General features: G+C 66.4%; 196 protein-coding genes, 3 tRNA genes and 5 pseudogenes (1 of these 204 cut by a window edge). 100 read left to right on the forward strand and 104 right to left on the reverse strand.

Going from position 1 to position 181,722, the window contains the following annotated elements:
• From NKI68_RS17570 to NKI68_RS17590, 5 genes are all read left to right on the forward strand, one after another.
• On the forward strand, nucleotides 1-550 hold the 3' portion of the coding sequence (locus tag NKI68_RS17570; protein WP_254544424.1) for a class I SAM-dependent methyltransferase. Its footprint begins 98 nt before the window's first position; 550 of the gene's 648 nt are visible here — the last part of the coding sequence; its start codon lies off the left edge, out of view; its stop codon occupies nucleotides 548-550.
• Between the two features lie 253 nt (nucleotides 551-803).
• On the forward strand, nucleotides 804-1,127 hold the full coding sequence (locus NKI68_RS17575; RefSeq protein ID WP_254544425.1) for a hypothetical protein: 324 nt from the start codon (nucleotides 804-806) through the stop codon (nucleotides 1,125-1,127).
• 13 nt (nucleotides 1,128-1,140) lie between these two features.
• Complete coding sequence (locus NKI68_RS17580) at nucleotides 1,141-2,691, forward strand: alpha,alpha-trehalose-phosphate synthase (UDP-forming) (protein ID WP_254544426.1); 1,551 nt, start codon at nucleotides 1,141-1,143, stop codon at nucleotides 2,689-2,691.
• On the forward strand, nucleotides 2,684-3,592 hold the full coding sequence (otsB, locus tag NKI68_RS17585; RefSeq protein ID WP_254544427.1) for a trehalose-phosphatase: 909 nt from the start codon (nucleotides 2,684-2,686) through the stop codon (nucleotides 3,590-3,592). Before NKI68_RS17580 ends, otsB begins: the two co-directional genes overlap by 8 nt.
• 59 nt (nucleotides 3,593-3,651) lie before the next feature.
• A tRNA-Gly gene (locus tag NKI68_RS17590) sits at nucleotides 3,652-3,722 on the forward strand.
• 153 nt (nucleotides 3,723-3,875) lie between these two features.
• Here the strand turns inward: NKI68_RS17590 and NKI68_RS17595 are convergent.
• A complete protein-coding gene (locus tag NKI68_RS17595) occupies nucleotides 3,876-4,337 on the reverse strand; it encodes an Lrp/AsnC family transcriptional regulator (RefSeq protein ID WP_254544428.1) in 462 nt (153 codons plus the stop codon).
• A gap of 216 nt (nucleotides 4,338-4,553) precedes the next feature.
• Here NKI68_RS17595 and NKI68_RS17600 point away from each other — a divergent pair, with 216 nt between their 5' ends.
• The 3 genes from NKI68_RS17600 (at nucleotide 4,554) to NKI68_RS17610 (ending at nucleotide 5,715) form a co-directional block, all read left to right on the forward strand.
• Nucleotides 4,554-4,853: a hypothetical protein gene (locus NKI68_RS17600; RefSeq protein WP_254544429.1), complete on the forward strand. Its 300-nt coding sequence runs from the start codon at nucleotides 4,554-4,556 to the stop codon at nucleotides 4,851-4,853.
• On the forward strand, nucleotides 4,850-5,212 hold the full coding sequence (locus NKI68_RS17605) for a DUF7344 domain-containing protein (protein ID WP_254544430.1): 363 nt from the start codon (nucleotides 4,850-4,852) through the stop codon (nucleotides 5,210-5,212). The genes NKI68_RS17600 and NKI68_RS17605 overlap by 4 nt, the downstream gene beginning before the upstream one ends.
• 101 nt (nucleotides 5,213-5,313) lie before the next feature.
• Nucleotides 5,314-5,715, forward strand: coding sequence for a CBS domain-containing protein (locus tag NKI68_RS17610; protein WP_254544431.1), 402 nt, complete (start codon nucleotides 5,314-5,316; stop codon nucleotides 5,713-5,715).
• 11 nt (nucleotides 5,716-5,726) lie between these two features.
• On the opposite strand, the gene NKI68_RS17615 is transcribed toward NKI68_RS17610, so the two are convergent.
• Entirely contained in the window at nucleotides 5,727-6,047 is a 321-nt protein-coding gene (locus tag NKI68_RS17615; RefSeq protein ID WP_254544432.1) for a hypothetical protein, read from the reverse strand.
• Between the two features lie 268 nt (nucleotides 6,048-6,315).
• Here NKI68_RS17615 and NKI68_RS17620 point away from each other — a divergent pair, with 268 nt between their 5' ends.
• Nucleotides 6,316-6,648: a hypothetical protein gene (locus tag NKI68_RS17620; protein WP_254544433.1), complete on the forward strand. Its 333-nt coding sequence runs from the start codon at nucleotides 6,316-6,318 to the stop codon at nucleotides 6,646-6,648.
• A gap of 30 nt (nucleotides 6,649-6,678) precedes the next feature.
• Here NKI68_RS17620 and NKI68_RS17625 read toward each other — a convergent pair whose 3' ends face one another.
• The 3 genes from NKI68_RS17625 to NKI68_RS17635 all read right to left on the reverse strand — a co-directional run bounded on the left by NKI68_RS17625 (nucleotide 6,679) and on the right by NKI68_RS17635 (nucleotide 9,524).
• Nucleotides 6,679-7,950, reverse strand: coding sequence for an MFS transporter (locus tag NKI68_RS17625; protein ID WP_254544434.1), 1,272 nt, complete (start codon nucleotides 7,948-7,950; stop codon nucleotides 6,679-6,681).
• 214 nt (nucleotides 7,951-8,164) lie between these two features.
• Nucleotides 8,165-8,977, reverse strand: a complete 813-nt coding sequence (locus tag NKI68_RS17630; RefSeq protein WP_254544435.1) for an HD domain-containing protein — start codon at nucleotides 8,975-8,977, stop codon at nucleotides 8,165-8,167.
• A gap of 70 nt (nucleotides 8,978-9,047) precedes the next feature.
• Nucleotides 9,048-9,524 carry a redoxin domain-containing protein gene (locus NKI68_RS17635; protein WP_254544436.1) on the reverse strand — a complete coding sequence of 159 codons (477 nt, stop codon included), beginning with the start codon at nucleotides 9,522-9,524 and terminating at the stop codon, nucleotides 9,048-9,050.
• A 93-nt stretch (nucleotides 9,525-9,617) separates the two neighbouring features.
• Between NKI68_RS17635 and NKI68_RS17640 the strand changes: the two genes are divergently transcribed.
• The 3 genes from NKI68_RS17640 to NKI68_RS17650 all read left to right on the forward strand — a co-directional run bounded on the left by NKI68_RS17640 (nucleotide 9,618) and on the right by NKI68_RS17650 (nucleotide 11,066).
• On the forward strand, nucleotides 9,618-9,929 hold the full coding sequence (locus tag NKI68_RS17640) for a twin-arginine translocase TatA/TatE family subunit (protein ID WP_254544437.1): 312 nt from the start codon (nucleotides 9,618-9,620) through the stop codon (nucleotides 9,927-9,929).
• Between the two features lie 28 nt (nucleotides 9,930-9,957).
• Nucleotides 9,958-10,030 (forward strand) — tRNA-Arg (locus NKI68_RS17645).
• Nucleotides 10,031-10,664: 634 nt separating this feature from the next.
• On the forward strand, nucleotides 10,665-11,066 hold the full coding sequence (locus NKI68_RS17650) for a GNAT family N-acetyltransferase (RefSeq protein ID WP_254544438.1): 402 nt from the start codon (nucleotides 10,665-10,667) through the stop codon (nucleotides 11,064-11,066).
• Between the two features lie 35 nt (nucleotides 11,067-11,101).
• Here the strand turns inward: NKI68_RS17650 and NKI68_RS17655 are convergent, their stop codons facing one another.
• From NKI68_RS17655 to NKI68_RS17665, 3 genes are all read right to left on the reverse strand, one after another.
• Nucleotides 11,102-11,413 carry a HalOD1 output domain-containing protein gene (locus NKI68_RS17655; RefSeq protein ID WP_254544439.1) on the reverse strand — a complete coding sequence of 104 codons (312 nt, stop codon included), beginning with the start codon at nucleotides 11,411-11,413 and terminating at the stop codon, nucleotides 11,102-11,104.
• Between the two features lie 196 nt (nucleotides 11,414-11,609).
• A complete protein-coding gene (locus NKI68_RS17660; protein WP_254544440.1) occupies nucleotides 11,610-12,647 on the reverse strand; it encodes an MBL fold metallo-hydrolase in 1,038 nt (345 codons plus the stop codon).
• Nucleotides 12,644-12,997: a hypothetical protein gene (locus NKI68_RS17665; RefSeq protein ID WP_254544441.1), complete on the reverse strand. Its 354-nt coding sequence runs from the start codon at nucleotides 12,995-12,997 to the stop codon at nucleotides 12,644-12,646. The genes NKI68_RS17660 and NKI68_RS17665 overlap by 4 nt, the downstream gene beginning before the upstream one ends.
• 493 nt (nucleotides 12,998-13,490) lie before the next feature.
• On the opposite strand from NKI68_RS17665, the gene NKI68_RS17670 reads away from it, so the two are divergent.
• The 5 genes from NKI68_RS17670 (at nucleotide 13,491) to NKI68_RS17690 (ending at nucleotide 16,949) form a co-directional block, all read left to right on the forward strand.
• Nucleotides 13,491-14,981 carry an aldehyde dehydrogenase family protein gene (locus tag NKI68_RS17670; protein WP_254544442.1) on the forward strand — a complete coding sequence of 497 codons (1,491 nt, stop codon included), beginning with the start codon at nucleotides 13,491-13,493 and terminating at the stop codon, nucleotides 14,979-14,981.
• A 434-nt stretch (nucleotides 14,982-15,415) separates the two neighbouring features.
• Nucleotides 15,416-15,652 carry a helix-turn-helix domain-containing protein gene (locus tag NKI68_RS17675; RefSeq protein ID WP_254544443.1) on the forward strand — a complete coding sequence of 79 codons (237 nt, stop codon included), beginning with the start codon at nucleotides 15,416-15,418 and terminating at the stop codon, nucleotides 15,650-15,652.
• Nucleotides 15,653-15,656: 4 nt separating this feature from the next.
• A complete protein-coding gene (locus NKI68_RS17680; protein WP_254544444.1) occupies nucleotides 15,657-15,938 on the forward strand; it encodes a type II toxin-antitoxin system HicB family antitoxin in 282 nt (93 codons plus the stop codon).
• Between the two features lie 8 nt (nucleotides 15,939-15,946).
• On the forward strand, nucleotides 15,947-16,201 hold the full coding sequence (locus NKI68_RS17685; protein ID WP_254544445.1) for a type II toxin-antitoxin system HicA family toxin: 255 nt from the start codon (nucleotides 15,947-15,949) through the stop codon (nucleotides 16,199-16,201).
• Between the two features lie 106 nt (nucleotides 16,202-16,307).
• Entirely contained in the window at nucleotides 16,308-16,949 is a 642-nt protein-coding gene (locus tag NKI68_RS17690; RefSeq protein WP_254544446.1) for a class I SAM-dependent methyltransferase, read from the forward strand.
• A 78-nt stretch (nucleotides 16,950-17,027) separates the two neighbouring features.
• Here NKI68_RS17690 and NKI68_RS17695 read toward each other — a convergent pair whose 3' ends face one another.
• Complete coding sequence (locus tag NKI68_RS17695) at nucleotides 17,028-19,124, reverse strand: DEAD/DEAH box helicase (RefSeq protein WP_438267787.1); 2,097 nt, start codon at nucleotides 19,122-19,124, stop codon at nucleotides 17,028-17,030.
• Here NKI68_RS17695 and NKI68_RS17700 point away from each other — a divergent pair.
• The 5 genes from NKI68_RS17700 to NKI68_RS17720 all read left to right on the forward strand — a co-directional run bounded on the left by NKI68_RS17700 (nucleotide 19,030) and on the right by NKI68_RS17720 (nucleotide 24,292).
• A complete protein-coding gene (locus NKI68_RS17700; protein WP_254544447.1) occupies nucleotides 19,030-19,488 on the forward strand; it encodes a 6-pyruvoyl trahydropterin synthase family protein in 459 nt (152 codons plus the stop codon). The two genes, NKI68_RS17695 and NKI68_RS17700, sit on opposite strands and share 95 nt — an antisense overlap.
• 3 nt (nucleotides 19,489-19,491) lie before the next feature.
• Entirely contained in the window at nucleotides 19,492-20,277 is a 786-nt protein-coding gene (locus tag NKI68_RS17705) for a 7-carboxy-7-deazaguanine synthase QueE (RefSeq protein ID WP_254544448.1), read from the forward strand.
• A 287-nt stretch (nucleotides 20,278-20,564) separates the two neighbouring features.
• Nucleotides 20,565-23,252 carry a phosphoenolpyruvate carboxylase gene (gene ppc / locus NKI68_RS17710; protein WP_254544449.1) on the forward strand — a complete coding sequence of 896 codons (2,688 nt, stop codon included), beginning with the start codon at nucleotides 20,565-20,567 and terminating at the stop codon, nucleotides 23,250-23,252.
• 61 nt (nucleotides 23,253-23,313) lie between these two features.
• Entirely contained in the window at nucleotides 23,314-24,033 is a 720-nt protein-coding gene (queC, locus tag NKI68_RS17715; RefSeq protein ID WP_254544450.1) for a 7-cyano-7-deazaguanine synthase QueC, read from the forward strand.
• Nucleotides 24,034-24,118: 85 nt separating this feature from the next.
• Nucleotides 24,119-24,292, forward strand: coding sequence for a hypothetical protein (locus tag NKI68_RS17720; protein ID WP_254544451.1), 174 nt, complete (start codon nucleotides 24,119-24,121; stop codon nucleotides 24,290-24,292).
• A gap of 165 nt (nucleotides 24,293-24,457) precedes the next feature.
• On the opposite strand, the gene NKI68_RS17725 is transcribed toward NKI68_RS17720, so the two are convergent.
• A complete protein-coding gene (locus NKI68_RS17725; protein ID WP_254544452.1) occupies nucleotides 24,458-24,820 on the reverse strand; it encodes a hypothetical protein in 363 nt (120 codons plus the stop codon).
• Between the two features lie 567 nt (nucleotides 24,821-25,387).
• On the opposite strand from NKI68_RS17725, the gene NKI68_RS17730 reads away from it, so the two are divergent.
• The gene (locus NKI68_RS17730; protein WP_254544453.1) at nucleotides 25,388-25,525 is read left to right on the forward strand and encodes a hypothetical protein; all 138 of its coding nucleotides are present in this window, start codon (nucleotides 25,388-25,390) and stop codon (nucleotides 25,523-25,525) included.
• Between the two features lie 147 nt (nucleotides 25,526-25,672).
• Here the strand turns inward: NKI68_RS17730 and NKI68_RS17735 are convergent, their stop codons facing one another.
• The 4 genes from NKI68_RS17735 to NKI68_RS23620 all read right to left on the reverse strand — a co-directional run bounded on the left by NKI68_RS17735 (nucleotide 25,673) and on the right by NKI68_RS23620 (nucleotide 28,167).
• Nucleotides 25,673-26,161: a hypothetical protein gene (locus NKI68_RS17735; protein ID WP_254544454.1), complete on the reverse strand. Its 489-nt coding sequence runs from the start codon at nucleotides 26,159-26,161 to the stop codon at nucleotides 25,673-25,675.
• A gap of 584 nt (nucleotides 26,162-26,745) precedes the next feature.
• On the reverse strand, nucleotides 26,746-27,336 hold the full coding sequence (locus NKI68_RS17740; protein ID WP_254544455.1) for an AsnC family transcriptional regulator: 591 nt from the start codon (nucleotides 27,334-27,336) through the stop codon (nucleotides 26,746-26,748).
• Nucleotides 27,337-27,435: 99 nt separating this feature from the next.
• Nucleotides 27,436-28,014, reverse strand: coding sequence for a peroxidase-related enzyme (locus NKI68_RS17745; RefSeq protein WP_368410887.1), 579 nt, complete (start codon nucleotides 28,012-28,014; stop codon nucleotides 27,436-27,438).
• A gap of 24 nt (nucleotides 28,015-28,038) precedes the next feature.
• Entirely contained in the window at nucleotides 28,039-28,167 is a 129-nt protein-coding gene (locus NKI68_RS23620; RefSeq protein ID WP_256562649.1) for a hypothetical protein, read from the reverse strand.
• 66 nt (nucleotides 28,168-28,233) lie between these two features.
• Here NKI68_RS23620 and NKI68_RS17750 point away from each other — a divergent pair, with 66 nt between their 5' ends.
• Entirely contained in the window at nucleotides 28,234-28,713 is a 480-nt protein-coding gene (locus tag NKI68_RS17750) for a metal-dependent hydrolase (RefSeq protein WP_254544456.1), read from the forward strand.
• Between the two features lie 40 nt (nucleotides 28,714-28,753).
• Here NKI68_RS17750 and NKI68_RS17755 read toward each other — a convergent pair whose 3' ends face one another.
• The 3 genes from NKI68_RS17755 to NKI68_RS17765 form a co-directional block, all read right to left on the reverse strand.
• Entirely contained in the window at nucleotides 28,754-29,005 is a 252-nt protein-coding gene (locus NKI68_RS17755; protein WP_254544457.1) for an MTH865 family protein, read from the reverse strand.
• Nucleotides 29,006-29,093: 88 nt separating this feature from the next.
• Entirely contained in the window at nucleotides 29,094-29,255 is a 162-nt protein-coding gene (locus NKI68_RS17760) for a hypothetical protein (protein WP_254544458.1), read from the reverse strand.
• A 36-nt stretch (nucleotides 29,256-29,291) separates the two neighbouring features.
• Nucleotides 29,292-30,083, reverse strand: a complete 792-nt coding sequence (locus NKI68_RS17765; protein ID WP_254544459.1) for an HAD-IIA family hydrolase — start codon at nucleotides 30,081-30,083, stop codon at nucleotides 29,292-29,294.
• A 492-nt stretch (nucleotides 30,084-30,575) separates the two neighbouring features.
• On the opposite strand from NKI68_RS17765, the gene NKI68_RS17770 reads away from it, so the two are divergent.
• Together NKI68_RS17770 and NKI68_RS17775 are read left to right on the forward strand one after the other, a co-directional pair.
• The gene (locus NKI68_RS17770) at nucleotides 30,576-30,803 is read left to right on the forward strand and encodes a DUF8066 domain-containing protein (protein ID WP_254544460.1); all 228 of its coding nucleotides are present in this window, start codon (nucleotides 30,576-30,578) and stop codon (nucleotides 30,801-30,803) included.
• A 136-nt stretch (nucleotides 30,804-30,939) separates the two neighbouring features.
• Nucleotides 30,940-32,310: a serine hydrolase domain-containing protein gene (locus NKI68_RS17775; protein WP_254544461.1), complete on the forward strand. Its 1,371-nt coding sequence runs from the start codon at nucleotides 30,940-30,942 to the stop codon at nucleotides 32,308-32,310.
• 162 nt (nucleotides 32,311-32,472) lie between these two features.
• Here the strand turns inward: NKI68_RS17775 and udk are convergent, their stop codons facing one another.
• Nucleotides 32,473-33,114 carry a uridine kinase gene (gene udk / locus NKI68_RS17780; RefSeq protein WP_254544462.1) on the reverse strand — a complete coding sequence of 214 codons (642 nt, stop codon included), beginning with the start codon at nucleotides 33,112-33,114 and terminating at the stop codon, nucleotides 32,473-32,475.
• 172 nt (nucleotides 33,115-33,286) lie between these two features.
• On the opposite strand from udk, the gene NKI68_RS17785 reads away from it, so the two are divergent.
• The 7 genes from NKI68_RS17785 to NKI68_RS17815 all read left to right on the forward strand — a co-directional run bounded on the left by NKI68_RS17785 (nucleotide 33,287) and on the right by NKI68_RS17815 (nucleotide 41,926).
• Nucleotides 33,287-34,021 carry a sugar phosphate isomerase/epimerase family protein gene (locus NKI68_RS17785; protein WP_254544463.1) on the forward strand — a complete coding sequence of 245 codons (735 nt, stop codon included), beginning with the start codon at nucleotides 33,287-33,289 and terminating at the stop codon, nucleotides 34,019-34,021.
• An 86-nt stretch (nucleotides 34,022-34,107) separates the two neighbouring features.
• Nucleotides 34,108-36,327, forward strand: coding sequence for a S9 family peptidase (locus NKI68_RS17790; protein ID WP_254544464.1), 2,220 nt, complete (start codon nucleotides 34,108-34,110; stop codon nucleotides 36,325-36,327).
• Between the two features lie 101 nt (nucleotides 36,328-36,428).
• Complete coding sequence (gene aroA / locus NKI68_RS17795) at nucleotides 36,429-37,772, forward strand: 3-phosphoshikimate 1-carboxyvinyltransferase (protein WP_254544465.1); 1,344 nt, start codon at nucleotides 36,429-36,431, stop codon at nucleotides 37,770-37,772.
• A gap of 107 nt (nucleotides 37,773-37,879) precedes the next feature.
• Nucleotides 37,880-39,148 carry an alkaline phosphatase family protein gene (locus NKI68_RS17800; RefSeq protein ID WP_254544466.1) on the forward strand — a complete coding sequence of 423 codons (1,269 nt, stop codon included), beginning with the start codon at nucleotides 37,880-37,882 and terminating at the stop codon, nucleotides 39,146-39,148.
• Nucleotides 39,149-39,187: 39 nt separating this feature from the next.
• Nucleotides 39,188-40,453, forward strand: a complete 1,266-nt coding sequence (locus NKI68_RS17805; RefSeq protein ID WP_254544467.1) for an iron-containing alcohol dehydrogenase family protein — start codon at nucleotides 39,188-39,190, stop codon at nucleotides 40,451-40,453.
• Between the two features lie 40 nt (nucleotides 40,454-40,493).
• Nucleotides 40,494-41,426 carry a methenyltetrahydromethanopterin cyclohydrolase gene (gene mch, locus NKI68_RS17810; RefSeq protein ID WP_254544468.1) on the forward strand — a complete coding sequence of 311 codons (933 nt, stop codon included), beginning with the start codon at nucleotides 40,494-40,496 and terminating at the stop codon, nucleotides 41,424-41,426.
• Entirely contained in the window at nucleotides 41,423-41,926 is a 504-nt protein-coding gene (locus NKI68_RS17815) for a double winged helix-containing putative transcriptional regulator (RefSeq protein WP_254544469.1), read from the forward strand. Before mch ends, NKI68_RS17815 begins: the two co-directional genes overlap by 4 nt.
• 67 nt (nucleotides 41,927-41,993) lie before the next feature.
• On the opposite strand, the gene NKI68_RS17820 is transcribed toward NKI68_RS17815, so the two are convergent.
• From NKI68_RS17820 to NKI68_RS17830, 3 genes are all read right to left on the reverse strand, one after another.
• A complete protein-coding gene (locus tag NKI68_RS17820; protein WP_254544470.1) occupies nucleotides 41,994-42,233 on the reverse strand; it encodes a hypothetical protein in 240 nt (79 codons plus the stop codon).
• A 117-nt stretch (nucleotides 42,234-42,350) separates the two neighbouring features.
• Nucleotides 42,351-43,964 (reverse strand): GTPBP1 family GTP-binding protein, encoded by a 1,614-nt coding sequence (locus tag NKI68_RS17825; protein WP_254544471.1) that lies wholly within the window; start codon nucleotides 43,962-43,964, stop codon nucleotides 42,351-42,353.
• Nucleotides 43,965-44,082: 118 nt separating this feature from the next.
• Entirely contained in the window at nucleotides 44,083-44,760 is a 678-nt protein-coding gene (locus tag NKI68_RS17830) for a phosphoglycolate phosphatase (RefSeq protein WP_254544472.1), read from the reverse strand.
• A gap of 53 nt (nucleotides 44,761-44,813) precedes the next feature.
• On the opposite strand from NKI68_RS17830, the gene NKI68_RS17835 reads away from it, so the two are divergent.
• The gene (locus tag NKI68_RS17835) at nucleotides 44,814-45,668 is read left to right on the forward strand and encodes an MBL fold metallo-hydrolase (RefSeq protein ID WP_254544473.1); all 855 of its coding nucleotides are present in this window, start codon (nucleotides 44,814-44,816) and stop codon (nucleotides 45,666-45,668) included.
• Here the strand turns inward: NKI68_RS17835 and NKI68_RS17840 are convergent.
• Complete coding sequence (locus NKI68_RS17840) at nucleotides 45,658-46,200, reverse strand: J domain-containing protein (RefSeq protein WP_254544474.1); 543 nt, start codon at nucleotides 46,198-46,200, stop codon at nucleotides 45,658-45,660. The genes NKI68_RS17835 and NKI68_RS17840 overlap by 11 nt on opposite strands.
• Before the next feature lie 335 nt (nucleotides 46,201-46,535).
• Here NKI68_RS17840 and NKI68_RS17845 point away from each other — a divergent pair, with 335 nt between their 5' ends.
• On the forward strand, nucleotides 46,536-46,745 hold the full coding sequence (locus NKI68_RS17845) for a hypothetical protein (protein WP_254544475.1): 210 nt from the start codon (nucleotides 46,536-46,538) through the stop codon (nucleotides 46,743-46,745).
• A 369-nt stretch (nucleotides 46,746-47,114) separates the two neighbouring features.
• Here the strand turns inward: NKI68_RS17845 and pyrF are convergent, their stop codons facing one another.
• The 4 genes from pyrF to NKI68_RS17860 all read right to left on the reverse strand — a co-directional run bounded on the left by pyrF (nucleotide 47,115) and on the right by NKI68_RS17860 (nucleotide 49,858).
• Nucleotides 47,115-47,918, reverse strand: coding sequence for an orotidine-5'-phosphate decarboxylase (gene pyrF / locus NKI68_RS17850; RefSeq protein WP_254544476.1), 804 nt, complete (start codon nucleotides 47,916-47,918; stop codon nucleotides 47,115-47,117).
• Nucleotides 47,915-48,046 carry a hypothetical protein gene (locus NKI68_RS23625; RefSeq protein ID WP_256562651.1) on the reverse strand — a complete coding sequence of 44 codons (132 nt, stop codon included), beginning with the start codon at nucleotides 48,044-48,046 and terminating at the stop codon, nucleotides 47,915-47,917. Before NKI68_RS23625 ends, pyrF begins: the two co-directional genes overlap by 4 nt.
• 49 nt (nucleotides 48,047-48,095) lie before the next feature.
• Nucleotides 48,096-49,397, reverse strand: coding sequence for an oxidoreductase (locus tag NKI68_RS17855; RefSeq protein ID WP_254544477.1), 1,302 nt, complete (start codon nucleotides 49,395-49,397; stop codon nucleotides 48,096-48,098).
• 86 nt (nucleotides 49,398-49,483) lie between these two features.
• Nucleotides 49,484-49,858 carry a DUF7993 family protein gene (locus NKI68_RS17860; protein WP_254544478.1) on the reverse strand — a complete coding sequence of 125 codons (375 nt, stop codon included), beginning with the start codon at nucleotides 49,856-49,858 and terminating at the stop codon, nucleotides 49,484-49,486.
• A gap of 140 nt (nucleotides 49,859-49,998) precedes the next feature.
• Between NKI68_RS17860 and NKI68_RS17865 the strand changes: the two genes are divergently transcribed.
• Entirely contained in the window at nucleotides 49,999-50,646 is a 648-nt protein-coding gene (locus NKI68_RS17865; RefSeq protein WP_254546449.1) for a DUF1028 domain-containing protein, read from the forward strand.
• Between the two features lie 93 nt (nucleotides 50,647-50,739).
• Here the strand turns inward: NKI68_RS17865 and NKI68_RS17870 are convergent, their stop codons facing one another.
• Entirely contained in the window at nucleotides 50,740-51,180 is a 441-nt protein-coding gene (locus NKI68_RS17870; protein WP_254544479.1) for a DUF2240 family protein, read from the reverse strand.
• Between the two features lie 81 nt (nucleotides 51,181-51,261).
• Here NKI68_RS17870 and NKI68_RS17875 point away from each other — a divergent pair, with 81 nt between their 5' ends.
• Nucleotides 51,262-51,639: a 30S ribosomal protein S8e gene (locus tag NKI68_RS17875; protein ID WP_254544480.1), complete on the forward strand. Its 378-nt coding sequence runs from the start codon at nucleotides 51,262-51,264 to the stop codon at nucleotides 51,637-51,639.
• A 171-nt stretch (nucleotides 51,640-51,810) separates the two neighbouring features.
• On the opposite strand, the gene NKI68_RS17880 is transcribed toward NKI68_RS17875, so the two are convergent.
• A complete protein-coding gene (locus NKI68_RS17880; RefSeq protein ID WP_254544481.1) occupies nucleotides 51,811-52,806 on the reverse strand; it encodes a phosphate signaling complex PhoU family protein in 996 nt (331 codons plus the stop codon).
• A 297-nt stretch (nucleotides 52,807-53,103) separates the two neighbouring features.
• Between NKI68_RS17880 and phoU the strand changes: the two genes are divergently transcribed.
• Complete coding sequence (phoU, locus tag NKI68_RS17885; RefSeq protein ID WP_254544482.1) at nucleotides 53,104-53,781, forward strand: phosphate signaling complex protein PhoU; 678 nt, start codon at nucleotides 53,104-53,106, stop codon at nucleotides 53,779-53,781.
• 394 nt (nucleotides 53,782-54,175) lie between these two features.
• Here the strand turns inward: phoU and NKI68_RS17890 are convergent, their stop codons facing one another.
• Nucleotides 54,176-55,345, reverse strand: a complete 1,170-nt coding sequence (locus NKI68_RS17890) for an MFS transporter (protein ID WP_254544483.1) — start codon at nucleotides 55,343-55,345, stop codon at nucleotides 54,176-54,178.
• A 241-nt stretch (nucleotides 55,346-55,586) separates the two neighbouring features.
• Nucleotides 55,587-57,806 (reverse strand): CDC48 family AAA ATPase, encoded by a 2,220-nt coding sequence (locus NKI68_RS17895; RefSeq protein WP_254544484.1) that lies wholly within the window; start codon nucleotides 57,804-57,806, stop codon nucleotides 55,587-55,589.
• A 130-nt stretch (nucleotides 57,807-57,936) separates the two neighbouring features.
• On the opposite strand from NKI68_RS17895, the gene larC reads away from it, so the two are divergent.
• On the forward strand, nucleotides 57,937-59,373 hold the full coding sequence (gene larC / locus NKI68_RS17900; protein ID WP_254544485.1) for a nickel pincer cofactor biosynthesis protein LarC: 1,437 nt from the start codon (nucleotides 57,937-57,939) through the stop codon (nucleotides 59,371-59,373).
• A gap of 22 nt (nucleotides 59,374-59,395) precedes the next feature.
• A complete protein-coding gene (locus NKI68_RS17905) occupies nucleotides 59,396-59,668 on the forward strand; it encodes a hypothetical protein (protein ID WP_254544486.1) in 273 nt (90 codons plus the stop codon).
• A gap of 42 nt (nucleotides 59,669-59,710) precedes the next feature.
• Here the strand turns inward: NKI68_RS17905 and NKI68_RS17910 are convergent, their stop codons facing one another.
• The 3 genes from NKI68_RS17910 to radB all read right to left on the reverse strand — a co-directional run bounded on the left by NKI68_RS17910 (nucleotide 59,711) and on the right by radB (nucleotide 62,259).
• Nucleotides 59,711-60,637, reverse strand: coding sequence for an alpha/beta fold hydrolase (locus NKI68_RS17910; protein ID WP_254544487.1), 927 nt, complete (start codon nucleotides 60,635-60,637; stop codon nucleotides 59,711-59,713).
• Between the two features lie 59 nt (nucleotides 60,638-60,696).
• Nucleotides 60,697-61,458, reverse strand: coding sequence for a hypothetical protein (locus tag NKI68_RS17915; RefSeq protein WP_254546450.1), 762 nt, complete (start codon nucleotides 61,456-61,458; stop codon nucleotides 60,697-60,699).
• A gap of 108 nt (nucleotides 61,459-61,566) precedes the next feature.
• Nucleotides 61,567-62,259, reverse strand: coding sequence for a DNA repair and recombination protein RadB (gene radB / locus NKI68_RS17920; protein WP_254544488.1), 693 nt, complete (start codon nucleotides 62,257-62,259; stop codon nucleotides 61,567-61,569).
• Nucleotides 62,260-62,340: 81 nt separating this feature from the next.
• Here radB and NKI68_RS17925 point away from each other — a divergent pair, with 81 nt between their 5' ends.
• Entirely contained in the window at nucleotides 62,341-63,045 is a 705-nt protein-coding gene (locus NKI68_RS17925) for a helix-turn-helix domain-containing protein (protein WP_254544489.1), read from the forward strand.
• 16 nt (nucleotides 63,046-63,061) lie between these two features.
• On the opposite strand, the gene NKI68_RS17930 is transcribed toward NKI68_RS17925, so the two are convergent.
• Entirely contained in the window at nucleotides 63,062-64,186 is a 1,125-nt protein-coding gene (locus NKI68_RS17930) for a VIT1/CCC1 transporter family protein (protein ID WP_254544490.1), read from the reverse strand.
• A 153-nt stretch (nucleotides 64,187-64,339) separates the two neighbouring features.
• Complete coding sequence (locus tag NKI68_RS17935; RefSeq protein WP_254544491.1) at nucleotides 64,340-64,729, reverse strand: secondary thiamine-phosphate synthase enzyme YjbQ; 390 nt, start codon at nucleotides 64,727-64,729, stop codon at nucleotides 64,340-64,342.
• A gap of 200 nt (nucleotides 64,730-64,929) precedes the next feature.
• Between NKI68_RS17935 and NKI68_RS17940 the strand changes: the two genes are divergently transcribed.
• On the forward strand, nucleotides 64,930-65,934 hold the full coding sequence (locus NKI68_RS17940; protein ID WP_254544492.1) for a DHH family phosphoesterase: 1,005 nt from the start codon (nucleotides 64,930-64,932) through the stop codon (nucleotides 65,932-65,934).
• 51 nt (nucleotides 65,935-65,985) lie between these two features.
• Nucleotides 65,986-67,287 (forward strand): cation:proton antiporter, encoded by a 1,302-nt coding sequence (locus NKI68_RS17945; RefSeq protein WP_254544493.1) that lies wholly within the window; start codon nucleotides 65,986-65,988, stop codon nucleotides 67,285-67,287.
• A gap of 205 nt (nucleotides 67,288-67,492) precedes the next feature.
• Here the strand turns inward: NKI68_RS17945 and gcvH are convergent, their stop codons facing one another.
• Nucleotides 67,493-67,876 (reverse strand): glycine cleavage system protein GcvH, encoded by a 384-nt coding sequence (gene gcvH, locus NKI68_RS17950; protein ID WP_254544494.1) that lies wholly within the window; start codon nucleotides 67,874-67,876, stop codon nucleotides 67,493-67,495.
• Nucleotides 67,873-68,961, reverse strand: a complete 1,089-nt coding sequence (gene gcvT / locus NKI68_RS17955) for a glycine cleavage system aminomethyltransferase GcvT (protein ID WP_254544495.1) — start codon at nucleotides 68,959-68,961, stop codon at nucleotides 67,873-67,875. The genes gcvH and gcvT overlap by 4 nt, the downstream gene beginning before the upstream one ends.
• A gap of 150 nt (nucleotides 68,962-69,111) precedes the next feature.
• On the opposite strand from gcvT, the gene NKI68_RS17960 reads away from it, so the two are divergent.
• Entirely contained in the window at nucleotides 69,112-69,345 is a 234-nt protein-coding gene (locus NKI68_RS17960) for a hypothetical protein (RefSeq protein ID WP_254544496.1), read from the forward strand.
• A gap of 174 nt (nucleotides 69,346-69,519) precedes the next feature.
• On the opposite strand, the gene NKI68_RS17965 is transcribed toward NKI68_RS17960, so the two are convergent.
• Both NKI68_RS17965 and NKI68_RS17970 read right to left on the reverse strand, forming a co-directional pair.
• The gene (locus NKI68_RS17965) at nucleotides 69,520-69,756 is read right to left on the reverse strand and encodes a hypothetical protein (protein WP_254544497.1); all 237 of its coding nucleotides are present in this window, start codon (nucleotides 69,754-69,756) and stop codon (nucleotides 69,520-69,522) included.
• A 70-nt stretch (nucleotides 69,757-69,826) separates the two neighbouring features.
• Nucleotides 69,827-69,997, reverse strand: coding sequence for a hypothetical protein (locus NKI68_RS17970; protein WP_254544498.1), 171 nt, complete (start codon nucleotides 69,995-69,997; stop codon nucleotides 69,827-69,829).
• 62 nt (nucleotides 69,998-70,059) lie between these two features.
• Here NKI68_RS17970 and NKI68_RS17975 point away from each other — a divergent pair, with 62 nt between their 5' ends.
• Complete coding sequence (locus NKI68_RS17975) at nucleotides 70,060-70,491, forward strand: hypothetical protein (protein WP_254544499.1); 432 nt, start codon at nucleotides 70,060-70,062, stop codon at nucleotides 70,489-70,491.
• Here NKI68_RS17975 and NKI68_RS17980 read toward each other — a convergent pair.
• The 3 genes from NKI68_RS17980 to NKI68_RS17990 form a co-directional block, all read right to left on the reverse strand.
• Nucleotides 70,475-70,654 carry a hypothetical protein gene (locus NKI68_RS17980; RefSeq protein ID WP_254544500.1) on the reverse strand — a complete coding sequence of 60 codons (180 nt, stop codon included), beginning with the start codon at nucleotides 70,652-70,654 and terminating at the stop codon, nucleotides 70,475-70,477. The genes NKI68_RS17975 and NKI68_RS17980 overlap by 17 nt on opposite strands.
• Before the next feature lie 146 nt (nucleotides 70,655-70,800).
• Nucleotides 70,801-72,579, reverse strand: coding sequence for a Na+/H+ antiporter (locus NKI68_RS17985; RefSeq protein ID WP_254544501.1), 1,779 nt, complete (start codon nucleotides 72,577-72,579; stop codon nucleotides 70,801-70,803).
• Between the two features lie 182 nt (nucleotides 72,580-72,761).
• Nucleotides 72,762-74,342, reverse strand: coding sequence for a S8 family serine peptidase (locus tag NKI68_RS17990; RefSeq protein WP_254544502.1), 1,581 nt, complete (start codon nucleotides 74,340-74,342; stop codon nucleotides 72,762-72,764).
• Nucleotides 74,343-74,464: 122 nt separating this feature from the next.
• Here NKI68_RS17990 and NKI68_RS17995 point away from each other — a divergent pair, with 122 nt between their 5' ends.
• The 9 genes from NKI68_RS17995 to NKI68_RS18035 all read left to right on the forward strand — a co-directional run bounded on the left by NKI68_RS17995 (nucleotide 74,465) and on the right by NKI68_RS18035 (nucleotide 81,901).
• Nucleotides 74,465-74,947 (forward strand): NYN domain-containing protein, encoded by a 483-nt coding sequence (locus tag NKI68_RS17995; protein ID WP_254544503.1) that lies wholly within the window; start codon nucleotides 74,465-74,467, stop codon nucleotides 74,945-74,947.
• Between the two features lie 34 nt (nucleotides 74,948-74,981).
• Nucleotides 74,982-75,812 carry a TatD family hydrolase gene (locus NKI68_RS18000; protein ID WP_254544504.1) on the forward strand — a complete coding sequence of 277 codons (831 nt, stop codon included), beginning with the start codon at nucleotides 74,982-74,984 and terminating at the stop codon, nucleotides 75,810-75,812.
• Between the two features lie 37 nt (nucleotides 75,813-75,849).
• Nucleotides 75,850-76,431: a DUF2150 family protein gene (locus tag NKI68_RS18005; RefSeq protein WP_254544505.1), complete on the forward strand. Its 582-nt coding sequence runs from the start codon at nucleotides 75,850-75,852 to the stop codon at nucleotides 76,429-76,431.
• A 185-nt stretch (nucleotides 76,432-76,616) separates the two neighbouring features.
• Complete coding sequence (hmgB, locus tag NKI68_RS18010) at nucleotides 76,617-77,957, forward strand: hydroxymethylglutaryl-CoA synthase (RefSeq protein WP_254544506.1); 1,341 nt, start codon at nucleotides 76,617-76,619, stop codon at nucleotides 77,955-77,957.
• Between the two features lie 44 nt (nucleotides 77,958-78,001).
• A complete protein-coding gene (locus NKI68_RS18015) occupies nucleotides 78,002-78,313 on the forward strand; it encodes a DUF433 domain-containing protein (RefSeq protein ID WP_254544507.1) in 312 nt (103 codons plus the stop codon).
• Nucleotides 78,314-78,655: a DUF5615 family PIN-like protein gene (locus NKI68_RS18020; protein WP_254544508.1), complete on the forward strand. Its 342-nt coding sequence runs from the start codon at nucleotides 78,314-78,316 to the stop codon at nucleotides 78,653-78,655. It begins immediately after the preceding gene.
• 146 nt (nucleotides 78,656-78,801) lie between these two features.
• Nucleotides 78,802-80,133, forward strand: coding sequence for an aminomethyl-transferring glycine dehydrogenase subunit GcvPA (gene gcvPA / locus NKI68_RS18025; RefSeq protein WP_254544509.1), 1,332 nt, complete (start codon nucleotides 78,802-78,804; stop codon nucleotides 80,131-80,133).
• Nucleotides 80,130-81,599: an aminomethyl-transferring glycine dehydrogenase subunit GcvPB gene (gcvPB, locus tag NKI68_RS18030; protein WP_254544510.1), complete on the forward strand. Its 1,470-nt coding sequence runs from the start codon at nucleotides 80,130-80,132 to the stop codon at nucleotides 81,597-81,599. The genes gcvPA and gcvPB overlap by 4 nt, the downstream gene beginning before the upstream one ends.
• A gap of 152 nt (nucleotides 81,600-81,751) precedes the next feature.
• Nucleotides 81,752-81,901, forward strand: coding sequence for a hypothetical protein (locus NKI68_RS18035; protein WP_254544511.1), 150 nt, complete (start codon nucleotides 81,752-81,754; stop codon nucleotides 81,899-81,901).
• A gap of 83 nt (nucleotides 81,902-81,984) precedes the next feature.
• Here NKI68_RS18035 and NKI68_RS18040 read toward each other — a convergent pair whose 3' ends face one another.
• A complete protein-coding gene (locus NKI68_RS18040) occupies nucleotides 81,985-83,031 on the reverse strand; it encodes a guanosine monophosphate reductase (protein ID WP_254544512.1) in 1,047 nt (348 codons plus the stop codon).
• Between the two features lie 189 nt (nucleotides 83,032-83,220).
• Between NKI68_RS18040 and NKI68_RS18045 the strand changes: the two genes are divergently transcribed.
• Both NKI68_RS18045 and NKI68_RS18050 read left to right on the forward strand, forming a co-directional pair.
• Nucleotides 83,221-83,901: a haloacid dehalogenase type II gene (locus NKI68_RS18045; RefSeq protein ID WP_254544513.1), complete on the forward strand. Its 681-nt coding sequence runs from the start codon at nucleotides 83,221-83,223 to the stop codon at nucleotides 83,899-83,901.
• 260 nt (nucleotides 83,902-84,161) lie between these two features.
• A complete protein-coding gene (locus NKI68_RS18050; RefSeq protein ID WP_254544514.1) occupies nucleotides 84,162-84,617 on the forward strand; it encodes an HTH domain-containing protein in 456 nt (151 codons plus the stop codon).
• Here NKI68_RS18050 and NKI68_RS18055 read toward each other — a convergent pair.
• The 3 genes from NKI68_RS18055 to NKI68_RS18065 all read right to left on the reverse strand — a co-directional run bounded on the left by NKI68_RS18055 (nucleotide 84,614) and on the right by NKI68_RS18065 (nucleotide 86,717).
• Nucleotides 84,614-86,008 carry a dihydrolipoyl dehydrogenase family protein gene (locus NKI68_RS18055; protein WP_254544515.1) on the reverse strand — a complete coding sequence of 465 codons (1,395 nt, stop codon included), beginning with the start codon at nucleotides 86,006-86,008 and terminating at the stop codon, nucleotides 84,614-84,616. The two genes, NKI68_RS18050 and NKI68_RS18055, sit on opposite strands and share 4 nt — an antisense overlap.
• A gap of 176 nt (nucleotides 86,009-86,184) precedes the next feature.
• Nucleotides 86,185-86,376 (reverse strand): DUF7331 family protein, encoded by a 192-nt coding sequence (locus NKI68_RS18060; protein WP_254544516.1) that lies wholly within the window; start codon nucleotides 86,374-86,376, stop codon nucleotides 86,185-86,187.
• 164 nt (nucleotides 86,377-86,540) lie between these two features.
• On the reverse strand, nucleotides 86,541-86,717 hold the full coding sequence (locus NKI68_RS18065) for a DUF7838 family putative zinc beta-ribbon protein (RefSeq protein WP_254544517.1): 177 nt from the start codon (nucleotides 86,715-86,717) through the stop codon (nucleotides 86,541-86,543).
• A 93-nt stretch (nucleotides 86,718-86,810) separates the two neighbouring features.
• On the opposite strand from NKI68_RS18065, the gene NKI68_RS18070 reads away from it, so the two are divergent.
• The 4 genes from NKI68_RS18070 (at nucleotide 86,811) to NKI68_RS18085 (ending at nucleotide 89,023) form a co-directional block, all read left to right on the forward strand.
• The gene (locus NKI68_RS18070) at nucleotides 86,811-87,344 is read left to right on the forward strand and encodes a cob(I)yrinic acid a,c-diamide adenosyltransferase (RefSeq protein ID WP_254544518.1); all 534 of its coding nucleotides are present in this window, start codon (nucleotides 86,811-86,813) and stop codon (nucleotides 87,342-87,344) included.
• A 220-nt stretch (nucleotides 87,345-87,564) separates the two neighbouring features.
• Complete coding sequence (locus NKI68_RS18075) at nucleotides 87,565-87,831, forward strand: DUF7553 family protein (protein ID WP_254544519.1); 267 nt, start codon at nucleotides 87,565-87,567, stop codon at nucleotides 87,829-87,831.
• A 44-nt stretch (nucleotides 87,832-87,875) separates the two neighbouring features.
• Nucleotides 87,876-87,950: transfer RNA gene (locus NKI68_RS18080), tRNA-Val, on the forward strand.
• Between the two features lie 278 nt (nucleotides 87,951-88,228).
• Complete coding sequence (locus NKI68_RS18085) at nucleotides 88,229-89,023, forward strand: formate/nitrite transporter family protein (RefSeq protein ID WP_254544520.1); 795 nt, start codon at nucleotides 88,229-88,231, stop codon at nucleotides 89,021-89,023.
• Between the two features lie 611 nt (nucleotides 89,024-89,634).
• Here NKI68_RS18085 and NKI68_RS18090 read toward each other — a convergent pair.
• The 3 genes from NKI68_RS18090 to NKI68_RS18100 all read right to left on the reverse strand — a co-directional run bounded on the left by NKI68_RS18090 (nucleotide 89,635) and on the right by NKI68_RS18100 (nucleotide 92,862).
• Nucleotides 89,635-89,961, reverse strand: coding sequence for a DUF8160 family protein (locus NKI68_RS18090; RefSeq protein ID WP_254544521.1), 327 nt, complete (start codon nucleotides 89,959-89,961; stop codon nucleotides 89,635-89,637).
• Entirely contained in the window at nucleotides 89,958-90,728 is a 771-nt protein-coding gene (locus tag NKI68_RS18095; protein WP_254544522.1) for a ParA family protein, read from the reverse strand. Before NKI68_RS18095 ends, NKI68_RS18090 begins: the two co-directional genes overlap by 4 nt.
• Before the next feature lie 124 nt (nucleotides 90,729-90,852).
• Nucleotides 90,853-92,862: a bacterio-opsin activator domain-containing protein gene (locus NKI68_RS18100; RefSeq protein ID WP_254544523.1), complete on the reverse strand. Its 2,010-nt coding sequence runs from the start codon at nucleotides 92,860-92,862 to the stop codon at nucleotides 90,853-90,855.
• A 160-nt stretch (nucleotides 92,863-93,022) separates the two neighbouring features.
• Between NKI68_RS18100 and NKI68_RS23630 the strand changes: the two genes are divergently transcribed.
• Nucleotides 93,023-93,154 carry a hypothetical protein gene (locus tag NKI68_RS23630; protein WP_256562652.1) on the forward strand — a complete coding sequence of 44 codons (132 nt, stop codon included), beginning with the start codon at nucleotides 93,023-93,025 and terminating at the stop codon, nucleotides 93,152-93,154.
• A 5-nt stretch (nucleotides 93,155-93,159) separates the two neighbouring features.
• Here the strand turns inward: NKI68_RS23630 and NKI68_RS18105 are convergent, their stop codons facing one another.
• Nucleotides 93,160-95,244: a CHAT domain-containing protein gene (locus tag NKI68_RS18105; protein ID WP_254544524.1), complete on the reverse strand. Its 2,085-nt coding sequence runs from the start codon at nucleotides 95,242-95,244 to the stop codon at nucleotides 93,160-93,162.
• Between the two features lie 585 nt (nucleotides 95,245-95,829).
• On the opposite strand from NKI68_RS18105, the gene NKI68_RS18110 reads away from it, so the two are divergent.
• Both NKI68_RS18110 and NKI68_RS18115 read left to right on the forward strand, forming a co-directional pair.
• On the forward strand, nucleotides 95,830-95,991 hold the full coding sequence (locus NKI68_RS18110; protein ID WP_254544525.1) for a DUF1059 domain-containing protein: 162 nt from the start codon (nucleotides 95,830-95,832) through the stop codon (nucleotides 95,989-95,991).
• 104 nt (nucleotides 95,992-96,095) lie between these two features.
• Entirely contained in the window at nucleotides 96,096-97,154 is a 1,059-nt protein-coding gene (locus NKI68_RS18115) for a methyltransferase (protein WP_254544526.1), read from the forward strand.
• A gap of 36 nt (nucleotides 97,155-97,190) precedes the next feature.
• On the opposite strand, the gene NKI68_RS18120 is transcribed toward NKI68_RS18115, so the two are convergent.
• The gene (locus tag NKI68_RS18120) at nucleotides 97,191-97,358 is read right to left on the reverse strand and encodes a DUF1059 domain-containing protein (protein ID WP_254544527.1); all 168 of its coding nucleotides are present in this window, start codon (nucleotides 97,356-97,358) and stop codon (nucleotides 97,191-97,193) included.
• 97 nt (nucleotides 97,359-97,455) lie between these two features.
• On the reverse strand, nucleotides 97,456-98,535 hold the full coding sequence (locus NKI68_RS18125; protein ID WP_254544528.1) for a helix-turn-helix transcriptional regulator: 1,080 nt from the start codon (nucleotides 98,533-98,535) through the stop codon (nucleotides 97,456-97,458).
• A 152-nt stretch (nucleotides 98,536-98,687) separates the two neighbouring features.
• On the opposite strand from NKI68_RS18125, the gene NKI68_RS18130 reads away from it, so the two are divergent.
• On the forward strand, nucleotides 98,688-99,305 hold the full coding sequence (locus tag NKI68_RS18130) for an OsmC family protein (protein WP_254544529.1): 618 nt from the start codon (nucleotides 98,688-98,690) through the stop codon (nucleotides 99,303-99,305).
• Between the two features lie 84 nt (nucleotides 99,306-99,389).
• Here the strand turns inward: NKI68_RS18130 and NKI68_RS18135 are convergent, their stop codons facing one another.
• Nucleotides 99,390-100,328, reverse strand: coding sequence for a DUF7551 domain-containing protein (locus tag NKI68_RS18135; RefSeq protein WP_254544530.1), 939 nt, complete (start codon nucleotides 100,326-100,328; stop codon nucleotides 99,390-99,392).
• A gap of 690 nt (nucleotides 100,329-101,018) precedes the next feature.
• Between NKI68_RS18135 and NKI68_RS18140 the strand changes: the two genes are divergently transcribed.
• The 4 genes from NKI68_RS18140 to NKI68_RS18155 all read left to right on the forward strand — a co-directional run bounded on the left by NKI68_RS18140 (nucleotide 101,019) and on the right by NKI68_RS18155 (nucleotide 107,903).
• Nucleotides 101,019-102,407 (forward strand): hypothetical protein, encoded by a 1,389-nt coding sequence (locus tag NKI68_RS18140; RefSeq protein WP_254544531.1) that lies wholly within the window; start codon nucleotides 101,019-101,021, stop codon nucleotides 102,405-102,407.
• A gap of 513 nt (nucleotides 102,408-102,920) precedes the next feature.
• Nucleotides 102,921-104,483, forward strand: coding sequence for a putative sodium/potassium/calcium exchanger (locus NKI68_RS18145; protein ID WP_254544532.1), 1,563 nt, complete (start codon nucleotides 102,921-102,923; stop codon nucleotides 104,481-104,483).
• A 648-nt stretch (nucleotides 104,484-105,131) separates the two neighbouring features.
• Nucleotides 105,132-106,019, forward strand: a complete 888-nt coding sequence (locus tag NKI68_RS18150) for a putative sodium/potassium/calcium exchanger (RefSeq protein ID WP_254544533.1) — start codon at nucleotides 105,132-105,134, stop codon at nucleotides 106,017-106,019.
• A gap of 654 nt (nucleotides 106,020-106,673) precedes the next feature.
• Nucleotides 106,674-107,903: a Cdc6/Cdc18 family protein gene (locus NKI68_RS18155; protein ID WP_254544534.1), complete on the forward strand. Its 1,230-nt coding sequence runs from the start codon at nucleotides 106,674-106,676 to the stop codon at nucleotides 107,901-107,903.
• A 447-nt stretch (nucleotides 107,904-108,350) separates the two neighbouring features.
• On the opposite strand, the gene NKI68_RS18160 is transcribed toward NKI68_RS18155, so the two are convergent.
• On the reverse strand, nucleotides 108,351-109,466 hold the full coding sequence (locus NKI68_RS18160) for an NADH:flavin oxidoreductase (protein WP_254544535.1): 1,116 nt from the start codon (nucleotides 109,464-109,466) through the stop codon (nucleotides 108,351-108,353).
• 158 nt (nucleotides 109,467-109,624) lie between these two features.
• Here NKI68_RS18160 and NKI68_RS18165 point away from each other — a divergent pair, with 158 nt between their 5' ends.
• Complete coding sequence (locus NKI68_RS18165) at nucleotides 109,625-110,071, forward strand: GNAT family N-acetyltransferase (protein ID WP_254544536.1); 447 nt, start codon at nucleotides 109,625-109,627, stop codon at nucleotides 110,069-110,071.
• Nucleotides 110,072-110,083: 12 nt separating this feature from the next.
• Here the strand turns inward: NKI68_RS18165 and NKI68_RS18170 are convergent, their stop codons facing one another.
• The 8 genes from NKI68_RS18170 to NKI68_RS18205 form a co-directional block, all read right to left on the reverse strand.
• Nucleotides 110,084-110,878, reverse strand: a complete 795-nt coding sequence (locus tag NKI68_RS18170) for an SDR family NAD(P)-dependent oxidoreductase (protein ID WP_254544537.1) — start codon at nucleotides 110,876-110,878, stop codon at nucleotides 110,084-110,086.
• A 72-nt stretch (nucleotides 110,879-110,950) separates the two neighbouring features.
• Nucleotides 110,951-111,334: a hypothetical protein gene (locus NKI68_RS18175; RefSeq protein WP_254544538.1), complete on the reverse strand. Its 384-nt coding sequence runs from the start codon at nucleotides 111,332-111,334 to the stop codon at nucleotides 110,951-110,953.
• Between the two features lie 125 nt (nucleotides 111,335-111,459).
• Entirely contained in the window at nucleotides 111,460-112,824 is a 1,365-nt protein-coding gene (locus NKI68_RS18180) for a cytochrome P450 (protein WP_254544539.1), read from the reverse strand.
• Nucleotides 112,825-112,867: 43 nt separating this feature from the next.
• Nucleotides 112,868-113,638: a class I SAM-dependent methyltransferase gene (locus NKI68_RS18185; protein WP_254544540.1), complete on the reverse strand. Its 771-nt coding sequence runs from the start codon at nucleotides 113,636-113,638 to the stop codon at nucleotides 112,868-112,870.
• Between the two features lie 53 nt (nucleotides 113,639-113,691).
• Nucleotides 113,692-114,561, reverse strand: coding sequence for a succinate--CoA ligase subunit alpha (gene sucD / locus NKI68_RS18190; protein WP_254544541.1), 870 nt, complete (start codon nucleotides 114,559-114,561; stop codon nucleotides 113,692-113,694).
• A complete protein-coding gene (sucC, locus tag NKI68_RS18195; RefSeq protein WP_254544542.1) occupies nucleotides 114,558-115,712 on the reverse strand; it encodes an ADP-forming succinate--CoA ligase subunit beta in 1,155 nt (384 codons plus the stop codon). Before sucC ends, sucD begins: the two co-directional genes overlap by 4 nt.
• A 500-nt stretch (nucleotides 115,713-116,212) precedes the next feature.
• A complete protein-coding gene (locus NKI68_RS18200; protein WP_254544543.1) occupies nucleotides 116,213-116,539 on the reverse strand; it encodes a hypothetical protein in 327 nt (108 codons plus the stop codon).
• 127 nt (nucleotides 116,540-116,666) lie between these two features.
• A complete protein-coding gene (locus NKI68_RS18205; RefSeq protein WP_254544544.1) occupies nucleotides 116,667-116,867 on the reverse strand; it encodes a hypothetical protein in 201 nt (66 codons plus the stop codon).
• A gap of 140 nt (nucleotides 116,868-117,007) precedes the next feature.
• On the opposite strand from NKI68_RS18205, the gene NKI68_RS18210 reads away from it, so the two are divergent.
• Both NKI68_RS18210 and NKI68_RS18215 read left to right on the forward strand, forming a co-directional pair.
• A complete protein-coding gene (locus NKI68_RS18210; RefSeq protein ID WP_254544545.1) occupies nucleotides 117,008-117,961 on the forward strand; it encodes an NADPH:quinone reductase in 954 nt (317 codons plus the stop codon).
• Between the two features lie 48 nt (nucleotides 117,962-118,009).
• Complete coding sequence (locus tag NKI68_RS18215; RefSeq protein WP_254544546.1) at nucleotides 118,010-118,720, forward strand: SDR family oxidoreductase; 711 nt, start codon at nucleotides 118,010-118,012, stop codon at nucleotides 118,718-118,720.
• 122 nt (nucleotides 118,721-118,842) lie between these two features.
• Here NKI68_RS18215 and NKI68_RS18220 read toward each other — a convergent pair whose 3' ends face one another.
• On the reverse strand, nucleotides 118,843-119,871 hold the full coding sequence (locus NKI68_RS18220; RefSeq protein WP_254544547.1) for a DUF7972 family membrane protein: 1,029 nt from the start codon (nucleotides 119,869-119,871) through the stop codon (nucleotides 118,843-118,845).
• Nucleotides 119,872-120,047: 176 nt separating this feature from the next.
• Between NKI68_RS18220 and NKI68_RS18225 the strand changes: the two genes are divergently transcribed.
• Nucleotides 120,048-121,385, forward strand: coding sequence for a sodium-dependent transporter (locus NKI68_RS18225; RefSeq protein WP_254544548.1), 1,338 nt, complete (start codon nucleotides 120,048-120,050; stop codon nucleotides 121,383-121,385).
• 137 nt (nucleotides 121,386-121,522) lie between these two features.
• Nucleotides 121,523-121,912 carry a hypothetical protein gene (locus NKI68_RS18230; protein ID WP_254544549.1) on the forward strand — a complete coding sequence of 130 codons (390 nt, stop codon included), beginning with the start codon at nucleotides 121,523-121,525 and terminating at the stop codon, nucleotides 121,910-121,912.
• Here the strand turns inward: NKI68_RS18230 and NKI68_RS18235 are convergent.
• The gene (locus NKI68_RS18235) at nucleotides 121,909-122,577 is read right to left on the reverse strand and encodes a uracil-DNA glycosylase family protein (protein ID WP_254544550.1); all 669 of its coding nucleotides are present in this window, start codon (nucleotides 122,575-122,577) and stop codon (nucleotides 121,909-121,911) included. The genes NKI68_RS18230 and NKI68_RS18235 overlap by 4 nt on opposite strands.
• A gap of 92 nt (nucleotides 122,578-122,669) precedes the next feature.
• Nucleotides 122,670-123,401, reverse strand: coding sequence for a hypothetical protein (locus NKI68_RS18240; protein WP_254544551.1), 732 nt, complete (start codon nucleotides 123,399-123,401; stop codon nucleotides 122,670-122,672).
• Between the two features lie 87 nt (nucleotides 123,402-123,488).
• Here NKI68_RS18240 and NKI68_RS18245 point away from each other — a divergent pair, with 87 nt between their 5' ends.
• The gene (locus tag NKI68_RS18245; protein ID WP_368410960.1) at nucleotides 123,489-125,033 is read left to right on the forward strand and encodes an acyl-CoA carboxylase subunit beta; all 1,545 of its coding nucleotides are present in this window, start codon (nucleotides 123,489-123,491) and stop codon (nucleotides 125,031-125,033) included.
• Nucleotides 125,030-125,275, forward strand: coding sequence for a DUF8022 family protein (locus NKI68_RS18250; protein WP_254544553.1), 246 nt, complete (start codon nucleotides 125,030-125,032; stop codon nucleotides 125,273-125,275). The genes NKI68_RS18245 and NKI68_RS18250 overlap by 4 nt, the downstream gene beginning before the upstream one ends.
• A gap of 99 nt (nucleotides 125,276-125,374) precedes the next feature.
• On the opposite strand, the gene NKI68_RS18255 is transcribed toward NKI68_RS18250, so the two are convergent.
• From NKI68_RS18255 to NKI68_RS18270, 4 genes are all read right to left on the reverse strand, one after another.
• Nucleotides 125,375-125,755, reverse strand: a complete 381-nt coding sequence (locus NKI68_RS18255) for a PIN domain-containing protein (RefSeq protein WP_254544554.1) — start codon at nucleotides 125,753-125,755, stop codon at nucleotides 125,375-125,377.
• Complete coding sequence (locus NKI68_RS18260) at nucleotides 125,756-126,070, reverse strand: type II toxin-antitoxin system HicB family antitoxin (protein WP_254544555.1); 315 nt, start codon at nucleotides 126,068-126,070, stop codon at nucleotides 125,756-125,758. It lies immediately after the preceding gene.
• A complete protein-coding gene (locus tag NKI68_RS18265) occupies nucleotides 126,067-126,306 on the reverse strand; it encodes a FaeA/PapI family transcriptional regulator (RefSeq protein ID WP_254544557.1) in 240 nt (79 codons plus the stop codon). Before NKI68_RS18265 ends, NKI68_RS18260 begins: the two co-directional genes overlap by 4 nt.
• A gap of 207 nt (nucleotides 126,307-126,513) precedes the next feature.
• Nucleotides 126,514-127,197: a glycerophosphodiester phosphodiesterase gene (locus NKI68_RS18270; RefSeq protein ID WP_254544558.1), complete on the reverse strand. Its 684-nt coding sequence runs from the start codon at nucleotides 127,195-127,197 to the stop codon at nucleotides 126,514-126,516.
• A gap of 117 nt (nucleotides 127,198-127,314) precedes the next feature.
• On the opposite strand from NKI68_RS18270, the gene NKI68_RS18275 reads away from it, so the two are divergent.
• Nucleotides 127,315-129,177, forward strand: a complete 1,863-nt coding sequence (locus tag NKI68_RS18275) for an acetyl-CoA carboxylase biotin carboxylase subunit (RefSeq protein ID WP_254544559.1) — start codon at nucleotides 127,315-127,317, stop codon at nucleotides 129,175-129,177.
• A 76-nt stretch (nucleotides 129,178-129,253) separates the two neighbouring features.
• On the opposite strand, the gene NKI68_RS18280 is transcribed toward NKI68_RS18275, so the two are convergent.
• Nucleotides 129,254-130,609, reverse strand: coding sequence for a DUF4397 domain-containing protein (locus NKI68_RS18280; protein WP_254544560.1), 1,356 nt, complete (start codon nucleotides 130,607-130,609; stop codon nucleotides 129,254-129,256).
• 344 nt (nucleotides 130,610-130,953) lie between these two features.
• On the opposite strand from NKI68_RS18280, the gene NKI68_RS18285 reads away from it, so the two are divergent.
• The 4 genes from NKI68_RS18285 to NKI68_RS18300 all read left to right on the forward strand — a co-directional run bounded on the left by NKI68_RS18285 (nucleotide 130,954) and on the right by NKI68_RS18300 (nucleotide 133,061).
• Nucleotides 130,954-131,229 carry an ArsR/SmtB family transcription factor gene (locus tag NKI68_RS18285; protein ID WP_254544561.1) on the forward strand — a complete coding sequence of 92 codons (276 nt, stop codon included), beginning with the start codon at nucleotides 130,954-130,956 and terminating at the stop codon, nucleotides 131,227-131,229.
• A gap of 52 nt (nucleotides 131,230-131,281) precedes the next feature.
• Nucleotides 131,282-131,563, forward strand: coding sequence for a DUF8036 family membrane protein (locus NKI68_RS18290; protein ID WP_254544562.1), 282 nt, complete (start codon nucleotides 131,282-131,284; stop codon nucleotides 131,561-131,563).
• Nucleotides 131,564-131,624: 61 nt separating this feature from the next.
• Complete coding sequence (locus NKI68_RS18295; RefSeq protein WP_254544563.1) at nucleotides 131,625-131,930, forward strand: NifU family protein; 306 nt, start codon at nucleotides 131,625-131,627, stop codon at nucleotides 131,928-131,930.
• A 186-nt stretch (nucleotides 131,931-132,116) separates the two neighbouring features.
• A complete protein-coding gene (locus tag NKI68_RS18300) occupies nucleotides 132,117-133,061 on the forward strand; it encodes a biotin--[acetyl-CoA-carboxylase] ligase (protein ID WP_254544564.1) in 945 nt (314 codons plus the stop codon).
• A 13-nt stretch (nucleotides 133,062-133,074) separates the two neighbouring features.
• Here NKI68_RS18300 and NKI68_RS18305 read toward each other — a convergent pair whose 3' ends face one another.
• The 3 genes from NKI68_RS18305 to NKI68_RS18315 all read right to left on the reverse strand — a co-directional run bounded on the left by NKI68_RS18305 (nucleotide 133,075) and on the right by NKI68_RS18315 (nucleotide 137,023).
• The gene (locus NKI68_RS18305) at nucleotides 133,075-134,088 is read right to left on the reverse strand and encodes an amidohydrolase family protein (protein WP_254544565.1); all 1,014 of its coding nucleotides are present in this window, start codon (nucleotides 134,086-134,088) and stop codon (nucleotides 133,075-133,077) included.
• A 24-nt stretch (nucleotides 134,089-134,112) separates the two neighbouring features.
• Nucleotides 134,113-135,339 (reverse strand): HD domain-containing protein, encoded by a 1,227-nt coding sequence (locus NKI68_RS18310; RefSeq protein WP_254544566.1) that lies wholly within the window; start codon nucleotides 135,337-135,339, stop codon nucleotides 134,113-134,115.
• Between the two features lie 67 nt (nucleotides 135,340-135,406).
• Nucleotides 135,407-137,023, reverse strand: a complete 1,617-nt coding sequence (locus NKI68_RS18315) for a hypothetical protein (protein WP_254544567.1) — start codon at nucleotides 137,021-137,023, stop codon at nucleotides 135,407-135,409.
• Nucleotides 137,024-137,190: 167 nt separating this feature from the next.
• Here NKI68_RS18315 and NKI68_RS18320 point away from each other — a divergent pair, with 167 nt between their 5' ends.
• Entirely contained in the window at nucleotides 137,191-137,844 is a 654-nt protein-coding gene (locus NKI68_RS18320) for a helix-turn-helix domain-containing protein (protein WP_254544569.1), read from the forward strand.
• Here the strand turns inward: NKI68_RS18320 and NKI68_RS18325 are convergent, their stop codons facing one another.
• From NKI68_RS18325 to tnpC, 5 genes are all read right to left on the reverse strand, one after another.
• Nucleotides 137,845-138,237, reverse strand: coding sequence for a DUF6114 domain-containing protein (locus tag NKI68_RS18325; protein ID WP_254544570.1), 393 nt, complete (start codon nucleotides 138,235-138,237; stop codon nucleotides 137,845-137,847).
• A gap of 12 nt (nucleotides 138,238-138,249) precedes the next feature.
• Nucleotides 138,250-138,846 (reverse strand): DUF6230 family protein, encoded by a 597-nt coding sequence (locus NKI68_RS18330; protein WP_254544571.1) that lies wholly within the window; start codon nucleotides 138,844-138,846, stop codon nucleotides 138,250-138,252.
• 157 nt (nucleotides 138,847-139,003) lie between these two features.
• Nucleotides 139,004-139,429 (reverse strand): winged helix-turn-helix domain-containing protein, encoded by a 426-nt coding sequence (locus NKI68_RS18335; RefSeq protein WP_254544572.1) that lies wholly within the window; start codon nucleotides 139,427-139,429, stop codon nucleotides 139,004-139,006.
• A 245-nt stretch (nucleotides 139,430-139,674) separates the two neighbouring features.
• On the reverse strand, nucleotides 139,675-141,375 hold the full coding sequence (locus NKI68_RS18340; protein ID WP_254544573.1) for a bacterio-opsin activator domain-containing protein: 1,701 nt from the start codon (nucleotides 141,373-141,375) through the stop codon (nucleotides 139,675-139,677).
• An 80-nt stretch (nucleotides 141,376-141,455) separates the two neighbouring features.
• Nucleotides 141,456-142,895, reverse strand: coding sequence for an IS66 family transposase (gene tnpC / locus NKI68_RS18345; protein ID WP_254544574.1), 1,440 nt, complete (start codon nucleotides 142,893-142,895; stop codon nucleotides 141,456-141,458).
• Nucleotides 142,896-143,233: 338 nt separating this feature from the next.
• On the opposite strand from tnpC, the gene NKI68_RS18350 reads away from it, so the two are divergent.
• Together NKI68_RS18350 and NKI68_RS23955 are read left to right on the forward strand one after the other, a co-directional pair.
• Nucleotides 143,234-144,121, forward strand: coding sequence for a DUF8172 family protein (locus tag NKI68_RS18350; protein ID WP_254544576.1), 888 nt, complete (start codon nucleotides 143,234-143,236; stop codon nucleotides 144,119-144,121).
• A 614-nt stretch (nucleotides 144,122-144,735) separates the two neighbouring features.
• Entirely contained in the window at nucleotides 144,736-144,849 is a 114-nt protein-coding gene (locus NKI68_RS23955) for a TATA-box-binding protein (RefSeq protein ID WP_254546451.1), read from the forward strand.
• 544 nt (nucleotides 144,850-145,393) lie between these two features.
• Here NKI68_RS23955 and NKI68_RS18360 read toward each other — a convergent pair.
• Complete coding sequence (locus tag NKI68_RS18360; RefSeq protein ID WP_254544577.1) at nucleotides 145,394-145,684, reverse strand: MarR family transcriptional regulator; 291 nt, start codon at nucleotides 145,682-145,684, stop codon at nucleotides 145,394-145,396.
• Between the two features lie 1,434 nt (nucleotides 145,685-147,118).
• On the opposite strand from NKI68_RS18360, the gene NKI68_RS18365 reads away from it, so the two are divergent.
• The gene (locus NKI68_RS18365) at nucleotides 147,119-147,448 is read left to right on the forward strand and encodes a DUF5789 family protein (RefSeq protein ID WP_254544578.1); all 330 of its coding nucleotides are present in this window, start codon (nucleotides 147,119-147,121) and stop codon (nucleotides 147,446-147,448) included.
• 449 nt (nucleotides 147,449-147,897) lie between these two features.
• On the opposite strand, the gene NKI68_RS18370 is transcribed toward NKI68_RS18365, so the two are convergent.
• The 3 genes from NKI68_RS18370 to NKI68_RS18380 all read right to left on the reverse strand — a co-directional run bounded on the left by NKI68_RS18370 (nucleotide 147,898) and on the right by NKI68_RS18380 (nucleotide 151,531).
• Nucleotides 147,898-148,065, reverse strand: a complete 168-nt coding sequence (locus tag NKI68_RS18370; RefSeq protein ID WP_254544579.1) for a DUF1931 family protein — start codon at nucleotides 148,063-148,065, stop codon at nucleotides 147,898-147,900.
• Nucleotides 148,066-149,582: 1,517 nt separating this feature from the next.
• A complete protein-coding gene (locus NKI68_RS18375; protein WP_254544581.1) occupies nucleotides 149,583-149,906 on the reverse strand; it encodes a hypothetical protein in 324 nt (107 codons plus the stop codon).
• Nucleotides 149,907-150,460: 554 nt separating this feature from the next.
• Complete coding sequence (locus NKI68_RS18380; RefSeq protein WP_254544582.1) at nucleotides 150,461-151,531, reverse strand: hypothetical protein; 1,071 nt, start codon at nucleotides 151,529-151,531, stop codon at nucleotides 150,461-150,463.
• A 324-nt stretch (nucleotides 151,532-151,855) separates the two neighbouring features.
• Between NKI68_RS18380 and NKI68_RS18385 the strand changes: the two are divergent.
• Nucleotides 151,856-153,103 (forward strand): annotated as a pseudogene (locus NKI68_RS18385) (RNA-guided endonuclease InsQ/TnpB family protein); the annotation flags it as partial.
• Nucleotides 153,104-153,274: 171 nt separating this feature from the next.
• On the opposite strand, the gene NKI68_RS18390 reads toward NKI68_RS18385, so the two are convergent.
• The 6 genes from NKI68_RS18390 to NKI68_RS18415 all read right to left on the reverse strand — a co-directional run bounded on the left by NKI68_RS18390 (nucleotide 153,275) and on the right by NKI68_RS18415 (nucleotide 158,583).
• Nucleotides 153,275-153,574 (reverse strand): PadR family transcriptional regulator, encoded by a 300-nt coding sequence (locus NKI68_RS18390; protein WP_254544583.1) that lies wholly within the window; start codon nucleotides 153,572-153,574, stop codon nucleotides 153,275-153,277.
• Between the two features lie 3,253 nt (nucleotides 153,575-156,827).
• A complete protein-coding gene (locus tag NKI68_RS18395) occupies nucleotides 156,828-157,007 on the reverse strand; it encodes a hypothetical protein (protein WP_254544585.1) in 180 nt (59 codons plus the stop codon).
• A gap of 78 nt (nucleotides 157,008-157,085) precedes the next feature.
• Nucleotides 157,086-157,505 carry a type II toxin-antitoxin system VapC family toxin gene (locus NKI68_RS18400; protein WP_254544586.1) on the reverse strand — a complete coding sequence of 140 codons (420 nt, stop codon included), beginning with the start codon at nucleotides 157,503-157,505 and terminating at the stop codon, nucleotides 157,086-157,088.
• 54 nt (nucleotides 157,506-157,559) lie between these two features.
• Nucleotides 157,560-157,727 (reverse strand): hypothetical protein, encoded by a 168-nt coding sequence (locus tag NKI68_RS18405; RefSeq protein WP_254544588.1) that lies wholly within the window; start codon nucleotides 157,725-157,727, stop codon nucleotides 157,560-157,562.
• 102 nt (nucleotides 157,728-157,829) lie between these two features.
• The gene (locus NKI68_RS18410) at nucleotides 157,830-158,234 is read right to left on the reverse strand and encodes a PIN domain-containing protein (protein WP_254544589.1); all 405 of its coding nucleotides are present in this window, start codon (nucleotides 158,232-158,234) and stop codon (nucleotides 157,830-157,832) included.
• The gene (locus NKI68_RS18415; RefSeq protein WP_254544590.1) at nucleotides 158,221-158,583 is read right to left on the reverse strand and encodes a hypothetical protein; all 363 of its coding nucleotides are present in this window, start codon (nucleotides 158,581-158,583) and stop codon (nucleotides 158,221-158,223) included. The genes NKI68_RS18410 and NKI68_RS18415 overlap by 14 nt, the downstream gene beginning before the upstream one ends.
• A gap of 191 nt (nucleotides 158,584-158,774) precedes the next feature.
• On the opposite strand from NKI68_RS18415, the gene NKI68_RS18420 reads away from it, so the two are divergent.
• From NKI68_RS18420 to NKI68_RS18430, 3 genes and pseudogenes are all read left to right on the forward strand, one after another.
• Nucleotides 158,775-159,566: an SWIM zinc finger family protein gene (locus NKI68_RS18420; protein ID WP_254544591.1), complete on the forward strand. Its 792-nt coding sequence runs from the start codon at nucleotides 158,775-158,777 to the stop codon at nucleotides 159,564-159,566.
• Nucleotides 159,548-159,931, forward strand: a pseudogene (locus NKI68_RS18425) (IS66 family transposase); the annotation flags it as partial. The gene NKI68_RS18420 and the pseudogene NKI68_RS18425, both read left to right, overlap by 19 nt.
• A gap of 173 nt (nucleotides 159,932-160,104) precedes the next feature.
• Complete coding sequence (locus NKI68_RS18430) at nucleotides 160,105-160,725, forward strand: hypothetical protein (protein ID WP_254544592.1); 621 nt, start codon at nucleotides 160,105-160,107, stop codon at nucleotides 160,723-160,725.
• A gap of 277 nt (nucleotides 160,726-161,002) precedes the next feature.
• Here NKI68_RS18430 and NKI68_RS18435 read toward each other — a convergent pair whose 3' ends face one another.
• Together NKI68_RS18435 and NKI68_RS23960 are read right to left on the reverse strand one after the other, a co-directional pair.
• On the reverse strand, nucleotides 161,003-161,527 hold the full coding sequence (locus NKI68_RS18435; RefSeq protein WP_254544593.1) for a hypothetical protein: 525 nt from the start codon (nucleotides 161,525-161,527) through the stop codon (nucleotides 161,003-161,005).
• Between the two features lie 155 nt (nucleotides 161,528-161,682).
• On the reverse strand, nucleotides 161,683-161,910 hold the full coding sequence (locus NKI68_RS23960; protein WP_438267788.1) for an HVO_A0114 family putative DNA-binding protein: 228 nt from the start codon (nucleotides 161,908-161,910) through the stop codon (nucleotides 161,683-161,685).
• On the opposite strand from NKI68_RS23960, the gene NKI68_RS23965 reads away from it, so the two are divergent.
• Nucleotides 161,806-162,090: a hypothetical protein gene (locus NKI68_RS23965; protein ID WP_254544594.1), complete on the forward strand. Its 285-nt coding sequence runs from the start codon at nucleotides 161,806-161,808 to the stop codon at nucleotides 162,088-162,090. The genes NKI68_RS23960 and NKI68_RS23965 overlap by 105 nt on opposite strands.
• A gap of 445 nt (nucleotides 162,091-162,535) precedes the next feature.
• Here NKI68_RS23965 and NKI68_RS18445 read toward each other — a convergent pair whose 3' ends face one another.
• The 4 genes and pseudogenes from NKI68_RS18445 to NKI68_RS18455 form a co-directional block, all read right to left on the reverse strand.
• Nucleotides 162,536-162,763: a winged helix-turn-helix transcriptional regulator gene (locus NKI68_RS18445; protein ID WP_254544595.1), complete on the reverse strand. Its 228-nt coding sequence runs from the start codon at nucleotides 162,761-162,763 to the stop codon at nucleotides 162,536-162,538.
• A gap of 815 nt (nucleotides 162,764-163,578) precedes the next feature.
• Nucleotides 163,579-163,782, reverse strand: a complete 204-nt coding sequence (locus tag NKI68_RS18450; RefSeq protein WP_254544597.1) for a hypothetical protein — start codon at nucleotides 163,780-163,782, stop codon at nucleotides 163,579-163,581.
• A gap of 99 nt (nucleotides 163,783-163,881) precedes the next feature.
• Nucleotides 163,882-164,250 (reverse strand): annotated as a pseudogene (locus NKI68_RS23970) (DUF7718 family protein); the annotation flags it as partial.
• Nucleotide 164,251: 1 nt separating this feature from the next.
• Nucleotides 164,252-164,506 (reverse strand): transcriptional regulator, encoded by a 255-nt coding sequence (locus NKI68_RS18455; RefSeq protein WP_254544598.1) that lies wholly within the window; start codon nucleotides 164,504-164,506, stop codon nucleotides 164,252-164,254.
• A gap of 187 nt (nucleotides 164,507-164,693) precedes the next feature.
• On the opposite strand from NKI68_RS18455, the gene NKI68_RS18460 reads away from it, so the two are divergent.
• Entirely contained in the window at nucleotides 164,694-165,305 is a 612-nt protein-coding gene (locus NKI68_RS18460) for a DUF8118 domain-containing protein (RefSeq protein ID WP_254544599.1), read from the forward strand.
• Between the two features lie 510 nt (nucleotides 165,306-165,815).
• On the opposite strand, the gene NKI68_RS18465 is transcribed toward NKI68_RS18460, so the two are convergent.
• Nucleotides 165,816-167,738 (reverse strand): alkaline phosphatase D family protein, encoded by a 1,923-nt coding sequence (locus NKI68_RS18465; RefSeq protein WP_254544600.1) that lies wholly within the window; start codon nucleotides 167,736-167,738, stop codon nucleotides 165,816-165,818.
• A gap of 537 nt (nucleotides 167,739-168,275) precedes the next feature.
• Here NKI68_RS18465 and NKI68_RS18470 point away from each other — a divergent pair.
• Nucleotides 168,276-168,836: a DUF7342 family protein gene (locus NKI68_RS18470; protein WP_254544601.1), complete on the forward strand. Its 561-nt coding sequence runs from the start codon at nucleotides 168,276-168,278 to the stop codon at nucleotides 168,834-168,836.
• Nucleotides 168,837-168,845: 9 nt separating this feature from the next.
• Nucleotides 168,846-169,325, forward strand: a complete 480-nt coding sequence (locus NKI68_RS18475) for a toxin-antitoxin system TumE family protein (RefSeq protein WP_254544602.1) — start codon at nucleotides 168,846-168,848, stop codon at nucleotides 169,323-169,325.
• Between the two features lie 227 nt (nucleotides 169,326-169,552).
• Here the strand turns inward: NKI68_RS18475 and NKI68_RS18480 are convergent, their stop codons facing one another.
• The 9 genes and pseudogenes from NKI68_RS18480 to NKI68_RS18515 all read right to left on the reverse strand — a co-directional run bounded on the left by NKI68_RS18480 (nucleotide 169,553) and on the right by NKI68_RS18515 (nucleotide 175,204).
• Nucleotides 169,553-170,500, reverse strand: a complete 948-nt coding sequence (locus NKI68_RS18480) for a transcription initiation factor IIB (RefSeq protein WP_254544604.1) — start codon at nucleotides 170,498-170,500, stop codon at nucleotides 169,553-169,555.
• Nucleotides 170,501-170,632: 132 nt separating this feature from the next.
• Entirely contained in the window at nucleotides 170,633-171,061 is a 429-nt protein-coding gene (locus NKI68_RS18485; RefSeq protein WP_254544605.1) for an SWIM zinc finger family protein, read from the reverse strand.
• Nucleotides 171,062-171,190: 129 nt separating this feature from the next.
• Nucleotides 171,191-172,117: an ArdC-like ssDNA-binding domain-containing protein gene (locus NKI68_RS18490; protein ID WP_254544606.1), complete on the reverse strand. Its 927-nt coding sequence runs from the start codon at nucleotides 172,115-172,117 to the stop codon at nucleotides 171,191-171,193.
• A gap of 87 nt (nucleotides 172,118-172,204) precedes the next feature.
• Nucleotides 172,205-172,552: a DUF8013 domain-containing protein gene (locus tag NKI68_RS18495; RefSeq protein ID WP_254544608.1), complete on the reverse strand. Its 348-nt coding sequence runs from the start codon at nucleotides 172,550-172,552 to the stop codon at nucleotides 172,205-172,207.
• Between the two features lie 76 nt (nucleotides 172,553-172,628).
• Nucleotides 172,629-173,639, reverse strand: coding sequence for a DUF6610 family protein (locus NKI68_RS18500; protein ID WP_254544609.1), 1,011 nt, complete (start codon nucleotides 173,637-173,639; stop codon nucleotides 172,629-172,631).
• A gap of 103 nt (nucleotides 173,640-173,742) precedes the next feature.
• Entirely contained in the window at nucleotides 173,743-174,042 is a 300-nt protein-coding gene (locus NKI68_RS18505; protein ID WP_254544610.1) for a hypothetical protein, read from the reverse strand.
• Nucleotides 174,043-174,097: 55 nt separating this feature from the next.
• Complete coding sequence (locus tag NKI68_RS18510) at nucleotides 174,098-174,337, reverse strand: DUF8129 domain-containing protein (protein ID WP_254544611.1); 240 nt, start codon at nucleotides 174,335-174,337, stop codon at nucleotides 174,098-174,100.
• Nucleotides 174,338-174,369: 32 nt separating this feature from the next.
• Nucleotides 174,370-174,453 (reverse strand): annotated as a pseudogene (locus NKI68_RS23975) (DUF7389 domain-containing protein); the annotation flags it as partial.
• Entirely contained in the window at nucleotides 174,449-175,204 is a 756-nt protein-coding gene (locus NKI68_RS18515; RefSeq protein ID WP_254544612.1) for a TrkA C-terminal domain-containing protein, read from the reverse strand. The gene NKI68_RS18515 and the pseudogene NKI68_RS23975, both read right to left, overlap by 5 nt.
• A gap of 406 nt (nucleotides 175,205-175,610) precedes the next feature.
• Between NKI68_RS18515 and NKI68_RS18520 the strand changes: the two genes are divergently transcribed.
• From NKI68_RS18520 to NKI68_RS18550, 8 genes and pseudogenes are all read left to right on the forward strand, one after another.
• On the forward strand, nucleotides 175,611-176,249 hold the full coding sequence (locus tag NKI68_RS18520; RefSeq protein ID WP_254544613.1) for a helix-turn-helix domain-containing protein: 639 nt from the start codon (nucleotides 175,611-175,613) through the stop codon (nucleotides 176,247-176,249).
• Between the two features lie 86 nt (nucleotides 176,250-176,335).
• Nucleotides 176,336-176,545: pseudogene (locus NKI68_RS23850) on the forward strand (HalOD1 output domain-containing protein); the annotation flags it as partial.
• A 40-nt stretch (nucleotides 176,546-176,585) separates the two neighbouring features.
• Entirely contained in the window at nucleotides 176,586-177,407 is an 822-nt protein-coding gene (locus tag NKI68_RS18525; RefSeq protein WP_254544614.1) for a response regulator, read from the forward strand.
• Between the two features lie 198 nt (nucleotides 177,408-177,605).
• The gene (locus NKI68_RS18530; RefSeq protein WP_254544615.1) at nucleotides 177,606-178,028 is read left to right on the forward strand and encodes a DUF2391 family protein; all 423 of its coding nucleotides are present in this window, start codon (nucleotides 177,606-177,608) and stop codon (nucleotides 178,026-178,028) included.
• 762 nt (nucleotides 178,029-178,790) lie between these two features.
• Entirely contained in the window at nucleotides 178,791-179,384 is a 594-nt protein-coding gene (locus NKI68_RS18535; protein WP_254544616.1) for an HdeD family acid-resistance protein, read from the forward strand.
• 112 nt (nucleotides 179,385-179,496) lie between these two features.
• The gene (locus NKI68_RS18540; protein WP_254544617.1) at nucleotides 179,497-180,141 is read left to right on the forward strand and encodes a helix-turn-helix domain-containing protein; all 645 of its coding nucleotides are present in this window, start codon (nucleotides 179,497-179,499) and stop codon (nucleotides 180,139-180,141) included.
• A gap of 226 nt (nucleotides 180,142-180,367) precedes the next feature.
• Nucleotides 180,368-180,919, forward strand: coding sequence for a redoxin domain-containing protein (locus tag NKI68_RS18545; RefSeq protein ID WP_254544619.1), 552 nt, complete (start codon nucleotides 180,368-180,370; stop codon nucleotides 180,917-180,919).
• A complete protein-coding gene (locus tag NKI68_RS18550) occupies nucleotides 180,916-181,479 on the forward strand; it encodes a DsbA family protein (RefSeq protein WP_254544620.1) in 564 nt (187 codons plus the stop codon). Before NKI68_RS18545 ends, NKI68_RS18550 begins: the two co-directional genes overlap by 4 nt.
• Nucleotides 181,480-181,722 lie beyond the last annotated feature (243 nt).

Raw genomic sequence — 181,722 nt, forward strand, 5'->3', positions numbered from 1 at the left:
CGAGGGGGCGGAGGACGCGGGGACCGCGCTCGACCTGGGGTGCGGGAACGGGCGGCACGCGGAACTGCTCGCGGAGCGCGCGACGCGCGTCGTCGGCGTGGACCTGAGTCGCGGCGCGCTGGCGACCGCGCGCGACCGGGCGGCGGCCCGGGACTTCGCGCTCCACCTCGTGCAGGGCGACGCGTCGACCCTCCCGCTCCGGACCGACGGCGTCGACCTGGCGGTGTACGTCGCGGCGTTGCACCACCTGCCGTCGAGGGCGCTCCGCCGGGCCAGCCTCGACGACCTCGCGCGCGTGCTCGCGCCCGGCGCGCGAGCGCTCGTGAGCGTCTGGAGCGTCACGCACTCCGCGTTCGACGCGACGGAGGGGTTCGACACGACGGTCGGCTGGACGCTCCCCGACGGCGAGGTGGTCGAGCGATACTACCACGTCTACGACCCGGCGGAGTTCGAGCGGGACGTGCGCGAGAGCGCGCTCGCCGTCGAACGGTGCTACGAGAGCGAGGGGAACTGCTACGCCGTCGTCGCCGGTCCCCGCCACCGACCGTAACGGACGGATCGCGTTCGCGACCGTGTTCCCCGGTCGGTCGTTCAGGCGTCCGAGGTCACCGTCGCCGAACCGGAATCCGTGCTATCGACGGTATAGACAGGTCGTACACCGCGATACTCACCGGACGAGAGGGAGGATCACACCCTACTTATCAATCAGGCAGGGGCAGGCAGAAGTGGAACCTTCGATCCTACGCTGTGTTCGAACACCCATGGCAGACCCGCTTGCCCACATCGATCCGCCGCCGGGGTGGATGAGTGAGGCAGACCCGCACGGGGAACGGCTCCGTTTCCGTCACGAGACGGAGCCGGTCGTCGTCACCGTGGAGCGCTGTCGTGCCGACCACCACGTCCTCGGAGAGGCCGACATGTGGAAGGGCACGGTGGAGCACGGTTTCCCCGACATGCGGAACACGACGACGTTCTGTACCGCGCCGACGATCGACCGGGTGCTCGAGCGCCTCCCGCTGGTGTTCCGGCAGTTCGACGGCCAGGGAGCGATGGCGAGCGTCCCGTCCGGTCGGCGTCCGATCCGCACGGGCCGTCCGTCGTCCCGCTGGATCGGGATGGAGCACTGAGGCCGCGAGAGCGATGCAGGTACCTGATACCGACACCGCAGAGGAGCCGAACAGCGCGACGACCGACTCGCTCGACGGGGTGAACCTCGTGGTGGTGTCGAACCGACAGCCGTACCGCCACGAGTTCGACCCCGACTCCGATCGACGCGACGTCGTGGTCGAGCGACCCACCGGCGGGCTGACCGCCGGGCTCGACCCCGTCATGCAATCCACGGAGGGGACGTGGGTCGCGTGGGGGGACGGCGAGGCCGACCCCGAGGTCGCAGACGAGGACGACTGCGTCGTCGTCCCGCCCGAGGATCCCTCCTACACGCTTCGACGGATCTGGCTCGACGACGAGGCCGTCGACGAGTACTACTACGGGTACAGCAACCGCGGCCTCTGGCCGCTGTGTCACTCCGCGCTCACGAAGGCCCGCTTCTCTGAGCGCTTCTGGGACACCTACGGCGCGGTGAACGAGCGCTTCGCCGACGCGGTCGCAGAACAGTGCGGCGAGGAGCGATCGTGGGTCTGGTTCCACGACTACCACCTGGCGCTCGCGCCGCGGCTGCTCCGCGACCGCGGTCGGTCCGAGGCGGTACTCGCGCACTTCTGGCACATCCCCTGGCCGGGCGCGGACGTGTTCGAGGCCTGCCCCCAGCGCCGGGACCTGCTCGACGGACTGCTGGCGAACGACCTCGTCGGCTTCCACGTCGACCGATACGTCGAGAACTTCCTCGACAGCGTCGAGGAGTTGCTGGAGGACGCCGCCGTCGACCGGGAGACCGGCGCGGTTCACTACGACGGCCGCCGGACGCTCGTCCGGTCGTTCCCGATGGGCGTCGACGCGGAACGCATCGACCGTCAAAGCGCCTCCGAGGAGGCGACGAACTTCTGGTGGGAGTTCGCCGGCGAGCACGACCTCGTCACTCCCGAGCGACAGCTCGTCCTCGGCGTGGATCGCCTCGACTACGCGAAGGGCATCCTCGAGCGCTTCGACGCGCTGGAACGGCTCTGGGAGGACCACCCGGAGTGGCGCGGTCGGTTCACCTACGTCCAGAAGGGAACCGAGACGCGCACCGGCATCCGGGACTACCAGGAGTACCAGGAGCGGATCGAGGAGGCCGTCGAGCGACTGAACGGACGGTTCGGGACCGACGACTGGCGACCGGTCGTCTCGCTCTCCGAGCGACTCTCCGAGGAGGCCCTCGCCGGTCTCTACCGGAACGCGGACGTCGCGCTCGTGAGTTCCATCCGCGACGGCATGAACCTCGTCGCCAAGGAGTACGTCGCGGCGCAGCACGACCTCGACGGCGTGCTCGTCCTCAGTCGCCACGCGGGGGCGCACGACGAACCGACGTTCGCCGAGAACGCCCTCACCACGGACCCGCTCGACACGGACGAGTTCGCGGAGTCGATCAGGACGGCGCTGACGCTCGCGCCGACCGACCGCCGTCGGCGGATGACCCGCCTCCGCCGACACGTCCGGGAGTACGACCTGTCGTGGTGGATGGACGCCGTCTTCGAGACGATGAACGAGATCGAGTCGGAATCGCGCCTCGCCTCCGCCTTCGATGATGACTGACCAGCCGCCATCGGCCGACGAATCGGCATCGGCCGACGGCTCGCCGCCGACCGACGGGTCGGGGTCGGCCGACGGATCGGGTCCGCAGGTACCGTCGCTGTGGGACGTCGCCGACGCCGTGGCCGATCGCCTGGCGGACGCAGACGGCCTCCTCCTCTGTCTCGACTTCGACGGGACGCTCGCGCCCATCGTCCCGCGGCCCGAGGAGGCCGCGATCCCCGCGACGACGCGCAAGCGCGTACGCGCGCTCGACGCGCTCGACGGCGTCCGGATCGCCGTCGTCAGCGGGCGCGCCCTCACCGACGTTCGCGAGCGCGTCGGCCTCGACGGCCTCGTCTACGCCGGCAACCACGGCCTGGAACTCGAACGCGACGGGGACCTCACGGTCCACCCGCTCGCGTCGGCGGCGCGGCCGGCGATTCGTCGCGCCTGCCGCGACATCCACGCGCGCCTGGGGACGATTCCGGGCTGCCGGGTGGAGGACAAGGGCGTGACCGCGACGGTGCACTACCGCGACGCCGCCGACGCCGCGATTCCCGCCATCGAGGAGGTCGTCTCGGCCGTCGCCGCCGACGAGTCGCTCCGCGTGACCGACGGCAAGGCGGTCTTCGAGATCCGCCCGCGGATACCCTGGGGGAAGGGGCGGATCGTCTCGCTACTCGCGGACGAGGTCGGCGAGGGGTGGCTGGCGATCTACGTCGGCGACGACACCTCAGACGAGGACGCCTTCCGGGTCCTCGCGGACGACGGCATCGGCGTCGTCGTCGGCTCGCCGCCCGAGACGGCCGCCGCCGCGCGCCTCGGCGACCCGGACGACGTCGCGACGTTCCTCGGCTGGCTGACCGCGCGGTGGGCGGACCGCCCCCCCGAAGCGATCGCCGCGGAAGGGAAACGCCCTTAACGCGAGCCGCGAAAGGAGCCACTACCCCTCGACGGGCCGTCCGCGGCCGTCGGACGCGGGCACCGATAGTCTAGTGGTAGGACATGGGCCTTCCAAGCCCATAGCCCGGGTTCGAATCCCGGTCGGTGCATTCTGCGAGGGACGGACGTGACGAGCGAGGGCACTCCGCCGGCGGTTCGAAGTAGACGAGTCGCAGCCCGCGCAGGGAGCGAGGCGAGCGAGCAGGACCGTCGCGGCGTGGTTCGAATCCCGGTCGGCGCACTTCCGTCGCGAGCGACGAAATTCAGCCGAGTTCGACGACCTCGAGCGGCCGACTGTACTCGGCGCGGATCATGTTCTCGTCGTCGATCTCGAGGTCGAGTTCGTCGAGTCGCGTCGCCAGGTGCGTGATGTCCTCGTCCTCTGCCCCCACCACTTTGACCAGGAGGTTACGTTGGCCGGTCATGAGTTCGGTGACCTCCACGACCTCGGGGAAGTCCCGAACCTGCGCGGCGACCTCGGCGCGGCGACTGATCGGGACCGTGCAGACGAACAGGAAGTAGAGCGACAACCCGATCTCGTCGGGGTCGAGCGTGGTCCGGTAGCCCGTGATGACGCCCGCCTCTTCGAGGTCGTCCAGCCGGTGGTGAATCGTGTTGTCAGAGACGCCGACCCGCTCTGCGAGCCCCGTCGCGGTGAAGCGGGCGTCCTCCTGGATGTACGTGAGAATCTGCTTGTCGACCTCGTCCAGGTCGTACGGAGACATGACTACCCACTGGCCGGTCGTGGAACGGGAAAAATAATTGCTTCCTCCCTCGCCGACCGCGTTCGAGGCTCGAACGTCTCGGTAGCATCGGGAGTCGGCGCCGAAATTCGAGATGTTTTTCCGATCCCCCAGGTAATTTCGCCATATGGTAACAGAACCGTGAGGATAACACAGAATCCTTTTACGATCGTACTGCGATTCTCGTAGTGGTGGACGATGACCAGAGAACGGACCCGTAGATCTGACCGAGAGGAACCCGACGCCCGACTCTCCCGCGGACGCGCCCGTCCCGACGACGAGAAGCTCGCTACCTCCACTCTGTTCGACGTTCTGGCCGCCGCTCCTCGACGGCGAGTCCTCGAATACGTGCTGACCGCCGACGGTTCGATCCCGCTTCGGGAGGTCGCGGACCACCTGGTGGCGCGGGACCCCCCGCCGGCGACCGACCAGCTGCGGCCGTACCTGCTGCTCGCCCGCGCTCGTCCGCGCGGCGACGTCGTCACGGAACGGCGATGACGACCCCCGAGAACGCAGGGCGCGAGGCCCTCGGAGACATCTATCCGACGCGGTACTACGTCATGGTCGCCCTGCGCGAGCACGTCTCGTTGACGCTCGCGGATCTCGCCGACGAAGTGGCCGTTCGTGAACACGACCGCCCCCTCTCCGACGTCTCGCCCGACGTCGTCCTCGAGCACTACGACGATCTCTACGACGTGCACGTCCCCGCACTGGTGGACGTGGGCGTCGTCGCCTACGATCAGGAGCGGGACGTCGTCGCGCTCGACGGATACGGTCCCCAACAGACCGCCCTCGACGAGTCGCACCTGCTGTCGTACCGGCCGAGCCGACCGACCGAGGAACGAGGCGACCCGTGATCGGTTCACGGACACCTTCGCTGTGACGCCTCGTCGGTCACGGGCGACTCACGAACCGTCTCGATGACAACACCTATGGTTCCGCCGTGACACCGTCACGCATGGACGACGTTTTCGTCGCGCAGCTGATGTCCTCCACTACGTACGCCGTCTCGCCGGATACGCTCGTGGAGGAGGCGGCCCAGTTGATACTCTCGAACGGGATCGGATCGGTCCTCGTCACCGACGAGGACAACCACCTCCAGGGGATCCTCACGACCACCGACTTCGTCCGGATCGTCGCCGAGAGCCACCCGAAGGCCCAGACGCCGGTCTCGCGGTACATGACCACCGACGTGGTCACCACCTCGGCGCAGACGCCCGTCGCCGAGGCCGCGGACGTGATGCTCGAACACGGGTTTCACCACCTGCCCGTGGTCGACGAGGTCGAGGGCGTCATCGGGATGATCACCACGACCGACCTCACGGCCTACGTCTCCGACGTTCGATCCCCGAGTCCCTGACCGCGGAGCGATCAGTCGGCGTGCGGAGCGGCGGACCCGCCGGACGACTGCTCGCCGTCCGTTCGACTCGAACGCGAGCCGAACCGGTGATCGAGCGGGTGGGGCGACCGGAGCGCGGCGATGAGGCTCCACATCACCCCGGTCAGGAGCGACCCGGCCGCCGAGAGGGTCATCCCGAGCGAGAGGAACGTCAGGCCGTAGATCACGCCGATCGTCGCCGACGGTGCGCTCGTCCCGAGCGGGACGTTCGCCATCGAGTCCCGAAGGGTGGGAACGAGGACGAACAACGAGAAGACGCTCCCCGCCAGGAAGATCAGGTCCTGCCACATCATCCCTTCACCTCAGCCTGTGCTATCGCTGTCTGTCGATTGCCGTGTGCCATCGTCAACGGAAGGGAGGCCGCTGTAGTTGAAAAGATTTACTCATTTTCGTGTAAAGATTTTCGTTACGGTTCGATCTGTCACCACGCGTCACGGTTCGCGACCGCTCGGCGGAGCGATGCATCGGTGGTATCGGCGCTCGTCCGCGTCGTCTCGTCGAGCGTGACAGTCGTCGTCCGGTCGGCCAAGACCTAACCGGCTGGCGGGCCTCGTCGGACGTATGAGGGACGAGCGCGCTCGCGACGAGCCGTACGACCGCGAGGGAGACGAGTCGCCCGGGGACGAACCGCGCTCCCGGTTCCCGTATCCCGCGATCTCGTGGGGGTGGCCGCCGGCCTTCTTCGGCGACGACAGGGCGTACACGGATCGGGAGGGCGACGGGGAGACGGTCGGCCGGGACGACGACGGCGGCTGGCTCGACGAGGGGGCGATCTCGCTGGTCCTCGTCGTCGGCCTGGCGCTGTTTCTCTTCCCCGAGCCGGCCACGTCGCTCGTCGGGATCGCGCTCATGGGGATCGGCGTCGTGGCGTGGGTGATCGACGCGATCGGGTGACACGCCACGGTCCCGCGGTCAGGGGGCCGCTCAATCCGCGCACGTCGGCGTTCCCGCCGGATCGGGATCGACGGCGTACATGAGCACGAAGACGACGCTGGCGAGGGCGATCAGCCCCGCCGCGGTCGCGAACGCGGTGAGGACGCCCGTCGCGTCCCAGATGACGCCGACGGTCACGGGGCCGGCGACCTGCCCGACCTTCCACGCGATGGAACGCAGCGACATGCTCGCCGCGACGGCGTCGAAGTGCTGGCCCTCCTCGACGAACAGCGCCATGCTCGCGGGGAGGCGGATGCTGTCGGCGACGCCACAGATCGCGTAGGCGACGAACAGGACGAAGAACGCGGGCGAGAGCCCCCGCCCGGCGACCGTGACGCTGGGGAGGACGCTCTCCGCGTAGCCCGCCAGCGGGATGACCATCGCGCCGACCGCGTACAGCAGCGCCCCGACGAACACGAACCGGTGTTTATCGCCGACGCGGTCGGTGAGCCCGCCGACGAACCCCTGGGTGAGTCCCTTCGCGATCTTTCCGCCGGCGAGGATGCCGCCGACGGCGAACGGGCTCATCCCGAACGCGTTGTGCGCGTAGATGGGCAGGAAGAGCAGGACCGCCATCTTGCCGAACGAGAGGCCGAAGCGAAAGACCACCAGCGCGCGGATGGCCGACCGACTCGCGAGTCGCCTGACGGTCTCCAGCCCGGTCGCCTCCTCGGGGTCGGTCCGACCGCCCGGGTCGTCACGCAGGAACGAGTAGAGCAGGACGAACGCCCCCATCGAGACGACGGTGAGCGCGGCGTACGTCACGCCGAAGCCGTAGACTGCGAGCAGGTAGCCGCCGAGGAGGTCCCCCGCGAGCGAGGAGAACGCGCCGACCTGGTTGTAGGTGCCGAGCCACTGACCGCTCTCGCCCTCGGGGCTGATCTCGCCGACGACGGTCGTCCCGGTGATCCACAGCAGGCTCGCGCTCACCCCCTGTAGAACCCTCACGAGGATAACGTCGGTCACGCCGTCGACGAGCCAGAACCCGACGAAGACGACGACGTTGAGCGCCAGCCCCGCCAGGAGGTAGCGCTTCGCGTTGCCGGTGTCGACCTTGCGCCCGAGCGGGAGGACGATGAAGAGCTGAGCGAGTGCGAACGCCGTCCCGAACAGCCCCTCGACGGTGCTGGTCGTGTGGAACCGGTCGGCGTAGAGCGCCAGCGCGATGGCGACGGTCGAGTACGCCTGCGCGCGGGCGAAGGCGGTTCCACTCAGCGCGAGAAACTCCCGATCGCGAAGTACGCTCAGCGAGCCTCCGGACACGATGTACGCAACTCGGGGATCGATCCGCTTAAACTCATCATTCCCGGAGGTGAGTGAAACGCACTCCCGTGGGGTATCGGAGCGTGCGAACAGTCGACACGGGACGACCGGGAGAGGGCGGCCGCACGATCGGGGGACCGCGCGCGGTGACGGGTCGAGACGCGCGGTGACCGGCTCTGTGCCGGTACGGGGAACCGTCGCCTGGCCGCGGATCTCAGAGTTCGATCCGCTCGATGAGCTGATCGTCGCCCTCGCGGACGTTGATGGCGACGATGCGGATGTCGTTCTCGATGAGCGAGTCGTGGAGCTTCGACTTCAGGAGTTCGTCCACCTGGTAGACGCCGGCCGCGTCGGTCATCTCGATCTCCACGAGCACGGGGTAGCTGTCGCCCTCGCGCAGGGTGACCGTCTGGATGGCCTGACTGGAGAGGGTGTTGATGCCGCGCCCGCCCTTCTCGTAGGGGATGCGCGAGCGGCCGCGCTCCATGTCGAGCGCGTCGGCGACGCGGACGACGCCCGCCTCGCGCGTGAGCGGCTGTTCCTCGGTGTGGTGACAGAGGATCGCGTGGAGCACCTCCCCCTTCACGCGGACGCAGTCGGCGAGGTCGTAGAACTCCGGGAGGATCCGGTCGAGGACGTCCGCCGCGAGCGGGATGGAGTAGTAGGGGTGTTCGTCGCGGTGGACGACGTGACCGATGTCGTGTAGTTCGGCGGCGAGCGCGATGATGACCGCCTCGTCGGCCTCGTCTAAGCCCTGCTGGCGCGCGCCGTTGAACTCGACGCCGCCCGCCTTCAGCAGGTCGTAGAGACAGAGCGCCCGGTTGCGGACGATGCCGATGTGCTTGCGCCCGTGATCGTTGTACCCCTTGCGGTCGACGGGGTTGACGTTCTGCGCGTCGAGGTACGTCTGGATCTCCTCGTCGCGATCGACGTACGCGAGGACCTCGTTCAGGCGCTCGTCGGGGAACGCGTGCTGGGCGTCGGGATCGTAGGTCCGCCCGCCGTTTCCGCGATCTGCCGTGCTCATGTGTGAGGACCTAGACGGCCGCGAGAAAATGGCTTTGGCTATCGGCGGATCGCCCCGGTGGCCGACGGACCTACGCGGCGGCCGCGGCGTCCTCGACCTCGTCGTAGTCCGGTTCGACGCCCGGATCGTCGCTGACCCAGGCGTAGGTGACCTCGCCGTCGGAATCGACGACGAACACCGCGCGCTTCGCCACGTCCTCGACGCCGAGGTCCGCGAAGTCCATCGAGACGTCGTAGCGGTCGATGAGTTCGTCGTTGGCGTCGCTGATCAGCGGGAAGGTGAGGTCGAGTTCGTCGTGGAAGGCGTTGAGCGCGAACGGCGAGTCGACGCTCACGCCGTACAGCTGGGCGTCCGCCTCGGAGAACGCCTCCAGGCGGTCGCGGAAGGTCGCCATCTCGTGCGAGCAGACGCTCGTGAACGCGCCGGGGAAGAACGCGAGGACGACGGGTCCGTCCTCGAGCGCCTCCGAGAGGGTGAACGACTCGATGTCCTCGCCGGTCGCGAGGGGTGCGGTGAAGTCGGGTGCAGTGTCTCCTACGTCGACCATTGCGTGTCGGTGTTGGAGAGTGAACTACATAAGCCCCAACGACTCGTTCCGAGCAAAAGGCCTATAATCGGCAGTTCGTAAAGGACAGTAGACATGGCAACCACCGCAGTACCGCTGTTCCCTGGACTTCCGGGCGGGCCAGAACTCCTGATCCTCCTGCTCATCATCGTCGTCCTCTTCGGGGCGAACAAGCTCCCGAAGCTTGCGCGATCCAGCGGGCAGGCGATGGGCGAGTTCCAGAAGGGTCGCGAGGAGGTCGAACAGGAACTCCAGGAGATGCGCGAGAAGGGCACCGAGTCGGTCACGGGGTCCGACGAGGACGAAGACGCCACGACCACGACCGCGACCACGTCGGAGACGGTGACCGAGACGGAAGCGGAGACGGAAACCGAGAAACAGAACTGATTTTTCTCTCCCCGGGGAACGTCTCTTGGGGCGTGTGGCCTAGTGGACAGGGCGAGAGGTTCCTAACCTCTCGATCGCGGGTTCGAATCCCGTCACGCCCGTGGCTTCTCGCGAACGGACGTGAGCGAGAGCCACGGCACTAGGGATTCGAACCCTGGAAGTCGCAGCGTCCGAGCGAAGCGAGGACGACCGTCTTCCTCCGGTTCGAATCCCGTCACGCCCGCTCGCTCACTGCGCTCGCTCGCGAGCGTGACGACCCTCGCGAACGCTCCGCGTTCGCTCAGTCCCGTCACGCCCGCTGTTGTGCCGAACGCAGTGAGGCCAACAGCGAACCGTGCGGGATTCGAAGCGGACGAGCCGCCGCCCGCGCGGGAGGACGGCGACCCAGCAGGGCGTCTCGGCGTGATCTCACGGTCGAGCGACGGCGGAACCGAGAACGCAGTGCAACGTCGAGAGACAGTCACAACCACGGTCACCGGCTCTTGCTGGCAACAGTCCTATACCCCACAACCTGCAGTGGGTGAGTGAGGGGTTCACAACGGAATCGTGTGCCATCCGACCCCTCTCGTGCCAGTCGGCGGACGCGAGGTTCACCGTGCCCATCCACGGCTCGCGCCCGCCGATCGTCCATTCTAACCGCCGAGTTCGATGCCGCTACGGTCGGGTCTAGTCGAGTCGCGTGTCTCGGGACCGCAGAACCGGCGCGGCTATGGTTCGGGTGTTCGAAGCGCCGGCGTGACCTACGAACTCCGCGAGGAACCGCCGACCGCCGAGGAGTACGTCGCGCTCCGCGAGCGCGCCGGGATGGGCGCGCGCACCGTCGCCGCCGCGGAGCGGGGGCTGCCGAACGGCGTGCACGCGGTGACGATCCGGCGGGACGGCGACCTGGTCGGGATGGGGCGATTGGTCGGCGACGACGGCTGTTTCTACCAGGTGGTCGACGTGGCGGTCGATCCGGACCACCAGCGCCGAGGGCTGGGATCGCGCGTCGTGAGGGCGCTGCTCGCGTACCTCGAAGAGCGCGCTCCCGCCTCGGCGTACGTCACCCTCGTCGCGGACGTGGAGGGCTATTACGAGCGCTTCGGGTTCGAGCGACTCCGCGACGACCAGTACGGGATGGCGCTGTCCGTCGGGTGAACGTGGATCGGATCAGATCGGACCGGACCGGCCGTTCAGTCCCCGATCACGACGACGTCGCCGTCGCGCGCGACGGTGACGGCGTACTCCCCGTACCCGAACCGCACCGCGGTCACCGCCGGGAGCGTCCCGTTCGACGCGGGACGGAACAGCGCCGTCAGCGCGTCGGGATCGACGTACTCGAACAGCGGGTCGAGGTCGACCGCGTCCGTACCGGTCGCGTCGACGAGCGCGTCGATGACCGCCTCGACCACCGGTTCGGTCGACGCCCAGTCGATCGTCGCACGTCCCTCGACGACGCCCGCACCGCGCCCGGATCCATCTTGTTCTCCTGACCTGACAGCCATGATCTCATTAATGGTTACGAGTATATCAAGGTATACGTCCGGTTTCAACTTCTGAAGCTGACGCTGATACTTTGCCGTGCGGGGCGCGACGCTGCGGAATCGCTCGCGTAGCGTGCCGGTCGCTACCGGCTCGATTCTTCGTCGGCGACCGAGACCCGCCGGCGATTCACGCGATCGTTCGAGTATCTGACTCGAGTCAGGCGCTCGGATCGGGGTGACCGTCCGCTCCGGCGATCCCGGGGAAGAGCGCGTCGAGATCCGCCTCGCGGTCCGCGACGACGTACCCCTCGGGCGTGTTCTCGACGACCCCGGCGGCCTCCAGGTGCTCGAGGTGCGCGTAGGCCTCGCCGGGGCCGTGGAGGATGTGGATGCTCCTGAGTTCGCCGAAGAGGTGGGCGCTGACGGTCCACGCGTCAGCCGGCCCGTGTTCCGCCAGGACGCCGAGGACGCGGTCGGTTCGCTCGCGGTGGTGAGCGACGATGTCCGCGGCGCGACCCGCCGGATCGACGATGGGTCCGCGGTGCCCCGGCCACGCGCGGGCGTACCCGGCGTCTACGATCGAGGAGAGCGTGTCGAGATACCGCTCGAGCGGCCGTTCGACGCGGACGTCGGCACCGCCGACGTTCGGCGTGTAGTAGGGGAGGAGCGCGTCGCCGCTGAACAGCTCCGCGCCGGTCGCGCCGGACGGCGCGCGATAGTCGCTCGGGGAGGCGAACCCGCAGAGTCCCTCCGTGTGCCCCGGCAGGTGGACCGCGGTGAGTTCGCGGTCGCCCGCCTCGACGGTCGCTCCCGCCTCGAACGGTTCGACCTCGGGTGGGTCGCCGGCGATCGTCGACTCGCCGTCGAGGAACCCGAGCAGTTCCTCCTGCGACGACTCGGGCATCCCCCACGCCGCGAGCAGGTCGCGCTGGCGTTCGGCCATCGCTGCCAGCGCGTCGGGGTCCTGCGCGACCAGGGGAGCGTCGGCGCGGTGGACGCGGACGACCGCGCCGCTCGCCGCCTGCACCTCGCCCGCGAGACCGGCGTGGTCCGCGTGCCAGTGGGTGAGAAGCACCTGCTCGACGTCCTCGACCGAGAGCCCCCGGGCCGCGAGGCCGTCGTGCAGTCCCTCGCGCGTCTCGGGCGTCGCCACGCCCGTGTCCACGAGCGTCGTCACCGCGCCGTCGAGGAGGTACGCGTTGTTCAGCCCCTCGAACGCGGTGTTCCCGAGACTGATCGTCTCGACGCCCGTCACGCGCGACCACCCGCGACCGCCGGAACCGATCGGGCGAGGTGACGCTCCCCCACGGCGTCGCGGAGCGGCCCGTAGAACTCGAAGTTGACTCGCATGCCCTCCCTGACGCGCGAATCGACATAATCCCGTCGGCATTCGAGGACGACCGGGGGACGATCGGGCCACGACCCCGGTGTGACCCCGCCGTGCGACCACCCCCACGAAGGGCGCGAGGTCGCCTGCCGGATGGCGGTCGTTGCGGTCCGCTCGCGGGCGGAGTTGCGCGGTTCGTCGATCCGACACAGGGGGCGGTCGACGAACCGGCCACAGGTGGGGAAGTACTCGCGGGCCGGGTGCACCTGTCCACTCACGACGGCGCTTCGTGGCGGCGCGTGGGTGTTCCACCCGGCCGGGAGCAGGCGGCCCGCGAACACAACGCACTCGCCGCGTGGGGATGCAGACGACAGTGACGAGTGCACGCTACCCTTGACGGCCGCTCCGTATAACGATTGCGTAATGCTATCATTTATCGAGAAGTGGATGTCGTACAGGATCGAACCCTCGCGTGCACTTCGGGGGACTCCGGTACGGTTTCGTCTATCGGTGCCTCCGCGACCGACCCGGTCACCACGCGAACGACATTCCGCGCCTCCGCCGGTAACCGTCGGATACCCACCACTGTCCGGGGGCCCTCCGCTTCCATCGTCGGGAGGAGGTGGCGGGGCGAGGGATCGGCGCGACGCGGGGAGTCAGAAGACGGCTACGAACTGCCCCCGTTTCGCGAGAAGACAGTTCTCGCGAACGACTTGCGGCAATCGCGTCGGCTTGTCGGCCACTGAAACGGCGCAGGAACCTACCGAAGACATGGCGCAGTACGTAGCCGACACCGACGCCGACCGGTTGAGCGCGGACGCCGACTGGGACGTCCTCTACGTCGACGGCGAGACGGAGCGCGGCGAGCGCGCTGCCCTGGAGGTGGACGACCCGACCACCGAGGAGGTGTTCGCCACGGTTCCCGCGGCGACCGAGGACGACGTGAACGCCGCCTACGAGCGTGCCGCCGAGGCCGGGAGCGAGTGGGCCGAGCGCCCGCCGCAGGCGCGCGCGGCGGTGATCGAGGACGCTATCGGGATCGTCGAGGGGCACCGCGAGACGATGCTCGACCTGCTCGCCACCGAGGCGGGGAGCGCGCTCGTGAAGGGTAACGCGGAACTGGACACGGCGGTCGGGATGATGCGCGAGGCGGCGAGCTTCCCCACCCGCGTCGGCGGGACGGTGAAGGACTCGATCGTCCCGGGAAAGGAGAACCTCGTCAAGCGCGAACCCGCGGGCGTCGTCGGCGTCATCTCGCCGTGGAACTTCCCGTTCCACCTCTCGATGCGCGCCGTCGCGCCCGCTCTGGCGCTCGGCAACGGCGTCGTCCTCAAGCCCGCCTCCACGACGCCGATCACGGGCGGTCTGCTGCTCGCCCGGATCTTCGAGGCGGCGGGCCTCCCCGAGGGCCTGCTCAACGTCGTCCCCGGCCACGGGTCGGAGATCGGCGACCGGATGGCGGGCCACCCCGAGGCGGACGTGATCGCGTTCACCGGTTCGACGGCGGTCGGCAAGCGCGTCGCCGGGCGGGCCGTCGAGCACCTCGCCTACCCCGCGATGGAACTCGGCGGGAACAACCCACACGTCGTCCTCGACGACGCGGACCTGGATCGGGCGGTCGACTCGGCGGTCTTCGGCACCTTCCTCCACCAGGGGCAGGTCTGCATCTCCATCAACCGCCACCTCGTCCACGAGTCGCTCTACGACGAGTACGTCGAGCGGTTGGCCGACCGCGCCGCGGACCTGACCGTCGGCGATCCGCACGACCCGGACACCGTGATCGGGCCGATCATCGACGACGACCAGCGCGACCAGATGATGGCGTACGTCGAGGAGACCGTGGAGCAGGGCGCGACGGTCGAGACCGGCGGCGACCACGACGGTCGGTTCGTCCAGCCGACGGTGCTCTCCGGCGCGACCAACGACATGAGCGCCGCCTGTAACGAGCACTTCGGCCCCGTCGCGCCCGTGATCCCCTTCTCGGACGACGGGGAGGCGATCGAACTCGCCAACGCCGTCGATCAGGGGCTCGCGGCGTCGGTCCACTCGACCGACCGGGAGCGCGCGGAGGCCGTCGCGGACCGCATCGACGCCGGGATGGTCCACGTGAACGACCAGCCGATCAACGACGAGCCCCACGTCCCCTTCGGCGGCGTGAAGGACTCCGGCATCGGCCGGTTCAACGACGAGTACGTGATGGAGGAGATGACCCGCACGAAGTGGGTGTCGGTCCAGCGCGAGGAGCGCGAGTATCCCTTCTAGGCTATCTCTTTAGAGAGGGTCCTCCCTCGCGTCCTGCGGACGCTCGGTCGACCCCCCGATAAAAATCTGCATTGTGAGACGCAACACGTCTCACAGGCCTCCAGAATCGCCGGCGGTTCTGGAAGGACCAAAGAGGGCCGCTCGTTCGGTTCCGCCTCACTCGCGGTACGACACAGGGGGTACAGAGCGCTCTGGACGACGGCTGCATTCAGCTAAATGTTCGCCTGTTCGCCAACGGGGCTGCTACCACGGTGTAGGGAAATACGGCGATGGATTCGGACGAACAGCGAGCGACACACGGACGACGTTCCGTCGAGAACGACTGGCCATTGTTACGCTTCACCGTGGACCAGCAGTTACGCCCGGGGTCGACGTGTCCCTCCATCTACCCACGAGTAGATGGGCTTTTGGGGCCTGGGATCGTAGCCGTTCGTATGAGTGGGACCCATCGGGACGACCGCGGGCGATTCGTCGCTCGCCACTCCGACGCTGACGTGCTCGCGGCCGTTGCGAAGTACGCGCCGGCGGGAACGACGGAGATCGCCGAGGAACTCGGAATCGAACGGCCGAGCGCCGACTACCGGCTTCGACAGCTCGAGGCTGAGGGAGCGGTGAGGAAAAAGAAGATCGGTAGCTCGCTCGCGTGGAGCCTCGCGAACGGAGGGGAGTGATTCTATGAGCACCGATTCACGGACGAACCGCGATCCGTCGCCGCGTACCAAGATTACGCTCACCCAGGACGAAGACGGGTGGTGGACGGCACGGGATGAGACGCGCAAGTTGACGACGCAGGGCGAGACGCGAGCGGCGGCGCTCGAGAGCCTCGACGAAGTGACCGACGCGCTCGAGACCGGCGACGGCCGGCCGCCGACGGACGAGGAATTACGCGAGTGCGGTATCGATCCAGAGGTGAACCGGCGTGCGGGGAGCGGCGATCTCCCCGACGTCCTCAAATAGCCGCCGGCATGGTCACACGCGATTTTAGCGGCTACGACGTAGCGAAAGTCCTCGTCAACACGGGTAATTTCACCTGGGTTCGGACGCGCGGCGATCACGCTATTCTGACCTGGGAACACCCTGACGGCCCCGAGGTCGAGCGACGGACCGTGAGCGTCCCACTCCATGACCGCGTGCGGATCGGGACGCTTCGCGGGATTGCGGAGGACGCAGGAGCGAAGGACTTCGACGCGTTCTGTACGTGGATCGACGACAACCGCTGACGATACGGGACGCACACTCAGCTACTCGTCGCGTTCAGATCGATCCGAGACGGAAGTGACCGAAGTGTGCAACGATTATCCAATTCGATGTCGATACCATCTGATAATGGTGAACAAGGACGCCGTTCGTCGGGGTTACGACGAGCTAGCGGACGTACACGCCGCACAACGGACCGAGAACGACCGCGGGATGGAGATCCTCGCGGGGGTTCTCGACTCGCTCTCGGCCGGGACGCACGTCCTCGACGCCGGGTGCGGACAGGGCACCCCGGTCCTGTCCGAGTTGAGTACGTCGGCGACCGCCACCGGAGTGGACTTCTCTCGCGGACAACTGCGTCTGGCGGCGGAGAACGCTCCCTGCGCGTCCCTGGTGCAGGGGGACATGACGACGCTTCCGTTCAATAGTTCGTCGTTCGATGCCGTCGTCGCCTACTGGTCGTTGATCCACGTTCCGATGGCTGACCACCGGACGGTCGTCGACGAGTTCGCCCGCGTCCTGCGTCCGGGCGGTCGCCTCCTCGTATGTGAGGGAACGCACGAGTGGGTCGGCGAGAACCCTGACTGGCTCGACAGCGGCGTGAGGATGGAGTGGGAGATCGCCGGCGCGGAAACGACGGGCGACCAGCTGCGAGATGCCGGCTTCGCCGTCGTCGACACGTGGGGTGTCCCTTCCTCGCTGGAAGCGGACAGGCGAAGCGAGGAGGAGGACGCGCCGTGGACGTTCTTCTCCGCACGGCTCGACGCGTGAGCGGGGTCGCCCACCTCGGTCCGAAGCTTGCCACGCCCGACCCGAATCGACGCGGGCAGGACGGTCGGTCCGACCGTCCTACCTCGGCCCATCGCCGTCCTCGCCCGACCGCTCCCCCTCTACATCGCCCGCGTCGTCCCCGCCGTCCCCCTCGACCGCCATCGGCGCGTCGCCCTCGTTCACGCGGATGCCCTTGCCCGCGAGGTGGCGAAGCTGGTGGCGGGCGTAGTCCTCCTCGACCGTACCGCGCGTGGCGAGGACGTACAGCAGGGCGCTCCCGCTCGGGCGCATCGTCCGGCCGGCGCGCTGTGCGCCCTGGCGGCGCGACCCGCCGAGGCCGGAGGCGACGACGGCGACCTCCGCGTTCGGCAGGTCGATCCCCTCGTCGCCCACCCGCGAGACGACGAGCACCTCGCGATCGCCGTCGCGGAACTCCCTGAACAGCGCGCTGCGCTCGCCGTGGCGCATCTCGCCCGAGACGAACGGCGCGTCGATCGCCTCGGCGACCGCGCGCCCCTGATCGAGGTACTCCACGAACACGAGCGCCTTCTGCCCGGCGTGGCGGGCGAGCAGCGCGCGCACGGCGTCGACCTTGGCGGGGTTCATCGCCGCGATCTGCCGGCGCTCGTGGCCCTCGCTGCTCACGTACTCGTTGCGCGCCATGTCGCTCCCCCACGGGACGTAGCGGATCTCGACCTCCGGCTCCGCGACGAACCCCGCCTCGAACAGCGCCGACCAGTCGGTGCCGATGGGCGGCCCGATCAGCGTGAAGATCTCCCGCTCCCGGTCGTCCTCCCGGATGGGCGTCGCCGACAGCCCGAGGCGGTGCTTCGCCTGGAGGTCGGCGGAGCGTCGGAAGACGGCAGATGGTATGTGATGGCATTCATCATATACGATCAGGCCCCACCGCCGCTCGTCGAACAGGGTTCGGTGGCGGTCCATCCCGGCAGTCTGGTAGGTGGCGATCGTCACGGGTCGGATCTCCTTCTCGCCGCCGTGGTACTCGCCGATCCGGTCGGGTTCGAGCGTGGTGTGAGAGAGCAGGCTCCCGCGCCACTGCTCGGCGAGGTCGCGGCTGGGAACGAGGACCAGCGTCTCGCCGCCGACGCTCGCCATCGCGCCCATCGCGGCGATCGTCTTGCCGCTGCCCGGCGGACCGACGAAGACGCCCGAGCCGCGCTCCTCGAAGCGCTCGACCCAGTGGCGCTGGTAGTCCCGCAGGTCGAGGCGGAGGTCCACGTCGAGGGGGTCGCCCGTCTCCAGGTCGCGCTGGTCCTGGACGGGGTAGCCCGCCTCGTAGAGGATCCGCTTTACCTCACCGATCGCCCCGTCGTTGACCCAGCTCTCCGTGTCGGAGACGTCCGCGCGGAGGTGCTCGCCCGGTTCGAGCTTCTGCCGGGCGACGTTGCCCATGAGTTCGGGACTCGACGCCTCGAGTAGGGTGTAGCCGTCCGGGTGGGTGACGAGCGCGAAGCGCCGCGCGCGGGTCCACTGGCGCTCGACCCACTCCTCCAGGTGGGGCGAGCGCTCGGGGAGCACCCCGCGCATCGTCCGCAGGAGGCCGTCCAGATGGTCGTAGGGGGCCTGCCAGACGTCCTCCTCGCGGATGCGGTAGATGTACGCGCCGTCGCGGGTGGAGTCCGCGAGGTGGGCGAACTGGGCGAGTTGCGCCCGCGTGAACTGCCGGGGGTGCTCGACGACGAGTTCCCGCCGGTCGGGGAAGGCGATGACGTGCTCGCGCTCCGCGAGCGACTGGAGGTCGGTGGGGTACCAGACGACCGGGTCGGCGGTGACGTCGACGCGCTCCGCGCGCCCCGCGTCGGCCAGGGCGTCGAGGCGCTCGGCCGCCTCCGCCTGCGAGACGCCGAGGACCCGGGCCGCGTCGCTCGCCGTGACGACCGGGCGACCCAGATCCTGGATCACCTCGTGAAACCGATCCGCGCTCAACCCCGCCGCCGCGTCGTCCGCCTCGGAGTCGGACTGCTCTGACACTACCGGGGATACGGGGGCAGTTCCCAAACCGGTTGCGTCCTCGCGCGACCCGTATACGCTTAAGTGCGCGTTGCGATAATCTCGGGGTATGAGCGAAGGAGTACTCGGAGAGCAGGATCGCGACGCGCTGGCGTCGGCCGGCGAGCGCGTCCTGCGGGTGGGGCGCGATCGACCGATCCGCATCAGCGCGGGCCACCGCCTGCTCCACCACGACGGGAAGTGTTCGCGTCCGCACGGCCACAACTACGAGGTCTCGGTGACGGTGCGCGGCGAACTCACCGAGGAGGGGTGGATCGTGGACAAGGGGGAGGTGACCGACGTGATCGACGAGTGGGACCACCGGTTCCTCGTCGAGCGGGGCGACCCGCTGATCGAGGCGTTCGAGGCGTCGGGCGACGGCGACGCGCTCGTCGTGCTCGACCACCCGCCGACGGCGGAGGTGATGGCGGTCGTGCTGGAGGAGCGCCTGCGCGATCGCCTGCCGGCGACGGTCTCCGACGTGACCGTCACGGTCGCCGAGACGGGCGAACTCTGCTCGGGTCGCTGAGCCGTGCCCGTCAACACTGACCGCGCGACGGTGCCCGCCTCCGGCGACGCGGACGCCGAGGGCGACCTCCCGATCAACGAGCTGTTCTACTCGCTGCAGGGGGAGGGAAAGCTCGCCGGCGTCCCCTCGGTGTTCGTCCGCACGAGCGGCTGCAACCTCCGGTGCTGGTTCTGCGACTCCTATCACACCTCCTGGGAGCCGACCCACGCGCGGATGACCGTCGAGGACGTGGTCAGGGAGGTGCGCGCCCACGACCGGGCGGGGCACGTCGTCCTCACCGGCGGCGAGCCGCTCGTCCACGAGGCGAGCGTCGAACTGCTGGAACGCCTCGCGGCCGAGGGCTACCACACCACCGTCGAGACGAACGGGACGATCTACCGCGACGCGCCGATCGACCTCGCGAGCGTCAGCCCGAAGCTCGCCTCCAGCACGCCGACGCCCGAGAACGCCCCCGAGGGCGCGGACGCCGGCGCGTGGACCGAGCGCCACGAGGCGCGGCGGATCGACCTCGAATCGCTCGCGGGGCTCGTCGAGGACTACGAGACGCAACTGAAGTTCGTCGTCACCGGGCCGGACGACATGCCCGAGATCGTCTCGCTCCTGGAGGACGTGCGCGAGGCGGCGTCCGTCCCCGTCCCGGACGACGACGTGCTGCTCATGCCGGAGGGGACGACGCGCGAGGCGCTGGCCGAGCGGCGCGAGGTCGTCGCCGACCTCGCGCTGGAACACGGCTTTCGCTACACGCCGCGACTGCACGTCGACCTCTGGAACGACGCGCCCGGGACGTGAGGACCGTGCCGTGGACCGTGAGAACCGTGCGATGTGAGGACCGTACGACGTGACGACCGTCGCGTCCGCGGACCCCTCCGGGACGTACTCCCGTTCCCCGCGGGCGAGACGCCCCCGACGGGAGCGTCTCGCCCGACGAAAAGAGGCATAAAATAATGAAAAACTCGAACGAAGGCCGTATATGGTGAACGAACATGTGGGAATGTTCACGCGGTAGCTACCGTTTTCCATGAACGTGTCCTGAACCCACAGGCTTTTCAATCGTGGGTGAGCTTGGCACGACAGGGATGGTTTCGCACAACAGGGACGCGGAGCGGGACGTACAGGAACTGACGGCGCTGCTCGACGAGGTGATCAGGACGCAGGAGCCGCCCGAGGCGTTCGAGACGGTCGTCGCGGCTCGCGAGGCGGCGCTCGACTATCGTCACGATCGGACCGAGACGCGGGAGGAGCTGCGAGAACTCCTCCGGGAGGCCGACCCGGCGACGGGTAACGCCGTCGCGCGGGCGTTCACCACCTACTTCGAACTCGTGAACCTCGCGGAGGAGCGCCAGCGGGTCCGCGCCATCCACGACGCGGACGACGCGGGGACGCTCGACGACGACCTCGACGCCGCCGCCGCCGAGCTGGCCGAGACGCCCGAGCGCGTCCCGGAGATCCTGGAGGACGTGTGCATCGAACCGACGTTCACGGCGCACCCGACGGAGGCGCGCCGCAAGACGGTGAAGGCGAAGCTCTGGGACGTGGCGCGCTACCTGGAGACGCTCGACGAGCGGAACCTCACGTCGGCCCAGCGCCAGCGCGTCCACCGCGCCCTCCACGCCGCGGTGACGAGCCTCTGGCAGACCGCGCAGGTGCGCGACCGGCGGCCCACGCCCGCAGACGAGGCGAGGAACGTGCTCTACTACCTCGAGAACGTCCTCCTCGACGTGGTGGGCGAGGTGTACGACGAGGCCGAGCGGGCGCTCTCGGAGGAACTGGAGGGCGTCGAGGTCCCCGAGCTGTTCGCCTTCCGCTCGTGGGCCGGCGGCGACAGCGACGGCAACCCCTACGTCACCCCCGAGACGACCGCGGAGGTGCTCGAACGCCAGCGCGAGGTCGCCGTGGAGCGCTACCGCGAGGAGCTGAAGGAACTATCGGGCGTGCTCAGCCAGGACGGGCGTCGCATCGGCGTCGGTCGCGACTTCGAGCGCTCGCTCGCGCTGGACAGCGAGCGCTTCCCCGGCATCACGGCGACGGCGGGCGAGCGCTACCCGAACGAACCGTACCGGCAGAAGCTCCGCCTGATGCGCGAGCGCCTCGACCGGGTGAACGACGTCAGACCGGGGGGCTACGAGTCCGCGGACGAACTCGTCGAGGACCTCCAGGTCCTGCGCGAGAGCCTGGCCGCCAACGGCGCGGACACGGTGGCGCAGGCGCACGTCGATCCGATCCTGCGGCAGGTCGAGACGTTCGGCCTCTACCTGGTGAGCCTCGACCTGCGCGACCACCGCGCGAGCCACACGGAGGCCGTGACGGAGGCGTTCGAGCGCGTCGGCGTCGCGTACGACCAGCTCGACGAGGACGAGCGGGTCGAGCTGCTGACCGACGCGATCGCGCAGGATCGCCCGATCGTCGACCTCTCCGATCGGGAGGAGTGCTCCGAGACGACGGCGCGCGTGTTCGAGCGCTTCGACTCGCTGGCCGACTGGCACGCCGAGTACGGTCCCGAGGCGGTCGACGCCTACTGCATCAGCATGACCGAGGAGCCGAGCCACGTCCTCGAGGTGCTCTTCCTGGCGGACCAGGCCGGGGTCGTCTCCCTGCCCGACTACTGCGCGATCGACGTCGTCCCGCTGCTCGAGACCGAGTCGGCGCTCTCCGGGGCGCGGGAGCTGATGGGGACGCTGTTCGAGAACGAGGCGTACGCGGCGGCGCTCGCCGCCCGCGGGGGCACCCAGGAGGTGATGCTCGGCTACTCCGACTCGAACAAGGAGAACGGCTTCCTGGCGGCGAACTGGGACCTCTACAAGAACCAGCGCCGCCTCGCCGACATCGCGGACGAGTTCGACGTCACCCTGCGGCTGTTCCACGGGCGCGGCGGCTCCATCTCCCGGGGCGGCGGCCCGATGAACGAGGCGCTGCTCGCGCTGCCCGCCGAGACGGTGACGGGGGGCGTCCGCTTCACCGAGCAGGGCGAGGCCATCGCCGAGAAGTACGGCAACCCGGACATCGCAGAGCGCGAACTGGAGCAGATGCTCAACGCGCAGCTCCGCGCGCGACAGCGCGCCCTCGAGCGCGGCGTCGAGTACGTCTCCGACGACTGGAGCGAGGCGATGGACGAGATGGCGACCGCCGCGCGCGCGGCGTACCGCGACCTCCTCGACACCGAGGGGTTCGTCCGGTACTTCGAGCACACGACGCCCATCACGGTCATCGAGCGGCTGAACCTCGGATCGCGGCCCGCCTCGCGCTCGGGCGGCGAGCGGACGGTCGAGGACCTCCGGGCGATCCCGTGGGTGTTCTCCTGGACGCAGTCGCGCTGCATCCTCCCCGGCTGGTACGGCCTCGCGACGGGGCTCGACGCCTACCTCGACGGCGGCGGGGACCTCGACGACCTCCGGGAGATGTACGCCGAGTGGCCGTTCTTCCGGACGATGCTCGACAACGCGTCGCTCGCGCTCGCCCGCACCGACATGAGCATCGCCGCCGAGTACGCCCAGCTCGCCGACGAGGGCGACCGCGAGCGGTTCTTCCCCCTGTTCGAGGCGGAGTACGAGCGCGCGGTCGAACTCGTGCTCGCCGTCACCGAGCGCGAGGACGTGCTCAGCCGCGAGTGGCTCAGGGAGAGCCTCCGACAGCGCAACCCGCACGTCGACCCGCTCAACCTCCTGCAGGCGACGCTCCTCGGTCGCTCCGACCGCACGCCCGCCGGGGAGCGCACGCTCCGCCTGACGGTGCAGGGCATCGCCGCCGGGATGAAGAACACCGGGTAGACGCGACACGGACACCCGAAGGGATAAGCCCGGAACCGCCCGACGGACGGGCGAGAGCGACATGAGCGACAGCGAATCCAGCGCCGAATCCGACGCCCCACCCCGCGCCGTCGTCCTGGTCTCCGGGGGGATGGACAGCGCGACCGCCGTCTACGAGGCGACGGCGCGCGGCTACGAACCCCTGTTCCTGCACACCTCCTACGGCCAGCGGACCGAGACGAAGGAGTACGAGTGCGCCCGCAGACTCGCCGAGGAAGCCGACGCCGCGGACTTCATGCACGTCCGGACGGATCACCTCGTGCGCGTCGGCGGGTCGTCGCTCACCGACGAGTCGATGAGCGTCGCGGACGCCGACCCGGAGAGCGAGGAGATCCCGGCCACCTACGTCCCCTTCCGCAACGCGAACCTGCTCGCGATGGCCGTCTCCTACGCCGAGGTGCGGGGTGCCGAGGCGGTCTTCGTCGGCGCGCACGCCGAGGACTTCTCCGGGTACCCCGACTGCCGGCCCGAGTTCTTCGAGGCGTTCCAGCGCGTCGTCGACGTCGGGACGCGGCCCGACACGCGCATCCGAATCGAGGCCCCGTTCGCCGAGTGGTCGAAGACCGACATCGCGGAGCGCGGCCTCGAACTCGGCGTCCCCTTCGAACACACCTGGTCCTGCTACCGCGAGGAGGCCCCCGCCTGCGGCACCTGCGACTCCTGCGCCTTCCGCCTGGGGGCGTTCCGCGCGGCCGGCGCGCGCGACCCTATCGAGTACGCGGAGCGCCCCGAGCGGGAGTAACCCTCCCACCGCCCGGGCGGTCCCCCTCCCGGCACGCGTCCCGGGGGCGGAAAGGTTCATACCCGGACGGGTGGTATGACACTCCATGGCAGACACCAAACGCGGTCGCGAGCGCAAGGGCGCGGACAAGGAGTTCCAGCTCATCGAGCGCGAGTACGACCGCGAGGTCGCCATCGTCGAATCGCCCGAAGCGGAACCCGAACCGGACCTCGAACCCGAAGCGGAACCCGAGGAGATCGATCTCTTCGAATCCGAGTGACGGGCCCTCCCTCTCGTCTTCGCGACGTAGAGCGACCGCGTTCGAGAGAATCGCCGACGGTCGATACGTCGTCCGTGGGGCGACGCCTCTCGGCTCGTCGGGGTCGTCGACGCTGCGTCGAGGGGATCGAAAAAACGTCGTCAGGCTACGGTTAGATCGCGAGTTTCAGCCCTGGACCGCGACCTGGGTCTGGCTGGACGACTGCGACTGCTCGACGTCGTTGTCCTCACCGAACTGGAGCGCGGCCTGGTACTGCTCGCTGTTCTGGTACTGGTTGATCTCGTTGTCCTCGCCGTCCTGCTCCGCGTACTGGAACTGGTAGTTGTCCTGATCCTGGTCGGCGTAGTTGTCCTCGCCGAACTGGAGTGCAGCCTGATACTGCTCGTTGTTCTGCCACTGGTTGATCTCGTTGTCTTCCGCACCGTCCTTTTCGTAGTCGCCGTTCGCCGAGACGGCGCCCACACCGCCGAGCGCGATCAGGGCGACTACGGCGAGGATGACGAGCCGTCGAGAGTTGTTTCCGAACATGGTTATTCTTCTCTGCCGACGCCCTGCTGACGCCGACGTCAAGGTGGTTGCCCGGTTCCGTATTTGTTATACACATCGACATGTTATCCGGTGCACAAAAAGCCACGACGAGCGTAGGGTCTCGGTACAGCGGACGACGAGCGGCGTGACACCGGAGTGAACGATTCCGATACCGAGACCGCCACGGATCACGTATCACTATCGCTACCTATCTACGTCGGCGTTGTACGCCTGTTCTGGACTGTTTATGTGGGACTCACAGGTGTTGGGTACGATTAAACCGTTACGTGACACCGGGATTGCACCACATCCGACAGGAACGCCCACCGTACTCTCGTCGCGGCGTCTCAGTCACAGCCGACTGACTCCGGACGCGTTCGCCGGATTCGTCCGAGATTGAACGGGGAGTCGATCCCCCGGTTACTCGCACTAATGTCAGCACACTATCAACGACGCGCCGCCTCTCGCCTCTCCCCTGGACGCCGGTCGAAGACCTCCCACGGCCTCGGTCGATCATCATTTTTTGAGGCCAAAACAGTCATGGGTGAATCTGACGTACTACCGCTAATGACGCGAACAGTACGATCGGCCACCTCCCCTCGGATGCCGGACTTCGGCGAGATGCGCCGGGCGATCCGAGCGCTCTCGGACGTGAGCGATGTCCAGCGGGCGCTCGACGCCGTCTCCCCGATGTACGACGAGTGAGTCGACCGACTCGATCCCCGTGACGTCGAAACGACCCTCTGATCCCCTCGCTCCTCCACGGCTTACTGGGGACTAGCGCTAGCGACGGCCGTACCGCCCGCCGGCAGTGTCGGAAAAAGATCTACGTCGCTGGACGATGCGAAGCCGTCAGCCCTGGACCGCGACCTGGGTCTGGCTGGACGACTGCGACTGCTGGACGTTGTTGCCGCTACCGCCCTGAACCGCGAACTGCTTCTGGACGTTCTTCTGGCGCTGATCGATCTTGTTGTCGTGGCCGCCCTGGAGCGCGACCTGCGTCTGCTTGTTCTCCTGGCGCTGATCGATCTTGTTGTGCTTGCCGAACTGGGCGGCGAACTGCTTCTGGACGTTCTTCTGGCGTTGCTTGATCTTGTTCTTGACGTGCTTCTTCGGGGGCTTCTTCTTCGCGTGCTTCTTGTGCGGCTTCTTCTTGTGATCCTTCTTGGGGGCCTTCTTCTTCTTATCTTTCTTGTGGTCTTTCTTGTAGTCCTTCTTGTGGTCCTTCTTGTGGTCCTTCGCGTAGTCGCCACCGTGCGCCGCGGCCATGCCCGCGCTCGAGAACGCGAACATGACGACGACGGCGAGAATGACGAGTCGCCGGGAGTTTTTGCCGAACATGGTTAGTTTGTCTCTGTTGTCGTCGACGTCTCCGAGACACCGACGTAGATGGCGTCGCCGCGTTCCGTATTTGTTATTCGTCGCCTCACGGATACTATAATTTGACTGTCATTGGCGGGGTACGCTCGCGTCCTGGAATACCATCGGAGAGGTGTGATCTGATTGAACTCCCATCTCTCCCGGACACTCCCGAACGATCGATCAGCGTGCGTGACTGTGCCGGATCCACGGTTGCGTGTCGGTTGCAGGTCGGTCGACCCCGATAACCGAGCGTTGGAGTGAATTAAATCGGAACCCGAAGCACGTACTGACAACCGACCAATATTATGGCCCCGGGTTCTTCTCTGAAGTACCTCATTCCGCCTCTAGTGACCCAGTATCCGTCCACCAGGATACGAATAGGACTAAAAGGGATTTGAAACGTCGGCGCGGCGTGTAAGCGCTGACTACGAGGCGTCCGTCTCGGAGCGTCGTTCTTCGTCCGTAGGAAGTCGGGAACGACTAATCGCACGATCCAAAATTCATTACTGAAGAACGTAACAGCGTTTATCCAATCATTCAGGCGTCAGAGATGGGGCGACGGGCTAGACTCCCTCGCTGAGCGTCTCGTAGCGCGTCTCGAATCGCTCGGCGCAGGACGAACAGCAGAAGTGGTACGATTGCTCGTCGAAGGTCTCCGAGACGCCCTCGCTGGTGACCGTGTTGCCGCACTCCGCACACGACGGGGCGAACTCCGCCGCGCCGATGCCGGGCGACCACGACTGCCCGGTGAGCAGGCGCACGTCGAGGTCCTCCACGACGTCGAACGACACGGTGTCCTCGAGGAACGACCGCGCGTCGCCGTCGGGGATGCGGACGGTGAAGACGAGTCGCCCCTCCGCGGTGGTGAAGACGTGCTCGACGGACTCCGAGGCGGAGAGGGACGCGCGCGTCGACTCGACGGCGTTCTGTGCCACCTCGAGGTCGACGAGGACGGCCACGCCGTCCCGGAGTCGGGAGCGATCGAGATCGGCGGTGATGCGCCTGATGATCCCGAGGTCGCGGAGGCGCTGGATCCGGTCGGAGACGGCGGGGGGAGAGAGGTCGACCTCCTCGGCGATGTCGCTGTACGGTCGCCGCCCGTCCTCGACCAGCAGACGAAGTATCGTCCGATCGGTGTCGTCGAGATCCGACATGGACGTCGGAACGCGCCTTTGATTGAAAGTATTTCCGGCGACGTGAGCTTGGAAACGAATATCTCGTGGGCCGTCCGTCGGCCGGGACGGACGCCCGACTCACTCCTCGCTGGAGAGCGTCCGACCGAGTTCGTAGAACTCCTCGTTCGGGCGCATGTCGGCCATCGTCGCGAGCCGGTTCGAGAGGTTGTAGTAGGCCGTCACGCTACCGACGTCCCAGATCGCCTCGTCGGAGAAGCCGTGCTCGCGCAGGCGGTCGAGGTCGGCCTCCTCCACCTCGCCCGGCGATTCGGTGAGCTTCACGGCGAAGTCGAGCATGGCGCGGTGGCGCGGCGAGAGGTCGGCCGAGCGGTGGTTCGTCGCGAGCTGATCGGCTAGTTTCGGGTCCTTCGCGTAGATGCGCACGAGCGCGCCGTGGGCGACGACGCAGTAGAGGCAGTCGTTGACGCCGCTCACCGTCACGACGATCATCTCTATCTCGTCGCGGTCGAGGGCGGTGTCCTCCACGAGCGCGTCGTGGTAGGCGAAGAAGGCCCGGAAGTGACTCGGCTTGTACGCGAACGCGCTGAAGACGTTCGGGGTGAACCCGGCGCGCTCGGTCTCCTCCTCGATGCGCTCTCTGAGGTCTTCGGGCAACTCCTCGCGGTCGGGGACGGGGAAGTTTCGCATCGGCTCCATGGCGTGCGAACACGGAACGGACGCTCAAAGTCGTTGCGCGTACCGGGTGAGCAGGAAGAGGAGTCCGTAGCCGATCAGCCCGGCGACGAAGACGGCGACGGGGACGAGAAACGGGCCGAACGTGTCGATCAATCGACCGAGCGCCGAGAGCATACCCGAGGTACGGGCGGCGGTGCAAAGAACCAGTACGTTCATGCGCCCGCGACCGACAGCCGGGACATGCACAGGGCAGGGCACCTGGGGTTCTCGCTGCTCGCGTACGCGCCGGTCGGGGCGGCGCTGGCGGCGGACGATCCCGCGCTGGCCGTCGCCTGCGGGGTCGGCGTCGTCTCGCTCGCCAGCCTCCCCGACGTCGACCTCCGCCTCCCGCTCGTCGGTCACCGGGGGGTGACCCACACGCTCGCGTTCGCGCTCCTCGTCGGCCTCCTCCTCGGCGCGGGCGGGGCCGCGCTCGGCGACGCGCTCGGGATCGCGACGCCGGATCTCGGGTTCGTCGGCGCGTTCGTCGGGCTCTTCGGCGTGTGCGCGCACCTCGCCGCGGACACGCTGACGCCGATGGGCGTCCCGTGGCTGTGGCCCCTCTCGGGTCGCCGGTACACGCTCGGGATCGTTCGGGCGGACCACGCGCTCGCGAACTACGGGTTGCTGGCGCTCGGCGTACTCGCCGCGGCGGCGGCGCTGGCGGTCGTCGCGCAGTGACGAGAGAACGGCCGACGTTCCCCCTCGGCCGTCCGTCCGCTCAGATCTCGTTCTGTTCTTCGAGCCGCGCGAGGACGTCGTCGACGAACGAGTCGACGTTCTCGTAGGGGAAGTCCCCGCCGCCGAGTTTCGTGTTCAGCTCCATGGCGGTCATGGAGAAGTCACCGGACTCGAACTTCGTGGACGGTCCGTTCGGAAGGGCGGGGACGAGATCCATCGGACTGTTGATCGGGTAGTCCGCGCCCCCGAAGGCGTCGATCATCTGCTCGCGGAGTTCGGCTTTGTCTGCCATGTGACGCCTCGACGTTCGTAGACGAACACAAAAAATCGTATGGAACCCTCCGTCGGCCGTCTAGAGTTTATCGGGAGCGGACGCTCGTTCAATCCACCCCCCTGCGCCGCCGGTAACTGCGGTACGTCATCGTCGACCCGTCGACGATGACCGTCTCGTCGCTCACGTCGACGGGGTCCGGATCGGGCGCGTCGTCCAGGTCCGCGTCGTCGAAGTCGTCGTACCGATATGGAGTGTTATGCCAAACCATGTCATGACGTGGGGCGCGGAAGGTTATAAATCTACGTCAGACATCGCCCATCAACACAGTCTCCACTTCAGATATGTCGTCGATCACGTGGTCGGGGCGATGCGAGAGCGTCGGGAGGTGTTCCCGCCGGGTCGACCCGGAGAGCACGAGGGCGGTGGTCATCCCGCCGCGTCGGCCGAGCGCGACGTCCGTGTCGGGTCGGTCGCCGACCACGAAACAGCGCTCCGGGGGGTGGCCGAGGCGGTCGAGCGCGAGGTCGAGCGTCTCGCGGGAGGGTTTCCCGAGGACGTGATCGGGTTCCCGCCGGGCGACGCCCCCGACCGCGCGCGTGATCGCCCCCGATCCGGGGAAGTCGCGGCCGTCGGCGTCGGGGTAGGTGAGGTCGGGGTCCGTACCGATGAACGTCTCCGCGGACCGGAGCGCCCAGAGCCCCGCCGCGAGGTCGTCGTAGTCGAAGCCGTAGTGGTGGGACGTGACGACCACGTCGGCCCGCTCCGGTTCGTCGGTGAGCGCGAGGTCGCGCTCGCGGAACTGCTCCCGGAGGCCGTCGCTCCCGATCAGGAAGACGCGCTCGTCCGCGTGGTGCCTGTCGAGGTAGTCCGTCGTCACGGCCCCGGCCGAGAGGACCCGCTCGGGCGATACGTCCAGGCCGAGGTCGTCGAGGCGCGAGGCGTACGACGCGGGCGAGCGCGTCGGGTTGTTCGTCACGAACAGCACGTCGATGCCGCGCTCGCGGAGGGTGGCGAGGCCGTCGAGAGCGCCCGGGACGAGGTGGCCGCCCCGGTAGACCGTCCCGTCGAGGTCGACGAGCGCGCCGCGATAGTCCATACCGATGTCTCGAGCGAAGGGGAGATAAAGAGGGCGCTCGGAACCGGCCTACAGGCCGCGGAGGCCGCCCGGCGTCGGGAAGTCGGGTCCGTCGTTCGTCGTCTCGGGCTCGGAGCGTTCCTCGTCCGGGGTCCGCGTCTCGTTGTCGGTCATTGCGTGTAGTCGTCTCGGCTCCACCCGATTAAGCGCTTGTAGCAATGTGACTAGTAGACAACGCGGTGTTGCGAACTGTATAAGGTCCTCCCTTGGCGACATGAGACACAGCTCTGCGCGCGATACCGTCTCGGAGTGGGAAGAGAGACTATCCGGCGTTTCGCGGGCGCGGCGAGCCGTCGACGGGGCGCTCCGTGATCCCCGATACGCCCATCCTAGCCGCGTCGTTCTTTACGCCACCGCGAGAAGCCGTACCCGGTCTCCTCACCACCCGTTCCGTCCTCGGGACGGAACTCGTCCGACGACCAGACTTATTAGTCAGAGCGAAGAATCGTCGTCGTGTCACCGTCCGTCCTCTCCGATCGACGCCCGTCGTGGGCGCTCCCCGCGTTCGCCGCGTTCGCCGTCCTGTCGTTCTTCTACGCCGTCCTCATCGAGGGGGCGGTCCTGCTGTGGTTCGTCGTCGTCGCGCTGCCGATCTGGCTCTACCTCACGGTCCGGTTTCTCGCCCTGTTCCGCCGGCTCGTGGTCGCCGTCGAGCGCCTGGCGAACGCCCGCGAGCGATAGCCGTCTGAATCTCGCGCCCCCAAGGGGATGGGGCGGTGCCGGCGGTCGAGAAGTGCTCACGCTCTGAGTACGGTCATAAGTAAACAAGTATTGCATTCGAAGTCATGATTACCAACCTATAGATACACAGTCATTCATGGTCTCACACTGGGATTCACTCTCCGAAGAAACTATATCCAAAATTGATGATTTCGTAGAGAGGTGGATAGAGAACAAGAGTGTTCCTGGCGTGAGTGTCGCTGTTCTGGGTCAAGAGTCGGTGCTCTATGCGAGTGGGCGGGGCGCGAGGGATATCGAATCCGGGGCACCCGCGACGCCTGATACCCTGTACGCTGTCGCATCACTCACGAAAGCAGTCACTGCAATCGCTATTCTGCAACTCGTTCAACGGGGCGGGCTCGATCTCGACGACGAGATTCGAGAATACGTCTCGGTTCTGGACGAGGTCCCGGGAGCACCGATTACAGTTCACGAGTTGCTCTCCCACTCGTCCGGCATGCCACAGGACTTCATCGCACAGCGGGACCGTATCGACGACGCACAGGAAATGGGGTTATTCGAATACATCGACGGCACTGCCGATCAGCGATTGACTGACAAGGATCGATACATGTACTACAACAGCGGATACTTCATACTCGGAACACTCGTCGAAACCGTCGATGGTCGCTCCTACGCCGAGTACGTCGAGGAGGAAGTGCTAGCTCCGCTGGGTATGAATCGATCGACGTTCGATCCCGACGTCCTCCGAACGGGTGAAGACACGATGACCGGATACGTCGAGAACGACGGCGAACTCGTAGCAGACGTATTCGAGGGCGGTGCTGGTGCCGCTGGTGGATTGATCAGTTCCGCGACTGACCTCGCCGCCTTGCTCCGATGCGTGCTGAATGACGGCACGCTCGATGGAGTACAGGTACTCGATCCAGAACTCGTCGAGGCGATGTGTAAATACCAGTCACCGCTCTTGCCGACCGCCGACGGCACTAGACGGGGATACGGGTACGGGTGGGAGGTCGCTGACTTTTTGGACGACACGCTCGTCTCCCACCAGGGCGGAATCGGGCTCTCTGGCGCTTATATGGGGATTCTTCGCAAACGCGGGCTCGCTGTTGCTCTGGCGTTCAATACCCACGGTCCGCCAGCAGCGATACTCGGACGTGGGATCTTGGCGATTGCGAGCGGCGAACAGCCCAGAGATGTCGTCCCTCTCCTCACGGTCTACGAGACAGTTGGGAACCTCACCGGTACCTACGAAGCGTATCGCAGTGCGATGACGGTCACCGTCGAGAAGGGGCCTCTCGGAACGATCAAAGTCACACTTCCCGAAAGAGGCGTTGAGTTCATGCCTTCGCCCAACGACTTGGATGAAGATCGGGGAAAGCACGTATTTTCCTCCACGATGGGAAGCGGAGCACGATGGATCGTCGAATTTCGGGAGAACGAACCGAATTCGAAGATGGTACTGTCGATGGGGAAATGGACTACTGTCTTGTCGAAACAGTGATATTTCCCTGAAAATAATTACACGAGAATTGCTCGGGTTTTACTACTATCTGGCGAAACTGTCACTCGCTCTGAATCACTCGGCAGTACACACGGTACTCTTCTCGGTTTCCAATGGTCCTACAGAGTTGATAGGGTGAGGAATGGTGGACGTGACCGACGCCTACGCCTCGAGTGTCGGCTCGTCCGACGCCCGTAACTCGGCGTGGATCTTCTCGATGAGCAGGTCGACCGCAGAGCGGTTCAGCCCCTCCGGGATGATGACGTCGGCGTGTCGCTTCGTCGGCTCGACGAACTGCTCGTGCATGGGCTTCACCGTACTGAGGTACTGATCCATCACGCCCTCCAGATCGCGACCGCGCTCGATCACGTCGCGCTGGATGCGCCGGAGGATGCGCACGTCCGCGTCCGTCTGGACGTAGACGGGGAGGTCGACGAGGTCGCGCACGCGCTCCTCGTAGAGCGCGAGGATCCCCTCGACGACGACGATCTCGCTCGGCTCGACGGTGACGGTCTCCTCGCGGCGGTTGTGGACCGAGAAGTCGTACTGCGGCATCTCGACGGCCCGCCCGCACAGGAGGGCGTCGAGGTGGTCCGCGAGCAGGTCCCACTCGAACGCCGAAGGATGGTCGTAGTTCACCGACCGCCGCTCCTCGAACGGCAGGTGCGAGAGGTCGCGGTAGTAGTTGTCGAGCGGGAGCCGCGTGACCGGCTCCCCGACCGCCGCCTTGACCTCCCGCGCCACAGCGGTCTTGCCCGCGCCCGTCCCCCCGGCGATCGCGATCACGAACGAGGGTCGCGTCATCTACCCCTACCTCCGAACGGTGACGCTTGAATCTACGGAAATCCGACGGCCGACGATGCGACGAAGTGACGGGACGACGATGCGACGGGGCGTCGGGCGTCGGGCGACGCGACGACACGGTGATGCGACGGGGTCGACGGTTTTTATACGCCGGCGCGCACCGACCACGGACATGGCGAGGACTGCCATCCAGCTCTACACGCTCCGCGACGCCGACGCCCCCCTCGCGGACCTCCTCCGCGAGATCGCCGACGCCGGGTACGACGGCGTCGAGTTCGCCGAGCCGGTCCCCGACGACGAGCGGGACGCGGTGCGCGAGGCCCTCGATCGAACCGGGCTCGACGTCGTCGGTTCGCACGTCGGGATCGACCTCGTCGAGTCCGATCCCGGATCGCTCGCCGATACGCTCGGGACGTTCGGCTGCGATCGGGTCGTCGTCCCCTGGCTCGACCCCGAGCACTTCGCCACCCAGCCCGCGACCTACCGGGCGGCGGTCCGGCTCTCCGAGGCGTCGGCCGCGCTCGCCGAGCACGGGCTGGACCTCCTCTATCACAACCACACCCAGGAGTTCGCCGACGTGGGCGCGACGAGCGCCTACGGGCTGCTCGTCCCCGCGACGGTCGGCGTCGGCTACGAACTCGACCTCGGGTGGGCGGCGGCCGGCGGTTACGACCCGGCGGCGATCCTCCGGCGCTTCGGCCCCCACGTTCCCCTGGTGCACGCCGCCGACGTGGACGGGGCGGGCGCGAGCGCGGAACTCGGCGCGGGCGTGGTGGATCTCCCGGCGTGCGTCGAGGCGGCCCTCGACGCGGGCTGCGAGTGGTTCGTCTACGAGCACGACGAGCCGGACGACCCCCTCGAATCGATGCGCCACGGGAGCGAGGAACTCGACCGACTGCTCGCGTAGGCGGGCTGACGCCGTCCCCGAGCGCCACGATAGCGCCCGGCACGCGATCGACAGTCGTATGACGACAGTCGGCGCACGGCGAACCGATGACCCCGCTCGACCCGACGGCCCTCCTCGACCTGTCCTCGATCACCGAACTCGCCGTGTCGCCGGACGGTGACCGGGTCGCGTTCGTGGCGAGGGAGTGCGATCCGGACGCGGACGAGCGCGTCCACTCGCTGTTCGTCGCGCCGACGGACGGGAGCGACGAGCCGTACCGCCTCACCCGCGTCGACGATGCGAGCGACCCGCGCTGGTCGCCCGACGGGACGAAACTGGCCTTCCTCGCCGCGCGCGAGCGCGACGCGTCTCTCCGCGTGGGGATGTCCGGGGACGATGCGGACGGCGAGAGCGGCGAGAGTAGCGAGGGGGACGAGACTGGTGAGGAAGGCGGGGAGGGCGAAGCCGAGGACGAGACGAGTGACGCGGGGGACGACGACCCGAGGACCCAGGTGTGGGTGTTCGACTTCGCGCGCGGCGGCGACGCCCGCCAGGTGACCGAGCGCGAGGAGGGCGTCGACGAGTTCGACTGGTCGCCCGACGGCGGGCGGCTGGTGGTCGCGGCACGCGATCCGACCGACGAGGAGCGCGAGTACCTGGATCGGCTCGACGACGGCGGGCCGGTCGAGGTGGAGCGCCTCCAGCACAAGTACGACGGCGCGGGGTGGCTCGACGCCGTGCGGACGTACCTCTTCGTCGTCGACCTCGAGACGCGCGAGGAGACGCGCCTCGACGCGACGGGGTTCGAACCGGGCCTCGGCGAGGAGCAGGCGGGCCGCCAGCCGCGCTGGGGGCCGACCGACCGCATCGCCTTCCTCGGCTACGAGGGCGAGCGTCCCGACGACACCGCGGAGCGCGACGTCTACCTGATCGACCCCGACGGGGAGAACCGCGAGCGACTCACTGAGGGCGGTATCGCGAACGACAGCGAGAGTGATCAGGGAGCGACCGCAGGGAGCGACCGTGGTCACGCGAGCGATGGTGAGGGTGATCAGAGAGCGACCGAAGGGAGCGACCGTGGTATCGCGGCGGGGGCGCTCCGGTGGAGCCCCGACGGCTCGCGCCTCTCCTTCACGGCCCGCGACCCCGAGAACTGGTACCGCCCCGTTCGACTGTGCGTCGCCGACCCCGAGACGGGCGAGTCGCGGGCGCTGACCGACGACCTCGACCGGACCATCGGCTGGGGGGAACCGGCGTGGCTCGACGACGATTCGCTCGTCGTCCCCCTCGCGGACGGCGGGTGGACGCGGCTCGCGCGGGCGCGCGTCGACGGAACCGCGGGGCGCGTCTTCGAGCGGCAGTCGCGCGACGAGTCGATTCTCGACCTCGACGCCGCGGGTGGCACCGTAGCGCTCGTCCTCTCGCGGCCCGGTGCCGGGACGGACGTCCACGCGATGCCGACGGACGCGCTCGACGCGACGACCGACGACCCGGATCCGCTGACGCGCGTCACGGCGCTCGACGCCGCGTTCGTCGAGGAGCACGGGCTCCGGGTCGAGCGGGTCGAGTTCGAGAGCGACGACCGGACGGTCGAGGGGATCGCCGTCCTCCCCAAGGGGTTCGATCCCGACGATCCCGACCCGCGCCCGCTCCTGCTCGACGTCCACGGGGGGCCGATGAGCTACGACCAGCCGGGGTGGGACTTCGACGCCGCCCTCTGGACGAGCCGCGGCTACGTCGTCTTCCGGGTGAACTACCGCGGGAGCACCTCCTACGGCCGGGCGTTCGCGGAGGCGCTCAGGGGTCGCTGGAACACGGTCGAGGTCGACGACCTGCTCGCGGGTACCGACTGGATGGTCGAGGAGGGGTGGGCCGACCCCGACCGGCTGTTCGTCACGGGCTTCTCGCAGGGCGGCGTCAACACCGCCTACCTCCTCACCCGGACGGACCGCTTCGCCGCGGCGGCCGCCGAGCACGGGATCTACGACCTCTCCTCCTCGTTCGGGACGGACGACTGCCAGAACTGGCTGGAGGCGGACTTCGGCCTCCCGTGGGAGGAGCCGGAGGCCTACCGGGCGGCCTCCTCGCTCCCGGACGTGGCCGAGATCGAGACGCCGCTTCTCGTCACGGCGGGCGAGAACGACTGGCGGTGCCCGCCGACGCAGGCCGAACAGCTCTACGTGAGCGTCAGGAAGCGCGGCGTCCCGGCGAAGCTCGTCGTCTACCCCGACGAGCACCACGCCATCACCCGGCCGAAGCGCGCCGTCCACCGGCTGGAGACGCTGCTCGACTGGTTCGAGTCGCACGACTCCGCCCGGGCGGAGTGAGCGGGACGGGCGGACTCGCCCTCGCGGAGCGGGACGGTCCCAGCGTCGGGAATACCTGCCCCCGTCGGAACCCTCATACGCCGTCACTGCGAGGCCGGCGCATGGACGTACGCATCTCCCGCTCTCGCGTCTCGGGTCGGGCGCGCGCACCGCCGTCGAAGAGCTACACCCACCGCGCGATACTCGCCGCCGGGTACGCCGACGGCGCGCGGATCGACCACCCGCTCGTGAGCGCCGACACGCGGGCGACGATGCGCGCCGTCGAGGCGTACGGCGGTCGCGTCGCGCCCGACACAGCGGGATCGGGTTCGAGTCGGACGGGTTCCGGCGAGAGAGCGGTCCCCGACGACGCGTCCGCGCTCGCGGTCGAGGGGTTCGACGGCCGCCCCGACACCCCGGACGACGTGATCGACTGCGCGAACAGCGGGACGACGATGCGCCTCGTCACCGCCACGGGCGCGCTCGGGGAGGGGCTGACCGTCCTCACGGGCGACGACTCGCTCCGCTCGCGCCCGCAGGGACCGCTCCTCGACGCGATCGAGCAACTCGGCGGGCGCGGGGAGAGCACCCGACGGAACGGGCAGGCCCCGCTGATCGTCGGCGAGGCGGTCGAGGGCGGGCGCGTCTCCATTCCCGGCGACGTCTCCTCGCAGTACGTCACCGCGCTGCTGATGGCCGGGGCCGTCACCGGCGAGGGGATCGACGTGGAACTGGAGACGGAACTCAAGTCCGCGCCGTACGTCGAGATTACACTCGAGGTGCTCTCCGCGTTCGGCGTCGAGGCGGCGCGCACCGACGCCGGCTTCTCGGTCGAAGGCGGGCAGTCCTACCGCGCGGACGCCTACGCCGTCCCCGGCGACTTCTCCTCGACCTCCTACCTGCTCGCGGCGGGTGCGCTCGCCGCCGAGGACGGCGCGCGGGTGGTCGTCGAGGGGGCGCACCCGAGCGCGCAGGGTGACGCGGCCATCGTGGACGTACTTGAGCGGATGGGCGCGTCGATCGAGTGGGACCGCGACGCCGGCGAGATCGCCGTCGAGCGGTCCGACCTGCGCGGCGTCGAGGTCGATGTCGGCGACACGCCGGACCTCTTGCCGACGATCGCGGCGCTCGGCGCGGCCGCCGCCGGCGAGACGCGCATCGTCAACTGCGAGCACGTCCGCTACAAGGAGACCGACCGCGTGGCCGCGATGGCGACCGAACTGGGGAAACTCGGCGCGGCGGTCACGGAGGAGCGGGACGAACTCGTCGTCCGCGGGGGCGACTCCGACCTGCGGGGCGCGCGCGTCGCGGGCTACCACGACCACCGCATCGTCATGGCGCTCTCCGTTGCGGGACTCGTCGCCGACGGCGAGACGACCGTGGAGGGCGCAGAGCACGTCGACGTCTCCTTCCCCGGCTTCTTCGACGCCCTCCGCGGTCTCGGCGCGGCGGTCGAGTCCGCGTGAGGCGCGTGACGGCGTAGTGGCGTAACGGCGAGACGCGGCGCGACCCGTGCCACCGACCCGCACGCGACCCCGCCACGCTTTGCCCGTGGGGCGCGAGCGTCGGGGTGATGCTTCGACGGGACGTCGCCGCCGACCTCCGCGCCGCGCACGAAGACGACGGGTGGCTCCTCCCCGCCTACGGGGACCACTGCTTCGCCAACGTCCCCGACACCGTCCTGTCGGTCCTCGCCCGCGACGCGCGCCGGCCGCTTCCCGACGACGTCTTCGCGGGCGTCGAGACGGACGCGAGCCGCGTCGTCGTCCTGCTCGTCGACGGCTTCGGGTACCGCCAGTGGCTGCGCGAGCACGAGCGCCACGACCTCCTCGCGCGGGTGACCGAGCGGGGGACGGTGACGCCGCTGACCTCGATCTTCCCCTCCGAGACGGCCGCGGCCATGACGACGATGCACACCGGCCGCCAGCCGGTCGAGCACGGCCTGCTCGGCTGGTTCGGCTACGTCGAGGAACTCGACGCGGTGCTCCGGACGCTCCCCTTCACGACGCTAGACGGGACGCCCGCGACCGAGGCGCACCCGGACGCCGCCGCCTCGCTCCTGTTCGAGGGCCCGACGGTCTACGAGCGGGCCGGGGCGGCGGGGATCGACTCCCGGGTCGTCCAGCCCGCCGACCTCGTCGGGTCGGCCTACTCGGGGCGGGCGACCCGCGGCGCGACGAACGTCCCCTACGACGGGTTCGACGAGATGGCCCGGCGGATCCGGGAGGCGCTCGAGGCGGCCGACGGTCCGACGTACGTCCTCGCCTACGTCCCCGACGTGGATGCGGCCGCCCACGAGGCGGGGACCCGATCGGACGCCTACCGGGCGACGCTCTCCGACCTCTCGACGGCGGTCGAGCGCGAACTCGACCGGCTCTCCCCCGAGGCGGCGGCCGAGACGCTCCTCCTCGTGACCGCGGACCACGGCCACGTCGACACCGACCCCGAGCGGAACGTCGACCTCGGGGCGTTCGACCTCGCACCACACCTCCAGCGACGCCCCGACGGGACGCCCCTGCAGGCCGTCGGCGGGCCGCGAAACGTGCAACTGCACGTCCGCGAGGGGGGCGCGGACGGCCACGCGGGCGCGATCCGGGAGGAGCTGTCGAGCCTCGACGCGCGGGTGTTCGACCGCGAGGCGTTCCGGGAGCGCGACCTGTTCGGCGACCGCGCCCCCTCGGCGCGCTTCGCGCGGCGCGAGCCCGACCTCCTCGCGCTCCACCGCGACCTGAGCGTCTGGTACCCCGGGCGAAGTCTGCGGTTCGTCGGCGAGCACGGCGGCCTGCACCCCGACGAGATGCTCGTCCCGTTCGGGGCCGTCCGCCTGTCCGCTCTCCGGTAGAGGCGAAGGCTTTTCGCCCGCCGGGGGAATGGACGGTGCATGACAGCAGATATCACGCCGTTCGTCTTCGACTACGAACCGGGAGCGATCCACTTCGGTCGGGGGTGCGTCGCCGACCTCGACGACGCGCTCGGCCGCCTCGGCGCGGACCGCGCGCTCGTCGTCGCGGGGCGGACCGTCGGCACCACGGAGTCGGTCGTCGGTCCCGTCCGCGACGGCCTCGGCGACCGCCTCGCGGGCGTGTTCGCCGAGACGACCCCCGAGAAGCGGATCGAGACGGCGGTCGAGGGCGTCGAGGCGATGCGCGAGCGCGACGCGGACGCGCTCGTCGCGCTCGGGGGCGGGAGTAGCCTCGACGTGGCGACCGCGATCCGCGCGCTCGCCGGCCGGGACCTGACGCTCGGGGCGGCGCTCGACGAGATCGAGGAGGTCGGCTACCTCCGCGTCCCGGAACGCGACGCCATGCCGCCGTGTGCCGTCGTCCCGACGACGCTCGCGGGGGCCGACCTCTCGCCGGTCGCGGGGATGAGCGTCCCGTCGGGTGGCGAGGCGTCGGGCGAAGCGGGCGAAGCGAGCAAAGCGGACGGGGCAGACGAGGCGGGAGGGAAAGCGCGCGCCGGCACCGGCATCTCCGGACGTGCGCTCATGCCGGATGCGCTGTTCTACGATCCTGATCTGTTCGAGACGACCCCGCGCGGGGTGCTCGCGGGATCCGCGATGAACGGCTTCGACAAGGGGATCGAGGCGATCTACTCCCGGAACGCGACGCCGATCACCGACGGCACCGCGATTCGTGGCCTCTCGCTGCTCGCCGACGCGCTCCCCCGACTCGACGAGGCGGCGGACGATCCGGCGGTGATGGAGGCCGCGGTCGCCGGCGTCGTCTGCTGTCAGTACGGCGTCTCCGTGCCGGGGGCGTCGAAGCTCTCGATCGTTCACGCCTACGGCCACGGCCTTCGCCGCCGGGCGGGCGTCCAGCAGGGCGTCGCCCACGCGGTGATGGTTCCGCACGTCCTGCGCGACCTCTTCGAGGCGGTCGACGGCCGGCGCGACCTGCTCGCGGCGGCGTTCGACGCGGACGACGGGACGGGCGCGGAGCGCGCCGAGGGGATCGTCGCCGCGGTCGAGCGCGTGCGCGACGGCCTCGACCTCCCGAATCGACTGCGCGACCTCGACGGGGTCGAGCGCGAGGACCTGCCCGCGATCGCCCGGCTGACCCACGACGATCCGCTGCTGCCGAACGGGCCGCCGGGCTACGATCCGTCGGTCGACGACGTGACGGCGACGCTCGAGGCGGCCTGGTGACGTTGACAAACCCTTTAGCCGAAACCGCGCAATCCCCCGCATGGAGAGTCTCAACCGCATGGCGCTCGACCTCGTCGACGAGGCGCTCGACTTCGCCGAGGAACTGGCCATCGAGGCCCACGAACTCGACAACGGCGCGACGGTCATCGACTTCGGCGTCGAGGCCCTCGGCGGCGTCGAGGCGGGGCTGTTGCTCGCGGAGATCCAGAGCGCGGGCCTCGCCAGCGTCGCCAGTTCGATCGGCGAGGTCGCGGGCGCGCCCCGCCCCGTCGTGGACCTCACCACCGACCACCCCGCGCTCGCGCTGCTCTGCTCGCAGAAGGCGGGCTGGGAGGTCTCGGTGGACGGGTTCGAGGGGCTCGGCAGCGGGCCCGCCCGCGCGCTCGTCGCCGAGGAGGAGGAGTTCCGCCGACTGGGGTACGCCGACGCCTTCGAGTTCGCCGTCCTCGCGATCGAGTCGGACGAACTGCCCGGCGAGGCCGTGGCCGAGCACGTCGCCGACCTCGCCGGCGTCGCGCCGAACGCCGTCTTCCTGCCGACCTACCCGACCGCGAGCATCGTCGGGAGCGTGACGACCGCCGCCCGCGCCGCCGAACTCGCCGTCTGGCGCGCGTTCGAACTCGGCTACGACCCGCTCGACGTGCTCACCGCGAGCGCGAGCGCGCCCGTCGCGCCCGTCGCCGCGAGCGAGGAGGCGGCGATGGCCCGGACGAACGACGCGCTCGCCTACGGGAGCCGCGTCCACCTCACCGTCGAGTCGGACTTCGACCGGTTCGACGAGCTACCCTCCACGGCCCGCGAGGAGTACGGCGCGCCCTTCGCGGAGGTGTTCGAGGCGGTCGACTGGGACTTCTACGACCTGTCGGAGGGCGTCTTCGCGCCCGCGCGGGTCGCGGTGGACGTGGTCGGCGGCCCCGCCTACGCGCTCGGCGAGACGGACGAGGACCTCCTCGCGGCGAGCTTCGGGCTGTGAGGTTCAAGGTCGTCCCCGAGCCGCGTCCCCTCCCCTTCGCTCGCGAGGCGGCGCGGGCGCTCCCGCTCGTCCCCGGTGCCGAGGACGACTGCTGTGCCCGCCTGATGGCGGACGTCGGGCTCCCGTCGCGCGACGTCGCGAGGGAGTGGCTCACGTTCCTGCGTGCGCTCGGCCTCGTCGCCGAGAGCGACGGCGGGTACTACCGGACGCGCGCCGACCCGACCGACGCCGACCTCGCGCGGGCGTTCCGCGAGCGCGTCCACGCCGCGGACGACGTGCTGGCGGCGCTGGAGGCGGCCGAGGGGCCGATCTCGCCCGAGGCGGCCTACGAGCGCGTTCGCGACGACGTGCCGCAGTGGGAGCGCAGCCGACGCACCGACTGGGAGCGCGTCTGGCGCGAGCGCGTCCGCCGGATCCTCGAGTGGGCCGTCGCGTTCGACCTCGCGGAGCGCGTCGAGGGCGAGAGAGAGGTGGAGAGACTGTACCGTAGCCGAGGCTGACGATCGGATCCGGACGCTCGAGTGCGATTCGCTCGCGCGGAGCGGGGGACCGAGCACGAGGTGAGTGTCAGACCGGTCGCTTTCGTCGCCTCGAGGTGCCGACGGAGAGCGTGCCGACGACCATCAGCGCGACGCCCATCACGGCCAGCACCGCCTGGAGCGCGATCGACGTCATGGGGACGAACACGAGGAGCGTCACCAGCGCGGCACCGCCGACGATGAGCAGGCTCCCCCCGCGGAACTTCTGCTGTTCGGTCAGGGAGTCGTCGATCTCCCGTACCCGATGGCCGACGTCCGAGAGTTGCATGTCACTTCGTTGGGCCGGGAGGGACATAATCGCAACGCCGGTCGAAGGGGCGAGAAGTCCCGGCGCGTGGCGGTGACCCTCGGTCGGGGATTCTCCACGACTGTAGGCCGCGAAACGTCACTCCTCCTCGACGATGCGCCTGATCGTCCCGACGCCCTTGCTCTGCCCCTCGCGGAAGACGAAGCGCTGGCCCTCCTCGACGAGGTACGGTCGGAACTTGAACCGGACGCACGCCGTGCCGGTGTCGCCGGGGAGGAGCTGGCCGCCCTCCGGCGAGAAGACGGCTGCCTCGCTCACCGTCTCGACGTGGACGACCGGCTCGTAGCCGTCGCCGATGCGCGTCGGGTGGTTGAGCACCATCACCTCGGCCTCGAACTCGCGGACGGCCCGCGGGTCGCTGTCCCGGGGGAGGAGCACCATCCCGCGCTCGATGTCGGCCTCGCGGACGCCCTTGAGCGCGATGCCGACGATGCGCCCGGCCTTCGCCTCGTCGACGCGGTGGTAGTGCATCTCGATGGAGCGCACCTCGACGGGGACGAACGCGCCGTCCGCCATCGGGCCGAGCAGGAGTTCGTCGCCCGCCTCTACCTCCCCCGAGCGGACCGTGCCCGAGGCGACCGCCCCGACGCCCGTCACCGAGTAGGTGCGGTCGACGTACATCGAGAACTCGCCCGCGCCGTCGGCGGTCTTCGGGAGGCGCTCGAACAGTTCGTCGAGGATCTCGAGGCCCCGCATCGTCACGGCGCTGGTCGTGACGACGGGGACGACCTGCTCGGAGACCTCCTCGATCGCCGCGTCGATCCCGTGGCGCTCGACGCGCAACGGGGTCTTGCCGACGTTCCTGAGGAGGCGCTCGACCTCGCGTTCCACCTCGGCGACGCGCTCCGGATCGACCACGTCGGCCTTCGTGATGGCGACGATCGTGGGGAGTTCCGTGGCCAGGAGGATGCCGAGGTGCTCGCGCGTCGTCCTGGTCGGACCGTCGTCCGCCGCGACGACGAGCAGCCCGTAGTCGAGTTTCTGGCCCACCAGCCCGCGGATCGTGGTGCGGAGCCACGGCTCGTGGCCCACCGTGTCGACGAACGAGACGACGCGGTCGGCCTCCTCGACGACGCGCGCGCGGTCGGTCTTGCGGTGGGGGTTCGGCGTGCGGACGGGGCCGTCCCCGTCGAAGCCGTAGACGCCGTAGGAGAGGTCGGCGGAGAGGCCGCGCTCGACCTCGTGGGGTTGCACGTCCATGAACCCGCGCGTGCCGCCCTCGCCGTCGTCCGGCTGGCCGGTGACGAGCGACCCGACGAGCGTGCTCTTTCCGTGGTCGACGTGCCCCGCGGTGCCGACGACGATGTGCTGGTCGTCCACGTCGAGCATCGCCCCCTCACGGATCGTGGCGACGCCGACGAGTCCGCGCTCGCCGTTCTCGCCGACGCCCCACGTCTGGACGTCCTCGATGTGTGCGCCGGCCTCCTCGGCGAGCAGCGAGAGCACGTCCATCGATTCGGAGAAGGTGTCGTGGGCGATTCCCGCGAGCCCCCCGTCGTCGGTGACGCCGACGACGTAGGTCGCCTCGCCGTCGCCCGAGAGGACGCGGTGGCGAAGTTGCGCGGCCAGGCTTTCGAGACGACCGTCCGCGAGGTGGAGTTCGCGCGTGAGTCGTTCCTTGAACTCGACGCTCCCACCCTCCTGCTCGCCGCGTTCGAGCGCCCGCTCCAACGCGGCCCGGTCAGGGCTCATTGGGGGTGGTTAGCAACTCCCCGGGTAAAAGCGTTCGCGCTCGTGTGCGGGCGTATCCCACGGAACGGCTCGATAGCGCTCGGGAGCCCCGGTCGTCACCGTCCGCCGACGAACGCGCCTACCACTCGCCGCGGATCCGATCGATCGCCTCGAGGAACCCGTCCGCGAACGCCCCGTCGGTCACGCCGTCGGCGGCCGCCCTCGCCGCCTCGTCCGCGTTCGCGACGGCGTAGGAGGTACCCGCGAGTTCGAACATCCCGGCGTCGTTCTCCGAGTCGCCGACGGCGGCGAAGTCCGCGGGGTCGTACCCGAGGCGGCGGGCGACAGAGCGCAACCCGCGGCTCTTGTCCACGTCGGGCGCGGTGACGTGGTAGGCGTAGCCCGTGTCGAAGACGTGCATCCCCTCGCTCGTGGCGATGTCGCGCAGCGGCTGGAGGGGCTGGTCCACGTTGACCGCCACCTCCGTCTCCCGCCATCGGTTGACGAAGTCGACGCCCCCCCAGCCCAGTTCGTGACCCGCCGCCTCGTACCGCTCGACCACCGCCTGCGCGGCCTCGCGGTCGCCGTGGAACTCCAGTTCGTCGTCGTCCGCGAGGTAGACCGCGCCGCCGTTCTCCGCGATGACGCGGATCGGGATCCCGAGGAACTCACAGAGGCCGACCGGGTAGGGGAGGGCCTTGCCCGTGGCGACGACGACCGGCGCGGGCCACTCGCGCAGCGGTTCGACGACGCGCGGATCGAGCGCCCGGTCGTCGTCGGTCAGCGTCCCGTCGATGTCGACGGCCAGCGGTTGCATACCGGGAGGGCGGCCGCCGGCGGTATCAAGTCACCGGGGGACGACCGCGTCACATGGAACCGACCCCCGTACCGGGCGACGAGAGCGTCCACACCGTCGACGCGATGGTGCTCGGGATCCCCGGCGGCACGTCGCTGTACGTCGTCGACGCCGAACCCCCGGCCGTGATCGACACCGGGAGCGCAGAGAGCCCGCCGCGCGTGCTCTCTGCGCTCGACGCGCTCGGCGTCGACCCGGCGGACGTGGCGCACGTCGTCCCGACGCACGTCCACCTCGACCACGCGGGCGGGGCGGGCGCGCTCGCCGAGGCCTGCCCGAACGCCACCGTCCACGTCCACGAGCGCGGCCTCCCCTATCTCACCGACCGGGACCGCCTGACCCGGCTGTGTGAGAGCGTCGAGCGCGCGGTCGGGCGGCCCGCCCCGTTCGGCGACCCGCAACTCGTCCCCGCGTCCCGGACGAACGCCCTCTCCGACGGCGATCGGATCGACCTCGGCGACCGCGCGCTCGACGTGTACGACGCGCCGGGCCACGCCCCCCACCACGTCGCGCTGTTCGACCCCGAGCGCGGGACGCTGTTCGCCGCCGACGCGGCGGGGATGTGCCTCTGGGGCTCGCTCCTCCCGACCACGCCGCCGCCGAACTTCGACCTCGACGCGAACCTGGACACCGTCGAGCGACTGGCCGCGCTCGGCCCCGAGCGGATCCTGTACGGCCACTTCGGGCCCGGCGAGGACGCGGCGGCCGAACTCGCGGCGTACGCCGACCTCCTGCCCGAATGGGTGGAGACGGTCGAGGCGCTCGCCCGGGAGCGCGAGGGCGTCGACGAAATCGTGTCGGCGCTGGATCGCCGGTGGATGAGCCCGACCGTCGAGCGAGACGTGGCGGGCGTCCTCGCTACTCGGTGAGCCGCTCGTACGCCGCGGTCACCCGCTTGAACTCCTCCTCGCTCCCCTCCGGGGTGTCGGGGTGCGCCGTCTTCACCCGCTTCCGGTAGGCGCGCCTGATCGCCCGCTGGTCCGCCCCGGGGGACAGCCCGAGGATCTCGTAGGCCTCGCGCGCGGTCGGCCCGGCGTTCCGCCGGAGGGGGTTCGTCCGCCCTCGCGTTCGATCCGAACCGTTCGTCCGCGCTCGCGCCCGCCGCCGCTCCCCGCCCGGCCCACCGACGTCGCCGCGCCGCTCCCACTGCTCGCGGGGGTCCCACGGCTGTCCGTCGCCCGCGTCCCGGCGCTCCTCGACGCGCGCCCGCCGCTCGACGCCCGCGTAGATCCGCTCCACGAGCCGACCGGACGACTGGTACCACATGAAGTAGGCGACGACGCCGAACGGGACCGCGAGCAGCAGGACCAGCGGCTCCAGGGCGAGACCGACGATCACGAGAAAGAGCGTCAGCCCCGCGAAGACGAGCGTGAGCGCCGAAATCAGCCGCGGACGGTTCACACTCTCCGTTACGGTGCGGACACCGTAAGCCTCTCGCCCGCTACGGAGGGCGAACGGTGAACGGCGACGCGGCACAGGGTTTAGACGGGATAGATCGTAGCGAGCGTAGACGGCGTAGACAGCGTAGACGGGATACCGGTGGTCCCAGATCGGTCCCGGTGGAGATCGCCCGATAGCGACCGCCCAGTCGTTCTAAGCGACGTAAGAGGTACGAGAGAGATACGACAGCCCTCCCAACATAACCGTCATAGATCTCTGAGACAACGGTTGCCGAGCCGTCTCCGGGGGCGTCGGCAGCCCGGTCGCTTTTGCGCGTCGGCGTGCTAACCTGACCCATGAGCGTCTCCGGACTGTGTGAACTCTGCCAGACGAACGAGGTGGTTGACGGCTGCGACCGCTGCGGGAGGCTCGTCTGCGAGCGCCACTACGACCGATCGACCGGGCTCTGCACCGACTGCCTGCGCGAGGTCGGGGACGCGCCGGGCGGGGAGGGCCAGCCGGATCGGGGTCAGGGACCCGACGGCGTGGACACCTACGAGTTCTGAACCACCACCTTTTGCTGCGCTCGGCGCGCTTCGCGCGCCTCGCTGGCAAAAGCTGGAGCAAAACCCTCGTCGCTCCCGCCGGAGTGCTCACGTCGTTCGCACTCCGCTAGTCGCTCCTCGGTCCGCTCGCTCGTTTCACTCGCTCGCGGGTACTGCGCTGGTGCCGTCGGTGGTACTCCGGCCTTCCGTCCCGTACCTTTACATCGGAGAACGGGACCAGAGCCCCCCGTGACCTGAGAATCGTCGCGGGGCGCGCTGCGGTTGTGCGACGCCACGCCCCGCGAGCAGCGCGCGGCGTCGCCTGTTCGCCAGGGCGTTTACCGCGCCCGTCGCGCGTCGAGCCGGAGGCTTGCGGCCGGTCAGTGCCCGCTACCGATACCGGTTCAACCGCTCCTTGAGCCGCTTCGCCGCCTGTCCCGCCGCGCGGTCGAAGGACTCGCCCTCGCCGGCGAAGATGATGCCGCGAGAGGAGTTGACGAGGCCGACGCCGTCTGCCAGCCCGAACTCGACGGCCGCCTCCGCGTCGCCGCCCTGCGCGCCGACGCCGGGGACGAGGAAGGGGAGGTCGGGGACGAGTTCGCGGACGCGCTCCAGTTCCTCGGGAGCGGTCGCGCCGACGACGAGGCCGACGTTGCCGCGCTCGTTCCACTCGCCCGCGCGCTGGGCGACGTACTCGAACAGCCGCTTTCCGGGGGCGACTTCGAGGTTCTGGAAGTCCGCCCCGCCGGGGTTCGAGGTGCGACAGAGGACGAACACGCCCCGATCCGCCCGCGAGAGGAACGGTTCGAGCGAGTCGCGGCCCATGTAGGGGTTGACCGTGATGGCGTCGGCGTGGTCGAGCAGCCCCGCGTACTGGCGGGCGGTGTTGCCGATGTCCGCCCGCTTCGCGTCGAGCAGGACGGGCACGCCCTTCCCCTCGGCGTAGGCGATCGTCTCGCGGAGCGCGCGCCAGCCGTCCGCGTCTTCGTAGAAGGCGGCGTTGGGCTTGTAGCAGGCGGCGTACTCGTGGGTCGCGTCGATGATGCGCCGGTTGAACGCCCAGCGCGGCAGGTCGCGCTCGCGAAGGTGCTCGGGGAGGCGCTTCGGGTCGGGGTCGAGGCCGACCGACACGACGCTGTCGACCGAGTCGATACGCGCGCGCAGGCGGTCGAAGAAGCCGTCACTCGCGGTCATTGCCCGTCAATCCCGGAGCGACCGCTACAAGCTTTCGATGCTCGCCCGCCCGCGAATTCGGGATCCGACAGCGCGCCGTCCGCGTAGGCCTCGGCGATGGTACCACGGCCCGCGATGGCGATGTCCATGCGCCTCCGAGGACAGACGGAGACGATTGAACCGTGACGATGGGAGGGGCTATCGGTCCCGCTCGTACGCCCCGCGCCGCTCGTACTCGCCGCGCCGCCGCACGACCGACGGCGTGCGACACATCCCCGGCGCGCCCGTCGCCTGCGGGACGACGCAGTTGTTGCAGTTCTCGCAGGCGACCGCCGCGCTCGCGTCGGCCAGCAGCCGCGCCGGGAGGCGCGGTTCGGCGTAGAACGGGCGGGCGAGGCCGACCGCGTCGCACGCCGTCCCGAGGAGGCGATCGATCCCCTCGCGAGTGCGGATGCCTCCCTCGCAGAGGACGGGAACGTCCACTCGCTCGCGAACCGCGCGGCACAGGTCCGCATTCCAGCGCGGCTCGAAGCCGTTCGCCGCGGCACTGACGCGCGTCAGCGCCCGAACGAGCGCCGCTCGCCGCCGACCGCCGAACGCGGCCTCGTAGCCGGGTTGAAACTGGGACGCCTCCCAGGTGCGCCTGGGGTACTCCCCCCGGACGAGGCTCATGTCCCAGAACGTCGATCCCTCGACGGGGACGAGCGCGTCGTATCCGTAGTCGGCGAGTCGGACGGCGATCTCGACGGCGTCGGTGGGGGAGAGTCCCCGCCGAACGAACGGCGGCCGGCGCGACTCCGTCGGCACCTTCGTCATCAGCGGGACGTCTCCCGCCCGCTCGCGGACCTCGTCGTGGACGAGTTCGAGGAAGCGCGCACCGTCGGCGAACTCGTCGCTCCGCCGGTTGTAGTACGGAGAGAGGAACTGCTGGACGAGCCCCGCGTTCGCCCCCGCGAGGTGGACGCCGTCGTATCCGACGTCGGTCGCCCGACGCGCCGCCCGCCCGAAGTCGGCGGCGAGGTCGTACACGTCCCCGGTCGAGAGCACGTGCGGGTCGTACTCCAGCGCGCCGACGCAGTCGAGCGCCCGCAGGACCCCCGGAGGACGCGAGACGGCGAGTTGTCGGAGTTCGGGATGCGCGGCGCGGTACCCGCGGTGCCACGTCTCGAGACACCGGAGTCCGCCGTGATCGAGCTGTATCGCGATACGCCCGCCATGGTCGTGGACGGCGTCAGTGACCGCCCGAAGGCGATCCGCCTTCTCGGCGGTGTCGATCCGCGTCATGTTCGGCGCGACGCAGCCGCCCTCCCCGCGAACGATCGTCGCGCCCTGGAAGATCAGCCCCGCGCCGGAGGCGGCCGCCGGTTCGAGTTCGTCCGCCAGGCGCTCGCCGGCGTCGGGTCCGTCGCCGACGCACTCGAGGAGCGGCGCGCGGTAGAGGCGATTGGGCACGCGCAGTCCGCCGATCTCGAGCGGCGCGTCGAGCGGGACCGTGGTCATCGATCTTCGGTGAGACGAGCGCGCACAAAAGCTTGCAGGGGAAACGTCGGCCGGCGTCTACGGACGTCCACGGACGTCCGCAGACCTCAGGCGGCGTCGAGACAGTCGACGACGACCGGGAGGACTCGCTTCACTTGCGCGCCGTCCTCCACGAAGACGATGGCGCGGGGCGGACGGCTCGCCTTCGGACGGACGCGGAGCCCCCGCTCCGCCGCCGCCCGGGGGAGTGCGTCGAGACCGATGCGGAACTCGACGCGCGTGCGGTCCTGGTGGACGTAGACCTCCGCGACGCGCTCGCCCTCCCGCTCGACGGCGTAGGCGAACTCCCCGAACTGATCGCCGTCCGCGTCGCGAACGTCGACCAGTTCGAGGCCGGCGAGCGGTCCGTCGGTCCGGGCGACGAGTTCGCTCGCGAGCAGTTCGGCGATCCGGCGACCGTCGGTCACCCGTTCGTCGGTCATGATCGAGCTACCCCCTCTACCCGTATCCCTCCGACGATTCGGGGGAGACGAGCGAACGGTTCGGCGGCTCCGGGTCCGAAGGCGGTCGCTTCTCGAAGCGATTTGGTCGCCCCGCCGCGACTCGGCACGTAACGTTCAGCATCTGCGTCCGCGAGACCCGACCGGCCGACGACGGTGAGTACGTCCGATTCGGCGTCGCTGTGGCGACGAACACCCCCGGAATCGGCGTGTTCTGTCCGTTCGTCTCGGAGAACGGGTCGGTGGCGACGCAGCACTACACCGTCGGCGAGGTCGGCCCGCGCCTGCTCGGGTATCTCGACGACGGCCTCCGTGCCGACGACGCGGTCGCCGCTACCCTCGCCGCGGTCTCACGGCCCCACCTCCGACAGGTCCACGCGCTCTGCCGCGAGGCGAGAGGCGTCCACCACGGCGACGCGCCACCCGTCTACGGCGACCGCGTCGGGGAGCGCTACTCGGTGGCCGGCAACACGCTCGCCGGCGAGGGGGTGCTCGATGCGATCGCGGCGGCGTTCGAACGCGGCGATCCGGACCGTGAACTCGCCGTTCGGCTGATCGAGGCGCTCGCCGCCGGCGAGGAGGCGGGCGGCGACCGACGGGACGACGACGTTCGGAGCGCCGCCGTCCGCGTCGTCGATCCCGGCGCGCCGCTCGCGAACGAGTGGTACAACGACCTCCGAGTCGACGCGTCGCGGACGCCGATCGCCGATCTCACGGAGCAGTACGGGTTGGCGAAGGACTACCACGCGGAAGCGGCGGCCGAGTGGTGAAGCGGTGAAGACGTGCCCGAATCGCTGTCGTCACCCCGCTCACATCCACGTCTCTCCACCTCACGTCTCTCCACCTCACGTTCACGTCTCCGCTCACAGCTCCGCCCGCGCGCGGGCGGCGTGATCGCTCACGTCCACGCCCCTGCGGTGGGCGTAGAGGACGGCGGCGGCCTCGATCGTGAGGCCGAGGTCCGACTGGAGGGCGTTGATGCCCGCGACGGCCTCCTGCTTCGCCTCGCCCGAATCGACGAGCGCGTCGAGGAGCCGCTGAAACGTGCTCCGGCGCTGGATGATGGACTCGTCCGGGCGGAAATCGTCGGGGATCGATTCGTCGTCCGCGTCGAACGCGACGACGAGGTCGCCGTCCTCGCGGATGAGGAGCCCCTCGCTGACGGCCACGTCGAGGAGCCGCTTGGCCTGATCGGGCGAGAACCAGTCGCGGTCGAGCGAGAGGGCGACGACGAACTCGCTCTCGGCGATGCGCTCGCGCCCTCTCGCGCGAAACGGTGCGGCGACGGCCTGCCGGAGACTCATTGATGGGGGAGGCGTCGCCGGCGTCCTAACACTGTCGGTCCGCATCGAGCGTTTTAAGCACCTCTCGGGACACTCCACCGTATGAAGTTCCAGGGACGCTCCCGGACCAAGCGTACCGGCGGTCGACGCCGCCCGATCCGCAAGAAGCGCAAGCACGAACTCGGCGCGACCCCGACGGAGACCCGCGTCGGCGACGCGAAACTCAAGACCGTCGACACGCGCGGCGGCAACGTGAAGGTCCGCGCGATCTCCACGGACGTGGCGAGCGTGGCGACGGACGACGGCGTCGTCTCGGCCACCATCAACGGCGTCACGCGGAACGACGCCAACCCGAACTACGTCCGCCGAAACATCATCACCAAGGGTGCCGTCATCGACACGTCCGCCGGAACGGCCCGCGTCACCTCCCGCCCCGGACAGGACGGGCAGGTCAACGCCGTCCTCGTGGACGACCAGTAGGTCCGTTCGGTTCTCCTTCGTCTCCTTCCGCCACCCGTTCTAGCTCCTGATCCGAGCGTCGTCGGCGCAGAGGACGGGTCGGTGCGACGATCGAGCACGGTCGAGCAGGTGTAACGAGCGCGCTCGAGAAGCAGCCGGCTTCGGTCGGTGCGTAGACGGCGACGGCTACAGCTACGGCTTCGGTGCGGCCTTCTGCAGCGCCGTCTCGGCGATGTTGCCACCGTAGTCCGCGCTCCTGCCGAGCGAGTCCACGACGAGACCGAGCAGCTGGGCCTGTTGGGGGTCGAGTTCGCGGATGAGCTTGTCGACCTCGCGGGCCCGCTTGTCGATCTCGTCTACGCGTTCGCGGGCCTCGTTGGCGAGGCGGGTCGCGCGCTCGGAATCGTCCTCGAGGAGCGCGTCCATCGCCGTCTCGGTGACGTTTCCCGCCTCGGCGAGCAGTTCCTGGAGCCCGTCTGCGGCCTCCTCGGGAGTCGCGTCCAGTTCGAGGGCGTGCTCCGCGACCTTCGTCGCGTGGTCGGCGATGCGCTCGAGTTGCCGGGCGCTCGAGTGGTAGTCGAAGCAGACCTCGCGACCGAGACCGACCTCGGTGGCGGTGCTCGGATCGCGCAGGACGGACCGGAACACCCGAGAGGTCATGTACCACAGGCGATCGACGTCGTCGTCGCGCTCGATGACGTCCTGGGCGAGGTCGTCGTCGTCCTCGATCAGCGCCGTGACGGCGTCGTTGAGCATGCTGAGCGCGACCAGGCGCATCCGCGTGATCGCGTTGATGATCGAGAGTTCGGAGGAGTCGAGGAGGTCCTGAAGGATGATGTGCTCGCTCGTCTCCCCGATGACCTCGAGGCCGACGAGCCGCTGGGCGGCATCGCGGATCGCGCGACGCTGGGAGGCGGTGACGCGCGCCGTCTCGAGGTTGATGATGTCGAACCCGCTGACGTACATCGTCATCACCGCCCGCATCAGCTCCCTCCCCTCCAGGTTCGTGATGTCGAGGGTCCCCTCGGTCCGCCGCTCCTCGGCCTTCGGCGTCAACAGGAGCGAGTCGTCCTCGGGGTAGAACTCGACGACGCTCCCGGCGCTGATGCCGTTGTCGGTCGCCCACGTCTTCGGAAGCGAGACGGTGTACGTCGAACCCCCCGTCACCTGCACCTTGCGCGTTTCCATGGTCCGGTGTCGAGAGCGGTGGGCCATAAATCAATCCATTTCTATATATCGGGTGGCAGTCTACTGTCTCGACATGTCACCAGGGTATACCTCGTCCGAAGTACGGACGAATCAGGGCCACCGTTCGATCGATTCCAGAGACTCCTCGAACGCCGACGATCACGCCGTCTCGTTCGGTATCGTCGGAGTATGCTGTCATATATACTCACACTACTCGGTAGGGACGTCAACGCGAGGGTATTTATTTCGGGAGCGCGCCCACAGGCATATGAACGATACGTCCGTGGTGGTACGCTGATGGCGCGACAGGGATACCAGGAGAAGCTGTCTTCGCTCCGCGAAGACGTGCTCTACATGAGCGAAGTGGTCTCCGAACGACTCCGGATGGGTCTCTCCGCCCTCGAATCGAAGGACCGCGACCTCGCGATGGAGGTCATCCAGGGCGACGACGAGGTCAACGAACTCTACCTCGACCTGGAAGGCCAGTGTATCGACCTCCTCGCGCTGCAACAACCCGTGGCGGGCGACCTCCGGTTCATCGCCTCGTCGTTCAAGATCATCACCGACCTCGAACGCATCGCCGACCTCGCGACCAACCTCGGGACCTACACCCTCGACGCGAAGCGTGACGTCTACCCCGACGTCGACGTTCAGGGGATCGGCCAGATGACCCTCGAGATGATCGAGAACGCCATGGACGCCTACGAGGCCGAGGACGCCGACGCCTGCTTCGCCATCGCGGAGCGGGACGACGACCTCGACCGCCTCTGCGAGCGCGCCTCCGAGACCGTCGTCAGGGACCTGATCGAGACGGAGTCGGTCGACAGGGACGACGAGGAGATCGAGACGCTCATGCAGGACGTCTCGCGCCTCCTGCTCACGGTTCGCGACCTCGAACGCGTCGGCGACCACGCCGTCAACATCGCCGCCCGCACCCTCTACATGGTGGAGAACAGCGACGAACTGATCTATTAAAACCCACCTTTTACTCCGCCACCTTTTGCTGCGCTCGCGCGCCAGCGACCGCGAAGCGGGTCGCTGGCGGCTCCCTGGCAAAAGCTGGATCAAAACCCTCCTCACCCCCTCGCTGCGCTCGGGGGTTCGTCGGTCCGCTCGCTCGGCCTTCGGCCTCGCTCACGGGTGCCGCGCTGGTGCCATCGGTGGTGTTCAGGTCGGTAGGGTGGTCTTGCCGGTCCGTACTTTTATAACCGAGAACGGGACCAGAGACCTCCGTGACGTGAAAATCGTCGCGGGGCGCTCGCGGGTGCGCGACGCCACGCCCCGCGAACCGGACACCCCGCCGCGGCGTCGCCTGCACTCCAGGGTGTCGTTCAGCGCACGCAGAGTGTGCGGTATCGAGTCGAGACCGTCACTCTACGCGGTTCGCCACCGTCCCCTCCGCACCCGCCAGGAGCGCCCCGAGAGCGACGCAGCCGGCCAGCAGGGAGAGGGCCGCCGACCAGCCGGCTCGCGTCGCGACGCTCCCGACGACGACCCCGCCGAGCGACCCGACGAGGATGTAGACGGTGCGGACGAGACCGAACCCGACGCCCCGTTCGTCCGCGTTGAGGGTGTCGACGATGCGGGACTGGACCGGCGGGCTCCACGTCATTCCGACGCCGACGAGGCAGGTCGCGAGCGCCGCGGCGACGAGATCCGTCCGGACCGCCAGCAGCACGTACCCGAACGCCCCGGCGGCGAGCGCCGAGACCGTCGTCGAGCCGCGTCCGATCTCGTCGGAGAGCCACCCGACCGCGGGCTGGCCGATGGTCAGCACCGCGAAGTAGAGGGCGAACAGCGCGCCCGCGGTCGCGGGCGCGAATCCGTGGTGCTCCTCCAGCACCGCGAGTAGGAACGAGAAGGTCGCCACGTCGGCGAACTGGCCGAGCGACGCGATCCCGGTCGCGAGCGCGAGGTCGCGGCGGGAGAGCAACTCGACGAGCGCGGCGACGTCGGGGCGCGGTCGAGCCGTCCCTCCGTCGGTGCGAGGGACTGGTCGAACCAGCGCCGCGAACCCCACGAGCACCGGAACCGCGACGACGGCTCCGAGCGCAAGCGCGACCCGCCACCCGAACTGAACGCCGACGAGCGCGACGACGGGGGCGGTGAGGCCGACCGCCTGCCCCCCGATCCGATGGACGCCGATCGCCCGCCCCGTCTCCGCGTGGAGATTCGTCAGAAGGGTCGTCGCCGGGGTGTAGTAGACGCCGGTCGCGAGACCGAGGAGGGTCATGGCCAGGACGAACGTGATCGGGCTCGGAGCCAGCGCCAACCCCAGGCTGCCGATCGCGGTGGCCGCCAGCGATCCGAGGACGACGCGACGCTCGCCGACACGGTCCCCGAGCATCCCGCTCGGCAACTGTACGAGGGCGTACCCGGCGGTCATCGCGGTGAACCCGACGCCGAGGACGCCGGTCGTCGTCCCCAGACCGTCAGTCACGGACGGTACGAGCGGACTGACGACGAACTCGCTGAAGCGCGTCCCGAAGTACGCGAGCGCGCAGAGGGCGAGCGCGGTGTCGCGGGAACGCCAGTCCATCGAACGTCCGGCGAGATACCGAGCTTCGCGACAAAAGCGTTGCTAGAACTAACTAACAGACCGGCGCTACCACCGGCTTCTTCGCCGTGGCACGAGCGCGTCGTTCCGCGAGCGACCGCAGGGAGCGAGTGGGCCAAGGAACCCCCGAAGGAGCGAAGCGACTGAGGGGGTGACGCGGGCTTTTGGTCCAGATTTTGCCAGCGGGGGTCCTTCGGACCCCCGCGCGGCAAAAGGTGGGTTCCTATTGGAAGCCGATACGGCCGCTCTGGCGCTCCGGGGTGCGCTGACCGCCGCGGAACTGGTCGGCGATGTCCTCGTAGTACGAGCGGATCTCCTCGGAGATGGTCGGTCGGACCGACTCCATCGCCTGGCGGAAGTGGCGCATCTCGACCTCGTCGGCGTCGTGGTCCTCGCGGAGCGCCTCGATGGCCGCCTCGCGGCATATGCTCTCCAGGTCCGAGCCGACGTACCCGCCCGTCAGCTCCGCGAGTTCGCGCAGACTCACGTCCGGCGCGAGCGGCGTGTTCTGCGAGTGGATGCGGAAGATCTCCTCGCGGCCCTCGAGTTCCGGCTCGCCGATGAAGACGAGGCGGTCGAAGCGACCCGAGCGGATGAGCGCCGGGTCGATCATGTCCGGGCGGTTGGTCGCGCCGATGACCATAACGTCCTCCATCTCCTCCAGCCCGTCGAGTTCAGTCAGCAACTGGTTGACGACGCGCTCGGAGACGTTCGAGCCGACGTCGCCGCCGCGACCGGGCGCGAGGGAGTCGAGTTCGTCGAAGAACACGACCGTCGGGGAGACCTGCCGCGCCTTGCGGAACGTCTGGCGGATGGCCTTCTCGGACTCCCCGACCCACTTCGAGAGCAACTGCGGGCCGCGCACCGAGATGAAGTTCGCGTTCGTCTCGTTGGCGACGGCCTTCGCCATCAGCGTCTTGCCCGTCCCCGGCGGGCCGTAGAGCAGCACGCCCGACGGCGGGGTGATGCCCATGCGCTCGAACCGCTCCGGGTTGTTCATCGGCCACTCGACGGACTCCTGGACCTGCTGTTTCGCGTCGGCGAGGCCGCCGACGTCGTCCCAGGTCATCTTCGGGAGTTCGACGAGCACCTCCCGCATGGCGCTGGGGTCGACCTCCGCGAGCGCGCCGCGGAAGTCCTCCCGCTTGATGATCATCTTGTCGATGAGGCTGGGCGGGATGTCCTCCTCGTCGAGGTCGATCTCGGGGAGGTACCGCCTGAGGGCCTTCATCGCCGCCTCCTTCGTCAGGGACTCGATGTCGGCCCCGACGAAGCCGTGGGTCTCGTCCGCGAGGTGGTCGAGGCTCACGTCGTCGGAGAGGGGCATCCCGCGGGTGTGGATCTGGAGGATCTCCTTGCGCCCGATCTCGTCGGGGACGCCGATCTCGATCTCGCGGTCGAACCGGCCGGGGCGGCGCAGCGCGGGATCGACGCTGTCGACGCGGTTCGTGGCGGCGATGACGATGACCTGTCCACGCGATTCGAGGCCGTCCATCATCGTCAACAGCTGGGCGACGACGCGCCGCTCGACCTCCCCGGTCACGTCCTCGCGCTTGGGGGCGATCGAGTCGAGTTCGTCGATGAAGATGATGGAGGGCGACTCCTCGCTCGCGTCCTCGAAGATCTCCCGCAGCTGCTGTTCGGACTCGCCGTAGTACTTCGAGATGATCTCCGGCCCGGCGATGGAGAAGAAGCTCGCCGAGGTCTCGTTGGCGACGGCCTTCGCGAGCAGCGTCTTGCCCGTCCCCGGCGGGCCGTGCAGGAGGACGCCCTGCGGTGGCTCGATGCCGAGCTTCTTGAAGATCTGGGGGTGCTTCATCGGGAGTTCGACCATCTCGCGGACGCGCTGGATCTCCCCCTGCAGCCCGCCGATGTCCTCGTAGGTGATGCCGCCGCCGGTCTTCTCGAAGCCGGAGATGGGCTCTTCGCGGAGTTCCACTTCGGTATCCTCGGTGATGAGTACGACGCCCTCGGGCTCGGTCTCGACCGCGATGAGCGGGATCGCCTGGCCCGGCGAGCGCATGAACGGGTGGTTCGTGCTCGACATCACGGGAACGATGTCTCGCTCGACGACCGGACGCTTGAGGATCTGGCGCTTCACCATGCCCGCGGCGTCGCTGCCGAACTGCACGCTCGCCTCCTCGGGCGGCGCGAGCACCAGCCTGTCCGCCTTCGTCGCCTCCGCCTTGCGGATGGTCACCCGCTCGCCGATACCCACGTCGGCGTTCTGTCGGGTGAACCCGTCGATGCGGACGGTGTCGGTGTTCCAGTCCTGCCGGTCTGCGCGCCAGACCTTCGCGGCGGTCCGATCGCCTCCTTCGATCTCGATGATGTCACCTGGGCTCAACTTCAGGTGCAGCAGCGTGTCCGGGTCGAGGCGGGCGATGCCGCGCCCCGAGTCGTTGGGGTACGCCTTCGCCACCTCCAGTTGCACTTCGTTCATATTGCGGGGTTACCCGTAGGTCGGGTTCGACCGGGTATATCCCTTTTGCTCATCACTCACACGGTCGTACCTCTCGACGGGTCGTGACGCGATCGGTCGACTTTTTCGCTCCCCCGGACGATCACCGATCATGGACACCATCGCGTTCGACGGGCGCATGGGCGCGAGCGGCGACATGCTCCTCGCGGCGCTCCTCGCGGCCGGGGCCGACCGCGACGCCCTCGCCCCCGTCGAGGACGCCCTCCCCGTCGAGTACGACGTGCGCGAGGTCGAGAAGAACGGCATCCTCGCCACCCGGGTCGTCGTGCGATTGACGGACGACGCGGCGGACGGCGCTGACGGTGCCGAGCCGCACAGCCACGGGGAGCACGAGGAGGACGGACACGATCACGACCACGACCATCCTCACGATCACGGTCACTCTCACGATCACGGTCACTCTCACGATCACGACGATCACGACGACCACCGCGCGCACGATCACGATCACCCGCACCCACACGACCATCCCCACGATCACGCTGAGGGGGCCGGTCCCCTCCGCACCTACCGGGAGGTCGTCGAACTCGTCGAGGGGATGGGTCTCCCGGCGCACGTGACGGCGGACGCGAAGGCGATCTTCCGGATCCTGGGCGAGGCGGAGGCGCGGGTCCACGGCACCGACCTCAACGACACGCACTTCCACGAGGTCGGCGCGGACGACGCCGTCGCGGACGTGGTGGGCGTCTGCCTCCTCCTCGCGGACCTCGACCCGGAGCGCGTCGTGACGACGCCGCTCGCGGCCGGCGGGGGCGAGGTGTCGATGAGCCACGGCACGTACCCCGTCCCGACGCCGGCGGTCGCGAACGTCGCGGCCGCGGCCGACTGGGAACTGCGCGGCGGCCCCGTCGAGGCGGAACTGCTGACTCCCACCGGCGCGGCTATCCTCGCGCACGTCGCGACGGGGGTCGAGACCCTACCCACGCTCTCGGTCGAGCGCGTCGGGTACGGCGCGGGCGGCTACGACTTCCCCGAACACCCCAACGTGCTCCGCGCGCTCGTGGGGCGGACGCGGGGGAGCCTCGTCCGCGACGAGATCCGCGTGCTGGAGACGAACGTCGACGACGCCTCCCCGGAGGTGCTCGGCGGCCTCCACGAGTCGCTCGCTGAGGCGGGCGCGCGCGACGTCTCGATCCTCCCCGCGACGATGAAGAAGTCCCGACCGGGACACCTCGTGAAGGTGATCGTGAAGCCCGAGGACGCGGGGCGCGTCGCCCGTCGCCTGGCCGAGGAGACCGGCACGCTCGGCGTCCGCGAGACGGGCGTGCGACACCGCTTCGTCGCCCGTCGAACCCTGGAGACGGTCGAACTCGACGTCGACGGGCGGGCCTTCGAGGTGTCGGTGAAGGTCGCCAGCGACGAGGAGGGCCGGATCTTCGACGCGAGCGCGGAGTACGACGACGCGGCGCGCGTGGCCCGGGAGACCGACCTCCCGGTGCGCGAGGTGATGCGCCGGGCGGAGGCGGCGGTCGGGGACGGCGACGGCTCCGTCGACGGAGCCGTCGGCTCCCGAGAAAGAGATAAGTGACCCCCTGCCCGAGTGCCGGCAGATGAACCTGCCGGCGGTGCTCACCGTCCTGCTCGAGAGGCTGACCACGCCGATCCGCCTGTCCGTCGGTCCCGCGTCGAGGCGCACCCCCGACTCGCTCCACTGCGACCACGACGCGGTCACCCCCGACAGCGAACTGTACGACGAGTACCGCGACGAGTACACGCGGCTGTGCACCTGCGATCGCTGCGGCGCGCGCATCGCCCTCCGCTACGAGCGGACGGCGGCCGCGCGCATCGACCGGAGCCGCGATCGAACGTCGGGCGTGGAGTGATCGAGGGACTGGCGCAGTCGGCTCCGGCAGGGCGGAGATCCCTCAGTCCGACGGAAGCCCGTCCAGGAACTCCCGCACGATCGGCACCAGGTCCTCGCCCGTCTCCTCCTGCACGTAGTGGCCCACGTCGGCCAGTTCGACCGTCTCCGCCTCCCGAAACAGCGCCTCGAAGGTGCGGAGGAACGGCGGGCGGAACGCGCGGTCCCTCATGCCCCACACGAGCAGCGCGGGCGCGTCGGCGACGGCGTGGCGGCGCTCCCACAGCGATTCGAGCCACCCCGTCGAACCGACGATGGCGCGAGGGAACACCCACGTCCCCTCGCGGTCCTCGCGGCGCGCCAGCGGCCGGAGGTACTGCTCGCGGATCTCGGGGGTGAGCTTCGAGCGGTCCGCGTACGCGAGGGGCATCACGTACCGCGCGAAGGCGTTGTACCGCTCGCAGGCGACGCGGCCGAGCGGGCCGCCGGCGAGCCAGCTGAACGCCCGGTAGTACGCCCGATCGTCCACCGGCCAGAACCACGTGTTCATGGCGACGATCCCGCGAACCCGCTCGGGGTCGTCGAGCGCGAGAGAGAGCCCGATCGGCCCGCCCCAGTCCTGCACGACGAGCACGAGGTCCTGCAGGTCCAGTTCCTCGACGAACTCCGCGAGAACCTCGGCGTGGTCCTCGGGACGGTAGGAGAACCCCGGCGGGCGCTCCGAGAGGCCGAACCCGAGGTAGTCGAGCGCGACGCAGCGGTACTCCTCGCGCAGGCCGCGGATCAGGTGGCGGTAGAGGAACGACCACGTGGGGTTGCCGTGGAGCATCAGGAGGGTCGCCCGGGGGTCGTCGGGCCCCTCGTCGACGTAGTGGACAGCGCCCGCCGAGAGGGAGAGACAGCGCGACTCGAAGGGGTACGCCTCGCGGTCGACCCACGACGTGTCCGTTCGGTGGGCGAGTTCGACGTTCGTGTCGGTCGGTTCGGACATGCGGCGGGTACGTCGTCCGCGAGGATAAGCGTGCGAGTCGGTACCGTGAGTAAATACAATTACTCCCGTCGATGCTCGTCGAGCGCCTCGTCGAGGCTCAACTCGCCGCGGGCGACCCGGCGGGCCAGCGACTCGGTGATGGTGCGGTTGTCGTCGCTGCGCTCGCGAGAGCGGCTCTTGATGACCTGGATCTCGCCGGCGGTGGGCTCGATCTCGCGCCCCTCGATGCGTTCGCCCGACAGTCGGGCGATGTTGACGGCGGCGAGCACGTCGCCCATCCCGCGCGCGCCGGTGCCGACGTAGGGGGTCGTCCCCGTCTCGTCGACGAGTTCGACCGGCGCATCCGCCGCGAGGTCGTCGACGATGCGCGCGCCGACCAGCCGCGCGCCGTCGCCGATCCGGACGACGGGGTCGACCGCCTCCTCCAGTTCGCGGCGGACGACCTCGGCCGCGTCGGTCGCCGGCACCTGGAACGCCGCGACGACGAGGTCGCCCGAGAGGACGGCGATGCCCGGGCGCTCGCCGGGGTCGATGCCGACGACGGTGCGCCCCGCGGCGCCGCGCATGACCGCGAGCGCCTCCTCCACCGCCTCGCGCGGGGCCGCCGGGTCGGCGGGGACGACCGCCACGTCCGCTCGGTCGGGAGCCTCCCCGTCGAACGCCGCTTCGTCCACGTCCTCGTCAGGTCCGACGATCACCAGACGGGCGTCCGGCGGGAGCGGGTCGTCGGGTTCCTGCGTGGTGAACTCCGCGCCGCGCTCGCGGAGTTCGTTGACCACGCCGTGGTAGACCTCGAAGTCCTCGGTGGCGACGACGATCACGGTCTCACCTCCGGACCGCACGGGCATGTCTCTCTCGCCCGGGTCGCGGCTACCTCCCCGAGGGTCACGGGCGAGTCCGGACGAGTCACGGGCACCACCGCGTCGCGGCTACGGCTCATCGCCCGCCACCAGCCCCTCCTCGACGATGCGAAAGCGGACCGACTCGCCCACCGGCTTCGATCGGTGCTTCTCGAGCGTCACGCGGCGGTTGCCCCCGCGGAAGCGCTCGAGGCGGAGGACCGCGCCGGACCAGTGAGAGAGGGTGTGGCCGCCGAGCGCGCGCGTCCGATCGCTCTCGGGGTCCGAGAACACCTGGTTCGTGATGACGACCGCGAGGTCGTAGCGCCGGGCGAGCGACAGGAGGTGGGTCACCTGCCGGACGACCGTCCGGAGCGCCTCGCCCTCGTCGTCGTTCTCGCGTTCGAGGCGGTAGAACCCCGTCGCGCTGTCGAGGACGATCAGGTCGATCTGCGAGGCGACCTCGGTCGCGTCGCGGACGGCCTCTGCCTGCTCGTCGAAGTCGAGCGCCTCGGTTATCATCACCCGCGAGGCGAGGTCGTCCACGTCGTCCTCACCGGCGCGGGCGCGCGCCAGTTGCTCGAACCGGTCGATCGAGAGCCCCTCCGTGTCGATGAAGAGGGCGCGGTCGCCCTCCGCGACCGCCTCGACGGTCGCGCCGAGCGCGAGGTTCGTCTTCCCCGCCGCGGGCGGGCCGTACACCTGCGTCACGGTACCGCGCTCGAACCCGCCGCCGAGGAGGTCGTCGATGGGCGGACAGCCGGTGGGGATGGGGGGAGTCACTACGTCGATCGTTGGACACATCCGATAAAAACGTCCTCGATACGCCAGCGCTTTACCGTCCGGGGACCCGGGATGAGACGGATGACCGATCTCCGCCACACGCTGGCACAGCGCATCGCCGGTGAGGTGGTGCTGAGCGACGATCCCGGCGGGACGCTACGCAAGTGGCGCACCGACTTCGACGTCGCGCAGACGGCGCTCGCCGACCACCTCGACGTCTCGCCGTCCGTCGTCTCCGACTACGAGAGCGGCCGCAGACGGAGTCCGGGCATCGGCGTCGTCCGTCGGGTGATCGAGGCCCTGCTCGACATCGACGAGGCGCGCGGCGGCACACACGTCCGCCAGTTCGCGCGCGTCATCTCGGCGGGCTTCGAGAGCGACATCGTCTACGACCTCCGGGAGTACTCAGCCACCGTCCCGATCTCGCGGTTCTACGACGCCATCGACGCCGAGGAGGTCGTCGAGGGGACCCAGCGCACCATCGCGGGTCACACCGTCATCAACTCCATCGAGGCCATCACGCGCCTCTCCAGCGAGGAATTCTACCGCCTCTACGGCCAGTCGACCAACCGCGCGCTCGTGTTCACCGACGTGACCCGCGGGGAGTCGCCGCTCGTCGCCCTCCGCGTCGTCACGCCGACGCCGAGCGCGGTCGTCCTCCACGGGATGGACCGCGACGCGCTGTGGGAGCACGCCCCGGCGCTCGCGCGCGTCGACGGGTTCTCGCTCGCCGTCACCGACGCCGACCTCGACGCGATGCTCGACGCGCTGCGGACGGTCGCCTGACCGCCCGGACGAACGCTCATCCCGCGATCGCGACGCCGATGAGGCTCCCGACGCCGTAGGTGAGCGCGGCCGCCGCCAGCCCGATGAGTACCTGCCGACCCCCCGAATAGAGTACGCTCCGCCCGGTCAGGAGCGTGATCCCGGCCCCGATGAGGAAGAGCGCGAGCGCGCTCAACCCCAGGCTGGTAAGGACGGCCGCGGTGCCCGTCAGGAGGGCGAAGGGCAGCACCGGCACGACCGCCCCGAGCGCGAACAGGACGAACGACGCGCCGGCGGCCTCCCACGCCGACCCGCCCAGTTCCTCCGGGTCGATGCCCAGTTCCTCCCGCGCGAGGGTATCGAGCGCCGCCGACTCGTCGGCGACGAGCCGATCGGCGAGCGAGCGCGCCTGCCCCTCCGACAGCCCCTTCGCCCGGTAGACGAGCGCGAGTTCCTCGGCCTCCTCCTCGGGGAACTCCGCGAGTTCGGACGCCTCGACGGCCAGCTGTCGCTGGTAGAGTTCGCGCGAACTCTGCACGGAGAGCCACTCGCCCATCGCCATCGACCCGGCACCCGCCAGCAGCCCCGCGAGGCCGGTGACGAGGATCGCCTGCGCCGCGAGCGCCGCGCCCGCGACGCCCATGACGAGGCTGAGGTTAGAGACGAGGCCGTCGTTCGCCCCCAGGACGGCGGCCCGGAGGGCGTTCCCGCTGGTCGCCCGGTGACGCCCCTCGAGCCGTGCGATCGCCCCGCCCTCCATCCCGCCCGCCCCCTCGATCGAACGCAGGAGCCGGGCGTGCGATCGCTCCTGGGCCGGGATCCCCGCCGCCGCCGCCTCCGGCTGGTCGACGTAGGCGTGGCTGTCGGTCAGTTCGGCCGCGTCGAGCGTCGGGAGCGCCGCCCCCGGCCCGAACCAGCGGACGAGTCGACTCAACGTGCGCGCCCGCCACCCCGGTCGATCCGACGGAACGCTCGCGCCGGCCGCTTCCAGTCTCTCCGCCCAGAGCCCGGCGTGCTCGGCCTCCGTTCCGGCGAGGCGGCGGTAGAGCGTCGCGAGGTCCGGGTTCGACTCGGCGCTCGCCATCGCCCGGTAGACCGCGGCGCTGTCCACCTCCGCGCGGTAGTTCGCCCGGTAGCGCTCGACGTCGCTCGCGTCAGCCATGTGTCGGTTCATCGTCGTCGACGGGCTTGAGCACTCCTCCGCCCGTTCTGGTTCCGACGGGTCGCGCGTCGAGACGGTCGCCGCGGGCCGGGACTGGGATCGTACGGTCGTCGGATCGGCGCGACCGCCGGGACCGACCGAACCGCCGGACGCTCAGGCGCTTCGCGTCACGGTCACCGTCACCCGTCGGGAGCGCGGGCCGTCGCACTCCACGAGGAGCACCGACTGCCACGTCCCGAGGTCGAGGCGGCCGTCTACGACCGGGATCGTCGCGCTCGGACCGAGCAAGAGCGCCCGGAGGTGGGAATCGGCGTTGCCGTCCAGGTCGTCGTGCCGCCAGCCCTCGTCGGCGACCGCCTCGCCGAGGAACGCCGCCACGTCGTCGAGCAGCCTCGACTCGGCCTCGTTGACGACGACGCCGGCCGTGGTGTGACGGACGAAGACGGTGCAGATCCCGGTCGCGTCGGACGGAACCGCGCCCGCTACCCGATCGGTCACGTCCACCACCTGCGTCCGCGCGTCCGTGTCGACGGTGAACTCCATGCGTCGGGGAGGCGCGGCGTCGGTATATACTGTCGGCGGGACCCGCTCCGGGGGATCCGGCGTCCGACCGCCGACCGTCGGGCGGACCGCCGACAGGGGCGCTCCCTGCGGCGGACGGGGCGGTCGTCAGCGTTACGTGACTATCACTAGCGTGTAAAAATAAAGCGAAGTTTATTCCGAAATCGCGCGTAGTGTCACCCGTGGGCTACGCACAGCAACTCGTCGACACGCTCGACGGGGTCGACTCCCTGTTGGTGGTGTGCCACGACAACCCCGACCCCGATTGTATCTCGAGTGCGCTAGCGCTCGAGACCATCGCCCGCGCGGTCGGCGTCGGAGAGGTCCGGACGGCCTACAGCGAGGAGATCTCCCACCAGGAGAACCTGGCGTTCATCAACCTCCTCGACATCGACCTCGAGGAGGCGGAGGAGCTACACCCGGACGAGTTCGAGCGGATCGCGCTGGTCGGACACGCCGAACCGGGGGCCTACGACGACCTGCCGGTCGAGACGGTCCCCGACATCGTCATCGACCACCGACCGTGCGACGAGCCCGGAGACGTCTCGTTCACCGACTGTCGCACCGGCTACGCGACGACGGCGGCCATCCTCGTCGAGTACCTCCGAACCCTCGACATCGTCCCCTCCGAGCGCCTCGCCTCCGCGCTCCTGTTCGCCCTCCACCGGGAGCGGCTCGATCACGTCCGGAACCCGACCGCCAACGAGTACGCCGCGGGGGCCTACGTCCGGCCGCACGCCGACGTGGAACTCGTCGAACGGATGTACGGGGCGGCGTTCAGCCCGACGACGCTCGACGCGATCGGCGAGGCCATCCGCAACCGCGAGGTCAGGGGGTCGGTGCTCGTCACCTCGGCCGGCATCACGACCGAGACGGACGCCCTCCCGCAGGCGGCGCGCTACCTGCTGAACCTCGAGGGCGTCCGCACCGTGCTCGTCTTCGGCATCGTCGAGGACACCATCCGGATGAGCATCCGCTCCACGGACCCCCGCGTCAACGCGGGCGAGGTCGCCCGCCGGGCGTTCGACGACGTGGGGGACGCAGGCGGCTACCGCGACATGGCCGGCGGCGAGATCCCCCTCGGACTCTTCGCCGACGCCGCGGACGACGCCGTCGTCCTCCGCTACGCCGCCGAACAGGTGAGCGACCGCTTCTTCGAGGAGATGCACCTCTACGACGAAGACTGACCGCGACGCGCAGGAACAAAGGCCGTACGTGTCGATCCACAAAATAACGCTATGCAGGAGTACATCGAGCCGCTCGCGCGCCAGACGGTGTTGCTGTTGCTCGTTCAACTGGCGCTGATCCTGTTCGTCGCGCGGGCGCTCGGCGCGCTCGCGGAGCGCGTCGGGTACCCGGTCGTCGTCGGCGAGTTGCTCACCGGGATCGTCCTCGGGCCGTCCGTGCTGGGCCTGCTCGCCCCGGACCTCTTCCGGACGTTGTTCCCGCCGAACGCGACGCAGTTCCACCTCCTCGAGGTAGTCGCGTTCATCGGGTTGCTCCTGTTGCTCGTACTGACCGGTCTCGAGACGGACCTCGAACTCATCCGACGCGAGTCGAGGACGGCCGCGGCGATCTCGCTCGCGGGGATCGCCGTCCCGTTCGCGATGGGGTTCGCGCTCGGCGAGTGGATGCCACGGGAGTTCCTCGCGACGCCCGATCAGCCGATCGTGTTCAGCCTCTTTCTCGCGACGGCGCTCTCCATCTCCGCCATCCCGGTGGTCGCACGCGTGCTCATGGACCTCGACGCGCTCGGCCGCGGCGTCGGACAGCTGACGATCGTCGCCGCGATGGTGGACGACACGATCGGCTGGTTCCTGCTCTCGCTCGTGGCGGGGCTCGCCCGCAGGGGCGGATTCGACGCCGTCGGGACGGTGACGACCGCGGGGTTCCTCTTCGCGTTCCTGATCGTCGCCTTCACCGTCGGGCAGTGGCTCGTGACGGCGCTCATGAACTCGGCCGCGACCGGCTCCGACCGAACGACGCTCTCGACGATCGTGATACTCGCGCTCGGCACCGGCGCGATCACGGTGGGGATCGGCCTCGAAGCGGTCCTGGGCGCGTACGTCGTCGGAATCCTCGTCGAACGCTCGGGAGCGCTCGACGGACGGACGTTCCAGGCGTTCGAGAACATCACCATTGGGGTGTTCGCCCCCGTGTTCTTCGCCACCGCCGGCCTGCGGGTCGACCTCTCGGCGCTCGCGGAGCCGTCCACCGCGGCGATCGCGGCGATCACGCTCGCCGTCGCCATCGCCGGCAAGTTCGTCGGCGCGGCGATCGGCGCGCTCGGGACGGGACGGTCGCGCTGGGTGGCGTTCACCGTGGGGGCGGGACTGAACGCCCGCGGCGCGATCGAACTCGTCGTCGCGACGGTCGGGCTCCAACTCGGCGTGCTAACGATCGAGCTCTACTCGATCATCGTCCTCGTCGCCGTCGTCACGTCGCTGATGGCCCCGCCGTTGCTGCGGTGGTCGCTCGCCCGTCACCCGGAGGAACACGCACCTGAGCGAGCGGACGAGGTCGCGACCCACCGACACTAGTCCTCCTCGCGCGACCGATACCGCTACTCGTGCCCCGACCGACGACCGACCCTTGGACCGTTCGATCGGAGCGATCGAGGGGACGGACCGAGGTCCTGGGGCGAACGCCGACCGAGTTACGTATAGCGATATACAGTGTAATAGATCGCCGCGCGTGGCGACTCGTGCATTCGCGGCAGACGTAAAAAACCGGCCGACCGCGGGTTCAGGCGATCTGCTCTTCGTACTCCTCGGGCGTGAGGAGCGCGTCGAGTTCGTCCTCGTCTACGCCCTCCAGTTCGAGCATCCAGCCGTCGCCGAAGGGGTCCTCGTTGACGAGTTCGGGCGCGTCGAACAGGTCCTCGTTGACGGCGCTCACGGTGCCCGAGAGCGGCGCGTAGAGGTCGGAGACGGCCTTGATGGACTCGATGACGCCGAACTGCGCCTCCTGTTCGAGTTCGTCGCCCTCGTCGGGGAGTTCGACGAACACCACGTCGCCCAGCTCGTCCTGCGCGAAGTCGGTAATGCCGATTCGAGCGGTGCCGTCCTCGATGCGCGCCCACTCGTGCGTTTCCAGGTAGTACAGGTCGTCGGGTATCTCGAAGCTCATAGGAACGGTGTTTCGGTGACGCGTGCGTCTTTCTTTCGTTCGCGGACGACGACCCCGATCTCCGTGCCCGGGTCGGCGTACTCGCGCGGGACGTACCCGAGGCCGATCGGTTCGCCGAGCGTGGGACTCATCGTACCGCTGGTGACCGTCCCGATGACGGTCCCCTCCCCGTCGGTGATGTCGTAGCCGCTCCGCGGGACACCCCGATCGAGGAGCGTCAACCCGACGAAGCGCTCGTCGGGGTCGGTCGCGTCGGCGAGCGCGTCGCGACCGACGAAGTCCGTGTCGAGCGCGACGACGAAGCCGATGCCCGCCTCGTAGGGCGTCCGCGGGTTCGACTCGGGGTCGAAGTCCTGCCCGGAGAGCAGGAACCCCTTCTCGATGCGGAGCGTGTCCCGCGCGCCGAGACCGCAGGGCTGGCAGGGGAGCGCGGACCAGACCGTCTCCGCCCCGTCCCACGGACAGAGGATCTCGAAGCCGTCCTCGCCCGTGTAACCCGTGCGCGCGGCGAGAACGTCGATCCCCTCGACGGTCGCCTCGGCGACGTCGAACCGCGAGACGTCGCGGACCCCCTCGCCCGCGGCGTTGGCGACGAGGTCCTCGCTGTCGGGGCCCTGGACCGCGAACATGGCGTACTCCTCGGTGCGGTTCTCGACGGTGCAGTCGAGATCCCACCGGTCGCGGTGGTCGACCCAGCGCGCCGCCATCTCCTCGTCGTGGCCCGCGTTCGGGACGAAGAGGTAGGCGTCGCCCGCGTCGGGCTGATGCGCCTCGGGGAGCGCGTACACGACCGTATCGTCGAGAACGACGCCCGATTCGTCGGTGACGGCCGAGTACTGCCCATCACCGGGTGAGAGTCGCGATACGTCGTTCGTGGTGAGCCGCTGCATCAACTCGGCGGCGTCCGGACCCCAAACCTCGATCTCGCCCATGTGCGAGACGTCGAAGATGCCGACGGATCCGCGGACGGCCTCGTGTTCGGTCCGGATGGAGTCGAACTCCACCGGCATCTCCCACCCGCCGAACTCCGTGAACTTCGCGCGGTCGGCGAGGAGGTCGCGCAACGGCGGTTTCCGAAGGGCCATATGCCTCCCCTCGGGGCGAACGACGTAATGATTTGGTTTGTCGGACGGGGGGAGTCGGACCACGGATACACCGATAATCGCGATACGAAATCCGAGACCCGAACGCCGGGGACCGACGGTATATCACGACGCGGGCGTAGATCCGTAGACGTGACCGACGAAGACACCGATGCCGAGGCCGAGACCGAGGACCGCCCGGACGTGGACAGCGGCGGCGTCGAAAACGAGGCGATCATCAAGGGGTTCTACGACGACGATGGTGCCGAAGCGACGGACGGGCACGACGGGGCAGGAGACGACGGATCGGGGGACGACGGAGGAGAGAGTGACGGGGGAGAGAGTGACGGAGGAGAGAGTGACGGAGGAGAGAGTGACGGAGGGTGAGTGAAGAAGTAGCGGGCGACGACGCGGCGGACGAGGCGACAGGCGGCGGGGACGGGCGGCGTCGATCGGTGGACGGCGAGCGTCCGTTCCGGCGTGGATCGCGCCGCGCTCGCGACCCACTACCGTACGAAGAGGCGGAGGTGTTGACGTTGCGAGGGTCGTACGGGTGGCGGTTCAGCTCTCGAACGGCGGTTCGTCGCGGTGGTTGTCGACGTTCTCCTGTTCGGCCGCCTCCTCCTCGCGGACCTCGGACTTCCGCTCTACCTCCTCCTCGATCTCCTCGTTGCGGCGCTCGCGGGCGGCCTCCTTCGCCTTCTCCTCGGCCTCCGCGGCGTCGTCCGCCTCCTCGCTCTCGTCTTCGTCTCTCTCCTTCGCGAGTTCGACGTCGCGGCCGTGTTCGTCGTCGGACATGTTTCGGTCTTCTCGCGCCACTCTCAAAGGAGTGGTGGCGGCAACGGCAAGGTCCCCGGGGGAGCGTGAGCTACGCCGGTTCGACGATGATCCGGCCGTCGCGCAGTTTGTAGACGAGCCGATCCCCGACCTCCACCTCGATTCCGGCCTCCGCGAACTCCTCACGAACGGCCTTGATGAGGCTGATCCGCCACCGGTCCGTCACTTTCGTCGTACCGAGAATCCGCTCGTCGTCGGTCATTATCGGTGGAAAGCAGTCGACACTGTTATGCACTTTTAGCTATTCCGACGAAATAGGTAATAGTGACTATCGAGGTACGGCGGGGAGACGAACGCGGACTGGTGGTCGTTACCGAGGAGCCCCACGAGGAGCGCATGCGGGAGTACGTCAGCGTCGGGCCGGGCCTGGGGACGACCTTCGACGGCGACCGCTACGTGACGCCGCTGACCGTGGTCGCGGCCGCCGCCGATCGGCGTCTCAGCTGGTCCGCGTCGGGGCCGGACGCGGCGCTCGACCGCGCGCGGCGCGCCATCGAACGGCGAGCGCCGGCGGCGGTCTGGCTGCGCGAGTATCCGATACTGCGTGAGGTGCTACCGCCGGGGGCGGCCTCGCGGCTGACCTGCGAACTCGCGCTCGCCGCGGGGGCGTCCGGCGCGCCGCTGGTCGTGTCGATGGACGCCCGCGGGCGTCGGGGCGCGTCGAGGGGAACCTCCGATCTCAACGACCGGAGGTGAGCAACGTCGCCGGTTCGCCCGCGAGATCGGTACTCGCACAGCGAGGGCACTCCGCGCCGATCGACCAGTCGGGGTCGGCGCGACTGTCGTCCGAACCGACGAGGCAGGTGAGTTCGACGAGCAGGACGAATCGATCCGTGTTACCGCAGTTGCGACAGTGCATAGTCGAGAGACCGGCTGGTACGTTCACGTCGCCGGTGGGAGTCACTCGTCCCGTTCTCGCACTTGAAGCTTCGTCCGGGGTGGGGCTCCGCGATACGACGCGGCGGATCGGGAGGGCCCCGCGTCGAGCGCCGGCGTTCGGCGCGGTCAGTCGGTACTCGATCCCGCGTCCGCGTCGGGACCGGGGCCGACGTCGAGACCGTGCTCGGCGGCGCGCGTGCGCCAGAACTCGGTGTAGCCCTCCTCGCCGCGTTCGACGGTGGTCTCGCCGCTCCGCACCTGGTCGAGCTTCAGGTCGACCTCGTCGAGCAGTCGCTTGCCGACCTCGTCGGTGACGACGCCCGACCGAACCGCGTCCATGATGGCGCTCTTCTCCCGCTGGAGGATCTGCCGCTCGCCCACCAGCAGACGCTCGCGGCGGAGTTCGGGGTTGTCCCCGAGCAGGGTGGCGATCGCCTCCTGGAGGTCGTCGAGTTCGCGCTCGTACTCGTCGGTGAAGTCCTGGTAGACCTCCCGCGGGAGGTCGCCCCGTCGCTTCAGGCGCTCGGCCGCCGAGAGCGCCTCGTTTACGGCCCGGCGTCGTCCGACCAGCAGTTCGTACAGCTCCTCCACGTCCGAGCGCGTGACGATGCCGAGCCGTCGCAGGAGGTTCGACATCGTCATGCCCTGGACGACGAGGCTGAACGCGGCGACCCCGAAGACCATCGCGCGCAGTTCCTCACGGAACGGAAACGGCGTCCCGTCGGCGAGCGTGCGCGGCAACCCGAGCACCAGCGCGATGGGGATCGAGGCGTGGAGCCCGCCCCAGAGCATGACGTGCTGGTAGCTGCGCGAGATGGGCGGCTCGACGAACCGGTTGAGCGCGGCCGCGATGGGGTAGACGGTGACGGCGCGGGCGACCAGCACGGCCGGGATCGCGAGCGCGATGAGGCCGACGTGCGAGATCAACTGCCCGACCGGCGTCACGACGCCGATCATCAGGAAGATGAACGTGTTGACGAGGAACGCGAGGGTCTCGAGGCTGTTGAAGATGGAGATCTTCGTCTGCGGGCTCATGGCGTACTCCGCGCCGCGGTTGCCGATGAACAGCCCCGCGACGACCGTGGCGATGACGCCGGAGACGTGGAGGTAGTGCTCGGCGAGCAGGAAGCTGCCGTAGGCGAGAAGCAGCGTGAGGACGATCTCGGTCATGTGCTCGTCCAGGTTGACCATCACGCTGTAGACGGCGTAGCCGGTGACCAGGCCGACCATCAGGCCGCCGAGGCTCACCACGGCCACGTCGAACGCGACCCGCGCGACGCCGGCGACGGTGAACAGTTCCGCCGGGTTCGCCCCCCGGACGACGAGCGTCAGCAGCGCCGAGAAGAGGACGACGCCGACGCCGTCGTTGACGAGGCTCTCGCCCTCGACCAGCACCGAGAGCCGGTCGGGCGCGCCGAGTTCCTTGAACAGCGCGAGGACGCTCACCGGGTCCGTCGGGAGGATCATCGCGGCGAACAGGAGGGCGACGAGCAGGGGGAAGCCGAACAGCTCCGCGCCCGCCAGGCCGAGGACCACGACCGACGCGACGAGACCGACGACGGCGAGCGCCAGGATGGGGACGAGGTTCCGACGGAGCCGTTCCAGGTCGGTCGTGGCCGCCCCCTCGAACAGCAGCGGCGGGAGGAGGACGAGCAGGATGAGGTCGTGCGAGAGCGCGATGTCGATGTCGACCGCCCTCGTCGTCGCGCCGACGACCGACACGGTGAACCCCGCGAGCAGGAGCGCGATGGTGTAGGGGAACCGTCCGACCTTGGCGACGAAGACCCCGACGCCGGCGGCGATGATGGCGATGGGGAGCAGATCGAGGAGGATCCCCTCGATGCTCGCCCCGCTCTCCGCCGCGAGGGCGACGAGAACGACTGGATCGATAGCGAGGGCCGACATGGTTCACCCGAGAAGACGAGGGGGGATAAGAGTGGACGGCGCGAGCGCAACGTGACGAAGGCGGGGGGGGGGGAGGAGACGGCGTGAACCGGGCGCTCGGAACGTCCTGTCTGCCGTACCGTCGTGACGCTACTCGCCACCTCGGGGTGGCGAGATTCGTGACGGGCGTCCGTCCGACAGTATCAGGCGTACTCCGTGATGGTCAGCGTGTAGTCGCCGCTCCCGCTGTAGGAGTCCACGAGGACGTGGAGGTCGGTCGAGGCGTCCGGGGTGTCGATCGTGATCGTCTCCTGGCTGTCGGTCGTCCACGACCGGTAGTCGTAGCTCGACGTGGTGGGACAGGTCCCCGTCCCGTCGTTGGCGTACAGGTCGAAGTCGGCGGACGCGGGGCCGCTCAGTTCGATGACGACCTTGCTCGGAGCGGCGTAGTGCCACGCGTAGGTCCAGCAGTCCTCGTCCCAGTACCCCGAGAGCGAGTCGCTCACGGACGCCGTCTGCGAGTCGCCGCTCCCGCCGTCCCCGCCGGAACCGCTCCCCGGCTGGGTCGTGACGGCGTTCCCGGCGTCCACGCGGCCGCTCCCCTGCTTGGCGGCGGAGAGATCCACGTCGACGGCCGTGGCCTTGAGGTGCGAGCGCAGTTCCTCGTTGGTGAGGTTCCACGCGGCGAGCGTGAGGCCCGCGACGCCCGCGACCACCGGCGTCGCCATCGACGTGCCCGAGATCGAGTTATAGCCGTCGTCCGTCCACGTCGATATGACGTTGGTGCCCGGCGCGGCGAGTTCGATCTCCGATCCGTAGTTCGAGTAGGCGGCGAGCGTCCCGTCGGGATCGAGCGCGGAGACGGCGAGGCACTCGCTGTAGGCCGCCGGGTACGAGACGGACCCGCCGTAGTCGTTGCCCGCCGCCGCGACGAGGAGCGCGCCGTTGCTGTAGGCGTACGAGACGGCGTTCTTCATCGTGCTGGTGTACCCGCCGCCGCCCAGCGAGAGGTTGATCACGTCCGCCCCCTGGTCCGCGGCCCACTGGATGGCGTCCGCGATGTCGCTCGTGCTCCCGGTGCCCGCCTCGCTGAGCGCGCGCCCGGCGATGACCGTGGAGTTGCCGATGCCGGTGACCCCCTCGCCGTTGTTCACCTCGGCGGCGGCGATGCCGGCGACGTGCGTGCCGTGGGTCTCGTCGGCGAGCGCGTCGGGATAGGGGTCGGTGTCGTCGTCCACGAAGTCGTAGCCGGGATCCGCGGCCACGTTGCCGTCGAGGTCCGGGTGGTCGTACTTCACGCCCTGGTCCACGACGGCGACGGTGACGCCGGAATCGCCCAGCGTGGTGTCCCACGCCGTCGGGGCGTTCACCATCTGGTCGGCGTACTGGTCGTCGTAGCGGGGGTCGTTCGGGACGAACAGCGCCTCGAAGGTGGCGTTCTCCTCGACGTACTTCGCCGCCTCGTACTTCTCGATCCGCTTGCGTATCTTGCGCCGCTCCTTCTCCGAGACGTCGCCGAGTTCGATCGCGAGATACCGGAGCACCTCGTTCTCGTGGGTCAGCGTGACGGTGACGTCGTACTTCTTCTCCAGTTTGCGCTCGATCTTCCTCCCGTGCTTCTCGACCTTCTTCCCGTCCGCCGAGATGCCGACGAGGAGTTCGCCCTCCTTCGGGCCGGGCGAACGCCCCGGCGTCGCGCCGGCGACGCCCGCGAAGGCACCGACGCCGGCGAGGCCGGACAGTCTGAGGAAGCGACGACGATCGAGCGTGTGTCTCTCACCCATTGCGACAGTACCGATTCCCTGATAGTATTTTAGTCTATCTATTCTGCGTTAAATTAATTCGTCGAAGGCGGATCGAGAGTCGAACCAGCACGGCTTTAGGTGGCCGCCGGTTCCCGACGGACATGAGCGGGTTCGTGCGCCGATTCGTCGGGGATGAGGGCCGTCGAGTCGGGTTGTTCGTCGACGGCCCGAACGTCTTTCGCACCGAGTTCGACGTCGACCTCGACGACGTTCGCGCGGCGGCCGCCGAGCGCGGCCGCCTGACACACGCCCGGCTGTACGTCGACGAGCGCGCCACGGCTGGACTGATCCAGGCCGCGGAGGCCCACGGCTTCCGGGTGGTGACGACCAGCGGCGACGTGGACGTGAAGCTCGCCGTGGACGCGACGGCGGCCGTCGCTGACGGCGCGATCGACGTGCTGGCGATCGCCTCGCGGGACATGGACTTCAAGCCGGTGCTCGAGACGGCCGCAGAGCGCGGCGTCCGCACGCTCGCCATCGCCCCCGGCGACTACGGGCGCTCCGACGCCCTGCCGAGCACGGCCCACGAGGCGGTGACGCTCGGGCCGTCGGGATCGTTCGAATCGTCCGAATCGTCCGAATAGCCGCCCTTTTACCCGACCGCGACGACGTTCGGACATGGACCCGGTGCTCGACGACCACATGCACCTCGACCCGGTGAACGGCCGCGGCGTCGAGGCGTGCGAGGAGTTCGCCGACCACGGCGGAACGCACCTGCTCGTGCTCAACAAGCCGTCGTGGCACTACGGCGTCGCGGTCGAGGAGAGGGACGACTTCCGGACGGCCTACGACCACACGGTGGACGTGGTCCGGGAGTCGAACGAGGTGCTCGCCGGGCGCGCGTGGCCCGTCCTCGGCGTCCACCCGGCGCTGATCTCGCAACTGGTCGAGCGGGGCTACGCGCCCGAGGAGGCCCGCGACCTGATGTGCGCGGGGCTGGACGCCGCCGCCGAGTACGTCGCCGACGGGACGGCGCTCGCGCTCAAGTCCGGGCGACCCCACTACGAGGTGGACGAGGCCGTGTGGGCGGCCTCGAACGAGGTGATGCGCCACGCGTTCGCGCTCGGGGCGGACCTGGGGTGCGCCGTCCAGCTCCACACCGAGGGCGGCGAGGACTTCACGGAGGTGGCCGAGTGGGCCGAGGCGGCGGGGATGCGGCGGGAGCACGTCGTCAAGCACTACTCGACGGGCGGCGTGGTCGGGCCGACCCCGAGCGTGCTGGCCGACAGGGAGGAACTGGTGCGGGCGGCCGAGCGCGAGGTCCCCTTCATGATGGAGACGGACTTCATCGACGACCCCGACCGACCGGGCGCGGTGCTCGGCCCGAAGACGGTGCCGCGGCGGACCCGCTGGCTGCGCGAGGAGGGGTACGACGAGGCGCTCGAACGAGCGCACGTCGAGACGCCGCGGATGGTCTACGGTATCGACACCCGCGGAACGTTGGAATAACGAAAAGGCATATGGCCGGCCGCCCGAAGTCGTGAGTATGAGTACGCCGGAGGGTGAGTACTACACCGAGGAGCGCTGGCAGAACTGGCTCGACCGCCTGGACGAGGAGGGCGTGGATCTCGAAGACGAGAGTTCCGCGCGCCTCCGGCTGAACCTGCAGGACGACACGGTCATCGCCGTCGCGAAGGTCGTCTCGGCCTACGACGAGGGCGAACTCGACGAGGAGGCGGCGATGGAGGAACTGGCGGGTATCCAGGAGATCGTCCTCTCGGAGGTCGAGTTCGACGACGAGGACACCCTGATGCTCATCGACGCGGTCCAGACCGCGCTCGTCTGCGTCTTCCACGCCGCCCAGGAGTACGTCGCCGCGGGCGTGACGAGCGACGGGACGGTCGAGGAGCACGTCGAGGCCGCGCGCGACGCCGAGTCCGAGGAGGACCTCGACGCCGCGCACGTCCACTGCGTGCAGGCCGGCACGCTCATCATCGACGGCCAGGACATGGACCTCTCGCTCGTCGAGGACCTGGACTACGGCCTCGTCGCCGAGTGGGTCGACGGCCTCAACAGCCTCTACGAGGCGCTTCGCGACCCCGAGGTCGTCGAAGAGGACGAAGCGTAGGACGCCTCCGAGCGCAGGAAGCGCGGGCGACCGACCCGGTGCACCCCCGGACCCCATCCGCACCCGCCATCGCGCCGTTCTCGCGGAACCCGTCCGACGACCGGCGGTCCCGCGCGCCGCTGATTTCGACGAACGACGAATTCATCGTCGTCAAACACTTATATCTCCCGGTCGACTCACCAGCCATGACATCCGTCGGCATCGACGCAATCGAGATCCACACCGGGAAGCTCAAACTCGACCTCGCGGAGACCTTCGCGCCCGCGAAGGGCGAGGAGCCGGAGAAGTACACGAAGGGACTCGGCCTCGCGGCGAGTTCCTTCCCCGACACCTACGAGGACATCGTCACGATGGGCGCGAACGCCGCCCATCGACTGATGAAGCGACGCGGCCTCGAACCGGCCGACATCGGCCGCATCGACGTGGCGACCGAGTCCGCGTTCGACAACTCGAAGCCCGTCTCGACGTACATCGCGGGCTGCCTCGAACAGGTCTTCGAGGGCGACTTCCACCACGCCAACAAGGGCGAGCGCAAGTTCGCCTGCATCTCCGGCACGCAGAGTCTGGACGACGCCTACAACTGGATCAAGGCGGGTCGAAACCGCGGGCGCAGCGCGCTCGTCATCGCCACCGACACGGCGCTCTACGCGCGCGGCGACGCCGGCGAGGCGACCCAGGGGGCGGGCGCGGTCGCCATGCTCATCGCCGAGGACCCCGACCTCGTCGAACTCTCCGCCGAGCAGGGCTACGGGAGCGCCGACGAGACGGACTTCCTCAAGCCCAACCAGCAGTTCCCGAGCGTCGACGGCAAGCGCTCGGTGCAGGTCTACCTCGCGCGCATGCGCGAGGCGCTCGAGGACTTCGAGAGCGTCTCGGGGGACACGCACCCCGACGACTTCGTCCTCGTCCCCTTCCACACGCCCTTCCCCGGCATGGTCCGCAAGGCCGCCCTGCTGGGCTACCGACACATGATCCGCGACACGAGCATCGAGGAGGAACTCGCCGCCGAGATCGGCCGCCAGCCGCGCTACGAGGCGTTCGAGGACGAGGCGGCGTTCCTCGACGCCGTCCGCGAGTACACGGACGCGCTCAAGGACACCGAGACGTACCTGGAGTGGTACGACCGCGTCATCGCCCCCACCCTGGAGATCGCGCGCGAGGTCGGCAACTGGTACACCGGGTCGGTTCACGTCGCCCGCGCGAGCGGCCTGAAGCACGCCCTGGAGAACGACTGGGAGATCGAGGGGAAGAAGCTCCTCGTCGGCTCCTACGGCAGCGGCGCGCAGGCGGAGATCCACGCCGAGACCGTCCAGCCGGGCTGGGAGGAGGAGATCGCTCACCTGAACGTCGACGAGCAGCTGGAGGCCCGCCGCGACATCTCCTTCGAGGAGTACGAGCGCGTCCACGACGCGCACAACCACGACAAGCGGCTGGACGACGTCGAGGAGTTCACCGTCCCCGACGGCGAGTTCGCCTTCGACGGCTGGGGGCGCATGGGCGAGCGCAAGTACCGGTTCGTCGAGTAGTCGGGGCGAATCCTTTTACCCGGAGTCGCATAGAGTATCGCGTAATGGCACAGCAGAGCGCCCGCATCGTCACGACGCCGGACGTCCTCGGGGGCGAGCCTCGAATCGCGGGTCGCCGCATCGGCGTTTTGTTCATCTACGAGCAGGTCGAAGGCCGCGACCTCTCGGCGCGGACGGTGGCCGACCGGTACGATCTCGACATCGCGGACGTCTACCACGCGCTCGCGTACTATCACGAACACCCCCGCGAGATGTCCGAACTCCGGGAGCGACGCGAACGGGTCGAGCGCGAGGCGGCCGACGACCCGAACGTCGTTACCGGGCCTGGCGATGTCCACGAATCGTCTCAACGATAGATGGTACGGTTTCTCCTCGACGAACACACGGAGCGTGACCTCGCGGACAAACTCGTCCGCGACGGCCACGACGTCGAGCGCGTCGTCGCACTCTCCGATCTCGGACCGGGCGTACCCGACGACCGGGTGCGTTCGTACGCTCGTTCGACGGACCGGATCGTCGTCACCAACGACGACGATTTCGTGGAAGTCGAAGCCGACGACCGCGGCTGCGTGTTCTACTATCCGAATCAACGGCTCGCGTCGTTCGATCTCTACCGTATCATAACGAACGTCGTAGAGGCGTTCCCGGACCGCGAATCGTTCCCCTCCGTGGTCTTTCTCACCGAGAAGTGGTTGTAACTGGCGTGTCCGGACCGGTCGTCGCTTCGCCGGCCGTTACGCCACGACCGTGTACCGATGGACCCGAATCCGACGGTATCATATGCAGTGACTTGTAACGCCGTACCACTAGATGTCCCGCCCACGGACGCCCATCACATCAACGCATGAGCAGCCATAACTCCGGTAGTCCCTTCGCGCCGCACACCCCCGAGGAGACGGCGGCGATGCTCGCCGCCGTCGGCGCGGCGAGCGAGGAGGACCTCTTCGACATCCCCGACGGACTGCGCTTCGACGGCGCGTTCGGCATCGAGTCGCGAAGCGAACAGGCGACGCGCGCGCACGTCGACGCGACGCTCGGGCGCAACGCCGACCTCACCGAGTTCCTCGGTCGCGGTCACTACGACCACTACGTGCCCTCGCTGGTCGATCACCTCTCCCAGCGCTCTGAGTTCCTGACCTCCTACACGCAGTACCAGCCCGAGGTGGCCCAGGGCTTCCTGCAGGCGCTGTTCGAGTACCAGTCGATGCTCGTCGAGCTGACGGGCCTCGACGTGGCGAACTGCTCGATGTACGACGCCGCGACGGCGCTCGGCGAGGCGGCGACGCTCGCCGCCCGCCTCCGGCGGATCTCCGGGGAGACGGTGCTCGTCCCCGACCTCCTCCACGAGGGCCGCCGGGGCGTCCTCGAGAACTACGTCGAGGGCGCGGGGCTCGCGGTGGAGTCCTACCCGACCGACGACGCGAACGCGGACGTCGAGGCGCTCGCCGATCGCGTGGAGGAGGACGTGGCGATGGTCTACGCCGAGAACCCGACCGTCCGGGGGACGATCGAGGAGCGCCTCCCCGAGATCGGCGACCTCGCGCACGAGAACGACGCGCTGTTCGTGCTCGGGACGGACGTGCTCGCGCTCGCGCTGCTCCGGGAGCCCGCGAGCGTCGGCGCGGACGTGGTCGTCGGCGAGGCGGCCTCGCTCGGGCTGGGCGCGAGCTACGGGATGGGCCTCGGGCTGTTCGCCTGCCGCGAGGCGTTCCTGCGGCAGGTGCCCGGTCGCCTCGTCGGGGTCAGCGAGGACGCGACCGGCCGCCGGGCCTACACCCTGACGCTCCAGACCAGAGAGCAGCACATCCGCCGCGAGCGCGCGACGAGCAACATCTGCACGAACCAGGCGTGGGTCGCGCTCCGGGCCGCCATGCACGCGGCGACGCTCGGCCCGCAGGGGCTCGTCGACCTCGCGAACGACTGCGTGACGGCGACGGCCGACCTCGCCGAGCGCGTGGACGCGATCGTGGGGATGCGCGCGCCGGTCCACGACCGCCACCACTTCCGCGAGTTCGTCGCGCACACCGACCAGCCCGCGGCGGCGGTGGCGTCGGACCTCGAGCGCGAGGGGTTCGCCGTCCACGTCGTCGGCGAGCACGAGATCCAGCTCTGCACGACGGAGACAAACGCCGCGAGGCGCGACGCGCTGGTGGAGGCGTTGGAGGTGGTCGCGTGAGTAGAGACGAACGCGATCAGGGAGCGGCTAGTGAGAGCGACCGGGATCCCCTCGTCTACGACCAGGCGCGCTGGACCGCGGACGACGAGAAGTACGAACCGTTGCTCGCGGAGAAGCACACCCGCGAGGTCGAGGTGGAGTCGGCCCTCCCCGATCACCTGACGCGCGACACGCTCGACCTGCCGGACCTCTCGGAGCCCGAACTCGCGCGCCACTACACGCGCCTCTCCGAGATGAACTACGGCGTCGAGAACGGGCCGTTCCCGCTCGGCTCCTGCACGATGAAGTACAACCCGAAGTTCACCGAGGACGTCGCCGCCCACCCGAAGGCGGGGATCCACCCCGACCGCTCCCCGGAGAGCGCCCAGGGGACGCTCGAACTCCTCTACCGTCTGCAGGACTACCTCGGGCGCATCGGCGGGATGGACGCCGTGACGCTCCAGCCCCCGGCGGGCGCGGCGGGCGAGTTCGCGGGCATCCTCATCGCCAGGGCCTACCACGAGGCGCGCGGCGAGGACCGGACCGAGGTCGTCGTCCCCGACTCCGCCCACGGGACGAACTTCGCCAGCGCGGCCATGGCGGGCTACGACGTGGTCGAACTCCCCGGCGCGGCCGACGGGCGGGTCGACCTCGACGCCCTCGAGGCGGCGGTCGGCGAGGAGACGGCCGCGCTCATGCTCACCAACCCGAACACGCTGGGGCTGTTCGAGCGCGACATCGAGCGCATCGCCGAGATCGTCCACGACGCCGGCGGCCTGCTCTACTACGACGGCGCGAACCTGAACGCGCTGCTCGGGCGCGCCCGCCCCGGCGACATGGGCTTCGACGTCATGCACTACAACGTCCACAAGACGTTCGCCACGCCCCACGGCGGCGGCGGGCCCGGCGCGGGACCGGTCGGCGTCAGGGAGGACCTCGCCGAGTTCCTGCCGGAACCCCGGGTGCGGAGGACCGACGGCGGGTACGAGCTGTTCGCCCCCGAGCGTTCGATCGGCAAGGTCCACGGCTACCAGGGCAACTGGCTCGTGCTCGTGAAGGCCTACGCCTACATCGCCCGCCTCGGCGACGAGGGGCTGGCGGACGCGAGCGCGAAGGCCGTCCTGAACGCCAACTACCTCGCCGAGCGGATCGACTACGAGATCCCGTTCGGCCCGTTCCACCACGAGTTCGTCGCGAGCGCGGACGCGGACGCCGCCGACGTGGCGAAACGCATGCTCGACTACGGCGTCCACCCGCCGACGACGAAGTGGCCCGAGGCGGTCCCGGAGGCGCTGATGACGGAACCGACCGAGATCGAGAACCGCGCGTCGCTCGACCAGCTCGCGGCCGCGTTCGACGCGGTGGCGGCGGAGGACGAGGAAGCGATCGAGTCCGCCCCCGAGCGGACCGCCGCCCGCCGCATCGACCAGGTGAGCGCGGCGCGGAACCCGCGGCTGTCCTGGCAGGCGCTCGACCGCGAGGAGTGAGAACCGCGGGTGAGGGCCGATAACGGCTCCTCTGAGACCGACTAGTTCCGGACCGTTCACGCCGTTCTCCACCGTTGCGGGTTCGCAACGGTCGCAACGAGCGCCCCCGTTTATCTCCGCGTAGAACTCACCCGAAACTGGAGTGGTAGACCGTGAAGCTACTCAGACGCGTGTTCGGCGGGAGCGGGGACAGCCAGACCAAGTACCAGTGTTCGGCGTGCCCCGAGACGTTCGACGCGCCCGCTGACGCCGAGGCCCTCCGCTGTCCCGTCTGCGGCGACCGCAACGTCGCGCCGCTCTGAGCGGCGCGGCTTCGTCGCTCGTCGCTCGTCGCTCATCGCTCGGCGGGAGGTCGACGTGACGAGCGCACGGGTCGCGCCTGCGTCTATTCGTCGCCCGGGCGGGCTTCGAGAATCGAGTGTGCCCCCTCGCGCTCCTTCGCGCCGGGGGCGATCCGGACGAACTCCGCCTTCGCGCGCGCCTCGGGGATGGTGTGTCCGCCGCAGTAGCTCAGCCCCGAGCGGACGCCGGCGAGGAACTCCGAGAGCGCGACCTCGAGCGGGCCGCGGTACGGCGAGAGGCCGTCCACGCCCTCGTCGGCGTCGGGGGTGAGCGCCTTGTCCGTGCGCGCCTCGTTGGCCGCCGTGGAGGCCATGCCGCGCGAGCGCTTGTAGCGCTCGCCGTCCACCTCGACGAGGTCGCCGGGGGCCTCGTCCGTCCCGGCGAAGAAGCCGCCGAGCATGACGGTGTCCGCGCCCGCCATCAGCGCCTTCACGGCGTCACCCGAGGTGCGGATGCCGCCGTCGGCGATCACGTGGATGCCGAGGTCGCGGGCGACCGCCGCGCAGTCGTCCACCGCGGTGAGCTGCGGGACGCCCGCGCCGGCCACCTCCCGGGTGGTGCAGTGGGAGCCCGGACCGACGCCGACCTTGACGCAGTCTGCACCCGCCGCGTGGAGGTCGCGGACCCCCTGGGGCGTGACGACGTTGCCGGCGACGAGGGGCGCGTCGGGGAACTCGGCGTCGATGCGCTCGACGGCGGCGAGCGCCGCCTCCATGTGACCGTGCGCGACGTCGACCATCACGCAGTCCGCGCCCGCCGCGAGCGTCGCTTCGGTCCGGTCGAGGAAGTCCTCGGCGATGCCGACGGCGGCCCCGACGCGCTCGCCCGCGTCGGCGACGGCCCCGACCTGTTCGGCCTGCTCGTCGACGCCCATGAAGCGGTGGATCGTACCGAGCCCGCCCATCGTCGAGAGGACGATCGCGGTGTCGACCTCGGTGACGGTGTCCATCGGCGCGGAGAGCACCGGGATCTCGAGGTCGAGCGACGGCGTGAGGTGAGTCGAGAGGTCGACGTGACTGCGGCTGTCGACCGGAGAGCGCTGGGGAACGAGCAGCACGTCCCCGTACGAGAGTCCAGTTCTGACGTTCATTCGTGTGAACCCTCGACTTCTGAGGCCGTCGTCCCAGTTAGCTCCGTCGAATTCGCCGCGCGTAGCGAGTATCAGGGTGACCAGAACGCGTCCCGCCAGTGGTCGCACTCCGCGACGATCACGTCGTTCGTGTCGCCGCCGCACACGCCCGACCCCACAGCTATACTCCCGCCCGCAGAAGGGCCTGCCATGACCTTCGACGCGGATCGCGTCTCGACGGTGACGTTCGACTCGTACAGCACGCTCGTCGACGTGGACGCCGCCGAATCGGCCCTGCGCGAGCGCGTGGACGACCCCCGACCCGTCTCGCGGCTCTGGCGGGCGCGCTCGCTCGAGTACACGATGGTCGCGAACGAGATCGACGCCTACCAGCCGTTCTACGAGATGAACCGCGACGCGCTACAGCACGCGCTCGACGCGCACGGCGTCGACCTCTCGGAGGACGAGCGCGACGAGATCCTCGCGGTCTACCACGAACTCGACGTCTTCCCGGACGTGCGCGACGCGATCGAGCGCATCCGGGACGCGGGCTACGACTGCTACGTCCTCTCGAACGGGAACCCGGAGATGCTCGACTCGATGGTCGCGCACGCGGACATCGACCACCTCCTCGAGGACACCATCAGCGCCGACGAGGTCCGGGCGTTCAAGCCCGCCCGCGAGCTGTACCGTCACGCCGCCGCGCGGACGGGGACGCCCATCGACGAGATCGCTCACGTGAGCGCGCTCTGGCTCGACGTGCAGGGCGCGATGCACGCCGGGATGCAGGGCGTCCGGGCGGATCGGAAGGGGTCGCCCTGGGAGCCGTTCGACGGCGAGCCGGACCTCACCGTCGGGACGCTCCACGACCTCGCGGACGAACTCGCCTAGTCGACGAGGCCGACCTCGTGGACGTGCCGGCGGAGTTCCTCCTCGGTCGAGAACGACCGCTCGCACGCCGAACACTCGAACTCTCCGTTCTCAGACATACCGCGTGGGTAGGGCTCTCGGACTGATAACGCTTTCCTGAGCGTTCGAAACGCCCCCTCGGGAGTGTCAAGTCAGGAGAGCTATCCACGAGTTTTGGAATTGTCCGGTGAGTAAACTATTTGCGCCACCGAGGTCGATGGTACGCAGAGGGGGGAAGTGACATGGCACTAACTGACACGAGGGGGCGGACGGTCGAGGTGTACGTCCGGTCGCTCGCGCCGGGGTACGAACACGGGGGGCAGGAGGAGGTACTGGAACGGGTGCGCGCATGCGCCAGGCGCGGCGGCATCGACGCCTACGACATGTACGTGTGGGGATCGGGGATCGATCCGGAGTCGAGGGCGGCGCAGACGAAGTTCGGGCAGTTCATCCTCGACCGACTGGAGAAGTTCGGCGAGTGGGCGAGGGGCGGCGACGCGTCGCTCGACTTCTGTTTTCCGACCTGCGCCCGGCACTCGACGGTCACCGACGAGTCGTTCGTCTGCGTCGAGTTCCCGTCGCTGACGCTCGTGGAGTTCGAGAACGGCGAGGTGAAGCACGTCGCTCCGTGTCACCACGAGGACGAGGTGGTGACCGTCAGGAGTCGGTTGAGGGCGCTCGAATCGGCGATCGTCTAGTCCAACTCGCGCTTCGCCGCGCGGAAGAGGCCGTCGAGGATCTCCGGCGTCGTCGGGTGGTACGCCCGGTCGGGCACGTCGCGGACGTCCATCCCGCGCTCGACGACGACCTGCATCGTCTTCGCCATCACGTCGGCGTGGTAGTGGAGCCCCTGGTACCCGAGGACGGTGCCGTCCGTTCCGACGACGAGTCGAGCGAGCCCCCGGGGGGCGTCCTTCGTCGCGAACACGCCGTCGCTGCGCGCCTCTCGCGTGACCGCCACGTGGTCAATCCCCGCCGCCTCCGCCGACGCGCGGGAGTGGCCGACGCGCGCGAACGGGTAGACCGCGAGCGCGGAGAAGACGACGTGGTGGTGCACGTTGTGGTACTCCCGCAGGTCCTCGCCGTCCCGGTGGCGGAGGACGTTCTCGGCGGCGACGACCGCCTGCTCCTTCGCGACGTGGAGGATCGGCTCCCGGCCGTTGGCGTCGCCGACGACGAAGACGCGCTCCGCGTCGCGCGCGCGCATGGTCGCGTCGACCCAGCCCTCGCCCGGCGCGAGCGACGCGTTCTCCAGTCCGAGTCCGTCGAGCGCGGGGCGGCGACCGGCGAAGACGAATACCGTCTCAGCCTCGACCGTTCGCTCCTCTCCCTCGCGCTCGTAGGTCAGTTCGACGCCCGCCTCGGTCGGGGCGAGCGACCGCTCGTCCGCGTGTGTGAGCACCTCGATGCCGAACTCCTCGCGGTAGATCTCGAGCAGGGCGTCGCCGAACTCGTCGTCGGCCTCGTCGAGCGGTCGGGCGTCGTGTTCGACGACCGTGAGGTCCACGCCGCCGGCCTCCGCGAGGTAGGGGGCCATCTCCATGCCCACGTAGCCGAAGCCCACGACGATCCCGGATTCCGGGAGCGCCGTCTCATCGAGCACGTCGGCGCTGGTCATGGTGGGCACGTCGTCGATGCCGGGGACGTCGGGGACGTTCGGGGTCGACCCAGTCGCGATGACGACGTAGTCGGCCTCGATCCGGCGGTCGCCGACGGCGACGGTCCGATCGTCGACGAAGCGGGCGGTGTCGCGGAGTAACTCGACGTCGTCGCGCTCCGCGAGGCGGTGGACGGCGGCGCGACGGTGTCGCGCGAAGTTGGCGACGTGCTCGTCCTTCTGCGCCACGACCCGTTCGAGGTCCACCTCGGGCGGGTCGCCCCGGAGTCGGTCGTCGACGCGCGCCCGGTAGCGGTGCTCCGCGGCGGAGAACACGTCCTTCGACGGCATACACCCGCGGAGGATGCAGAGGCCGCCGCCGGGATCGCCGTCGTCGACGAGCGTGAGTTCGACGCCCTGTTCGTCCGCGAGGCGGTCCGCGACGGCGACGCCGGCGCTCCCGTACGCGCCGATGACGACGACGTGTGTCATGTGTCCGCTCGGGCACCCAACGGTATAGTCGTTCCTCGAAACCGTGAGCGGCGCGCCCGGACGATCGCCGTACTCGGCGGTGCGCCGGGCGAACGGAGCGAAGCGAAGGGTCGAAAGAAGGGGGAGGGAACGATGACGGTCGATATGCGCGAGCCGACCCGGTCTCCGGACCGGGCTCAGTCCTCTCCCGGGGGGTCGCGCTCGAATTCGAACTCGACGGCCGTGTCGGACTGGATCCACGCCTGGTGGTTCGACGGATCGTAGAGGATGATCTGTCCGTCGTCCAGCGGGAGGGCGACGCAGTCGGGGTCGAGCGTATCGGGCGTGTCGGGCGTCTGGTTCGTCTCGTCGTGAGTTCGTGTGCTCATTTTCCTGCCACGTTCTCGGACTGTTGTTCGTCCTGCGGGAGGAGGTATGGTACGGAGTAGCATAAGCCTTGAGTGATCGTGCGATCAATTGACAACCTAGCGGGCGTCGATCCGAGTGGTCGCATCTACGGAAGGGAAAGAGGGGGCGGGGTGCGGTGACCGACTCAGGCCGACACGTCGGCGTCGGAGACGATGTCGTCGCCGATCATCACGAACCCGTAGTCGCACTCCGTACAGCGCCACTTGGTCTTCTCGCCGAGGTGAATGAGCGTGCTCGCGGTGCGGTAGAACTCGCGCTCACCACCGCACTGCGGACAGTAGTGTCGGGTTTCGAGGCTCATGTCTCGCCCTCCGTGCGGGCGTCACTTCACGCTTCGCTTTCCCGGCCGGACCCCGCGAGTGGGTATAAGTCGCTGGCCCGCGGTAGTTCGGGTATGCGGATCTACACCGGACGCGGGGACGAGGGGATGACCGACCTGCGGAACATGGACCGCGTCTCGAAGACGAGCGCGCGCATCGAGGCCTACGGGACGGTCGACGAGGCCAACGCGCTCGTCGGCGTCGTCCGGCCGTCGGGTTACGACGACGTCGACGACCGACTCAGGGCGATCCAGAACCACCTCCACGTCGTCCAGGCGGACTTCGCCGACCCGGACGAGGACAGCGACGCCCCCCGGATCGACGAGGAGGACGTGGAGCGACTGGAGGCGTGGATGGACGAGTACGACGAGGAACTCGACCCGTTGCAGTCGTTCGTCCTCCCGGGCGGGAGCGAGGCGGGGGCGAAACTCCACCACGCGCGCGCCGTCGTCCGGCGCGCCGAGCGTCGCGCCGTCACGCTCGCGTCCGCCGAGCCGGTCAACGAGCACGCCATCACCTACCTGAACCGGCTCTCCGACGCGCTGTTCGTCTTCGCGCGCGTCGTGAACAAGCGCGAGGGCGAGACCGAGGAGTCCCCGACGTACTGAGCGTCGGGTCGTCACGGCCGGAGAAATGGAACAGACGTTCCGGCGATGCGCCGGGCCCACTGTTGACGATCGCGCCTCGCGGCGACTGTACCCCTCGACGGCACGGGGCGGCGGCCCCTATGGTTTAGGTGAACCTAAAAGCATAAAAACGTTACTGTCCCGATTCCGTCCCGATCAACCGGACACAAATGTTTTATTCTAATATTTGCTACCTCCCGCCATGAACCGTCACTTCGAAGACGCTCAGTACTACCTGAAACGCGCCGGGGCCACCGCGAAGAAGGGGCTCGCGACGGAGATCGAGGGTGTGCAGGAGCGGTTGCAGGACCTCCTCGGCGGCGACGAGGAGCCGGAGCAGTCCCGGATCGACCAGATTCGCGCCGACCTGAAGGACCTCCAGGAGAACGCGGAGGGCGAGGCGAAGGAGGCCATCGCCGAGGCCCGCCTCCGACTCGACAGGGTGCGCGGAAAACCGCCGGCCGAATAGTCGAAAGGAAGCGTTAAGTCCCATCGGTCGTTTTTTCCGGACGCGGGTTGGTGATCTAGTCCGGTTATGATACCTCCTTCACACGGAGGAAGTCGGCGGTTCAAATCCGCCCCAACCCACTTACTGCCGGCGCAACGCGACGAGCGGAGCGAGGAGCCTGCGCCGGCGAAGTGGTGACGAAGGATTTGAACCAGGGAGCGAAGCGAGCGCGAGCGAGCGGAGTGACCGAGGGTCAAATCCGCCCCGACCCACTCCTCTGCGACACGACGGCGAGCGCGAGCGACCGCGCGGGCCACCTGTCGAGAGGCACGGGCGAATCGATGCGGGGTTCACGACGGCGCGACGAGTCGTAGCGCTCCACCCGCAGTTTTTCCCTCTTCACACCGTGTTCGGTGATGTGGCTGAAACTCCTGCCCCTTCTCCCGGCGAGATATTCGATCGAGCCGTCGAGGAAGGTACGCGACGACTCGATCAGTCGCTGCTCGAGTTGATTTCGACCAGCTTCATCGCCGGGTTCACGATCGTCTTCGGCATCGTCGCGCTCGGGATCGTCGAAGCTCTCGTCGAACCGCAGTTCGGCGAGGTCGCCAAAATCGCGGGGGCGCTCGCCTTCGGAGTCGGTCTCGTGTTCGTCGTGGTGGGTCGAACGGAACTGTTCAACGAAAACTTCTTCGACCCGGTCGCGGCGGCCGCCGATCGATCCGGGACCTGGATGCTCTCGCCGCTCCTTCGCCTGTGGGCCCTCACGCTCGTGTTCAATCTCCTCGGCGGTGGCCTCTTTGCGCTCGTCTTCTCCGTCGACGGTGTCCTCCCCTCGGGGACGGGGGACGTGCTGGCCGCGTTCGCGAAAGAGAGCGCGCGCCACGGGCCCGCAGCGTGGTTTTCGAGCGCCGTTGCGGGTGGCGCGCTCGTCAGTTTGCTGTCGTTCCTCCTCGTCGCCGTGAACAGCGTGAGGACCCGGCTCAGCCTCGCTTACATCGTCGGATTCCTCCTCGCGCTCGGACCCTTGAACCACGTCGTCGTCACCGCGCTACACGTCTTCTTCGGCATCCTCTTCGGCGCGAACATCGGCCTCGGGACGCTCGCGGTGATGATAGTAGTCGTCACGATCGGTAACCTCCTCGGAGGACTCGGCCTGGTCACGCTCACGCACGTCACGCAGGCGATGGGAGCGCGCAACGCCGGAGAGTGACCTCGACGTCGCGGCTCGGGACGCCCACGGTCGCGAGTGGCGAACGCTCGGGAGAGACGGGTGGGGACGCCGGCTCGTGATCGAGCGCCACAACGCGTGTACCGTCTCAGGGTGCGGTCCGGTGCGCGTCCTGGGAGATCTCGCGACGGTCCACTGCCGGCGTTCGCCCTGTCCGTACGAAGGGGGTCCTAAGACGTGCGCCTGTCTCGATTCTCCGATACGAGCGAGCGCTCCCCTCACGGCGTCCCAACCGCGCTCGGACGGACTCGATGGCGGAGATGAAACAACGTCACCGACCACGCTTCGACCGACTCGGCTTCGGGAGTGACGGAGGTGTTGACGACTGACGAGAATCGCGTTCCGCCCACCCACTTACTGCCGGCGTAACGCGACGAGCGAAGCGAGGAGCCTGCGCCGGCGAAGTGGTGACGAAGGGTTCGAACCAGGGAGGACGTGCAGCGAAGCGCTCACGTCCGATAGGGTTCAAATCCGCTCGACGTCCCTCGGGGAGTACGCGTTACGCGGAGGTGTGGGAGTCTACACGAGACGAACGATCACCCGAACGTCGAGCCGTCTCCGTCTTCCGACCGATCGCTCGGCGCTAATCGATCTTAGAGGTCCAAGATGTCTTCGACAGTCATCCCCTCTAAGCCCGCTTCGACGACCGCCGGGTAGTAGTCGCGATTCTTCTCGAGCGGTTCGCCGCGCTCGCGCTTGTGCCGGGCGTTGAGTTCGTCGAAGCGGATGTCGAGTTCCTGTCGGAGGTCGTCGGGCAGGTACATGAGCACGCTCGGGCGGTCCTTGATCGACTGTCGGTCGCCGTCCTCGTCGGGTCGGGTTTCCCCCTCGGTCGTGGGCGACGGGGCGTCCGGGGTCGGGTCGTCGTCGCGCTCGAACCGTCGCTTCAGCCTGTTGGCCCGCTCGTCGCGGTCGGTCATCCGGCCACCTCCTCGAGGTGGGCCGCGACGTCGAGGAAGGCGTCCTCCATGTCGCAGTCCTCGCGGTGGGTGAAGATCGACGCCCCCTCGTTCCACGCGCGCTTGAGCGCGACGCGCTTTCTGACCTCCCAGACGGGGATGCGCCCCCCGAAGGTGTCCTCGAACCAGGCCATCATCTCGGTCGCCTCGCCGTCGGTCTCGACGCGGTTGGCGACGAGGCCCACGTCCCGGATGTCGACGCCGTAGCCCTGTTCGAGCGTCTCGATCTGGTCGAAGAGGATCTCGAGCGCGCGGATGGACGTCCCCTCCGCCAGCGCCGGGATGAGCAGGTTCCGACACGCGAGGAGCGCGTTGTCGGTCAGGTTACCGAGCGACGGCGGGCAGTCGACGATCACGAAGTCGTAGTCGTGTTCGAGTTCGTCGAGCGCCATGGCGAACCGCTCGCGGCTCCGCATCGCCGTCGTCAGCTTCGGCTCGGCGCTGAACATGTCCACGTTCGAGGGGACCACGTCGAACTCCTCGTGCTCGCGGACGAGGGCGTTGATGAGCGACCGCGAGTCGAGGTCGAGGAGGACGTCGTAGAGGCTCGGCGGTTCGGCGTCGTAGGCGTCGTCCAGACCGAGCCCCTCCGTTCCGTGACCCTGCGGATCGAGGTCGACGAACAGCACGTCGTTTTCCCGCGCCGCGAGCGCCCCGGCGACGTTGATGGCGACGGTCGTCTTCCCCACGCCGCCCTTCTGGTTCGAAAGTGCTAGCCGGTATGCCATTCCTACGAGTACGTGACGGTTAAGGCGTCTTAACTCTACGTCAGACAAGATCGCTAAATCGGATAAGACAGTTAAATCGGTTAAGAAGTATGGCGGTTGCGGGCCGTCTCTCGGAGACGGGCGGCTACTCGAGGATCGTTCGGAAGACCTTCTGTTCGGCGGCCCGGAGGTGCTTGTGGACCGTCGGCGAGGAGACGCCGAGCAGATCCGCGACCTCCTCTGCGGTGCTGTCGCGCGGCCAGTTGAAGTATCCCGCGTAGTAGGCGGTCTCGATCGTCGTCCGCTGGCGTTCGGTGAGATCGTCTTCGAGCGAGAGACGGACGCCGTCGGGAGTGAGGCTCCGACGTGGCACGGTCCGCTGAGAGACGAGTTCGACGTCGGGGACGCGTTCTCGAAGCGTCTCGAGGAGCTGGCGGACGTCCGTCTGCACGGGGAGTTCCGCGGTGATCCGGACCTCGCTCCCCTCGACGACGACGTCCGTGATACGACCGCAGTACGTCGTGACGAGCGACGAGGTCGGCGGGTCGCGCGCGTGCAGTTCGAACACGTACTCCCCGTCCCCCTCCCGGATACACCGCGCATCCTCGTAGGCGGGATGTCCGAGGACGAGGTCGGCGAAGCGATCTGCCTCGACCCCGGTGACGGTCACGTACTGCAGGTACCGATCCTCGGTCGTGGGGATGAGCCGGTCGAAGGTGACCGTTCCGCCCTCCTCGACTGCGGTGGGTACCCCCCGAACGATCGACTCGGAACGGAGGTCGACTTCCAGGACGCAGTCGCTCATCAGCGCCTCCTCGCGTTCGAGGGCGTTCATCGCGTGTCCGACGCTCTCGCCGAGTTCGGCGAGTACCTCGCGCTCCGCCGCGTCGAACGCGGCGGGCGTATCGGCGTAGAGACAGAGGACGCCGAACAACCGGTCGCCGAAGACGACGGGGATCGCGGCCGACGAGCGGTATCCCCGTTCGAGCGCGGGACCGCGCCACGGGGCGAACGCCTCGTCGGTCTCGAGGTCCTGGACCGTCTGCACGTCGCGAGTTCGGACGGCGCGCGCCGTGGGACCTGCGGCCGCGTCGTCCGAGAGGGGGATCGTGACGGCGTCGAGGTATCCCTCGGCGTCCCCGGCCCACGTCTCGGGGACGACCCGTTCGCCGGGTCGGTTGACGCTTCCCATCCACGCGAAGACGTACGGCTCCGCGTCGACGAGCCGTTCGCAGACCGCGTTCGCGATCTCGGACCGCGTCTCGGCGTCGAGGAGCGCGCGGTTCGTCCGGCGGACGACGCGGTTGATCCGGTTCAGGCGGGTGCGTTCCTCTCGGGCGAGTGCGAGTTCGCGCTCGCGACGGCGACGCTCGCGGACGTCGCGGAACGTCGTACGCACGACGGTCGTCCCGTCGAGTTCCGTGACGCGGGCGCTCACCTCGACGGGGATCCAGTGGCCGTCGTCGTGGACGACGTACCCGTCGGCTCCTTCCGGGAGCGCGCCGTCCCCCGCGGCGTGCGCCGCGGAGACCCCGCGGTCGCGGTCGGATCCCTCCGGTGGGTGGAGATCCGTCCGATAGCGACCGACGAGATCCCGCCGTGACGTTCCCAGGAGATCGGTGGCGGCGGTGTTCGCTTCGACGATCTCGTCCGTCTCGGCGTCGGCGACGATGGCCGCGTTCGGTGCCGTATCGAGCAAGTGCCGGTACGACTCCGCGGACGCCCGAGGTTCGGTCGGAACGCGCCGTCGCTCGCCGTCGTCGCGGACGAGGCAGGCGACGAGACGTCGATCGTCGCGGTGCACCTCGTGGAACGAGACGGTGATCGGGACCGCGGACCCGTCCTTTCGGCGTCCGAGCGCTTCGACGTCGTTTCGCTCGCACTGGGGATCGACCGGGCAGTCGGGGACGAGCGCGGAGAGCGACTCACCGACGAGTTCCGCCGGCGCGTAACCGAAAACGTCCGCGCCGGCGACGTTGGCGAACGCGACCGCGCCGGACTCGTCGACGGTCAGGATCCCCTCGGACACTCGACCGAGGAGTTCCCGGAAGAGCCCCGCCTCGCCCACTGTGCGGACCGTTCCCTCGTCGTACGCGCATCGCCCGGTCCCTTCCCATACGTCCCTCGTGGCGGACGCGCCCGGATCGCCACTCACGACCGGACATTCGGTACTGGATGTAAATACCCGTCGGCCAAAGGATCGTTCCACGTACACGTCTCACCCGAGGATAAAGTGGAAGCCGGTTTCAGCCGCCATTATTTATATAGACGAGATTGGACAGATTTAAATAGTGGCGATTGATTTCTATTCTTGAATGTCAGATAGTAATGCACTGTCCGAGGTCCTGTACAGTCATCCGAAACTGATGGGCGCGGTGTACGTCCTGCTGCTGGCCAGCGGCAACCTGGTTCAGTCGGCGATCGGGAGCGCTAACGTAGGGCCGTAGCTCAGCTACGCGGATCTATCGAGGGTGATCGCGTCGCTCCACTCGAGTCGTCCGTCGATGCAAACCGGGACGCGCTCGAGTTCGAGGGCGTCTGACAGCTCTTCACCCGAAACTTCTGTTCGAACGAGCGGACCGCCGTTGATGTAGCGCGTTCGATTCTCGCCGATGTGCGGCGTGTAAAGCGCTCCGAGAGGGCACTCGCGCGTCGGGTACCCGAAGAACGTCACCGAGAAGCGGTCGTCGCCGATCCGCTCCACGTCGAGTCGGACGGGCGCACCACCCTTGGTCTTCGTCACGGTCGCGTTCCCGTCGCCGACGATCATGTACTGTCGACCCGATAGCGTTTCGTCCGCGATCACGTCGAGGGCCGCGGCGAGCGAGAAGCCGGCGTTCAGCAGGCGGGCGGTCTGCCGACCGACGACCGTCGCGGCCCGGTTGGCGACCGGTTCGAGCGTGACGACGCCGCCGGTCGCGCCCGCGTCGACGAGCGCCGTCCCCTGTTCGTAGGAACGACAGGCGTTGAGGATGAACGCGCGGACCCCGACCGAGTCGAGCGCTCTCGCGTCGAGGTGGCCGTCGAGACACTGCATCCCACGCTCGTCGACGTGACCGACGTAGTGGAGGAATTCTTCGTCGCGCGCGAGCAGTTCCCGCAACTCGTCGACCGTCGTCCGTTCGTGGACGACGACGTCCATCGCGATGTGCTCCCGGAGACCGTAGAGGTCGGTGACGCTCCGCTCCTCGACCATCTCCGGATCGTTGGCGACGACCACGACGCGAACGGGGGAGTCGGTCGCGCCGCCGAGTTGACGGCGACAGGTCTCGGCCGTCGGCTTCGACGCCCCGACGGGATACCCGTCCCCGATCCACGCCTGCTCGATGGAGTCGGCCGGTGGAGGTTCGAACACCCGCTCGAGCGAGTCGCCCGGAACCGACCTCCGGGACGGGGACGCGTCCGACGACTCGCGGTAGAAGTCCGCGACGACCCCGCTCAGTTCGCTCGGCGGGGCGGGTTCCGACGCGCGGCAGCGCACGTGCGCGAGGTCGAGCGCCGCGAAGGGGAGGTAGGCCACGTGTTCGGGAGCGGGAGCGACGTCGGCCGTCAGTTTCCACGTCGGCCGTGCGCCGGAGAGGGCGTCGAACGGGATCGAGAGGTACTGCTCCAGCTGCGTCGCGAGGGGTGCGTCGTAGAGGGCCGACACGTCGAGATCGGTGCACGACTCGACGGCGCGTCGCTCCGCGAGGTCCACCGGGTAGTACCCTTCGGTCCGGACGACGCAGTCGAGGAGGAACACGTGTTCGAGCGTCCGTCGAACCGCCGCTTCGAACCCGTCGGAACCGTCGAGCGGGTGGACGAACCCGTCGGCGATCAGTCGCGGTTCGTCGCCCGGACCGACGGTGGCGTCGGTGTAGTAGGCGAGCGACGCGACGGGGTAGACGTACCGGAGGTCGGGGGGGACCTCGATGCGGACGTCGGAGCGCGAATCGGCGAGCGACGCCGGCGCGTCGAAGCGGTCGCCGCGCTCGACGAGCGGCGGACACCCCCGTAACGAGGGCCAGGAACGCTCACAGCTCGTCGTCTTGAGCGCCGATCCGAAACACGAGACGGCGCGCATCACGTCCCGCGGGTCGTCGGTCGTCGTCACCGTCGCCTTCGGGTAGACGTGACGCGACCGGAGGCCCAGCCGTAGCGCGTCGGCGGACGTTCGGATCACCCGCTCTCCGCCGTCCGGTTCGACCGTGACCGCCCCCTCGACGGAGAGGTAACAGACGACGCCGAGCGAACTGATCTCGAGCACGTACCGACCGTCGGGGACGGTCGCAGTCGCTCGGTTCACCGCCTCCGCGACGACGCTCCCGCGCTCGTCTCTGACGAGCACGTTGACGAGATGCGGAATCCGGAGTACGGACGTGTCGAGCGACACGGCGGTCGTGACCGGAAAGTAGAACCCGTCGGTCGAAACGGCTCTCGGAGAGACCGGCTCCGGCGTCCCCAACTGCACGCTCACGTTCTCGTGAACGTCCCCGATACGAACGCCGGTCGGATCGGTCGTGGGGACTACGGTCGGCGGCGCGACGGTGGCGGTCATGCCGGTGCGCTCGCCCCGTCGATTTCACGCCTCGTCCGGAAGAACGCTGTACAGAGAGCGACCGGATCCCGCTGTCGGCCGATCGGCGTCCGGCCGACAGGGCCCGCGATAGTCATCGCCGAGTAATAGGACGGTTTCGAATTAAATCATCCGATGAGAACAACGACGGTGTGAGTGAATCCTCCTGACGATCCGATCGCGGACGGTCAGTATGAATCGAATGTCGCGATACGAACTTCGTCGATGGTCGTCGACAGACTCGGTGGTTGGGTACTGTCTATTTAGACCAGCTTGAGAAGCGAATGGGTCGTCGAGTTAGTCGTCAGAATGCTCGCAGACCTGCTCAGCGGATGCTTTGCAGCGGATTTAGGCGAAATCGCATGCAGCGCGATCACCTCGCCCTTCTCGAGATTCGCCCGGGCGAGTGCCAGCGTCCCCGGCGGCGGTCGAACAACCCCCGTTCCGCGTCGCACCGCGTCTCACTTCGTGCGAAATTATTACTGGATGACTATATTTCCGTGCCCGGTCGTACCGTCTCTCGCCGGTGGTCCCGGCCGACGACCGAACGACAACAACCACGAAACCATGGTCGAGGAGATAAGCTGTAGAGGAGCCGGAATCGACTGCGAGTTCCTGATTCGCTCGGAGCTAGAGGAGATGCTCGGGTTCGTGAGAGAGCACGCCAACACGCGGCACGGGTTGGGCGTATTCGAGGACGACCTGCGTGACGAGATGGTCGATGTTTGAACGACGATTAACGGATGCCGAAGGTGGCGGACGGAATCGGCCGTTCGCGCCCGCGCGACGCATGGAGGGGGATCGAACCGTCGGACGACACTGAGGAGAACATCATGGCAATCAACGAAGACACACTGCACCGACACCTGGAGACGGCCGTGACCGATTTCGGCGCGGCGTTCCACGCGCCGCTGCTCGTCATCGGCGACGAACTCGGCCTCTACGCGGCGCTCGCCGACGCGGGACCGCTCACGTCGGCGGGGCTGGCCGAGCGTACCGACACCGCCGAGCGCTACGTCCGCGAGTGGCTACGATCGCAGGCCGCCGGCGGATACGTGACCTACGATCCCGAGACGGATCGCTACGGTCTCACCGAGGAGCAGGCCGCCTTCCTGGCCGACGAGAGTAGTCCGGCGTTCGTGCCGGGGGCCTTTCAGGTCGCTACCGCGGCGGCCCGGATCGCGCCGCGACTCGCCGAGGCGTTCCGCACCGGGGAGGGTGTGGGTTGGCACGAACACGACGAGGGGCTGTTCCACGGCACCGAGCGCTTCTTCAGGCCCAACTACGCGGCCAACCTCGTCGACGACTGGATTCCGGCGCTCGACGGCGTCGAAGCGACGCTCGAAGGGGGCGGACGCGTGGCGGACGTGGGCTGTGGCTACGGTGCCTCGACCATCCTCATGGCCGAGGCGTACCCCGAATCGACCTTCGTCGGCGTCGACTACCACGAACCGTCGATGGAGGCGGCCCGCGAGCGAGCGGCGGAGGTCGGCGTCGACGACCGCGTGACCTTCGAGGTGGCGACGGCCGCGTCGTACGACGGAGCCGAGTACGACTTCGTCACGATGTTCGACTGCCTCCACGACATGGGCGACCCGGTCGGTGCCGCAGCGCACGTCCGGGAGACGCTCGCCAATGATGGCGCGTGGATGATCGTCGAGCCCTACGCGAGCGATCTCGTGGAGGACAACCTGACCCCGGTCGGTCGGGCGTTCTACTCGGTCTCGACGCTGGTCTGTACGCCGAACTCGCTCGATCAGGAGGGCGAGTACGCGCTGGGCGCACAGGCCGGCGAGGCGCGAATCCGCGACGTCGTCACCGGGGGCGGGTTCACGCGCTTCCGGCGGGCGACCGAGACGCCGTTCAACCTCGTGTTCGAAGCGAAGCCGTAACCGGACGCGCCGCCCGGATAGCGTCCGCGAGCGCGACTACACGTCCCTCATTATCCTCTCGACGTGATCGCGGGTCGTCGACGTGTCGTGGACCCGCTCGGCGTGTCGCCTGACGACCTCGACGATCTCCTCCTCGTCCTCGGAGCGAATCAGAAACGCGCAGTCCTCGAATCCGGCGTTGATACAGCGTACTTCCTTGACCATGTCGTCTCCCCCTCGGGCGGGATCGGACGATTATCCGTACGATCCCTTAGCTGTTGTCTCGCGCCCCGCGACTCCGATGCCGCGTGCGCGAGTGCCGTCACATCGCCGCCATCGCCTCGCGCAGCCCCCGCTTGGTAAAACTCTCGAGACGGACGGCCTCGTTCCGATAGGATTCGTAGACGGCCTCGGCCCACTCGCGCGCCGCCGCCGAGTCGGTGTCCACGAACGCCCGGAGCGTCCTCGCGTCCGTATCGCGCACGCCGATCCCGACTCGATCGTCGAAGATGGCGAGTCCGTAGGGGAGGTCGTCGTGTATCCAGAGCGTAAAGTGCTCGCTGGCGCACACCTGGACGCACTTCTCCGGGTAGCTGTTCATGACGTTCTCGGTGACCGCTGGCGGGTCGATGATCTCCGTCTCCATGCCGTCCAGGATCCGTTGTTGGAACTCCCCCGCGTACGTCGGAGCGATGGAGAAGGTGTCGAACCCCCGGAGCGTCTCCGTCTCCTCGAGCAGCGAGACGAATCGGGTCATCGGACCGTAGGCGTCCCCGCGCTCGGCGCTCGTCACGGTCGTGTCGGCGAAGATTCCGACGTCGAAATCCGTCGTCGTCTCGCGAATCGCCTCGAGCGCGGGCGCGAGTACGAGCGCGGTTCGACCGTTCGTCTCGAACGTCGATACCGCGTCCGCCACTGCCTCGCCGAGCGCCGTGAGCGCGAACGTCCCGCCCGTCCGCTCGATCAGGCTCATCTCGCCGAGCGATCTCGTGTGCCGGTGGCCGGTCGCTCTGGAGACGTTCAGCCGTGCTTCGAGTTCTCTCCGATCCAGTCGCCCTCCCCGTAGCGCGTCGAGCATCGGGGAGCGTCTGACGAGTTCGACGAGCAGTTCCGGCGTCGCCGCGGTAGGACCCAGCGCCGTCCGAACGTCCGTCTCGAATTCGGCCACGGTATCCGCGATCACCTGGCCGAGCGCCGTGAGTGCGAGCGCACCGTCCGCGTCCGTTACCACTCCCGCCTCCGCGAGCCAGCCGGCGAGCCGGTAGCTGGTGGCGATCGACACGTCGAGCCGTCGTGCCAATTCCCGGTGATCCAGCGTCTCGCTCCGCAGTTCGGCGAGCGCGTGAGCACGTTTGACGAGCCCGACGAGCAGGTCGGCGTCAATCGTGCCGTGAGTTCGCATATCTAGAGGGTCGACGGACGCGGTATTAACTCTGTAGCGTCTCCGGACGGTACCGTCCGATTCGCGGACGATCCGTCTCACTAGCTGCGAAATTATCACTAGATGATTACATGTTTTCGCGGCGCGTACGACCGCACGAGGAGGTATCAGAGATGACAGAGACCACTCAACGAGAGGCGCGCATCGAACAGGGCGTCGACCTGGAGAACCTGGGGGCGTTCCTCGACTACGCGGAGGCGAACCCGGCGGACGTGCAGTTCGAACTCGGTGCCGTCGGCACCTACGAGGGGCGGGCCATCCACACGAGGGCGAAGACCGGCCCGTACGCGCTCGGCGGCGGGGAGATCGACCGCGTCGCCCGCGAATACACGTACCACTTCGGCGGCCACCGGGAGGTAGAGGAGGCCGTCGGCTTCGTCGATCCCACCGACCGTCGGGAGGTCATCGAGACCGCGCTGGCCGCCCTCTCGGGGTGCCTCAACGCGGCCATCTCCATGAGCGCCATCGCGCAGGGGGTCGACCTCGACGAACTCGAGACGACCGTGCGCATCGAGTGGGACCCGTTCGTCTTCCTCTGGCTGGAGGACGTCGAGGGACCGGACGGCGCGCCGAGGGACATGTTCGGCGACCTCCGGGTCGAGATCGAGGTGTCCGGCGAGAACGTCGACGAGACCACCCTCGACGAGATCAGGGAGTGGACGGGGCGTTCCGCGGTGTACAACCTCGTCACGTTACCCCACCGGTGCGAACCGGAGGTCAGACTGAAGTGACCGACCGCCGGTGGCCGCGGACCGCCGGTCGGTTCACGCCATCAGTCCGGCGTGCGAGAATGCCGTCTGCGCCCGGATCCGACGTCACGTCGGTCGAATGCGGACGCGGCCGGTCGGCCGGGTCGATCCCACGATCACCGTGAGCGCCCAGCCGTCGGCGGTCCGCCGGGCCTCGGTGACCGTCGCGTCGTTCGGAAGCGTCCGGAGCAGGCCGACCACGACGGGAAGCGTCGGCAGGCGATCGTCGGCCGGCGCGAGCGCGTACCCGTGGAGCGAGACGGTCCACCTCCGCTCGGCCTCGTCCGCGCGCTCGGAGGTTCGCTCCCGAGGTGAGGGACGAACGCGACGAACGCGGTAGCCCTCGACGAGGGCGACGCGTCGAAGCGTCTCGAAGACCCCCGTGAGGGGTGACTCGTGCGTCGAATCGCGTGCGAGATCGGCCGAATGCCCGGAGCCGACGGCCGGCTCTCCCACCCCGCGATCGAGACGCGCCGCGGCCTCGCGTAAGACGTCGGCCTGTGCCGCGTCGTCGAGGTGTTCGTCGAGCGCGCGGGCGACGCTCTCGAGCAGCGCGAGACAGAGGTCGTCGGGGTCGGTCACCGCCTCGGCGCATCGCAGGTACGTGTCCATCACCGCCCGTTCGACCCGGCGATAGGGACCCGTCGAGAGGGTCTCGAAGACCGCGGCGGCCACCTCGTGGCAGTACTCCGCGAGCGCGTTCTGGCGGTCATCGGGGGTCGGTTGCGGATCGACGAGCGGTTCCCCGTCACGCTCGGCGAAGTCGGCGTCCTCGGTGGCGACGAGGTCGTACCAGGGGACGCGGGGATCGTACCGACGGAGTTCGGCGCGGTACTCCTCGCCGAGACGGGCCGCCTCGGTCGCCGTCGCCCGATCCGGGAAGCGCCGGCGGAACAGCGGAACGGGCCGCTCGCCCGTGCGGGCGCACCGGACGACGAAGTCGCCCGTCGGCGTCGAGAGGTCCTCGATTCGACGGCGGATCTCCCGGAGCGTGCTCCCCATCATGGCGATCGCCAGTGAGGGTCGCCGGTCCGCATCACCCCGTCACCGGACGCTCGAGGCGACGTCCGACTGATCTGACGGCTCGCAGTCGCCGAACGCGTTCCGTTCGGGCGCGGGCTGACTGTCGATGTCGAGAGACACGCGCGTATCCCGGCGAGCGATGCATCGCTCGCCGACCCCGGCGGAGTGACGTCGATCGGATCACGGTTTTAGGTCGGCCTAATACAGCATAAACGGTTCGAAGCGGTCGACGGTGATCGCTGAACGGTTCGAAGCGATCGACGGTCCCCCGATACGCGCGGCCGGACACCTCGATCGGAGGAGTGCTGTCGAGGTCCTCCCCGCTCGACGGACAGTTTGTATCCTCGCCCCTCTCACAATTTCCACGTTCAGCTCGCGTATGTTCCGTATAACCGAGTTCGAACTTCCTTCTGGCCACCTATTTGACGCCTTACCGAACGTTCGTGGAGTATCTGGGTAGCGTTCCGCCTTCGACGCGTGTCGTCGATCGGGACGGTTTCCGTCGACGCAGACGGTCGTATCCCCGTCGTCGAGGCGTCTGACCGAGATGTTCGCTCGAACCGGTGCGTTCGCTCCTTGATTCCAGAAATAATCGGTTAATATGAACGTAAGCTGTGTAATCGTAATTGTAATTAATACACTCATAGCCGGTCGTCTATCCGTGATACGAGAATGACATCCGGCCGATCACCAGAATCGCCGACCGATCAGTCGTCCTCGCGGGGCGACCGACCGACCTCCGGATCCGGGGGGCGGTCGGGTCGCGGCCTCCTCGCCGTCGTCGTCGCGGTGCTCGTCGTGAGCGCGATCGTCGGCGCGTTCGCGCTGAGCGGTCTCGGCGGGGGCGGTGGTGCGCTCGGGATCGCGGACGAGAGCCCGCCCGAGGACCGGTCGAACGCGGCGCTGTCCGGGAACGGTAGCGACGACGCGTCGGCCGACTCGACGCCGTCGACGGAGGAATCGACGCACGCGTCCGACGCTCGCTCCGGCGACGATGCCGGGAGATCCGGCAACGGGTCTTCCGTGGGATCTCCCCCGAACGCATCCACGAACGCGTCCGCGAGTACGTCGTCCTCGTCCGTCGACTACAACGGCGGCGAGTCGCCTTTCGACGGGGCGAACGCGACCCGCGGGAGCGGGAATTCGTCCAGCGCGGCGGAGAACGCGTCCGACGAGAGCGGAAACGAGTCCGCGAGCGCGAACTCGTCGGAGACTTCGTCCGGCGGTGACGGACCGTCCGATTCGGCCAGCGCCGACGGATCCCCCGACTCGACCGGTGACAGTACGCAGGACCAGAACCAGAGCGGCAGCCAGTCGTCCGACCAGTCGTACGTGGGGACGAACGGAAACCAGACGCAGAACCAGACGGCCGACCAGACGCAGGGACAGGCGCAGGCGGGTAACGACAGCACGCAGCGACAGAGTCAGACGTACGATCAGGATCAGGACCAGACCTATCGCGGCGACGACGGGACACAGCGACAGAACCAGACCGTCGACCAGGATCAGGCGCAGGTACAGCGGCGCGACGACGCGACCCAGGTGCAGGACCAGGCGGTCGAGCAGGACCAGACGCAGACCGGGGGCGGCGACGGGAACGCGCAGTACCAGAACCAGTCGTCCTCGCAGGACCAGCGGCAGGTGCAGAACGGGACCGCGATCGTGCAGTCGGGGGTCCAGAACAACTCGCTGGTGCAGGTCGGCGGCGACAACCAGCAGCAGGCGCTCGGGACGCAGACCGTGCAGGTGCAGGCGGACGGGAACGTGACCGTCAACCTCCTGCTCGTCGTGCTCCAGCACCAGGACGCGAGCGTCGACGAGACCCGCCAGCAGCAGGCCCAGGGCGCACAGCAGGTGCAGATCCAGACGCCCGGCGACGCGAACGTGACGCGCAGCCTCTTCGTCCTTCAGGGCGAGAACGGGGGGACCGTCGCTCCCTTCTCGCCCGAGTTGCTCGGGCGGATCGCGAGCATCCTCGAGCAGTTCGGACCGAGCGCGACGGACTCGCCGAGCGCGGCCGCTACGCCGAACGGTACGAACGCGACCGCCGCCGGCGCGTAGCGAGTACGTCTCCACGCGCCCCGATTTTCTCCGTCGAACCGCGAAGCGCTCGACGGAAGTACCAGTACGTCGATGACTGTTCACGAACGGTTCATCCCCCGCCTGTACGACGCAACAGCGCTGTGTGGCCGGTTTTTCCATACGCCGATGAAAGAACGATGTTGAACTGTCACTCGACGGTGTTACCCACCGTCACGAGACCTGGCGATGCCGGGCACTATCTCGACCCTATTGTACGCAGGGAAAGAGCGTGCCCCCGGCAGAACTATCCAATTCAAGTGAACGTTACGGACCGAATCGCCTCACTGGAACGGGGGGACCGGCAGTCATTAACGGAGAGTGAATCGATTCGCGTGACGTTTAACGGAGTTGCGTCCTCATTTCATCTATCTATAATAAAGTCCCTCTGCGGTGGTGTATTCTCCGCGGATGTTAGAAGAAGAAAGATCCGAACGGAAATCGCGACGCGACTCTCGCGGTGTCGCAACGGTCACGCGCCTGCTAACGATCGCCATGGTGGCGGTCGTGATCGTCGGGAGCGGGGCCGCCGTCGTCGGTGCGGTCGGCGACGGTTCCGCGACGAGTTCGGGCGCGAACGAACAAGAACAGACACAGGGTCAGAACCAGGACCTCTCCGGCGTACAGTTCGCCGCCCTGAGCGATCAGGTCGCCGGACAGGACGCCGATCAGCGGCAAGGTCAGGCCCAGGGTGGCGACCACAACACCCAGATCCAGGGCCAGTACAAGGGTCAGATCGGCATCAACGAGCAGTACGGCGCCCTCAACTTCCAGCTGCTCGAGCAGACCAGCCGTCAGGCCGAAGCGCAGGTGCAGACCGGGTCCTACAACACCCAGGTCCAGTACCAGATCGGCCAGCAGTACGGTGCCCAGGGTCAGCTCGCGATCAACAGCGTCCAGACGCTGAACCAGTACGAATCGCAGTACCAGGTTCAGGAGCAGTCGGGCGTCTTCAACGACCAGTTCCAGGGCCAGTACGACAGCCAGCGCGGCGAGAACTACCAGGTCGCCGTGAACAGCGAGCAGAGCCTGAACCAGGGCGTCGCCCAGGAACAGCGCCAGAAGCAGTCCGGCATCGTCAACGATCAGACCCAGCAGCAGGGCGTGAGCCAGAACGCCGCGCAGGGCCAGCTGTTCGCCGCGAACAGCCAGCAGGACACCACCCAGACGGCCACGCAGGCTCAGGAGCAGGCCCAGAAGGGTGCCCTCAACGACCAGGAACAGTCGCAGTCGGGCGACCAGACCGCGGTCAACGGGCAGACGGGCGTGAACAACGACCAGGAGACGACGCAGGACAGCGAGCAGGGCCAGGGCCAGAGCCAGGCCGGCGTGCTCAACGACCAGGGTCAGAACCAGTCGTTCTCCCAGGAGGCTTCCTCGACGCAGGCGAGCGTCGACAGCAGCCAGACCGCCGACCAGTCCAACACGCAGGACCAGGGTCAGAACCAGCGGGGCGTCCTGAACGACCAGGCCCAGAGCCAGGACGGTAGTCAGACGCAGACCGAGGTCCAGTCCGCCGAGGACAGCGACCAGAGTCAGTCCCAGGACGCCGACCAGGGTCAGGGTCAGAGTCAGCGCGGCGTCGTGAACGACCAGGAGCAGACCCAGTCGTACGACCAGGGTCAGACCCAGGGTCAGTCCGCAGAGGACAGCGACCAGAGCCAGTCCCAGGACACCGAGCAGGACGCCACGCAGACCCAGCGCGGTGCCCTGAACGACCAGACCGAGAGTCAGGACACCGAACAGGAGCAGGGTCAGTACCAGACCGGCGAGGACAACTCGCAGGAGCAGACCCAGGACGCCGAGCAGGACGCCGGCCAGTCCCAGTCGGGGATCCTCAACGACCAGGACGTGGACCAGGACATCGACCAGACGCAGGGTCAGTCCCAGTCCGGTGAGGACAACGACCAGGACCAGAGCCAGAGCGCCGAGCAGGACGCGTCCCAGAGCCAGAGCGGCGTCGGTAACACCCAGTCGCAGGACCAGTCTTCGAGCCAGAGCCAGTCTCAGGTTCAGCTGGGCAGCGACTCGGACGTGAGCGCCGATTCGCTCATCTGATTCCGCTCGCTCCCGTCGACGAATCGCTGACGATCACGAACTCCGTCGTTTTTTCGAAGTGCCGCGTCGATCACGCCTAGACGTCCGTGTCTCGCGATCGGTGCGACGCCCGTTTCCCACGATCTGTGCGACGTCACTCCACGATGCGTCGGTGGTGCCGGAGACGCTGACGAGAGAGGAACGAACGCCGAAGAGATGATCGATCGGCCGCACGCGGAGGGAGCGAGGGAGCGAGGAAGCGGGAGCACGAGAGCGCGATCTTCGGAAGAGGAAGAGGAAGAGGAAGAGGAAGAGGAAGAGGAAGAGGAAGAGGAAGAGGCCAGTCAAACGCGTCCGTCCGTGACGCTCTCCGGCGGTCGGATCGCTATCCCATACTCGAAGCGGCAATATCTCAAATTACGTAGTAGATGATCTAAATAAGGTTCAGTTCCGAGATAATGCCACGTCTAACGGATCGGGGCGAGATTAAACCCGAACGTATGTCCCGTCAATCAGTCTATAATAAAGCGTGTCTGTGATGTGGCATCGTCGCGGATGATTCCAAACAGTCGGCGCTCCAGTGCGAGCGCAGGAAGGAGAACGACGGTCACGCGGCTCATCGCGACCCTGATCGTCGTCATGCTCGTCGCGAGCAGTTTCGCTGGCACGGTGAGTGCCAACGGAGAGGCGACCGCGACGGACAACGAGCAGACACAGGCACAGTCACAGTACAAGGCGCAGTGGTCCGCCCAGGTCGGGACCGACAGCGACCAATCGCAGTCGCAGTCGACGGATCAGGCCCAGGCGGAGGCGCAGTCCGGCGAGGACAACGTACAGAGCCAGGAGCAGAACGCCATCGAGGGACAGGCGCAGGTTCAGCTGGCCGACGACGCCACCCAGAGCCAGGATCAGGACCAGACGCAGGAGGAGACCCAGGACCAGTCCGGCGAGGACAACGTGCAGGAGCAGGAACAGAACACCGGGCAGGGCCAGGGTCAGGCGCAGCTGAACGACGGCGGCGAGCAGAGCCAGGACCAGGACCAGAGCCAGGACCAGGACCAGAGCCAGGACGGCACCGACGGCGTCCAGACCGAGTCGCAGAACCAGGGGCAGGTGCAGACGCAGGCCCAGTTCGGGTTCGGCGGCTTCCAGCTCGGCGTGCAGGCCCAGGACCAGGAGCGTACGACGGACGACTACAGCGCGGGCGAGTCCCAGCTTCAGGGCCAGTCCCAGAGCGATAGTCTGACCGGCGGCGCGCAGTTCCAGTCACTGAGCGAGTCCGACGACGACCACACGGAAGCGTACTTCCAGGGCCAGGGAACCGTCGAGGAGTGCGACTGCGACGGCGAACAGAGCCAGGACCAGAGCCAGGACACCGGCGCGCAGGAGCAGTCCCAGGGCGACATGACGCAGACCCAGGACGAGGACGCCGGGTCCCAGAGCCAGTCGGGCGGTGACGTCACCGTCGACTCCGCGCTCCAGTTCGGAGCCGACTCGGGCGACGAACCCGACCAGAGCCAGGAGCAGGACCAGAGCCAGGACCAGCAGCAGAGCTGACGCGATCGCTCGGAGTACGACCTATCGCGGTTCACTCTTTTGCGCGCGCGGCGACGTCGACTTCTCGACGAGCAGCGCGACTGTCCGCGAAGTGGAGTGCGTGTCCGTGACGTATAGCGCGTGTCCGCTGTCCGTCCACGCCGACCGTTCACTCTCGAGGGACCGACGGTCGTGGAACGCGTACAACAGACGACGCGTACAACAGACGATGCGTACAATAGACGGCGTTACCGCCACTGACCCCGCAAGCGCTGATCGGAGCGTGGCGCGCTAGCACTGTTCGTAGTACCGCTCACTGATCCTGTCGCTAGCCTAGCTACTAGTCTAGTCCTAGCTACTAGTCCAGTGACCGATCTCTGACGCGGAGTTCTCGACGTAGCGTCGCTAGCGGGGGGTAGTTACGCTCGCGTGGCTCGGCCCCCCACCCCTCGTGTCCGCATAAATCGCTCGTGGAGGTCTAGCGGAGCAAAACCCGGCAATTATTGCCATATAATGGTGTGAAACACGCGCACGGCGCTCGCTCTCCCCTCCCCTCTCCCGCGCGACTTATGCGGACACGAGGGGTGGGCCGGGGTTAAATATATACGACATTTCGGTCGATGCGGACAATGAAGACGCGGGGTTATTTATTCACGTTCCGCCAGGTGTCCGGGTATGCCCTCGTTTCGGAAGCAGACGGACATCATCGAGAACGACATGGTTCTCGGGGAGGACTGGGTGCCGGAGGAACTTCCCGAGCGCGAGGCCGAGCTGTCGCAGATGTACGAGGCGCTCTCGCCCGCGACGCGCGGGTTCACCCCGGACAACATGTTCCTCTACGGCAAGGCCGGACAGGGGAAGACGGCCGCGACCCGCTACGCGCTCAACGACCTCAAGCTCTTCTTCGAGGACGAGATGGACGAGGACCTCACCCCCGTCTACGTCTCCTGTAACGAACTCACCTCGTCGTACCAGGTCACGGGACAGCTCCTCGTGGAACTCGACGACGACGTCACGGAGCGACCGAACGGGCACGCACCGGACATCCTCTACTCGCGGCTGTTCGGTCGCCTCGACGGGATCGGCGGCACCATCGTCATCGTCTTCGACGAGATCGACGCGATCGGCGACGACGATCAGATCCTCTATCAGATCCCGCGCGCGCACTCGAACGGCAAGCTGGAGGAGGCGAAGGTGTCGTTCGTCGGCATCTCGAACGACTTCTCCTTCCGCGACAACCTCTCCCCGAAGGTCAAGGACACGCTCTACGACTACGTCATCGACTTCCCGTCCTACGACTCCCAGCAGCTCTGTGACATCCTGAAGCGGCGGGCGGAGATCGCCCTCGCGGACGACGTGCTCGACGACGGCGTGATCCAGCTCTGCTCGGCGTACGCCGCCAAGGACGAGGGGTCCGCGCGCCAGGCGATCAACCACCTCTACAAGGCGAGCAAGATGGCCCAGACCGAGGGCGACGACGTGGTGACGACCGACCACGTCGAGACGGCCCACGACATCCTCAAGCGCAACCACGTGATGGAGGGCATCCGCGGGCTCACCCCGCAGAACAAGTACGTCCTCACCGCGGTCACCCTGCTCGAAGTGCGCGACGAGACGCCGGCGCGAACGGGCGAGGTCTACCCCGTCTACCGCGAGATCGCCGAGAGCGTCGGGAGCGAACCGCTCGTCCAGCGTCGCATGCGCGATCACCTCCAGGAACTCTCCCTCCACGGCCAGATCGCCCTCACCAGCCAGAGCGGCGGCGTCAAAGGGGGCACCTACTACGTCGCCGAGTTGAACACCGACCTCGAGGCGACCATCACCGTCCTCTCGGAGATCGACGACGCGATGCACGAGGTCGCGGAGGACATCCGCGCGATCGCCGAGATGAAGGGGATGCTCTAACCGAGGTACTGAGGTGGTCCGGCCGAGATACGGAAGTGATTCGGCCGAGATACGGTGGACGTTCGGACCGATCGATCGGTCCCACCGTCGAACCGATACAACCGTCGAACCGATACAACCGTCGAACCGACACGACCGTCGAACCGATCCGTCCGACGCTACCGGATCGAACAATCCAGCACTAAAATCGAATCTTCTACCCAGTTTATCGAGACATGAGGGGTGTTTCGAACGAAATTGTCAACCCAGGGGCGGGTAGATCTCCGCCCTCGCGGGGCGACCGCCGACCTCGTCCGGTACTACGCCGACGTAACCAGTACTCGATCATGAACGTTGCGATCGGTTCCGGTCCGAGGTCATCGATCCCGGCCCGAGGCGGTGATAATGCCTCGGGCCGGGAGGGACGACCGTCGCTCGCGCTCCGTCGGTCACTCGCGCTCCGTCGACTCAGTCGTCCGCCGGGATCGTCACGTCGCTCGGTACCTCCGCGTCGGTGAGCGACGCGTCGGGGACGAGAAACGCCGCCGGGTCGAACTCGTCGAGCGGCCGGCCGTCGGCGACGCGCTTCGGCCAGTCGGAATTGGCCAGCGCGCCCGTCGCCAGGGTGACCACCGACGCGCCGTCCTCGACGGCTTCGCGCGCCTTCTCGGGCGCACCGAGCGACCCGTTCGCGACGACCGGCGTGTCTCCGTACGTCGCGGCGAGTTCGGTCAACGTCGAACCGGCGTCGAACGCCGGTTCGGTCGCGTCGGGTTCGGTGACGTGGAGGTAGTCGACGCCGGCCTCGGACAGCGTCCCGAAGACGACTTCGGCCTCGTCCGCTCCGCCCGGCCACCGGTACTCGTCGTCGGTCACCTTCGTCTGCGAGAGCCGGATCCCGACGACGAAGTCCTCGGGCGTCGCCTCCCGCACCGACTCGACGACCGTCGCGGGAAAGCGGACCCGACTCTCGGCGTCCCCCCCGTACTCGTCGTCCCGTCGGTTGAGATAGTCGGTGAGGAACGCGTCGAGGAGGTACCCGTTCGCCCCGTGGACCTCGACGCCGTCGAACCCCGCCTCGTGGGCGTTGCGCGCGGCGTCCGCGAAGGACGCGGCGACGTCGTCGAGGTCGTCGGCCGAGAGTCGCCGCGGCGCGGGGAACTCGCCGGACCCGCCGTAGAGCTCGAGCTGTTCGCCCTTCGCTTCGACCTCCGAGGGGCCGACCGCCTCCTCGACGTACCGGTTACCCTGCATCTGCGGCCCCGCGTGCATCAACTGAGCGAGGATCGGGCTCCCCTCGTCGTGGACGGCGTCGGTCACGCGTCGCCACGCCTCGACGTGGTCGTCCGTCACCAGCCCCGGCTGATCGTCGTACCCCTGGCTGTGCTCCGCGTCCACGTACGTCCCCTCGGTGATGAGCACGCCGAACCCGCCGCGCGCGAACTTCGCGTAGTACCGGGCCATCTCCGTCGTCGCCCGGCCGTCGGCCGTCGCGCTCGTCCGCGTCATCGGCGCGAGGCCGACGCGGTTGTCGAGGTCCAACCCGCCTATCGATACCGACTCGAACAGCACGTTCTCTGTCATCGATTCCGGAGTAGGCGGGACCGATACAAGTGAGACCTCCGGGCGTGCGACCCCCGCACAGTCCCGGCGAAACGATCGTGAGACTCCGAACCGCTGGCGGCCCCTCCCGAGTTCCCCCGAACCGACGGGATTTCACCCTCGCGATTCGAACCGCGTCCATGATCGACCGCGTCGTTCGCGTCGAGACCGACCAACAGCTGGCGGACGCGCTCGCCGTCCGCCACGAGGTATTCGTCGAGGGACAGGACGTGCCCGAGGACCTCGAGTACGACGACCGGGACGAGTCCGCCGACACGATCCACTTCGTCGCCTACGACGCCGAGGGCGAGGCGGTCGGGGCGGCGCGGCTCGTCCCCTACGACGACCCCCACACCGGGAAGGTCCAGCGCGTCGCGGTCCGCGAGTCCGTCCGGGGCGAGGGGTGGGGTCGCCGCCTCATGGACGCGGTCGAAGCCGCCGCGCGCGCGGCGGGCTACGACCGGCTCGTCCTCGACGCACAGACCCACGCCGTCGGCTTCTACGAGCGACTCGACTACGCGATCACCAGCGACGAGGTGTTCATGGACGCCGGGATCCCGCACCTCTCGATGCGGAAGGACCTCTGATTCGACCCCGAACTACTGCAGTCCGAGGTCGACGTTCATCGCGTTGCCCGCTCGCGGGACGCCCTTCGCGGTGACCGTCTCGCCGTTCAGGAACGACGCGGCGGGCGAACAGAGGAAGCAGACGAGGTCGGCGATCTCCTCGGGGTGACCGATGCGTCGGTCGACCTGCTCGCGCGGCGGGACCTCCGACTCGTCGATGCCGAGCGTCTCGGCGACGCCCGGCGTCTGGATCAGCCCCGGCGCGATGCAGTTGACGCGGATGCCGTACTCCGCCCACTCGACCGCGAGCGTCTCGGTGAGGCGGATGACGCCGGCCTTCGCCGCCCCGTAGTGGCTCTCGCCGGGCGCGGGGTGCTGGCCGTTCACGCTGGCGAGGTTGACGATCGTCCCGCCGCCGTCCGCGCGCATGTACTCGCCGGCGACCTGCGCGCAGCGGTAGGTCCCGCCGAGGTTGAGGTCTGTGACGGCCTCCCAGCCGTTCTCCGAGATGTCCTCGAAAGCGGCGACGAACTCGCCGCCCGCGTTGCTCACGAGCGCGTCGACGCGACCGAACTCCTCGACCGCCGCCTCGAACAGCGCCTCGACGTCACCGCGATCGCGGACGTCGCACTCCACGGCGAGCGCGCGACCGCCGTCGGCCCGATCGATCCCCTCCGCGACCGGCCCCACGCGCTCCATCGAGCGCGAACAGATCGTCACGTCCGCGCCCGCGGCGGCGAACGTCTCCGCGATCGCGCGACCGATGCCCCGGCTCGCGCCCGTCACGACGACCGACTGCCCCTCGACTCCGAACTCGGGTGTGTGCATCGGGTACACGCGTGCGGGCCGGGGAGATGACTCTACCGATGAGGGAGGTAGGAAAACGGTAGGAGTGACCGCTCAGCGGCTGGTCCGGATGCGGTACTCGTCGCGGGCCGCCTGCAGCGCCGCCGCGAGGATCCCGAGGTAGTCCACGACGTCGAGTTCCTCGAATCGACCGCCCCCGATCTTCGATTTCGATTTCGACGTCGTGACCTCGATCTCGTCCTCCTCGTCCTTCGAGGTGCTGACCGTGTCGACGCCCTCCCGCTCGTCGCTCTCGTCGAGTTCGACGTAGTCCTCTCCCCCGCTCTCACCCGCGCTCTCCTCCCCGCTCGACGAACCCCCCCGGCGGAGCTTCAGGAGCACGAGCAACACGGCGAACACGGCGAGCACGCCGACGGCGCGCTTGACCTTCCCGCCGCCGTCGCTCCCGTACTCCTCGGTGAATTCTGTATCGGCCATTGGCACCTCTGCCGGTTCACCTCCCGCCTACTTAGCCGCTGAAATAGCGGTAACATGAACCGGTAGGGCCGAGCGAGATCCCTCGCCGTACGTGGGGGATCGGTACGGAAGTCCCTGAGCGTCCCTCAGCGCTCGTGGACCCTGACCTCGACGGGGTCGCGCGGGTGCATCGTCAGCGAGGGGCGAAACGACAGGTCGGCGTCGGAGACGAGTTCGAGCGAGAACCGACCGGCGATCGTGCTCGCGATGACCTTCGCCTCGACCATGGAGAACTGCTTGCCGATGCAGTGGCGCGGTCCGGCCCCGAAGGGGAAGTAGGCGTAGCGGTGGCGGTCGCGGGACCGCTCGGGGAGCCAGCGGTCCGGGTCGAACGTCTCGGGGTCGTCCCAGTACGCGGGGTCCCGGTGGACGACCCACTGCGGGAGCATCACGAGCGCGTCCTTCGGGACGCGGTAGCCGCCGACGCGGACGTCGGCGTTCGCCTGCCGAAAGAGCGTGTACACCGGCGGCAGGAGGCGCATCGTCTCCTTCAGGACGCGCTCGGTGTACTCGAGATCGCGCAGGTCGGCCATCGTGGGGCGCAGTCGCTCGTCTCCGGCCCGCGCGGACTCGCTCGTCTGCGCGTCCCCGAGCACGCGATCGACCTCCTCGTGCAGTCGCCGCTCGACCTCGGGGTGACAGCCGAGCTGGTGGAACGCGTAGGTGAGCGTCAGCGCCGTCGTGTCGTGTCCCGCGAGCAGCATCGTCATCATCTCGTCGCGGAGCTGTCGGTCGGTCTGGTCGCCCCGCGCCTGCGCGCGCAGGAGGATCGAGAGGAAGTCCGTCCCCTCCGCCTCCGTCCCGCGGCGGCGCTCGATGAGGTCCTCGACGACGCCTTCGAGCGTCGAGAGGGCGTCGTAGTACTCGCGGTTCTCCGCGCTCGGCACCCACGAGGGGACGAGAAAGCGGATCGGGTCGGGTTCGAAGCGCGCGCCGAGCGGTTCGAGGTTGTCCTGCACCGTTCGGACCGTCCGCTCGTCGATCTCCGTGCCGAACATCGCCTCGACGATGATCTCGACCGTGAGGCGGGCCAGTTCGAGGTGGACGTTCATCGTCTCGCCGTCGGTCCACTCATCGAGCGTCGCGGCCGTCTTCTCCGCCATCGTCTCCACGAGTCCGCTGACGCGACCCATGGTGAACGCGGGCTGGGCGAGGCGACGTTGCTCCTCCCAGAAGGTCCCTTCGCTCAGGAGCAGGCCCTTCCCGAGCAGGGCGTGGACCGCCTCGTCCCCGAAGTCCGCCTTGCGGAACGTCGGTTCCTCGGTGACGAGCACGCGCTCCACGTCGTCCGGGTTCGACAGCATGTAGGCGTCGACGGGACCGAGCGTGAACCGCGCCACGTCGCCGTAGGCGCGCCGGACGGCGTCCATGAACGAGAACGGATCGCGAGCGTAGTGGTAGGTGTTGCCCACGACGGGGTAGCCGGAGGGACCGGGGGGCTGGGCTCGCATACCGTATCGAGGGTCGCCGCGGACTAAAGGCTTCGTTCGGGGGCTACCGCGACGCCGCGGGCGGGAGGCGAGCGACCACGCGGAGCCGCCGGTAGTCCATCGTCCACGCCTCGCGGTCGGGGTCGTACCGCCCCGCCAGTCGATCCTCGACCGCTCGCGCGACCGCCTCGCGGTCGTCCACGGCGTCGAGGAAGGACCCGCAGAACATCCGGAGCCACTCCCGCAGTCCCTCCGGGCCGTCGAGTTCCGTGGGTCGGTCGAACAGGCGGGCGTACGCGACCTCGAACCCCGCGCGCTCGAGGACGGTCGCGTACGTCCCGACGCTCGGGAAGTACCACGGGTCGCGGTCGGCCGGATCGACCCCCCTCGCCGCGAGTTCGGCGTGCAGGGCCGTCCGCGCGCTCTCGACGTTGCCCGCCCCGCCCAGTTCGGCGACGAACCGGCCGCCCGGACGGAGGACGCGCGCCACCTCGCCCGCGACGCGCCCGGCGTCCGCCTCGGGCACCCAGTGGAGCGCGGCGTTCGAGAAGACGGCGTCGAGGCCGCCCCGGAGGGGGAGCGCGCGGGCGTCCCCCTCGACGAACGCCGCGTCGGGGTGGGCGACCCGCGCCTCCGCCAGCATCGAACGCTCGCGGTCGACGCCCACCGCGGTCGCCCCCGCGTCCGCGATGGCGGCGGTGAGGTGTCCCGTGCCGCAGCCGAGGTCGAGCACGCGCTCGCCGCGCTCGGGCGCGAGCAGGTCCAGCACGTCGCGGCCGTACTCGGAGACGAAGCCGTGGCGGTCGTCGTACCGGTCTGCGTCCCAGTCGCTCATCGGGTGGCGTGCGGACGCGGGGACCAAAAAGCGATCGGGTAGGGGGAGGGGGTCTACAGGAACTGCTCGACGTTCTCGACGACCTCGTCGGGCGTGTCGCCGACGGGGACGCCCGCGTCGTTGAGCGCCTGGATCTTGCTCTGGGCGGTGCCGGTCCCCGACCCGGAGACGATGGCACCCGCGTGGCCCATGCGCTTGCCCGGCGGGGCCGTCCGCCCGGCGATGAAGCCCGCGACGGGCGTGTCCATGTGCTCCTTGATGAAGGCGGCGGCCTCCTCCTCGTCCTCGCCGCCGATCTCGCCGCACATGACGACGGCCTCGGTCTCGGGGTCGTCCTCGAACAGCGAGAGCGCGTCGACGAAGTCCGTCCCGATGATCGGGTCGCCGCCGATGCCGACGGCGGTGGACTGGCCGATGCCGCGCTTGGTGAGGTTGTCGACGACCTGGTAGGTCAGGGTACCCGAGCGCGAGACGAGGCCGACGTTCCCCTCGGCGAAGATGTTGCCCGGCAGGATGCCCAGTTTCGCCTCGCCGGGGGTGATGAGGCCGGGGCAGTTCGGCCCGATCAGCCGGGTGTCGACCTCCGAGAGGCGCTTGTAGACGCGCGCCATGTCCTGCTGGGGGACGCCCTCGGTGATGGCGACCACGAGGTCGAGGTCGGTGTCGAGCGCCTCGAAGACGGCGTCGGCGGCGAACGCCGGCGGGACGAAGACGACGCTCGCGTCCGCGTCCTCCTCTTCGACGGCCCCGGCGACGGTGTCGTAGACGGGGATGCCGTTCACGTCCTGTCCGCCCTTTCCGGGGACCGCGCCGGCGACGACGTTCGTGCCGTACTCCGCCATCTGCTCGGTGTGGAACTTGCCCTCGCCGCCGGTGATGCCCTGTACCACGACGCGCGTGTCGTTGTCGACCAGAATGCTCATTGTTCACCCTCCGCGTCCGCGAATTCGACGGCACGCTGGACGGCCTCCTCCAGCGTCCCCTCGACCGTCACGAGGTCGGTGTTCAGGATCTCCATGCCCTCCTCGGCGTTCGTGCCCGCGAGGCGGACGACGACCGGTTTCGGGATCTCCTCGAAGCTCTCCAGCGCCTCGTTGATGCCCTTCGCCACCTCGTCGCCGCGGGTGATCCCGCCGAAGATGTTGAAGACGACGCTCTCGACGTTCGGGTCGGAGAAGACCATGTCGAGCGCGTTCGTCACGCGCTCGGCCTTCGCGCCGCCGCCGATGTCGAGGAAGTTGGCGGGCGCGCCGCCGTAGTAGTCCACGAGGTCGAGCGTCGTCATGACGAGGCCCGCGCCGTTGCCGATGATGCCGACGTCGCCGTCGAGGCGGACGTAGTCGAAGCCGTACTCGTCGGCCTTCGCCTCGAGGTCGTCCCCGTCGACGTCGCCCTCCTCCTCCATCTCCCGGAGGTCGGGGTGGCGGAACAGCGCGTCGTCGTCGACGTTCATCACGGCGTCGGCGGCGATCACCTCGTCGTCCGCCGTGACCATGAGCGGGTTGACCTCGATGTCGGTCGCGTCCTTGTCGTCCCAGAGGTCGTAGAGCGTCGTCAGCACCGAGGCGACGTCGCGGGCGACCTCGCGGTCCACGCCCGCGTCGTAGACGGCGTTGCGCGCCTGGTAGGGGTGCATGCCGAACGAGGGGTCGACGTGGACGCGCGCGATGGCGTCGGGGTCCTCCTCGGCGACCTCCTCGATGTTCACCCCGCCCCGCGTGGAGACCATGGCGACCGGGCGGCCCACGGTGCGGTCCATCGTGACGCCGACGTAGAGTTCGTCGGTGAAGTCGACGGCCTCCTCGACCAGCACGCTCCCGACGTGCAGGCCCTTGAGGTCCATCCCGAGGATGGCGTCGGCGGCCTCGCGCGCCTCCGCCTCGTCGTCGACGAGTTCGATTCCCCCGGCCTTGCCGCGGCCGCCGACCTGCACCTGCGCCTTGACGGCCACGGGGTAGCCGATGCGCCCCGCGGCGTCGACGACCTCGTCGACGGTCTCGGCGAGTTCCGACTCGGGGACCGGAATGCCCGCCTCGGCGAATACTCCCTTCGCCTGATATTCGTGAAGCTTCATCAGGCGGAACCGGGACTGGCGGGCGCATAAATCCCGCCGGTTCGGTGGCAGCACCCACGCGCCCCGGTGACGGGGGCGACGACGGGACGACGAGGGGAACGAGGGGAGTGACGAAGACGAGACGGGACGGGATAGGACGAGACGAGACGGGACGAGAGGGGAGGAGACGAGAGACAGTGATAGGGACGGCGACCGGCGGAGGAGACGCGACGGCCGCACCCTCTGGTCGCCGTCGGAACTGGGGGGACGTCCGTCGAGAACGACGGCGGGGGGGAGACCGCCGATCGTTCGATGTAAGCCACGAGCGCGCGACGTGCGTCGCGTCGACCGCCGAGAGGATGCCAACGGTTAGTACAGCTTCACAGCTGGTGCCGATGTGGCCGTCGACGCCACGCGAGCGCGCAACACCCAACCGCAGTGAACCTGCGTCGGGTATCCGACGTGTCACGACCTCCATTGATAAATTCTCGGATTGCGGAAATCTGAGGCGGACGAACGGATCAGGGACGAGAGCGGAAGACCCCGATCCCGCCGACGACGAGGCCGAGGACGACGAAGACGGCGGCCCACTGGACGAGGACGCTCACGGTGTAGCTCGTGCAGCCGTTCGAGACGACGATCTCGGGGCGTACGAGGCCGGAGAGCGGCGTCTCGCGGAGCAGGGAGACGGGGACGAGGTCGAACCGTGCGATCGAGTACTGCGGATCGACTCCGGGTCGGCACGCCGCCGTCGTGCGAGCGCTCCCGATTCCGAAGACCACGGCGACGACGCTCCCGAGGAACAGCCCGAACCCGAACAGCGACGTGCCGACGCGTTTCAGCCCCATGTCGTCCGCATCGAAACCCGCCGACAAACCCCTTTCGCGTCGGCGCTCATCGCGAGTATCGTACGTCGTGATAGATCCCACGACCGACGATCGGTCGCGCATCCCTCCACAGGTACGATACTCGCGATCAAGTGCGGTCGGCGTACCACCGGACGAGGTGACAGGTCGGACAGACGTACGCCTCGACGGTCAGCATCGCGGCCGGTCCGATCGCCCGACGCCGCGCCCGCTCGGTCACGAGCGTCAGCCGGTCGCCCTCGGAGGAGGTGACGGGTTCGGCCCGGATCATTGAGACGTCGCAGTCGGGACAGCGGGTGTCGATGCTCATGCCGGCGGTACGGCGCGGGGGCACAAATCGTTACACCTGAGCGGGATCGGTCCACGCCGAGTACGTATCCCTCGCGGCGACTGTCGCCGCTCCCGGACCGGTCGGATGGCTTTATCGCCCCCCGCGTCCTCGTGGCGGCCATGCGCGCGATTCGCTACCACGAGACCGGTGGCCCGGAGGTACTGCAACTCGACGACCTCGACGCGCCCGACCCGGGCCACGGCGAGGTCCGCATCGAGGCCCGCGCGATCGGCGTCAACCCCGTCGACACCTACTTCCGCACGGGCGAGTACGCGCCGCCCGAACTCCCGATGATCCCGGGGTCCGACGTGGCGGGCGTGGTGGACGCCGTCGGCGAGGGCGTCGACGGGTTCGCCGAGGGGGACCGCGTCTACGCGACCGGCCTCGGGAGCGACCGCCAGGGGACGTACGCGGAGCGCGTGGTCGCGCCGGCCGGCCTCGTCGCCGAACTCCCCGAGGGGGTCTCGTTCGCGGAGGGGGCGGCGATGGCGCTCGTCGGCGTGACGGCGTGGCAGGCGCTCGTCTTCCACGCCGGGCTCGAACCCGCCGAGACGTGTCTCGTCCACGGCGGGAGCGGCGGGGTCGGCCACGTCGCCGTCCAGCTGGCCGCCGCGACTGGCGCGCGGGTCGTCACGACCGCGAGCGAGGCGTACCACGACCACCTGCGCGACCTCGGCGCGCACGCGGTGCTCGACTACCGCCGGGACGACCTCGCGGACGCCGTCCGGTCGGCGGGCGCGCCGGACGTGATCCTCGATACGATCACGAACGAGTACTTCCCGTTCGACGCGGAGGTGGCCGCGGAGCGCGCCCGGATCGTCGGCATCGGGAACACCGCCTCGGAGGCGACCGTCCCGATGGGGCCGTCGAAGGGCAAGGACCTGCGCTTCCAGCTGATGAGCATGTACAACACCGACGACACGAGCGCCGTCCTCTCGCGGCTCGCGCGGCTGATGGCGACCGGGTCGGTGGTCCCCGAGGTCGCCCGCACCTACCCGCTCGCGGAGGCGAGCCGGGCCCAGCGCGACGTGCTGGGCGAGAGCTTCCTCGGGAAACTCGTCCTCGAACCGTGATCGCGAGCGCGACGTAGGTTTATCCGCCCGGCGACCGTCCGTGATCGCATGTCCCACACCTTCGACTTCGGCGGACAGGTCGCGCTGGTCACGGGCGCGAGCGGCGCGCTCGGAAGCGCCGTCTGCGAGGCGTTCCGCGACGCGGGCGCGACCGTCGCCGCGGCGGACGTCGTCGAACCGAGCGACGAGGACGCCCTGCTGGACGCGGGCGAGGGCGTCCACTTCTACGAGGCCGACTTCACCGACGAGGACGACGTCGCGCGGGTGATCGGGGAGGTCGCGGACGACCACGGACGACTCGACGCGCTCTGTAACGTCGCGGGGACCTGGCGCGGCGGCGACGCCATCGAGTCGACCGACGTGGAGACGTTCGATCTCCTCTTCGACGTGAACCTGAAGACGATGTTCCTCGCCTCGAAGCACGCCCTCCCGCACCTGACGGAGACGGAGGGGTCGATCGTCTCGGTCTCCGCCCGCTCCTCGCTCGAGGGCGGCGAGGGGGACGGTCCCTACCGCGCCTCGAAGGCGGGCGTGCGACTGCTCACCGAGACGATCGCCGAGGAGAACCGGGGCGTCGTCCGCGCGAACGCCATCATGCCGAGCGTGATCGACACCCCGGCGAACCGCGAGATGATGCCCGAGGCCGACCACGAGACGTGGGTCGACCCCGCCGACATCGCCGAGGTGGTCCTGTTCCTCTGCTCGGACGCGGCGAGCGTCACCAGCGGCGCGGCGGTCCCCGTCTACGGCGAGGCGTAGCCGCGATTAGCGGAACGGGCGTGGTGGATGGGCGTGTGAGGGGTCGCCGTGTGAGGGATCGCCGTGTGAAGGATGGATGTGCGGAGGCGAGCGAGGGCGGGCAGACGACGCCCGTTCCCCCCTCACCTCCCGTCGCTCCCCATCGACGACCGTTCCTCCGGGGGGATGAACGGCCCGACGGAGACGCTGAACAGCGAGACGGTGGCGATCCGGATCATGTACGCGCCGAGGAGGGCGACCGGCGAGGCGATGATCGCGAAGGCGACGCTCACCACGACGGGGAGGAGTCCCGCCGGGATCGCCACGTCCGAGCGCGTCTCGACGAGCGTCAGCCAGACGGTGACGAGCAGCGCGAACAGCCCGAGGAAGACGAGCCGTCGCGAGAGCCGGGCGAGGTCGCGCTGGATGGCCATCGTCTTGAAGAACTGGCGCATGATCGCGATCGCCTTCAGGAGTTCGTACACCTTCTCGAGGTGATCGTTCGCCTCCGCGGGGAGGAGGTGGTGACGCTGTTTCAGGACGTGCTTCGTCGCGACGAGGTTGTCGGCGTAGGCCGGACCGAGCAGGGAGGAGAGCAGCGCGACCGTACTCCCGTCGTGCTCGTACGTGTCGGCGAGACCGTCGGCGTACCCCTCCATGGCCGAGAGGTACTCGTCGAGCGTCCCCTCCCCGTCCGCCGAGTTCCCCGCCATCGACGCCCGGAGTCGATCGATCTGCTCCCCCATCGTCCGCCCGACGAACGCGATGAACGTCGCCGGGTCGTTCGGGCTGGACGGCCGGTCGGCGACGTCCTCGACGGTCGATCGGAAGTCGATCGTCGCGTCCAGGCGCTCGCCGAGGCCGTTCGGCGAGCCGAAGACGCGCGACAGGATGAGCTGGTTGATCGAGAGCGCGACGGTGATGAGCGTCAGCAGGCCGGACGTGATCCCGCTCCCGAGGAGCGTCGGAAGCGTCGATCCCGGACCGACGAGGAGCAGGTCGAACTGGATGAGGAGGTACGTGAGCGCGCCGACCGCGGCGCTGAGGACGCCGGTGATGACGAGGCGGTTACCGTCGACGAGCACCCACTCCACGGCGGGGCCGGACGTACCCCGGTAGTCGGTCCCGATTGCGCTGGCCAGTCGAATATGTCTCGACTCGTCCCCGTCCACTCGCGACCCTCGCCGCGCCGAGCACTAAGACGGTCACCTTGCAATTGCGTCCCGGCGCGGCGAGTCGCGCCGGGGATCGCCGCTTGCCCCGTCGGAGATCGGCTCCGCCTCCACCGCCGTCCGCGTCACGGAGTTTCGTGGTGTTTATAGGCGGTCTCCGTGTGCACGTTTCAAACATGGTAGAACGAGAGACATGGGCTACGAGAGTCGGGTTCATACTGGCGGCCATCGGGAGCGCCGTCGGTCTCGGGAACATCTGGCGATTCCCGTTCCAGACGGCCTCCTCCGGCGGGTCCGCGTTCCTCGCGGTGTACCTGCTCGCCGTGGTCGTCATCGGCATACCGGCGCTGCTCGCCGAGTTCGTCATCGGCCGCCGAACGCACCTCGACGCGATCAACGCCTTCAAACGACTCGGTCGGTCGCAGTGGTTATTCGTCGGCGCGCTCGGTATCGTCGGGAGCTTCTGGACGCTCTCGTACTACAGCGTCGTCGGCGGCTGGGTCATCCGGTACGTCGTCGGGAGCCTCAACGGAAACGCGCTCGTCGCCCCGGGGGACTACTTCGGAGCGGTCTCGGCGGGCCCGGAGGCCGTCGCCTTCCACGCGGCCTTCATGCTCATCACGGTCGTCATCGTCGCCCTCGGCATCGAGCGCGGCATCGAACTCGCGACGAAGTTCATGGTACCGAGCATCGTCGTCCTCCTGCTCGGCCTGGCCGTCTTCGCCGCGACCCTCCCGGGGGCGGGTCAGGGCTACGAGTTCCTGTTCTCGTTCGAGCCGGGGGCGATCGCCTCGAACGCGAGTACCGTCATCCCGGCGGCGGTCGGCCAGGCGCTGTTCTCGCTCTCGGTCGGGTTCAGCGTGATGATCACCTACGCGTCCTACATCGGAAAGGACGACAATCTCTTCACCGACGGCGTCACCATCGCCGTCTCGAACACGTTCGTCGGCGTACTCGCCGGCCTCGTCGTCCTCCCGCTGCTCGCGACGCAGACCGGTAATCCGGGCGAGGGCGGCCCGGGTGCCGTGTTCGTCGCCATCCCGACCGCGCTGGCGAACCTGCCGCTCGGCCGGGTCGTCGGCGTCGTGTTCTTCCTCGTCGTCCTCATCGCGGCGCTGTCGTCCTCGATCAGCCTGCTCGAGGCGGTCACCTCGTACCTCGTCGATCAGGGGCTCTCGCGGGTGCCGACCGCGGCCGGGCTCGGCGCGATCATCTTCCTGCTCGGCGTCCCCTCCGCGTGGGACACCGCGTGGCTCAGCTGGTTCGACGGCATCGCGGTCGCGCTGTTCCTGCCGATCACCGTCCTCCTGGTCGTCGTCTTCGTCGGCTGGGTCATGGGCCGCGACGCGATGGACGAACTGCGACAGGGGATGGGAAGCGACGGGATCGCCCCGCTGTGGCTCTGGGCGCTGCGGACGGTCGTGCTCCTGGCGGTCATCGGCGTCGTCGCGCTCAACCTCTACGACCTGTTTCTCACGCCCGAGAAGGGGGTCTACATCGTACCGCCGCTCTGAGAGACGGACGGTCACGCCCTCCGGCACCGCCGACGTGACAGCCGTCGGTATATACGTCCGCCCGACCTAGAGGCGACGATGAACGCCGTGCTCGGTCCCCGGCACCGTCCGTCGAGCGACGCTCCGAGCCGGGGGCGATGAACGACTACGACCCCGGCCACTGCAACATCGGTCGCGCCGAGCGGTGGCGGCGATACCGCTACGCCGCGGTCGGGTTCGTCGGTGCCGTCGCGTACCTCGTCGTGATCGTCGCCGCCGGCGCGCCGAACGCGCTCGTGCTGGGCCTGTTCGTTCCTCTCGCGCTGGGCCTGGAGTGGCTCGTACAGGCGCGGACGGCCTTCTGCGTGCGCCTCGCCCTGGCCGGTCGCTACGACTTCACCGGCTCGGGAGGCACCCGCGGCCTCGTCAGGAGCCCGGCGAACCGCCGAGCGGACGCGCGCGGCGCGCTCCGCGTGACGGTCTTCTCGATCACTGCCGCCGGGGTCGCGACGGCGGCGTGCTACGCCGCGTTCGTCCTGCTGCGCTAGCGGACGCGGTAGGAGTCGCCGTCGGGGAGGAAGCGCCCGAGGTCCACCTCGCGGTAGAAGTCGGTGGCCTGCAGGTCGGTCAGCGCGTCCACGAGTCGCTCCCTGTCGCCGTCGGTCCACTCGCTCGGGTCGCGGACGGGGTAGACGAGGAAGCCACCCCCGAGGAGTTCGGTTCCGTGCAGGCTCGCCATGTCGTCTGCGAGCGTCGGGGGGCGGGCGGTGTACTGTTGGATGACGTGCCGCGTCGCGCGCTCGCCGACCGGCAGGAGGACGTGCGCGGCGATGGCTCGAAGCTCGGCGTCGAAGAACCGCTCCATCTCGACGTACTCGCGTTCGGTCGGCGTTCCCTCCACGACGCACATGTGCAGGTACGAGAGGAACGTCCGGTTCACCGTCGGGCGCTCGCCGGCCGTCTCGAGGAGTCCGGCGTCGACGAGCGCCCGCTGGAGACGCAACCCGGCGTCGTTCGTGAACGGAACGCCGACCTCCTCCCCGGACGACGCCGTCCCGCCCGCGGCCGAGCGCGGCTCGACGCCGCCGTGTACGCCGGGGTGGTCCCCGACGACGTGGAAGTCTGCGTTCGCGTCGCCGTACCCGGCGACGTACCGTTCACAGGGCGGACGCATCCCGAAGGGGTTGCTCGTGCGGTCGGTGACGTTCTCCACGCCGAGGCGTAGGCGAGTGGACGCAAAAGGTGGTACGATTCGGGTCGACGGGACCGATACTGCGAGTCGCGTCGCCGGCAGAGCGGGCGCGACTACTCGACGGTCGCCGTCCGGTCCGCTTCCTCGCGACCGTCGGCGGAGCGTTCCTTCTCCGATTCCTCTCCGTCTCCCGCGTCCGGGCTCCGGTCCGCCTGCGCTTCGGTCGGCCTGTCCCCTTCGCCCGCCTCGTTCGTCTCCCCGCCGACGGTGCGCGGGTCGCCGGGGGCGAGGACGGCGACGGCGTAGTAGTCCGCCTCCTCGGGGACGTACACCGTCTCGTCCAGGTCGCGCTGCGCGCCCGCCTCGAGGCGGTACGCCCGCGTCTCGACCGTCCTGACGGTCGCTCCGTCGGGAGCGTAGAACGTGAGGACGACGACCGCGTCTGACGCCTCGCCCCGGTTGACGAGCATCCCCCGGAGGTGCGCCGTGGTCGCGACGGCGCGCGACACGTCCAGTTCCGACCCGTCCCGTTCGAGGCGGGGGGCGGACACGGAGAGGGTCTCGCTCGCGGCGGCAGACGCGTCCCGATACTGCCTGATCCGGTTCTCGATCGCCTGGGCGTACCAGTCGGCGTCGCCGGAGAGACGCTCGCGGAGCGCCAGCAGGCGCTCGTCGACGTCGTCCAGGACGGACGCCCGCCCGACCTCCTCGCGCTCCGCGAGCCGGTCGAGCGCGTCGCGCAGGTCGCCGATCTCGTCGCTCACGTCGGCGTCAGATTCGCGCTCGATGCGATCGAGCACGTCGCCGACCGCCAGAATGGGCGGCAGGTCACGGTCGCGTGCCATGGGCGGTCGTACTCGCGGCCGGCCGATAGGTGTTTCCCGGTACCCTTTTGAGGCGGCTACACGGACCCCCGATACTCAACCATGACGATGGAGGACCGGATCGAGGAGTTGCGCGAGAAGAGCGCGCGCGCCGAACTGGGAGGCGGCGAGGACCGAATCGAGGCCCAGCACGACCGCGGGAAGCTGACCGCCCGCGAGCGCGTCGAGTACTTCCTCGACGAGGGGACGTTCGAGGAGTTCGACCAGTTGCGTACCCACCGTAGCCACAACTTCGGCATGGAGGAGCGCCAGATCCCCGGCGACGGCGTCGTGACGGGCTACGGCGAGGTCGACGGCCGCCAGGTGTTCGTCTTCGCCCACGACTTCACCGTCTTCGGCGGGTCGCTCGGCGAGGTGTTCGCCGAGAAGGTCTGCAAGGTGATGGATCGAGCGATGGAGGTCGGCGCGCCCATCGTCGGGCTCAACGACTCCGCGGGCGCGCGCATCCAGGAGGGCGTCGCCTCGCTCGCGGGCTACGCCGACATCTTCCACCGCAACCAGCAGGCCAGCGGCGTCGTCCCGCAGATCTCGGCCATCATGGGTCCGTGCGCCGGCGGGGCGGTCTACTCGCCCGCCATCACGGACTTCGTCTTCATGGTGCAGGAGACGAGCCACATGTTCATCACCGGCCCCGAGGTCATCAAGACCGTCACGGGCGAGGAGGTCGGCTTCGAGGAACTCGGCGGCGCGGAGACCCACGCCGGAACCAGCGGCGTCGCCCACTTCTCCGAGGCGGACGAGGAGGGGGCGCTCGACGACATCAGACACCTGCTCTCGTACCTGCCGTCGAACAACGTCGAGGACCCGCCGCGGGTCGAGCCGTGGGACGACCCCGAGCGCGCCGACGAGGACCTCCTCGACATCGTCCCCGACAGGCCACAGAAGCCCTACGACATAATCGACGTCGTCGACGGCGTCGTGGACGTGGACTCGTTCTTCGAGGTGCAGCGCTCCTACGCGCGCAACCTCGTCGTCGGCTTCGCCCGCCTCGACGGCCACTCGGTGGGGATCGTGGCGAACCAGCCGCGCGTGAACGCGGGGACGCTCGACATCGACGCCTCGCTCAAGGGCGCGCGGTTCGTGCGCTTCTGCGACGCGTTCAACGTCCCGATCGTGACGTTCGTGGACGTGCCGGGGTTCATGCCCGGCACCGATCAGGAACACGGCGGCATCATCAAACACGGCGCGAAGTTGCTCTACGCCTACTCCGAGGCGACGGTCCCGCTGCTCACCGTCATCACGCGCAAGGCCTACGGGGGCGCGTACGACGTCATGGCGTCGAAACACATCGGCGCGGACGTCAACTACGCCTGGCCGACCGCCGAGATCGCGGTCATGGGACCCCAGGGCGCGGTGAACATCCTCTACCGCGAGGAACTCGCCGACGCCGACGATCCGGAGACGCGCCGCGAGGAACTCATCGACGAGTACCGCGAGGCGTTCGCCAGCCCCTACGTGGCGGCGGACCGCGGGTTCGTCGACGCCGTGCTCGAACCGACCGACACCCGTCGACGGCTCGTCCACGACCTGGAGATGCTCCGGAGCAAGCGCAAGCAGCAGCCGAGCCGCAAGCACGGCAACATACCCCTATGAGGATCGGACTCCCGGAGGACGCGGACTCGGACGAGGCCGCCGCCATCGTCGCCGCGCTGAACGCCCACCTCAGCCGGCAGGCGGCGCTCCTCGCCGCGAACGGCGAGGAGGGGGAGACGTGGGACGGCAGGCGCTGGGCGTTCGCGGGGCGGGTCGAGGCGACGCGCCGCCGCACGCGCCGCGTGCCGGAGTTCGCGCCGACCGACCCCTGGACGGCGGCGGGGCGCGCCGAGCGCTTCTGACTCCGTCAGTAATCCTCTCTCCGATCGGTGGGGAATTCGCCGTCGCGTTCGAACCGCGGCCGGTGGTCGAGTACTAGCGCCTTCGATCGACGGGAGTCCTCAGTGCGTTTCGACGGCGATCTCGCCCACTCGCTCGAACTCGTCGACGTTTCGGGTGAGGACGTTCTCGTCGCGTTCGGCGGCCGTTCCTGCGATGAGTGCGTCGACCGACCCGATCTCCTCGCCGCGCGATCGGAGGGTTCGCTGGATGCTGATCGCCCGCCGTGTCGCAGCGCGTCCGAGCGGCACAACCGTCATCGCCGCGACGATCCGTTCGTACCGCTCGCGCTCGTCCGTTCCGTGTAATCCGACGCCGACCTCGAACGCGGTGAGTACCGAGAACGCAACTGGCGTCGACGCCTCGGCCAGTTCGTCGAGTTTCGCTTTCGCATCCGGATCGCGATCGATCAAATCGATGAGAAACGTCGAGTCGAGAAGCATTCACTTCCCGTCCGATAGTTCTCTGCGCGTCCGGTCGATCCGCTCGTCGAACTCCTCGCGGAACGCACGCGATCGTTCCCGAACGCGCCCCGCCTCGGCCTCGTCGACGAGGCCGATCAGGCCGTACAACGGGGCTGCGGGCGGCTCCTCGTCCGTCGAGGACCGTCCTCCGTTCACGCCCTCGGCGATCGCTTCGTCGAGATTTTCGAGAGCGACGACTCGCGTTTCGCCCCGTCCGGCGATACCAGTCTCCGTATCCTCCGCAACCCACCGCCCGTTCTCCTCGGTGAGGATGATCCGTCGAGTGGCGCTCATGCGTGCTCCTCCTCGGCGGTGAACCAGACGAGCGTCCGACCGACTTTCTTACTCGATACCTTTCCGGCGTCGCGAAGTCGCCGGAGCCGGTAGTCGGCGTTTTGCCTCGCGCATCCGACCGCCTCGGCGACTTCCATCGTTCCGGCGGGTTCGTACTCCCGAACCGCGGCGAGGATCTCCTCGGCGGAGTACGTCGGCTCGTACCGGCCGCGCTCGTCACGAGTCCGCGTGTCCATGTCGCGAGCTACGGCCCTGAGCGACTTACGCTTTGCTCTGTGGAATATGGAGATCCGATCACCTCTCGCTCTGTAGCGTGAGGGTCGAGGATGGGGACTCTGCGGCGTTGTACCGTGAAAACGTCTGTATGACATAATTCCGACTGATTGAACAACGGATTATTCATCAGTCACGAACGCGAATTCGATCGCGCGGAGCGGTTCTGACTACCCGACTACTCGCCAGTCGTCCACGATGACGCCGTCTACGCCCGCCCGTCGGAGTTTTCTGACCGAGCGGCGGTTCGGGACGGTCCACGCGTTCACCGACAGCCCGAGGTCCTGCGCCCGCGCGACGCGCCGCACGCCGTCCAGACAGAGCCGGTACTCGGGGTGGGCGTACTCGCAGCCGAGTTTCCGCGCCCGACTGATCCCGCGCCGCCACGACCGACTCTTCGTCGTGAACTCGCGGGAGAAGAGGTAGCCGCGCGGGAGGTCACTCCGCGCGCCCACCTCCCGCAGCGCCGCCCGCTCGAACGACGAGACGACGACCTCGTTCTCGACGCCCTCCAGGAGGCGGACGACCTCGCGGCCCAGCCCCGCGTGCTTCAGTTCGACGTTGACGCCGACCGCGGGGGGAACGGCGTCGAGGAGTTCGGACAGGAGGGGGATCCGCTCGTCGCTCCCGTCGACGGTGAGCGTCCGGAGGGTGGCCCAGTCGGTCCGGCTCACCCGGCCCTCCGCGCCCGTGAGGCGACCGAGGCGCTCGTCGTGGAAGACGACGAGTTCGCCCGAACCGCACCGTCGCACGTCCGCCTCGATCGCGTCGACGTGCGGCGCGGCGCGCTCGACGGCGAGGAGCGTGTTCTCGGGCGCGTGGGCGGGACACCCCCGGTGTCCGATACAACGCATACCCAACCAGTTCGCCGGGGGAGCACATGAAGCATGGTACTCGAGGGCGTGTCCGTTCCGTGAGAATCGCGGGACGCTTCACGTACATTTATCAGGCAACTCCTGATATGGACGGGCATGTTCGAGAAGGTTCTCGTCGCCAACCGAGGTGAGATCGCGGTGCGCGTGATGCGCGCCTGTGAGGAACTCGGCATCTCGACGGTCGCCGTCTACAGTGAAGCGGACAAGAACGCGGGCCACGTCCGGTACGCGGACGAGGCGTACAACGTCGGACCGGCGCGTGCCGCCGAGTCGTACCTGGACCAGGAGGCGATCGTCGACGCCGCCCGAAAGGCGGGTGCCGACGCGATCCACCCCGGCTACGGGTTCCTCGCCGAGAACGCCGAGTTCGCCGCGCGCGTCGAGGACGAGGACGGAATCACGTGGATCGGCCCGTCGAGCGACTCGATGGAGCAACTCGGCGAGAAGACGAAGGCGCGGAAGGTGATGCAGGAGGCGGGCGTGCCGATCGTCCCCGGCACGACCGAGCCGGTCGAGTCCGTCGAGGAGATCCACGCGTTCGGCGAGGAACACGGCTACCCCATCGCCATCAAGGCCGAGGGCGGCGGCGGCGGTCGCGGGATGAAGGTCGTCCACGACCCTGACGAGGCCGAGGAGCAACTCGAGAGCGCGAAGCGCGAGGGCGAGGCGTACTTCGACAACCCCTCGGTCTACCTCGAACGCTACCTCGAAGCGCCCCGGCACATCGAGGTGCAGATCGTCGCCGACCACCACGGCAACGTCCGCCACCTCGGCGAGCGCGACTGCTCGCTCCAGCGCCGCCACCAGAAAATCATCGAGGAGGCACCCTCCCCGGCGCTCGCGGACGACCTCCGCGAGCGCATCGGCGAGTCCGCCCGCCGGGGCGTCGCCGCGTCCGACTACGTCAACGCGGGAACGGTCGAGTTCCTCGTCGAGGAAGATCCCGACCGCGACGCCGACGAAGTGCTCGGCGGGGACGCGGACTTCTACTTCCTCGAAGTGAACACGCGCATCCAGGTCGAGCACACCGCCACGGAGGAGATCACGGGGATCGACATCGTGAAGTGGCAGATCCGCGTCGCCGCGGGCGAGGAACTCGCCTTCGCACAGGACGACGTCGAGATCGACGGCCACGCGATGGAGTTCCGCATCAACGCGGAGAACGCGGCCAACGGCTTCGCGCCGGCGACCGGGAAACTCGAGACGTACGACCCGCCGGGCGGCATCGGCGTCCGCATGGACGACGCCCTCAGACAGGGCGACACGGTCGTCGGCGACTACGACTCGATGATCGCGAAGCTGATCGTCTGGGGGCAGGACCGCGAGGAGTGCATCGCGCGCTCGAAGCGCGCGCTCCGCGAGTTCGACGTCGAGGGCGTCGTGACGGTCATCCCCTTCCACCGTCTCATGCTCACCGACGAGGCGTTCGTCTCCGGCACGCACACGACGAACTACCTCGACAACGAACTCGACACCGCCGAACTGGAAGCCGCACAGGAGCGGTGGGGCCCCGCGGGCACCGCGGACGAGGGTGACGACGAGGAGGTCACCGAGCGCGAGTTCACCGTCGAGGTCAACGGCAAGCGCTTCGAGGTGAGCCTGGAGGAGCGCGGCGGTCCGGCGCTCCCCGCTGCGGGCGGTTCGAGCGGTTCGGGCGGTTCGGGCGCACCCCAGCGCCAGCGTCGCTCCTCGCGCGGTGGGGGCGATGGAAGCGACGGAAGCAGCGGTGCGGCCGTGAGCGCGGAGGGCGAACAGGTCGACGCCGAGATGCAGGGGACGATCCTCTCGGTGAACGTCGCGGAGGGCGACGAGGTCAGCGCGGGCGACGTGCTCTGCGTGCTCGAGGCGATGAAGATGGAGAACGACGTCGTCGCCGAGCGCGGCGGCACCGTCACCCAGGTGGCCGTCGAGGAGGGACAGAGCGTCGACATGGGCGACGTGCTCGTCGTCATCGACTGAACGGCGTGAACCGGGGCGACGCGGGTCGCCTCCGTCGCGTCGCATCCCGCGGTGGGACTACCGTCACCGACTGCGACTACTGCGTGCTGTTGTTCGTGGCGTTCGTCTCGTTGGTGACGTTCGTCACGTTGTCCGAGACGTTGGTGTCGTTCGTGAGATTGTCCGACACGTTCGTGTCGTTCGTCACGTTCGTCGCGTTGCCGTTCGCCCCGCCGACCGCGTCGCCGCCGAGGTCGATCGGCGTCACCTCGAGCGGCGAGACGGCGTCGACCGTCGCCACTGTCGAGAGCGGCTGGTCGTCGGTCGCCAGCCCGGAGACGTCCGTCGCGTTGCCGGTCACGTTAGTCTCGTTACCGGTGACGTTGGTATCGTTCGTGTCGTTGGTGACGTTGGTGACGTTGTCGGAGACGTTCGTGTCGTTCGTGAGGTTCGTCGCGTTGCCGGTGACGTTCGTGGCGTTCGTCTCGTTGGTACCGTTGGTGAGGTTGTCCGAGACGTTGGTGTCGTTGGTGAGGTTGGTCGCGTTCGTGTCGTTGGTGACGTTAGTGACGTTGGTGTCGTTCGTCTCGTTAGTGACGTTCGTCACGTTGTCGGAGACGTTCGTGTCGTTCGTGAGGTTGGTGTCGTTCGAGACGTTCGTCTCGTTGTCCGCGACCGCGCCCGCCGCCTCGGGAGCGGCTTCGCCGATGACGTAGATGGTCGACTTCGTCCCGCTCGGGAAGTACGCCTGCAGGACGGCCACGGGCGACCCGCCGGACTGGATCTGCAGCACCTGCCAGCCGTTCTCGACCAGGACGTAGTCGCTCACCGCGCTAAACTCGACGCTCTCGGCGACCGTCTCGTCGCCGAGGACGATGTCGACGGCACCCGCGTCGGGCGAGGCGTGGACGAACCGGACCGCCGCCTGCCCGGAGGAGGGGTCGGGGTTCCCCCGGCCCTCGACGTCCTCGATCACCTGCGCTTCGAGCGCGGGTTCGTCGTTCTCCGGCGCGGCCTCGCCGACGGCGAGAACCGTGAAGTCACGCCCGTTCGTCACCCTGAACTCGGGGACGTCGATCAGGACCGTCCCGGGGTCGTCGGCGGGCGTCACCTTCAGCGCGTAGGTACCGACCGGCACCTCGAAGTACCGCGCCGTAGTGCTCGGCTCGAAGTTCCCGTACTCGAGACCGGCGAGCACCGGGGACGAACTCGCCGGGTCGAACTCGGCGTCGAACCCGAGGAACACGTCCACCGGGGGCGCGTCGGGGGCGAGGTGACCGATCCGAACGCCGCCGGTCTTGAGCCCGCCCTCGCTGCCGGGGAACGTGCCGCTGTCCGTGCTCTCGTCCCCGTCCTGCTGGCTCGCCGTGACGAATCCGGCGCCACCGACCGCGCTCGCCGCACCCGCTACGCCGAGCAACTTGAGAACCGTCCGTCGGTTTGTATCTGTCATGGGGTCTTCAACCAAGGTACTCTGATTAGATTTTTATCGATTTCCCCAATTTAGACCCCAATAACCCTCCGAAAATTATTCTAATTGGGCGGATCGGGCATAGATACATCGCTAAATCCCGTACCAAGTATCAAAATTTCCAGTCGTGGTAGTGTGTCGGTGTGCTGATCTACTCTAACGGGGGCGCTAGCCGCAGGGGATAAACGCGTGCCGCCCCTCGGTACGCCCGAGAGGGTCGCCGCTCGCGTGCCGGGCCACCTGCGCGGTGAGTGACCAGCTATGGAGAGACGATCACAATCAGCACGGCGAGGAGCGCGTGCCTTCGACACCCGGGGAAGCGAACGATGAAGGGGGATCTCTGGTACGTCCTGGCCGGTACGCGCGGGGGGCGCAATCGAACCAGGTTGCTCCAGGCGGTCGCGGAGCGACCGCGCAATGCGAATCAGCTCGCGTCGGCACTCGATCTCGATTACAAGACGGTCCGTCACCACCTGCAGGTGCTCCAGTCGAACGGCATCGTCGAGGAGGGCGGGGGCGGGTACGGTGCGGTGTACCTCCCGAGCGACCGCGTGCGCCACCACTGGGAAACCGTCGAGGAGATCATCGCGAAGACCGACTGATTCGGGCCGGAGTTGGGAAAGTCTATTCGCCCCCTCGTTTCCGAAACGGGGCATGGTCGGCTGGTTGGACGTCGCCCGCGTCGCGACCGCGGTGAACGTCGGACTACTCCTCAGCTTCGCCTACGTCTGGGGACGCAACCACCTCGAGTTCCGAACCAGACAGACCTTCGGCCTGCTCGTGTTCGCCTGCTGTCTGCTCGCGGCCAACGTCCTCGCGTTCTACTACGTCGGCGTCCAGACCGCCCTGCCGCCGTCCGCGGTTCGCGCCGTCGGTGCCCTCCAGTTCCTGCAGGCGGTGGGACTGCTCGCGCTCGCCTGGGTGACGTGGAACTGACGACCTCCCCGGTCCGACGCGAGCGACGCCGCTAAGGCCGGGCGCTCCCTCCTCTCCGGTGATGAGCGTCGAACAGGTAGACGAGGAGGAACTCAGAGAGCGCATCTCTCGGTTCATGATGCGCAACTTCCCGCAGATCCAGATGCACGGCGGGAGCGCCGCGATCCAGGACCTCGACGTCGAGGCACGGAGCGTCACCATCGCCCTCGGCGGGGCCTGCAGCGGCTGTGGCATCTCGCCCATGACCGTACAGGCGCTGAAGACGCGCATGGTCCAGGAGATACCCGAGATCGACACGGTACACGCGGAGACGGGCCTCGGTTCGGACGCGCCGTTCGGCTACGACCCCGACGACGTGCCGTTCTGACCCGCCCCCGGACTGAACGCGCCCGTCGGTGTCGCGACGACGGGACGAACGTCACGAAGCGGACGCCACGTTCCGATCGGTACGACCGCACCGCCGATCGGTCTGGCGGCCGGTTCCGCGTGCGGTCGGTCGTCCGACTCGATCGGAACACACACCTAGAAGAGCCGTCGCCGGTAATCCCGTCGCATGAACGAGACGCGACGCCGGGTGCTCGACGCGCTCGCTGACGGCCCCGTCTCGGGGCCGGCGCTGGCCGACGACCTCGGCGTCTCCCGGGCCGCCGTCTGGAAGCACGTGGAGGCGCTCCGCGAGGCGGGATTCGACGTCGAGAGCGACGAGGCGGGGTACCGCCTCGCCGGCGTCCCCGACTCGGGCTCCGAGGCGCTCGAATTCGGCCTCGATGCCCCGTTCACCGTCGAACACCACGCGAGCATCGACAGCACCAACCGCCGCGCCCGGGAACTCGCCGAGTCGGGCGCGGGCGACGTGGTGGTCGTCGCCGACGCGCAGACCGGCGGGCGCGGCCGCCTCGACCGCGACTGGGACTCCCCGCCCGGCGGCGTCTACCTGAGCGCCGTCTGCCGGCCGGACCTCCCCATGGCACGCGCGCCGCTGTACACGCTCGCCGCCGCCGTCGCCACGGCCCGCGCGGCCCGCGAGGCGGGCGTCGACGCCCGCATCAAGTGGCCCAACGACGTGCTCGTCCCGGACGAGGCGGGTGGAGCGCGGAAGCTCGCGGGGATCCTCACGGAGGCCCGGGGCGAGACCGACCGCGTCGAGTGGCTCGTCGTCGGCGTCGGCGTCAACGTCGAGGCGACCCGGGAGGACCTCCCGGCGGGGGCGACGAGCCTCCGGGCCGAGGGAGGAGCGGTGAACCGCCGGGAGTTCGTCCAGCGTCTGCTCGCCGAGTTCGACGACCTGCGGGACGACCTCGACGCGGTCCTGCCCGCGTGGCGCGAGTCGGCGCTCACGCTCGGCCAGCGCGTCCGGGTCGAGACGCCCGGCGGCGAGATCGTCGGGCGGGCGGTCGACGTCGAGTCCCCCGGAACGCTCCTCGTGGAGACCGGCGACGGCCCGGTGCGGGTCACCGCCGGCGACTGCGAGCACCTGCGACCGGTCGACGACGCCTGAACGCTAGCGAACGCTAGCCGAGCACGCGCTCCACGTCGCTCGCGCCGGCGCGTCGGACCACCGCTCTGACGGGGTCCCGCGCGCCGGCGAGGTTGTCCGAGTCGCCGTCGAGGACGAGCAGGCGGGCGTCGCGCCCCGGCTCGACGACGCCGCAGTCGAGTCCCGCGATCTCCGCGCCCGCCGCGGTCGCCATGCGAAGCACCTCGGGCGCGTCGAGGTCGGTGAGCTTCGCCGCGAACTCCATCTCGCGGAACATCGAGGGGGCGTTCGTCATCACGTTGTCCGTCCCCAGCGCGACGGTCGTCCGGTCGAGCAACTCCTCGATCGGCGGGAAGCCGACGTCCGTCACGAGGTTCGACCGGGGGCAGACCACCGCCGGAACCCCCAGCGCCTCGATGCGGTCGAGGTGCCGCGCCCGCGAGTGGACGAGGTGGACGAGGAAGTCCGGTTCGAGGTCGAGCGCCGCGTCGATGTCGTCGGGGTCGCGTTCGCCCGCGTGGATGCCGAACAGCTTCCCCGCCTCCCGGGTCGCCTCGCGCTCGCGCTCGAAGTCGGCGTCGCGAGCGCCGCTCGCGCCGTACCCGTCGGCCGAAGCGAGCACGTCGGTCGACCCGCGGCCGAAGACGACCGGTTCCAGGTCGATCCCCTCGATCGCCCGTTCGAGCAGGCGGACGCCGGCGACGCCCCCCTCGCGAAACTCGAGGAACGCGCCCGTCCCGGCCGCCCGCATGTAGCGGAGCGAGCGGCGCATCCCCTCGATCAGCTCCTCGTCGCTCGCCGCCCGGAGCAGTCGGTGTTTCAGACCGTCCGGCGGCGCGACGAGTTCGTCCAGCGAGAGGCCCCCGCCGGCCTCCTTGGCGATCGAATCGCCGAGGTGCGTGTGGGCGTTGACGAACGCCGGGAGGACGACGTCCGTCGACTCGACGCGCGCCTCCTCGACGGCCGCGATGCGGCCCTCCTCGACGATCACTCGTCCCTCGATCGGGTCGAAGTCGCGTCCCGCGAGTATCGTCCCCTCGATGATCATAGTCGATAGCGACGGCCGACGCCCTTAGTTCTCGCTGAACTCGTCGAGCGTCCGGTGTCGGCCCATGCGAACGTCGCTGACCAGCGCGTCGAGGTCGAGCCCTAGGACGCGCTCTGCGGCCCCTCCGACGGCCTCAGTGTGCCGGTGGGGCGCGTAGACGCCGAAGCGCCACTGGTCGTGCTGGACGCGCATGAGCGCCTGTACGAGCGTCGACTGGCTCTCGAGTCGGCGGATGGTCCCGTTGACGACGACGCGGCTCGTGGACTCGGGGATCGAGGGGCGGCCAGGAACGTCGAGGACGACGTGTTCGCGATCGACGCCGGCCGTCTCCGCCACCTCGCGTTCGAGGTCGACGACCTCGTCGTGGGTCGCGTCGAGCAGCGCGTCGGGAACGCCGTCGAGTTCCGCCCACACCGCCCGCTTGTAGAGGTCGCGTCGGTCGAGTCGGTCGGCGGCGTCGGCGGTCGCCTCGCAGTCGCGCAGCGCGGCGAACAGGGAGTGGTCGTCGAACCGGCGCAACCGCTCGGCGCTGACGTCGCAGGAGGCGAGCAGGCGATCGACGGCGCGCCGGAGCATCGCCTTGCTGATGCGCGCGACGTGGTGGCTGTAGACCGTCGGCGTCATCAGGGCGCGGGCGACGAGGAGGCTCTCTGCGGTCTGGACGTTCCCCTCGGCGAGGACCAGTTCGCCGTCGACGAACCGCAGCTCGCGGACGAGGCGCTCGTGGTCGATGGTGCCGTACGGGACGCCGGTGTGGTGGGCGTCGCGGACGAGGTAGTCCATGCGATCGACGTCGAGTTCGCCGGAGACCAGCTGGCCGAGTTCGCCGTCGCCGCGGACGAGGTCGGCCACCTCGACGGGGTCGAGTCCGTGCTCCTCGAGGATTCGCGCGACCTCGCCGGCCCGGAGCAGGTCGTGGATCTCGTCGTGGTACTTGCCGGTGTGGCGGTGGATGACGCCCTCGATGTTGTGGCTGTAGGGACCGTGACCGGTGTCGTGCAGGAGGGCGGCCGCCCGGACGCGCTCGGCCTTCACGCCCTCGATGCCGAGGTGCGAGAGCGCCTCGTTCGCGAGGTGGTAGACGCCGAGGCTGTGCTCGAAGCGGGTGTGGTTCGCGGAGGGGTAGACGAGGGCGACGGTGCCGAGCTGACGGATCCGCCGCAACCGCTGGACCATCCGGGTGTCGAGGAGGGACTCGGCGACGCCCGACACCTCGATGTGGTCGTGGACGCTGTCCTTGATGGTCGTCATACGACGGGTTCGTCGTAATGGGTTAAAAACCGTCGCCCGGCTGACGTTCCGCTCCCCGCTTCCCCGATCAGAGCAGACCGCCGCCGGACGAACCGCCCGAACCGTCGACGGACCCCGAGTCGGCCGAATCGCCCGAGCCGTCCGAGTCGCCCGCGTCCGCGGAGTCGTTCCCGTCCCCCGCGAGCGCGCCGCTCGTCGCGTCGGTCGTCTCCTCGACGGTGTCGGTCGCACCGTTCGCCGCGTCGGACGCGGTCTCCGTCGTCTCGTCTGTGGCGGCGGTCGCCGTCTCCGTCGTCCCGCCGTCGGCGGCGTCCACCGCTTCCGTTCCGTTCGCGTCGTCGGCAGTCCCCGTCACCCCGTCAGTCGTATCGTCCACCGCCTCCGTGGTCGTCGCGGTCGCCTCGTCCGCCGTCTCCGCGGTCGTCCCCGTCGCGTCGGCCGCGGCGTCGCCGGCGTCCGCCACGGCGTCGTCGGTCGCGTCCCCCGCCGTCTCGGCCGTCTCGTCGACCGTACCGGTCGCACCCTCGGTCGCGCCGCCGGTCGCGCCGTCGACCGCGTCCGTCGCGTCGTCGACCGCACCGCTCGCCGCGTCGGTCGTCCCGTCCGTCGCGTCGTCGGCCGTCCCCGCGGTCTCCTCGACCGTCTCGTCGACGGCGTCGGTCGTCCCGTCGACGGTGTCGTTCACCGCGTTCGTCGTCCCGTCCGCGGCGTCGTCCGCCGCGTCGGTGGACTCCTCGACCGCGTCCGTGGCCTCGTCGGTCGTCTCGTTCACGGCGTCCGTGGTCCGGTTCGCGGCGTCCCCCGCCGCGTCCGTGGCGTCGTTCACGACGCCGTCGGTCGTATTCTTGATCGGCCGCGTCACGCGATCGACCGCGTCGTCGACCGGCCGGGTGACGTTCTCGACGCGTCGGGCGACGTCCCTCACGGGCGTCGTGACGTTCTCGGCAGGGGACGTGACGTTCTCGACAGTCCCGGTGACGCCCTCCACCGGGCCGGGCAGGGTCCGAACCGGTGCGGTCACGTCCTCGATCGGGTTCGTGTCGTTCTCGGACGCGCCGGAGCCGGGGAGCTGCGCGGCGAGTTCGAGCGCCTCGTCCGACGGCATCCGGAGCGTGAGCCGCGACGCCCTCCCCGACCGGAACGAGAGGTCCGTCCCCTCCCCCCTGATCCCCGCCCCGTGCAGGGAGACGCCGATCATCGTCACCTGCAGCGTCTCCGTCGAGGACGAGAGGAGGTCGAAGCAGATACGGTCGGCCTCGATGCGGTCGGCGGCGATTCGGAACGTCGCTCCCTCGGCCTCGGGCGACTCGACGGTCGAGCGCGCCGCGACCGACTCGATGACGAGGTTCGCCGCCGTCTGGCGATAGGCGTCGACGGTCACGTCCGACAGCGTCGGCGCGGGCGAACACCCGAGGACGTCGCTCACCGACGTCGGTGCGCTCGAGTCGCTCGATCCGTCCGCCGCCCCGTCAGTTCCGGCCGCCCCGTTCCCCGACGCCGTGGTCGCTCCGGCGGCGGCACCGCCGCTTCCGCCGTCGTCGCTTCCGTCGCTGCCACTGCCCCCGCCACCTCCGGCGTCGATTCCGGACCCTCCGTCGAGCGCGTTCGCGGGGCCGACGGCGGCCACGAGCAGGCAGGCGACGAGGGCGACCGCGAGGCCGCCGCGAGTGACGTTTCGGAACACGGTCTCGTTGTGCCCAGATAGCGCGTTCCAGCAAGTCGGTTGTCCGGTGTATTGCCGGTCGTTTATGTTCTCCTTCCGACGGGAGTCACGGACCGAAGGAAGTCGCTCGGCGGGACCTGTTATGTGAGCCAGTACAGTAATACTACGCGAGAATATTGTGATTTTATATGAAGTTTGCGACCGTCACGCTCACGCTCCCGGAGGGTGGCGTCCATCCGGTCGGGGCGGCCATCGCCGAGCTAGAGGGGGTGCGGCGCGAGGAACTGGTCCACGTCAACGCGCTGTTCGACGGCAACGGCGTGCTGGTCTACCGGCTCTCGGGGGACGTCTCGACGCTCGGGTCGGCGCTCGACGAGCACCCCGACGCCATCTCGTACGACCTCGTCGACGCTCCCGACGACGATCACTACTGTTACGTCTACGTCAAGCCGGGGCACCCCGCCGGGACGCTCATGTACCTCGTCGAGAAGTACGCGCTGATCCTCGATCCGCCCCTCGAGTTCACTCGGGACGGCCGGCTTCGCGTCACCGTCGCCGGGCGGGCGGAGAAGCTCCGCGAGGCGTTCCAGCAGTTCCCGGACGACGTGGTCATCGACGTCGAGCAGGCCGGCGCGTACGTCCCCGGCCACGCGCAGTTGCTCACCACGCTGACCGACCGGCAGCGCGAGGTGCTCGAAACCGCCGTCGAACTGGGATACTACGACATCCCCCGTCGGGCGACGCACGCGAGCATCGCGCGCGAACTGGACTGCGCCTCGAGCACCGTCGACGAACACCTGAGAAAGGCGGAAGCGCGCCTGTTCGGCGCGCTGGTCGGATAGCTACTCCCCGTCGGCCGGCGGCTCCCACGCGACGCAGAGCGCCCCGCCCGCGATGCCGACGATCGTCCCGACGACGAAGCCGCCGAGCGCGCCGAAGATGGACGCGATGGCGATGAGCATCCCCGCGACGCCGAAGAAGCTCGCGAGCTTCGGCTGGGCGAGCGCGAACACGCCACAGAGGAGGACGAAGACGGTGAAGATGAGGCCGATGTACGCGAACTCCACCGGGACGAGCGCGAACTTCAGCGCCAGGTCGAGCGGGATGATGCCGATGATCAGCGCCGAGACGATCAGCAGCACGCCGCCCCAGAACGGCCGGTCGCGCTTCCACGAGCCGAACTGTCGTCGGTAGCCGTCCGCCCCCACCGTCGGAACGTCGAACCTCGTGCTCACGTCGTCCTCACCTCACTTGGGGGCGGCGCACTGCCCCTTCGGCAGGTCGCTCGTGTCCTCGGGGTTGACGATCGTCTTCACCGTCGCGCCGTTCAGCGTGATCGAGCGGACGAACTGGCTCTGGGCCTTGATCCTCCCGTCCTCGATCGTGATGCTGGGCGCGGACAGCGACAGCTGGTTCTTCACCTCGGCGCTCGGCGCACCCGCCTCGATCGTCTGGCCCTGATCGAACGTCAGGTCCCCGCGGAGGTAGGTGAACTTCTGCGTGAGGCCGTTGAACCGCACCGTCTGGTCGGACGTGATCAGCACCCGGACCGTGTCGCCGGTCGGCGTCCGGATGTCCTTGTAGAGGTTCAGTCCCTCGATCGTCCCCTTCTCGATCTGGGCGACCGAGGCCGGATACGCCGAGCACTCGCTGTTGTTCTCCAGCGTCGGATACTGCTGGAACCCCTGTCCGCTCAGTTCGTCGAACGTCACGGTGAACCCTCCGACGCCGGCTGTCGGCACCGCGACCGCGACGCCGCCCACGACGACGCCCGCGCCCACGCCGAGCAGCAGGAGGTTACCCACCAGGAACACCGCCGCGAACCGTCTCTTGTCGATTGGCATGGCCTGTCGGTACACACCTGCCACCGTCCGTTATCCTTTAGCGCAGGAATATCCGGTTGTTTAAGTCAACATTCGACAGTAGGTGAATTTCATCGAATTGGATTAGATCGGTGACGCGCCCGGAAGCGGGAGCGATCCTATGGAGGGTGATCGGGCGTCAGCGCCAGTCGTCGCGGAGTTCGCCGACGTGGTCGTGTATCGTTCGAAGCATCGGGCCAACGTCCTCGAATCGGGGGCCTCGACGCATCTCGTTCGCCTCCCTGTCCCACTCGATGAGCCCCGCGTACTCGAGTTTCGGCAGGTGGTTGTGCACCAGGTTGATCTCGAGACGATCCGAGTTCCCGTCTCCGACGATCTCCCCTATCGAGACAGTTTCGCCCCCGCCGTCCCGGAAGTCGCGTTCGAGCAGCGCGATCAGCAATCGACGGCGGGATCTGTCCGACAGAATTTCGAAAACCGTGTCCGTAGATGGCTCCTCGATGGGCGTTCGTTCTGTCATAGAGTGCGAGGGGGTCCGGACGCCGCCACGACCCCTTCGGTCACCCCCGCGTGAAGGCACGTGACGCGACCAGTTAGAACCCATACGTTAAGTACGGGCCGAGGTCGGGAGAACATTCGCCCTAGCATAGTGAACCTCGTGGGAGAGTCGATCTCAATAACTAGGGATCGCCGCGGACCGCCGCTGCCGAGCGGCCGCCATCGCGCCGAACGGCTCCCCGGCTGTCGATACCGCGGGGTGGACCTGGGAGAGACCGATCGGGAGGGGAACCGGACGTTCGGTGTTCGGTGAGAGTCGTCCCCGTCGGTGACCGGGGGGCGGGCGACCGATCAGGATCGACCGAACACCATCTCGCAGAGTCTCCGTTCTGCCTCCCGGAGGTGGGAGGCGAACGTCGGCTGTGAGATGCCCAGCGACTCGGAGAGTTCCTTCCCCGTCCGTGCGCGTGGCGACTCGAAGAACCCGCTCAGGTAGGCCGTTTCGAGTATCTCACGCTGGCGGTCGGTGAGCCGCTCCTCGACCGCGGCCCGCAGATCCTGGCGCGACGCGATCGTCCGATCGCGGGTGTGTCGAGCCACCAGCTCGGTGTCGGGGTACGCGGCCCGAACGCCCCGGACCAACTCGCGGACGTCGGTCGGCGTCGGGAGGTCGACCACGGCGGTGGTGTCGTCGACGGTGGCGGTGAGCGAACGGACGACGGCCCGTCGACCGACCAGGTGCGACGCGAGCGTCGGTTCGGTCGCGACCGCCTCGAAGACGCACTCTGTCTCGTCCCCCCGGACCACCCGGATCTCCTCGACGCCCGCGAGCCGCTCCCCGGCGGTTCGAACCTCCTCGGGGGGCGTCCCCCGCGTCGTGAAGAAGAGCCGGGTGACGCCGTCCGACTCGGGGACGAGCCCCTCGAACTCGATCTCGCGGCCGACGTCCCGAGCGAGTCGGCCGAGCACGTCGTCGGCTCGGACCTTCAGCGTCAGTTCGACGACGTGGTCGGTCCGCAACGTCCGCCTGGTCTCGGCGGCGTCGATGGAGTGGGCGATCGTCTCGCCGAGTTCCGCCAGCACCGTTCGCTCCATCTCGTCGAAGACGTTCGGCGTATCCGCGTACAGGTTCAACACGCCGTAGAACGATTCCTGGTAGACGAGCGGGACGCTGATGCAGGATCGAAAGCCCCGCGAGAGCGTCTCCTCGCGCCACGGTTTGAAGCTCGGATCGATCAGGACGTCCTGGACGACCTGTACCTTCCGCGTTCGCACCGCCGTGCCGACCGGTCCGCGTCCGGTGGGCGTGTCGTCGGCCGTGATCGTGATGCCGTCGAGGTACCCCGCCTGGCCGCCCGCCCGGGCGCGCGCCGTGATCGCGCCCGTGTTCCGGTCGCGTTCGCCGATCCACACGAAGCGATACGGGTCTGACGCCGCGAGTCGCTCGCAGACGATCCGTTCGATCTCGGTCCGCGTGTCGGCTTCCACCAGCGCCTCGCCGATCCCGCGGATGACGTTGTTGATCCGATTGAGCCGTTCCAGGTGCTCGTTTTTCTCCTCGAGCGTCCGCTCCCGCTCGGCGCGATCGAGCGCCGTCTCGATGGTCCGCCCGAGCGTGTTCGCGAGATCGACCGTGGTCCCGTCGAACGCGTCGGCGTGGGCCGATCCCGCGCAGAAGACGCCGTGTCTCCCGAGCGGGACGATCACGCCGCTCCGGAGCGACGTCTCCGAGTCGGCGGCGTCGGGCGGGGGCGGCAGGTCGTTACGCACGTCCGTCCGCTCGGTGACGAACGCCCGCCAGGCGCGGTCCTCGTAGAGTTCGGCGAGCGCGGTGACCGTCGGGTCGTCTGTGCTACTGGCGTGTCGCTCCAGTTCGCCGGTGGTCCCGTCGTAGAACCAGGTCGACGCGAACGTCACGTCGAGCACCGTTCGCACGATGTCCGCCGCGCGATCGGCGATGTCGTCGGAGTCGAGGTGCATCAGCTCCCGGGTCGCGTCGCTGAGCGCGCTGAGCCCCCGCTCGCGTCGTTCGAGCGTCTCGTAGGCCGTCACCCGCTCGACGAGCGTCTGCGTCGATCGGTCGTCCGCGCCCGACCGGCCCTGTCCGTCGACGTTCTCGGACGGGTATGTGTTTACCCCGAGGGCTCGACAACCGGCACAGCTTGCGCCCGTGAAATCATCTCGTTGTCTCGGGCAACTCGCTTGAGTTCCTCGTAGGGGTTGCGTCCCTGCTGGCGCCACGTCGCCAGCAGGGACAGCAACGTCTCGTGGACGAACATTCCATGGTCGTTACGGAGCGTCCCGATGATTTTCCGGAGAACGACCGGCTCACGAAGCGCGTTCTCGGCAGCATTGTTCGTCGGTGAGACCGCTGGCTCACCGACGAAGGTGAGCCAGTGGTCGAGCCCACCTTCGATCTTCCCGAGCAGTGTTGCCACTGCTCCGTCGGTCTCTGACCGCTCAACGAGCGAGGTGAGTTCGGCCCGGGCAGACCGATGCATCTGTGCCCGTTCACGGACTGTTGGGTCGGTCTCCAGCCACGCCTGGAGACCGACGTACATCTGCCTGAGAGATCGGTGAATCCGCTCTCCCTTCTTGTGGTCGTCGGCGACGTCTTCGGCCTCACGGAGCAAGTGGGCCCAACACCGCTGGAGGTTGCTGGTGAAGGCCGGATACGCCGTCCAGCCGTCACAAACGACCGTTCCCGCGAAGTCCTCACCGAGGACTTCCGCGGGAACATCATGACCACGGCTCTCTCTGACGGCGTACAGCGTGTGCTCGGCCGTCCTGAACGTCCAGATCCACGCTTGGTCACCGTCACGTTTGACGCCGGTTTCGTCGACGTGGACGACATCAGCGTCCTGGATGTGGCGACGGATTTGTTCGTACTCGCAGCGACCGGCGCGCGCAGCGCGCTCGGTCGCGTGCCACGCGGACGCGCCCGAAAGCTCCAACCCACAGAGCTGCTCGAAGCGATCAGCGATCTTCCGGTAGGGAAGTCGCTGCTCGTACCGGGAGAGTGCGGCCTGTGCGATGACGTTCACCCCGAACTGCCCCTCATCGGGGCAGTCGGGGTGTGAGGCAACAGTTGCGGTTCCACAGGACTCACACTCGTAGCAGTGACGGTTGTACCGGGTGACGACAGGCGGCTGTGGATCGGGAATCTCTTCGACGAGTCGGGGGCTGACGCCCACCGACTCGTCGAGATCCTCACCACACTCTGGACAGCAGTCGCAGGTGACCTCAACTTCCTCATCGGGATCAGACACTGTTCGCCACTCTGGATCGTGTCCGTCGTTCCGACCCGGTGTTCCGCCGTCAGTACGGACGTTATCGTCGTCCTCGTCACTGTCCGAGGTCGGCGACCGAGGGGTCGCCGACCGTCGTTTGCTGGGCGGGGTGTGTGGATTTTCGTACTTGCGAAGCCGTGCTTCGAGTTCCTCGATCTGCTCGTTCTGTTCTTCGATCCGCTTGTTCTTCTGAGTGAGTTCCTGTTCGAGTTCTTCGACCCGCTGCTCAAGTTGAAGAAAGCGAGAAAGCAGTTCCTCCTTGGTGAGATCGTCCCCGTTCACAGATCCCACCTACCAGCGATGACAGCAGGGGTGACGGGATGGGCTCCGCCGCGGAGCCCATCCCTGTGGATCACCACGAAACCCTGCCGCCAGTACATACAGCCCGGCTTGTGCGCTTCCTATGAGACAGTGGCGAAATCAGTTCGGGCTAAACACATACCCTTTGACGATTAGGTCAGCCATTCCATCCGAGGTGTCTCGCGTCGGCCATATAACGACTATAAGTCCATTACAGGATTTCTCAGCGACTCTGCTGCGAAGCATACTTTATAATTAAACAATCCACGAACAGAGATGCCGAGATGATATAAGCGCCTCTCACGAACGCTACTGTACAGATGGCTCGTGTCGTCTACTATCACCATCCCCAAGCCGAGAACTTTTCGCTGAAGTTTAGCTCGGCCTCTCAATCCGAGATTCTGTCCCGTCGTGAGGATTCAGATGGCGCGACGAAGCTCATCGGCTATCCGTTTGATACCCCCGTGTACGTTCTCTATGAGAGCGATACGGAGATAAAAGACGCAAACGAGATTGACTTCGACCAGAAGTGGCTCAGCGAGCGAATCGTTGAACTCCCCCGTGAGGGGCAGGTCGTCGCATTTCGATTAGTGGAGCTGCTAGAAGCGGCTGTAGACGTGAGAGAAGAAGAAGAGTTCCGCCTCTACAAGGAGTTTGAACCACAGAAGATTCGGCAGGCACTCAACCACGTCTCGTGGGGCGCACCACTCCCACAGGTCGCCGGCGAGGTGATGTCGAATCTCATTCTCCGGCATTCGCTGCCAAACGCGAACCATCGAACGGGGATTGCGATGCTGCAGTTCTGTATCGAGAGTGTGAATCCAGACTTCGAGATGCCTCGCACTCACCTCGATGATGAAACCTGGCAGGAGTGGGTTGATCCCTTTATCGTCGACTCGAAGCGCATCGTCACTGTTCGCCGGAACAATATTCGATTCAAGCAACTGCAGGAGCTGGGCGTCGATCGCGTGGAGCGAAAGGACGGGATTCAGATTCAGTTAGACGAGTTCGAGCTGGATATGCACTGGCGTGACGCACTGTCGACGTACGCCACTCGGCACGAAGATCACTGTACGGAGTTTGCTCGTGCAGTCCTTGAGCGAGCAGAGCGAGACGATCTCCTCGTGAAAGCGGGGCCGACAAAGCAGGAGTTCATCACCTATCTAGAGTCTGGGCTCGTCGAACGGGATTTCAGAGAACTGTTTTGATCAGTCGCGAAGCTCTGCGACCGATTGACCGACCTCTCGGACGTGATCACTTCGCTTGAGGTCGAGTTCCTCAGCGAGGTAATCAACCGTCTCTTCGAGGCTCATACATGAAGGAAGCGCTCCGAGTGGTATAAACCTAGTGCTGTACCATAACTACGGACTTGACGCCGAAAACGTAGATGTCAGGGTCTCCTGACGATTGATTTTGGGTCACTGTCTAGTTGAGTCAGTTGGAGAAGTGAGCAGGTGGGTAAGTTTCTTGTACAAAGATGCTCGCAGATCGGCTCAGCGAGAGCTATGACGCGAATTCTATGGTCCTGCAGCACGGCGTGTGCAGTCGCCGCTCACCGTGCCCGAACAAACGATCGCAAGACGAAGCATCGATGCTATCCACACCGCGCTCGCACAGCTCTTCGAGGCGCTTGACGCGCTCGGGCTCGCGGTGCCTGACTATCCTACGATCACCATTCAGAACATCGTTAGTACCGCGCGGATCTCAACCAGCCACTCGATCTCCACACGATTGCTCTTGGGTTAGGAGTGGAACAGATCAAGTATGAACCGAACAGTTCCCAGGACTGGTATATCGGCTCGACGACCCGTCAGTAGTCATTCTGCTCTTCGGCAGCGGTAAGCTCGTGATTACCGGCGGGACGACGCCCACTGACACAGAAGGCGCGATTAAGACACTGCAGGCACAGCTTGCAGGCTTCGATCTGCTCGACTAACTGTTCTGGCTGGCCATATTGGCGCATCACACCGACACTTCTCGCAGCCTCTCGCCCAGGTTTCCCACAGACTCACATTTGGGCGGAGCCGCGTGCGGGCGTATCCTGAGTTGTCTCCGTCGAGACGACTTCCGGTGTGCCGGTGCCCATCGAATGTGTGCACTCTCGTCGCTCACCGACGCCGAAAGGAAGTCACCGCACTGTCTCCATGTGAGCGCCGACCGCGGTCGGTGGCTCTGCGGCCCGAGCTAGCTGTCTCAACTGCCCACTGCCAGTGCTGCTTAGCCAATGGGGATTCTGATATCGACGGCTATCCATCGTCGGACCGATAGCAGGGCAACGGTTAACACGCATCTGCGCGAACGTCTTAGTGACCGGCTCGCACGTGAACAAGTGTACGAGGGGTGTGGCGAGCCGGTCTCTACCGCGGCATGCTCCCGAAGCGGTGTGAGGATACTACGTGTAGCGAAGCACTCGTCGTCCTTCTTGGACAGGGACACGTCTCATCGACTGACCGAGAGCCGGGAGTGAACGACCGAGCGACTCACTCGGGCGGGGTGGTCACCGGAGTTGCCTGGTAGAGCCTCTTGCGCGCGTCTGGGACATACACTGAGTGGTCGACGAGATCTGCAGACCGAAGATCGGTCAACGCATACCGAGCGGTTCGAGGAGCGAGTCTCGTTCGGTCGCAGAGTTGCTGTTGGGTGAGTGGGCCTTCGTTGGCAAGGACGAGGTAGACGAGTTTTGCACTCGGTGGTAACTCTAGCAGTCGCTCATAGCGGGCGGGCTCCGCCGGCTCAGGCGGCGTGGTGCTGTCCGCGAGGAACACGAACATTGGTGGTCCGTCTCTACGACGCTCTGCGTAAATAACAGTACATCAGTATCCCTCTATAGAACCTAGACCGTCAGTGAGCCACATCCGTGCTAAAAGCTCGTCACGTGGCGACCGGTGAGCGACCGCTCCTGTCTTGTCCGGCGAAGCAAACCAGTTGTGCCCGAATTCCGGACACCCCCCTCCAATACGACGGGCTCAGAGGTCGTCGTAGGGGTGGCCACAGGCCGCATACCGAGGGCCATCCCCGCAGTTGTAGAATCCTGCACTCTGCGTCCCGCAGTCGGGACACTGATACCCGTCAGTGCTTTCTGCTTTCCCTCTACAGCCTGTGTAATGGGACCGCCCCCTTTCCCATCCTGTGACGATCCATCCGCTGAGTGACACCGCCACGAGCGAGAGCACATCGAGGAGGCCTCGCAAGAGGTTTACTCTCATGTGACACGATTTGAAGAGAGCGACTTATGTGTTCTTCTCTCTGTAATGAAATAATTTCTATGGTTTTATTATACCTCTTCAATATTCTCTCGCTACATCATATGTCCTTTCTGGCTACTTCCATTTCCCGCACTGACGAGGCTAAGAGGTGCGGAAGAGCCACCAGATGATGGAGCATCAGGTACGAGATCTGCCTATTCGACCGACGTATCGGTGATGACGCTGAACTCCTTTCCACCGCATGGACACCCTTGATTTGCCCGCATCGTGACCACTGACCCATCACTCCGAATGTGGACTGCTCGCGGTGTGCCACATCTCATACAGACCCCCATGACTGTATTTTCCCTGGGATTCATATCCCGTAGAACAAGAGGCACCAAAATAAGCGCTATTCACGATATATGTCCACTCACTTTCCACGGAGGTTCTAAAATGATAGATACTATAGGATTAGTTAATTTCAGTGTAATACGAGCTTCTCTGGTATGAGGATGACTCACATTATTTATCTATGTCTGAGAGGTGACGAGCAGTTATCCCGGCTCCTGAGATATCCCCAACGCGCTTATCACGCTCAAGTTGACTATCCTGTACTCGGTCTGCTGTACGTCAGGGAGATCGGTGCACACTCAGTTTTGGCACTGTCTCGGTAAACCAGTTTGAAAAGCGAGCAAGTCGATGAGCGACTTGGCCAAGATGCTCGTAGACCTGCTCAGCGAGTGATTTGGTGGCGAATGTGGAAGAATCTTCGGAGCGTGAGCGGATGGATGATCGCTTCGAGAAACAGAGGCAATTCTTGCTGCATTTGGGTGTTAAACGCTCTGATGGGGAAGCGTAGCACTGAATATACAGTCTGGCTAATAATTATTTCTCGTCGCCCTAGTCATCGCTCTCCACACTCAGTCTATCTCTTCAATGAAGCAATGAATACCACGCGCTGTGGACGATGCTAACTGGTTTCTGTCTGCTTGACGAGTACCAGTCAAGGGATCGACGATGGAAGGACCACGCGATAGTGACCGGACACGGGAACAGGGGATTGACTTCGGCGATCTTGCCGAGAACCTCGCCACGCACGAGTATCCGGCCACAACGGCGGAACTACTCGCAGATTATGGCGACACTGAACTCAGCTGCTCGAACGGTACACAGACGTTTCGGAGCGTGCTTGAGCCCTTCGCGGATATGCAGTTCGATTCTGCTGGGGAAGTCCGGCAAGCGGTGTACACCATGGTCGATGAGACTGCAATTGGACGGAAATATTACAGCGACCGAACGCCGCCTGCCCCTGGTGAAGACCGAGAAGGCCCCGACGAGTCATTCTGAGTGCCATCCTCTCCGCCGTAACCGGCGGGGCTTCCCCAAGCCGGTCTTGCTAAGTTGGGTGTTTGCAGGTTCGCACACCGACAAGGTGCTGGCAGTGTCGTTCGAAAGACGCTCCGCGTCTTTCGCGATGACGAGACGGCGAAGCCGTCTCGAACCACCACACTACCGTTACTCCTACCCCTGAGCCGCAGTCAGTTCGGTCGTTTCGGTTCCGACCGAACGCGGTTCCACTCGGAGTTTCGGAGTCGGAGGTATCGTGCTACTCCTCGCGGGTTGGGCGCGAGACTTACCCGGTGGAGATCCCCCGCGATAGGTTCGATGGTCTCTCCTTCATCGTTGCCAAAAAACGTAGGGACAGGGTATCCTACCTTACTTTTCCCGCTGCCACGGCCACGGTAGGCCGATCGCGCATCCGTCAGCCGGATTTCCCCAAAACGGACGGAGAGATTCTATAAATCGCGTGGCTGTACCGTTTTCCGGTTGTTCGCGTCGGCTCGCCGGGCCGCATCGTCGAGCAGGTCCGACACTCGGTCATCGAGGGCATCGTAGAAGTCCGCCGCGACGTTGTGCTCTTCGAGCGTGTCCTTGACCGCGCTTTTAATAATCAGGTCAGTCATACACTGCCATCACTACCATATCTACTTGAAATTATCTGTATGTCCCGAGTTACTACCCAGCGAGAAGCGCTGTCCACGGGTGGCATTGGATAGCTGACTGCCGCCTCGTCCTACCACCGCCACAGTAGGCGGTTTCGATCGGTAACCGTGACCACGCAGAGCGAACCAACTGATCACTCAATGGCACCCTAGAGCCTTGAGAGCAGTAACGAACCCGGTTGCATGTGACAGCGTTGAGCACAGCGGCTCACTGCCGACGACATCACTCCGTCCGACCGCTGAAATGAGGAGGCGAGTGTCAGGAGCACGAGGTCCCACGGTGACCGCCACCTTCTGACGGGGACTTACTCGAATTCGGGGCGAAGTTGACCACCCCACGGGCGACCACCGTCCTCCCACCTGTGCGCTAGACACTCACATTCACTGATGAACGGCTATTACTTAATACTCCGGTTTGCTTGAGAAAGTACGCTCTCGGATCGTCGGCTCGATACCCCAGTCACAGCAGCTATGCCTCCGCTGTCGGTGAACGCTCGCTACGGCAATCGGTCAGAGACAAGCTTGCGACGTTCCTTCGGCTGGGCTACCCTATCCACTCGGTATGGCTGGCCAACAGCACAGGTGGGGAGGGACGGCCGAAGCATGGGCAGGGCAGGGCGTCACGTGCACTGCTGCCTAGAGGTATAGGAAGCCCTTCGTTGAGCGTCGGTTGCCAGCATGTCCCTGGTGGCTTCGTGCCTCCTCCACAGGGAAAGGCATATCGTTCGTAATAAAAATTTCGATCCTATACGTACAAGATAATAGACCGCCTGTGGAGTGCGGCGAGGGCCGTCAGCCAGCGTGCTGTTGCTTCTCCGGGGCTCTATGGGGGAGCAATGGTCTGAACAGCACTGAGTCGTGGTTCAGCCGTTCGGACCATGCTTCGAGGTGTGGTCGTCTCTTCTCCGGTTTCCAAATTTCTCACACGGACAGAGCGACAGCGGTCGTCGCTCATGAACTGCGGTTCTTGCTCGACTGGAGACGGAAGCTGAATGTGATCTCTCGCCGACAAACTGGTCACGTGAGAAGCTCGGCGGTCGGAAAGCGGGGGCCGTCCCCCGCTTGAATAGGTATGACCGTTCTGCATCGTCACCGGACCTCACACATCACCAGTGACAGATACTAACACGCATGGAACCACCATTGTAACGAACTGGATCATCCGAAATAAGCGGGTACTAATCAGAGTGTCCAGCAACCGTGTCAACATCGAGTCCTAGTGTGCTGCACAGTCATCCATCCAGTTTAGTGGCATTCCGACCGACATCGGAAACCAGGCGCACAGGCTTTGCCGTTCACCACCTCGTGTTACTGTGCGCCCGACAGATGCATCAGCGAGCCGGCTCCCCCAGGGTCACCCCCGGAGTTTGCGGTCGGTTGGGGCTCCCAGCCGCCCGCTGGATGGCCGGGAGCGGTAGGTAAGGCGGTGGGGGCGTTACGGGGTGACGGTCACACCAAAAAGACGTTCTGCTAGCGAGTTACCGCAGTCGACTGCGGCTCCACTTGAGGACTGCGTCTAGGACATCGCTCCGGTACCTGGTCACGTAGACGTCGTGCAGCTCTTGGAAGTACATACTGAGCCGACTCGTTGTCATCTTGACCATGGTGCTTGCCGCTCCGACGACCTGTGTCTGAGTGAGCGCGTTCCCCTCGGTAAGCTGATCTGCCATGTACATCGCGGTTGCCGCCATCGCCAGGCGCGTCGTTCCCGGTCCAACCGGTTCCTCGTCCGCGATCTCCAGTAGGTGGGCACTGAGTTCCTGCAGCTCCAAATATACATATCTACACGTGAAGGGCGCCATCAACGCGATGAGCACCTCGTCGACGAACCTCTCTGGCGCTGGAGAATATCTAGACCGAGTTCGCACTGCAGTTTCCTCACCACAGGTAGTGTCTGTGCGGCTACGGACAGGTGAACCGAGACGCCTGCGATAGATACGTGCCGAACAGTACTAAATAATACAATGTATGGGCGTGATGAGGCGCTCTAGAAGCCGATCGCGGTTGGCTGGGGAAAACATATTCGTGTCGTCTCAGCTACGTATAGTAGATAAACGGTGGCATATAGCAAGCGTGAGCGTGATGCAGAGGCAGCGAGAAGGGACCGTGCGCGTGGTGTGACTAAGGACCATATCCACGTGCAATAACTTGTCTCCGTGCGCGCGGCTCCATCCTACGAGGTGGACGTGCGAGGGAGAGCCGCGCACCGTTTTTCACTTGTTTTACAGAATGCAAGGAGAATGCCCCGGGGCTTGACCCCGAGGCGATTCACATCTCCAATAAGCGGGGATTTGTCCTCAACTCCACTCACAAAAGAACTCAAATGTATAGATATATGACTGTCACGTGTTATACCTCAGACATTAATTGCTTGTCGATGCCGTGGATTCCACAGCAACCCTTGGTCTGACAGGATTCGTATATCGGCTTTATTAAAGACGAGTTTCTGGACGGGTGTGCCATCTTGGGTCGTTCCCTCAACAAGGTTGGGCTTGAACCCTAATGTGTGGGCCAGCGAATGAAGTTCTGTGAGGAGGGTCCGTTCTGTTCGGCGCGTTTCATAGCGCCGGCCACGATCAATTCGACCCATCCCAGCGAGCGCACCGGCCAGAAGTCCCCGTTGCTGCGCTGGCGTCTTCGCTAACCAGGGGGGAGATGGGAGCTGTCGGTGACCGGCCGTGAGCGCAAGCCCGACATCATTACGGAGCCAGGTGGTCAGCGCTTGTGATTGGAGCTTAATCCGAGGCCGGTCGTATTCGTATTCTTTGTTCGGTTTGCGAAAGATATCGTGGTGGGCAAACCGATTCACGCTCAGGTTGTGAACGTCCGCAATCGTCTCACGGAGACACTCATACCACGCTTCATCATCCCCCCCCCCCTCGATCAGCAATACCTGCTGGCCGTTTCCCTGAGTTTGAAATTTACCGTCGACCGCATAGACGCCGAGCAGCCGGGCCGCTTCGAAGTCAATGACAGGAGGCAACCGAATACTCCGGAGATAGTCCGAATTGCTCGGGGTGAAGGACGAATAGCGGTTTCGGACGGTGAGGAGATTGCCGTCATATGCTCCGACTTCATCGCGAAGAAAGTGGATATACGGTGGTGAGAGGTCATAATAGATCTCTGCTTGTCGCTGATCGTTGTTATATCGCCGGCGGAGGGCATCTGACACGTAGGATTTGCGCTGTTCCGGACGATCCCACTTCTCATACACCATTGCAGCGAGATTCTGCGTCGTAATTTGCCGGGGGAAGTCATGGTCAGCTAGCCACTTCGCTGCCGTGTAGACCGCGTTCCCCACCCGCTGTGACCGAAAGCGAGACAGATCGGCCTGCGTGAGGCCGAACTGCTCTCTCAACAGATCGTCACGCTCCCCTGCGTCGGCGTCCATTAAGGCCTGCTTGCTGATCTTTGCCTGCCGTACCATTATTTGAAGCTCTCTCTGTATTCATATAAGGAAATCCCTGGGAAGTGAATATTCATTTACAGAAATTACGAGACGGGATTCATACTGTTCGTTTCTTTTAAGGCGTTCCCTCGGCGCACCGGCAAGGTCAGTGCGCTGTAAGCAATCGAACTGAACCACGACTTCCTATCTTCTTCAAGGAGAGAATCCCGCCGTTTACGGCGGGCGTGAATCCGATAACATCGTCGCCGACCAGAGGCGACGACTGGCCGGATATTCAACGTCTGCGTTCACTTTCACTCCACTTGGGTCGGTGTTAAATACATTCCTCGACATAGGCTATGTATGGCGAAACGAGTCGTCACACGGACCTACACCGCGGGCATCTGCAACCAGCAACAGGTGCGCGACGACCTCGATTCGCTCGGATTCGCCGCCAGCAAACTCTGGAACGTCGCCCGATGGACTGTCGGGCGCGTTTGGGACGCATGCGGCCAGATTCCCGAGGATGGCGCTCTGAAGTCGTACCTCAAGAGCCACGAACGCTACGCTGATCTTAATGCACAATCAAGTCAGAAAGTTCTCGAAGAGCTTTCTGAAGCGTTCAACGGCTGATACGGTCACCGCCGAAACGGGACTCAGAACGCGAATCCACCCGGCTACCGCAAACGCGGCGACGACCACCCACGTTCGACCGTCACGTTTAAAGAGGACGGGTTCAAGCACGACGCGAAATACAACCGCGTCCGCCTCTCGAAAGGCCGCAACCTCAAAGAACACTGGTCGGACTTCATTCTCTGCAAGTACGACGCCGGCCCGAACGTCACTGTCGAAAACGTTCAACAGGTCCGAGCGGTGTACGAACACGACGAATGGCGGCTGCACTTCGTCTGCCGCGTCGAAGTCGACGTTGCGGACGCACCGGGCGACGGTGTGGCAGGCATTGATCTCGGGATCTGCAATTTCACCACCGTCTCCTACGGCGACGACGCCGTATTGTACCCCGGTGGCGCGCTCAAGGAAGACGAATACTACTTCGCCAAGAAACGCGCTGAGACGGACGATTCGACCTCACGTGAGGCGAAGCGTCTCGATCGCAAGCGAACAGGTCGTCGGACGCACTTCTTGCACGCACTGTCGAAAGACATCGTTTCGGAGTGCATCGAACGTGGCATCGGAACGATTGTCGTGGGCGACCTCGGCGGCATCCGCGAGGACGAGAACGGTGACGCCCGCAACTGGGGACGCCACGGCAATCTCGATTTGCATGGGTGGGCGTTCGACCGCTTCACGCAGATGCTCTCGTATAAGGCCGAGGCTGAAGGCATCGAGGTCGTCACGATGTCCGAACGAGGGACGTCGAAGACGTGTTCGGCGTGCGGGCGGTCGGATAAGCGTCAGCGCGTTGAACGCGGGTTGTACGTCTGCGAGTGCGGATTCATCGGGAACGCCGACTGTAATGGCGCAGAGAACATCAGACGAAAAGTACTCCCGAATCCTCCATCGGAGGATAGGGATAACGGCTGGTTGGCACAGCCAGCGGTCCGCCTGTTCGACCGTAGCGAGGGCGCTTTCGCCCCGCGAGAACAGGTCGTGGACCGCAAACCATACTATCCCAACCGCGGTCGGGAACCCCCGGCGTTTACGCCGGGCAGGATGTCATCTCCCGTGAGAGATGTGACCTGTCTCTTTGGTCCCTCGACATGGCGTCAGGAGAGAGCGTCGTGGATCGCCCTGCGTGCAGCTCCATCGGTTTTTCACCAATCAAGATTGGCTCGGTGATGGAAACGGGAGATAGGTATGTTCCCACCCCTGACGCGCGGCAAGCGCCTCATAGCCCTGCTCAGTGAGGGCATAGGAGTTTGTTCGCTGATCTCTGGTACCTTTTTTTACATAGCCCTGAAACGCGAGAGCATCGAGATTAGAATATAATCGTGTGTCCGAGGGGGTATACTCAGGTACGGCGTCGAGTTCGGTCTTGATCTGTTGCCCGGTTGGATGCTCGAATCCAGCGAGGATGTACAGGAGGTCACGCTGGAATCCGGTCAGGTCAAAGAGCGTCATCAGTCAATCCCTCCATCAACGATCCTTATTGTTAATACGGTCTTCATACGGTGACTCAGCAGATCGCTACCACCACCAGAGAACAGGGAACAGGGACCCCTCAGGACAAGCAGATCTGCCCGCGTCTTATCGTAGAGACCACCAGAGCGGCAAGCCAGATTTGTCCCCGGGAGCAGTATATTCTTGATCTATATTACGATTAACTAACCATGAGGGAGGATGATACGCACCTGTCGCCGTAGGGTTTCAGGCCCTACGTGTGACAGCAGCGTTCGAGATCCCACTCTCCGTGCCAGGAAAGGGGATACCGCCTCAACGCCGCAGTGATAGTGACGCCATCGCTGTCTCGTGCATGGTGCGGCCCTTCAACATCAGGGGCTGTGAAATGGCGGCACTGCCGTTTCACAGCCCAGGGCTGTACTTCCGTAACCGTCCTCGTTGTGCTGTCCGCTCGCTTAGCTGTGCTGATCACCCGTATGGACCATGACGTCCACATACTGCTTAGCTACCGGACAGCGTAAGGAGTGAGAGTTAATCACACTCAGTGAACTACCCCCACCTACCGCGCTCGGGGTTACTCACCCCTCGCTTCTTGAGGTGGGGCTTCTTCGTTCACTGACGCGACGTGCAGATTCACACGGAATCCACAGCGGTCGCAGTCTCCGGAGGCGTGGATTCGGCCCGTCCCCTGCCTATCTGACCGCACTGCGCAGTGCGTAGAACGGGTTGGAGTTTCCAACCCGTTCTACTATCACGCACGAAAATCACTACGGTGGGATAGTACATCAAGTTATTGTACACGTTAGAAAGACGATGACAGCGGGCGGATCCCCCCCCCTATTCGCGCCTTCGGCGCTCGTTGCGGAAGGGGCCTCCCCCGCCTGCAATTCAGGTAAAAAGGTGAGGCCATGTCAGCGCCGAAAGCCGGTGTGCATGGAGACGAGAGCAGAAGAGACTCGTTAGCGATATATTTTCAATCTTATATTGCATCTAACTAATTGCGAACAGAATGATGTTCACCTGTCGCCGTGGGATGCCATATCTCGCGTGTGACGTCCGTGCGTTAATCGCTACGGACCCCATGATACAGGTGGGAATGTACCGGACCGCCAGTTTCTGACATTTCACCCCCGCTCGCTGTGCCAGGGCGGGGGACCCTACTACAGGAGTGAGCCGACGCTGTTACTCTCACGTCTATTCTTAGCGTCACACAGGTGGGGCGAGGGATCGCTGGGGAGTGCCAGCGACCCTCGCTCGCAGTTCATGCTTTGGTACACGCTATTTAGTATTACCGACTTGTAGACGCAGGAGATACCCTCCCCCCGTCAGACGTCTACCTCCCGCACTTCTCCCGGATAACATTACATAATTGCTAGAGATTTAGCGGCAATATGATATCATACTGTGGTATCACCAGCAAATCGCTAGGCAGCGGCGGGATGAGTGTCGTCCCACGTCCACAGAGTGACTCACTATCCCCCACCGTAATAGCACGGTCATCACACCATAGTCTGACGATTACCAATGCTCTCACATCGTATTACCACGATATCAGTGAATATTCCTGGTAACAATATACGCTAATCTAAGGGAAATAGGGGTAGGGGACGGTATGTAAGAGGTTGATTCGCACGTATGAGTCGGTAGCATTAAGTCTCCGGTCTAATGAGAATACTCGGCGAGCGAGGGGTGCGGGTACGTACGTCACCCTCTCGCCCCACCTGTGTACAGGAACTATGACTGTTCGTGGAGCGACGGCGTCAGCGCGCTCCTCAATGGAGGAGGTCCCCTCCGTGGGATAGTGGAGGGGACGGGACGTCGATGGTTGGTGATCCGGTGCGAGGTCCCACCTGTGTGTTCGGGTCCATGCTGACGGACGCACGGGCGTCACGCGCAGGGCACTACACCCTCCGGCGACAGCTGACTGTCACCACAGACATAGTTAGTTAGAAACACTATATTCCAGGAAATATCTTGCTAACCGCTCGCTCTGCCGGTGCGTTGCCGGTCGGCGCGTAGACGGACTCATGGAAAACGGCCCGTCGCCCCACAATCAGCGTCACTGCCAACGCCACCATATTCGAGAGGGCGACGGGTCGGGCACACAACACGATTCTATGGAATGTCGATGAGGTCCCCGCGTCTCACCGGCAGTGATGTCTGCTTCCTGCCTGCGTATCACACTCGTGCTTGCTATGTGCTATCCCTTGCATCCTATCTGACACTTGAGAGAATAATCATGGACATCTGCTATAGGTGAGAGAATCCCCCGACACGGCGTCTGTCCAGGGGGGTGCACTCTGTCAGAAATATAGTAGTAGAGTAATACGTATGCGGCGGCAGTGCGTCTTATCGCCTGCCCGCAGCGGTGCGGGCATCACCTGTGGCGAGGGCGACCGCCGTGGCTTCCTTCAGTCGCCCCGCATACCTACATTGCGATAGCGGATGAACGAGCGCACACTGGCGCCCGCTTCTGGCCGCGCCGCGCGGACTGGAACCTACGCTCCGCTGGGCCGTTGCTCTGGTGATCGGGGACCTGGATGTCGACGGTGAGCGGATGGTATCGGATCGACTCGGCCCGAGTGTTCGCGATCCGACGGGCAGAACGGTCGTGTTCGTCGGGGCTGAACGAGGAATCTGAGTAGCGACATCGAGCGGGGATTCCTCGTGACGGCTGATAGCGGTGAATCAGTGGCGGTCATGTCGTCCGTCGTATTGTGTTCTGTGTGATGATCTGCATTACAGTAATAATGGATGGATAAGTGTCTTGCTCACGAAACCAGAGGTCCTACATGAGCGGAGGACTAACAGTGTGTGTGTGTGTGAGTCTCAGTCACCCCTGGCTCCGCTCGTGGCTCGCGATGGGACGCGAGAACACCACGGTCACAGGTGGGAGAACGCGGAGGCCCCGGGGAGACGACGACTCAGCCGTATCGTGGGGTAAAAGAGCTCCTGTTCGTGCTCACAGGGATATTCCTCCCTGCTTTCACTCTTGTGCAGTCGATAGTAGTGTATTGGTTATCCGAGAGAGATGTCTGAGAGATCCGGATAGGTGCGGGCGTCGAGGAGCTCACGATTCTCTCCGATGAGCTTGTCCGGATGCCATTCAGCTCCTCACGCTCGACCGCTTCGTGATCACTCATTCGTCAGTTCGGCGTTGAGGTGGTCGCGGACGCGGGCGAAGTGCTCACTGATGCGCTCAGGCATCGCCTTGAACTCCGGCTCGCTGGTCGCTCCTCTCGGTGACTCCGTGTCATTGATCGGAGGCGGCCGACTCGCGATTCACGTGGGAGGGCGTCCGCCCTCGCCCCCACGTACGGACGTCGACGTCTTCGCCCTTCAGGTAGTCGCGGATCTCCTCGCGTTGCTCGCGCATCGCGTCGCGAATCGCCTCGATCTCGGCGTCCGTTACCGGCTCTTGATCCCGTGCCAATGTTCAAATCTCCGTATATCCCCTTCCATGTGCTCAGTCAAGTAGTCTGCCGGTTCCCTTGATCTTTCGTGTGGTGTGTCATTCTCTCGGGAGCGCGGTGAACCCGAGGGTCCGAAACCCGCCGTCATAGGTGAGGATATGATCGATGCCGTAGTCCCGCGCCTGCACGCCGATTACGTGGTCAGTGAGGGAGATCGCTTGGTCGTCGTACTGTTGGAACTGCTCGACAGCCCGCTCGGCGAGCGACGGCTCGACGTCGAGGACACGGACGGTGTCCGTCTCGAGGATCCGGTCGATGACTTGGTGGGCCACTCGCGTCCCCGCGTGTGAGAGCAGCAGGGACACAACCTCGTCGAGGACGTACTGATTCGTGACGAGCGGGTAGTGCGGGAGGGAATTCGCCCCGATCGCCTGGATCACCGGCCGGATCTCCTCGTGGCATGACACGCCCTCGTACTGGTGGGCGACGATGGCATTAGTATCGACAAAGCGCGGCACGCGCCCGTCGACACTCCCGGCCGGGACGAATCGGGGAAAGTCGCTCGCCCCAGGTCACTCGGTCTCGGTCTCGGGCTCGGTTTTGACGGCAAGCGCGTCTCCGAGGAGGTCGTCGGTGTCCGCGGCGTCGATCGGCTCGCCCTGATCTTCGTCGAACGGCGCGCCGGCGAAGAACGGGGCTCCGGGGTCATGGTCGCCCGCTTGGTGGTCGTGGTGGTTCATTTGAGGGCGTCAAGGAGCTCGCGATCCTCTTCGATAAGCTGGCGGATCCGGTCGCGGAAGGCCGCACGGTCCTCGTCGGCCTCTCGCTGGTTGTGAGGGCGTTCACTGGGCATTGGGAGTGACGAGCCGGACATCGAGATCCGGCACCCGCTCAAAGTGTGCATCGGCCGTGATGAGCCGCATTCCCGCATCACGGGCGGTCCCGGCGATCAGCACGTCCGCGAGGTTGATCTGCTCGCCGCGCTCGGTGAGCGCCGCGTCGATCCGTGCGGCCTCACGCGCCGGCCCCTCACCGAACGGGAGGGGGTCGGCCCAACTGAGGTCGCTCGCCACGCTCTCGACGGTCTCCGCTGGCGCATCCGAGAGGAGCGCCCCGATATACAGCTCGAAGAGCGCGATCGCTGGGACCCACACCGGCTCGTTGTCGCCAAACTCGGCGATGACCGTGGCAGCGTGGGGCTCGCCACGCCAGTAGTCGATCACAAAACTCGTATCAAGACACGTCATCGCGGTGCTCTCGGAGGTCGCGATCGAGGCGCTCGCTTACGGCGTCGACGCTCTCGGCGATATTCGTCCCCCGGTACTTCCCGAAGCTCTTCATGTACTCTCGGGGGCGGTCAGGGTCGGCTCCCGTCCGCCACCAGATGACGCGTCCGGCCGTCGAGCGGCGCTCGACGCGTCCCTGGTCGTACAGCTGGCCGAGCTTGCGGCGGGCGGTATCACGCGAGCAGTCGAGGGTATCGGCGACATCGGCCGACGTGACGACCGGCCCGCGGACCTCGTCGAACACACCGAGCACCGCCTCGAGCGGTACCGTCTCGACGTACCGGCCGGAGTCACCGTGTTTTCGGGGCATACGTCTCTCTACGAAAGCGGGATACATATCCCTTCTGGCGTACGCATTATGGAACGGGTTATGACCATACGCTGTATAAAATATGGTAGAGGCAGACCGGTCCCTCGGGGCATTTCACTCGATGTGAGGTAGGAGGAAGCGCCCGCGTGGTAGGACACGCAGGCCACTGTCTCTGGAGAACCCGAAACAGCATGACAACAAACGGAATCCGACGTGAAGAACGTACCGACGACGACCGCCACGACAACGATCTGGAGCTGGAACTGGAGCCCCGCGACGTCCGGGCGCTCACGGACTACCTGCTGGTCGTCGAGGAGGCCCCCGATCTGTACCTGGTCTACGGCGAGGGCGGCGACGAGTGCACCGTCGACACGCGCACGGACGCGTGTACCTGCCCGGATCACGAGTACCGTGGCGTCACGTGCAAGCACGCCCGCCGCGTCGCCTTCGAGACCGGCGCTCGCGACGTCCCGGCCTGGGCGGGTCGCGACGCTATGGATCCGCTGCTCGTCGACGCCCTCGAGGAGCGCGACCGTGAGGCGGCGACGGACGACATCCAGGCGTCGGCGATCGCAACGGACGGGGGGATCCTCGTCGCGAGCGACGACGGCGAGATCCTCGAACCGGCGTTCACCGCCACGTCGAGACGCCGGAACAGGGCGGCGAGCCGTACGTCCGGTGCGAAGGCTGCGGTCGCGAGCTGCTTGCGCGGCTCGGCGGATGGGACGCGCTCCTCCACGCCGAAGACTGCCCGAACGCGGACGCGAACGGCCGGACGTCGACGTCGACGGGGCGTCGCTGATGTTCGCCGCGTGCGACCGCTGCGGCGAGATCACGCGCGACGTCCGCCGGTTGACCGTCGACGGCGAGCTGCGCGAGCTCTGCCCCGACTGCTGGGCGGACGCCGGCGTCCTCGACGCCGTCCGTCTCCTCGCCAGCATTCGTTTCGGCGGCGGCGTCCTCGACGGCGAGCGCGGTCCTGAGCGCCCAGGCGGCGGCGTCACACTATTTAGAAGAGTTGATCAGAGTGAACTACGAATTCGAGAAAGTCACGCAGTTAGCCGAGAAGATCAGGAACGGGCTAGGAAGTTGGCTGACGTTCGTCACCGAGTCAGAGGTGGATTCGACGAACAATCGCGCAGAGCGCGCTCTGCGCGAGCAAGTAGTGATGCAGAAGATCTGCGGCGAACTCTGGTTTCCAACCGGAGTCCGCCGCCACGAGACGCTCTCGACGATGGTAACGACGTGGGAACGCCAAGGACTCGATCCGCCAGACCAACTGACGTCAGTGCTAGGAGGAGAGCGACCAGAATCACGAGCAGAGGCATCTATGAGGGGACCGCGCTAAACACATACGAGCACTCTAGACGAGTTCGGGACACGACCAATTTGTAGGGCCCAGATAGTGTGATCATTCACACTATTTCCTTAGGATAGTATAATAATAATTTGTCACCTGTCTAATACACTTACAGTGGATGGAGAAAGTACTTAACAGACAATAATATATACGGATATGAAATGGAAACAGATAAACCATCGGCATATTCAGATATAAGTCGTCGATCTCTCTTAAAGAGGTCCGGAGTAGCCCTTGCAGGTGTAGCAACAAGTGCTGGTACACTTGGTACGATTGGAGGTGTCGCCCGAGCAGACCACGAACCGAACTATGTTAAAGTTACCTCTAGTGATGGATCAACACAGTTCAACTACGAGATATGGGTAACTGGCGATATCTGGAAGTACAGTGGAACAGAAACAAATGACCATGATAATGGGCGCTGGATATCAGGGTCTCTATGGGGTGGGGAAGATATCTATGCGTACACGGGAGCTGTTGAGTTGGTCTATGTCGATGGGGATGGCAATCACACGTATTATGTTAACCAACAACACGACCTCGGAACGTACCAAGTGTCGATATATACCTCAGGGGGAAATAGAGACGCCTATTATAACTGGCACCAGACTGATATCATCAGTCCTCGGAACGATTCACTCGAAAGTGACGATTCTGTTAGCGGAAGTGTCGCTACAGGATACGTTCGAACAGGAACCGATGAATTCTACGCCTCAGGATCACTAGAATATCTCTATTGTGAGAGTAAAGATCAGGGACTCTACTGGCGTGCGGACTACTAATGCCTTCCCAAGCGTCGACTGATGGGCGAAAACCAACGGACGTGAATTCGTCTCGGCTAGTCGGTCGAGACTTGGCGACGCACTAGTGGGCCTTCAGCCGTTAACTGCTAGATTCAAACGGTAGACACGGAGGACTGGAAACTAGCGATTCACGACTGAAGCAGCACTAGTAGGCCTTCAGCCGTCAACTGCTAGATTCAAACAGCAGACACGGTAGACCCCAATCTAGCGATTCACGATTGAAGCAGCACTAGTCGTCGGTAAGTAAATGCGGGAATTACTGCCCGCTACCTTGTCGGGATAATACAAGCCCGATAAGGGCTGCCACGAGTATCCCACCCACAATTACATATTCACGCGGTGCGTCAGCGATGGCGGTGAGAGTACCGGAATCTCCCGATGCTGGTCCCGCCGTCGCGTTTGACTTAGGAGATTCATTCGGCACCTTCGGGTTCGTCGGTGCCTCGTCGTTCAGGTCCTCGACGCCGTCGGCGTCGGTGTCACGGCTCATGGGATTCGTTCCTCGTTCGACTTCCTCGCCGTCTGAAACACCGTCACTGTCGGTATCGGGATCGGTCGGGTCGGTTCCGTGCACACGCTCCTCATGATCGGACAGTCCGTCGTTATCGCTATCAGTCCCGTTACTCTCATTACGTTCGTGGAGGTCGTCACTCTCGTTGACCCCGCCAACATCCGTTGAGTTGTTTTGCGGTGTTGCTACGACAGCCGCGCTGCTCACGAGGACAACGGCTGCGACGGTAATCACGACCGTACTCCGGTAGAGGGGGAATCGGGTGGACATCAGTCACACATCCACGTTAAAATATGAATACTTGGTGGCCCCACCGACCGAGTACGCGCGCCGCTACGCCGACCAGCACGGCGGAGAGGTCTCCGAGAAGCCGGCCTGACTGGCGGACCAACACTGACCGACCGGGCAGTCGCGCACGGAAGCAGTCAGCTGGGGAATTGTATCGAGACCTCGATAGCTTCAACCCTTCTCCGGAGGATCGGTTGCTTCTGCTGGCCGCTCGTTTCGAATTCGATAACGCCTAACGATTCAAGTTCGGCCAGATTCTGATGTACCTCACGGTACTCGCGGTCGACGGCCGCTGCCGCCTCGCTGATGCTCTCTGGGTGCTTCGAGGCGATGGACTTGACGAGTTCGAGATTCGACGTCCGCATGAGGCGGCCGACGTCGTCGAACTCTTCGAAGTTCAGGATGAAACGGACGTCCTACTCGATCGCCTCGCCAGTCTCGCCAGTTTCGGCGCGGCGGAGTCGCTCGCCGGCTGTGTGATCGCTCACGCGCGCCCGTGTGACGACAGCCGATACGTCGCCGTCTTGCGGTTCGGGTGTCAGTGACCTCATGGCCGGCCTGTTCCTCCTCTGGACCGTCTCTCTGTGGCTCTGGACCCGCCGATTCGACTTCCGGCGAAAGGCTTGGGAGTTCCGCTGGCAGTAACGACGACCCCCGTTCCGTCGTCGCTTCTCCTTCCCGCCTGGCCTGTCTCGTTTAACAGTTGTTGCACGCTCGCTATATGCCCGTGAGACGGGAGTCGCCCGCAGCGCCCCCTCAACCAGTGTCATGGGTCAGTCGTGGCTCCCGGCGTGTCATGGGTCGGTCGACGTCGCCGCAGGGCTGACGCGGCCCGATTTGCGGCGCCGCAAACCAGGTCACAAAACACCGGCGAAGGGAAACGCCCGACGGCAGATGAATCCGCCTCGCGGGCGAGCGCGCGTAAGCCTGTTACGAAAACATCGACGGCGCAACCAGGAACTGCTTCCTGCCAGGAGGGGGCGGGCAGAGCTACGGCCGTTTCATCACCTGCGGATGGATCCAGACCCGCGTCGGCCCGACCTTTTTACTCCAGATTAGCTCCTGCTCTTCGAGCTGGCGGAGACGGTACGTCACCCCCTGCCGAGAGATGCCGACGAGGTCCGCGACCTCTTGCGTCCCGGCCGGCGTGAGACGATAGACGGCGTTGCTCAGCTCCCGATCGGCGATTGGCGTCGTCCGGCGCCGAAGGTCATTCATACAAATCGGGACGTCCGGTAGCAGGAAAATCGTTCCTACGTAGCGGAACACGCCGAGGCGCATCAACAACGAACCTGACGGACCGGTCCCCCTGATTTAACCAACACGGCCGGCAAGAAAAATGATTAAGAGTTTGTTCGGTTTGCTGTCGAATTGTTCACGTTCGGCATTGAGCTGCTCACGTCCGACCAATCCATCGAGGTCCGTTGAATCTCACCGTCGAGGGGTTTTTCGATGATCGTGATCTATAGCGTTCGTATTGAGCGGTGGGGCGTCGCAGCCGCTGTTCCCGACGGCGTTCTGATTCCCACACGGCGCGCCATGCCCCGGCGCCGTTCCCCGGCCGTCGTGCATGAAACAGCGAGCGTCCTCGCTTCGTACGAGACAGCGACAAGGGCCGTTCTCGGTCGGTGCTCGACACCGCGGCGAAGTATTCCTTGCCGTCGGTCTTCGGACCGTCTCCGGCGCCGTCAGGGGCGTCTGTCGGGCTGTCGTCGGTCGGGGCGGATGCAGTCGACTGGGCGGGCATAGGTGCCTATTGAGAGTCTCCGTTAGAAACCGATAGACGGCGGTGTTACTTTGTGTTTGTTCCTCTATACGGCGGGTTTTGCGTATGGAGACGCCTGAGACGGGGGTGCAGACGGGCTAAGGCGTCCCCTGACCGGCGACGAGCGGCGCTCCTGGTTGCTCGAAGGGTTCGACGTAACCGTCCGGCTACGCGCGCGCGTAAGCCTGTCGCTACGCAAAATTCGATTGCCGACGGCTCTAGGCGGACGGTCGAGAAAGGCCTTACCGTCAAACGAGAAGACGGTGGATCACTCGACGGGGTCGCTCAGGGGATCAAGCCCCCCGACACACTCCCCGTAGCCGACGACCGTCCCCTCTTCCGGCGGGGCGATCTCAAGCTCGGCGGCCCCGCGTTCGATCTCCTCGGCGGTGGTCCCGGTCGCCTCGGCGAGGACCTCGCTCAGCTCCTCGGGCGTGAGAACCTCGTTCTCGGCGGGAGCTTTGCGGCTCATACGTCCTTGTAGCGGATCCGCAGTGATAAATGTGCGTGCAGAATCGCCCCCGTCGGGAGACCATCGGGGCGGTCTGCCGGGCGGGCGACGCTCCTCGTAGACGTCACTGAAATAGTCAGCTTCGCGTCGGAGGTACTGGTCGCACCCGCGAACCACGATCCCCGGGTTCGACGGCAGCGGTGCGTACCGGACCTGGAGGTGTACCGGCCGCTTCGAGCGTCGGGCAATATCGACGTGCAACCCCTCGCGATAGACGTCGTGGCCCTGAATCGACGTTTCGTTGTGGTCCATCCGAGCGATTGCCTCCCACCGCACCGGGTCCGTCACCGCCTGGTAATGGAGCGTCACGAGAAACCGTGGGATGTGACCCTGGTCGCGATCGAACCCGACGGTGATGTGACAGTCTGGCCGACCAGGAGAGACGTGATACGCGACGTCGTAGCCCGTCGGACGTGAAGGAGCACTCATCTCACTCGTCCGGGAGGTACCAAAGGAGCGCCCGACCCACCCGGCGCGACGCGACGAGCCCTGACTCGTCGGCCTCAGTAAGCTTCGCGTGCGCCGTCCGATACGCACACCCCACTTCGTCAGCGACTTCTTGGGTCGTCGCCGCGCCGTCGAGCGCCGCTACTGCCTCCCGAAACGCACTCAGCGGATAGGTCTCTGTGTACCGGCCGGACTCCTCATCACGCTCTTTCACCATTACGTCGTCCATTGCGGCCATCTGCATTAGTGTTATTCGACATCTTCCATATGCCTTTGCACTCGGACGCAATGGGAAGCTTTATTGCCATAGCACTCAGATGCAAAGGTAGAGACAGCCCGGCCCCTCGGGGCGTTTCACTCGATGCGAGGTAGGAAACGCCCGCGTGCTGGAACACGCGGGCTGGCTGTCTTACAGACCAACAGCCATGCCGACACACGAGATCACAACAGAAGACTGTACCGACCTCACTCAGCGCGACGTTCGCGCACTCACCGAGTATCTGCTGATCGTCGCAGAGGCGCCTGACCTGTATTTGGTGTACGGCGAAGGCGGCGATGAGTACACGGTGGATGCGCGGACCGGTGCGTGTACGTGTCCCGATTATGAGTACCGCCAGCCCGCCGGTGGGTGTAAGCACGTCCGTCGCGTCGCCTTCGAGACGGGTGCACGCGACGTCCCAACCTGGGCGAATCGCACTGCAATGGATCCACTGCTCGTTGAGGCGCTTGCGGAGCACGAGGACAAGGGCGAGGACGAGACGGCCGCTGGCGCGGCCGTCGAGGGTGAGACAGAGACGGAGACGACTATGCCCACGATTGCGACGGACGGTGGCAAACTCGTCGTCACCGGCGATGACGACGAGGGCCTTGACAGGTCGTCGTTCACCACGTCCGTTGAACCGCTTGCGCAGGGCGGTGAGCGCTACGTCCGCTGCGAAGGGTGTGGTCGTGAGCTGCTGATAGCGCTTGGTGGGCGCGACGCACTCCTCCACGCAGAGGGCTGTCCAAACGCGAAGCGGGAGGACGATGGGCAATGATCGCTGCGTGTGACTGCTGCGGCGGGATCAAGCGCGACGTCCGTCGGGTGACGGTTGACAGCGAACTGTGCGAACTCTGTCCCGACTGCCGGGATGGCATTGGCGGACGTGAATAGTCACCTACTCGGTACCGTTCGAAACGTCGAGTAGCCCGGTTCGTCGAAGGTCACGCGGTCCGGTTCCCAGCGTCCGGGACGCTCGACCGACTCTCGCAGTTCGGTCTATCGTCCCGGTGAGAGGACGTCGTCTGCATCGATGTTCACTTCGTCGAGCCCCGGATGGTCCATATGATACGTTCCGAGGAGCATCACCAGCACGTGGTCGGCGTCACACTCAGGCCAACTATCTCCATTTTCGTGCAATTTCTCGGAGGACATGAAGCAATATCCTCTCCGTCAGGTCTTGGCGCTGATGGTGTGACACAGACGCGGCCCCAGTCGAACAGCCACTCCATGAGTGAGAGTCGCTCGTTTTCGAAAGAAAGGGGAGGCGTTTCGCCCGCGATTGGCTTTAGACTGGTGCGTACGACGCTTCCGCGAGGACAATCCCGTCGTCGTTGGCGACGAGTACTGTGTCTGGGTTGCTGTTGTTCAGCACCGGGCCACCGAAGTCGGCATAGAGCGTGGTGGCAGTGTCCTCGCCACTCCCGTTTCGGACGGTAACCGTCTGGCCTGCGTCGAGAGTGAAGTCACCGAACGTGTAGTTCTGGCTCCCGGCTTCGAAGCTGAGGATGAACCCCGTGAAGTCGATCGCGGTGTCGCCTGTATTTTTGACCGTGGCGTATTCGTTGTTGAGGTCCCCGTCTTGGTCGGGTCTGATCTCCGTGATCTCGACGGCCGACTGCTGGGGTTGGGCAGGACGGTCGGAGGCCAGCTTCGCACCCGGAGCTCCAGCATCAGTCGTGAACGAGGCGGTCGTGCGTACAGTGGCCTCGGGCTTCTCGACGGTCGAGACGGTCCGATAGGCGGTCTGCCACTGCTCCGGCGTGATCGTACAGCGGACGTAGCCTCGCTCGTCGTTGAAGAAGCGCTGCCAGGGTTCACCGAGCGACGGCCCATATTGGGTGATCCCGGATCCATCGCCGAACGAGGAGAGCGAGGTGCAGATGTACTCGGTGCCGACCGTTTCGGAGTCAGGGTCCGAAAAGTCGGCTTTGAGGTTGTACGCGTAGTTGCGGTGGACGTCGCCGGTGATGACGACCGGGTTCAGGTCGGCGTCAGCCGCCATGACATCGAGCAGTCGCTCCCGGTCGGCCCGGTACCCGTCCCACTTATCACCGCCACCGAAGTTCTGCACGTCCGGGTTCGGGTTCTCGTCGGTCGCGGCGAACGGAACCTGCTGGGCGAGGACGTTCCATCGGGACGTGGAGTCGTTCAGCCCCTCAACCAGCCACTCCTCCTGTTCATCACCGAGAATGGTTCGTCCCGGATCGGCAGCCTCCTCGGAGGAATACACCTGATCGTCGCGGTACTGCCGAGTGTCGAGGACGTTGAACTCGGCCAGATCACCGAACGTGAAGCGCCGATAGAGCGGCAGGTTCGGGCCGTCGGGCATCCGCGAGGGGCGTAACGGCTGGTGTTCGAAATACGCCTGGTAGGCGTCCGCCCGGCGTTCGAGGAACTCCTGGGTCGGATCGTTGTTTTCGGAGGTTGCGTCGGCGTAGTTGTTTTCGACTTCGTGGTCGTCCCACGTCACGAGCCACGGGAACGCAGCGTGGGCGTCCTGGAGGTTCGAATCGGTCTTGTACTGCGCCTCGCGGATTCGGTAGTCAGACAGACTCTTGATCTCACGGGGCGGTTCGTGGCCACGATCGAGCGACCCCTGTCCGCCGCCTTCGTAGATATAGTCTCCCAGTTGAACCACCAGATCGAGGTCTTCGTCGGCGAGGTGGTCGTAGGCAGTGTAATACCCCGACGGGTAGTGCTGACAGGAGGTGAAGGCGAACCTGAGTTCATCAACGTCGGCTCCCTCCGCGGGAGCCGTTTTGGTTCTCCCGACCGGGCTTCGGTCAGGGCCGACGCGGAACTGATAGTAGTACTCCGTGTCGGCCTCCAACCCCTTGACGTCGATATGGACGGAGTGGGCGTATTCAGGACGCGCCTTCGCGGTACCCCTCCCCACGGTATCGTCCATGGCCTCGTCGGTCGCGATCTCCCACTGCACCGGCACCTGGCGGTCGGGCATACCTCCGGCTTCGGAGAGCGGTTCGGGTGCGAGGCGAGTCCAGAGGACGACGGAATCCGGAAGTGGATCACCAGAAGCGACGCCGAGAGTGAACGGATCGCCGGTGAGTGGACCCCGGTCGTCGTTCTCCGCGGCGGTACCGACTCCGGTGCTCGATGCACCGATACCGGCGACTGTCGCGGTCGTGACTGCCTTTCGAAGGAATTCGCGTCGCGTGCTGTCGAGTGGGTGGGCTGAGTGGTCTTCCACACCTCACCGCCAGATAGCCGGCAAGATAATTCCATATATTTTTAGTATGTATTAATTAGAGTGGTATGGATGGATAGATACCATCAGGTATCACAAAGTTTCTTCTCAATGTGAATTATGACCCGACTTGAGCATAGGTTCCGTGGTACAACACAGCCACAGCGACTAGTAGATATACGACACGCACCCATTTTCGGTTCCGTTCATACCGATTCCACCGATTCTCGGTATTGCGTTCCAAATGCTTTTCGCCCCACTCTTGCTCTGCTCGCTCGGCGGTCGCGACAAGCTCATGACGCACGATCCGGACGCGATCAATCGACATGGTGCTGTAGGTTGCGAGCTGCTTCTCGGTCAGTAGACACAGCTGGAGGAGTAAAACGAAGTATACAGCGGGGGTCGCGGAATGCCGAGCGGCCGAGAACGTTCGTTATCCCCCTGATGGTCTCCAAATACAGACGCTGACCATGCAGCTGCCGAGTATATATTTGTGGACCCGTAAGATATTATGCTCAGTAGAGCCTACGGCGAGCCAACATGACCGACACGAACGACCCTGGAAAGACCGGTACGCTCCCCGATCTGGACCTGGGTGACGCGTGGGCGGCTGAACTCGACGAGCGGTCGACCAAGGAACGGGTCTACGAGGTCGCGACGACGCTGACCAAGCCGACACGCGTCGCAGCCGTCGCCGACCGCGCCGAGTGCTCGAAGGGTGGCGCCCGGACCAACCTCGAGTGGCTCGCCGAGCTGGGCGTCCTCGAGCGGGTGGCCGACGATCCGGCCATGTACCGGCGAAACGAGGCCTACTTCGATTTTCGGCGCGTGTATCACCTCACCCGCGACCACGATGCGGACGAGCTCGACCGCCTGATCGAGGAGTACGAAGCCCGCGAAGCCGAACTCGCTACCCAGTTCGACGCTGAGACGCCGGCCGAGGTGGACGTACTGACGACGGTCGGGTTCGACGAACTCGACGCGGCGTACGACCGACTCAGCGAGTGGCGGACGGTCCGACGTCGACTCCGAGAGCTGCGACGGGCGCGGCTCATGCTGCAGCGTGATTACGGCGAGGGCGGAGAGCCATCGGTGGCATAGCCGACACCGATGGCTCCAGTTGCCGATCTCAACGAGGAGTTGATGCGGCTCATCGGGACGCGACTCGGCGGCCACGACTTCATCGACCGTGTCGACAAGTTTCCATCGGAGAAACCCGATCGAATCGTTGCCACGTTCGTCGATGTCCTCTATCCGACTCAGGTTTCGGCCGCATGGCTCGAACTGCGACTCCGATTGAACGACGACTGCAACATCATCTACATCGAAGACTGGGACGGGACTCGGTGGGAATGTCGGTGGGACCGCCACGACAACGATCACAACGCTCGGGAACATTTCCATCCGCCACCGACCGTCACGACCGCGACGGCGACAGACATCGACCTCCCCGACGATCCGAATCGAGCGGTCGAAACCGCGCTTCGGTTCGTCGAGGACCGAATCCACGATCTCTGGCAATCAGAGAACGTGATCTACCCGAGCGAGTACGAATTTCGTGGTGAATATGGCCCCAATATTTGGAAATGAGTTAACAACCCCGTCCTATCCCGACGCGAAGTACCTTCGATGAGGGTAGGGTAGTTCACAGCTGCCGGAGGTCCCCTCGTCGGTTTCGCTGGCGGGTTCGGATAACACTGGGGTATCGTCGGTGGAGTGTTCGACGTGAAATGAGATTTCTCCAAATCGACCATGTATACTTCACGAGTACAATACATCGAGATGAGGGAGCCTGGACCGACTAGCGCATTGTTGTGTCACGTTGTGCCCGTTTCCGGCACGAGCGCGTCGGTGATGGCTTCGTGATGAGTACGAAGGGTTACTGTCGAGATGTCTGTCGCCTCCGCGACGCGTGTCTGCGTCACACTCCACTCGCATTCCCTGGCAGCGGTGTAGAGACAAGCGGCCGCGACGCCTGCCGGATGACATCCATTCGAGATCCCTGCCTCAGCTGCCACCGCGGCGAATTTGCGTGCTCGTCGATGAATTCGATCGGGAAGGTCGAGGTCTGAGGCGAGCTGCGGAATGAATGCCTCAGGGTTCACTGGTTGGGTAGGTAGGCCAAGTTCTGCGTTCAGGGTATTGTAGGCCGTCGTCAGCCCTGACCGCTCACAGCGAGCAACAGTTTCGATCTCCTCGAGCGTTCGGGAAAGGCCGTTACACCGACACGCGCCGTAGACGCTCGCCGCGGCGATCGCTTCAATCGACCGCCCCCGGAGGAGGTCCTCGTTCTGAGCACTCCGAAAGAGCGTGCACGCCTGATCACGGATCGAGGTCCCGAGGTCAAGTGCGCTCGCGATCCGTCGCACCTCGCCCAGGCCGTGGGCGAGATTCTGATCGGCGGTTGACTGCCAGCGCGCCCACGTCTGCTCACGGCGAAGCCGGCCGAGTTGACGTTGTTTGGCCCCACTCAACGTCTGGCCACGACCGTCGCGTTTCCGCCCGATCGTCGTCGAGAGCCCGCGGTCGTGGCGTGCTGGCGTGAGTGGCGCACCCGTCCGTTCGCGGTTCGTCTCGTCGTCCGCGAAGGACCGCCATTCTGGTCCGTGATCGATCTGCTGGTCGTCGATCACCAGCCCACAGTCCTCACAGACGGTCTCGATCGCCGTCGTCTGTACCCGACCACTGCATTCCGGACAGCCAGTCGTCGTGTTACACTGTACGTCCTCGTCGAACCCGGTGTCGTAGATGTCTCTCGTCGCCATTGGTCTTCACCGATTTGTCGAGGGACGCAGCACGGCTGAGCGCCCCTCACCCCGTCAGGGGCTGAAAAACTCCTCGGCGTGATGCGGTGCTCGCTGTCTTCTGCGTCTACTCAGTACGAATACTACGACTCGCTATTCAGGGAGTGACCGCTTTCCCGTCTGGTAGCATTCCCAGCACGGAAACGCATCGTCAAGCCCCGAACACTCACACTCCTCGTTGTCCGTAGTCTCGTCGTGCTCGTCGTCGCTCCCTGGATCGAGCGTCGTCCCACCGTCGGCTTTGAGCTCTCGCTCGCTCGCCGCCTGCAAGACTGGCTGTCGAATCGCAACTGCAATGCGGTGCTTACAGGCGCCCGAATACGTCCGATCGGCTGGACAGGTGCATCTCACCGGGACGCCGTCGTGCATCCGCACGAGATACTCGTGCTCCTCAGGCGTGGCGTGACTCCCGTTGCGCACGAGGACACCGGTGGGTCGAAGTTGGAATTCGAACGCTTCGTACTGCGCGCGTTTGATCGTCCGTGTCGTCGGCTCGAGCTGGGTTAGGAGATGGGTCGCCATTCCGTGATCACCTACAGCGCACGTTCCTCGCGATCGCGCCCTGCACCCTTCAGGGGCTGACAAACCGACCGCACGAGAGCGAGCGATCAAGCGCGTTAGAGAAGACGTCAGCCGGGAGTTAGCGCCAGGTCACTCGCCAAGGACCTCGATGAGCTCTGCTGCCGTTCGGCTGATACGGCCAAGGCGCTCGTGAACGACCTCGGCGTCGTCCGATTCCCACGCCGCCAGATAGAACGCCGACCCGCTCGTGTCGAGGCCCCAGTACCGCCCGACGATGTACGCAACGGCCTCGGCTTCGACCTCACGCTTCGCTCGCTCGATCTCACCGTCGCCGTCGAAATGGAGCAGCGCATGGGCATACTCGTGAAGCAACGTGACCGCCAGGTCGGCCTGGTTCGTCCGGGCTTTCGCCTCGACCACTGGTCGAAGGTCGTGGAGACTCCGGTACTTACAGATGCCCTTCGCCTCGCCGTGCGCCCACTTGTCGGCATCGACGATCCGAACGGTCACGCCGAGTGCATCCGCAGCCTCTGTGAGTGCGGGCACCAGATCAGCAGTGGTACCAGTCGCCTCCGTTTCTAGCTCGGGGAGTGGCTCTCCCTCTGTCTGGGAGATATCGAAGACAGCGGTCGGTTTGAACCCCACGAGTCCCTTCGACCACTCGTCGGGCGGCGTCTCGTCGTACGCACAGTCGCTGTCCTCGTGGTAGCTGGGCGAGTTCTCGCATTCCGGGCACTGCTTCGTAATGATCGGGGCCCAGATCCAGATCGCCTGTTCGCCCTCCTGGACGTGCCGGTCGAACTCGTTCCGCCAGGTGTTGTAGCCTGCGACTGTCGTTGCCTCGGGACACTGGAGCTTGATGAGGAGCGTGTTTCGGTGCGAATAGTCGTGGAACCGACTCTGGACGTCTAACCATTCCTGGAACTCCTCACTTGCTTGTGCATCGTCGACGTGGTCGACGAGGTCGTCGATCCACGCTTCGATGGTACTGTGCATCTCGTCGTGTCGAGTGTCGGTCTCCTCGAACGAGACCGACGAATCACTACTCGTAGCCATGATTTTCAGGACTCGAAGTACCGCAACTGCGCCGATTCAGAACGCGCCGCACCCCTTCGGGGCGCAAAAAACAACTCCCCGTGAGAGTTACCGGAGTTCGTGTGGTTCGTCCGCGAACCCGACTGTAACGAGGTACTCGAGATACTCGTCGAACATCTCTACGTCGCTCGGCGTGTCTGTCGCAAGGTGCTGTGCCCACTCGATGGCCCATCGGAACGCGGGATCGGATCCGCCTTTGCCGTGGATGTACCACCAGCGAGCCGCTTTGAGGACGACCAGTGGGTTCGTCGGTGGCTGTTCGCTCGCTAGACCACGGGTGATCGACTCGATTTCTGTGGGCACGTCGGTCGGTTCGATCTCCCCGGATGGGGTGTTCGAGATATCGATTGGAATCTCATCGATTGAAACGTCGTCTGCAGTTTGTTGCTGACTCACGGAAATCACCATCTCGGAGGGCCTGATCTAGCACGCCCTCGTCCTCTCCGGAGGGCGCGAAAAACAGGACGCTGCGTCACGCAGGCGGGATGTAGACGCTCCGATCACCGGCAATCTCCTCAAGGTTGTTCCGATGCCGGTGCGAGAAGTAGCACTCATAGCAGCAGTACCCACAGACTTCGCCCGTATCATACTCGGCAACATACGGACCCCGCTTGACTGTCCATACGTTCGCGCAGCACTCGGTACACGCCGCGCTCTCGATATCGCCCGGCGTGGGCCCGGAATAGGTGAGTTCGGTCTCGTCCGCCTGGGGTGTCGAATCGGGCCAGACGCCGTGGTCCTGCCAGAACCCCTTGAGCCGGCTGAGACTATGCCGGACCGTCTTCCGGACCGTGACGTGGTCGGCGTCGCGACCACTGTCGTCCCAGCCGTCGGCCGTCCAGAACTCGCCGAACTGCGCCCCGCGATGCAGACCATTCCAGTCGAGGCCGACGATGTCGGCCGGCGGGTCCCCCGTCAGCGTTGGTTGGGTGAGCTGCTCCACGACCTCGAGTTGCTTGGGTGGACTGCCACCAAGGATGTGGACGCGACGGCCCCGCCAGTCGACGGGGTCGGAGAACTCATGGGCAAGTGTGTCCGCGTAGCCTCGCGAGTAGCCAAGTACGATATCATTAGGAATCGCCTCGATGGCGGTCCGGCATTTCGGGACGATGATGAACTCCGTCTCTGGCAGGCTCTCCTGGAGCTCTCGAATCGTGTCGACGTACATCTGTGCTTCTGTAGCGTCGTAGGCGTCACCGATGACACCCACGTCGGGCTCGTACTCGAGCGCCCGATCGACGTACCGATCAAGATCGGGATTCCGAAAATCGTTGTCGAGCATCCCCACTGGACACTCGAGGGTATCGAATTGCGACTGCTGATACGTGCAGTCCTCGCGAAACCCAGGGAGGAAGCCGAGGGTCAGCGCATCGATCGTAAACGGAACCCGATGGAGGAACGCCACGTACGCCGCCTGTCGGGCATCAGTGTGTGTCTCAGTAGAACTGTTGCTAACTGGGCCTGCGCTGTCGTGAATGGCCATGAGGAGTCTCCTGCGGGACTCCGTCGCCCCGCAGGGCTCTCCGGGGCACGATAGACCTCGCTAAGATTAACCAACATAAGTAGAAAATGGGACTGCGTGTTGGTTAATCACCGAACAGACACTGCATCGCTGCCTCGTCACCTGTGAGCGTCTGTTGGTCGGCGTCAGTATCCGCGAAGAGCGTCGACTGGTCTCCTGTTGAGGACTGCGCTACTTCTGGCCGGTCGTCGACGCCGAACTCACTAGCCTCGGGGCGATCGAGCCGCGAGTCTCGGTCGCGATGATCGACGTCTGCACCGAAGTCCTCGAGCGAGGTCTCGACGCTCGTCTCGGCCAGTTCGAGCTGGCCGTTCTTACCGAACGCAGTCTGTCGCTGAATCTCAATCTCGGGGCGGTCGCTCATCTAGTTCGAAGCCTCCACCACTGATGGCGTCGACAAACAGCCCGTGAGCGTCCATTCAGGTATCGTCTGACCGAAGCTCGCTGGCTCGGTCATCGAGCCGGCGAAGAATCTGGACGCGTTGCTGGTGGTCGTTCTCGTAGGCAACGCACGCTCGCAACGTCTCCATGTCGTTGATCGTGGCGATACCTGCGTTGATGAGTCGCGTATTCGGTGGGTCGAGACGCTGTTCTGGGGACAGCTCGCTCGAATTTGGGTCGTGTTCTCCTGTGTCGCTCACTCCTGGTCGCCTCCACATCTCCTGAGGCGACGAAAAACAGCACTCGCCCGCTACTCGTCGTCTCCTGGTTGGATCTGCCGAGCGCCCTCGGGGAGGTCGTGGATGTACTCGCGGAGGGTTTCCATGTCCTCACTTGATGAGCCGGTCTTCCGTTTCGAGTTCCTCTTCGTGTTCTTCAACAGCATCTTTATGCGATTGCACGTCGCTTGCATTACGCTCCGAGAGTTCCTGTAGCCGGTCTTCCTTTCCATAGAGCAATACGCTGTCACCGGGCTTGATTTCCGTGTCTGAACCGGGCGCCCCCACGTAGGAACCATTCCGCTGGATTCCGAGTAGGAGGATCCCTTCATCAGAAAGGTCGCACTCGTCTGGCGTTGTGTTTGCGAGCCAGTCGTCCTCCTCCACGTCGATTTCCGCAACGCGATACTCTCGTTGAAGGCCGAGCATTTCTGTATAATCTCGAAGTTCGAGGTCCGTTGTCCGTTCGAGCGACCATTCGATGAGCGGGGTTAGCAGTCGATTCAACCACTCACTGCGCGCGGCAAGAACAAGTAGAACGACCCCGGTAAGGATATAGACGAGGTTGAGACCGTTTCCTCCCTGAGAATCGGTGAACGAGAGGACGAGGGACGCGATGACACTCACTAACCCCACGCTTCCCAGTCGGATGAGCGCCTTGATGATCTTTCGCCGTTCTGATGTCGCCACTGTCTGTTCTGCCTCTTCTGTTGTATATCCAGCGCCGGAGAACGCCGACGTCGACTGAAACGAGGCGACGTCCGGAGAGAGCCCCGTCATTCGAAGTGCGATCGATCCAATCCGGACGATCAGTAGTGACAGTGCAAAAATAACCAGCAATGAGATAATGGGTTGTGTGGGTACCATGACTCCTGTACGTTGGGCGGGGTCCCACTAAATGCACTCTCCGGTGGGATATCGGTCGTGTCGAATTATTCCAGTCTTCGCTTGGGTGTACCCACACGGTTCGTTGCGGAGACCAATCCTGTTCCGTCTCTTCGGCCAAGTACCTTCTCCGAATATGCCGAGGTAGCCTCGAATGAGGCTATGCAAGAGGAGAAACCACCGATTGTACTGAGAAGTCCTAACTGGTCGACGGTTAGGTGCTACTCTATCCCGTGCTTAGCCGTTTGAATGTCTTCGCTGATGACTCAAACCGTCTGAACTCGTCGCTCAGTAAAAATAATGATGGTTGGGGGCCTACGTCTCTGCCGAAGAAGTCACCATGATGAAGGGCCAAACACGCACCCCCACACCGGGACAATAGCTGGCTATGATTACAATCACCGAGATCTCTGTGCCGGCCGAGTCGTTTACGCTGGGGCAACTGTTCACCGCTGAGCCAGATATTGTGATTGAACTTGAGCGATTAGTCCCTTTGCGAGAAGACGAGATTATTCCCCAGCTCCGGATAAGCGGTGCTGATTCCGATGCTATCACGAGAATACTTGACGAGGCATCGGCCGTCGAAAAGGTTGAGACGCTGATTGACATCGACGGTCGGATCTTGTGCGAACTCCGATGGAACTCCAGCATCAACGGGCTTCTCCAAGCACTCCTTGATGCTGATGCTAGAATTCTCGCGGCGAGGGGATCGGCAGAAAAGTGGGAATTTCAGCTTCAGTTCAAAAATCATGGGGATTTAGCCATATTCAGAAACGGAATTCGGAAAAATGATATTCCGCTCACGCTCCGATCCATAACTAATCCAACAGCAATTGAGAATGAAGAACTACTTACAGCCGAACAATCGGATGCGCTCATCACGGCCTTTGACGAGGGATACTTCGAAATACCTCGAGATATCGAACAAGCTGAACTGGCGGTCCTTCTCGGAATCAGTGGCAACTCTCTCGCAGAGGCTCCGCCGAGGGACAGCGAAACTCATAGAAGCAGCATACGAAGCCGGTGAGTTTCGAATCTAACCGTCCGCCACTTAAAAAACTATCTCAATAGAGAGAGTAGCGCTGATTGCAGACCTGGTCGAATAGATAGACGATGCAACACGAAATTGATGGAAAGCCGAGCGATGCCGTTATTGGAGCAATGGCTGGAGTTTATGGCGTCGAAGAGACTGACTTGGTTGACGAGCTCGATCTAGCGCCGTTGGGTGATGCCCTCGATCCGGAGGCATTAGATGAACTATTCCAGAGTTGCGACGGTAATACCTGTCATGTGACCTTCTCTTGGGGGGATTATATGGTTACAGTTACACCTGATACTGTCAGTATAGTATCAATAGGAGAAAATGATAATTCAGAAGGATTTCAAACGTCAATGGGGGATGATAAGGATTTCACAAGCCGTGATCGTTTCTCTTCTTCGATCAAAATTCTGCACGTTGATGGAGGTCTATTTGAACCGGATCGATCCCACGTTCCAGGTTACAGTGCGTACCTCCGCCGAGGAAGGGCTTCAGTATCTTGCCGAAAACGAGGTGGATTGTATATTAAGTGATTACGAAATGCCCGAGATAGACGGACTCGACTTATTGGAGACAGTCCGTACACAGGGGTATGACCTGCCATTTATTCTCGTCACCGGGAGGGGGTCAGAGGAGATCGCAAGCGAGGCCATCAGTGCTGGCGTGTCTGACTACATCCAAAAATCAGCAGCCGGAGAACAGTATGAGCTCTTGGCAAACCGAATCCGGAATTTGGTTCAGAAATACCGAACTGACCAGCAGATACAGCGGGTTTACGAAGCTATCGAAATCGTTGACGAAGGCATTAGCCTAATCGATGTTAACGGGGAGTTCGTATACGTTAATAAACGGTATGCGGACATTCTCGGATACACTCCTAATGAACTGATTGGGAAGCATTGGTCCATCCTCTATCGGGATGAGGCAGAAACCAGCACTCTCAAAGAGCAGATTTCCCCGGATATTCCGGGCAGTGAATCTTCGGATTACTGGACCGGTCAGACCGTTAAACAACGTAATGACGGTACCCGGGTACGAACGGATCATCGACTCGCCTACACTAGTGATGAGATAATGGTTTGCTTGTTGTCGAACCCTACCGAAGTGGATACAGACTATGAGGGCCCTGTTGTTGAAATGGTTTAATTCGGTCTGATGATTTGAGCTGAATTTCTGTCTTCCACAGATATTTGTTGAAATCGTCTCGTTTCTTTGATATCTCACAGATGCTGATTTACAAATCCATCTACACTCGATTGATACGCGGAGTAAGCTCGCTAAACGATTATTGAAGACGATGGTATCAGGATAGTACCTTACCAATTGCTGCTGTATGGAACTCGTATGCCGAGAACGCCGCGATTCAAACTTAGTGATCTCGTACAGCAAATCGTCGGTGGTCTCTTCGTGGCGGGACCACTCGTGATAACCGAGGAAACGTGGCGCCTCGCCGAGCGGATGGAGGTTCCGCACGTTGTTTTCACGATGGTGATCGTCTTCCTCACCGGATATGGACTACTGTACAAAGCGGATACGCAGCACAATCTTAGCATCGAGAGCGATATCGGACTCGGTGGCGTTATCCCCCGTCGATTTCTCTCGCTCATTCTGGTTTCGTACCTTTCAGTCGGACTGCTCGCGTTCGCCTTTGCCGCTCCGTCGACGTTCGCTGTGACCAACGCGGTGACCCTCAGAGCAATTAGTATAAGCGCCATCTTTAGCATGATCGGCGCTGCAACCGCCGATACGATTCTCGGACGACGGTAATATGGGTTCCACGTTCGGACAGGATGACCTGCTTCCCGTGTCGCGAACGACTAGCGATATACCCAACAGGACTGCGCTTCCGTTACTTTCATCGATTGGTCGGTCGGACACAGATTCGGATTCACCACCCCTATCTGGAAGGTGGATCCCCGGCTGTGGAGAATCGAACGGATGGCCGCCTTTCAAACTGAACAGCAATTCGCGCGTAGAAAGGAGCGAATCTTCGGATACCGGCGTTGCTCGGACTGGGCGTAGCTCGCGAAGGCGACTAGAACGACGCCACCGGCTGTGTTTCCAAGTAACACTGGTGCCAGAACTCGTAGAACACAGTGAGCACCCCGGGTCTTGGAGCATCCAGAAACAAGACGAAGAGTGCTTCAGCCCCGAATAGAACCCGAGAACGGGAATCGTGAACCTCACCACCTATGTGTGATCTGTGTGTAACAACTGAGATGGGGTATGAGGTACGGACCTCAGAAGGGGTGATCCATGTGTTCAATGACGCGTCTTCTCTTCCGGGAACTGAGCGCAGACTATAGACGTGCTCTGTCTGCCACCACCGGGACCCCTCCGGAGTCGGGAGGTTTGACGGGATTCCACGATCCTGATCTCTCGGCACAATTGCTCCCTTTTATCGTCCTATCAGTTGGCCCTCTTTGTCAGCTCACCTCTGGGGCTTCAAACTAGTTATAAACGGGTTGTCTCAGCAACTTCCCTCTATTTCCGTGTGCGAGTTGTTAACACAGTCCGGGTGAAGGTAGTATGAGCCACGCTACAGAAAGCATACTGACTGTCACGGGCGAGAACTGGTGGCTAGTTGCGCTCCGAGGAGTCCTGGTGATCGTATTCGGCATACTGGCGTTCGTCTGGCCGGGAATCACATTGTTCGTACTGGTTATTCTGTTCGGGGCGTACGCTATCGTTGACGGTGTGTTCGCCTTTGTGAGTGCGTACCGGGCCTCCAAGAATCGCGATACTGCGTGGCCGTTTCTTCTCGAGGGGATCCTCGGCGTCATTGCGGGGATTGTTGCTTTCCTGTGGCCAAACATTACAGCAATAGCACTGCTGTATGTCATCGCAGCGTGGGCTCTTGTGACTGGGGCCTTCGAGCTGTACGCGGCGGTCAAACTCCGACGGGAGCTCGAAAGTGAGTGGTGGCTCGCGCTGAGCGGCGTCGCGTCCGTGATCTTCGGATTGCTTCTCGTCTTTTTGCCCGGCCCCGGCGCACTCGCGGTAGTCTGGTTGATTGCCGCATACGCGATCGTCTTTGGCGTGTTATTGCTCGCGCTCGCAATACGACTGCGTCGCTGGCAAAGTGGTGACCGAACAGCCAGAGAATCTACGACACCCACCTAGTAGTGGGATTGTTCCCTGTCATGGCCCTCATCACGGGATGTACGATCTGGACGGCGTTTCCTCTCGGGGAAGCAATACGCACCTATAACCGTTACAGCAACCAAGGTGAACTATGAGCGTCTTGGCCGAGTTCACACTTTCTTCGGAGGAGTTTCACTTCGGGGAAGTTCTCTCTCGAAATTTCCCAAGGCACGTTGAACTCAAACAGGTAGTCCCGATAGAGAGGGGTGCCACTCCATATTTTTGGGCTGAAGACGACGATTCAGCTCGATTCGAGGAGACACTCCGAGGGTACCAGTGTATCAAGAGCCTCAAACGGATCGATCAGATCGGGGACCACGTCCTCTATCGAATTCAGTCGAGTGAAGAGACAAACATATTCACCGGTATTCTCGAATCAGATGGGATTTTGCTCCAAGCGAGTGGGGATACTACGTGGAAGCTCCAGACGCTCTTCAGCAACAGAAACGAGCTGAAAAACTTCTTTGACTTCTGTACGGACAACGAAATCGGCATTCAAGTCAAACGCGTGGTTCCGCTATCTGACACGGACGAGGATGGCGGGGATTTTGGATTAACTTCAAAACAGCGTAAGGCTCTCGCAGTAGCTGCCGATCATGGGTACTTCAAATCACCGAGCGACGTCACGCTTGATGACATCGGGAATGAACTTGGTGTCAGCTCGCAGGCATGCTCGAAACGCATTCGGAGAGGCGTCGAAAAACTCGTCACTAACGCCTTGGAGACCACAAAGTGACCTCGTCACCGATAGATCACATCGGCAGATGACTGGGTAGTCAGAGCAACCTGTAGTGCTAACTATTCGCACGGAGAATAGTACATGGGGAGCATGCCCCATGACGAGCAATGAGCACACGGAGTACCGAACGCGTCAGACCAATCGGGGTGAATTGAGTGCTTGACCGACTGACTTGCCAGTTACGGGAGGCGGATATCGATCTCGTTGACAAGGGGGATGAGACATGAGTGCAAAAGATTACGAGTTCGAGTATGGTACTCAGGCGTATCCGACGGAAGTACTCGATTCCGGACAACAAGCGCCTGAATTTACGCTCTATGCCACACCTGACCAACGGCTTTCATTGAGTGAACTTCGCGGTCAGCCCGTGATTCTTGCGTTCTATCCCGCAGACTGGAGCCCGGTCTGTAGCGATCAGATGGCACTGTACAACGAGATTCTATCGGAATTCAAACGATACGATGCGCAGTTACTCGGGCTCTCGGTCGATAGCGTCTGGTGTCATGCTGCGTTCTCAGACGCTCGAAATCTCGAATTCCCATTGCTCGCAGATTTTGAACCGAAAGGCGATGTCGCTAACGCCTACGGTGTCTATCGGGATGAAGACGGTACAGCTGAGCGTGCCCTGTTCGTGATCGACGACGAGGGAGAAATCCGGTGGAGTCACGTCTCGCCCGTGGGTGTCAATCCAGGAGCGGAGGGGATTCTCACCGCGCTCGAAGATCTTCGACCCACCGCTTCGGAGGGCTCATCAACCATGGGTGACGGCGGATGAGCCAAACGACTCCCCTCGCGTCAACGCCAAAACTCGTGGTTCCGGTGAATGAGCAAGATCACATTCAGGGATCACCGGATGCACCCGTGACACTTGTCGAGTACGGAGACTACGAATGTCCTCACTGTGGTCGTGCTTATCTGATTATCAAAGATATTCAAAGGATACTCGGCCATCGGCTCCGTTTCGTCTTTCGAAACTTCCCCCTGACGACTGTCCATCCACATGCAGAACACGCTGCGGAGGCAGCCGAAGCCGCCGGTGAACAGGGGAAATTCTGGGAGATGCACGACACCCTCTACGAAAACCAGGACGCACTTGATGATGATCACCTCCGTGAATACGCGGTAGAACTCGGTCTCAACGTCGAACGCTTCTCCCGTGAAGTGTTCGTTGAGCATACCTATGTCGACCGTGTGCGTGAGGATTTCATGAGCGGTGTTCGAAGCGGCGTTAACGGCACTCCCTCCTTTTTTATAAACGGCCGTCGCCACGACGGTTCGTGGGACAAAGAGATGCTACTGATTGCCCTCAAGGAGGCCGCAGAGGACTCTCTGTAGATTTGACTCCCGATTTTGAACCACGCTAACGAGACGTCAAACCCATCCCGAGCGACCGCATCATCGCGTCTCTTCGGGCAAAGGACTGTTGTTGCATTCGCGACATCGGGGCGCATTTTGATCTCATTGTTTAGTCCACGGCGCAAACAAACAGTCGGCACGAACGGTATCAAACTCTCGGCTCTGGTGAATCGCCATACAGAGTTAGGGTGAGTAATTTCAGAAGGTTTGTAGCAGAGTCCA

The sequence above is a fragment of the Halomarina pelagica genome, assembly GCF_024228315.1.
In the GTDB taxonomy this organism is placed as follows: domain Archaea; phylum Halobacteriota; class Halobacteria; order Halobacteriales; family Haloarculaceae; genus Halomarina; species Halomarina pelagica.

Coding starts and splice junctions, on each gene's coding strand:
- mch (WP_254544468.1), top strand. CDS start 40,494: ATGGAGAGTCTCAACCGCATGGCGCTCGACCTCGTCGACGAGGCGCTC.
- NKI68_RS18045 (WP_254544513.1), top strand. CDS start 83,221: ATGACCTTCGACGCGGATCGCGTCTCGACGGTGACGTTCGACTCGTAC.
- NKI68_RS18050 (WP_254544514.1), top strand. CDS start 84,162: ATGGCACTAACTGACACGAGGGGGCGGACGGTCGAGGTGTACGTCCGG.
- NKI68_RS17945 (WP_254544493.1), top strand. CDS start 65,986: ATGCAGGAGTACATCGAGCCGCTCGCGCGCCAGACGGTGTTGCTGTTG.
- NKI68_RS17965 (WP_254544497.1), bottom strand. CDS start 69,756: ATGTCCGACGACGAACACGGCCGCGACGTCGAACTCGCGAAGGAGAGA.
- NKI68_RS17720 (WP_254544451.1), top strand. CDS start 24,119: ATGGCAGACACCAAACGCGGTCGCGAGCGCAAGGGCGCGGACAAGGAG.
- gcvT (WP_254544495.1), bottom strand. CDS start 68,961: ATGGCCCTTCGGAAACCGCCGTTGCGCGACCTCCTCGCCGACCGCGCG.
- NKI68_RS18450 (WP_254544597.1), bottom strand. CDS start 163,782: ATGAGCCGCAAAGCTCCCGCCGAGAACGAGGTTCTCACGCCCGAGGAG.
- NKI68_RS18130 (WP_254544529.1), top strand. CDS start 98,688: ATGACAGAGACCACTCAACGAGAGGCGCGCATCGAACAGGGCGTCGAC.
- NKI68_RS18115 (WP_254544526.1), top strand. CDS start 96,096: ATGGCAATCAACGAAGACACACTGCACCGACACCTGGAGACGGCCGTG.
- NKI68_RS18125 (WP_254544528.1), bottom strand. CDS start 98,535: ATGCGAACTCACGGCACGATTGACGCCGACCTGCTCGTCGGGCTCGTC.
- NKI68_RS18300 (WP_254544564.1), top strand. CDS start 132,117: ATGAACGAGACGCGACGCCGGGTGCTCGACGCGCTCGCTGACGGCCCC.
- NKI68_RS17990 (WP_254544502.1), bottom strand. CDS start 74,342: ATGGGTGAGAGACACACGCTCGATCGTCGTCGCTTCCTCAGACTGTCC.
- NKI68_RS18520 (WP_254544613.1), top strand. CDS start 175,611: ATGATTACAATCACCGAGATCTCTGTGCCGGCCGAGTCGTTTACGCTG.
- NKI68_RS17695 (WP_438267787.1), bottom strand. CDS start 19,124: ATGCGGATCGGTCGATCGCGCCCCACCCGCAGGACGCGCTCGCCGGCC.
- NKI68_RS18455 (WP_254544598.1), bottom strand. CDS start 164,506: ATGGCCGCAATGGACGACGTAATGGTGAAAGAGCGTGATGAGGAGTCC.
- NKI68_RS18105 (WP_254544524.1), bottom strand. CDS start 95,244: ATGACCGCCACCGTCGCGCCGCCGACCGTAGTCCCCACGACCGATCCG.
- NKI68_RS18090 (WP_254544521.1), bottom strand. CDS start 89,961: ATGACCGACCGCGACGAGCGGGCCAACAGGCTGAAGCGACGGTTCGAG.
- NKI68_RS17980 (WP_254544500.1), bottom strand. CDS start 70,654: ATGCACTGTCGCAACTGCGGTAACACGGATCGATTCGTCCTGCTCGTC.
- gcvH (WP_254544494.1), bottom strand. CDS start 67,876: ATGAGCTTCGAGATACCCGACGACCTGTACTACCTGGAAACGCACGAG.
- otsB (WP_254544427.1), top strand. CDS start 2,684: ATGACTGACCAGCCGCCATCGGCCGACGAATCGGCATCGGCCGACGGC.
- NKI68_RS18505 (WP_254544610.1), bottom strand. CDS start 174,042: ATGAGCGACCGCCCCGAGATTGAGATTCAGCGACAGACTGCGTTCGGT.
- NKI68_RS17985 (WP_254544501.1), bottom strand. CDS start 72,579: ATGTCGGCCCTCGCTATCGATCCAGTCGTTCTCGTCGCCCTCGCGGCG.
- NKI68_RS18210 (WP_254544545.1), top strand. CDS start 117,008: ATGCGCGCGATTCGCTACCACGAGACCGGTGGCCCGGAGGTACTGCAA.
- NKI68_RS18330 (WP_254544571.1), bottom strand. CDS start 138,846: ATGCCAATCGACAAGAGACGGTTCGCGGCGGTGTTCCTGGTGGGTAAC.
- NKI68_RS18410 (WP_254544589.1), bottom strand. CDS start 158,234: ATGACGTGTCTTGATACGAGTTTTGTGATCGACTACTGGCGTGGCGAG.
- NKI68_RS17790 (WP_254544464.1), top strand. CDS start 34,108: ATGACCCCGCTCGACCCGACGGCCCTCCTCGACCTGTCCTCGATCACC.
- NKI68_RS18005 (WP_254544505.1), top strand. CDS start 75,850: ATGAGTACGCCGGAGGGTGAGTACTACACCGAGGAGCGCTGGCAGAAC.
- NKI68_RS18420 (WP_254544591.1), top strand. CDS start 158,775: ATGACAACAAACGGAATCCGACGTGAAGAACGTACCGACGACGACCGC.
- NKI68_RS18335 (WP_254544572.1), bottom strand. CDS start 139,429: ATGGGTTCTAACTGGTCGCGTCACGTGCCTTCACGCGGGGGTGACCGA.
- NKI68_RS17745 (WP_368410887.1), bottom strand. CDS start 28,014: ATGGAGCCGATGCGAAACTTCCCCGTCCCCGACCGCGAGGAGTTGCCC.
- NKI68_RS18485 (WP_254544605.1), bottom strand. CDS start 171,061: ATGGCGACCCATCTCCTAACCCAGCTCGAGCCGACGACACGGACGATC.
- NKI68_RS23630 (WP_256562652.1), top strand. CDS start 93,023: ATGTCAGATAGTAATGCACTGTCCGAGGTCCTGTACAGTCATCCGAAA.
- NKI68_RS18275 (WP_254544559.1), top strand. CDS start 127,315: ATGTTCGAGAAGGTTCTCGTCGCCAACCGAGGTGAGATCGCGGTGCGC.
- NKI68_RS23625 (WP_256562651.1), bottom strand. CDS start 48,046: ATGGACATCGCCATCGCGGGCCGTGGTACCATCGCCGAGGCCTACGCG.
- NKI68_RS18535 (WP_254544616.1), top strand. CDS start 178,791: ATGAGCCACGCTACAGAAAGCATACTGACTGTCACGGGCGAGAACTGG.
- NKI68_RS17690 (WP_254544446.1), top strand. CDS start 16,308: ATGGTGAACAAGGACGCCGTTCGTCGGGGTTACGACGAGCTAGCGGAC.
- NKI68_RS18200 (WP_254544543.1), bottom strand. CDS start 116,539: ATGGGGCTGAAACGCGTCGGCACGTCGCTGTTCGGGTTCGGGCTGTTC.
- NKI68_RS17655 (WP_254544439.1), bottom strand. CDS start 11,413: ATGGCTGTCAGGTCAGGAGAACAAGATGGATCCGGGCGCGGTGCGGGC.
- NKI68_RS18360 (WP_254544577.1), bottom strand. CDS start 145,684: ATGTTCGTGTTCCTCGCGGACAGCACCACGCCGCCTGAGCCGGCGGAG.
- queC (WP_254544450.1), top strand. CDS start 23,314: ATGAGCGACAGCGAATCCAGCGCCGAATCCGACGCCCCACCCCGCGCC.
- NKI68_RS18320 (WP_254544569.1), top strand. CDS start 137,191: ATGAAGTTTGCGACCGTCACGCTCACGCTCCCGGAGGGTGGCGTCCAT.
- NKI68_RS17575 (WP_254544425.1), top strand. CDS start 804: ATGAGTGAGGCAGACCCGCACGGGGAACGGCTCCGTTTCCGTCACGAG.
- NKI68_RS18475 (WP_254544602.1), top strand. CDS start 168,846: ATGGCTCCAGTTGCCGATCTCAACGAGGAGTTGATGCGGCTCATCGGG.
- NKI68_RS17595 (WP_254544428.1), bottom strand. CDS start 4,337: ATGTCTCCGTACGACCTGGACGAGGTCGACAAGCAGATTCTCACGTAC.
- NKI68_RS17835 (WP_254544473.1), top strand. CDS start 44,814: ATGGAACCGACCCCCGTACCGGGCGACGAGAGCGTCCACACCGTCGAC.
- NKI68_RS18260 (WP_254544555.1), bottom strand. CDS start 126,070: ATGAGCGCCACTCGACGGATCATCCTCACCGAGGAGAACGGGCGGTGG.
- NKI68_RS18295 (WP_254544563.1), top strand. CDS start 131,625: ATGAGCGTCGAACAGGTAGACGAGGAGGAACTCAGAGAGCGCATCTCT.
- NKI68_RS17935 (WP_254544491.1), bottom strand. CDS start 64,729: ATGGAGTTCACCGTCGACACGGACGCGCGGACGCAGGTGGTGGACGTG.
- NKI68_RS17870 (WP_254544479.1), bottom strand. CDS start 51,180: ATGAGTCTCCGGCAGGCCGTCGCCGCACCGTTTCGCGCGAGAGGGCGC.
- NKI68_RS17600 (WP_254544429.1), top strand. CDS start 4,554: ATGACCAGAGAACGGACCCGTAGATCTGACCGAGAGGAACCCGACGCC.
- NKI68_RS18415 (WP_254544590.1), bottom strand. CDS start 158,583: ATGCCCCGAAAACACGGTGACTCCGGCCGGTACGTCGAGACGGTACCG.
- NKI68_RS17605 (WP_254544430.1), top strand. CDS start 4,850: ATGACGACCCCCGAGAACGCAGGGCGCGAGGCCCTCGGAGACATCTAT.
- NKI68_RS17995 (WP_254544503.1), top strand. CDS start 74,465: ATGAGCGGGTTCGTGCGCCGATTCGTCGGGGATGAGGGCCGTCGAGTC.
- hmgB (WP_254544506.1), top strand. CDS start 76,617: ATGACATCCGTCGGCATCGACGCAATCGAGATCCACACCGGGAAGCTC.
- NKI68_RS18435 (WP_254544593.1), bottom strand. CDS start 161,527: ATGTCCACCCGATTCCCCCTCTACCGGAGTACGGTCGTGATTACCGTC.
- NKI68_RS18205 (WP_254544544.1), bottom strand. CDS start 116,867: ATGAGCATCGACACCCGCTGTCCCGACTGCGACGTCTCAATGATCCGG.
- NKI68_RS18470 (WP_254544601.1), top strand. CDS start 168,276: ATGACCGACACGAACGACCCTGGAAAGACCGGTACGCTCCCCGATCTG.
- NKI68_RS18110 (WP_254544525.1), top strand. CDS start 95,830: ATGGTCGAGGAGATAAGCTGTAGAGGAGCCGGAATCGACTGCGAGTTC.
- NKI68_RS18165 (WP_254544536.1), top strand. CDS start 109,625: ATGATCGACCGCGTCGTTCGCGTCGAGACCGACCAACAGCTGGCGGAC.
- NKI68_RS17685 (WP_254544445.1), top strand. CDS start 15,947: ATGGTCACACGCGATTTTAGCGGCTACGACGTAGCGAAAGTCCTCGTC.
- NKI68_RS18365 (WP_254544578.1), top strand. CDS start 147,119: ATGGAAGGACCACGCGATAGTGACCGGACACGGGAACAGGGGATTGAC.
- NKI68_RS18445 (WP_254544595.1), bottom strand. CDS start 162,763: ATGAATGACCTTCGGCGCCGGACGACGCCAATCGCCGATCGGGAGCTG.
- NKI68_RS18310 (WP_254544566.1), bottom strand. CDS start 135,339: ATGACGACCATCAAGGACAGCGTCCACGACCACATCGAGGTGTCGGGC.
- NKI68_RS18270 (WP_254544558.1), bottom strand. CDS start 127,197: ATGCGTTGTATCGGACACCGGGGGTGTCCCGCCCACGCGCCCGAGAAC.
- NKI68_RS18540 (WP_254544617.1), top strand. CDS start 179,497: ATGAGCGTCTTGGCCGAGTTCACACTTTCTTCGGAGGAGTTTCACTTC.
- NKI68_RS18305 (WP_254544565.1), bottom strand. CDS start 134,088: ATGATCATCGAGGGGACGATACTCGCGGGACGCGACTTCGACCCGATC.
- NKI68_RS18215 (WP_254544546.1), top strand. CDS start 118,010: ATGTCCCACACCTTCGACTTCGGCGGACAGGTCGCGCTGGTCACGGGC.
- NKI68_RS18480 (WP_254544604.1), bottom strand. CDS start 170,500: ATGGCGACGAGAGACATCTACGACACCGGGTTCGACGAGGACGTACAG.
- NKI68_RS17855 (WP_254544477.1), bottom strand. CDS start 49,397: ATGACCACGGTCCCGCTCGACGCGCCGCTCGAGATCGGCGGACTGCGC.
- NKI68_RS18460 (WP_254544599.1), top strand. CDS start 164,694: ATGCCGACACACGAGATCACAACAGAAGACTGTACCGACCTCACTCAG.
- NKI68_RS18060 (WP_254544516.1), bottom strand. CDS start 86,376: ATGAGCACACGAACTCACGACGAGACGAACCAGACGCCCGACACGCCC.
- NKI68_RS18175 (WP_254544538.1), bottom strand. CDS start 111,334: ATGGCCGATACAGAATTCACCGAGGAGTACGGGAGCGACGGCGGCGGG.
- NKI68_RS18255 (WP_254544554.1), bottom strand. CDS start 125,755: ATGCTTCTCGACTCGACGTTTCTCATCGATTTGATCGATCGCGATCCG.
- NKI68_RS18055 (WP_254544515.1), bottom strand. CDS start 86,008: ATGACACACGTCGTCGTCATCGGCGCGTACGGGAGCGCCGGCGTCGCC.
- NKI68_RS18545 (WP_254544619.1), top strand. CDS start 180,368: ATGAGTGCAAAAGATTACGAGTTCGAGTATGGTACTCAGGCGTATCCG.
- NKI68_RS17635 (WP_254544436.1), bottom strand. CDS start 9,524: ATGGTCGACGTAGGAGACACTGCACCCGACTTCACCGCACCCCTCGCG.
- sucD (WP_254544541.1), bottom strand. CDS start 114,561: ATGAGCATTCTGGTCGACAACGACACGCGCGTCGTGGTACAGGGCATC.
- NKI68_RS18525 (WP_254544614.1), top strand. CDS start 176,586: ATGATAATTCAGAAGGATTTCAAACGTCAATGGGGGATGATAAGGATT.
- aroA (WP_254544465.1), top strand. CDS start 36,429: ATGGACGTACGCATCTCCCGCTCTCGCGTCTCGGGTCGGGCGCGCGCA.
- NKI68_RS17910 (WP_254544487.1), bottom strand. CDS start 60,637: ATGTCCGAACCGACCGACACGAACGTCGAACTCGCCCACCGAACGGAC.
- NKI68_RS18430 (WP_254544592.1), top strand. CDS start 160,105: ATGGAAACAGATAAACCATCGGCATATTCAGATATAAGTCGTCGATCT.
- NKI68_RS17890 (WP_254544483.1), bottom strand. CDS start 55,345: ATGGACTGGCGTTCCCGCGACACCGCGCTCGCCCTCTGCGCGCTCGCG.
- NKI68_RS17680 (WP_254544444.1), top strand. CDS start 15,657: ATGAGCACCGATTCACGGACGAACCGCGATCCGTCGCCGCGTACCAAG.
- NKI68_RS18245 (WP_368410960.1), top strand. CDS start 123,489: ATGGAGGACCGGATCGAGGAGTTGCGCGAGAAGAGCGCGCGCGCCGAA.
- NKI68_RS17895 (WP_254544484.1), bottom strand. CDS start 57,806: ATGAACGAAGTGCAACTGGAGGTGGCGAAGGCGTACCCCAACGACTCG.
- udk (WP_254544462.1), bottom strand. CDS start 33,114: ATGACGCGACCCTCGTTCGTGATCGCGATCGCCGGGGGGACGGGCGCG.
- NKI68_RS18000 (WP_254544504.1), top strand. CDS start 74,982: ATGGACCCGGTGCTCGACGACCACATGCACCTCGACCCGGTGAACGGC.
- NKI68_RS17615 (WP_254544432.1), bottom strand. CDS start 6,047: ATGATGTGGCAGGACCTGATCTTCCTGGCGGGGAGCGTCTTCTCGTTG.
- NKI68_RS18510 (WP_254544611.1), bottom strand. CDS start 174,337: ATGTGGAGGCGACCAGGAGTGAGCGACACAGGAGAACACGACCCAAAT.
- NKI68_RS17580 (WP_254544426.1), top strand. CDS start 1,141: ATGCAGGTACCTGATACCGACACCGCAGAGGAGCCGAACAGCGCGACG.
- NKI68_RS17905 (WP_254544486.1), top strand. CDS start 59,396: ATGAACCTGCCGGCGGTGCTCACCGTCCTGCTCGAGAGGCTGACCACG.
- gcvPA (WP_254544509.1), top strand. CDS start 78,802: ATGAGCAGCCATAACTCCGGTAGTCCCTTCGCGCCGCACACCCCCGAG.
- NKI68_RS23960 (WP_438267788.1), bottom strand. CDS start 161,910: ATGCGGACGTCGAATCTCGAACTCGTCAAGTCCATCGCCTCGAAGCAC.
- NKI68_RS17830 (WP_254544472.1), bottom strand. CDS start 44,760: ATGCAACCGCTGGCCGTCGACATCGACGGGACGCTGACCGACGACGAC.
- NKI68_RS18375 (WP_254544581.1), bottom strand. CDS start 149,906: ATGGCGCCCTTCACGTGTAGATATGTATATTTGGAGCTGCAGGAACTC.
- ppc (WP_254544449.1), top strand. CDS start 20,565: ATGGTTTCGCACAACAGGGACGCGGAGCGGGACGTACAGGAACTGACG.
- NKI68_RS17825 (WP_254544471.1), bottom strand. CDS start 43,964: ATGAGCCCTGACCGGGCCGCGTTGGAGCGGGCGCTCGAACGCGGCGAG.
- pyrF (WP_254544476.1), bottom strand. CDS start 47,918: ATGACCGCGAGTGACGGCTTCTTCGACCGCCTGCGCGCGCGTATCGAC.
- NKI68_RS18225 (WP_254544548.1), top strand. CDS start 120,048: ATGGTAGAACGAGAGACATGGGCTACGAGAGTCGGGTTCATACTGGCG.
- phoU (WP_254544482.1), top strand. CDS start 53,104: ATGGCGCGACAGGGATACCAGGAGAAGCTGTCTTCGCTCCGCGAAGAC.
- NKI68_RS17620 (WP_254544433.1), top strand. CDS start 6,316: ATGAGGGACGAGCGCGCTCGCGACGAGCCGTACGACCGCGAGGGAGAC.
- NKI68_RS17675 (WP_254544443.1), top strand. CDS start 15,416: ATGAGTGGGACCCATCGGGACGACCGCGGGCGATTCGTCGCTCGCCAC.
- sucC (WP_254544542.1), bottom strand. CDS start 115,712: ATGAAGCTTCACGAATATCAGGCGAAGGGAGTATTCGCCGAGGCGGGC.
- NKI68_RS17820 (WP_254544470.1), bottom strand. CDS start 42,233: ATGCAACTCTCGGACGTCGGCCATCGGGTACGGGAGATCGACGACTCC.
- NKI68_RS18065 (WP_254544517.1), bottom strand. CDS start 86,717: ATGAGCCTCGAAACCCGACACTACTGTCCGCAGTGCGGTGGTGAGCGC.
- NKI68_RS18285 (WP_254544561.1), top strand. CDS start 130,954: ATGAAGGGGGATCTCTGGTACGTCCTGGCCGGTACGCGCGGGGGGCGC.
- NKI68_RS18075 (WP_254544519.1), top strand. CDS start 87,565: ATGAACCGTCACTTCGAAGACGCTCAGTACTACCTGAAACGCGCCGGG.
- NKI68_RS18135 (WP_254544530.1), bottom strand. CDS start 100,328: ATGATGGGGAGCACGCTCCGGGAGATCCGCCGTCGAATCGAGGACCTC.
- NKI68_RS17760 (WP_254544458.1), bottom strand. CDS start 29,255: ATGGTTTGGCATAACACTCCATATCGGTACGACGACTTCGACGACGCG.
- NKI68_RS17670 (WP_254544442.1), top strand. CDS start 13,491: ATGGCGCAGTACGTAGCCGACACCGACGCCGACCGGTTGAGCGCGGAC.
- NKI68_RS18500 (WP_254544609.1), bottom strand. CDS start 173,639: ATGGCCATTCACGACAGCGCAGGCCCAGTTAGCAACAGTTCTACTGAG.
- NKI68_RS17930 (WP_254544490.1), bottom strand. CDS start 64,186: ATGGCTGACGCGAGCGACGTCGAGCGCTACCGGGCGAACTACCGCGCG.
- NKI68_RS18140 (WP_254544531.1), top strand. CDS start 101,019: ATGACATCCGGCCGATCACCAGAATCGCCGACCGATCAGTCGTCCTCG.
- NKI68_RS18160 (WP_254544535.1), bottom strand. CDS start 109,466: ATGACAGAGAACGTGCTGTTCGAGTCGGTATCGATAGGCGGGTTGGAC.
- NKI68_RS17730 (WP_254544453.1), top strand. CDS start 25,388: ATGACGCGAACAGTACGATCGGCCACCTCCCCTCGGATGCCGGACTTC.
- NKI68_RS17970 (WP_254544498.1), bottom strand. CDS start 69,997: ATGACCGACGACGAGCGGATTCTCGGTACGACGAAAGTGACGGACCGG.
- NKI68_RS18170 (WP_254544537.1), bottom strand. CDS start 110,878: ATGCACACACCCGAGTTCGGAGTCGAGGGGCAGTCGGTCGTCGTGACG.
- NKI68_RS17805 (WP_254544467.1), top strand. CDS start 39,188: ATGACAGCAGATATCACGCCGTTCGTCTTCGACTACGAACCGGGAGCG.
- NKI68_RS18155 (WP_254544534.1), top strand. CDS start 106,674: ATGCCCTCGTTTCGGAAGCAGACGGACATCATCGAGAACGACATGGTT.
- NKI68_RS18280 (WP_254544560.1), bottom strand. CDS start 130,609: ATGACAGATACAAACCGACGGACGGTTCTCAAGTTGCTCGGCGTAGCG.
- larC (WP_254544485.1), top strand. CDS start 57,937: ATGGACACCATCGCGTTCGACGGGCGCATGGGCGCGAGCGGCGACATG.
- NKI68_RS18490 (WP_254544606.1), bottom strand. CDS start 172,117: ATGGCTACGAGTAGTGATTCGTCGGTCTCGTTCGAGGAGACCGACACT.
- NKI68_RS17725 (WP_254544452.1), bottom strand. CDS start 24,820: ATGTTCGGAAACAACTCTCGACGGCTCGTCATCCTCGCCGTAGTCGCC.
- NKI68_RS17740 (WP_254544455.1), bottom strand. CDS start 27,336: ATGTCGGATCTCGACGACACCGATCGGACGATACTTCGTCTGCTGGTC.
- NKI68_RS17775 (WP_254544461.1), top strand. CDS start 30,940: ATGGTCTCACACTGGGATTCACTCTCCGAAGAAACTATATCCAAAATT.
- NKI68_RS18550 (WP_254544620.1), top strand. CDS start 180,916: ATGAGCCAAACGACTCCCCTCGCGTCAACGCCAAAACTCGTGGTTCCG.
- NKI68_RS23620 (WP_256562649.1), bottom strand. CDS start 28,167: ATGCTCTCGGCGCTCGGTCGATTGATCGACACGTTCGGCCCGTTTCTC.
- NKI68_RS18290 (WP_254544562.1), top strand. CDS start 131,282: ATGGTCGGCTGGTTGGACGTCGCCCGCGTCGCGACCGCGGTGAACGTC.
- NKI68_RS23965 (WP_254544594.1), top strand. CDS start 161,806: ATGTACCTCACGGTACTCGCGGTCGACGGCCGCTGCCGCCTCGCTGAT.
- NKI68_RS17700 (WP_254544447.1), top strand. CDS start 19,030: ATGAGCGAAGGAGTACTCGGAGAGCAGGATCGCGACGCGCTGGCGTCG.
- NKI68_RS17640 (WP_254544437.1), top strand. CDS start 9,618: ATGGCAACCACCGCAGTACCGCTGTTCCCTGGACTTCCGGGCGGGCCA.
- NKI68_RS18530 (WP_254544615.1), top strand. CDS start 177,606: ATGCCGAGAACGCCGCGATTCAAACTTAGTGATCTCGTACAGCAAATC.
- NKI68_RS18020 (WP_254544508.1), top strand. CDS start 78,314: ATGGTACGGTTTCTCCTCGACGAACACACGGAGCGTGACCTCGCGGAC.
- NKI68_RS17630 (WP_254544435.1), bottom strand. CDS start 8,977: ATGAGCACGGCAGATCGCGGAAACGGCGGGCGGACCTACGATCCCGAC.
- NKI68_RS17765 (WP_254544459.1), bottom strand. CDS start 30,083: ATGGACTATCGCGGCGCGCTCGTCGACCTCGACGGGACGGTCTACCGG.
- NKI68_RS17845 (WP_254544475.1), top strand. CDS start 46,536: ATGAGCGTCTCCGGACTGTGTGAACTCTGCCAGACGAACGAGGTGGTT.
- NKI68_RS18380 (WP_254544582.1), bottom strand. CDS start 151,531: ATGGTACGGCAGGCAAAGATCAGCAAGCAGGCCTTAATGGACGCCGAC.
- NKI68_RS18240 (WP_254544551.1), bottom strand. CDS start 123,401: ATGGCACGCGACCGTGACCTGCCGCCCATTCTGGCGGTCGGCGACGTG.
- NKI68_RS18040 (WP_254544512.1), bottom strand. CDS start 83,031: ATGAACGTCAGAACTGGACTCTCGTACGGGGACGTGCTGCTCGTTCCC.
- NKI68_RS18265 (WP_254544557.1), bottom strand. CDS start 126,306: ATGGACACGCGGACTCGTGACGAGCGCGGCCGGTACGAGCCGACGTAC.
- NKI68_RS18405 (WP_254544588.1), bottom strand. CDS start 157,727: ATGAACCACCACGACCACCAAGCGGGCGACCATGACCCCGGAGCCCCG.
- NKI68_RS18230 (WP_254544549.1), top strand. CDS start 121,523: ATGAACGACTACGACCCCGGCCACTGCAACATCGGTCGCGCCGAGCGG.
- NKI68_RS18095 (WP_254544522.1), bottom strand. CDS start 90,728: ATGGCATACCGGCTAGCACTTTCGAACCAGAAGGGCGGCGTGGGGAAG.
- NKI68_RS18145 (WP_254544532.1), top strand. CDS start 102,921: ATGGTGGCGGTCGTGATCGTCGGGAGCGGGGCCGCCGTCGTCGGTGCG.
- NKI68_RS17755 (WP_254544457.1), bottom strand. CDS start 29,005: ATGGCAGACAAAGCCGAACTCCGCGAGCAGATGATCGACGCCTTCGGG.
- NKI68_RS18070 (WP_254544518.1), top strand. CDS start 86,811: ATGCGGATCTACACCGGACGCGGGGACGAGGGGATGACCGACCTGCGG.
- NKI68_RS17735 (WP_254544454.1), bottom strand. CDS start 26,161: ATGTTCGGCAAAAACTCCCGGCGACTCGTCATTCTCGCCGTCGTCGTC.
- NKI68_RS18515 (WP_254544612.1), bottom strand. CDS start 175,204: ATGGTACCCACACAACCCATTATCTCATTGCTGGTTATTTTTGCACTG.
- NKI68_RS18180 (WP_254544539.1), bottom strand. CDS start 112,824: ATGCGAGCCCAGCCCCCCGGTCCCTCCGGCTACCCCGTCGTGGGCAAC.
- NKI68_RS18350 (WP_254544576.1), top strand. CDS start 143,234: ATGGCTCGTGTCGTCTACTATCACCATCCCCAAGCCGAGAACTTTTCG.
- NKI68_RS17880 (WP_254544481.1), bottom strand. CDS start 52,806: ATGGAAACGCGCAAGGTGCAGGTGACGGGGGGTTCGACGTACACCGTC.
- NKI68_RS18185 (WP_254544540.1), bottom strand. CDS start 113,638: ATGAGCGACTGGGACGCAGACCGGTACGACGACCGCCACGGCTTCGTC.
- NKI68_RS18250 (WP_254544553.1), top strand. CDS start 125,030: ATGAGGATCGGACTCCCGGAGGACGCGGACTCGGACGAGGCCGCCGCC.
- NKI68_RS18015 (WP_254544507.1), top strand. CDS start 78,002: ATGGCACAGCAGAGCGCCCGCATCGTCACGACGCCGGACGTCCTCGGG.
- NKI68_RS17785 (WP_254544463.1), top strand. CDS start 33,287: ATGGCGAGGACTGCCATCCAGCTCTACACGCTCCGCGACGCCGACGCC.
- NKI68_RS18390 (WP_254544583.1), bottom strand. CDS start 153,574: ATGACGCTCTTTGACCTGACCGGATTCCAGCGTGACCTCCTGTACATC.
- NKI68_RS17800 (WP_254544466.1), top strand. CDS start 37,880: ATGCTTCGACGGGACGTCGCCGCCGACCTCCGCGCCGCGCACGAAGAC.
- NKI68_RS17750 (WP_254544456.1), top strand. CDS start 28,234: ATGCACAGGGCAGGGCACCTGGGGTTCTCGCTGCTCGCGTACGCGCCG.
- NKI68_RS18120 (WP_254544527.1), bottom strand. CDS start 97,358: ATGGTCAAGGAAGTACGCTGTATCAACGCCGGATTCGAGGACTGCGCG.
- NKI68_RS17875 (WP_254544480.1), top strand. CDS start 51,262: ATGAAGTTCCAGGGACGCTCCCGGACCAAGCGTACCGGCGGTCGACGC.
- NKI68_RS17610 (WP_254544431.1), top strand. CDS start 5,314: ATGGACGACGTTTTCGTCGCGCAGCTGATGTCCTCCACTACGTACGCC.
- NKI68_RS17925 (WP_254544489.1), top strand. CDS start 62,341: ATGACCGATCTCCGCCACACGCTGGCACAGCGCATCGCCGGTGAGGTG.
- NKI68_RS17860 (WP_254544478.1), bottom strand. CDS start 49,858: ATGACCGACGAACGGGTGACCGACGGTCGCCGGATCGCCGAACTGCTC.
- NKI68_RS18370 (WP_254544579.1), bottom strand. CDS start 148,065: ATGACTGACCTGATTATTAAAAGCGCGGTCAAGGACACGCTCGAAGAG.